Origin of the sequence: Rhodococcus sp. PAMC28707 (genome assembly GCF_004795915.1) — a bacterium.
Taxonomy (GTDB): Bacteria; Actinomycetota; Actinomycetes; order Mycobacteriales; family Mycobacteriaceae; genus Rhodococcoides.
In genome coordinates this window covers 230,686-461,371 of the sequence record NZ_CP039253.1, presented here as the reverse complement: position 1 = coordinate 461,371, position 230,686 = coordinate 230,686, and the positions used below count along the sequence as shown (strand labels likewise).

Below are 230,686 nucleotides of genomic sequence, written 5' to 3'. Positions count from 1 at the left end.
TGGTCGGGTCCTTCTCCCGCCCGTTCCCAGCAGGTTCAGCCCGTCAGCGGTCGAACCCCCAGTAGTCGAACCCCCAACGGTCATCCGCCCGGCGAGCCGGCATCCGGTGCGACACCGGGACCGGATCTGCCGTTCGGAGCGCAGTACCAGCCGACCAGCCAGGATCTTGCTCCCGACACCCTTCTCAAGCGTCCGCGGCGCACTTCCTCGTCGGGCTGGCGCAAGGGAGTACATCGACTTACCGGTGGGGTGATCAATCCTGGTGAATCGACTGCGGAGGAGCGCTACCGCAACCAGGTGGAGCGCATAAGGCAACCGGTCCTGGGTGACTACCGCATCGCGTTTCTCTCGCTCAAAGGTGGCGTCGGCAAGACCACGACGACCCTGGGCCTCGGTTCGACTTTCGCGTCGTTGCGCGGTGACTGCGTAATCGCGGTAGATGCGAATCCCGATTTCGGAACCCTGGGTGAACGGGTTCCGCGTCAGACCTCGTCGACAGTGCGCGATCTGCTGGCGGATGCTCCCAACGTTCGACGCTATTCCGACATTCGTGCGCATACCTCGCAGGCGCCGAGTCGATTGGAAGTTCTTGCTGGAGAACGTGATCCCGCGGCGTCGGAGATGTTCGGCGAAGAGGACTACCGTTCCGTCATCGATATGCTCCAGGTCTACTACAACTTGATCTTGACCGACTGCGGCACGGGCATCATGCACTCGGCGATGAACGGCGTGCTGCAACTGGCAAACGCACTCGTGCTCGTCTCCTCACCCGCCGTCGATGGCGCGCGTAGCGCAGCGGCCACGCTCGATTGGCTTCAGCTGCACGGCTATGGGCACCTGGTCGAGCGCACAGTCGTCGTGATCAGTTCGGTTCGGCCCGGTTCGTCCGCAGTCGATATGAACTTGCTGACTCAGCATTTCTTGGAACGGTGCCGCGCAGTGCTCGTCGTACCGTTCGACGAGCATTTGGCCGAGGGTGCCGTGGTCGATCTGGACCTTCTTCGCCCGCAGACACGCTCGGCGTTCGTAGAGCTTGCGGCGATGGTGGCCGATGACTTTCCGGCAGCCTCCGGACGGCATTCGGGGCCGAGTTGGCGCTGAGCCGGATGCGCCTGGCTCACGCATATTTATCCCTCGATTCGTGGGCCCATTCGAATTCAGTTGTGGTCGAACCTTGGTCGAGCTATTTCGCGTGAAGAGGCTTTAGCCGAATCGGTGTGAAGTTGACCAGCGTCAACGGGTCGAGGTACTCCCGGCCTCGTCGCACACCCCAGTGCAGACACACTTCCGTGCAGCTTGGATGGCCCGGTTCCAGCGTGCCGATAATCTCTGAGGCTCTGACCCGCATTCCGGCGTGGACCGAGGCGGTCACCGGTTCGTAAGTGGTGCGAAGTCCACCTGGGTGGTCGATCGAGACCACGGGTTTTCCTGCTACTCGGCCCGCGAACACGACTGTGCCAGGCCCTGCTGCGCGTACTGCCTGATTGGAGTTCCCTGCCAGGTCGGCGCCGCGATGGCCGGGGAGCCAGTCATGCTCGGGAGGGTCGAAAACGTTGACCACTGGCGGTCGTGGTGACAACGGCCAGTGAAATGCCTCCGACGCGCTCGGAGGCGAAGCCCCGGACGCAGAGACGTCGGCCAGGCCGGCGGCGGCCGCGATCAGCGTGATGACGAGGGCTGCTGCCAGGACTTTCATGGCGTTCAGAATGTCGGTTCAGGTAATTCTTCAGGGTGCGGTTGTACGGCCTGTGGACAGATGAAAAGTTTGTCCACATATCTCGTCGCCCCTTGACCTGCGCCCTGGTTATGAGCTGCGGCTTTCAGGCCGTATGCTGTCGGAGCGACCTGTGTCCGCACGGGTCGACTTCGCGCGTCCGCGTCTTGAGGCAGCCATTTCGATAATGGAAGTCACATATCCGGTTGTCGGCGGTCCCACTTTTTTCGAGTGGGTTCGGCAACCAGCGGTCGCCAGGGCAGGGGTCGAACGACACTCTGCGTCAACCGGCAAATGAAAGCGAGTTATTCAGCCATGGCTGTAGTAACTATGAGGCAGCTGCTCGACAGCGGCACGCACTTCGGACATCAGACCCGTCGTTGGAACCCGAAGATGAAGCGCTTCATCTTCACCGACCGCAACGGCATCTACATCATTGACTTGCAGCAGACTCTGACCTTCATCGATCAGGCCTACGAGTTCGTCAAGGAGACCGTCGCCCACGGTGGCACGGTTCTGTTCGTCGGCACCAAGAAGCAGGCTCAGGAGTCCATCGCCGCTGAGGCAACTCGCGTGGGAATGCCCTACGTGAATCAGCGCTGGCTCGGTGGCATGCTCACCAACTTCCAGACGGTCCACAAGCGTCTCATCCGCCTCAAGGAGCTCGAGGCAATGGAGCAGACCGGTGGGTTCGAGGGACGTACCAAGAAGGAAATCCTCATGCTTACGCGTGAGATGACCAAGCTGGACCGCACCCTCGGCGGAATCCGTGACATGGCCAAGGTTCCCTCGGCCATCTGGATCGTCGACACCAACAAAGAGCACATCGCCGTCGGCGAGGCTCGCAAGCTGAAGATCCCGGTCATCGCGATCCTGGACACCAACTGTGACCCTGACGTCGTCGACTACCCGATCCCGGGCAACGATGATGCAATCCGCTCCGCAGCACTGCTGACCAAGGTCGTTGCATCTGCAGTGGCCGAGGGCGTACAGGCTCGCGCGGGTCTCAACACTGCTACCGACGCGAAGCCCGAGGTCGGCGCAGGCGAGCCACTCGCCGAGTGGGAGCTCGAGCAGCTTGCACAGGCATCTCCCGCAGCGGCTGAGACGCAGGAAGCTGCAGCAGAGGCACCCGTTGCCGATGCTGAGGCACCTGCCGCTGAAGCACCCGCTGCTGATGCGCCTGCCGCTGAAGCACCAGCAACAGAGGCTTGATCGATTGGGTCCTGATAGGCGTGACCCACGCCTATCAGGACCCTTTCTGCAGTATTCGAGAACTTTTATGCTCTGCCCACCCACAGCATTCGAGGAGGCTCGCTCAACATGGCGAACTACACCGCCGCTGACGTCAAGCGGCTCCGTGAGCTCACCGGCTCCGGAATGATGGACTGCAAGAACGCTCTAGCCGAGGCCGATGGAGACTTCGACAAGGCTGTCGAGCAACTACGCATCAAGGGCGCCAAGGACGTCGGCAAGCGTGCCGAGCGGTCCACCGCCGAAGGTCTCGTGGTCGCCAAGGGCGGAGTGCTACTCGAGATCAACTCCGAGACCGACTTCGTCGCCAAGAACGAAGAGTTCCAGACGTTCGCGAACTCCGTCGCTGCTGTTGCCGCCGAAGGCAAGCCCGCCGACGTCGAGGCATTGAAGGCACTGAACCTCGACGGAAAGACCGTGGACGCGGCGCTGGGCGAGCTGTCGGCCAAGATCGGCGAGAAGCTCGAACTCCGACGAGTCGCGTCGTTCGAGGGCCCGGTTGCGATCTACCTGCACAAGCGCAGCGCTGATCTGCCGCCGGCTGTCGGCGTAATCGTGGAATACACAGGTGAGGGCGAGGCTGCTGCTGAGGCTGCTCGCAGTGCTGCGATGCAGGTTGCCGCGCTCAAGGCCAAGTACGTCACGCGTGACGAGGTTCCTGAGGACATCGTCGCTTCCGAGCGTCGTATCGCCGAGGAAACCGCTCGCGAAGAGGGTAAGCCAGAACAGGCACTCCCGAAGATCATCGAAGGCCGTGTCAACGGATTCTTCAAGGATGTCGTGCTCACCGAGCAGTCCTCGGTTCAGGACTCCAAGAAGTCCGTGAAGGCGATCCTCGACGACGCCGGTGTCAAGATCACGCGTTTCGCACGGTTCGAGGTCGGCGCAAGCTGATCGCGGGTACCGAGCAAATTTTTTGAGGTTGCCGTTCGCTCGACTCCGGTCGAGCGGACGGCAACTTTTTGTTTGCTGCCACGCCATGATGTGTCGCGTCAGCCGGGTGTTTAGTCCGTGGCGGCTTCGATAAGGCAGGATATGGGTACTGGGTGCCTTTGGAGTGCCCTTGACTTACCGTGCGTAATCGACCGGCGAGAACCGAGGAGAGTTATGACCGATCCCGCCACCGACAGGCCCGGATTCAAGCGAGTGATGCTCAAACTGGGTGGAGAGATGTTCGGAGGAGGCCAAGTAGGTCTCGATCCTGACGTCGTCACCAACGTTGCCGAGCAGATTGCCGAGGTCGTAGCCACCGGAGTTCAGGTTGCTGTCGTCATCGGCGGAGGTAACTTTTTTCGGGGTGCCGAACTGCAGCAGCGGGGGATGGACCGTTCCCGCTCCGACTACATGGGCATGCTCGGAACTGTGATGAACTGTCTTGCTTTGCAGGATTTTCTGGAAAAGCAGGGTGTGGCCACCCGTGTGCAGACCGCGATAACGATGGGGCAGGTCGCCGAGCCTTATCTGCCGCTTCGCGCGCGTCGCCATCTGGAGAAGGGGCGAGTCGTCATCTTCGGCGCGGGCATGGGTATGCCGTATTTTTCGACCGACACGACGGCTGCGCAGCGTGCTCTCGAGATCGGTGCCGAGGTATTGCTGATGGCGAAGGCCGTCGACGGCGTCTATTCGGCCGACCCGAGGCTCGACCCGGACGCAACGATGTTCGAATCGATCACGCATCGTGAGGTCATCGAGAAGGGCTTACAGGTCGCCGACGCCACCGCCTTCAGCCTCTGCATGGACAATCAAATGCCGATCATGGTGTTCAACCTGCTCATCCAGGGGAATATCGCCCGCGCTGTCGCGGGTGAGAAGATCGGGACACTGGTCACATCGTGATCGTTTCCGAGCACGTACTCGAACATGCTGGATCATCAGCAAAGACGATGGAGGTCAAGCCGTGATAGACGAAGCGCTTTTCGACGCCGAGGAGAGGATGGAGAAGGCGGTCACCGTTGCTCGCGACGACCTGTCGTCCATCCGAACCGGCAGGGCCAATCCGGGCATGTTCAACCGCATTGTGATCGAGTACTACGGTTCCCCGACGCCTATCACCCAGCTGGCAAGTGTCAGTGTCCCCGAGGCCCGGATGGTGGTGATCAAGCCGTACGAGCCTGCACAGCTCGGGCCGATCGAGACTGCGATTCGCAACTCCGATCTCGGTGTGAACCCGACGAACGATGGCAACCTCATTCGTATCAGCATTCCGCAGCTGACGGAGGAGCGCCGCCGCGAGTTCGTCAAGCAGGCCAAGGGCAAGGGCGAGGACGCCAAGGTGGCGATCCGCAACGTGCGTCGAAAGACGATGGAAGAGCTCAAGCGTATTCAGAAGGATGGCGAGGCGGGCGAAGACGAGGTCCTACGGGCCGAGAACGAGCTCGACAAGACCACCTCGAAGTACACCGTGTCGATCGACGAATTGGTCAAGCGTAAAGAAGCGGACTTGATGGAGGTCTGATTCTCCCGAAAGAATCGGACGTAGATGATGAAGCAAGGAGATGGCATCGTGGTGGGATCGGAACGGCCACTGGGCTCTGCCGTACCCGACCCTTCGACGCCGGGAGAGTCGGTCGACGCTATCCACGTCGAGCCGAAGTCGATAGGGGATTCGGTGCCGAAAGCGACGGGCAAAGCGGGTCGTAATCTGCCGGCGGCGATTGCGGTGGGCGGCGGCTTGGGTGTCTCGCTGATTTTGATCATGGTGTTCGCGCCGTTGGTCTGGATCGGCGTTGTTGCGGTCGCGCTCGCCATCGCTACCTACGAGGTGGCCAGGCGCCTTCGTGAAGCCGGAGTGCTGGTTCCGCGGATTCCGTTGATCGTGGGTGGTCAAGCGATAATTTGGCTTGGCTGGCCCTGGGGAACCACGGGCGTGCTGAGCGCTACCGCAGGCACTGTTCTGGTGTGCATGGTCTGGCTGTTGTTGCAGCAGGGACTCGGTTCGGCACCGAAGAACTACCTTCGCGAACTTGCGGTCACCATCCTGGTGGCATGTTGGCTGCCCCTGCTGGCATCCTTCGCGGTACTGATGGTTCTGCAGGAGGATGGGGCAGGCCGCGTTCTGGTGTTTCTCATTGCTGTCGTGTGCTCGGATGTCGGCGGTTACGTCGCCGGGGTGCTGTTCGGTAAGCACCCGATGGCGCCTGCGATCAGTCCCAAGAAGTCGTGGGAAGGACTCGCCGGGTCGCTCCTTTTCTGTGTCATCGGCAGCCTGCTCACTGTCACTCTCATTCTCGATGCAAACTCGATGATCGGTGTTCTGCTCGGCGTCGTCCTCGTTGTGACCGGCACGCTGGGCGATCTCATCGAATCTCAGGTCAAGCGCGATCTTCGGATCAAGGACATGGGGACCTTGCTGCCGGGCCACGGCGGCATCATGGATCGCCTCGACTCGCTCCTGCCGTCGGCGTTCGTCGCGTGGTTGATCTTCACAGTCCTTCTCTGACATACCGACCCTTCTCTGACATACCGATGATGTCGCCGCCGTTTCGTTCGATTCCGAGTCCCAACATCTGGCATTGGCCCGAGGTCTACGAGTCGGAGAACTGTGCACAGGATGTCGACGGGCGTATACCTGCGGAACTGCAGAGGATCGCGCCCTGGGACGGCCGGACCATCGTAGATGTGGGATGTGGCACCGGCTTCCATCTGCCGCTGTTCGCCTCGCGTGCTCACCGAGTCGTGGGTGTCGAGCCGCATGGCCCTCTCGTGGACGCGGCGCGGACCCGAGTTGTCGGGCTCGGGAACGTCGAGGTCGTGTCGGGTAGCGCCGAGGCATTACCGCTGGACGACGCCTCGGTGGATATCGTGCACGCGCGGACAGCCTATTTCTTCGGGCCAGGATGCGGCCGCGGTATATCGGAAGCGATGCGTGTGCTCAGGCCGGGTGGAACGCTCGTCGTGGTGGACCTCGACGTCGGGGCATCGCCCTACGGTGACTGGATGCGGGCGGACCTACCGAAATACGACTGTGCGGCCGTCGAATCGTTCTTTGCAGCCCAGGGTTTCGATCTGACCCGGGTAGATACTCGCTGGGAGTTCGCTGATCGGGTGACCCTGGATGCGGTACTGGGTATCGAATTCACGGCCCGCACAGCGGCCAGGGCTGCACGGAGCATCCCCGGACTGAGTATCGATGTGCGATATCGAGTTCACTCGCGACCCAAGCCTGTTGGACTCGAACTGATGTGAGCGGGGTTGTTCTCGGCCGTGATGCCGAAGATTCCTGCTGCTTCGCGAATTTTGAGAGCCTTGGCGAGGCGCGGCAGGTCACTGCCGTCCTTCACGTGCGCGCCATCGATGCCCAGCGTGTCGATGACCTCGTCGGCCCAGGTGACATCTCCTGGGGCTGGAGCGAGCACGCGGTTGACGATGGGGGCCTGTTCCGCGTGCATACACAGTTTGCCGGTCATGCCCATCGAGACGGTCAGGGCCGAATCGCGCGCCAGGATACTGTCGTTGGCGGTCAGCGTCGGGCCGTCGATGGGTCCGGGAAGTCGCGCAGCGCGACTCGATACCACCAGCCGTGAGCGTGGGTACGCCATGGCGAGTGGTTCGTCGCTCATCCCGGTGTCGCGACGGAAGTCGCCGCTGCCGAAGGCCAATCGGAAGGTGGAGTCCGCGCGAGCGATCTCCGGTGTCGCCTCGAGGCCGACGGCGGATTCGACCAGAGCGAGGATGCGTGTCCCAGCTGTCACTCGTGCCGCCGTGGCATCGACCTGGCCGCCGCTCTCGGTTTTCGCGAGCATGATGCCTGCCAGGCCGCGGAGGCCGGAGAGCGCTTCGAGGTCATCGGCCCAGAACGGTGTGGTCGCGTCGTTTATTCGAACCCAGGCAGAGTTGCCCGCTTCGAGCCACGCGACGACGGCGTCGCGTGCTGCAGGCTTTGCATGCGGTGCCACCGCGTCTTCGATGTCGAGAATCACCGCGTCCACCTCGGATGCGGCTGCGCTCGCGAATGCTTCGGGCTGGGTAGCGGGTACCAGCAACCACGAGCGTGCTCGTTCCGGTGCTACGCCAAATGTCACTGGGGTCTCCATGAAAGTGGTCACGTCGGGCTCCTTGCGGTGAGATCGGGCACGACCGACATTATCGATTCAGTACGGCAATGCCATCTTCCGTGCATTCTGTTCACCGCGGGTTAGCTTACTTGCGTTTGGCGGCACGCCTGACCTGGAGGATGCGAACCGATTCCACGAGAGCCGTGATCGAAGCCCCCGCGAGTGAAGATGGGAGCAGATCGACGCCGTTCGGTCACCCGTCGCTGTGGGGCTGAAAACTGCGCGCTGAATAGGAGAGAGGTGCCCAGTAGTGGGACACTGGATATATTATGAGTGATTCTGCTATGACCGCCGACGAATCCACAGCCGAGAGCGCCCGCCCGCGGACGAGGCCGACACTGCCGTTGGTGTTCGCGGATCGCCGTCGCGGCATGCCGTCACGACACCTCGCCGACCTGGATCGCGAAGGATTGAAAGCGGCAGTCAAGGATCTTGGGCTGCCTGCCTTTCGTGCCGACCAACTTGCACGCCACTACTACGGCAGGCTTGAAGCGGATACGACCAAAATGACGGACCTTCCGGCAGCGATCCGCGAAAAGGTCGGAGCAGACCTGTTTCCGCCGCTGCTGACGGCCGTCAAGCACTTGTCGTGTGACGAAGGCGACACTCGTAAGACGTTGTGGAAGGCCAATGACGGCACGCTGCTCGAGAGCGTCCTGATGCGGTACCCGGATCGGGCGACCCTCTGCATCTCGAGTCAGGCCGGCTGCGGGATGGCCTGCCCATTTTGCGCTACCGGGCAGGCTGGACTCGATCGCAACCTCTCCACTGCCGAGATCGTCGACCAGGTTCGATCGGCGGCAGCAGATCTACGTGACGGCGCCGTGCCCGGAGGCGAGGGTCGCCTGTCGAACGTCGTGTTCATGGGGATGGGTGAGCCTTTGGCCAACTACAAGCGCGTCGTCTCCGCTGTGCGCAAGATCGTCTCGCCTGCGCCCGATGGGCTCGGCCTGTCGCAGCGGTCGGTGACTGTATCGACCGTTGGTCTCGCACCTGCTATTCGCAAACTGGCCGACGAGGGCTTGTCCGTCACGCTTGCAGTATCGCTGCATACTCCGGACGACGAGTTGCGGGACACCCTGGTGCCGGTGAACAACCGGTGGTCGGTGGCCGAAGTGCTGTCGGCGGCGAGATACTACGCGGATCAGACCGGCCGTCGAGTGTCGATCGAGTACGCGATGATCAGAGATGTGAACGATCAGCCGTGGCGTGCGGACCTGCTGGGCAAGAAACTGCACAAGGCTCTCGGATCGAGAGTGCATGTCAATCTCATTCCGCTCAACCCGACCCCGGGCAGCGAGTGGGACGCCAGCCCGAAGCCCGTCGAACGTGAATTCGTGAGAAGAGTTATTGCGCAAGGTGTTTCGTGCACCGTCCGTGATACTCGCGGTCAGGAGATCGCTGCCGCTTGCGGTCAGCTTGCCGCCGAGAACTGACGACAAGCGCAAAAAAAAGAACCCGATATCTGCTCAGCGCAGCTATCGGGTTCTTTGCTCCTGCGTGCTATCGCGGCTTGCGGCGAACGATGATGTCGCGAACTACGATGCCGACGAGCGCAATTGCAAAACCGATGATGTAGAGGTCTTCGATCCCGCCTGTGTGGTTTCCGTGGATCATGAGCAGCAGGAAGACTGCGACGCCGATAGCGGCGATCCGCATCGCCTTGTTCGACTCGCCGCTCCAGCCCCAGTTGGCCGAGGGCACCTCGGATATGTCCTCATGGGTGTACTCGACCGGGTCGTACGAAGCGGGGTCCAGTTCGGTTTGTGCCACCGGTCGATCCTCTCGGGTCAGGGTGCAGCCGAAAGTCCGGCATGCGTGTGCGCACCCAGTTTGGCATACGACCGGCAGTAGTAGCGAGTAGGGGCGCGAGTAGCTGACGCGGGCAAGAAGTCACGCTGCGTACGTTCGCAACGCGGCCAGGTACCTGTCGGTGAAGAGTTTCTGGACCCGTCTTCCGACGGGTCCGCCGAGTGCAGTGAACCAGCGACCGGGTCGTGAGAACGCGCGGATGTGTGCGAAGACGGCGTCGTTCGTGGGATCGAATTCGACGGCGAAGCACTCCTCGCCCTGCTCCGGGTGCCCAGGCAGGGTGCCGTATGCGAAACCCCGTCGATCGGGAGAGTCGATGAGGTACACGACGCGGCAGGGAATTCGAATCCGACCTAGCGTCAGCACGACGACGGTGTCCGCCTCGGCTCTCGGGGTCGACGTGTCGACCCCGAGTCCCGACTTTCGATGCATCTGCCATTCAGACAGGGCGTCGGCTGCTGCTTCGAATGCACCGCGTCCGGTGCCGATGCGGACTCGACGATCGAGATGGTGGTAGCCGGCAGGCATCGGGCCCTTGGTGCCGCCGATCTCGGGATAGGTGAGCTCCATGAGAGCCCAGCGTGCCACGGATGGCGGCCGCACAGGTGACTCTCAGAGTCGATCAGCAACAATGAACGAGTGCCCGAGCATCGAACACCTCCAGTATCGCGTCCGGTCCGGGTGTTGCTCCTGGGCAGCACCGGTTCCATCGGAACCCAAGCCCTCGAGGTGATCGCTGCCAATCCCGAATTGTTCGAGGTGGTCGGGCTCGCTGCAGGCGGTCGCAATGTAGACCTGCTCGGACGTCAGATCCGCGATACCGGTGTCTCGTCCGTCGCGGTCGCAGACCCGAATGCGGGTGCCGAATTGGAACTGGCGAACGTCCTCACCGGCGATCGGGCCGTCACCGAACTCGTGGAGTCGGTCGAGGCGGACGTCGTGTTGAACGCTTTGGTGGGCTCGCGAGGGCTGGAGCCGACACTCGCGGCGTTGAAATCCGGAGCGACGCTGGCCCTGGCGAACAAGGAATCTTTGGTCGCGGGCGGAGAGCTCGTCCTCGAAGCTGCGGCTCCCGGGCAGATCGTGCCCGTGGACTCCGAACATTCTGCCCTTGCACAGTGTCTGCGAAGTGGCCGAGCCGAGGAGGTGGAGCGGCTGGTGTTGACTGCGTCGGGCGGCCCGTTCCGCGGTTGGTCGGAGGCGGAGCTGAAATCTGTCACTCCCGAGCAGGCAGCGGCGCATCCGACCTGGTCGATGGGGCAGATGAATACGCTGAACTCTGCGACGATGGTGAACAAGGGGCTCGAACTGATCGAGACCCATCTGCTGTTCGGCATCCCGTACGAGCGGATCGATGTCACGGTTCATCGGCAGTCGATCGTGCATTCGATGGTCACCTTTTTCGATGGATCGACGATCGCGCAGGCGAGCCCGCCCGATATGCGGCTGCCGATCGCGCTCGCATTGGGATGGCCGAACCGGGTGGCTAACGCTGCCCGCCCACTCGATTTCACAACCGCGTTTTCCTGGGATTTCGAACCGCTCGACGATCGAGTGTTTCCGGCTGTCCAACTGGCGCGTGAGGCAGGAATTCTCGGGGGGTGCATGACGGCGGTCTACAACGCCGCGAACGAGGTCGCCGCCGAGGCGTTCCTCGCCGGCCGTATCGAATTCCCACGGATCGTCGACACCGTCAAAGAGGTCCTCGGGGCAGGCAGCAGCGAGTGGACTGCCACTCCCACTACCGTGGACGAGGTACTCGAAGCCGATTCCTGGGCTCGTCGTCAGGCCCGCGCACTCTTGAATCAGAAGGTATAAACGTAGATGGTGTTCGCATTCGGCGTCATTCTGTTCGCCCTGGGAATCACGGTGTCCATTGCTCTGCACGAGGCCGGCCACATGTTGACCGCCCGCGCTACGGGCATGAAGGTTCGACGCTTTTTCATCGGCTTCGGTCCAAAGGTGTTCTCTTTTCGGCGCGGTGAGACGGAGTACGGACTCAAGGCGATACCGGCAGGCGGTTTCTGTGACATCGCCGGGATGACCGCCATCGACGAGCTCGCGCCCGACGAGGTCGAGCGCGCGATGTATCGGCAGAAAACGTGGAAGCGCCTCGTCGTCATGCTCGGCGGAATAGCGATGAACTTCGTTCTCGGTTTCCTGCTCATCTTCACGCTCGCTGTGGGCTGGGGACTGCCGAACCTGAACACGCCGTCCGGTGCGATGGTCGGGAATATGGAGTGTGTGGCGCCGACTCAGAACGACAATCTGACTTTGCCGAAATGTGACGGTCAAAGTCCGGCGTTCGCTGCAGGTATTCGCCAAGGCGACGTGATTGTGTCCGTGAACGGCTCACCGACGCCGGAGTTCGCCGACGTAGTTGCTGCGACCCAGCCTTTATCCGGCACAGTGGATTTCGTCATCGAACGTAACGGTGAAGAACTAACCTTCCCGGTGCAGGTGCAGCAAGTGCAGCGCTGGGTGAGAGACGGGACCGAGACTGGTAGACGATCTGCGACGGTTGGCGCAGTGGGCGTGCAGCTGGAGACCTTCAAGCCAACGCAGTACAACGCCCTCGCCGCAATTCCAGCATCGTTTGCGTTCACCGGCGATATGTTCGTGGAGACAGGGCAACGCCTCGTTCAAATGCCGAGCAAAGTAGCCGATTTGTGGACTTCGGTCACAGGCGGTGAGCGCGATCCCGAGACGCCAATCAGTGTTGTGGGTGCCAGTGTGATCGGTGGACAGTTGGTCGAGCGATCCCAGTGGCCGGTATTCGTACTGCTGCTCGCGAGCCTGAACTTCTTCCTCGGCATTTTCAACCTGCTGCCGTTGCTTCCCCTCGACGGCGGACATATGGCCGTCACCATCTACGAGCGGATCCGCAATTTCTTCCGCCGGCGTCGTGGTCTGCCGAACGGTGGACCCGTCGACTACATGAAGCTGATGCCCGTCACGTATGTGGTGATCGTGATCGGCGGCGCGTACATGTTGCTCACTCTCACCGCGGACATCGTGAACCCGATCCGATTGTTCTAGATACACTCGTGCTCATAGCTAGGGAAGAAGGCAACGAAGTGACTGTGTCAGTCGGATTGGGAATGCCGGCGCCGCCGGTTCCCGTACTCGCTCCTCGACGTAAGACTCGTCAACTGCAGGTCGGCACCGTCGGTGTCGGCAGCGAACACCCGATCTCGGTGCAGTCGATGACCACCACCAAGACCCACGACATCAACGCCACCCTGCAGCAGATTGCAGAGCTGACAGCGTCGGGATGCGACATCGTTCGAGTGGCGTGCCCCACACAAGAGGACGCCGACGCGCTGTCCATCATCGCCAGGAAGAGCCAGATACCGGTCATTGCCGATATCCACTTCCAGCCCAAGTACATCTTCGCGGCAATCGATGCCGGGTGCGCGGCCGTTCGAGTGAATCCTGGCAACATCAAGGAATTCGACGGGCGTGTCAAAGAGGTCGCGAAGGCGGCCCGCGAGGCCAACATCCCCATCCGGATCGGCGTCAATGCTGGATCGCTCGACAAACGGATGATGGACAAATACGGCAAGGCCACACCCGAAGCTCTCGTGGAATCGGCGCTGTGGGAAGCCGGACTGTTCGAGGAGCACGGCTTCGGAGACATCAAGATCTCGGTCAAGCACAACGATCCCGTCGTCATGGTCGCTGCCTACGAACAACTTGCTGCGCAGTGCGACTATCCGCTGCACCTGGGAGTCACCGAGGCCGGACCCGCATTCCAGGGCACCATCAAGTCAGCGGTGGCGTTCGGGGCGTTGCTCTCTCGTGGGATCGGCGACACGATTCGAGTGTCGCTCTCCGCCCCACCGGCCGAGGAAATCAAGGTCGGAAACAAGATTCTTCAATCGCTCAACCTTCGCCCACGCAAGCTGGAGATTGTCTCCTGCCCGTCGTGCGGCCGCGCTCAGGTAGACGTGTACAAGCTCGCCGACGAGGTCACCGCCGGGCTCGACGGCATGGAGATTCCACTTCGGGTTGCAGTCATGGGGTGCGTGGTGAACGGACCCGGTGAAGCTCGGGATGCAGATATCGGTGTGGCGTCCGGCAACGGCAAAGGGCAGATCTTCGTCAAGGGCAAGGTCATCAAAACGGTCCCCGAAGCACAGATCGTCGAGACCTTGATCGAGGAAGCAATGCGAATAGCCGAGGAATTCGGCGATGATACGGACGCGGAGGCCGGTGCTCCGGTCGTGACCGTCAGCTGATTGGCACACTTGCGCCCGTAAGTCTGGCAATCTGGTCTTCAACGTCAGAGGATGTGTTGGTGTCGAGGAGGTGGCGTAGGTGCTCAAGCTCTTGGGTGCGAAGCCGCTGAGCGGGAAGGACACGGCACATGTTCTCCGTGTCCTCGATGCCGACCCGGTTGCCTCGTGCATGATCGCGGCTCGAGTGCAGGATTCGGGGCTCGACCCGCGGTCGTTCCACGGCGAGATGTGGAGCCGAGGGGGCCCGGAAGAATCCTTGTGCTTCTACGGTGCCAACCTCGTTCCGCTCCTGGGTTCGGTCGATGATCTCCGCTCGTTCGCCGACCGCGCTTGTCGTGGTCCGCGGATGTGTTCTTCGCTTGTCGGCCGCGCCGAACTGACGTTGCCGTTGTGGGAGATGCTCGAACCCGATTGGGGTGCGCCGCGCGAGCTTCGTAGCGAGCAACCACTGTTGGCGACATCGACGTATTCGATATTTCCTGCCGACCCTCTGGTCAGACTCGTGCACGCCGACGAGCTCGACGTCTACCTCAGTGCCGCCGTAGCCATGTTCATCGAGGAAGTCGGTGTCGATCCACAGGCAAACGACGGTGGTAGGGGTTACCGCCGTCGGATCGCCAGTCTCATTGCCGCTGGCCGAGCTTGGGCGCGATTCGAGGACGGACAAGTCATCTACAAGGCCGAAGTCGGATCGCAGTCCGCATCGGTCGGCCAGATTCAAGGTGTGTGGGTTCACCCGCTCTACCGTGGGCAGGGTCTCGGATCGGCGGGTACAGCTACCGTCGTCGACTCGGTGGTGCGCAGCGGTCGCATCGCCAGCCTGTATGTCAACAGCTTCAATTGGCCCGCGCGCCGCGCGTACAGCCGTATCGGCCTCGAGCAGGTCGCCACGTTCACCACAGTCCTTCTGGACTAGACCGCGATTCGCTGCGCTCGCGCGCGCTCTCGCCGAACTACGATGAGCGCGATGAGGTTCTCGGATATGCGGTGCGTTCGACGGCCCGCGGTGGCAGCGCTGGTGTGTGTTTTCGTCGTCGGCACCGCCGTCGCGTGTACCCCCGCGCCGGATGGTCCCGAACCTGCAGCTCAGGAATTTCTCTCGGCCTTCGCCTCGAACGACATCGAGGCGGCCTCGGCGAAGACCGACATTCCCGAATCGGCGGCAGCAGCGCTGGCCGATACCTGGCAGAACCTGCAAGCGGAATCCATGGAAGCCCGAACAACGTCGGTGCGCGTCGATGGTGACACTGCGCTGGTCGGCTACACCTACCAATGGCACCTTCCCAAGGGCCGAGTCTGGTCCTACGACGGAGAACTGCAAATGGGCCGTGCCGACGGCAACTGGGGAGTGCGGTGGACGTCGACCGATATTCACCCTGGTCTCGGTGACACACAGACCATGGAATTGCGCTCGACGTCGCCGCCGCGGGCACGCGTCAACGAGCGGTCGGGGTCGGACGTCCTGGTGCCCGGTGTGGTGCACCGCGTCAAGGTGAACGCTGAAGAATCCGGCAACATCGTCTCGTCTGCGACCGGACTGGCATCCATTCTCGCGCCGTTCGATTCGAATATCTCGGCGCAAAGCATCGTCGAGTCGGCGACATCGACCAAGGGTGACTATCCAGTTGCCCTGCTCCGCGCCGAGGACTATGAGCCCGTCGCGGCGTCGCTTGCCGCACTGCCGGGCGTAACGGTGTCCGGCGAGTCCGATCTGCTCACGACCGATCCGACGTTCGCCCCCGATTTGATTTCTCAGGTGAAGAAAACCGTCATCGACGAGGTCGACGGTAAAGCCGGGTGGAGCGTGGTCACGGTGAACCGGAACGGGGTCGACGTCGACGTACTGACCGACACTGCATCGCAGCCTGCGCCCTCGGTGTCCATCAGCCTCGATCGCAACATTCAGGTGGCAGCGCAGAATGCGGTGAACGCGCGGATCGAACAAGCCATGATGGTGGTGATTCAGCCGTCCACGGGAGCGATTCTCGCAGTTGCCCAGAACAAGGAAGCCGATCGCGACGGTCCTGTTGCATCCGCCGGGCTGTACCCGCCCGGGTCTACCTTCAAGATCATCACGGCCGGCGCAGCCATATCGTCGGGACTCGCGACGCCGGATACGACGGTGCCATGCCCGGGGCGCATCGAGATCGGTGAACGCAGCATCCCGAACTACAACGAATTCTCGCTCGGGAACGTATCGATGGGAACCGCGTTCACTCGCTCCTGCAATACGTCTTTCGCCAAGCTCGCCAGCGAAATGGAACCTGACGCGCTCACCGTGGCAGCCTCACAGTTCGGAGTCGGTCCGGACTACGACGTCGTGGGATTGCCCACCGATTCCGGGTCGGTACCACCGGCCGAGGAATTGGTCCAGCGCACCGAGGATGGTTTCGGTCAAGGCAAGGTCGTGGTCTCGACGTTCGGAATGGCGCTTGCGGCTGCCACCGTGGCACACGGATCGACGCCGGAACCGAATCTGATCGTGGGACGGCAAACTCGGATCGAGGGCGACCATCCACCGATCTCGCCGCTGATGGTCGACGGGCTTCGAGGGATGATGCGCTCGGTCGTCACCAGTGGGACCGCCGAGCGGATCGCCGATCAGGGCGAGGTGTACGGCAAGACGGGGGAGGCCGAGGTCGAGGGCGGTTCGCACGCGTGGTTCGTCGGCTACCGCGGCGACCTGGCATTCGCGACGCTCGTCGTTCGTGGCGGAAGCTCCGACAACGCGGTGGCGGTCACCAGGGAAATGTTCGAGCAGTTGCCCCTTGATTACTAGGGGGACTACTAGGGGACTACTAGGCGGACTACTAGGGCAGTAGCCCGCGACGCCGCGCGGTGACCACTGCTTCGTGTCTCGTCTTGGCGCCGGTCTTGTTCATGGCGGTACGCAGGTACGATTTGACTGTTTCCTGACCGAGTGACAAGCGTTGCGCTGCTTCGGCATTGGTGCATCCGAGAGCGATCTGGGCCAGGACGTCGATCTCGCGAACCGAGAGTCGGACCTCGGTGTCGGGCTGCCGGTCCTCCGATCGAAGAGACGCTGACATTCGGTCCGACAGCGTTCTCAGCTCGGCCCGTGTGGAGGCATCGGACGTCGTACTCGCGAGCGTCCTCAGTTCCGCATAGATGTCGCGCAATTCCGCGGTGGCCGCCGAGTGTCCGGTGAAACCGGCTTGCGCGCCGGCGCTGGAATCGAGCAATCTGAGGCGCATGTCCACCTCGTCTCGAATGGCGATCTCGTGACTCAGCCGTCGAGATGCCTTGACCATCATCTCGGCAATTCGGTCGCCGATGGGGCCGCGCTCGCGGACAGCCGCGTACATCACCGCGCGTGAGGCGCCGGCGACGACGACGGGAACAGCGAGGATCGAGCGCAGACCCTCGCCGAGAACGGGTCGGTCGTAGTCGTGCGTGATGTATTGAGAGCTTCCGTAGTCGCTGACAGCCGCAGGTTGCTGCTGGTCGAGGACGCGGCCGCCGAGGCCGGATCTACTCGGGATCAGCAGTCCGTCCAGTCCCTTGGTGCGGGTGCCGTGGAATTCGCTCAGGTACAAGGTGTTGCCGGCGGACACTTCACCACCGAATACCACCGGCACTCCGGATGTAGCCACGATCTGTCGCAGTTCTGCGCGAAGCGCATCACCGTCTCGCGGGCGCAGGACGTCGGTGGTCGGCATGGTCACCTCTTTCGCAGACATCAGTTCCTTTTCCGAACTTCAGTGATCTGAATCATAGATGGCGCATCGACGTCGGTACATGCGCGGTCGGTCCGGGGACCGACTACGCATACGCCGATGCACAGCGCATACGCTGGAGCCATGTCTGTGACAGCCGAGAGCAAGCCCCGTCAGCCACTCGTGCCAGGCGTCGTGTCGCCCACACTGCCCGTGCCGAATTCGATCGAACGCCCCGAGTACGCCTGGAAGCCGACCGCGAACGAGGGAAACGAACCTTGGGTTCAGACACCCGAGGTCATCGAAAAGATGCGTGTTGCCAGCAAAATTGCTGCGCGAGCACTGCAGGAAGCGGGCAAGGCGGTAGCGCCCGGTGTCACGACCGACGAACTCGACCGGATCGCTCACGAGTACATGATCGACCACGGTGCCTACCCGTCGACGTTGGGTTACAAGGGTTTTCCCAAGTCGTGCTGCACCTCTCTCAACGAAGTCATCTGCCACGGCATCCCGGACTCGACGGTGATTCAGGATGGCGACATCGTGAACATCGACGTCACGGCATATATCGACGGAGTGCACGGCGATACCAACGCGACCTTCCTCGCCGGCAATGTGTCGGAGGAGGCACGCCTGCTGGTGGAGCGCACTCATGAGGCGACGATGCGGGCCATCAAAGCAGTCAAGCCGGGTCGGGCGCTCAATGTGATCGGCCGAGTCATCGAGTCGTACGCGCACCGCTTCGGATACGGCGTCGTGGAGGACTTCACCGGTCACGGCATCGGCACCACGTTCCACAGCGGCCTCGTCGTTCTGCACTACGACCAGCCGTCGGTCGAGACGATCATCGAGCCCGGGATGACCTTCACCATCGAACCGATGATCAATCTCGGTGGGATCAACGCCGAAATGTGGGACGACGGCTGGACGGTGGTCACCCACGACCGGAAGTGGACTGCGCAGTTCGAGCACACCCTGGTGGTCACCGAGACCGGTAGTGAGATCCTCACGCTGCCGTGAGTGGAGCCTGCGGAATGAACCGACTGGCCGTGAGTGGAGCCTGCGGAATGGACCGACTGCCGTGAGTGGAGCCTGCGGAATGAACCGACTGGCCGTGAGTGGAGCCTGCGGAATGAACCGACCGCTGTGAGTGGGGCGGGCCGCGGCGGCGCGTTGTTGGTGGCTGGGACGACGTCGGATGCGGGTAAGAGTGTTCTGGTGGCCGGTCTGTGTCGTTTGTTGGCACGCAGAGGTATGTCGGTTGCACCGTTCAAGGCCCAGAACATGTCGAACAATTCGGTGGTGACGCTGGACGGTGGAGAGATCGGGCGGGCGCAGGCGTTTCAGGCGCGTGCCTGTGGTCTGGAGCCGAGTGTGCGGTTCAATCCGGTGTTGCTGAAGCCGGGGAGCGATCGGACTTCGCAGTTGGTGGTTCGGGGTCGAGCTGTCGCGAATGTGTCGGCGTCGAGTTATGTCGAGCATCGTCAGTCGCTTCGTGCTGTCGTTGCTACCGAGTTGGATTCGCTTCGCAGGGATTTCGATTTCGTGATCTGTGAGGGCGCTGGATCACCGGCGGAAATCAATCTGCGTGAGACGGATCTCGCGAATATGGGGTTGGCGACGGCCGCGAGGCTTCCGGTCATCGTGGTGGGGGATATCGACCGTGGGGGAGTGTTGGCCCATCTTTACGGCACGGTGGCGATACTCGACGAGGCCGATCAGGCGTTGATCGCAGGCTTCGTGATCAACAAGTTTCGCGGAGATCCGTCGTTGCTGGCTCCTGGACTCGTCCAGCTCGAGACTTTGACGGGTCGGCCAACTTATGGGGTAGTTCCGTATGCCGACGATCTATGGATGGATGCCGAGGACTCGCTCGGTGTCGTCGCGGACGCTCCAGTCGGTCGGCCACGTCCGCCGAGGGGGTCGCAGTGGTTGCGTGTCGCTGCGGTGCGGTTGCCTCGAATCTCCAACACGACCGATGTCGAGGCCCTCGCGTGTGAGCCGGGGGTTTCGGTCAATTGGGTGACCGAGCCGTCCCGATTGACCGACGCCGATCTGGTCATCGTTCCCGGCAGCAAAGCGACACTGTCGGATTTGCAGTGGTTGCGGAAAACTGGTCTGGCCGAGGCCATTCGCGACCGGGTGGAGGCCGGACGCCCGGTTCTCGGAATTTGCGGCGGGTACCAGATGCTCGGTCGAACGATCACGGATGGAATCGAATCAGTGGATGTTCGGGCTTCGGGGCTTGGATTGCTCGATCTCGATATCGAGTTCGAGCGCGAGAAGGTTCTTGCGGGCGTGGACGGGGAATCACCGTTTTTCGGCGTCGGTGATGTCACGGGTTACGAAATTCATCACGGACGCGTCGTGCACAGCGGCGATGCGCCCTTGTTTCGATATCGTGACGGCCGAGCGGAGGGGAGTGTGCGGGAGGCAGTCATGGGTACGCATTGGCACGGTGTGCTCGAATCCGATTGTTTCCGTAGAGAATTCCTCCGATGGGCGGCCGCTCGTGCTGGACGCAATGATTTTGTCGTAGCAGCGGACACTTCGGTGGCTGGGTTGCGTGAGGAGCAACTCGACCTGTTGGCGGACCTGGTCGAGAACAACGTCGACGTCGACGCCGTGCTGGCAGTGATCGAACGCGGCGTCGACGCGAACTAGCAGCGCGAGATCTATGCGGTCGCTCGCCGGAGTCCGGCCCACCCTGCAAGCCCGAAGATTGCGGTCAGTACCAGTGGAATGACGACCAGGAGCAGAATTCGGGGCGTGTCGACGAAGAAGTCGCCGACCTCGGGCCACCACCGCTGCCAGGTGACCACAATTGCGCCTCCTCCGAGGAGAACGATCGAGGCCAGGCCGAGCCCGAAGATTCCGGTGACACGATATCGCTGGTAGACGACACCGACCACAAGCCCGATTGCAGCGACGAGCAACACAGTGGTGAAGATGCCGAGCCATTGCAGAGCCGGATCGTCCGTCGCATAGCGGAAGATTCCGAACATTCGGAGTTTGACTCCGAAGCCTCCTGTCGACGCTTCGATGATCGAGAGAACGTACACCAGCGTTGCCAGAACTGCTGATTGGACGAGGGCTACCAGTGCGCTGGCGTTGAAGAATTCTCGGCGAGTGACACTTATTCCTAGCGCAAAAGGAAACGTCTGGGTAACGGCTTGGATGTAGAACCCGATGGCGAACCCGTACATCGAGAAGACGGATCCGGTGAAGTTGTATTCGTTGTCGGTCGTGGGCACGAGGGCGAAAATCGTATAGCTGATGACGAACGAAATGGCGAGCACTACCAGTGGCCAGCCGATGATCAACGGCCATGCGATGGCGTGCATTCGAGCGACGTTCAGGGTTCGTTTCACGATGCCGACTCCTTGTCGGTCGGATCCGATGACTTCATCGAATCGCTGCCGGGTGCGGTGGTGTTGCGGATGATCAACTGCTGCAAAGACAACGGCTCGACTTCGATCCTGAGTGATGCTGCTCGTGAGCGATCCTCGAAGGACAGTTGGCGCTCGATGCTCACTCGTGCGAAGGTTCCGAGCGATTCTCGATGCAATACACGGCGGTCGCCGAGAAATCGGTCCACTGCATCGGCGGCTCCGGAGAGAGTGAAAGCGCTTTGGCGTAGGTCCTCCGCGTCAGCGTCGATCACGATTGCGCCCTTGTCGATCAAGAGCACGTGTTCGAGAAGATCGCTGACCTCGTCGATAAGGTGGGTGGACAGGATGACCGTTCTAGGGTTCTGAGAGTAGTCGGCGAGAAGTCGGTCGTAGAACATGTGGCGGGCAACGGCATCGAGTCCGAGATACGGCTCGTCGAAAAAGGTCAGCGGTGCTCGTGACGCCAATCCGATTACGACCCCGAGCGTGGAAAGCATGCCACGTGAGAGCTTCTTGACCTTACGGCCGGCAGGTAGATCGAAGTCGCTCATCAACTCGTCTGCAAACTGTCGATCCCAATGTGGGAGAAGCCTTGCCGCACAGTCGATAACATGACGAACCTTGAAGTCGTCCGGGTACTTCTGGCTTTCCTTGACGAAGCAGACTTTCGCAAGTGCGGATGCATTCTCGTACGGGCGACTGCCGAATATTTCGATGTCGCCGGATGATTGGCGGCTTTGCGCTGTGAGCATCTGCATCACGGTCGTCTTGCCTGCCCCGTTTCGTCCGAGAAGTCCGTAGATCTTGTTTTCCCGGATGTCGAAGCTGACGCCGTCGACCGCGGTGAAGTCGCCGAATCGTTTTGTCAGATTTCGCGCCGAGGCGATGACGGGGGTGTCGTCGACCACGCTGAGATCATGACGGTCCATCATGTTGCTTCCTCCCATTTGTCGAGCATGATTTTCAACTCGTCGAGGTCTATGCCGAGCTTGTTCGCTTCGGTGACGAGTGGTTCGACGAACTGTCGTGCGAAGTCGTCTCGTCGTCGAAATCGAAGCGCATCCCGTGCGCCGTTCGTGACGAACATGCCGATGCCTCTCTTCTTGTAGAGGATGCCGTCGGCAACGAGTTTTGCCAGGCCTTTGCCCGCTGTCGCTGGATTGATGCGATGGAATGCCGCCAACTCGTTCGTCGAGGGCGCCTGGGTTTCCTCGACGAGAGTCCCGTCGATTATCGAGTTCTCGACCATCTCGGCAATCTGGATGAAGAGGGGTCGGCCATCGTCCATCAATGGTGTCTCCACGAGCTTGGTTGCTTCTGTGGTTCATTACTCATGTAACTAACCGTAGAGCTTCGGCGACGCGAGCGCAATGCCTCGGCGGTTGCGAATGTCTCCGATCGGACGTGCAGTAGCGTCCTATCCCATGGAGTACAAGCAGGTATCGACGGGCGGCGGAACTCGCACGGTGCGTATCGCCGGACCGGAATCCAGGCATGTCGTGCTGTTGCTTCCTGGTCTGGGTGATCGCCCCGACGTATTCGACGGAGTATCCGAGCGGTTGCACAATTCCGACCTGAAAACCGTTGCAGTGGAGGATTTGCGAGGACTCGACGGCGATGCCATGGTGGGAATCCTCGACGAACTGTCGTTGCCCTGGGTGCACCTCGTCGGGAATCGAGAGGGCGCTGAGCTGGCATGGACACTGGCGGCTCGAACGTTCGGCCGATTCGCGAGCCTTGTCGCATGCGACCGCGGTCATCCGGCCGTCGCAGATCAGGATGGGGTCATCCTCGCTTCCGACTGCTCGCCCGTGGAACTGCCGACCACGATCGTGATCGGCAGTTCGCTGAAACGAGCGAGTGCGGACGGCAGCGGGCGGTTGGTCTATTCGGACTTCCGGGTCGTTCAGCTCGACGGCGTGGGCAACATTCCGAGCGATGCAACAGCCGAACTTGCTACCGAAATCGCGCTCCGCACCAACCCTTGGTGATGCGGAGCACTCTCACAGTCACACGTCGAGACCGAGCAGTGCGTTCTCGACCACTTCGGGCAGGCCGGGGTGAATCCAGTACTGCCCGCGAGCCATCTCGAGGGCGGAGGTTCCGAAACTCATGGCCTGGATGAGCGGTTGAATGACCGTCGGTGCCTGAGCGCCGATGACATGAGCGCCGAGTATGCGGCCGGTCTTCTTTTCCGCAATGATCTTGCAGAAGCCTTCTTGGTCCTCCATTGCCCAGCCATACGCGACGTCACCGTAGTTTTGGATCTTGACGGTGATGTCCAGGCCGGCACTGCGAGCCTGATCCTCGGTGAGGCCGACCTCGGCGATCTGTGGATGCGTGAATACGGCCGCGGGCACGAACCGGTGGTCGTGCTTCCATAGGTTCGTCGTGTCCTGCCAGGCCTTGTGCAGCAGGTTGTGTTGCACCACGCGCGCTTCGTGGTTGGCAACGTGCTTGAGTTGAAAAGCGGAGGAGACGTCACCGAGCGCGAAGACGCCCTCGGCACTCGTGCGACCATATTCGTCGACTCGAACGCGACCGTCTTCTTCGAGTTCGACACCGGCCTTTTCCACGTCGAGGCGATCTCCGTTGGGCACGCGTCCGACGGCGACGAGGAGTGCGTCACCGAGGATCCGGGTACCGTCGGAGAGTTCGAGACCGACTTCTTCGCCCTCGGAGATCGCCTGTGCCTCGCCGGAATCGAGGTGGACGTCCCAGTTCTTCTGGGCGTGTTCGGTGAATCGATCCGATATGTCTGTGTCGAGACCGCGTAGGAGTGCGCCCTTGCGGGCGACGATCGACACTTTGGATCCGAGCGCGCCGAACACATGCGCGAATTCTGCTGCTATATAACCTGATCCGAGGATGACGAGATGCTCCGGTAACTCGGGCAGTCGCATGACGTCGTCGTTGGTATGAAACGGCACGCCGCTGTCGAGTATCTGCTGAGGCACAACCGGCCTGGATCCGGCGGCGATGACGACCTGGTCGGCGGTGATCACTTCGCCGGCGCCGGTGTCGATCGTGCGGGCCCCGACGAACGACGCGTGGCTGGAGAACAGGGTGACGTTCGGGCTACCGCTCTCGCGGTAGTTCTTGCCGCCCTCGGACATGGGGTCGATACGACCGAACACCCGGCCGACTATGTCGGACCAGCGGACGCGATCGATCGAGGAGTCGATTCCGTAGCGTGCCGAATCTCGGATCGTCTGCGCGACCTCGGCCGCGTAGACGAACATCTTTGTCGGGATGCAACCGACGTTGAGGCAGGTGCCTCCGAACGGTGAATGCTCTTCGAAAATTGCCACCGTCTTGTCCGCGAACTGCTCGTCCGCGATGGAGTTACCCGAACCTGATCCGATGATCGCGATGTCGAAATGACGACCGGTTGCCTGACTGCTCACGAAATTGTCCCTAGTTCGTTGTGGTTTCGTCCGGAATCTCGTTCGATGTGCTCACTTCGATGCAACCACTCGAGCCACTCGTCTACCTCGTCGAATGCCCGGGCCCGCGGTACGTCCTGTGAAAGAAAGACGTCGTGGCGGGCGCCCTCGATGGGGACGATCGTCGTACGATCGCCCAGGCAGCCTGCCCAGCGCGCGATTTGACGAACATCGAGCACCGCATCGGCAGCGTCGATCTCGGAACTGTACTTGCGGGAGAAGTGCGTCACTTTCGACCGCAGAATCAGCGAAGGAATGCCGATGTCGAGACCTCGATGCAGCTTTGCATGCCCGTGACGAATCGCGCGGATCCAGCCGAAGGTGATGGGGAAGCCGGACAGTGGCTTCCAGTCGAGGTTGTAATCCCACTCGCCGTGCTCGGAGGCAGCAAGCGAGAGGCCATAGGTGTCCAGACCCATACCGGGCAACGCCGTCTTGGCTTTGACCTTGCCGATGAGGCCGATTGCGGTTGTGCCGACGCTACGAACCGCTGCGGGGCCCTGAAGGTCGAACCAAGGGCTGTTCAGGATGACACCGTCGATACCGAGGCCGGTGGTGCCGCCGTCCTGACGGTTCAGGCGATCGAGCCACAAAGGAAGAATCAGCCCGCCCGTGGAATGAGCGAGGAGCAACACCGACTTACCGCTCGGCTCCCTGCGAACCAGCGAGAGCGCTTCGTTCAACTCGTCGTCGTAGAACGCGAGATCGGTCACGAAGTGCGGTGTCTGGCCTGCACGCAGAGATCTTCCGCACTTCCTCAGGTCCAGCGCGTAGAACGCATAGCCTTTGGCTGCGAAATGTTCGGCCAGGTGCTGTTGAAAGAAGTAGTCGGTGAAGCCGTGAACGTAGATTACCGCTCGGTCGAAAGACGGTGTATCTGCCGGTTGGTACCGAACGAGAGTCGCCTCGACCTGGCCTTCACCGTCCGGATCTGCACCGAGGGGAATGGTCGTCTGCTCGTAGCCGTCGCCGAGGACATCGGGTACCCAGGTAGTCACAGATCACAACTGTAGTAGCAGGTGCAAAGCGTACTTCGAGAGCACAATCGAAGAAGAGCTTGTAAGCGCTTCGAGTCGGGTATCTACGGCCGGGTAATGTAGCCGCCACCTGAGCAGAGTTTCCTCACGCGAGTACTCACGAACAAGGAAGTCGAATCTCCAGTGTCAAATGAACAGCGCTCCAATCAAGAGCAGGTCAAGCGAGTGAAGACCGATGTGGTCCTCGTCGGCGCCGGAATCATGAGCGCAACTCTCGGGGCACTGCTTCGGCAGTTGGAGCCCGATTGGTCGATCGATGTGTACGAGCGACTCGACGCCGCTGCCGCCGAAAGCAGTGACGCGTGGAACAACGCCGGCACCGGCCACTCCGCGCTGTGTGAGCTCAATTACACGCCGCAGAACAAGGACGGTTCTGTCGACATCGCCAAGGCGCTCAACGTCAACGAGCAGTTTCAGGTTTCCCGTCAGTTCTGGGCGCACAGCCTGGAAAATGGCATACTGAGCGACGCGAAGAACTTCATCAACCCGATCCCGCACGTGAGCTTCGTTCATGGTGAGGACAACACCAAGTACCTGAAGGCTCGATACGACGCCCTGGCCTCGAATCCGCTGTTCGAAGGTATGGAATACATCGACAGTCCGGACGAGTTCACGCGTCGACTTCCGCTGATGGGTGCGGGCCGGGACTTCTCCGATCCCGTCGCTCTCAACTGGAGCGACAACGGAACGGACGTCGACTTCGGTGCGCTCACTCGCCAACTGTTGAACTACCTCTCCGGGGCCGGCGCCACCGTGCATTTCGGAAACGACGTGCGCAACATCTCTAAGCAGTCGGACGGAACTTGGGACGTCAAGGTGGCAAACCTTCGCACCGGGTTCAAGAAGACGGTCAACGCCAAGTTCGTGTTCGTCGGCGCGGGTGGCGGCGCGTTGCACCTGCTCCAGAAGTCGGGCATCAGCGAGATCAAAGGCTTCGGAGGGTTTCCGGTCAGTGGTGAGTGGCTGCGCTGCACCAACCCCGAGCTCATCGCGCAGCACTCGGCCAAGGTGTATGGCAAGGCATCGGTCGGTGCGCCTCCTATGTCGGTGCCACACCTCGATACTCGTGTCATCGGGGGCAAGCCCGGTTTGCTCTTCGGTCCGTACGCCGGATGGTCGCCGAAGTTCCTCAAGGAAGGAAAGCTGACCGATCTACCTTCGTCGGTCAAGCCGGGGAACTTGATGTCGATGCTCGGAGTGGGCGTCACCGAGCTCGGACTGGTGAAGTACCTTCTGAGCGAACTGTCTCAGTCGCAGGCCGATCGCGTGGATACGCTGCGCGAATTCGCACCCAAGGTCCTCGACAAGGACTGGGAGATCGTCACCGCAGGCCAGCGGGTTCAGGTCATTCGAAAGAAGGGCCGCGGCGGAGTTCTCGAATTCGGCACCGCTGTGATCAACGCTGCAGACGGAACGATCGCGGGCCTGCTCGGTGCGTCGCCGGGTGCTTCCACTGCGGTTCCGGCGATGCTCGATGTGTTGCAGCGTTGCTTCGGCGACCGCTACGAGGCGTGGCAGCCCAAGCTCAAGGAAATGGTGCCCTCGCTCGGGGTCAAATTGGCCGAGGATCGTTCGCTGTTCCGCGAAATATTCGACTGGACCTCGCGTGCGCTCGAGCTGGACGAGTCTTCCCAACTCGCACAGCACACCGGCGTGTGATAGCAACAGGCCTATGACTACGCAAGCTGCTGCCCTCAAGCGCTCCTGGGCTTTGGACCTGTCCAACAAGACCATGTACGACCTGTTGAAGCTGCGTGTCGAGGTTTTCGTCGTAGAGCAGGCGTGCGCCTACCCCGAACTCGACGGTCGAGATCTGCTCACCGAAACGAGGCATTTCTGGCTCGAACGCGACGGCGAAGTGGTGTGCACACTGCGTCTGCTCGAGGAGCACGACAACGGAGAGAAGGCCTTCCGCATCGGGCGGCTGTGCACGCAGCGGTCGGCGCGAGGGCAGGGGCACACCACGCGTATTCTGCGTGCTGCCCTTGCCGAGGTCGGATCCTCTCCGTGTCGTATGAATGCACAGAGCTACTTGGTGGACATGTACTCGAAGCACGGGTTTCTGCCCGATGGTGAGGAAGTTCTCGAAGACGGGATTCCGCACACGCCCATGCGTCGGGGCGGCGGAACTCCTTGGGGCGAGGCGTCGGGCGGCAATAACGTCGAACGACGGTAGGGTTCGATCAACGGAGCTGATGCGGGGAAGTCCTGTGTGATTCAGGCGCGGTCCCGCCACTGTGTACGAGTAGGCCGATTGTCGGCAGCCTCGTAAGTCAGATCACCGCACAGCATCCATTTACTTTGTCCACTTCTTCGGTGGGCATCGAAAGTCCTCGGCGCGGAAACCGAGGAATGAAGGGGATCGAAAGTGCAGCAGGCCGTTGGATCTTCAGAACCCGGTTATCCGTTCAGCGCGATAGTCGGCCAAGACCAGCTTCGATTGTCATTGATCCTGTGTGCGGTGCACCCGGGAATCGGTGGTGTCCTCGTCCGCGGTGAGAAGGGGACGGCGAAGTCCACTGTCGTGCGTGCCCTCGCGACACTCCTTCCGGACATCGAGGACGATGGCGTGACACGGCCGGCCCGACTGGTAGAGCTTCCGGTCGGCGCGACCGAGGACCGCGTGGTCGGTTCGCTCGATCTGGAGAAGGTGCTTCGAGACGGCGAACGTGCATTCCAGCCGGGACTGTTGGCCGCCGCTCATCGGGGTGTGCTGTACGTCGACGAGGTGAATCTTCTGCATGATCACCTCGTCGATGTTCTGCTCGACGCGGCTGCGATGGGGCGCGTCCATATCGAACGCGACGGGGTTTCACATTCCCATCCCGCGCAATTCGTCCTCGTGGGAACCATGAATCCAGAAGAGGGCGAACTCCGACCACAGTTGTTGGATCGCTTCGGGCTCGCCGTGGAGGTCACTGCCTCACGTGACGTCGACATCCGAATGGACGTCGTACGACGTCGGCTGAACTACGAGCGCGACCCCAGTGCGTTTGCTGCTCACTACGCCGATGAGGACGCGGACATCGCCGCACACATCGTCGCGGCTCGACTCGTACTCGATCAGGTGGAACTCGACGACACCGAACTTCGTCGAATTGCGGCGCTGTGTGCATCGTTCGACGTCGACGGGATGCGAGCGGACCTCGTAGTGGCAAGAACCGCATCGGCACACGCGGCATGGCGAGGTTCGCCGAAGGTCGAGGAGTCGGACGTGCGGGTCGCTGCGGAATTGGCATTGCCGCATCGCCGCAGGCGTGACCCGTTCGACGAACCGGGGATCGACGAGAGTGCACTCGACGACGCCATGCGCGACGCGGCAGAACAGGCAGACTCCGCGAAGCCAGAATCCGGCCAGGAACCCGACGAGCCGACCGATCCCGAACCGACCGATCCCGAACCCACGGATTCAGGACCGGACCCGGATGACGACGGTGGCGGTGCACCGACACCCGACCAGGCTGATCCACCGTCCGGCAACGGATCTCGTGACCGAGATGCAGCAACGCCCGGATCGCAGTTTCGCGCGCGGTTGATGGAAGTTCCTGGCGTCGGCGAGGGAGCGCCCGGGCGTCGATCCCGGTCGCGTGCTGCGCAGGGGCGCGTCGTGCGCCCGACCACCGAGCGTGGCAAGGGACTTCACCTCATCGGAACATTGTTCGCGGCAGCCGAGGATCAAGTCGCGCGCGGACGAACTTCCGGGAAATTCAGACTCGAGCCCGCGGACCTACGCGGGGCGATTCGTGAAGGTCGCGAAGGCAACCTCATCGTCTTCGTTGTCGACGCATCCGGATCGATGGCTGCACGCGATCGGTTGTCCGCCGTGACGGGAGCAGTGCTGTCGCTACTGCGCGATGCATACCAACGGCGAGACAAGGTCGCGGTCATCACTGTTCGAGGGCGCGAGGCCGAGTTGGTTCTTCCGCCGACGTCGAGCGTCGACGTCGCTGTCACCCGCTTGCGCAGAATGAAGACCGGTGGGAAGTCCCCACTGGCACAAGGCTTCCTGCGAGCCCGCGAGGTCGTCCTTCGAGAGAAGGTCAGAGATCCGCTGCGCCGTGCGCTCGTCGTCGCGATGACGGACGGGCGAGCGACGGGCGGTGTCGATCCAGTCGGGCGCGCACGTATCGCTGCGTCGCGTCTGGCAGCCGACGGCACTGCTTCGGTCGTCGTGGACTGCGAATCGGGCATGGTCCGTCTCGGACTGGCCGCCGATTTCGCCGGGCATCTACAGGGTGGCTACGTGCGGCTTGCCGACCTTTCCGCCGAGCACGTTGCCGCCGTCGTTCGCGCAGCGGCCTGAGAGGACGAGCAATGCCACAGGGAGTACCACTTGCGGGAACAGTTCCCGACGACGGCCTGACGACGCGTCAGCGCCGCAATCAAGCACTTCTCGCCGTGCACACCGGTCCGGGCAAGGGCAAGTCGACGGCAGCCTTCGGGATGGCACTGAGAGCGTGGAATCAAGGATTCGACGTCGGAGTTTTCCAGTTCGTGAAGAGTGCGAAATGGAAGGTCGGCGAGGAATCGACGTTCAAACTGCTCGGCGAACTACACGAGACCCAGGGCACCGGCGGGGCCGTCGAGTGGCACAAGATGGGCGAAGGGTGGTCCTGGACGCGCAAGAAAGGTTCGGACGTCGACCACGCCGCCGCAGCTGCTGAAGGCTGGGCCGAAATCTCTCGAAGATTGAGCGAGGAGACGCACCGCTTCTACGTGTTGGACGAATTCACCTACCCACTCAAGTGGGGATGGGTGGACATCGACGAGGTGGTCGAGGTGCTCGTGAACCGGCCGGGTAATCAACACGTCGTCGTCACCGGACGTGACGCACCGCAGGCGTTGATAGATGCCGCTGACCTCGTCACCGAAATGACCAAGGTCAAGCATCCGATGGATGCAGGCCGAAAAGGTCAGCGCGGTATCGAATGGTGAGCCGTCCTGCTCCCGCCGTCGTGATCGCTGCGCCCGCATCAGGTAGTGGAAAAACGACGGTAGCCACCGGGATGATGGCTGCTCTCCGCGCCATGGGGGACCGGGTAGCGCCGTTCAAGGTGGGTCCGGACTATATAGATCCTGGATACCACTCTCTCGCAACGGGTTTGCCGGGCCGCAACCTCGATGCAGTGATGGTCGGGCGAGAGCGTATCGGCCCGCTTTTCCTCCATGGCAGTGCCGGCTGCGACATAGCGATCGTCGAGGGAGTCATGGGGCTTTTCGACGGCAAGATCGACATGGCAGGTGCCGGACAGGCTTCCGCGGAGGGGTCCACGGCAGCAGTGGCCGCAATGCTCGGCGCACCTGTCGTTCTCGTTGTCGACGCTCGCGGCCACAGTCAGAGTCTTGCCGCTGTGCTGCACGGGTTCTCGACGTTCGACCCGTCGGTCCGGATCGGTGGAGTGATATTGAATCGGGTCGGCAGCCCGAGACACGAAGAGGTTCTGCGTCAGGCGTGTGAGCGTGTCGGTGTTCCCGTTCTCGGGTCGCTACCGCGAATGTCGGAACTGGCGGTCCCGTCGCGGCACCTGGGACTGATCACGGCACTCGAACACGGGAGACGAGCCGGCGCAGCAGTGGACGCAATGGCAGAACTGGTGACACGCCACGTCGACCTGGCTGCCGTCCGCGCGTTGGCAAGGTCGTCGGTCACCGGTATCGCCTGGAACCCGAACGACGAAGTGGGTGAGCCCAGCGGCGCGGGTGCAGTCGTCGCCGTGGCCGGGGGCCCCGCCTTCACGTTCGGTTACGCCGAGCATGTGGAACTGCTGCGCGCTGCAGGCTCGGAGGTAGTGGTGTTCGATCCCCTCACCGACGGATTGCCGGAGCGCACGGCGGGTGTCGTTCTGCCGGGCGGGTTTCCGGAGGAACATGCCGAGCAGTTGGCGTCGAATGAGCCTCTGCTGGCGGATATCCGCCGGGCCTCGGCTGCTGGATTGCCGATCCACGCAGAATGCGCCGGTTTGCTGTACCTGGCGCGATCCCTCGACGGCCACACGATGGCCGGAGTCATCGACGCGGAAGCGCAATTCGGATCGAAGCTCACACTCGGCTATCGCGATGCGGTCGCACTGTCTGATTCGGTGTTGTTCGAGGCGGGGACTCGGGTGACGGGCCACGAATTTCACCGCACCGCGCTCGTCGACTTCGCGGCCGAACTCGCACCGGCATGGGGTTGGCAGAACCCGAGCGCAGCTGCCGGCAAACGCGTCGTCCGGGAGGGGTTCGTCCACGGTCGCGTCCATGCTTCGTATTTGCACACGCACGCGGCAGGCAGCCCGCAAGCGGTCCGAAAATTTGTCGAGGCGTGTGACCGCTTCGCGCCTGTCGATGTCTGAACCGGAGTGCGCTGGATCGTACCGCGCTGAATCGATCGTCGTCGGAGTCGGCGCGACGGCGGCTGCGACGGGCTCTGATATCGCGGCCGGGTTCGCTTCGGTGGTCAGGCCGCACTGGACCGTGGTCGCAGTGGCGACCTTGGATCGAAAGCATTCCGCAGTGGAGTCTTTTGCTCGTTCGCTTTCAGTGCCGCTGACCAAGTGGACGGCCGCCCAATTGGCTTCCGTCGTCGTGCCGGCCCCGTCCCTACTGGTCGACGACGCCGTCGGGACTCCGAGCGTGGCAGAGGCCGCAGCAGTCTTGGCGAGCGGCGGAGGCGCGCTGATTCTGGGGAAGACGAAGGTGGGTCCGGTGACTGTTGCGGTGGCGACAGCAGCGGTGCCCGAGGAAGAAGACGCCTTGCGCGCCTGACTGGAACACGTTCTAATGTTGCATGCGCTTCGGTCTCGTCCTGTTCACCTCCGATCGTGGAATAACGCCTGCGGCCGCGGCCGCAGCGGGCGAGCGGTTGGGATTCGACTCGTTCTACGTACCGGAGCACACACACATCCCCGTCAAGCGTGAAGCGGCTCATCCGCAAACAGGCGATTCCTCGTTACCTGACGATCGCTACTCCCGGACTCTCGATCCGTGGGTGTCACTGGCCGCAGCGTCTGCGGTGACGAAACGAATAGCATTGGGCACTGCTGTCGCGATACCGGTGGAGCACGACCCGATTACGCTCGCCAAAACGATTGCCTCGCTCGACCACCTCAGTGATGGCCGTGTCGTCTTGGGAGTCGGGTTCGGTTGGAACCTCGACGAATTGGTCGATCATGGAGTGCCACCTGCCAGGAGACGGACCATGCTCCGCGAATATCTGGAGGCGATGCGTGCACTGTGGGCACAGGAACAGGCGGAGTTCTCGGGTGAGTTCGTCGAGTTCGGTCCGAGCTGGGCATGGCCGAAACCTGCTGGAGGACGCCATATTCCGACGCTCGTCGGTGCTGCGGGTACAGACAAGAATTTCGCCTGGATAGTTCGATCGGCGGACGGTTGGATCACGACCCCTCGCGAGCAGGATATCGAGTCGAGGGTCGGTCGACTCCAGCAGTTGTGGCGCGACGGAGGCAGGGACGGTTCGCCGCACATCGTCGTGCTCGACTTCAAGCCCGACGCAGAGAAGCTGGCGAGATGGGAGGAAATGGGCGTGAGTGAAGTGGTCTACGGAATGCCCGACAGATCCGAGCCTGAGGTACTGGCATACCTCGACCGTCTCGCTGCGAAGTTGACCGGCCGATTGGCTGTCGCCGGCAGTTGAGAGGCCCGTGGTGACCGGAATCGGTGGCGTGTGTGTCCGAGTACGGGCACTGTAGGCACTATGAAGTCTTCTTCGCTCGTACTCGGCCCACTCGTCCGTTACGTCGGCGTGGACTCGGCGACGTTCTGGTTCGAATTCGACGCGCCCGGAACGGTAGCTGTCCGTACTGCCGTCGGGGTGGTGGGGGAAGCACGTACCTGGGGCGTGTATGGCCACCAGTACGCATTGGTCGCACTGACGGGTCTGCCGGCGAACACCGCGATCACCTACGACGTGACGTTCGACGACGCGAGGATCTGGCCCGAACCGGGCGCGACCGCGGCAGTTCACACGGGAGATCCTGTCGGCCCCGTGACCTTTGCATTCGGATCATGCCGGCGGGGTGACAACTACGGTGAAGACTCGCTCCGACGAATCGGTGCCGACGCGCTCGCCGGTCTGGGCAATCGAATGTCCACTCAAGATCCCTCGGAATGGCCCCAAGCGCTGCTGTTACTGGGCGATCAGGTCTACGCAGACGAACCGTCGCCCGAAATCTTGGAAAGACTCCACGCGCGACGGGAAGGCGGGCAAGGCCCTGACAGTGCGCGGGGTACCGATGCCGAGAACGAGATCTGCGACTTCGAGGAATACTCCTGGCTCTACCACGAATCGTGGGGTGTCGAGCCGGTGCGCACGCTGTTGGCCAGCGTCCCGTCGTGCATGATTCTCGACGACCACGATCTACGCGACGACTGGAACTCGTCCGCGTCCTGGCGAAAGGACATCGAAACCCGGCCGTGGTGGAACGATCGTGTGGTCGGCGCATTCTCCTCGTACTGGGTCTACCAGCATCTGGGTAATCTCTCACCCGATGAACTCGCTCGCGACGAGCTGTACGAGGCGGTACGAACGGCCGCCGACGATGCCACGCGTGAACGACTTCTTGCGGACTTCTCGCTACTGGTCGACCGCGACCCTTCGGCTGGACGGTGGAGTTTCTACCGCGATTTCGGCGACACCCGACTGCTCATGATCGATTCTCGTTGCTCGCGCAATCTCGACCCGAACGATAGGGCGATGGTGGACGACGCCGAATGGGCCTGGGTCCGAGAGCGCGCGCTGGAGGGCTCGCCCAAACACCTACTGTTCGGCTCTTCCCTGCCGTTCTTGATGTTGCCCGCGTTGCATCACCTGGAACAATGGAACGAGGCTGTAGCGCAGGGGAGTTGGGGCAAGAAGGCGTCCCGTGTGGCAGAGAAGTTGCGTATCGCGCTCGATCTCGAACACTGGGCAGCGTTTGGAAAGTCGTTCTCGGACATGGCAACTCTGACACGCGAGCTGTCCAGGTCGACGAATCCACCGGCCAGCATCCTGTGGTTGTCGGGTGACGTGCACTGTTCCTATGTAGCGAGTGCAAATTTCGGTGTCGGGGGGAAACAAGTCCCGGCCACACACCAACTCACGATGTCGCCGTTCCGGAACCCCTTGAATCTGCCGATTCGGGCGGTCAACCGGTTGGCCATCAAACGGCCCGTTGCAGCCCTGATGGAGAAACTCGCCCGCGCTGCCCATGTGGGGCCGGACGACGTCCACTGGGAAGCAGCGGCCGGTCCATGGTTCGACAACGGCGTCATGTTGCTCACCACGGAAGGAGATTCAGCGCGGCTACGCGTCGAGCATGCGCATCTCGATTCGGACCGAAAGCAGATCCTGAAGACGACTGCAAAGATCGTATTGGCGCCGTGACATAGGATTTGTCTCCGTGGCTCACCTCGAACTCACCGACATCGACTACTTTCTTCCCGACGGCAGACAACTACTCAGCGGGGTCGGGTTTCGAGTCGGAGACGGCGCGAAGGCCGCTCTCATCGGTCCGAACGGCACTGGAAAAACCACGCTGACACGGATCGTGGCCGGCGACCTCGCACCCGATGACGGAAACGTCGCCAGCTCGGGATCGCTCGGAGTGATGCGCCAGTTCGTCGGTCAGTTGCGCGACGACTCGACGGTGCAGGATCTGCTGTTGTCCGTTTCGCAGCCGGGGGTACGCGCCGCTGCGAAAGCACTCGACGATGCCGAGAACGCGATGATCGACGTCGACAACGAGAAGACTCAACTGAAATACGCGAACGCGCTGTCGGATTGGGGTGACGTCGGCGGGTACGACCTGGAGCCGTTTTGGGACAAGGCGACGATGGCCGCGCTCGGGATGTCGTTCGACCGGGCGAAGTGGCGTGCGGCTTCGACTCTCAGTGGCGGCGAACAGAAGCGTCTCGTTCTCGAAGCCCTGTTCGGAGGACCGGATCAGTTGCTACTGCTCGACGAGCCGGACAACTATCTGGACGTACCGGGCAAACGGTGGTTGGAGAAGACGATTCGCGAGTCCGACAAGTCGGTCCTCTTCATCAGCCATGATCGCGAACTCATCGCCAACGCCGCGACCCGGATCGTCACGCTCGAGCCGGGAATCAACGGCGCGACCTCCTGGGTGCACGGCGCCGGGTTCGAGACGTACCACGACGCTCGCGAGGACCGAAATGCCCGACTCGACGAGCTTCGTCGTCGGTGGGACGAAGAGCGCGTCAAACTGCGTGCGCTCGTCCTGCGCCTTCGGGAAAAGGCGAAGTTCAACGACGGCATCGCTGCTCGTTATCACGCTGCACAGACGCGGCTTGCGCGGTTCGAAGACGCCGGACCACCGGAGGCGGTGCCGGTCAAGCAGAAGGTCACCGTCCGACTGCACGGCGGCCGAACCGCGAAACGCGCGCTGGTATGCACCGATCTGGAGCTGACCTCGCTCATGAAACCGTTCGACGCCGAAGTCTGGTTCGGTGACCGGGTCGCGGTTCTCGGGTCCAACGGATCGGGTAAGTCACACTTTCTCCGGTTACTGGCCGCGGGTGGCACCGATCCCGAACGGGAGCACGAGCCGGTCACCGAACTTGTCCTCGATCCCGTCCCGCACACCGGCACGGCAGTTCTGGGAGCTCGCGTGCGCCCCGGGTTGTTCGCTCAGACCCACACCCGGCCCGACCTGAACGGCAACACTTTGCTCGACATCCTGCACTTGGGCAACGAGCACCGTGACGGCATGGGCCGCGAGGCAGCGAGTCGGGCACTCGATCGCTACGGACTCGCCCGCGCTGCCGAACAGCTTTACGACAACTTGTCCGGTGGCCAACAAGCGCGCGTTCAGATCCTGCTACTCGAGCTGTCCGGTGCGACGCTCTTGCTTCTCGACGAGCCCACCGACAACCTCGACCTGATGTCGGCGGACTCCCTCCAAGACGCCATCGCGGCATTCGAGGGGACCGTCATCGCAGTCACCCACGACCGTTGGTTCGCCCGCAGCTTCGAGCGGTTCTTGGTCTTCGGATCCGACGGCAACGTCTACGAATCCGACGAGCCAGTATGGGACGAAACCCGAGTCGCGCGGGCGCGGTAGCGTTTGCTCTCGTGGATGCGACTGATTCTCCCTACCTCGTCGGCCTGAATCTGTCAGGCAAACGCGTCGTTGTGATCGGCGGCGGGACCGTCGCGCAGCGGCGACTGCCCCTGTTGATCTCATCCGGCGCCCAAGTGCACGTCATCACCCGGGTCGCGACCCCGGCCGTCGAAGCGATGGCAACTGCTGGTCAGGTGACGATGGAGCTGCGTGACTTCGCCGCCGGTGACATCGACGACGCCTGGTACGCCATTGCCTGCACCGACGAGGCCGAGACGAATGCCGCAATCGTGGCCGAGGCCGAGAAGTCGAGAATTTTCTGCGTTCGCGCCGACATCGCTCGTGACGGAACTGCGGTCACCCCGGCATCTGCGGACCACGACGGACTCACTCTCGGCGTTTTGGCGGGCGGTGAGCACCGGCGCTCGGCAGCGGTGCGCAATGCAGTTCTCGAAGCTCTCCAGTCGGGCCTGATCACCGATTCGGCGCACGCCCCGCTGACAGGCGTAGCCCTCGTCGGCGGCGGCCCGGGAGATCCGGATCTGATCACCGTCCGCGGCCGCCGACTCCTGGCGGCCGCCGACGTCGTCGTCGCCGATCGTCTGGCGCCACCGGAGCTACTTGCCGAACTAGGACCACACGTCGAGGTCATCGATGCGTCGAAGATTCCGTACGGCCGCGCAATGGCACAGGAGGCGATCAATCAAGCATTGATCGACGGAGCCAGGGCCGGCAAGTTCGTCGTCCGCCTCAAGGGCGGTGACCCGTACGTGTTCGGTCGTGGATACGAAGAACTCGAGGCTCTCGCCGAGGCCGGGATACCGGTGACGGTGGTCCCCGGCATCACGAGTGCGATTTCGGTGCCGTCGGCGGCAGGAGTTCCGGTGACGCACCGCGGCGTCACCCACGAATTCGTGGTCGTGAGCGGCCACCTCGCCCCGGAACATCCCGACTCACTTGTCGATTGGGGCGCGCTCGCACGATTGAAGGGCACGATCGTGCTCTTGATGGCGGTCGAACGCATCGACAAATTCGCCGCGGTGCTCATCGAAGGTGGACGGCCCGCCTCGACGCCGGTGTTGGTGGTGCAGGAGGGGACGATGCGTACTCAGCGTGAGGTCAGAGCCGATCTCGCGACGGTGGGCCGGCGCGTGAAAGAAGAGGGAATTCGCCCACCGGCAATTGTCGTAATCGGAACCGTTGCGGGTTTCTCCGTAGACCCTCGGTAACGTGAACTCCCGTGCCTGACCAATCGCAGCCCGCAGCGCCCACGACGGACATCGTGTACCCGGTGACGACCAGGGCTTTCGGGCTGGCGATCATCGTGCTCAGTGGCCTTCAGCTGATGGTGGTTCTGGACGGGACGGTGGCAAACCTGGCGTTGGCGCCGCTGCAGGCGGATCTGGGTTTGAGCGACGCCGGCCGCAACTGGGTTCTCACCTCGTACGCATTGGCCTTCGGCGGACTGATGCTTCTCGGCGGAAGACTCGGTGATGCGTTCGGTCGAAAGAAGATGTTCCTCGGCGGTGTCGTGCTGTTCACCGTGGCATCCCTGCTCTGTGGGTTGGCCATCAACGAGGCGACGTTGGTGGCTGCGCGTGCCCTTCAGGGCGTTGGAGCGGCGGTAGCGTCGCCGACGGCGTTCGCCTTGGTCGCGACGACCTTTGCGCCAGGCCCGGTTCGGAACCAGGCAATCGCGATCTATGCGGCAATGACCGGCGTCGGATCCATCGCCGGCCTCATCATCGGCGGCGCCTTGACCCAGGTTTCGTGGCGCTGGATCTTTCTCATCAACGTGCCCATCGGCATCGCCATCGCCATTCTGGCCATGGTGTCGCTGAAGGAAACGGCGGGCGTACGGCTTGCCCTCGACTTCCCCGGTGCGATCCTCGGCACACTCGGCTGCACAGGTGTCGTACTCGCTTTGAGCGAGGGAACCGAACTGGGGTGGTCGAGCCCGCTCGTCATCGGCTCGCTGCTCGGCGGCCTGATACTGCTCGGACTGTTCCTGGCTGTCGAGCGAAGGGCCGAGAACCCGCTGTTGCCGTTTTCCTTGTTCGCGAACAAGAACCGCGTGGCCACGTTTGTCGCGATCTTCTTCGCAGGCGGAGTGATGTTCTGCCTCGCCGCGTTCGTTGCGCTTTTCGTCCAGGACATCCTCGGCTACAGCCCACTCAATGCAGGTCTGGCGTTCGTTCCGTTCGCATTCGGTTTGGGTGCTGCAGCGTTCATCACCTCGAAGCTCGTAGTTCGAATACAGCCGCGATGGTTGGTCATGTCCGGCAGCGCCATCATGGTGGGGTGGTTGTTGTTCTCGGTCGCGACGATGAACGCGGACTCGTCGTACTTCCCTGGCATCTTCTTCCCGGTCATCGGGATCGGCTTCGGCGTCGGCATGGCGTCGATACCGCTGCCGCTGTGTGCCATCGCCGGCGTCCGCGCGACCGAGATCGGACCACTGACAGCAATCGCTCTGGTGGCTCAGACCTTGGGTGGTCCCGTCGCACTGGCAGTGGTGGGTGCATTGGTCACCTCGCGAACGATTTCGCTCGGCGGAACCACCGGCCCGGCAACTCTGATGAACGAGACCCAACTCACTGCCCTGAGCTCCGGCTACATGTTCGCCCTCTTCTGCTGCGCAGTCGCTGCAGTGGTAGCCGGACTCGCCGCGTTCTTCATCAAGTTCACCCCGCAGCAAGTCGCTCAGGCCCAGGCTGCGCAGGAAGACGTGCTCGCGACGTAACCGTCGATGGACGGTCCACGGTTAGACGCCGAGGACGCTCTCGGCGATGAGAAAGTAGATGACGAGCAACCCGAGCATTCCTCCCATCGTGGCGCCCACGCGCACCTCCCGAAACAGCACTGCGGCAATGTCACGTGGGCACATCGCCGACGGCCAGTGCATCCTCGAACACTTCGAGCACTTGTACGGTCAGGATTGCCGACAGTGCGAGCACCAACAGCCAGACAATGCGAGATCGCTCGATCGACATGACCGGCGTACCGAGATACGGCCTGCGGTTCTCGTGAAAGTAATGTCGCCTCGCTACGCCAGTTCCGCGTCGTCCGCGGCCGCGTGCCCCGACTCCCATCCTTCGGCATCCAACCTCGGACCGCGCATGGTCCGAACTCGTGGGAAAAGTCGGTCGAATTCTTGCTCCACAGCGACCGTCTGAGCCGCCAGTATCGGTAATAGGTTGCCGGATTGTTCCGACGCTTCCTCCACCGCATACGCATCGGCTTCGCCGAGCCGTTCGCCGATCCTGACCCCGTATGCATAGAGGAAGGCCTTGCCGAATGCTGCCGAGGCAGAACCTTTACGTCGTTTGGCTATGGGGGAGTGCGACAGTGAGCGTGTCGCCTGGATCAGCAACGAGGTGAACATGATCTCCGTCTGCTCGATGTCGACGGGTGATCCGACGAGCGTTGCAATCGCGTACTCCGGATCCCAGATGCTCTTGACTCGGTTGACCGTGCTCACCGCATGCAGCAGTTGGGCTTTGGGTGGAGCATGGGGGTTGTCGACATGCAGACGTCGGCTGATCACATCGACATTTCCTTCGGTCAGCAACAGTGAATCGATGGAATATCTGGTCATCAACTCCTGCGCCTTGGTGGTGAGTGTCTCCGCCTCTTCCTCGAAATCGGTGGCGTCGGCCTTGGCGAGCAGGCCACGAATCTTGCCGAGCATCTTGGTGTTCGGAGATCCGCTCACCGGCCCGGACTTCGCGGTTCGGCTGGCCCGCCGAACCGGCCACTGCGACGGAAAAGGTCCGATTCGGGGCCACCTCGGCAGCGTCTGCCATTGGCCCAGCAGCGCAAGTACCGCAATCCACTGATCGTTGGCGGCAATGTAATCCGTTTTGCCACTCGACTTCAGCAGTGCAGCAAGAAAACTCGGGGAGGCTGTCAGTGGTCCTGCGGCCTTCGGATATGCGGCACAGATATCGGATAGCTGCTCGACCCAGTTCTCGGGCGCCCGTTCGTGCGAGTTCGTCGAATCCGATTGGTGAAGCAGGACCGCAGCGGCGAGCGAGGACACCGCGAGCGTCTGCTGCCGCTTGACGATGTGGAGAAGGTCGAACGGTTGCCAGCCGGCCTCGTACATCGTCTCGATCATGTTCGTCAGCGCCAACGAAGCCAGTGCCGAGGCGTCCTGGTCCTCCAACGCGATCAGGCGATCGACGACTTCGTCCACGCGCCGCAGATCCCGACTCTTGCCATAGGACGCATCGGCGCCTTGCCGGAGTAAATCCGGGACCGGGTTCATCTGGTGAGGACGATCAGTTCGGTCGCCGAGGCGACTTCCACGCTCAAGCCGGCCCGCGATGCGACTCGGGCCACCGCACGCACGTTCTTCGGCTCGGCAATCGTCAGGGTCAGCGCACGCGCCAGCACGCCCTTGTGATGCTTGTTGAAGTGGCTCACGACAGATCTGCTGCCATCGGGTTTCTCGGTCAACACCGTTGCCGTGACGGCGCCGGGCACCGGGCCGAGTTGCTGATACGTCCCCGAGCGCAGGTCGACGACCAGTCCATCGGACTGCGCAACCACGGCGTCCGCCAACTCGGGTTTCCAATGCGAACGTAAGGTGCCGAAGCCAGGGATCGTCGATCCGCCGGACAGCCGGTAGTACGGAATCGGATCGTATGCACGTACAGCCCCGAACAATGCAGATCCGATCCACAACCTCGCTGCCGCCCGTGCTCGACCGGCCTTCGTGAACGAACCCGCGTCGAGAGCGTCGTAGAGAACACCGGTGTAGCGGCTCAGTGCGGGTGTCGTGGGGGAACTCCACAGGGCGGCGTTGCGTTCGACTTCTTCGGTCTGGGTCGGTCCGAGACCCAACGCGGTCGCCGATGCCTCGGGATCGCCGGCCAGCTCCACGAGCGCGTCGGCCAGCTTGTGTCGGAGCGGATTGAGCTCGGGGAGCGACAGATCTTCCAGATCCAGGGGAGAGCCGTCGCCGCCGTCCGACTTCGTCTCGGATGGGGGCAGCAGAATCAGCACGGGGAGCAACGTTACCCACCCGCAGAGCACCGACTACGCTCGTACCCCGTGATCACCCGTCTTTCGCAGCTCTTCCTCCGCACTCTTCGTGACGACCCCGCCGATGCCGAAGTCGACAGCCACAAGCTGTTGGTTCGTGCAGGTTACGTTCGTCGTATCGCCCCGGGTGTGTACTCCTGGCTGCCGCTCGGCCTGAGAGTGCTGCGCCAGATCGAACGAGTCGTTCGTGAAGAGATGAACGCGATCGGTGCGCAGGAGATCTCGCTCCCGGCGTTGCTGCCGCGCGAGCCGTACGAGACCACCAATCGATGGACCGATTACGGCGACGCACTGTTCAAGCTGAAGGACCGTAAGGGCAACGACATGTTGCTCGGTCCCACCCACGAGGAACTGTTCGCACTGACGGTGAAAGGTGAGTACAACTCGTACAAGGACCTGCCGGTCACGCTCTATCAGATCCAGACCAAGTATCGCGACGAGGAACGCCCGCGCGCGGGCATTCTGCGCGGACGCGAGTTCGTCATGAAAGACTCCTACTCGTTCGACATGGACGAGGACGGGCTGAAGCGGTCCTATGCGGCACACCGCGAGGCCTACCAGAAGATCTTTGCTCGGCTCGGGGTCAAGTACGTCATCGTGGCGGCGACTTCCGGCGCGATGGGTGGAAGTGCGTCCGAGGAATTCCTCGCCGAGAGCGACATCGGTGAGGACACTTACGTGCGGTGCATCGAATCGGGATACGCGGCGAATGTCGAAGCCGTCACGACTCCCTCGCCGCCATCGTTGCCGATCGAGGGGCAGCCTGCCGCCATCGATCACGAGACGGGTGACACACCCACCATTGCCACGTTGGTCGAGTGGGCCAATTCGGTCGATCTGGGGCGCACCGTCACCGCCGCGGACACGTTGAAGAACCTTCTGCTCAAGGTCCGCAACGCAGACGGGGAGTGGGAGTTGCTCGCTGTCGGTCTGCCCGGCGACCGTGAGGTCGACGAGAAGCGCCTCGAAGCGTCTCTCGAGCCGGCCGAATTCGCGCTGCTCACCGATGCCGACTTCGAGGCCAATCCGTTCCTGGTGAAGGGCTTTATCGGACCACGTGCGCTGCAGGCCAACGGAGTTCGTTACCTCGTCGACCCTCGTGTCGTCGAGGGGACGTCGTGGATCACCGGAGCAGACGTCACCGGCAAGCATGTGGTGAACCTGGTAGCCGGCCGCGATTTCACTCCGGACGGCACCATCGAAGCTGCCCAGGTGCGGGACGGCGATCTCTCCCCGGACGGTCGTGGCGCGCTCGTCAGCGCGCGCGGTATCGAGATCGGTCATATCTTCCAACTCGGTTACAAGTACACGGACGCGTTCAGTGTCGACGTGCTCGGTGAAAGCGGAAAACCCGTGCGCCTCGTGCAGGGTTCGTACGGCGTCGGTGTCTCTCGCCTGGTCGCCGTCGTCGCCGAGCAGATGCACGACGACAAGGGTCTGCGTTGGCCGAGCGAAGTATCGCCTGCAGATGTACACCTGGTGATCGCCAACAAAGACGAAGCTGCACGTGCCGGCGCCGAGTCCATTGCGGCAGCACTCGACGCGCAGGGTCTCGACGTGCTTTTCGACGATCGGAAGGCGTCGCCGGGCGTCAAGTTCAAGGACTCCGAACTCATCGGAGTGCCGGTCGTCGTCGTAGTCGGTAGGGGATGGGCCGAGGGCAAGGTCGAACTCCGTGACCGCTTCACCGGTGAGAGCCGTGACCTCGAGACCGAGACCGCTGTCGCCGACATCGTCGAAACGGTACGTGGGAAATTGTGATCGCGTGGTTCGGCGGTTCGGGTCGGTTACTCACTGGTAGCTTCGGGGCAGCCGACTAGGAAAGGTGACAACATGGCCCACCTCACGTTGTTCGATCCCGCGACGTACGATCCGACCCAGTTCGACGACGAAACGCGGCGCCAGTTGCGATCGCTGATCGACTGGTTCGAGGATCGAGGCAAGGCCACATTGCTCGCCGACGATCTCGATGCTGTCTGGACCAGCGACTTTCTCGACTTCGTTGCCAAGGAGAAGCTGTTCGCGACGTTTTCGACACCGGCTGCCTATGCCGATGGCGACTCCGACAAGCGCTGGGATGCATCCCGTAATGCTGCCCTGAGTGAAATCCTCGGCTTCTACGGACTGTCCTACTGGTATGCCTGGCAGGTCACCGTACTCGGACTCGGGCCGATCTGGATGAGCGAGAACGAGGAAGCCAAGCGCCGCGCAGCGCGGGCACTGAACGGCGGGTCCGTGATGGCGTTCGGACTGTCCGAGCGCGCCCACGGTGCCGACGTCTACTCGACGGATATGTTGCTCCGGCCGTCCGAAGAAGAGGGCGTCGAGTTTCTGGCGTCGGGGGAGAAGTACTACATCGGCAACGGCAACGTCGCGGGTATGGTCTCGGTGTTCGGGCGCCGCACCGACCGCGATGGGCCGGATGCCTACGTCTTCTTCGTCGCCGACAGCAGTCATCCCAAATATGTTCTACGTGACAACGTGATTCACGGCCAGATGTTCGTCAGTACCTTCACCCTCGAGGACTACCCGGTCCGAGCCGAGGACATTCTGCACACTGGCGCAGACGCGTTTTCCGCCGCACTCAATACCGTCAACGTCGGTAAGTTCAACCTCTGCACGGGTTCGATCGGAATTACCGAGCATGCGTTCTACGAGTCGATCACGCACGCGCACAACAGGATTCTCTATGGCAACCGGGTCACCGAATTCCCGCATGTGCGTGCGAGTTTCGTCGACGCCTATTCGCGACTGATCGCGATGAAGCTCTTCAGTGGGCGGGCAGTCGACTACTTCAGGTCCGCAAGCCTCGAGGATCGGCGCTACCTGCTGTTCAATCCGATGACCAAGGCCAAGGTGACCTCCGAAGGCGAGACCGTGGTTCGGTTGCTGCACGATGTGATCGCAGCGAAGGGGTACGAGAAGAACACGTACTTTCGTGAGGCCGCGCAGATGATCGGAACCCTGCCCAAGCTCGAAGGCACAGTGCACGTCAACGTCGCCCTCATGCTCAAGTTCATGCCGGCGTACATGTTCGCTCCGATGGACTATCCCGATGTCGTGACACGTGACGACGCTTCCGACGACGCGTTCTTCTTCGCTCAGGGTCCCGCACGCGGAGCAGGGAAAGTGCGATTCCACGACCGGGAGTCGACATACGAAAAGTTTTCGCATGTTCCCAACGTCGCGCGGTTCTACGAGCAGGCTTCGGCCTTCAAGACGTTTCTGACCGACACCGCACCGGACGAAGCACAGCAGAAGGATCTGGACTTCCTACTCAACGTGGGGCACCTGTTCTCGTTGGTCGTCTACGGTCATCTGATTCTGGAATCGGCCGAGAAGGTCTCCACCGAGTTGCTCGATCAGATCTTCGACTTTCAAATTCGTGATTTCTCCGGTTACGCAGTTGCTCTGCACGGGAAGCCGTCCTCTACCGAGGCGCAGCAGGCCTGGGCTCTTGCGGCGATCCGCAAGCCGGTGGTCGATCTGGCTCGCTTCGACTCAGTGTGGTCCGAGGTAGTTTCCTATGACGGCGCGTACGAGATGAGGGGCTGACTCAGTGAAGTCGGCGGCGGCTCACGGTTGACCGGGGAAGGGGACGGTCGGCGGAGATACACCCAGGATTTCACGCCAGTTCGCCAGTCGTAACGCCGCTTCTGTGAGCGCAGTGACTCCGGTCTCCCGAGTGGGGCCGGACTCGCTGCGCTCGATGACCGATCTCCACGCTATCGAGGTGTCGATCTCGGCTTGGGCGGCAAGTTGCGCCGATGTGACGGGATCGCCGACCGGAAACGGGATGGAATATGCCGGGCTGGCAAGCGGTGGGGTGACGCTCGCAGCGCGCAACGCATCGAGGGTTGCGTCTCGACGTGCGCGGTGCGCTGCAGCGTCGGCCGCGATGAGGCCCCCACGAGCCGGATTCGAGAATGCGCCGACGACGCCGTACGCAAAGACCGCGGCGTACTCGGCGTTCAATGCGTCGATGAGTGCGTGTTGTTCGATGCCGAGGTCGCTCATGGCAACACCACCGCCAGTTCGACGGCGCAGGCGGCGCTGATCGATCCCAACAGACCTGCGCGATAACCGGATTCACTTTTTGCCGAGTCCGCGGCACCCCGCTGAGATTCACTGAGATCGGCCTTGAGTTCCTCCAAGGTCGGCGGGGGCATCGCAACCGGTGTCGCGGTGGTCGAGGTAGTGGCGCTCTCCTCTTCGGTGTGACCTGCGACGCGGACCATCTCTGCGGCCAGAGCATCGGCATGTGCCGTCCGTTCGATCTGCACCACGCTCAGGGGACCGGCCAGCGTCGGGCTCAACGCGATCAGGGCGCCTGCGGCGGCTGCGTCGCGACGCGCAAGTCGGAGGTGGCCGGTGAGGGTGTCGAGCTTCGGCCCAGGGTCTGTGTCGGACGAACATCCGGCAGTTGTGGCGAGCCCGACTGCTGTGAGAACGGCGCCACCGGTCAAGCGCAGGGCGCCACGGCGGCTTAGGGCGCGGGGGAGAGCGAACGTCGACACGGGAACATCGTGCCAGGTGCATTCTGTATCTCGTGCACCCAGGCTGGTCCCGAACGCTTCCCGTTGGCGTTAGGCTGTGCGTTCGCCACTTACGGATTCGATCACACTTCTGGTGGGGTCCGACCACAACTGAACGAGGAGTTTTCGCAACGATGCCTGTTCCGTCCAAGGAGAGGGTCATCGCACTCCTGTCCGACCTGGTGACCAGCCGCGGGTTCGATTTGGAAGATGTCAACGTGGTCTCGGCAGGCAAGCACAGTGCCGTACGCATCATGGTCGATCGTGAAGAGGGCATCGACCTCGACACATTGCCGTCCCTCAGCCGTGAGATCTCCGACATATTCGACTCGGTGTCGGACTTCGGTGATGCTCCTTACACCCTCGAGGTAACCACTCCTGGAGTCGATCGTCCGCTCACCGAGGATCGCCACTGGCGGCGCGCACGCGGGCGGATGGTCCGATTCAAGTTGGAGAACGAGAAGTTCGACGCACGTGTCGGTCACCTCGATGGCCGATTGCTCACGGTGGTCACTCGTGACAAGGGCGTTGTCGCGACCCGAGTCGTGGAGCTCGATGACGTTGTGAAGGCTGTTGTGCAAGTAGAATTCTCGAAGCCGAAAGCAGACGAGATGGAGCTGACGGGCGGCGTTGTCGCGGGTAGGCCTGCTCCTGCCGACAACGACGAGATAGTGAACGTGGAAACACCGGAAGAAGGGTCCGACAAGTGAATATCGACATCGCGGCGTTGCGCGCCATCGAAGCGGACAAGGGGGTGTCGATCGAGACGGTCATCTCGACGATTCAGTCCGCCCTGTTGACCGCTTACCGTCACACCGAGGGCCATCAGCCCCATGCGTGGATCGACGTCAATCGCAAGACCGGCTCGGTGCGAGTGATGGCAAAAGAGATCGACGGTGACGGCAACACGATCTCGGAGTGGGACGACACCCCCCAAGGGTTCGGCCGCATCGCTGCGACAACTGCCCGGCAGGTGATCCTTCAGCGTCTGCGTGATGCCGAGCACGAGCGTTCGTACGGCGAGTATGCGACGCACGAGGGTGAGATCGTGGGCGGGGTCATTCAGCGGGACACCAGAGCAAATGCCAAGGGCACGATCATCGTGCGGATCGGCAGCGATGCCAACGGTGCAGACGGCGTGCTGCCGCCTGCCGAGCAGGTGCCGGGAGAGAGTTACGAGCACGGCGAGCGAATCAAGTGCTACGTGGTCGGAGTCGCCCGGGGCCAGCGCGGACCGCAGATCACCCTCTCGCGTACCCACCCCAACCTCGTGCGCAAGCTGTTCGCACTCGAGGTTCCGGAGATCGCCGACGGGTCGGTCGAGATCGTCGCCGTTGCGCGCGAGTCCGGTCACCGGTCGAAGATCGCGGTCAAGTCCACGGTATCGGGTCTGAACGCCAAGGGCGCATGCATCGGGCCGATCGGTCAGCGTGTGCGCAACGTGATGAGCGAACTGGCCGGCGAGAAGATCGACATCATCGACTTCGACGATGATCCCGCTACCTTCGTCGGGAATGCGCTGTCTCCGTCGAAGGTTGTGTCGGTCACGGTCGTGGATGCCGAGGCTCGTGCCGCACGTGTGGTCGTGCCGGAATATCAGCTGTCGCTCGCGATCGGCAAAGAGGGGCAGAACGCCCGGCTGGCAGCTAGGCTAACCGGCTGGCGCATCGATATCCGTAGCGACGCGGCCACGGCACCCGAGTCCACCAGCGCGTAAGGGTGGAATGCGGAGTTCGAGGCAATACAGCGGTAGAGTGGTCGATGGTTCGGAATGAACTCTCTTCCCTGAGTCATGAGAGCATCGGTTCGGCGGTAATTCGTCAGCCGGTGAGAACATGTGTCGGGTGCAAGGAGCGAGCTCCGGCCGCCGGTCTGCTGAGAGTTGTGGTTCGGGATCGAGATTCTTCGGAATCGGTCATCGTGCCCGATGTCGACCACCGGCTTCCCGGTAGAGGTGCATGGTTGCATCTCGACCCGAGATGTCTGGAGAATGCAGAGCGGCGCCGTGCATTCGGTAGAGCGCTACGCGTGTCGGGATCTGTCGACTCGTCAGCGGTCGTCTCCTTTCTCGAAGGAGTCGACGACAGAGATTCACCCCTCGAGAAGAACAGGCAACAGCACTGATGAGCACACCGTGAAGCACCAACGATGAACGTCCATCGGAGATAACCCGAGGTCGTGCGGGCACCATTCCTCGCTCGGCCTCTCAGTGAGGAGAGCAGTGCCAGGTAAGGCCCGCGTACACGAGTTGGCTAAAGAACTCGGTGTAACCAGTAAAGAACTACTCGCACGGCTCAAAGAGCAAGGCGAGTTCGTCAAATCCGCATCGTCCACGGTAGAAGCGCCAGTTGCGCGTCGTGTCCGTGAATCGTTCCCGGCCGGCAAGCCGGATTCCGCTCCGGTCACCGGTGCTTCCAATGGCGCACAGGCCAGTGGCGGCGAACAGGCCAGCGCACCGAAGCCGGCTTCGGCTGCCAAGCCCGGTGGACCTCGTCCGGGACCGAAGCCGACCCCGCGCCCGACTCCTGCTGCTCCCGTAGCACAGGAACCGGTAGCTCCAGTCGCAGCCGAGGCTCCCGTTGCGCCGGTATCGACTCCGGTGCCTGCACCGGCAGCTCCGGCACCATCCGTTCCGGCGCCCGCTGCTCCGGTAGAACAAGCTCCCGCAGCATCGGCCGACGTAACTCCAGAGGCCACAGCGGCGCCTGCCCCGGCAGGTCCCAAGCCAGGCGCACCCGGCCCCAAGCCGGGCCCCAAGGCTCCGCGTGTCGGTAACAACCCGTATTCGTCTGCCCCCGCCGAGCGTCCTGCCCCGCGCCCCGCGCCGGGTGCACCACGCCCGGCTGGTAGCAGTCGACCCGCTCCGGGTCAGGGTGGACCTCGTCCGGCAGCAGCGGGCGGTGCACGTCCGGCCGCTGGTCAGGGCGCACCTCGCCCGGCAGGACCCGGCGGACCTCGTCCGAGCCCGGGTTCGATGCCTCCTCGTCCCAACCCCGGCGCGATGCCTACCCGTTCGGCACGTCCGAGCCCAGCGGCAGGTCGCCCCGGCGGCGGCCGTCCCGGCGGTGCTCCAGGTGGTCGTCCCGGTGGCGCAGGCGCCGGCGGTTACCGCGGTGGCGGCGCACCGGGTGCTCCCGGTGGTGCTCCCGCAGGTGGTGCTCCCGCAGGTGGCTTCCGCGGTCGTCCCGGCGGCGGTGGCCGTCCAGGTCAGCGCGGTGCAGCTGCAGGTGCTTTCGGTCGACCCGGCGGAGCAGTTCGTCGTGGCCGCAAGTCGAAGCGGGCAAAACGCGCCGAGTACGAGAGCATGCAGGCACCCGCTGTCGGTGGCGTCAGGTTGCCACGCGGCAACGGTGAGACCATCCGTCTCGCCCGCGGCGCGTCGCTGTCCGATTTCGCGGACAAGATCGATGCGAATCCAGCAGCACTCGTACAGGCTTTGTTCAACCTCGGCGAGATGGTCACTGCCACTCAGTCCGTGAACGACGAGACCCTAGAACTGCTCGGCGGCGAGATGAACTACGTCGTTCAGGTCGTCAGCCCCGAGGACGAAGATCGCGAACTGCTCAACGCGTTCGACCTCACCTACGGCGAGGACGCCGGCGGTGAAGAGGACTTGGAGCAGCGGCCCCCCGTCGTCACGGTCATGGGTCACGTCGACCACGGCAAGACGCGACTGCTGGACTCGATCCGAAACACCACGGTCCGCGAAGGCGAGTCCGGTGGCATCACCCAGCACATCGGTGCTTACCAGGTGCTTACCGAACTCGAAGGCAACGAGCGTTTGGTCACCTTCATCGATACACCGGGTCACGAGGCCTTCACGGCCATGCGTGCTCGTGGTGCCAAGGCAACCGACCTCGCGATCCTGGTTGTTGCAGCCGACGACGGTGTCATGCCGCAGACGGTCGAAGCGATCAACCACGCGCAAGCTGCAGATGTCCCGATCGTGGTGGCGATCAACAAGATCGACAAGGAAGGCGCAAACCCGGACAAGATCCGGCAGCAGCTGACCGAGTACGGACTTGTGGCCGAGGAATACGGCGGCGACACGATGTTCGTGGAGATCTCGGCGAAGCAGGGCACCAACATCGACGCACTTCTCGAAGCTGTGTTGCTGACAGCAGATGCCTCACTGGATCTGCGTGCCAACCCGGATATGGACGCTCAGGGTGTCGCCATCGAGGCGCACCTCGACCGTGGTCGTGGACCGGTTGCCACCGTGCTCATCGCCCGCGGAACGTTGCGTGTCGGTGACTCGATCGTTGCCGGTGACGCCTACGGTCGTGTCCGTCGAATGGTCGACGAGCACGGCGAAGATGTCATCGAAGCACTGCCGTCCCGTCCGGTACAGGTCATCGGCTTCACGTCGGTGCCCGGTGCAGGCGACAACCTGTTGGTCGTCGACGAGGATCGCATTGCCCGTCAGATCGCCGATCGACGCAACGCTCGCAAGCGCAATGCGCTCGCCGCGAAGTCTCGTAAGCGCATCAGCCTGGACGATCTCGATGCAGCGTTGAGGGAGACTTCACAGCTGAACTTGATCCTCAAGGGTGACAACTCGGGAACCGTCGAGGCCCTCGAAGAGGCACTGGTCGGTATCCAGATCGACGACGAGGTCGAACTGCGCGTCATCGACCGCGGCGTCGGCGGCGTGACGGAGACCAATGTCAACCTGGCGTCGGCATCGAATGCGATCATCATCGGATTCAACGTTCGAGCGGAGGGCAAGGCCACCGAGCTGGCCAACCGTGAAGGCGTCGACATCCGGTACTACTCGGTGATCTACCAGGCCATCGACGAGATCGAAAGCGCGCTCAAGGGCATGCTCAAGCCGGTCTACGAAGAGGTTGCGCTCGGCCAGGCCGAGATTCGTGCAATGTTCCGTTCTTCGAAGGTCGGAAGTATTGCCGGTTGTCTCGTCACCTCGGGTACCATCCGTCGCAATGCGAAAGCACGACTGCTGCGTGACAACAAGGTGGTTGCCGAGACCGTCACCATTTCCTCGCTCCGGCGGGAAAAGGAGGACGTGGTCGAGGTGCGAGAGGGCTACGAATGCGGTCTTACGGTGACGTACTCGGACATCAAGGTAGGCGATGTCGTCGAGGCATACGAGCTCCGTGAAAAGGCTCGCGACTAGTCGATTCGCAGCAGTAGTGCTGTAGTGGAGCATCGGGGAGTAACACTGCACGAGATCGAGGGGCCGGCGGCGGTATGTCAGTACCGCCGCCGGCTCTTCGCTCGGACCTGAGTAAGGATGGCCGCGTGTATCTGGGGGCGCTCGAGTTGGACGTGTTGTTGGGCGACGTTCGTTCGCTCGCTGAGAAGCGTTCGAAGGTCGATCCTGTTCTCACGGAGTTACACAGCTTCGGGGTTTCGGCTGAGGAGACGGGCGAGCTCGGGCGTTTTCGGCGGTCGTTGTTCGGAATTGCAGCTGCCGGTTCGGATATCGACGGATTGCACGACAAGCTCGACGAATGCGAACGGCATATCGCGGAGCGGCAAGATCTGGAATTGTTGGCGGTCAGAAGAAGAATTTTCGGTCCCGAGGACTGACTCGGAACCATATGAGGAGCGTGATTGACATGGTGGATCCAGCGAGAGCCCGCAAGCTCGCCAAGCGAATTGCCGCCATCGTCGCCACGGCGATCGATCATGAGATCAAAGATCCCCGTCTGGCGTTCGTGACCGTCACCGACTGCAAGGTGACAGCGGATCTGCACGACGCAACCGTGTATTACACGGTGATGGGCGAAGACCTGGATACGGCCCCGGATCTGCAGGCTGCATCTGCGGGGTTGGAGAAGGCCAAAGGTGTACTTCGGTCGAAAGTCGGTGCAGGGACCGGTGTTCGCTTCACGCCGTCGTTGACGTTCGTGACCGATACCGTTCCGGACACTGCGCGGCATATGGAAGGACTTCTCGAGCGCGCACGCCTTGCCGACAGCGAGGTCGCCAGAGCGGCAGCATCGGCCAAGCCTGCGGGTGACGCAGATCCGTACAAGGCGCCGCGGGAGACGGTCGACGGTTCCGAGTCGACCGACGTGGACTGATAGAGGTGACGACGACCCCAAGGGCCCGGCCTGTGGCAGAGACGCAGGACGATTTCGCTCATGCGATAGAACTGTTGGAGGCTGCCCGATCCGTCACCGTGCTGTGTCACATCCATCCGGATGCCGACACCATCGGTAGCGGTCTCGCACTGGGGTTGGTTCTTTCGCGTCGTGGAGTGGACGTGCAGGTGTCGTTTGCGACGCCTGCCGAGCTGCCGGGGTCGATGGACGCACTACCGGGCCGCGAGCTCTTGGTACCGGCCGGTGACGTGCGAGTCGACGTCGATCTCGTGGTCACAGTCGATGCCGGGAGCAAGGGTCGGCTCGGAGCACTGTCCGACCGAGTCGATGCTGCACATTCCACGCTCGTCATCGATCATCATCGGTCCAATACTCGGTTCGGCACCTGGAACGTGGTCGATGAGAACGCAGTTTCGACCACCGCGGTGATCGCTCGGCTGTTCGACGCATGGAATGTCGACATCGATCGAGATCTGGCCGAATGCCTGTTTGCCGGTCTTGTCACCGACACCGGATCGTTTCGTTGGGTGCAGCCCGGCTCTCATACTCTTGCCGAACGTCTACTTGCGACCGGTATCGACGGGGCTGCGCTGACGCGGAAGTTGCTCGATACGCATCCGTTCGCGTGGTTGCCGATGTTGGGATCGGTTCTCGGAGCGGCAGAGCTGGTCCCGGACGCGGCGGGCGGACTCGGGCTCGTCTATACCGCGATTTTGCGCGAAGACTCCGCAGGCCTTCGCTCGGAAGAGATCGAGAGCGTCATCGACATCGTCCGCACCGCGACCGAAGCCGAAGTGGCGGCGGTACTCAAACAGCAGAGTGGTGACGACTGGACCGTGTCGTTGCGCGCGAGGACACAGGTCGACGTTTCCCTTGTGGCAACGTCTCTCGGTGGCGGCGGCCATCGTAAAGCTTCGGGGTACACAGCTACTGGTTCCAAGTCCGACGTCGTCGCGTCCCTCATCGCCGCACTCGGTTGATCGATCTTGGTCGAATCCACTGCTTCGGCGGAGGCGTCCCCGCGCAGAATTCTCGGTTTGGCCCTCCCTGCACTCGGTGTCCTCGCGGCTGAGCCGCTTTACTTGCTTTTCGACGCGGCAGTGGTGGGCAGGCTGGGTGCGCTTCCGCTTGCTGGACTGGCCGTCGGCGGTCTGGTTCTGACTCAGGTCAGCACACAGCTGACGTTTCTCTCGTACGGCACAACGGCGCGTGCCGCTCGAATGCACGGTGCCGGGCGCGAGAGGGACGCGGTCGGTGAGGGCGTCCAGGCGACGTGGCTCGCCGTTGCGCTGGGTGTGGCGATCGTGGCCGTGATGCAGGTGCTGGCGGCTCCGATTCTCTTTGTCATCGGCGGCGGCGGTGAGATCGCCGAGGAAGCTACCGCGTGGTTCCGGATCGCTGTATTCGGTGTACCTTTCATCCTGATTTCGATGGCGGGCAATGGGTGGATGAGGGGTGTTCAGAACACCAGGAGGCCGCTTCGTTTCGTAGTTTTCGGGCTGTTGGTCTCGGGCGTGCTGTGCCCGTTGTTGGTACACGGTCTGCTCGGGTTTCCGCGACTGGAACTTCTCGGGTCGGCGGTAGCGAACCTGGTGGGCCAGTCGATCGCAGGGTGTCTGTTCATCGGCGCGATTTCGCGTGCCGGGGTTCCGCTTCGGCCCAGGTGGTCGGTGATGCGAGTGCAGTTGATTCTCGGTCGCGATCTCGTCCTGCGTAGCCTGGCGTTCCAAGCGTGCTTCTTGTCGGCTGCTGCAGTGGCCGCCCGGTTCGGAGCCGCCGCTGTCGCTGCCAATCAGGTTGTCCTGCTGTTGTGGAATCTCGTGTCGTTGACTCTTGATTCTTTGGCCATCGCGGCTCAAACACTTGTCGGCGCTGCTTTGGGCAAAGGCGACGTCCGTGGCGCCACCAAGCTGGGTTGGCGATTGACCGCGTGGTCCACCATGTTCGCGATCGTCCTGGCAGCGATGTTCGCGGCCGGCGTGCCGGTGATTCCCGAGCTGTTCACCACAGATCCAGCCGTGGTGGATCAGATGCACTCGATCTGGTGGATATTCGTGGCTATCATTCCGATCGCCGGAATCGTGTTCGCCCTCGACGGAGTTCTGTTGGGTAGCGGAGACGCAGCCTTCCTCCGGACCGCCACACTGGTATGTGCCCTACTGGGTTTTCTGCCCTTCATCTGGTTGTCGCTGGGGCTGGACTGGGGATTGACCGGAATCTGGGTCGGTCTAGGCGTATTCGTGTCGCTGCGGGCGATCGCGGTGGTACTGCGGACACTCTCGGGTCGGTGGGCGCTCGCGGGCGCCGACATTCAACGCGACGCCGGATGAATAGCAACTTCCTGGCTCTTGACGACGAAATAGACCTCCATGCCCGGAGACAGATCCAATTCCGAGACCGCCGCCGCCGTCACGTCCGCGACGAGACTTTGGCCGCCGTATGTACCCCGAACACGAACCGTTGCGCCGTAGACGTCCATTGCGACGATCGTGACGGGTAGTACGTTGCGTGGGCTGGCATACGGTTGTGTGAGGTGTACTGCCACTGCCGCCGGGCTGAAGACAGCCACTGCCTCGGCACCCGACGGCGTCGTACTGTGTCCATGAACCGTCAGGCCGTGCGCGGTACTCAACGAACCTGAAGAATCTGCAGCGCCGAGAACCAAATTCACACCGGCGATCCGAGCGGCGAATTCACTGCGTGGCGCGGTGAGAATGTCTGTGGTCGGTCCGCGCTCGACGATTCGGCCGGACTGCACGACCACAATCGTGTCGGCCAATGCGAGCGCATCGAGGAGGTCGTGAGTGACGATGAGTGCGGTGCGTCGTTGCTCACGCAGGACGGTTCGAAGCAATCGGCGCAGCACCGGTGCGGTGGCTACGTCCAATGCGGCCATCGGCTCGTCGAGGAGGAGAACTCGCGGCTGTGCTGCGAGTGCGCGCGCGAGAGCGATGCGTTGTGCTTGCCCACCAGAGAGCTGCGACGGCCGTCGGTCCGCAAGATCGAGTGCATCGACTGCGTCGAGCCAGGTGCGTGCAATCTCTCTTCCTTTGCGACGACCGACCCCCCGACTGCGGGGGGCGAACGCAACGTTGGCTTCGGCGTCGAGATGAGGAAACAGGAGGGCGTTCTGTGACAGCGTGGCCACGCCGCGGGCATACGCTGGAACGAAGGTGCGTTCGGCGGTGTCGGTCACTACGTCGTCACCGATGGTGATCCGTCCGGAGTCGGGTCGGAGTAGACCTGCCACGAGCGAGAGCAACGAGGACTTTCCGGCCCCGTTCGGTCCGAGAATCGCGACGACCTCGCCGTTCTCGACATCGAGAGTGAAGTCCAGGTCTCGTTCGGCGACTTCGGCGACGAGGCTGATTCGGCTCACAGGGCCCCGGCCAACCGGCGCCCACGTGCGGCGACGACGATTACTGCCGCCACTACGATCAGCAGGAGCGACAGCGCCACGGCGGCGTCGGGATCGGTTTCACGCTGCAGGTAGATCTCCAATGGCAGGGTTCGCGTGACTCCCTCGAGTGAGCCCGCGAACGTCAATGTCGCACCGAATTCGCCGAGGGCGCGGGCGAATGCAAGAACGGCACCCGACACCAGGCCCGGCAGTACCAGCGGGAGCGTCACCCGGCGCAATACCGTCGTCGGACGAGCCCCCAAGGTGGCGGCGACGGTCTCGTATCCGCGTCCCGTGCTGCGCAACGCTCCTTCGAGGCTGACGACCAGAAAGGGGAGCGAGACGAAGGTCTGGGCCAACACCACCGCCGTCGTGGAGAATGCGATTCCGATGCCCCACGCCTCCAGTCGCTCGCCGAGGAGGCCGAGCCGACCGAAGGTGTACAGCAATGCAATTCCGCCGACGACGGGTGGAAGGACGAGTGGGAGCAGCACCAACGCTCTGAGAATGGACTGACCGGGAAACTCCGATCGGGCCAACACCAGTGCCATCGGTATACCTATAGCGATGCACACCGCGGTGCTCGTTGCTGCCGTCCGGAGGCTGAGGAGTAATGCCGTTCGTGATGACTCCGAGGAGACGAGGGCGATGAAGTTCGGCCAATCGATCTTCAACAGAATGGCCAGCAACGGGGTGACGACGAACAACGCACCCAACGCTGCGGGGACGAAGATCCAACTGGGTAGACCGACTCGGACCTCGTTGCCGCCGCGTACTCCTCTTCCGGAGCGTGTCGGTTTCACCTCGACAGTCGAGCTCATTGTTCTTCGAGTCCTGCTTCGACGATGACCGTTGTCGCCTTGACCACGGCCACCGCAACCCTGCCCGGCTCGAGACCCAGCGTGCGTACCGATTCGGTGCTCATGAGCGAGACGATGGTGAACGGTCCGCACTGCATCTCGACCTCGCTCATCACGGTATCGGACGTCACTGCGGTCACCAGACCGACCAATCGATTGCGTGCCGAACTTCCCGAGCCCGTCGGATCCGGGGGAGGAGTTGCCTGCTCGCGGGCGAATACAGCCAGGGCGGCACCGTCGACTACTTTTCGACCAGCGTTGTCCTTGTACGCGACGAGTGTTCCATTGTCGATCCATCTACGCACGGTGTCGTCACTGACGCCGAGAAGTGCGGCCGCGTCTTTGATTCGAATCCGTGAATGCGGCATGAACAGAACTCTAGAGCAGCAGGTGCGTAAAGGATCGAGGCGAGCTATCGACGTCGACGGGTATTGACGAAGCGAGCGAGGAACGTTGCCGCAAGTAATGCGATCGCGCACACGATTGCGGTGATCACAAAGCCGGAGACGAAGTTGTCCGAGGCGATCCCCGCTAGAACGGAGGCCATGACAGTGAGGACCAGCCCTGCTGTGAGACCGGATTTCTCGGATGCGGAAAAGTTGTTCATAGGTCGACAGTGTCTCATCCGGCACCCTGTCCGGTAACGCTCGGGAATCCGAAGGGAAGATGGGGTGTTGGTTGTCTACCGAATCGACAACCAGTTCAGAAGATCATTTCATCGGGAAGGAACACGGCCTGTGACGGCAAAGCTCTGGGCAGTGAGTGACATCCACATCGGTCACCGAGGAAATCGCCCGGTCACCGAGGATATTCACCCCGAATCACCGGAAGATTGGTTGATCGTCGCGGGAGACGTCTCGGAGAAAACCGACGACATCAAGTGGGCACTCGAGTTGCTCAGAAGTCGATTCGCCAAGGTCATCTGGGTACCCGGCAACCACGAACTGTGGACGACGGTCAAAGATCCAGTGCAGATTCACGGTGCTGCGCGGTACGAGTACCTGGTCAATCTGTGCCGTGAGATCGACGTCGTCACGCCCGAGGACCCCTATCTTCTGTGGGAGGGCGAAGGCGGACCGGCGAGATTGGTGCCGATGTTCTTGCTGTACGACTACTCGTTTCTCCCTCGTGGGGCCGTGGACAAGGAACACGGGCTTGCGATCGCGCGAGAGAAGAATGTCGTCGCCACCGACGAGTTCTTGCTTTCGTGTGTGCCGTACGCCAGCCGAGACGCATGGTGTCGAGCCCGCATCGAGAGCACCAGGACCAGACTCGATGCGCTCGATCCGTCGATCCCTACGGTGCTGATCAACCATTTTCCGCTGGTGCGACAGCCCACAGAGGTGCTTTTCTACCCGGAGTTCGCGTTGTGGTGCGGTTCTACTCTGACTGCCGACTGGCATACGCGCTATAACGCCCTGTGCGCGGTGTACGGGCACCTTCACATCCCTCGTACGACGTATTACGACGGGGTGCGATTCGAGGAAGTCTCGGTCGGATATCCACGCGAATGGCAGCGGCGCGGGCTGCCCGACAACGTGCTCAGACAGATACTTCCCGTGCCGGAGTACCCCGAGGGCACCTTGAACAAGTGGGGCGGGCACTTCAAGGTGACACCCGAGATGGAAGCCGAAGTCGAGAAGATGAGGTCTCAGCAGTGATCGAGTCGATCCTTCCAAATGGCGTCGTCGCCGCCGAATTGTTCGCTGACCCGCCAGGGCTGGAACCGCATCCGCTCGAAGCTCATCTGGTCGCCAAGGCAGTGGACAAGCGCAAGCGGGAGTTCAGCTCTGCGCGCCATTGCGCCCGGCTGGCGATGGGCAAGCTGGGTGTCGATCCAGCGCCGATCATGCGAGGAAGTTCGGGCGCCCCGCAATGGCCGAGGGGAGTGGTCGGGAGCCTGACACATTGTGACGGATATCGCGGTGCAGTCGTGGCGTATTCGATGCAGGTTCGCTCCGTCGGAATCGACGCCGAACCACACGATGCACTACCCGACGGAGTTCTCGGTGCCGTTAGCCTCGAGGCCGAACGAACATGGCTACGCACCGCGTCCGGTGATACGGACGTGCACTGGGATCGTTTGCTGTTCTGCGCCAAAGAAGCGACGTACAAGGCGTGGGAACCCTTGACCGGTCGATGGTTGGGTTTCGAGGATGCGCACATCACGTTCGAGCGCACCGGTTCCGGCGGCGACGTCTCCGGAACCTTCCACTCGCGTCTCCTCGTGTCCGGTGAAACCATCGACGGCCCGCCGCTGACATCGTTCGACGGAAGATGGCTCGTCTCCGACGGTCTGATCGTTACCGCGATCGCAGTGACGTAGCGATCCACCCGCCGCAGAAGCCGCCTGGCACAATGAACTCTCGTGTCTTCACGCGGAAAGCTGTCCTCCGGTCTCGTCGGTGCCGGGTTGTTGATCGTGGACAAGGGGCCAGGGGTCACCAGCCATGACGTCGTCGCCTCCTGTCGCAAACTTCTGCACACTCGGAAGGTGGGGCACGCGGGCACGCTCGACCCGATGGCCACTGGTGTGCTCGTCCTCGGGATCGAACGCGCCACGAAGATGCTGGGGCTTCTCGCGTTGACAACCAAGGCCTACACGGCAACGATCCGACTCGGGCGCAGTACCACCACCGACGATGCCGAGGGTGAGACCATCGCGGATGCGTCGGCGCACTCGGTGAGCGATTCGGCGCTTCGAGAGCAGATCGCTCTTCTGTCCGGGGACATCGAGCAGATTCCGGCGAGCGTCAGTGCGATCAAGGTAGACGGGCAACGCGCCCACAAGCTGATACGTGCAGGTGAGGAGTTCACCCTGCCGGCTCGAAAGGTCAGCGTGACGAAATTCGACTTACTTGCCCGACGAGATGTCTCCGATACCGGTTTCGTCGATCTCGACGTCGACGTCGAATGCTCTTCGGGAACCTACATTCGCGCGCTCGCTCGCGACCTCGGTGCCGCTCTCGGTGTCGGCGGCCACCTGACCGTGCTGCGGCGCACGCGAGTGGGACCGTTCACTCTGGAGCATGCCCGCACGCTCGAGGAGCTCGCGGAGGACCCTGGAGTCAGCCTCGACATCGATGAGGCCGCGCGCACAGCTTTTCCGCACCGGCAGCTCGACGCCGAAGAAGCGGAATCGGTCAGCCAGGGCAGATGGTTGGATCCGGTGGGGATCGATGGCGTGTATGCAGCGATCGACCCATCGGGGCACACCATCGCCCTGCTGCAAGAAAAAGGTAAGCGCGCAAGCTCGGTGCTGGTCGTTCGCCCGGCAACCTTGCGCGGTCACTAGCGGGTCGGGACCATCCAGATCGCTTCGGCTGCGCGTTGACCGAGATCGATGACGCCCTTGTCGGCACCGTGATGGTCCAATTCGATTTCCACCGTTCCTGCATAGTCGCGTCGTTCGCGGACGGCGATCGGCAGATCGAGCGTGATGCCCACCGAGTCGAAGTAGCGCAACATCGCCGGATCGGCATCTGAAATCCGGGCGACCAGCCCGCGTTGGCCGTCGGCGTAGTCGCTCAGTCGGGTGGCTTCGGGTGACGCTATTTCGCCGTCCACCGACGGAATCGGGTCGCCGTGTGGATCACGTTCGGGGAAGCCGAGTTTCGCGTCTATTCGCGACATCATCAGGTCCGAGACCGCATGTTCGAGTATTTCTGCCTCGTCGTGTACTTCGTCCCAGCCGTAGCCGAGTTCTTGCACGAGATAGGTTTCGATCAGTCGGTGACGTCGAACCATCGCAATCGCCGCGGTGCGTCCCCTAGGGGTGAGAGAGATAGCCCCGTAACGAGCGTGGTCGACCATGCCTTGATCGGCCAGCTTGCGGATCGCCTCGGACACCGTCGAGGCGGAGACGCCGATGCGTTCGGACAGCATCTTGGTACTGACGGCGTCTTCGGTCCACTCGCCGGCGGTCCAGATCACTTTGAGATAGTCCTGCGCGACAGCCGACAGCTGCAATTCCTCCGCGAGGTTGTCTGCTGCAGACTTGTTACCCGCAGTGTTCTTACTACCTGCAGTGTTTTTGTTACCTGCAGTGTTCTTGTTACCTGCAGTGTTTTTGCCGCCGGTGTTCGGGCTGACCGTTTGCTCCACCACGCGACAAAGCTTAGCTTCCCGCCGGTTGAGTCGCCGCCACGTCGTCGGAGCGTCGGAAATAGCGGGTGATCAACCCCTGCGACGGGCTGAACAGATAGGCGAGGATGAACACGAATCCCTGCGACAACACGACCGTGCCGCCCGAGGACACATCGAGATAGAAGCTCACATAGATGCCGACTATCGCGCAGCCGACGGCGATGCTCGGGGCGAGAACGAGCATCCGCCGGAAACGATTGGTCAACAGATAGGCCGTTGCCCCTGGCGTGATCAGCATCGCGACGACGAGAATGACGCCGACCGCTTGGAGTGCGACCACCGTCGTCAACGCGAGCAACGTCAGCATCGTCGCCGAGATGACCGTGGGCGAGATACCTACCGCACGCGCTTGCGTCCGATCGAAGGCGAACAGCGTGAAGTCGCGACGCTTGAGGACCATCACCAGCAGCGCGAGACCGCCGAGGATGAACACTTGCAGCATGTCCGATTGCGATACTCCGAGGAGATTGCCGAAGAGGATGTGGTTCAGGTCGATCTGGCTCGGGAACTTCGAGATCAGCACGACTCCGAGCGCGAACAATGTCGTGAAGACGACGCCGATGGCCGCGTCCTCCTTGACCAGAGTGGTGTTGCGGACGAGCCCGATAGCGCCGACGGCGACGAGCGCGAACAACAGTGCCCCGATCGCGAAGGGGGCGCCGAGCAGATACGAGAGCGCGACGCCGGGCAGTACCGCGTGCGAGACCGCGTCGCCCATCAACGACCAGCCGATGAGCACCAACCAGCAACTGAGTACGGCACAGACGATGGACGCGGTGACCGTCACGAGCATGGCGCGTTGCATGAATGTGTACTGCAAAGGTTCGACGAAGAAGTCGACGAGGTCCATGGTCAGCTCACTTCCGACGTGCGGGAGGTCGTGCGTGAAAGTGGATCGACACCGAAGGCCAATGCGAGGTTCTCCGGTTTCAATACCTCCTCCGGTTTTCCGTGCATCAACACTCGTTGCTGCAGCAGGACCGCCTCGTCGCACAGGTCCGGCAGCGCGTGGAGATCGTGCGTTGACACGAGTACCGAAGCGCCTGCCGCGGTGAGCTCACGCAGCAATCTGGTGATCGTGGCTTCGGTTCGCTTGTCGACCCCGGCGAAAGGCTCGTCGAGGAGCAGTAGCGAGGCTTCCTGAGCGATGGCTCTGGCAACGAATGCCCGCTTGCGCTGGCCACCCGACAGCTGTCCGATCTGGCGGTCGGCGAGCTCGGTCAGGTCGACTCGATCGATTGCGTTCTCCACCGCCGAGCGATCGCGTCTGCGTGGGCTTCGCATCCAGTTCTGTTTACCGTAGCGGCCCATCATGACGACGTCGCGGACGCTGATCGGGAAGGACCAGTCCACTGTCTCGCTCTGCGGCACGTAGCTGACCGTGCCCGCCTTGCGTGCATCGGCAGGGGCTCCGCCGAAGATGGAGATGGTGCCGGCGTCCGGTCGAACTACACCCATGATGGCTTTGAACAGTGTCGACTTTCCCGACCCGTTCATCCCCACGAGGCCGCAGACGCGACCGGCCTCGAGCGTCAACGAGGCGTCGACCAGTGCAGTGATGTCTCGATATCGGACGCCGACCCCGGTGACTGTCAGTGCGGCAGGCTTCGCGTTCATCGTCGTGTCCCCAATAACGCATCGGTGATGGTGCGGGCGTCGTAGGTCAGTAGGTCCAGATATGTGGGAACGGGTCCGCCCTCCTCGCTCAGCGAATCGACGAAGAGGGTGCCGCCGAAGCGCGCACCGGTGTCCTCGGCGACCTGTCGCTGAGCTTTGTCGGACACCGTCGATTCGCAGAACACCGCCGGTACGTCGTTGTCTCGAACGAAGTCGATGGTGGAGACGACCTGCTTCGGGGTGCCCTCCTGTTCGGCGTTGACCGGCCATAGATATGCCTCTTGGAGGTCGAAGTCGCGTGCGAGGTAGCTGAATGCACCCTCGCATGAGACCACTGCGCGTTCGTTGGGGGGCAGTGTGTCGAGGTCGGCGCGGAGTCGGTCGCCGACCTCTCGAAGCTGAGCCTTGTAGGACTCGGCGTTCGCGCGATAGTCCTCGGCGTGCAGTGGATCGAGATCTTCGAATGCGGACGCGATGTTGTCGACGTAGACCTCGGCGACCTTCGGTGACATCCACGCGTGTGGATTGGATTTCCCCGCATACGCATCGGCACGGATATAGACAGGTTCCACGCCGTCGCTCACCACTGCATGTGGGGCGGAAACGCGCTCGACGAACTTCTCGAACCATGATTCGAGTCCCAGCCCGTTATCGAGGATCAGTTCGGCTTGTTCGGCGGTACGAAGATCGCCGGGCGTCGGTTCGTAACCGTGAATTTCTGCGCCCACCTTGGTGATCGACTCGACGAGGAGATGCTCACCTGCCACGTTGCGTGCCATGTCGGCGAGAACGGTGAATGTCGTGAGGACCAACGGTCTGGGGTCCTCGGTGATGGCTGTGTTCTCGCCGGCGACAGTTCTAGCGCATCCTGCGAGCACGCCGACCGACAAGACAGCGGCTGTGACAAGGCTCAATGCGGACATCGTCGAAAATCTTTCCTGTCGAAGAATTAAGTTCGGCACACCGAAACATTGACAGAACGCGGAGATGTTTGTCTAGACCTGAGTCGAGCGACACACCGATCCGAAAGTGACCCCGAACTCGGGGGGCCGTAGGCTTCCCCTCGTGCAGAGATGGCGAGGTCTCGACGATGTACCTGCCGACTGGGGCCGTTGTGTTCTCACGATCGGTGTTTTCGACGGCGTGCACAGGGGGCACGCGCAACTGATCAGCCGCGCGGTGAAGTCTGCGAGGGAACGCGGGATCCCCAGTGTGCTCATGACATTCGATCCGCACCCCATGGAAGTGGTCCGGCCAGGAACACATCCGGCGCAACTGACGACGCTGACCCGGCGGGCCGAGCTTGCCGAGGAACTCGGCGTCGACGTGTTTTTCGTCATGCCGTTCACGCCCGAGCTGATGAAGCTCACCCCGGAGCGCTACGTCCACGAGATTCTGGTCGAGCGACTACACGTCGCCGAGGTGGTCGTGGGGGACAACTTCACGTTCGGTAAGAAGGCGTTGGGCAATGTGGATCTGCTTCGTGCAGTCGGCGAGCGATTCGGATTCGCGGTCGACGGCGTCAGCCTTCTCGCGGAGCATGCGGTCACGTTCTCGTCCACCTACATTCGCTCGTGCGTCGATGCCGGCGACGTCGCTGCGGCTGCGCTGGCACTCGGTCGTTCGCATCGGGTGGAAGGCGTCGTCGTGCACGGCGACGGCAGAGGTCGCCAGCTGGGCTACCCGACCGCGAACGTGGCGCCCCCCATGCATTCGGCGATTCCCGCCGACGGCGTGTACGCAGCCTGGTTCACCGTCCTCGGTCCTGGCGCGATGATCGGGACCGTGACGCCGGGCAAACGACAACCGGCAGCAGTGTCCGTCGGGACCAACCCCACGTTCTCGGGGCGAACGCGCACCGTGGAAGCATTCGTTCTCGACAGCAACGCGGACCTGTACGGCCAACATGTGGCAGTGGATTTCGTCGAAAGACTCCGAGGGATGGAGAAGTTCGATTCGGTCGACGACTTGATCGCGGAAATGGGACGAGACTCCGATCGAGCCCGCTCGATTCTGTCGCAACTACAGTCCTGGTAGTCTTCTATGTTGGTGCATGCTGCGGTCCGTGGTGGCTGCACCCGATTCGGTATCTCGCATGCGAGATCACTCGAATTCCCTTTCACGCGGACGTCAGTGATCAGGAGTAGTACCAGTGGCATTGACCACCGAACAGAAGAAGACCGTTCTCGGCGAGTACGGCTTGCACCCGACCGATACGGGTTCACCCGAGGCTCAGGTCGCGATGCTCACCAAGCGCATCGTCGATCTCACCGAGCACCTGAAGATGCACAAGCATGACCACCACTCCCGCCGCGGCCTGTTGCTGCTGGTCGGACGTCGTCGTCGCCTGCTCAAGTACATCGCCAAGGTGGACGTCACCCGTTACCGCTCGCTGATCGAGCGTTTGGGTCTGCGTCGCTAGTTCGACGTCGACGTGCCCGCTCGAGTGCGCGGTCACCGCAATAGTGCAGAAGCCAACGAGGCAGTGCTTAGACTGTCCTCGTTGGCTATCTGTGTATGACCCGAAGTTGTACGACCCGAAGTGCAGATAGACCAGCAACACTGCGAGTGCATGGGTATTCGCATACCGCCGTGTGTGACTGAGACGACGTGGCGTCGGTCTTCGGTAGTGGCTTGTCGGGCAAGTGTCCGGCCGGCTTCGATCGATGGCCGCCTCCGCTCGCACCGCTGTCGGAGTCGAAGGAACACGAGGTTCCCTAGGAACCGACAGAAGGTTCAGTAGGCACGGCAAAGACGAGAGGACGAGAAGAAAAGAATGACTGAAACCACAACGTTGGATGCCGAAGAAGGCATCTTCGAAGCTACCGCCATCATCGACAACGGAACGTTCGGCAAGCGAACGATTCGATTCGAGACCGGTCGGCTCGCGCAGCAGGCAGCAGGCGCTGTCGCGGCGTACCTCGACGAAGACACGATGTTGCTGTCGGCCACCACGGCAGGCAAGCACCCCCGCGAAGGATTCGACTTCTTCCCACTGACGGTCGATGTCGAAGAGCGCATGTACGCAGCAGGACGCATCCCCGGATCGTTCTTCCGCCGCGAAGGTCGCCCTTCGACGGACGCGATCCTGACCTGCCGCCTCATCGACCGTCCGCTGCGTCCGACGTTCGTCGACGGACTCCGCAACGAGATCCAGGTCGTCATCACGGTCCTGAGCCTCAATCCCGCGGACCTCTACGACGTTGTCGCGATCAACGCTGCGTCTGCGTCCACACAGATCGCCGGCCTGCCGTTCTCCGGCCCGATCGGTGGCGTCCGCGTCGCTCTGATCGGCAAGCAGTGGGTTGCATTCCCCACCAACGAGCAGCTCGAGAAGGCCGTGTTCAACATGGTCGTCGCCGGCCGTATCGTCTCGGGCTCGGGTGCTGACGCCGATGTCGCGATCATGATGGTCGAGGCAGAAGCCACCGAGAACGTGATCGAGCTCATCGAAGGTGGCGCCACCGCCCCCAACGAGGCAGTCGTTGCCGAGGGCATCGAAGCATCCAAGCCGTTCATCGCTGCTCTGTGCACCGCACAGCAGGAGCTGGCAGCCAATGCTTCCAAGCCGACCGGCGACTACCCGGTGTTCCCGCCGTACCAATCGGACGTCTTCGAGGCCGTCGAGTCCGCTGCGAAGATTCCGCTGAACGAGGCATTGACCATCGCCGGCAAGGCCGAGCGTGAGGCCAAGCTCGACGAAATCAAGGCTCAGATCCTCGCGCAGGTTTCCGACAAGTTCGAAGGCCGCGAGAAGGAAATCGGCGCAGCGTTCCGCGCTCTCACCAAAAAGTCTGTCCGCCAGCGGATCCTGACCGATCACTTCCGTATCGACGGCCGCGGTGTCACCGACATCCGTTCGTTGTCGGCAGAGGTTGCGATCGTTCCGCGTACACACGGCAGCGCACTGTTCGAGCGCGGCGAGACCCAGATCCTGGGCATCACAACGCTCGACATGGTCAAGATGGCGCAGCAGATCGACTCCCTCGGGCCCGAGACCAGCAAGCGTTACATGCATCATTACAACTTCCCGCCGTACTCGACCGGTGAGACGGGACGCGTCGGTTCGCCGAAGCGTCGCGAAATCGGACACGGAGCGCTCGCCGAGCGTGCAATCCTGCCGGTGCTCCCTAGCCAGGCGGAGTTCCCCTACGCAATCCGTCAGGTATCCGAGGCACTGAGCTCCAACGGATCGACGTCGATGGGCTCGGTATGTGCCGCGACTCTGTCGCTGCTCAACGCCGGTGTCCCATTGCGTGCACCGGTTGCCGGTATCGCCATGGGTCTCGTCTCCGACGAGGTCGACGGAGAGACCCGCTACGTTGCGCTCACCGACATCCTCGGTGCCGAAGATGCTTTCGGCGACATGGACTTCAAGGTCGCCGGAACCAAGGACTTCGTCACGGCGCTTCAGCTCGATACGAAGCTCGACGGGATTCCGTCGAAGGTCCTCGCCGGCGCACTGTCGCAGGCCAAGGATGCTCGTACGACGATCCTCGAGGTCATGGCGGAAGCCATCGACACCCCTGACGAGATGAGCCCCTTCGCGCCTCGTGTCACGGCGATCAAGGTTCCCGTCGACAAGATCGGCGAGGTCATCGGGCCCAAGGGCAAGATGATCAACTCGATCACCGAGCAGACCGGTGCCAACATCTCCATCGAAGATGACGGCACTGTCTACGTCGGTGCAGCGGACGGCCCGTCCGCGCAGGCTGCGATCGATATGATCAACGCCATCGCCAATCCGCAGCTGCCGAAGGTCGGCGAGCGTTTCCTCGGAACTGTTGTCAAGACAACAGCTTTCGGTGCATTCGTCTCGTTGCTCCCGGGTCGCGACGGCCTGGTGCACATCTCCAAGCTGGGTAGCGGCAAGCGGATCAACAAGGTCGAAGATGTCGTCAGCGTCGGCTCGAAGCTTCGCGTCGAGATCGCCGACATCGACAACCGCGGCAAGATCAGCCTCGTGCCGGTCGAGGACGACAACGCCGCTGTGGCAGTCGACGTCCCGACGGAGTCACCCGCTGAGTAAGAAGACTCAGGACCGAACGGTACGTCCCCTCGGGACGTACCGTTCGGCCGTTTCGGATCACACCGAGCAGTCGCAGGGCGTTCGGCGCACAACGCTGCCCGGTGGTCTTCGCGTCGTCACCGAATTCGTTCCCGGCGTGCGTTCGGCGTCCGTCGGTGTCTGGGTCGGTGTCGGTTCGCGCGACGAACAGCCCAGCGTTGCCGGTGCAGCCCACTTTCTCGAACACCTGTTGTTCAAGTCGACGCCCACACGATCAGCACTGGAGATCGCTCAAGTGATGGATGGCGTGGGTGGCGAACTCAACGCGTTCACTTCGAAGGAAAGTACGTGCTTCTATGCGCACGTGCTCGACGAGGACCTCGGCATGGCCATCGACTTGGTCAGCGACGTGGTCCTGCGGGGGCGTTGTCGCACAGCCGATGTCGATGTCGAGCGTCAAGTGGTGCTCGAGGAGATATCGATGCGCGACGACGATCCCGAAGACCTGCTGGGTGATCTGTTCCTCGAGGCAATGTTCGGCGATCATCCCGTCGGGCGACCGGTGATCGGAACCGTGGAGTCGATCGAGGCGATGACTCGATCTCAGCTGCGGTCGTTCCATACACGTCGTTACACACCTGAGCGCATGGTCGTTGCGGTGGCGGGAAATGTCGATCATCGCCGGACCGTGGCTATGGCCAAGCGCGCATTCGCCGGGCACCTCGAGTCGGGAGTCACCTCGGTGCCCCGGCGTGAAGGCGGAATGCGCTTGCGCACTCGGCCCGAACTGAGGTTCATCGCTCGCGACAGTGAGCAAGCGCACCTGTCTCTCGGAGTTCGTGCATTCGGTCGACACGAGGGTCATCGGTGGGCACTGTCGGTCCTGAATACCGCTGTGGGCGGCGGTTTGTCCTCGCGACTGTTTCAGGAGATTCGTGAGGAACGAGGGTTGGCGTATTCAGTGTACTCCTCGGTCGATACCTTTGCGGACTCGGGCGCGTTCTCGGTATACGCGGGATGCCAACCGGAGAATCTTGCGGAAGTGACGACGGTTGTGCGTGAAGTGCTCGCAAGCGTTGCCTCCGACGGAATCAGTGACGACGAGTGCGCCAGGGCGAAAGGCTCTCTGCGCGGCGGTTTGGTTCTCGGACTGGAAGATTCTGGATCGCGAATGAACCGTATCGGACGTAGCGAACTCAACTACGGTAACCATCACGACATCACCGACACACTCGCACGGATCGATCAGGTCACCAACGACGAGGTACGCGAGGTTGCCCGGGTGCTCCTGTCCCGGCCGTTCGGGGCGGCTGTCGTCGGACCGTACAAGAGCGTTCGTCAACTACCGGCCTCGGTCAAGTCACTCGTACGTTGAGGTGTAGTCGCCGCCGAGAGACGATGTCACAGCAAAAAACGGCGGTGACTGCATCAATTTCCCTGGCCAGGAACTGTGCGCGACGGAAGGTGAGTGGATTTCGTGTGGTATTGGATCTTCAAGTACGTTCTGATCGGGCCGGTATTGAGGGTCCTCGGGCGACCTCGGATCGAGGGCGGCCACAACCTACCTTCCACTGGTCCGGTGATTCTGGCCGGGAATCACCTCACCGTGGTGGATTCGTTCTTTCTGGTTCTCGTTGTGCCTCGTCGGATCAAATTCGTTGCCAAGAGTGAATACTTCTCGGGTCACGGGATCAAGGGTCGCCTCATTCGCTGGTTCTACACCAGCGCCGGACAGGTTCCCATCGATCGGTCGGGGAGTGGTGCGGGAGAGCCTGCACTCGAAGCCGCGCGGAAGATATTGTCCGACAACGGCATCTGGGCCATCTATCCCGAGGGGACCCGCTCGCCGGACGGCCGGCTGTACAAGGGCAAGACTGGAATGGCGCGGGTTGCCCTCGAGCTCGGTGCGCCCGTGATTCCTGTCGTGATGTTCGGAACCGAGAAGTTCAATCCGGTCGGAACAAGGCGCTGGCACCCATCCAAGATTGTCGTGAAGTTCGGCGAACCGTTGGATTTCTCGCGGTACAGCGAGCATGCAACACATCGAGCGGTAGTTCGATCCGCGACAGACGAGGTTATGTACTCGCTCATGAAAATGTCCGGCCAGGAGTACGTGGACATCTACGCTGCCGCCGCGAAGGCGACCTGATCGAACAGTATGTAAGACGCTGGTGAGAATCCTCGGTGACGACTCTGTGAATCATGCTGTCTATCAGTACATTCGACCATTGCTGCGCTAGTTTCGGTGAATGAAACTCACCATTGGGCCTTTCGTTCTTGTTGCAGCCGTGACCGCTCTCGTCTGCGGATGTAGTGATGGCGGTGACGACAAGAGCCCTTCGGCTCCATCCGTGGTCATTCCCACAGCGTCCGCGTATCCACCGGTTCCGTCCACCGCAGATCTCAACGAGGAACTGAAGCGGGGCTTCGATTCAGCGGTTCCATCGGAGGAAAAAGCTGTATTCATTCAGGGTGCGGAAGATGACCCCGCATTGATCGACCAAGTCGTCTCTGCGGCCGTCACGAACGACGCGAACGTAGAAATTACCGGCGTCGACGATCTGGGCGATGGAACGCTGAGTGCCGGGGCGACGTTGACGATCGGTGGTCAACCGAATCCGACGACGATGATCTTCGTGGCCGAGAACGGCGTGTGGAAGCTCAGCCGCGACAACGCGTGCGCAATAGTCGGACTTGCTGGGCTGACATCAGCGGCGTGCCCGGCCGGCTAGTAGCTTCCACGGAACCAGTGCCGATTCGAGTTGTACAGCCAGGCTCATCTTCGATTCGCCGTCGCTACGCTCTTCGAACTTGATCGGCACCTCGGCGATCTTCAGTCCGCGTCTAACGGTGCGATAGTTCATTTCCACCTGGAAGGCATAGCCGTTGCTTTCGACCGATGAGACGTCGATAGCCCGAAGAGTCTTTGCATGCCAGGCCTTGAAGCCGGCCGTTGCGTCCTTGACCTTCAAGCGCAGAATCGTGTTGACGTAGAAGTTCGCCCAAGCCGAAAGAGCCTTCCGGTGCCAGGGCCAGTCGCTCGCCACCTCACCGCCCGGCACGTATCGCGACCCAAGGACGACCGCAGCGTCGGTGGTGGTCAGTGTCTCGATCATCGTCGGTATCACTTCGGTCGGGTGGGAAAGATCGGCATCCATCTGTATGACGATGTCGGCCCCGTCATCCAACGCCATGGACATACCGGCCACGTAGGCGCGACCGAGCCCGTTCTTCTCGGTGCGATGAAGAACGGTGAGGGGGAGCGGGCCGTTCTCGGCGAGTTCGTCGGCAACCTTGCCGGTCCCGTCAGGTGAATTGTCGTCCACGACGAGAACGTGCAGATTCTCTACGCCCAGATCCGAGAGCAACCCCACCAGCTTGGGAAGGTTCTCGCGCTCGTTGTACGTGGGTACGACAACGGTTGTCTTCGGGGCGACGCTTGGATAAGTCACGCTCGTATGATCCGTGATCGGGGTAGCAAGAACCAAATCACAGTCGTCCAACGTCGGTGAACACGCCGGATCGGAGAGCAGGAGCGGCGTAGTCGGTGTCGATTTCTTTCACCCTCGCGTACTGCCATTCGCTAGCTATCGCGTCGCTGCCTCGTACTCCCCGATCGAATCGGACGTATGAAGGAAGTTGCCGGTGCGGTGTTCACCGGCTCAGGTCACAGCGGGGGAGCTGAGGTGATCTGTAGTACATACGACATCGATTCGGGGGTGTCGTACGGGGAAGGCCCTTCGGGTGGACCGAGTATCTGCCGCACGATCAAGGTGACGATTGCAGCGAGAACTGTCACCGCGACAACTACGGCGACGACGATCAGCAGCCGTTTGGGTCCTCCGAAGAGATCGTTCGAACTCATAGGTTCATCATGCACTCAACGGTGCCGTCGACAACAATCGCGACCGTCAGGGCTGACCGGTCGTTTTCAGTTCGGCGACGATTCCGTGATGGTCGGTGCCATCGACAGTGATCCGTTCGAGAGATGTCGCCTGCATGCCGCGGCTGAGGATGTGATCGATTCCGACAAGTGCTGGGTAGGCCTTGTCTGTGGGATACGTAGGGATCACACCGCCGCCGGTGCTTTCTGCTGCGTCGGTGTAGCCCACATCCACGATGTCTCGAAACCTGCTGTGCGACCAGGTCGAGTTGAAGTCGCCGCTCACTATCACTCGAGGTAGCTCCGCGGATGCCGTCACCTCTTGCTTCAGCAGTTCCATTTCCGAGGCCCATACCGGCGTGGGGGACGGGTAGGGCGGTACGGGGTGCACCGAGTACACCCGGATGGGCGGGCCGGTGCCGACGTCGATGTCGGTGGACAGGTTCCACAGTAGAAACGTAGGTAGCTCTCGTTCGTTAGCAAGCGGGAAGCGGCTGTAGATGCCGGCGCCGCCTCCACCTTCAGGGGTAGGACGGGTGAACTTGTAGGGCAGCAGATCCTCCAGACCCGCGGCGTCGAGACCACTCAGGGCGCTGCTCGTGAGTTCTTGGACGGTAAGGATGTCGATGTCACGATCGATGACCTCGCGGACGATCTGATCGGGATCAGCCAGCCCCAGCATGAGGTTCGACTGCATGATTCGCAGAGTCGGCCCGGTGGAATCCTTCGATGCTGCGGCGGTCGAGCCGGGGACGTACAAGGGAGCGAAAAGCCCGACCCCCGTCGCGAGAGCAGTCGCCGAAGCTGCGAAGAGGATCCATCGTCGTCCGAATGCGGCCACAACAGTGCCGATCACCGACGCAGAGAGAAGGAACGGTGTGAACGATGCGAGGGCCACGACATATCGGTTGTCGACCCGGGAAAAGTAGGCAAGCAACCCCAACACCGAGATCGACAGGCAGACACCCGCTACCAATCTCGTAACTGTTGTCCGCATTGTGTGGATCTTAACCGCACCATGCGCGAGCACACCGCACTATCTCAGGAAGACCGCTGCTCGGTCTGCCAGGTCGAGTAGCGGGCCGGGAAGAATACCGAAGACGACGGTGGCGCCCACACCGATTCCGATCGTCAAGGTTGTAGCAACACTCGGAGTCACTACCGTCGCTCGGCTGCTATCGATGGAATCCGGCTCGGAGAAGAACATGAGCACGATCACCCGGATATAGAACACCGCAGCAATGGCGCTGCTCACGACACCGACCACGACGAGTGGCGCTGCTCCACCCTGCGCAGCTGCCTGAAAGACAGCGAATTTTCCGAAAAATCCACTGGTCAAGGGAATTCCAGCGAATGCAAGTAACAACAGTGCAAAGGCCCCAGCGAGCAACGGTGACTGTTTGCCCAAGCCCGCCCAGCGTGAGATGTCGCCGACCTCACCGGACTCGTCCCGGACAACGGTGACCACTGCAAATGCCGCGACGGTACTGAATCCGTAGACGAACAGGTAGAACAATGTCGAGGACAATCCGGCGGCGTCGACGGCGATGAGTCCGGTCAGGATGAAGCCGGCGTGCGTGATCGACGAGTAAGCAAGCATGCGTTTGATGTCCGTTTGGGTCACGGCCAGGATGGCACCGATCAGCATCGTTGCAATTGCCACAGCCCATAGCGCGGGCCGCCATTCGGAACGGAGATCCGGTAGCGCGACGTAGAAGACCCTCGTCATAGCGCCGAACGCGGCGACCTTCGTAGCTGCCGCCATGAATGCCGTGATCGGCGTTGGGGCGCCCTGATAGACATCGGGGATCCACGAATGAAAAGGGATTGCACCGATCTTGAACAGGAGACCGACCCCCACCAGTGCAGTACCGAGTACCGCCAGGGCGTCGTTCCCGGTGCCTGCGGATACAGCATCACCGATATCACCGAGCGTGACGGAACCGGCGTATCCGTACAGCAACGCCGATCCGAACAGGAAGAAGGCCGAAGAGAATGCGCCGAGAAGAAAATACTTCAATGCCGCTTCCTGTGACAGTAAACGCCTTCGCCGCGCGAGACCGCAGAGAAGATATAGCGGAAGCGACAGGACCTCGAGGGCAACGAACATGGTCAAGAGATCGTTCGAAGCTGGAAACAGCAGCATGCCCCCCAACGCGAACATCGTCAGCGGGAACACCTCGGTCTGGGCGACGCCGGCGTGCGTTGCTTGCCGCTCGGCAAGGGATCCCGGAACAGTCGAGGCTTGTGGCGCAAACGAATCCGCACGAGGTGGCGCATTCTCAGCCGCGGTGTCCAGGCTCGGTTCGACCCTTCGCTCGGCGATCAGTAATACCGAAGGGATCGCGATCAACAGCAGGGTTCCCTGCAAGAACAATGCCGGTCGGTCGATGACTACCGAACCCATCATGGCAAGGCTGCCGGAGGAATCGCTTCCGTCCAAGGACAACGCAAGCGCGACAACCGCTGCCAGAGCCGCGCCGATGCCACCGATAGCGAGCGCGATATGTGCCGGATACCGGGCGGACCTGGGAATAAATGCTTCTACGAGAACTCCGAGAACCGCGACACCGAAGATGATGAGCATCGGCGCCAACTGGCTGTATTCGATACTCGGGGCCACCACAACTGCGTCGCCGGTCATCTGATTCCTGCCTGTCCGTCAGCGGTGAGGTCGTCGGACTCGACCGAGATCACCGTCGTCGCTACCGCGGGCGTGATTATGTCGAGGATCGGTTTCGGGTACAGCCCCAGCACGATCAGAAGCGTTATCAAAGGCACCATCACGGCCAGCTCACGTGGAACGAGGTCGTGCACATCGGCGTTCTTTCTTTCCAGTGGACCGGTCATGACCCGTTGATAGAGCCACAGGATGTAGACGGCCGACAGAACGAGCGCTGATGTCGCGACGACTGCGGCAACCTGGTAGCGGGTGAACGTTCCGATCAGCACCAGGAATTCACTGACGAAGGGCGCTAACCCGGGGAGCGAGAGAGTCGCCAGACCAGCAATGAGGAAGGTGCCGGCGAGGACGGGAGCGACCTTCTGGATTCCGCCGTAGCTGTCGATCGCGCGAGTGCCGCGGCGCGACACCAGAAACCCGGCGACGAGGAACAATGCGGCAGTGGAGATTCCGTGATTGACCATGTAGAGCGTCGAACCGGTCTGGCCCTGACTGGTCATAGCGAAGATCCCGAGGATGATGAAGCCGAAGTGCGAGATCGACGTGTAGGCGATCAACCGCATCACATCCGTCGAAGCGATGGCAAGAATTGCGCCGTACACGATTCCGATCACTGCCAGTGTCACGACGAGCGGTGCGAAATACTTCGACGCGTCGGGAAAGAGCTGTAGGCAGTATCGGAGCATGCCGAATGTTCCGACTTTGTCCACTACGGCCATCATCAACACCGCCGTTGCGGGGGTCGATTCGACCGCGGCTCCCGGAAGCCACGAATGGAACGGCCACAGAGGGGCCTTCACAGCAAAGGCGAACATGAAACCGAGGAACAGTGCATTGAGCACTCCAGGAGATACTCCGAGATCGCCGGTTGCCGCAGAAGTAGCTATTTCCCGAAAACCGAATGTGCCTGTGCCGACGTACAACCCGACGACGGCTGCGAGCATGACGAGCCCACCCAGGAGGTTGTACAACAGGAACTTCACTGCTGCAGATGCACGGTGCTTGCCGCCGAACCCACCGATGAGGAAGTACATCGGAATGAGCATCGCCTCGAAAAAGACGTAGAACAGCAATATGTCGAGGGCACTGAACGACATCAACACCATCGATTCGACAGTGAGAATCAGTGCGACGTAAAGGTGGGCCGACCGTCCGATCCGTGGGTCGCTCCATCCGGCGACAAGAAGCAGTGGTAGCAGAACCGCGGTCAGGAGGATCAGCACCACGGCAATGCCGTCGACCCCCAGCTCATAGCGGGCACCGAATGCTTCGATCCACGAATGGGATTCGATGAATTGGTACCGCTCACCTCCAGGCTCGAACCGAACCGCCACGACTATGGCCACGACGAGTGTGAGCAGCGACGTAACGAGCGCGACCACTTTGGCCCACCCTGGCCGTGCTTTCGGCATGGCAAGCGCGGCTGCCGCACCGATGATCGGCAACACCCACAATGTCGTCAACCAAGGAAAGGAATTCACCACACCATCACCGCCACCATCATTGCGAGAAACACAGCCGTGCCGAGCAACATCGTCAGTGCGTAGGTACGTACGAATCCGGTTTGCACGCGACGGATTCGGGTCGATATCGATGCGATGATCGAGCCGAGAGCGACCGTGGCGCCGTCGACTGCGGTGTCGTCGAATACCTTCACGGCCTGAGTGATCTTCTGGCCGGGACGCATCAGAGCGGCCTCGTTGAAGACGTCGCCGTACAGATCCCGTCGCGCCGCCGTCGTCGCCACCGAGACCGGTTCAGGTGCCGTGGTCGGTATCGGCGATCGTGCATAGCGGAGGTACGCCACGAGTACTCCGATCGCGACGACACCAAGCGCCATGAACGTCACCAGCCAGGCCGGAAGTGTGTGTGACTCTTCGACTTCGCCGAAGACGGGCTCCAACCATGACGCCAAAGATCCTCCAAGGGTCAACAGTGCCCCCGCGCCGACCGACCCGATCGCGAGTACGACCATCGGGCCGGTCATCACCGAAGGCGACTCGTGCGGGTGTGCATCGGGGGCCCACCGCGCAGTACCGAAGAAGGTCATCAGCATCACCCGCGTCATGTAGAACGCCGTCAGACCGGCTCCGAACAGGGTGACGATGCCGAGCACGACGCCGGCCGCGCCACCGGCACCGAAGGCGACCTCGATGATCTTGTCCTTGGCGAAGAAGCCGGAGAAAGGTGGAACACCGATGATGGCGAGGTAGCCGAGGCCGAATGTCACGAAGGTGATCGGCATCGACTTCCGCAGCGCCCCGTATCGGCGCATGTCGACCTCGTCGTTCATGCCGTGCATGACGGACCCGGCACCGAGGAAGAGGCCGGCTTTGAAGAAGCCGTGTGCGAGTAGGAGCATGATCGCGAAGGTGTATCCGGCCGGGCCGAGTCCGGCGGCGAGCACCATGTATCCGATTTGGCTCATCGTCGATGCGGCCAACGCCTTCTTGATGTCGTCCTTGGCGCACCCGATGATCGCACCGAAAACGAGCGTCACCGCGCCTACGATGACGACCGCGGCCTGAGCTGTCGGGGCCGCGGTGAAAATCGGCCCCGACCGAATGATCAGGTACACACCTGCTGTCACCATCGTGGCCGCGTGGATGAGTGCCGACACCGGGGTCGGACCTTCCATGGCGTCGCCCAGCCAGGATTGAAGCGGCACCTGGGCCGACTTACCGCACGCCGCAAGGAGTAGCACCAAACCGAGTGCGGTCAGCGTCGACTCACTCACCGCATCTGTCCCCGTCAGGACCTCGGAAAAAGACACGCCACCGAATGTGGAGAACATGATCATCAACGCGATCATCAATCCGATGTCACCGACGCGATTGACAACGAACGCCTTTTTCGCTGCTGCCGCCGCAGAGGGCTTGTACTGCCAGAATCCGATGAGCAGATACGACGCGAGGCCCACGCCCTCCCACCCGACGTACAGGCCGAGGAAGTTGTCGGCCAGGACGAGCAAGAGCATCGCGGCCAAGAAGAGATTGAGGTATGCGAAGAATCGCCGACGATCGGGGTCTTCGCGCATGTAACCGATCGCGTAGATATGGATGAGTGAACCCACCCCGGTGATGAGCAATACGAAACACATCGACAACTGATCGAGTTGCAGACCGAAATCGACCTGCAGGTCGGCAACGGGAATCCACCGGAACAAGGTCTGGCTCACGGCGCGGTCCCCGGCGGTTCGGCCGAGCATCTCCACGAAGAGGATGACCGCGACGACGAACGACGCCGAGGCCACGGCGGCGCCGAAGATATGTCCCCATCGGTCACCGCGGCGCCCGCACAGCAGCAGGATGGCCGCGCCCAGTAACGGGAGGGTCGGTAGTAGCCACATATCAGTACTTCAGCAGATTCGCGTCGTCGACAGAGGCAGATCGGCGAGTACGAAAAATTGTCATGATGATCGCGAGCCCCACGACGACTTCGGCAGCGGCAACGACCATGGTGAAGAACGCGAACACCTGACCGTCGAGATTGCCGTGCATGCGAGCGAAGGTCACGAACGCGAGATTGGCAGCGTTGAGCATCAACTCGACACACATGAATACCACGATTGCGTTGCGCCGAAGCAGGACTCCCGCAGCGCCGATCGTGAAGAGCAACACGGCGAGGTACAGGTAGTTCTCCGGATTCATGGCGTCTCACCTCGGTGTCCACGGTGCATCGGGTTGATCGAGAGCTCCGACGGCGATCCGTCCGGCAACCGAGCCGGCCAATCGACGGCATTGTGCCTGGCATACACGCCGGGGCTGGGCATGGGGGTGAGCTGTGTGCCGTCGCGGAATCGCTGCTCGGACAATGCCCGTTGACCTTTGCGCGGGTGGAAGTGTTCTCGATGGGCCAGCACCATCGCACCGACCGTCGCGATGATCAGTAGTGCGCCCGTCAATTCGAAAGCCCAGAGGTAGCGGATGAAGATGAGCTCGGCCAGACCCTCGACATTGCCACCCGAATTGGCTTCGTCGAGTCCGACAAAATCCGGTCGGCCCGACTCCACCGATGCGTTGCCGATAGCGCCGATCAGTACGAGGCCGAACCCGATTCCTGCAGCGATGGCGGCAGGGCGCTGCCCTGTCAGTGTTTCGACCAACGAGTCTGCGGAATCGACACCCACGAGCATCAGGACGAACAAGAACAGCATCATGACGGCACCGGTGTAGACGACTATCTGGACGACGCCGAGGAAGAGCGCACCTTGAGCGATATAGAAGATGGCGAGGATGATCATCGTCACGGCCAGAAAGAGAGCCGAATACACTGCCTTGGAGGCGCACACCATCGCGAGTGCCCCGAGGACGGCCAGCCCACCGAGCAGCCAGAATTGGACCGCTTCGGCGGTCGATGTGGTCACTGGATCGTGCCGCGGTAGTAGTCCGCGGCCGTGGCATTTTCGGCCATGGGGTGAGGGGCCGGCTCCATTCCAGGTTCCAACGGTGCCAACAGGCGATCCTTCTCGTAGATCAGATCCGCTCTGTTGTCGTCCGCGAGTTCGTATTCGTTGGTCATCGTCAATGCCCTTGTCGGACACGCTTCGATGCACAACCCGCATCCGATGCAGCGCAGATAGTTGATTTGATACACCTGGCCGTACCTCTCACCAGGAGAGAATCGTTCTTCCTCGGTGTTGTCGGCGCCTTCGACGTATATCGCATCGGCCGGGCACGCCCAGGCACACAGTTCGCAACCGATGCACTTCTCGAGCCCGTCGGCGTACCGATTGAGTTGATGCCGACCGTGGTAGCGGCGCGCGGTCGGAACCTTCTCCTCCGGGTAGAACTCGGTGACCGGCTTTTTGAACATCGTCGCAAACGTCACGCCGAATCCGGCTACGGGGCCTAGAAATTCAGGCATCGCTTCGCTCCTTCTCATCGGTCGGAAGATGCTGTCCGGGCATCGGTGGTACCGGGAAGCCGCCGGCCATCGGATCGAACGGTGAGGGAGCCGTGGCCTCGGGCGACGGTGGTGGCTTGCGTCGGCGGCGGAGCACCAGACCGGCGACGGCGAGAGCGGCAACTACTGCGCCTGCAACGAACAGTGCGACCGTCCACGTTCCGTACCCTTCGATCCGCAGAGCTCGGACCGTCGCGACGAGCATGATCCATACCAAGGACACCGGAATCAGGACCTTCCAGCCGAGATTCATGAATTGGTCGTATCGAAGTCGCGGAAGTGTTGCGCGGAGCCAGATGAAGAGGAACAGGAATCCCCACACTTTGAGGGTGAACCACAGCACGGGCCACCAACCGGAATTCGCGCCGTCCCACAGGTTCAGGGGGAAGGGCGCATGCCAACCGCCGAGGAACAGGGTCGTTGCGAGAGCCGACACAGTGACCATGTTGACGTATTCGGCGAGCATGAACATCGCGAAGTTGAGCGAGGAGTATTCGGTGTGGAAGCCGCCCACCAGTTCACCTTCGGCCTCGGGGAGGTCGAAAGGGGCGCGGTTGGTTTCGCCGACCATCGATGTCAAATAGATGAGAAACGATGGGAACAGTAGGAATATGTACCACGTATTCGATTGTGCTGCAACGATTCCCGACGTCGACATGGTGCCCGCATGGAGGAATACGGCGGTAAAGGACAACCCCATCGCAATCTCGTACGAAATGACCTGCGCGGTGGACCGGATTCCGCCGAGGAGAGGGTATGTGGAGCCGGATGACCATCCGGCCAGCACGATTCCGTACACACCCACCGATGTGACGGCCAGGATGTACAGCACCCCGACGGGTAGGTCGGTTAGCTGAAGCGGCGTTTGCCGGCCGAATATCGAGACTTCGGGGCCGAACGGAATGACCGCGAAAGCCATGAATGCCGGGACGGCGGCAATGACCGGAGCCAGCAGGTAGATCGGTTTGTCGACGCCCTTGGGGACGATCCCTTCCTTGAGTGCCAACTTCACCCCGTCGGCCAAGCTTTGCAGTATGCCGCCTGGTCCTACCCTGTTCGGTCCGACGCGCATCTGCATGCGCGCCATCACCTTCCGCTCGATGAGAATTGCCATCAACGGCGTCAGGATGAGGAAGACGAAGATGGCCAACGCTTTGGCGATCACGAGCCACCAGGGGTCGAGCCCGATTCCGGGAATCACCTACATCACCTCGTTCGCTGCTTCGATGCGCACAACGGTTCCGGTGCCGGATCCCAACTGGGTGTACACATGGGATCCGGTAGAACGCATCGGGACCCACACCACTCGATCAGGCATATCGGTGATCGTCAGCGGAAGTGTCATCGTGCCCCTCTCCGATCGCACAGTGACGAGATCACCGTCGCCGACTGAAATCTCCCGCGCAGTCCCGACCGAGAGCCGTACGACGGGTCGTCGTGCGGTACCCGCGAGGTGCGGTTCCCCATCTTGCATCCGTCCCGAATCGAGGAGCATTCGCCAGGTCGTCAGGACCGCTTCGCCGATGCCCGCGGTACGGGGCGCATCGAGTGCAGGGTGACGATCCGGCGGGGAGGCCGGCTCACCCTTCCACGTCGGCAGTGCTGCAATCTCGGTTCTGATGGTCGCGACATCGGGGGCGCCTAGGTCGACACCCATTTCGGCGGCCAGAGCATGGAGAACCCGACTGTCCGGCAGAGCCCGAACGTCGGTCAGTGCCGCCTCGAAGGGCCGTGCGCGTCCCTCCCAATCGAGGAACGTCCCTGCCTTCTCTGCCACCGTCGCAACGGGAAACACGACATCGGCACGCTCGGTGACGTCGCTGCTTCGAATTTCGAGACTGACGACGAACGAGGCATTGTCGACGGCCGCTACAGCTGCGGCCGGGTCGGGAAGATCTGACATTTCGACGCCCCCGATCACGAGCGCACTGAGGGACCGAGTGGATACCGCGTCGAGTAGCTCGCTCGAGCCGAGTCCGACGGCATCGGGTAGCCCGCTCACGCCCCACATGTCGGCCATCTCTGCCCGAGCCCGCTGATCGATCACCGGGCGCCCGCCCGGCAGCAGATTCGGCAGCGCGCCGGCCTCGACAGCGCCGCGATCACCCGCTCGACGGGGAATCCAGGCTAGTTTCGCGCCCGTCGACTCCGCGAAACGGAGAGCTGCCGACAGTCCACCGGGTGTACTCGCGAGTCGTTCGCCGACGATCACGACGGCGCCGGCCTGACGGAAGAGGTCGCTCTCTTTGCGGTTCGACAGTGCCTTGAGTACTCCGACCTCGTCGGCCGGAACGCACTGTAATAGCTGGGCACCAAGCTTTTTCACGCCCGCGGACGCATACGGCGCGATCGTGACTACTAGTTGGCCGCGGGTTCGCACGGCTTTACGCAAACGCAGGAATACGATCGGCGACTCCTCTTCCGGCTCGAAGGCGAGCAGGAGAACTGCGGGCGCATGCTCGAGATCGTCGTACGTCACCGCCAGCGACCGCCCGGCGACGCATGCTGCAAGGAATTCGCTTTCTTCCACCGAATGGGCTCGCGCTCGGAAGTCGATGTTGTTGCTTTCGAGCACGATTCGAGTGAACTTCGAGTACGCGTACGCGTCTTCGTGGGTCACCCGCCCACCGACGAGAACTCCGACGTCACGGCCGGCAGCAGTCAGCCCGCGGCCAGCCACTGCCAATGCCTCGGACCACGACGCCGGTTCCAACGCGCCGTTGTCATTTCGAACCAGGGGAGTGGTGATTCGGTCGCGTTCGGTTGCGTACGCGAACGCCCAGCGGCCCTTGTCGCAGTTCCATTCCTCGTTGACTGCGGGATCGTCACCGGCCAATCGCCGCAGTACTTTTCCGCGTCGATGGTCGGTGCGCTGGGCACACCCACTCGCGCAATGCTCGCAAGTGCTGGGCGTGGAGACCAGGTCGTAGGGACGTGCACGGAAGCGGTATGCAGCGCCGGTGAGCGCTCCGACGGGACACACCTGAACGGTGTTTCCCGAGAAATAGGATTCGAACGGTTCGTTCTCGTAGATTCCGACCTGTTCCAGTGCGCCGCGCTCGAGTAGCTCGATGAACGGGTCCCCGGCTATCTGCTGAGAGAAACGAGTACACCGTGCGCACAGCACACACCGTTCACGATCGAGCAGCACTTGCGAGGACAGCGGAATCGGCTTCCGGAAAGTGCGTTTGACCTCGATAAATCGGGACTCGGAACGACCGGCGGACATCGCTTGGTTCTGTAACGGACACTCGCCGCCCTTGTCGCAGACCGGGCAATCGAGCGGATGATTGATGAGTAGTAGCTCCATCACACCTCGCTGTGCCTTGGCGGCTACTGGCGAGCTTTGCTGGGTATGGATCACCATGCCCTCGGTCACCGTTGTGGTGCACGAGGCGAGCAACTTACGTTGACCTTCCACCTCGACGAGACACTGACGGCACGCGCCAACAGGTTCGAGCAGTGGGTGATCGCAGAATCGGGGGATCTGGATTCCGCTCAGTTCAGCTGCTCGAATGACCAATGTGCCGGCAGGCACACGGACCTCCATACCGTCGATGCTGACAGTCACAGTCTCCGTCGTGGTGGTCATGAGGTGAGTGCTCCCGCCATCAGGGTCGAACGATGTGGGTCGAACGGGCACGGCTTACCCAGGTGTTCGAGGTATTCGTCGCGAAAGTACGTCAGCGAGGACGTGATCGGACTGACAGCGCCGTCGCCGAGCGCGCAGAATGCCTTGCCGAGGATGCTGTCGGAAACGTCGAGCAGGGTGTCGAGGTCGACGAGTGTGCCCTGCCCGGTCTCGAGCCGCGCGTAGATCCCGGCCAGCCAGTAGGTGCCCTCCCGGCATGGCGTGCATTTGCCGCAGGACTCGTGCGCATAGAACTCGGTCCACCGTCTCACCGCGCGGACCACGCAGGTGGTTTCGTCGAAGATCTGCAGTGCTTTGGTGCCGAGCATAGAACCGGCGGCGGCGACACCTTCGTAGTCCAAGGCGACGTCGAGGTGTGCGTCGGTGAATATCGGTGTCGAGGATCCGCCCGGCGTCCAGAACTTCAGGGTGTGACCCGCGCGGACTCCGCCTGCGTAATCGAGCAACTCGCGCAACGTGATTCCGAGTGGAGCCTCGTACTGGCCGGGTTGGGTGACGTGGCCCGACAACGAGTAGAGGGTGAAGCCCGGCGACTTTTCGGTCCCCATCGACCGAAACCAGTCGACGCCGTTGCGTAGGACAGCGGGGACACTCGCGATCGACTCGACGTTGTTCACCACAGTTGGGCGCGCGTAGAGACCGGCGACGGCAGGAAACGGGGGTCGGAGGCGAGGTTGCCCGCGTTTGCCTTCGAGCGAGTCCAATTGAGCGGTCTCCTCGCCGCAGATATAGGCGCCGGCGCCGGCATGCACGATCACCTCGAGATCGAAACCGCTGCCCAGGATGTCGCGTCCTAGATATCCCGACGCGTAGGCCTCGGCAACCGCGGCATGAAGTCTGCGCAGCACCGGAACCACCTCGCCTCGAAGGTAGATGTACGCGCGATGCGCCCGAATTGCATAGCAAGCGATGACGATTCCCTCGAGCAACACCTGCGGTGTCGCCAGGAGCAGCGGCATGTCCTTACAAGTGCCGGGCTCCGACTCGTCCGCGTTGACCACCAGGTAGTGCGCCTTACCGTCCTCCTGCGGAATGAAACTCCACTTCATTCCCGTCGGGAAGCCTGCCCCGCCACGACCGCGAAGACCGGAATCCTTGACAGTGGCGATGACGTCGTCCTCGGGCATCGACAGCGCTTTACGCAGGCCCTCGTAGCCGCCGTGGCGCAGATAGGTTTCCAGGGTCCACGATTGCGGGTCGTCCCAGTAGTTGCTCAGAACCGGAGTCAGGGGCACGTCAATTTCCCTTCTCGGGAGGTACCGATTCGCCAGGTGCAGGCGCGGGCTTGTCCTTGGCCGTTTCCGCTGCGGCGGAATCCGCCGACCCGAGGGGCGCGGGGCCCGCGTCCGAGGGCTCGTGCGCCGTCGGGGCGGTCATCGAGAGTGCGCGTGCGACGCGCAGGCCGGCGAGGGTCGGGCCGCCCGCAGTACCACCGGCTTCTACTGCGCCGGGGCGTTCGTCGGGGAAACCCGCAAGGATTCGCTCGGTCTCGCGGAACGTACAGAGCGATGCACCTCTGCTCGGAACGACCTCGCGTCCCGAACGTAAGTCGTCGAGGAGAGTGCGCGCAGATTCGGGAGTCTGATTGTCGAAGAACTCCCAGTTGACCATCACTACCGGTGCGTAATCGCAGGCAGCGTTGCATTCGATGTGAGTCAACGTGATGGGGTCGTCGACGCTTCCGGGGTGGTCCTCGAGAGCTTCGAGGATGGCATCGCCGCCCATCACCGCGCACAACGTGTTGGTGCACACTCCCACCAGATAGTCACCTGTTGGTTCGCGCCGATACATCGAGTAGAAAGTTGCTACTGCGGTGACTTCGGCGCCGGTCAGTCCAAGCCGATCTGCGCAGAACTCGATACCTGTCGCAGTGATGTACCCGTCCTCGGCCTGGACCAGATGCAGGAGCGGAAGGAGTGCCGACCGAGCCATCTCCGGGTCGACGTCCCCGGGCGGGGTGTACCTGGCGACGATCCTGTCCGCATCCAGCGACAATCGAGTCGCCGTGTCCGGTGGGTACGGGGCCGCGCGGGTGGTCAGTTGCACGTAAACGGGTTCGCTCATCTGTCCACACCTCCCATCACCGGATCGATACTTGCCACAGCAGCGATGACATCAGCGACCATGCCGCCCTCGCAGGTGGCTGCAACCGCTTGCAGGTTGGTGAACGACGGATCTCGGTAGTGCACCCGAAACGGTCTGGTGCCGCCGTCGCTGACCATGTGGACGCCGAGCTCACCGCGCGGCGATTCGACTGCGACATACACCTGACCCGGTGGGACCCGAAAGCCCTCGGTGACGAGTTTGAAATGGTGGATCAACGATTCCATCGAGGTGTCCATGATCTCGCGGACGTGTTCGGCAGAATTACCCATACCGTCCGGTCCGACGGAAAGATCGGCAGGCCACGCTATCTTCTTGTCGTCCACCATGATCGGTCCTGGTCGAAGCCGGTCGAGGCACTGTTCGGCAATCTTGAGCGATTCCTTCATCTCGTCGATCCGCACGAGGTATCGACCGTAGGCGTCGCAACCGGTGTCCGTGCATACCTCGAATTCGTAGTTTTCGTAGCCGCAATAGGGTTCGGAGACGCGGAGGTCATGAGGTAGACCGGTGGATCGAAGCATCGGGCCGGTAATTCCAAGAGCCATACAGCCAGTCAGGTCGAGATAACCGATCCCTTTGGTCCTGGCCTTCCAGATCGAATTCTCGTTCAGCAAGTTCGACATGTCGCGGAGACGAACAGGCAGAGTTTTCAGCAACTCCCGTACTTTCGCCACGGCGTCTTCGGGTAGATCCTGGGCGAGTCCGCCGGGTCGAATGAACGCGTGGTTCATCCGCAATCCGGTGATCATCTCGAATACGTCGAGAATCAACTCACGCTCACGAAACCCGAACAGCATCGCCGTAACTGCACCCAATTCCATTCCCCCGGTGGCCAGAGCGACGAGGTGCGAAGAAATGCGATTGAGTTCCATCAACAGAACCCTGACGACGGTCGCACGTTCGGGTACTTCTTCGGTGATATCGAGAAGCTTTTCGACACCGAGACAGTACGCAGTTTCGTTGAAGAAGGGGGACAAGTAGTCCATCCTGGTCACGAAGGTGACGCCCTGCGTCCAATTTCGAAACTCTAGATTCTTTTCGATTCCAGTGTGCAGGTAGCCGATTCCGCACCGAGCTTCGGTCACGGTTTCGGCCTCGATCTCGAGAATCAGTCGAAGCACCCCGTGCGTCGACGGGTGTTGCGGCCCCATGTTGACGACGATGCGCTCTTCGGAGGAGCCCGCGGCCGATTCTGCTGCAGCAGCAATTATGTCGTCCCAGTCCTGCCCAGAGACGGTCAACGATCGTTCGCTCATCACTTGTACCCCCGTCGTTGGTCCGGCGGAGGAATACTCGCACCCTTGTACTCGACCGGGATTCCTCCGAGTGGATAGTCCTTGCGTTGTGGATGGCCCTCCCAGTCGTCGGGCATCTGAATTCGAGTCAACGAAGGGTGACCGTCGAACTGGATTCCGAAGAAGTCGTATGTTTCACGCTCGTGCCAGTCGTCGGTCGGATAGACCTCGACCAGCGACGGCAGGTGCGGATCGGCATCCGAAACCGATACTTCGAGACGAATTCGACGATTGTGGGTTATCGACATCAGCGGAAATACCGCGTGCAATTCTCGGTCGACCTGCTGGGGATAGTGGACGCCACTGACGCCCAGACACAGTTCGAATCGAAGTTCCGGTTCGTTCCGGAGGGTCGTCGCAACCGCGAGAAGGTGTTCGCGTCGAACATGCAGGGTGAGTTGGCCGCGGAAGACCACGACGGCTTCAATTGCTTCGTCGAACGTCGTGTCGAGCCGGGGGAGTGTGCGCTCCAACTCATCGACAATCACATCGAAATATCCGCCGTAGGGACGGGATGCACTCTCACGCAGCAGCGTAGGTGGCACCAACCTCCCATACCCGGATGTGTCACCGGTACCCTTCACACCGAACATTCCACGTCGATCGGACGTCACCGCAGCAACCCCTTGAGCTCGAAAGTGGGTGTCGACGCCAATGCGGCGGCTTCCGCTGCGCGGGCGACCGTTTCGCGGTTCACGCCGAGCGGCATCTCCTGTATTTTCTTGTGCAGCTCGAGGATTGCATCGAGCAGCATTTCCGGTCTGGGCGGGCACCCGGGCAAGTAGATGTCCACCGGAACCACATGGTCGACCCCTTGGACGATCGCGTAGTTGTTGAACATGCCACCCGAGGACGCGCATACCCCCATGGCCAGAACCCATTTCGGCTCAGCCATCTGATCGTAGATTTGACGCAGCACGGGCGCCATTTTCTGGCTGACGCGGCCGGCGACGATCATCAGGTCTGCCTGCCGCGGGGAGGCACGAAATGCCTCCATACCGAATCGGGCGATATCGAATCGGCCGGAACTGGTGGCCATCATTTCGATTGCGCAGCAGGCGAGACCGAATGTGGCGGGCCAGAGTGAGCCTTTCCTGACGTATCCGGCGAGGCCTTCGACCGTACTGAGCAGGAAGCCACTCGGTAGCTTCTCTTCGAGACCCATATCTGACCCTTCCGATCCAAAAGTTTCTGAAAGTGGCGAAACGTTTCTGAAAGTGGCGAACCTAATCCCAGCTGAGCCCGCCGCGACGCCATTCGTAGGCGTAGGCGACGGCAGCGCTGACGACGAACAGCCCCATCGCGAGAAGCCCGAATACGCCGAGCGCGTCGAAATGCACGGCCCAGGGATAAAGAAAAACGATTTCGATGTCGAAAATGATGAACAGCATCGCCGTCAGATAGAACTTCACGGGGTAGCGACCTGCACCCATCGGTTGAGCTGTCGGCTCGATACCGCATTCGTAGGCATCCATCTTCGCCCTGTTGTACCGCTTCGGGCCGACTACCGAGGCGATGACGACGGAGACGAGAGCGAAGGCGACGGCGACAGCACCGAGGACAAGGATGGGAATGTACTCGTTCATGCTGTTCGCGCCTCCGTGCATGCCTTGTGAGCAGCCTGTAGGAATGTGAGCTGAAACACAGCCTACCGGTGTGATGCCCCGACGTGTCTCTGTTTCGGACTGTGCGGAAAGGGTGTCGGGTCCACTACGCGGGAAAAGTTTGGGACGGTGGCGCTTTCGGCAGGTTTTCGAGTAGTTTCACGACTGTTTCCGTCAACACGAACGGGTCCAGCGGATGTGACACTGCCGCGTCGGCACCGGACCAATCTGCCAACCATCTGTCGTCCGGTCGGCCGGTCAGAACCACCAGCGGAGGACAGTGCGCGAGCTCGTCCCGCAGTTGCTTCGCCACGCCCATTCCCCCGGCAGGAGCCGACTCCCCGTCGAGGATCGCGAGGTCGATGCCCCCGGCGTCCAGATAGTGAATCACCATCGGGGCCGATGCGACTTCGAGATAGTCGAACGCGCCGAGTGTCGCTTCAGGGCGTGTGCCGATAGCCGTCGTCACATACGCGCGCGTGTCGGAGTTGCTGCTGTACACGAGGATGCGGAGAGCAGGGGTCACGGGATCTGATGCTACGACCGGGGACGCAGGAGACGTGGGCGTTTCATGTTTCCAAGAGCGTTCCACTTGGGGCGAATGTGTAACGTTCGTTGCTTGTCGGGGGATAGACCGTTGAACAGAGTCGCTACCGAGCGGCAGGTGACCGAAAGGAACTTCGATGCAGGGTCAGCACACTCCGATTCCCCACGTCTTCGGTCCGACCGAGGACGTGCTGACCGAGTTCGGTGTGAGTCGGCAGAGTTTCATGGCCCGATTGCGAGAGATTCTCCTGCAAGATCCACCCCCCAAGGGCCTCGATCGCACGGATGTCGCTGCACTGCTGCGAGTCTGTCGCGTCTGATCAGGTTCTCGCGTACTCCAGAATCGCGTTGCCCTTGGAGGTCGTGCGCACGCTGCGCAACACGAGCTTGGTGAGCGGGTCACCTGGTTCGAACATCTTTCGACCCGAACCGGCAATCACCGGGTGCGTCATCAGCGTCAGTGAGTCGAGGAGTCCGGCGAAGAACAGGTGGCGAACGATGGAAATGCCGCCGACCACGGCGATCTCTCCTCCTTCCGATGCCTTCAGATCGTGAACGAAGTCATCGAGATCCCCGTCGATGAGTGAGGCATTCGCCCAGGCGAGTGGACCGGCAAGCGTCCTGGAAGCGACGTGTTTGGGAACCGAGTTGATGAAGCCCCCGAAGCCGTCCTCGTCCCCTGCAGTCGTCCAATAGTCCGACCACTGCTCGTATCCGACTCGTCCGAGAATCACCGTGTCCACTCGCTCGATCATCGCCCCCAGCAGACCCCCCATTTCTTCGTCGAAACTATCGAACTGCCATTGATCGGGGGACTCGACCACGCCGTCGACGGAGTGAAACAGACCTGCTGTCAGTGTGCGCATCGATCTTCTCTTTTCGTGGTTGTAAGGGCTCTTCTCGTTCGACCTGAGGGCTCGGTGAAACTCATCGGTACGCGAGCCTGCCATCGAGGTAGCAGACTGGTGCCGTGACCGATGCCACCGAACCACTGCCCAATCCGAGGACCGCAGAGCATTCGCGGCTCGCCGAGTCGCCCGGTGTGTCCGGACCATGGCGTCAGTGGGGTCCCTATCTTGCCGGCCGTCAGTGGGGCACAGTCCGTGAGGACTACTCGTCCGATGGGGACGCCTGGCAGTCCTTTCCCTTCGATCAGGCGCATGCGCGGGCCTACAGGTGGGGAGAAGACGGGTTAGGCGGGATCTGCGATCGTTTCGGGTTTCTCAACTTCGCTTTCGCGCTGTGGAATCGCAAGGACCCCGTCCTCAAGGAACGACTCTTCGGTCTTACCAACGGTGAAGGCAACCACGGCGAGGACGTCAAGGAGTACTGGTGGGTCGTCGACGGCACCCCCAGTCACAGCTGGATGCAGTGGCTCTACCGCTATCCACACGCCGAGTATCCGTATCGGCAGCTTCGTGAGGAGAACGCGCAACGAGGACGAGACGAGCGGGAGTACGAACTCTCCGATACCGGAATTCTCGACGAGAACCGATTCTTCGACGTGCAGATCACCTACGCCAAGGCCGCCCCGGACGACATCGCCATCGTCATCTCGATCACCAATCATGGCCCAGAGGCCGCGTCGGTGGATTTGCTGCCGCATCTCTGGTTGCGCAACACCTGGGCGTGGGGTCGCGACGACCGTGGCGGCTCCCTTTCGCAGATGACTGCTCCCGAATTGCAGTCCGGCCAGGTGCGCGCAATCGCCGCCGAACATGGCTTTCTCGGAAAGTACTACCTGAGCGCCGAAGGAGAACCCGAGGTCCTCTTCTGCGACAACGAAACGAACTCGGCGCAGCTCTGGGGTCAGGAGAATGTCAGCGCGTATTGCAAGGACGGAATCGGCCGCCGCGTCGTAGAGGGGGACACCGGTGCGGTAAACCCTGAACAGACGGGCACGAAGTCGGCGTTCTGGTTTCGATTCGACGATATCGCACCCGGCGCTGCCGTCGAGGTCAAGCTTCGCCTGTCTCAAAACGAGCCGGACGCGCAGACCTTCGGACGTGGGTTCGACGCCATTGTTGCCGACCGACGTTCGGAAGCCGACGACTTCTACGGCGTCGTGATCGGATCCGATCTGGACGAGAACGATCGCCATATAGCTCGGCGTGCGTACGCGGGGCTGTTGTGGACGAAGCAGCTCTACCGTTACGACGTCGAGCAATGGCTCGAAGGCGACCCGGTTGGGGAGCCCGCACCGCCGTCACGGCTCGATGCCAAGGCGCGAAACACCCACTGGCGTCATCTTGCTCTCGCGGACGTGATCTCGATGCCCGACGAATGGGAGTATCCGTGGTTTGCCGCTTGGGACTTGGCATTTCATACCATTCCGCTCGCACATGTCGATCCGGATTTCGCGAAAGAGCAGCTGGTGTTGATGTGCCGGGAGTGGGCAATGCATCCCAATGGTCAGCTCCCCGCTTACGAGTGGGAGTTCGGTGACGTCAATCCACCTGTTCATGCGTGGGCGGCGTGGCACGTCTACCGCATCGACGGATACCGCGACCGAGAATTCCTGGTGCGTGTATTCACCAAGCTGCTGTTGAATTTCTCGTGGTGGGTGAATCGAAAGGACTCGGCGGGTTCGAACATCTTCGAGGGTGGCTTCCTCGGAATGGACAATATCGGCTTGTTCAACCGCTCTGCGCCCTTGCCTCCTGGATTTCGGCTCGAACAATCCGACGCCACGAGTTGGATGGCGTTCTACTGCCAACAGATGTTCAAGATTTCGCTCGAGCTCGCGCGTCACGACAATGCCTGGGACGACGTCGCGACGAAGTTCTTCTCGCACTTTCTGTCGATCGCGAAAGCTGTCAAATCATTTGGATCGCAACATATTTCACTATGGCACGAAGAGGACGGGTTCTTCTACGACGTTCTCGTTCCGCCAGAGGGCGACGCGGTCCCGATGCGGGTACGTTCGATGGTCGGCCTGCTCCCGATTCTCGGTGCTACCGAGATTCCGTCGTGGGTCGAGAAGGAATGCCCTGATCTGACCGCACGGCTGCGGTGGGTGCAGCATCGTCGACCTGACATGGTCAGTCCGCTGCTTGCGCGGAAGGACGGCGACGAAATTCGAGTGCTGCTGACCCTCGTCGAACCGGAACGACTCAAGCGTGTGCTGGCCAGGATGTTCGATTCGGAAGAGTTCCTGTCGCAGTACGGAATCAGGTCGCTGTCGGCGTCGTACCGGGACGGTGTCACGTTCGATGTCGACGGCCGCAGTCTGTCCATCGAGTACGAACCCGGCGAATCACGCACCGGCATGTTCGGTGGCAACTCGAACTGGCGTGGCCCGATCTGGTTCCCGGTCAACGTGTTGTTGGCCGATAAGTTGCGCGCATACGGACGTCACTACGGCGAATCGTTCACCATCGAGATTCCCACCGGGTCCGGCAATCACCGCACCTTGACGCAGGCAGCAGATTTGATCGACAGCGGGTTGGCGTCGCTGTTTCGGCCCGTGAACGGCAAGCGTCCCGCGGATGGCGCGCGAATCGAGGCGAGCGAGGACCCGTTGTGGAGCGTGCACCCCACCTTCAACGAGTATTTCGACGGTGACACCGGGGAAGGCCTGGGAGCATCCCACCAAACCGGATGGACGGGACTGGTGGCGCATCTGCTGAGGCCGCGTCTGCCGTTGTAGTGGCAGCGCGTCCTAGAGTGGGGAAATGAAGATTCGCGGCGCAGTGCTCGAGGAAATCGGACGGTCTCGGCCGTTCGCCCAATCTCGGCCGATCACGATCTCGGAACTCGATCTCGATCCGCCCGGCGAGGGCGAATTGCTCGTCCGAATCGAGGCGGCCGGCCTGTGTCATTCCGATCTGTCCGTGGTCGACGGCAATCGCGTACGACCAGTTCCGATGTTGCTCGGACACGAGGCAGCCGGTCGCGTCGAGGCGTTCGGGTCCGGGGTCGAGGACATCGCACTCGGCACCCGCGTGGTGATGACCTTTCTGCCTCGATGCGGAGAATGCGCCGGCTGCCGGACCGACGGACAGATGCCTTGCGTGCCAGGCAGTGCGGCGAACAATGCCGGTGAACTACTCGGTGGCGGTGGCAAATTGGCGCGCGCGGGCCAGGAAGTCAAACATCACCTCGGGGTCTCCGGATTTGCAACACACGCGGTAGTGAGCCGGAAATCGGTTGTAGCCGTCGACGACGATATTCCGGCCGACATCGCGGCGGTGCTCGGATGTGCGGTCTTGACCGGCGGTGGCGCAGTTCTCAACGCCGGTGCGCCCAAACCTGGCCAGTCCATCATGGTGGTCGGTCTCGGTGGCGTCGGAATGGCCGCTGTACTGACGGCTGTATCCGTGGGCGCCGGTGAGGTCATCGGCGTCGATGCAGTGGCTGAGAAGCTGGCAACCGCTCGCGAACTTGGTGCGACTCGGACGTATTCGCCTGCCGAGCTTCATGAGCTGGGTATCAAAGCAGACATCGTGATCGAGGCTGCAGGAAACGCGCGCGCCTTCGAAGCGGCCGTCGCCGCGACGGCACCCGGCGGCAGGACCGTCACCGTCGGCCTTCCCGCTCCCGACGCCAGGTCCTCGATATCGCCTCTCGGACTCGTCGCCGAAGCGCGCACGATCATCGGCAGCTATCTCGGTTCTGCAGTGCCAGAGCGTGACATTCCGAAGTATGCGCAGCTCTGGCGCGAGGGCCGGCTACCTGTCGAGAAGCTGATCTCCTCGCGAATCCGGCTCGAGGACATCAACTACGGCATGGACGAACTCGCCGACGGCAGAGCGATCCGTCAGGTCATCACGTTCGACGAGCAGTAGCGACCCAGCGGTCGTTGCGGCGTCCGATTTCGATGGGATGGTCGAAGCATGCGCTGATGTTCTCGGTCGTGAGTACGTCTTCGACGAGGCCGTCGACCATGATCATGCCGTCGCGGATGAGTACGGCATGCGTCGTGGATGTAGGAATTTCCTCCAGATGATGCGTCACGAGGATGCTCGACAATGATTCGTGCTCTGTGCGGAGATTGTCGAGTGCGGAGAGAAGTTGCTCGCGAGCAGCGAGGTCGAGTCCGGTGGCGGGTTCGTCCAGAAGTAGAAGCGCAGGGTCGGACAGGAGTGCCCGCGCGATCAGCGCGCGGCCACGTTCACCCTGCGAAAGGGTGCGCCAAGGCGAGTCGCTGCGATCCTCGATACCGAGGGAGGCGATGAGCGATCGGGCCCGGTCTTTCTGCTCGGAAGTGGCCGACCATCGCGGAATCAGATCAGGAGTGTTGGTGAGCCCGGTGAGCACGGTCTCGAACAGCGTCAAAGGAGCTTCGATACGTAGTCGAGGATCGACGTGACCGATGTGGGTGCGCAGCTCGCGCATGTCGACACGGCCCAGTTGGTGACCGAGGACATGCACGGTGCCATTGGTTGGGTGCACGAACGCGCCGAGCAGGCTCAGCAACGTGCTCTTACCTGCTCCGTTGGCACCCAGCAGCACCCAGTGCTGCCCCTGCTCGACCTTCACCGATGCGCCGCGCAGTAGATGTCGTCCGCCTCTGACCAGGTCGACGTTGTGGGCGCGCACGACACTTTCCGTATTCACCGGTCGACAGTATCTTGACACCGAGTCCGGTTTGCGGCCTGCCCGACGACTACCGATTTCCAACCGGCGTAGTACGGGTACCTCGCAAGTCAGTAGGCTTGCCGAAGCCGTCAGTGTCAGCGAAAGCAGTGTCAGCGAAAGAGAGTGGAAACAGTCGTGAGTGCACAAGCGCCTATTCGAGTCGGCGTCCTCGGGGCCCGCGGCAAGGTGGGACAAGCCATCTGTGACGCCGTCACGGCAGCAGACGGGCTCGAATTGGTTGCTACGGTCGATCAGGGCGACCCGATTTCGACCTTTGTCGACGCAGCCACCGAGGTCGTTGTCGACTTCACACACCCGGACGTGGTGATGGACAACCTGAAGTTCCTCGTGGAGAACGGTATTCATGCCGTTGTGGGAACTACCGGCTTCGACGAGGGACGCCTCGACACCGTTCGGTCATGGCTGACGAGTTCGCCCCGGACCGGTGTCCTGATCGCGCCGAACTTCGCTATCGGCGCCGTACTGACGATGCGGTTCGCCGAGCAAGCAGCACGATTCTTCGATTCGGTCGAGGTGATCGAACTACACCACCCGAACAAGGCCGACGCGCCGTCCGGGACGGCATACCGCACGGCCCAGTTGATCGCCGATGCGAGGAAGAAGGCCGGCGTAGGCCCGAGTCCTGATGCCACGACCACGGAGTTGGACGGTGCCCGAGGCGCTGAAGTCGACGGCGTTCGCGTGCACTCCATCCGTCTCGCCGGACTGATTGCCCATCAGGAAGTTCTGCTGGGAACACAGGGGGAGACGCTCACCATCCGGCACGACTCGATGGACCGCTCGTCGTTTGCTCCCGGGGTCCTTCTCGGTGTGCGTGAAATTTCCGGACGGCCCGGGTTGACAGTCGGGCTCGACCCCTTCTTGGATCTGTAGCGAGGTTGCGATGAACAAGGCCACCAAAGTTGTGCTCATCATCGGCGTCATGGTGCTGGTTCTGGGCTTCTATTTCTACCTTCTCGGAAGTCGCGGTCTGTCGCTGATTCAGACCGGCGGCCCGGTCAACATCGGTCTCGGAATAGGCGTCATCCTGTTGCCCATCCTCGGGGTGTGGATTGTCGGCGCCACCCTCAAAGCAGGGTTCGATCATCAGCATCTGGCCAGCCGGATGCGCGAGGAGAACCTCGAACTGGACGTCTCGGATCTACCGACGATGCCGTCGGGTCGGATTGCCCGCGACGCCGCCGACGAACTCTTCCAACAGATCAAAGGTGAGTGGGAGAAAGATCCGGACAACTGGCGCAACTCCTACCGATTGGCGCGAGCCTACGACTACGCAGGCGACCGAGGCAGAGCCCGCGAGACGATGAAGCGGGCAGTAGAACTCGAACGGCAGGAATCCGCCGACCGATGACCGCCACTCTGCTCGTCGTTCACCACACGCCGTCGCCGGTTACGCGTGAGCTTCTCGAAGCAGTGCTGGCGGGTGCGAGGGATCCTGACATAGAGGGCGTGACCGTTCGGAGCGTTCCAGCACTGGGCGCGACCATCTCCGATGTCCTGGGCGCCGACGGATATCTGTTCGGAACACCGGCGAATTTCGGCTATATGAGCGGTGCTCTCAAGCATTTGAGTTGCGATAACCCCGCTATTACATGTTCTTGGAGGTCGGCGGCATGAAGCGCTTGCTGATCATCCACCACACGCCGTCGCCGCACTGCCAGGCGATGTTCGAGGCGGTGGTGAGCGGTGCGACCGATCCGGAGATCGAGGGCGTCGAGGTGGTGCGCCGCGCGGCGCTTTCGGTGTCGACGAGCGACTTCCTCGATGCTGATGGCTACGTGCTCGGCAGTCCGGCGAACCTCGGTTCGATTTCAGGCGCACTCAAGCACGGGTTCGACTGTTCCTATTACCAGATCCTCGACTCGACGCGGGGCCGCCCGTTCGGGCTGTACCTGCATGGCAACGAGGGGACCGAGGGTGCGGAGAACGCCGTTGACCGGATTACCGCCGGGCTCGGCTGGGAGAAGGCGGCCGAGTACGTCATCGCGTCGAACAAGCCCGATAATGCGGTGCTGGAGGCGTGCTGGGAGCTGGGCGCGACCGTCGCCGCCGGACTCATGGGGTAGCAGCGCGTCTTTGCGGCTGCCATCCGTCATTGAGGTCCTTCCCGTGGGCGGAGGCCACATAGCCGACTGCATCGACCACCGCCGGGCACACCGCGTTCATCGCCTCGCCGAACTGTAGCCAGCGCTCTGCCCCGGTGGGGTCAACGTAGTGAAAGACCTGCTCGAACGCGAAGACCGGCATGAGGTCGACATCACCCCTATCGGCGGGTCGCGCGAACTCAACACGCGCAAGGACTTCACCCGCCTCAATGATCCCCTCATGCACGCTCGACTTCACGCCGCCGGGTGGGTATGGAGAGACGCGTACCTCGGACATCTGAACTGCATTGTTGGCGACCACGTTCAGCAGTCGATGCTTGTCGGTGTTCGAGAGGTGCTGGAGCACGTGCAATGGGTGCAGCTTATCGGGACCGGCGTGGTACGGCTGCTGGGAGTCCAACACCTCAACGACTGTAGGGCCATACCATTGCTTGCGTTTGGATAGCCACTTCTTGAAAGACTCGACCGAGCGCTGGAGCGGGAACGCCACGTCGAGAGGGTTGTTCGTCTGAATCCGTGTCGGCGTGATAGCCCAGAGCGCGTGGTCCATTGCGGCTCTGAGGTTGTGGATGACGTCGCCCATGAGCAGCGACGGCCTTGTGTAATCGGGGACCTCATCGAGCGTCCACTCAGCCCACACGGTGGGTGCCGACGCCTCGGACATGTTGCTGCGTCGGGAGTACTTCTTCTCGGCAGTGAGCAGTTCTTCGAGTAGGTCCCGCAGCTCATCTCGAATCTCGAATGCGCGCTCGATCTTGTCCAGGCCGGGCAGACGCGCGCTCTCATTCTCACCCATGCGCAGAGCGTATCTGCTGCCGCTGCCACCACCGCCTGTATCGTCGCTGATGGGCGTCGAGGCCATCGTCGTCACCTCCCACACCGCTCCCGCTGCCCTATCTCCAGCCGGGGGGGGGGGCGGTGCGCCCGTTAGGCGTGTCCGCCAGTCGGATCATTTTCGTCCATGCGAGCCAGTTGTCGTAGCGACGGTGTATCTGTATGCCATGTGTCTTACAGTGCCTGACGACATCCCGCGCTTCCGCTACATGCGATACGTTCGACCTCCAGCAACGACGACCGGGACTCAGCGTGACGCGCCGCCGCTGTTCCCGATCCAGCCAAGCACTCGCAAAATGCGCGTTGGCATTGACGTCCAGACTCTGCCAGAAGCGACTGCGGAACTTCTAAGGGTTGTCGGTCGGGACGAAGAGGTTGAGCCGATTTTGTTGGTCCAGAACGATGCGGGCGAACCGACAAGGTGGCTTCGCATCCTCGGCTCGCGTGAGTGGTACGCGTTCACATTCACCACCGTGGACGACGCCCCGAGGTTCGCCGACGCATCTACTGTTGGCATTTCCGGCTACCGAGACGGAGAACATTGGCTGGGGACTTCGGGGAACTTCTTCAGCATCTACGCGCAGCTCGACGAGGCTGCGCGGAAAGCGTATTCGAACGACGATGGCCTGACCCTTGCCGACCGGCATAGAGCGTCGGCGCTGGCAGCGGCAGCCGGTGCTGTTGGGATAGACGTCATCGTGACAACGGCTGCCACCGCGCTGCGCGACGACGTGGCCGACAACGACTCGATTATCAGTGTCACGCCCGATCAGCTGCTACCTCTGTTTGGTCATTACCTTCGCAGCACAGGAAACCACGTGCTGGAATCGGCTAAGGGCGGATTGCAGGGCGGAGGTACGTTTGTCCGGAAGTGCAACGCCACATCCGTCACCGACCTTTGCCTCGCCGGAATCGACGCTTCACTACCGCATCTCACCGCGATACGCCTGATGGCGACAATGGGCCGTGACCCTGATCTTGTCGAGTCGATGGCCGCAATCGCTCTGCGGCTCAGCCGTGCAGCACGAGCAGTCGACAATTTACTCGCTGTACTCAGTAACGGCAGCTCATCCGCGATGCAGCGGTCGGATACTGCCGAGACCACCGCCGAGGCATTCGATCGAATCTTGCTGTATCTCTGTGCGGCGATGGATAGATACGCTCGTGTGACTCAAACGCTGTTCGACACGAGTCTGAATCCCGACAAGCAGCGTGGTTCCCTCACCTCGATGGTCGAATTGCGTTCGGTGATTGAGAAGTTCGAACCGACCGATACAGCAGAACTCGAAGCACTCGGGGCTTACGCACGGGTCATCGGTCAGCTACGGAACCGTATTCATGCGCTTCCGCTCGATACGCAGCACCAGCTATCTCGGGGCTACGGCTCGTCGACAACGGTGGCGGTGACTCTCGACGGCCTCGCTGAGTTCGATCCGGATAGCACACCTCTCAACCAGGACCAACTAGACCGCTTAGGAGTCTGGAACGCACAATCCTCAAATCCCTTTGAACCACGTTCATACGCCGCCGATCTGGCAACACTGGCGACCACGCTGTTCAAAGAAACGCTCCGCTATGTCGACGAGTTCTCACGCTTTCTCATCTGCACTAAACCTCGATCCACCGATGAATCTGGGAGGTAGTGGGGTGTCGAACTGAAGAAAGTGCCCTCCGACCTGGAATGATTTGAGTTCTCACACAAAAAATCGGACCAGACCAACAGGACACTTCCAGTGCGATCATCCCACACCTTCCACCCTGATTCCGCGAAGTTCGACGACGATCACCTCGTGTCCTGCGCGGGACTGCTGCCGATCATGGCCCTTGCCGACCAGACCGGATTGACCAAACTGCTGGCGGACAAGGTGTCGATCACCGCCCCGAAGATCACATCGGGTACCGCAAATCTGGCACCGAAGTTGACGACGTTGATCGCGGCGATGTGCGCGGGTGCTGACAGTATCGACGACATCGACCTCCTCCGGTCCGGCGGTACGAAACACCTCTTCGACTCCGTCTACGCACCCTCTACCGTCGGAACATTGTTGCGCGAGTTCACGTTCGGCCACAATCGGCAACTCGAATCGGTCCTGCGCGAACACCTCGTTGCTCTCGCTCACCGCACCGAGATCCTGCCCGGCATCGCGGACCGCGCATTCGTCGACATCGACTCGCTCCTGCGCCCGGTCTACGGTCACGCCAAACAAGGTGCCTCCTACGGTCACTCCAAAATCGCGGGCAAGCAGATCCTCCGCAAAGGACTTTCACCGCTCGCGACGATCATCAGTACCGCCGACTCGGCTCCGGTGATCACCGGCATGCGGCTGCGAGCAGGCAAAGCAGGGTCCGGTACCGGAGCCGCTCGGATGGTCGCCCACGCCATCGCCACCGCCCGGATGGCCGGCGCGACGGGAAAGATCATGGTCCGCGGCGACTCCGCCTACGGCAACAGCCGTGTCGTACGTGCCTGCGTCAACGCCTCCGTCGAGTTCTCGTTCGTCCTGATCAAGAACCGCCTCGTCCAACGAGCCATCGATTCCATCACCGACGATGCGTGGACGGCCGTGCGATATCCGGGCGCGGTCCGCGACCCCGATACCGGTGGCTGGATCTCCGACGCAGAGGTCGCTGAAACAGCTTTCACCGCTTTCTCTTCCACCGCTCATCCTGTCACCGCACGGTTGATCGTCCGGCGGGTCAAAGACGCCCGCTACCGCGATGCACTGTTCCCGGTGTGGCGGTATCACCCGTTTTTCACCAACAGCACCCTGCCGACGACGACCGCCGATGTCGTTCACCGGGCACACGCGATCATCGAAACCGTGTTCTCGGATCTGATCGACGGACCGCTCGCGCACATGCCCTCGGGATCGTTCGGCGCGAACTCCGCGTGGGTGCAGTGCGCAGCGATCGCGCACAACCTACTGCGCGCTGCCGGAACCGTGGCAGGCGGGCGGCACGCGAAGGCCCGCGGAATGACGCTACGGCGGAAGATCGTCAACATTCCCGCGCGTTTCGTGCGGCCGCAGCGCGCACCCACGCTGCACCTGCCGCGAAAGTGGCCATGGCTCGACGCATGGCTTCAACTATGGCGCAACATCATTGGGTTCAGTCCACCTTCGACTGCCTGATCCTGACCGACACGCCGACTCGGCCCGAACAACGACAATCGTGGAAACGCTGGGTAGACCAGCGGACGACACACGCCCAGAAGACCCCGACCCCACAATTCAGTCACCGACCACAATGCATCACCTCAGTCGGTGGATCGAGGCTAAGACCCTGGCCACGATCACGACTGCGCAGCACCCCGTACTGGGCTGTTGGGCGGACGATCCACGTCTAATGCCAGATCCGACTGGGAATGAGGTCCTGTATCGGGAGATGCTGGGGTGGGCGGACTTTGGGTAGGATGCTACCCGGCACCACGAAGGTCAGATCCTAACGCCCGCCGGTGTGATTCCGAAGCTGCCGGGGGCCGCACCGCTCCTGATGTTGGCGATGGCGAGCGCACGGGCATCGAAGTTGTCGGCGGGCAGGAAGAGAGTACGGTCGACTTCGGCCCGCGAGACCTTTCCATCGGTGTAAAGCGACCAGGATTCGGCGCAGCTTCGCTGAGGCCAGCCGAGCGGATCTCGAGTCTCAATCCACCGCACCACCGAGTCGAAGCTGTGCCCATCGAGCATGCGCCGTACAGCCTTGGCGACCGGGGAGGCGACGGATCGGCGGCGCGACCCGTCGATTTTCCGGTGTCCAGGTCGCGAACAATCCTGCAGCCGTCTGGGACTCGCCCGTGGACCTTGCCCTCGGTCATGTTCTCGCGGTGGGCGCTTGATCCGCTTGCGGATACCCTCGGCCTCGTGCTCGGCCAGCAGCGCGTCGAGACCGGTGGTGAATCGGTTGTCGCCGCCTTCGAGGTCGAAGAGCTGTCCGCTGTAGGACAACATCATCTGACGGTCGGTGCATAGGCGGCGCAGGTCGACGTAGTGATCCAACGACGGGCCAGTCGTGTGAGGGCTTCCAGACCACCAGGGCGTCGCCCGAGCGCAGCACCTCCCTCAGCCTGGCGCACGGGGCGGTCCTTCGTCGCGAGGCAGGTGGCTGATCGGTCGTTGTTGGTCAACGCCTCAGCGACCGGCTACCCGTTGCGCACTCGCAGACAGCCCTGCACTCGATCTCCTGCTCGACGACCGAGCGCCCCCGGTCAGCAGTCTCCTCCCGCCCATACGGTCTGTGGGTTCACGGCAACAACGACACCGTCGGCGCAGTATCGGCGATAGCGAAGATCGCCACCGGGTGGGCGCTGGAAAATGTGTCCGCTGCACTGGAACTGACGACCGCGGACAAGGCCGCCAAGGATTCTTGCTACGAACTCGGCGGCACGTTGGCAGCAACTCTCATGAGCTGAACCGCTGTGTCTTCAGAACGGTGGGGGTTCGGCGCGTTCGCGTAGTCGAACGACTGCGCTGTGTTCGCGGAATCGGCGTCGCAGATTTTGGATTCGCGCCCGTGCAACATCGGTCGCGGCGTCTCGGAGGTCCTTGGTCGTAGGTGGTTGCGTGCCGGGCGATTGGTTCTTTTCCCACCAGGTCACCGTGACCGGATCGGGCTCGGGTTCCGAACCTCGTTTTCCGCGTCGGCGGGCTCTGGGTAAGCCCAGCCCTCCCGGATCCGGGAGCGAGATCCGCCGGTATCCGGAGCGGCTCGTCCACAGGATCGCGCAGCCCTGCAGGAGGGCGACGGTCCAGCTGCGCGATGTCTTGGCCTGGTGGTGGCGGGTGCAGACTGGGTGCAGGTTCGTCTCGATAGTCCACCCCCCGCGCTCGGGGTTGTTGTGGTCGAACGGGACGATGTGGTCGAGTTCGCACTTCGTGGAGGAGACATCGCAGTGTTCGAAGGTGCACGTCCGGTGGCTCATCCGTACACGTGCTGCGGTCTCGGTCGAGGGCTTGTACGTCAGCGCGCCCGGCGGTGGGCACGTAAGACCACCGTGTCCGTCGGGAAACATTCCCGCGGCCTGTGTCGGGTCGTTCTCGATGGTGGCGAGTAGTTCGGCGGAGAACTTTGCTCGGACCGATTCGCTGATTTCCGATCGTGCAGGGCCGAACGTTCGGGGAAATGTGCGGGGGACAATGCCACCTCGGCGCACCCGACCGCGTCCGATCAGATGCTCCGAGAGGGGTTGACCGACAGTCGAATTCGATAACAGAGCAGCAGGGTGTCGAATATCCCCACCACCTGGGGGAGTGACGCTGGCTGCTGCAGTGGTGCTGGGTGGTGCTGTGACGCTGGATGGAATAGTGACACCCGAGGACGTCATGACGGTTATGAGTTCGGTCAACAGCGCTTGCCACTGAGCATCCTTGGCGACCAGCCGGGCTAGGTCTGCGTCGAGGGGTGTCCCATCCGCCAGGACAGCCGGGCTCGAGGTCAGACCCAACAGGGTTTGCACATCGACAAGGATCTGGACGAGATGTCCACGTCGCGGAGGCGGTGCGTCGGTGATGCCGAACACCGGGCACTGTTCACCGCGGTCACAGTGGCATTCGAGAGCTTCTTCGCTGTGTAGAAGGGCCAACAGTCCGTCGACACGCAGTTGTCGTAGCGACCTCGGATCGGACTTGCACACGGTCCCGGCGATCTCCTCGATCAGCGCGTCGGCTTCGGCACCTTCGAGGTCGGTCAACTGCGCGTGCAAAATCGCTGTTCCATCTCCTTCCTGCCGGACCGACACCTCTCTGCCGGTGCGAGCGGACAGTGCCCGAGCTACCGCGGCCTCGTCGGGGTTGTGCGTCATCCACAGTCGCCACAGCTTTTTGCGGAGTGACGGTGCGTTGAGGCGTGCGGCTGCAGCAACGGCATCGGACTCGATGGCCTTGATCGTCTCATCACTGGCATAACCGAGAACCGAGGTCATTACCGTGACGTGGGACCAGTCGAGCATTCCGCAACTGAATCGAATGGCGGTCAAAGGCAATCGGTCCAATTCGAAGCCGGTGTCGGTGAACGCCCGGATCTGGCGCCACGACATGCGTAGTGCTCCTGCTGCCTCGCACACCGCATCGCGCAACGCGTCGGAGGGATCGCCGCCGCGGTCATCGGCATCGGCGAGGCGGATCTCTACGACGTTGCAGACCGATTCCACCACACGAACTCGGCACAAATTCTCTTGATGGCGATCTCGGCCGGCAACAGCGAGCAGCCCTGCCACACAGCTGTTGCCGTCGATGATGCCAGCTCCGAAATCCCCCGATTCGAACATACTTGCGAGTGTAAGCCCCCCTACCGACACGTTTTGACGGTCCACAGCCACACGCCCACTTGCCAAGGCGGAATCTTCTTCACGTCTCGGCTCGGCAGCGACGGTGATCTCTGTCTAGTCTCGCTCCCATGACGTCAGACGCATATGCGCGGTTCCTTCCTGCTGGGTACCAAATTTTCCTCCAACCGGTCTCGACGACCTGGCAGTGGCGTGACACCTCAGTTCATATTGCCCGGGCGCGCAACAGCGATGCGGCTGTCAAAGTTCTGGCGATTCATGGTGCAGGTGGGCATTCAGGCGCACTGTGGCCATTCGCGGCATTCGCTGCGACGCGTGGAGCCGATGTGTTGTTTCCCGATATGCCGCTGTACGGCAGGACAGTTGTGGCGATCGGAGGGGCGGTGAGATACGAGGACTGGGTCGAGATGCTGTGCGATCTTGTAGTAGCGGAGCGGAGCGGCGTGGCGATCCGCGTCCCTTAGTTCTGTTCGGTGCAAGCATGGGCGGAATGTTGGCGTATGAAGTTGCTGCTCGAACCGGTCAGGTTGCCGACGTCATTGCTACTTGTCTTCTGGATCCATCGGATGCCGATGCTCGCTCAGCCGCTGCACGTTTCGGTGTTCTCGGCCCAATAGCCCCGCGACTGCTGAAGGCAGCGGCGGCGGTGCTCGGCAGCGTCCGTGTGCCGGTGCGGTGGTTGATGGATATCGATAACATGAGTGCAAATCGAGAGCTGTCGCAGGCATGCGCGACCGATCCACTCGGCGGTGGAGTGTCCCTACCGCTCGGATTTCTCAGCAGTTTCATGTCATTCGAACACGTGGCCCCCGAGCAATATCAAGGCCCGAAGGTGACCTTGACGCATCCTGCAGAAGACACGTGGACCCCGGTGGAATTGAGCATTCGATTTCTTGACAGGATCGCCGCGCCTACATCGCTAATAATGCTGGACGGGTGCGGTCACTTTCCGATCGAGGAACCTGGATTGTCTCAGCTGGCGTCCACGATGGAGGACATCGCCCGCTCCCACGGTTGGGCTCCGTAGCGAAGAGTCGTCGGACCCTCGTGGCACAGTGACGTCATGCGTGAGATGAGTGCATCGATGGCACGCCGCACCGCCCTGGCCGCGCAGGGGCTGGCGTCTGCGCGTGCTGTAAAAGAGGGGCTGGCGTCCACACGAGCGGTGCACAAGGTGATTGCACAGACGCAGTTGCTCCAGCTCGACTCGGTGTCGGTGCTCGTGCGCGCGCACTATGCGCCGGTGTTCAGTCGAATCGGCAAATACGACCGAGCTGTGATCGATCAGGCTGCGTGGACCGATACTGCGCGACGCCCTCGGAAGCTCGTCGAGTATTGGGGGCACGAAGCCGCGCTGATACCGGTCGAGGACTGGCCGCTGATGGGTTGGCGCACAAAGTTGTACGAGCATGGTCGTTGGGGAGGAGCTGCCAAAGTTCTGGAACGGAACCCGGCGCTCGCCGACGATGTTCTTGCTGTCATCGGAGATTTCGGGCCGTCGAGTGCCGGTGACATCGAGCGTGCGCTCGAGGTCGAACGTCCTGGACGCAAGGGCCCGTGGTGGGACCGCAGTGACGTCAAGGTCGTGTGCGAGCAATTGTTCGCGGCGGGCATGGTTTCGGTTGCCACTCGCTCCGGTTTCGTTCGGCACTACGACCTGACGGAACGGGTGATTCCGCCCGATATCCTTTCTCGCACGGTGAACGAGGCCGATGCAGTGAGGGAATTGGTCGACAAGTCTGCGGTGGCGCTCGGTATCGCAAGCGAGCCCGATCTTCGTGACTACTACAGGCTTTCACAGAAACAATCGAAAGCCGCTGTCGCCGAACTGGTGGAGGACGGTGTCCTCGAACCCGTCGAAGTACGCGGTTGGGACGTGCCCGCGTACCTGCATGTCGAGGCTCGTATTCCCCGGTCCGTCCGGGGGAGCGCACTGCTGTGTCCGTTCGATCCGATGATCTTCTACCGTCCGCGCGTCGAGCGCATCTTCGGTTTTCGCTATCGCATCGAGATCTACACCCCACAACACAAGCGGGTCCACGGCTACTACGTTTTCCCGTTTCTGATGGGAGACGAGCTGGTCGCGCGGCTCGATCTCAAGGGTGACCGGGCGCGTTCGGAGCTGCAGGTGCTCGGCGCATTCGTCGAAGGTGAACGCGCAGTCGGTCCCATCGCCGTTGCGCTCGCGCAGTCTCTGCGTGAAATGGCGGACTGGCTGGGGCTCGACGCCATCATGATCGGTGAACGCGGCGACCTCGCGACCGCCCTGGCAGGCGCTGTGTAACCAATCGTCTGTTCGGGCAGCGGGATGTACTCGATGGTGCGAACATCGCAAGTGTGACTTCACGAGTGTCCGTATCCGACAGTGAACTGCCCCCACAGGTCGTGGTGCTCTTCGGAGCAACAGGCGACCTGGCTCGCCGCAAACTTCTTTCGGGGATGATGCACCTGGCATTGTCCGACCTCGCTCCACGTATACGTGTCGTCGGAACTTCGCTGGAAGAGATGACAAGTGACGAGTTTCGCCAGATGGCCCTGGAATCTGTCGTCGAATTCTCCACTCGCACGGTCTCCGACGAGCATTGGAGCGAGTTCGCACGCAAGCTGACCTATGTATCGCAGAAAGCCGGGCCTGCGGCGCTCGCCGATGCTGTTGCGCACGCGGAGATGGAGTTGGGTCCGGGAACCCGGCGCCTGCACTACCTCAGTGTTCCGCCGAAAGCTGCTCTCGCCGTCGTCGAAATGCTCGGTGCCGCCGATCTGGTCGAACGATCGCGCATCATCATGGAGAAGCCGTTCGGTACCGATCTCGACAGTGCGATAGCCCTCAACGCCACACTGCACGAGACCTTCGAGGAAGATCAAATCTTTCGGATAGATCACTTCCTCGGAAAAGAGCCTGCACAGAACATCCTGGCTTTCCGGTTCGCCAACGGTCTGTTCGAGCCGATCTGGAACCGGAACTTCATCGACCACATCCAGATCGACATCCCGGAGAAGTTGGGACTGGACGGTCGGGCGAACTTCTACGAATCCACCGGAGCTTTCAAAGACATGGTGGTGACGCACCTGTTTCAGGTTCTCGCGTTCATGGCAATGGAGCCGCCGACAGCCCTCGAACCCGGAGCGATCGGCGAGGAGAAGAACAAGGTCTTCCGCTCGATGATCCCTTTGGACCCGAAAAGGGTTGTGCGCGGGCAGTATTCCGGTTACCGATCGGAGTCTGGAGTGGCTGACGATTCCGACACCGACACCTTCGTCGCACTTCAGTGCGAAATCGACAACTGGCGGTGGGCAGGGGTTCCCTTCTACCTGCGGACCGGTAAGCGGTTGGCCGAAGGACAACGGATCATTTCGATTGCTTTCCGTGAGCCACCCAAATCGATGTTCCCGGCAGGATCGGGCGTCGGCGCGCAGGGGCCGGACCACCTGACGTTCGACCTAGCGGACGCGTCGAAGGTATCGCTGTCGTTCTACGGCAAGCGGCCGGGGCCAGGGATGCGACTCGACAAATTGTCCATGCAGTTTTCCATCCAGGACACCGAACGGGTCGGCGACGTTCTCGAAGCGTACGAGCGCTTGATTCTCGACGCCATGCATGGAGACCACACCCTGTTCACGACGGCAGAGGGTATCGAGCGACTGTGGGAGGTGTCGGCGCCGCTCCTTGCCGATCCACCACCGGTTCGGCTGTATTCACCTGGCTCGTGGGGACCCAATGCCATTCATCAACTCGTCGCCCCGCATGCGTGGCGGTTGCCGTTCGAACGTGCGTGGCGCGAGAAGAAGTGACGTCAGAAGCCGCTGCGGTCCTTGCGTATCTGATCGCGCAGAGCCCCTTGGACTGCTTGTGAGAGCCATGAATTGAGCGACACCCCATTGGTGGAGGCTGCTTCCTCGGCGCGATCCTTCATGTGTTCGACCATACGAAGGGTCACCCGGCGCATTTCGCCGGTGACCTCGTCCATGGTCGGATAGTCCTCGGAAGGGCTGCTGCTGTCCGAGGCTGTCGGATCTGCGGCTGTGGGGGACATTCGGACTTCGCCGAAGACATCGGCACCGTCCAGACGGACGTGCACCGAGCGGTCGCCGAGTTGTTCGTTCAGTTCGCCGGCGAATTCCGACAGCGCCCCCATCAGCATGAGCTTGGCCGACGCTTCGGCAGCTGCGCCGAGTGCTTCCGCAGTCTGTCTCGTGTGTTCGTCACCCAGTGCAGCGGCCGCGAGTAGATCGGCGCGCAGCGAGGCTGTGTGCTTGTTCAGTTCCATGACGTCAGTATGACGTCATCTTTGACGTCTTGCAAGGTGTCACTGCGTTCATGGATAGGCTGCACCAACGGACGGGCCAGCTCGAGTGGAGGAACTGCGGTGCCGAATACGGTGTCACTGAATGTGCAATTGGTTGCCAAGACCGAATTCTCGGGGCCGCCCGACATCCCCTGGGAGACCGATGCCGATGGCGGACAGGCCCTGGTCGAGTTCGCTGGTCGCGCCTGCTACCAGAGTTGGTCCAAGCCCAATCCGCGCACTGCGACCAATGCGTCGTATCTGCGGCACCTTCTCGATGTCGGGCACCTGTCGGTTCTCGAACACGCGAGCGTCAGCTTCTACATCACCGGCATTTCCCGGTCGTGCACGCACGAGTTGATCCGACACCGGCATTTCTCGTACTCGCAGCTCTCGCAGCGATTCGTCCCCGAGAACGACGCCAAAGTCATCGTTCCCCCCGCCGTCGAGGGTGACCCACACCTGGAAGCACTCTTCGAACGAGCTACCGACGCCAGTCGGGCCGCCTACGTCGAACTTTTGGATGCGCTCGATCACAAACTCGAAGGCGTCACCAATTCGGCGTTGCGGGGTAAGCAAGCTCGTCAGGCCGCCCGGTCGGTGTTGCCGAACGCGACCGAGACACGCCTGCTCGTCACCGGCAACTACCGGGCGTGGCGTCACTTCGTCTCGATGCGAGCCTCCGAACACGCGGACATCGAAATCCGGCGACTTGCCGTGGAATGTCTGCGTCAGTTGGCGGAAGTGGCACCGGATGTATTCGGCGATTTCGAAGTATCGACGTTGGCCGATGGTTCAGAGGTGGCGCACAGCCCATTCGTGACCGAGTTGTGAGGACCGCCGGTAGCACCGGGTAACCTTGCTGACCATGACATACGGTGACGCCGCTCCTCCCATCCAGCCACCGTTCGGCACGGTGCTCACCGCTATGGTGACGCCATTCACTGCCGACGGGAAGTTGGACATAGATTCGGGAGTGCGTCTCGCTCATCACCTGGTGGAACAGGGAAACGACGGCTTGGTTCTGGCTGGGACAACCGGCGAGTCACCGACCACCACCGAGAACGAGAAGCTCGAGTTGATGCGGGCGGTCATCGCAGCTGTCGGACACCGCGCGCGGATCATTGCCGGTGCGGGCAGCAACGACACAGCACACAGCGTCGAACTCGCTCGGGATGCCGCGCGGGCGGGCGCACACGGCCTTCTGGTCGTGACGCCGTATTACTCTCGTCCACCGCAGGCCGGCCTGTATGCGCATTTCACCGCTGTTGCCGACGCAACCGATCTGCCTGTCATGTTGTACGACATCCCGCCGCGCTCGGTCGTCCCGATCGAGACCGAGACACTGCGCCGGTTGGCGGAGCATCCCAGAATTCTTGCCGTCAAGGATGCGAAGGGCGATCTCAATGCCGGCGCCGAACTGATAGCGTCCACTGGTCTGCAGTTCTTTTCGGGAGACGATCCACTCAATCTCCCGTGGCTGTCCGTCGGAGCTACCGGTTTCGTCAGCGTCATCAGCCATCTCGTCCCGGCCCGCGTCCGCGAACTGCACACCGCATTCATGGTCGGTGACATTGCGCGCGCGCAGGCCATCAATGCCAGCCTCATCCCCGTCATTCGCTCGGTCTCCCGCCTCGGCGGAGTCAGTGCAGCGAAGGCGGGTCTACGCCTCATCGGAATCGATGTCGGCGAACCCAGACTTCCCCAGGTGCCACCGAGCATCGACCAAATCGAATTGCTCGCAGCTGACCTGCGAGCAGCAGGAGTGCTTGTATGAGTAGACCACCCAGATCACGCGGCCGCGCAACCCGAAATGCCGGACCTCCGGCTGAGCGACCCGCTCAGTCGTCACGTCCCGTGGCGCAGAACTCGGCGAAGACGCAACGCCCGGACAACCGTAAAGCGATCGACCCGACAGCACGCCTCGGATTACCTCCGAAGGCACCGTCCAAGGGGCTACGCATCGTTGCCCTGGGCGGCATCGGTGAGATCGGCCGGAACATGACCGTCTTCGAGCATCAGGGCAAGCTCCTGATCGTCGACTGCGGCGTGCTCTTCCCCGAAGATCAGCAGCCCGGCGTCGACCTGATCCTTCCCGACTTCCGGCACATCGAGAACCGGATGGCCGACGTCGAGGCCGTCGTTCTCACCCACGGCCACGAGGATCACATCGGTGCCGTGCCTTTCCTCCTGCGACTGCGCCCGGACGTTCCGGTCATCGGCTCGAAGTTCACTCTTGCCCTCGTCGCAGCAAAATGCCGAGAGCATCGCCTACGGCCTAACCTCGTCGAGGTCGTCGAAGGCCAGAAGACGAGCCACGGACCGTTCGAGTGCGAGTACTTCGCCGTCAACCACTCGATTCCCGACGCGTTGGCCATCGCGATACGTACCGATGCCGGCGTCGTTCTGCACACGGGTGACATCAAGCTCGACCAGTTGCCGCTCGATGGCCGGTTGACCGACCTCGCAGGATTCTCACGTCTCGGTGACGAAGGCGTCGACCTCTTCCTGGTGGATTCCACCAACGCGGAGGTTCCTGGATTCGTCACACCCGAGCGCGAGATCGGTGGTGTGCTCGACACGGTCATCGGCAAGGCCAAGCAGCGTGTCATCGTGGCATCGTTCGCAAGTCACGTCCATCGCATCCAGCAGGTCATCGACGTCGCTGAGCGGTACAACCGTCGGATCGCCTTCGTCGGCCGTTCGATGGTCCGCAATATGCAGATCGCTCAGGATCTCGGTTACCTCCGTGTGCCCGAAGGCCTCGAGGTCAACGTCGACACCGCCGCGACGCTTCCTGACGACCGACTCGTGTTGATTTCCACGGGCTCTCAGGGTGAGCCGCTCTCGGCATTGTCGCGGATGGCTCGCGGCGAACACCGGCAGATCAACGTCAAGGCCAACGACCTCGTCGTGCTGGCATCGTCGCTGATCCCCGGCAACGAGAACTCCGTCTTCGCTGTCGTCAACGGTCTGGCCAAGCGCGGAGCTACGGTTGTGACCCAGCAGAACGCGAAGGTCCATGTGTCGGGTCACGCGTCTGCGGGTGAACTGCTCTACCTGTACAACGCGGTCCGTCCCACGAACGTCATGCCCGTGCACGGCGAGTGGCGTCACCTCCGCGCGAATGCAGCACTCGCCAAGGCCACCGGTGTTGCCGAGGACCGTGTCGTGCTCGCCGAAGACGGCGTCGTCGTCGACATGGTCGACGGTTTGGCTCGCATCGTCGGTCAGGTCCCGGTCGGACACGTGTACGTCGACGGCTTGTCCGTGGGCGACGTGGGTGATTCGACACTGTCGGATCGACTCGTTCTCGGCGAAGGCGGCTTCATCGCCATCACCGTTGCCATCGATTCGACAACAGGGCGGGCGGTTACGACCCCCGAAGTGTCCGGTCGCGGATTCTCCGACGATCCGACTGCTCTCAAAGCCACCGTTCAACTCGTGGAGGCCGAGCTGCAGCGCCTTGCGACCGACGGTGTCACCGACACCCATCGCATTGCGCAGGCCGTGCGACGCGTAGTCGGCCGGTGGGTTGCAGACAAGTACCGCCGTAAGCCGATGATCGTTCCGACAGTCATGGCAGTGAACTGACAGTCTTTTCGTCTCGGACCGACTCCGCCCCGCAGAAGCACGAGAGCTGCGGGGCGGAGTTGTCTGCTTTCACCTCCGAGTGAAGGACTAGGCGAAGATCAGCCGCCACAGTCCGATGAGGCCCAGGACGACGATTGCGCTCCGCAATGCCCATGGTGATAGGCGTCTTCCGTATCGCGCACCCACCGACCCTCCTAGGACCGATCCGACTGCTATCAAACCTGCTGCAGCCCAGCTGATCTGGTCGAACGCGAAAATCGTGTAGGCGAGCGCCGCGACGACGTTGACGATGAGCGAGAGCAAGTTCTTGGCCGCGTTCATTCGCTGTATCGACTCGGGCAGCAGCACCCCCATGACGCCGATCAGGAGGATTCCCTGCGCTGCAGTGAAATAGCCGCCATAGATTCCGACCACGAATGTCCCGATGGTCAGCAGTATCAGCTTCGCCCGGCTGACATGGTCAGCGGCTTCACCGGCCGCCTCCGAGCGGCGCCTGGCCCATGCCTGGATGCGGGGCTGGAGGACCACGAGGACCAAGGCGGCGATGAGAAGTACTGGAACCACCGCAATGAAGACGGACGGGGGCAGGTGCAGCAGCAGCCACGCGCCGACTAGCGCACCGAAGAACGATGCGGGTATCTGCCAGCGCAACCGGTGCCACTGTCCTGCGAGCTCTCGTCGATATCCCCACGTTCCGGAGGCGCTACCGGCGACCAATCCGATCGCATTCGACATCGTCGCGATCTGCGGGGGATACCCGAAGGCGACGAGAGTCGGAAAGGTGATCAGAGTTCCGGAACCGACGACGGCATTGATGGCTCCAGCACCGAAGCCCGCTACGAGAATGACGAGAATTTCCGATACAGGCACCGAACCGAGGTTACGGACGCCGCGCCGAAGACTGTGCGCCGGGGACATACCCACGTACGGTGGTTCGATGTGAGCCTTGCACAGGATGAACGCGCAGCCCTAGTACGTACATTGGAAAAGTTGGGGGAGGACACACCGACGCTGTGTGGTGGGTGGACGGGCCGTGATCTGGCCGCGCACCTCGTCGTTAGGGAGCGTCGGTTGGATGCCGCACCTGGAATTTTGATTCCCTTTCTCGCCGGGTACACCGAGAAGGTCCAGAGCGAGGTAGCTGCCAGGCCTTTCGACAAACTGGTCGAGGACATTCGGACGGGACCGCCCATCTGGTCACCGTTCAAGATCCTCGATCCGTTGATCAACGTCGGCGAAATGTTCGTTCATCATGAAGACCTGCGTCGCGCGCAGCCCGAGTGGTCACCGCGAACTTTGCCGCAAGCGATGGAAGACAAATTGTTCTCGACTGTGGGGTTGATCGGGCGCAAGTCCTATCGCCGATCTCCGGTCGGTGTCGAGCTGCGTACGACCGATGGGCGGTCCGTGACCGTCAAGAAGAGCTCACGCGGTCAGGTGACCCTGATCGGACCACCCTCGGAACTGTTGCTGCATGCATTCGGTCGGAGCGCTGTGCAGCTCGAGAAGGAGGGTGATCCTCGCGATGTCGAGGCGCTCGACGCGCTCGATCGGAGCGTCTGAGCCCTGTTGCTCGTGTTGCGGATGGTTTCGAAGGTGCCGTTGCGACTAACCTAGGGGTATGGCAGGAAAGACCAGCACTCGAAGTTCGGGTACCGGCGGCACCGGTGCCTCATCGACGTCGCGGGCCTCGGGGGGATCACGCAAGTCTTCCGGGGGGCGCACAGTGAGCACACCACGTAAGCCCACAGCCCCACGCACGTCACCTTCGGCACGCAAGGCGCCATCGGCACGCAAGGCAGCGCCGGCGCGTGGAGGCACCGGTTCTCGTGGGGGTGCTCGTCGACCGGCCAAGAAGAACGCCGGTGGTGTGGTCTCTGCCGTCGGACGCGGAATTTCCTCTACGTGGTCGATGGCAGCCAAAGGGGTCGGCGCCACGACTCGAACCGTCAGCAAGGCCAAGGACATCGACCACGGCCACCGACGCGACGGCATCGCGCTGGGTCTGATTGCTCTGTGCGTCGTCGTTGCGGCTGCCGTGTGGTTCAGTGCAGGCGGGCCTGTGGGGGAGGGGATCGCGATCGCGGTCCGCGCCGTCATCGGGGAAGCCGGTTACATCGTGCCGGCACTCGGACTCGCGGTCGCGGTCATCCTGATGCGCTCGGAACCGAATCCGGAGATCCGTCCGCGACTGGTTCTCGGGTCGATCCTGGTTACACTCCCGATCCTCGGCCTGTGGCATCTGGCTGCAGGTTCACCGGCCGACTCGGCCGGCCGCTCCGAGGGTGGCGGTTTCGTCGGGTACGTCGCGGGCGGTCCGATCACCGACGGTCTGACTGTCTGGCTCGCTGTCCCGCTCCTCCTGCTGGCAGGTCTGTTCGGTGTGCTTCTACTGACCGGAACCACGGTCCGCGACATCCCGGATCGTCTGCGTTCGTTGTTCGGCACGGACAGTCGAGGCGATGAATATGGAGACTACGACCCAGCAGACTTCGGGGCCGACTTCAGCGACGAATACGGCGACCACAACAGCTCCGGATTCGACGCCGACGGATACCCCACCGACGGACCGGACGCCGATCCGTACGGCAACTACCCGACCGAAGAATATGTTCCGGTCAAGAAGCCTCGGGCACGAAAAGTAGCGACCTCGGTCGACGAGCCCACTGAGGTCATGGAACCTGCAACACAGGCGCCAACTGCACCTCCCTCACCTCCCGCCCGTCCCAAGCCCAAGCCGATCGTCAAGGCCGTCGAGCCCAAGCCCGAAGCCGAGGAAGACAAAATCGTCGTCGACCGCGTCGTCGACGGGGACTACACGCTGCCTCCGCTGTCACTGTTGATCGACGGCGATCCACCCAAGACTCGTAGCCAGGCCAACGACACGATGATCGAGGCCATCTCCGAGGTGCTCGACCAATTCAAAATCGATGCCGCCGTAACCGGGTTCACCCGTGGACCCACCGTCACCCGGTACGAGGTAGAACTCGGGCCCGGTGTCAAGGTCGAGAAGATCACCGCACTCGCGCGCAACATCGCTTACGCGGTCGCAACCGACAACGTGCGCCTGCTTGCTCCGATTCCAGGGAAATCTGCGGTCGGCATCGAGGTGCCGAACTCGGACCGCGAGATGGTCCGACTCGCCGATGTACTCACCGCGACATCGACCCGTAAGGATCATCATCCGCTGGTGATCGGACTCGGCAAGGACATCGAAGGAAACTTCCAGAGCGCCAACCTGGCGAAGATGCCACACCTTCTCGTTGCCGGTTCCACCGGATCCGGTAAGTCCAGCTTCGTGAACTCGATGCTCGTCTCGCTACTCGCACGCGCGACGCCGGACGAGGTTCGCATGATCCTGATCGACCCGAAAATGGTCGAGCTGACGCCGTACGAAGGCATTCCGCACTTGATCACCCCGATCATCACGCAGCCGAAGAAGGCAGCGGCAGCATTGGCATGGCTGGTCGAGGAGATGGAACAGCGGTACCAGGATATGCAGATCAACAAGGTCCGGCACATCGACGACTTCAACAAGAAGGTGCGATCCGGTGAGATCACTGCGCAGCTCGGAAGTGAACGTGTCTACCGGCCGTATCCGTACATTCTCGCGATCGTCGACGAGCTCGCGGACCTGATGATGACCGCTCCGCGTGACGTCGAAGATGCCATCGTCCGTATCACCCAGAAGGCCCGCGCGGCAGGAATCCACCTCGTCCTTGCCACGCAGAGACCATCTGTCGACGTCGTTACCGGTCTGATCAAGACCAACGTGCCCTCACGTCTTGCGTTCGCGACGTCCTCGCTCACAGACTCTCGCGTCATCCTCGATCAGCCCGGCGCCGAGAAGCTCATCGGTATGGGTGATGCGCTCTTCCTACCGATGGGTGCAGGTAAACCGACTCGTCTACAGGGTGCCTTCATCACCGATGAAGAGATCTCGGCAGTAGTCGACTTCGCCAAGAACCAGGCAGAGCCGGAGTACAACGAGACAGTCACCGCGGCCAAAGCGTCGCAGAAGAACGACGTCGATCCCGACATCGGCGATGATCTCGACGTCCTGCTCCAGGCCGTCGAACTGGTGGTCACCAGCCAATTCGGTTCGACTTCGATGTTGCAGCGCAAGCTGCGCGTCGGATTCGCCAAGGCCGGGCGATTGATCGACCTGATGGAGAACCGAGGAGTCGTCGGGCCAAGTGAGGGCTCGAAGGCTCGCGAGGTTTTGATCAAGCCCGACGAACTCGACGGGTTGCTGTGGTCTATCCGAGGTGGAGACCCGGACGAGGCGCCCTCCGACGATGACTAGGCAAACGCACCCATGACCGGTTTCCACTCGGTGACGACCGACGTCTCGATCAAGTTTTCGGTGGCGAACGGATCTTGCGCGAACAATGTCTTCACCGAGTCGACGTCGGTGCCGTCGACGACGATCAAAGCGCCGCTTCCATCGGTGTAAGGGCCGCTGGAGATGAGGGTCTTCTTCTCCAGCAGGTCTGCAAGCCAGGCACGATGGTTGGCGCGATGAGTGTCTCGCCCGGCGGTCGTACTGGGGGAGTAGGTGTAGACAACGGCGAACAGTGCCATGATGTTTCGTCTTTCGGTGTAGGCGAATCGAGCTGGCCCTGGATTGTTCCAGGGGGTCTGATCGATTCAGAGGGGGAGCAGCATTCGTGTGTTGCCCAGGGTGTTCGGCTTCACGTAACTCAGGTCGAGGAATTCTGCGACACCGGTGTCGTACGACCTGCACATTTCGGCGTAGACCTCGGCAGTGACGGGCGTTCCCTCGATCTCGAGGAAGCCGTGCCGCGTGAAGAAGTCCACCTCGAAGGTGAGCACGAACAGCTTCTGGAGAGCCAGGTCGCGGGCTACGTGAATCAAGGTATCGACGATCAGACCACCGGCACCGAGGCCCTTGGCTGCCGGATCCACCGCGACCGTGCGAACTTCACCGAGGTCGGCCCACAAGACGTGGAGCGCACCACAGCCGATGACGGTGTCCCCGCGTTCGGCGACCCAGAACTCCTGAACCGCTTCGTACAGCGTTACCAGGTTTTTCTCGAGGAGGATCTTCCCGGCGTAGATGTCGATCAGTCGCTTGATCTCCGGAATGTCGGAGGTTCGAGCACGGCGGACGACCACGTCGTCGCCGGGGCGAGAGGTCTCGCGGCGTTCGAGTGCCGTGTCGAGTGCGTTGTCGGACGTTCCGTCGACGTGGTGTCGACTCGCCCGGTTCGGCCCAGAAGTCATGTGGTGAACAGTAGTCAACGTCGCAACGGATATTCTTTTCGTGTGTCCGTAACCGAACTGGTCCGAAATGAATCAGGACACCTTTGTCGGCGTACCGGCATCAAGGGCTCGACGGTATGAGCGAACCCCTGGCTTCCGGCCCGAATCTGCCACACAGCAACTCGAGCACTGGGGACGTCGAACCTGTTCCGATCGTCAACATCGCGAACATACTGACGATGCTCCGGATTGCTCTCGTTCCCGTGTTTCTCGCTGTCCTCTTCGTCGGAGACGGTCACGACAGCGGATGGCGTATCGGTGCGACGGTGGTATTTGCTGTCGCGGCGATCACCGACCGGATCGACGGGCAGCTCGCCCGCAAGTACGGGTTGGTCACCGATTTCGGGAAGATCGCGGATCCGATCGCAGACAAGGCGTTGATCGGTGCTGCACTCGTCGGACTGTCGATCCTCGGAGACCTCCCCTGGTGGGTGACCGTGGTGATCGCGGCACGTGAAGTGGGCATCACACTCGTCAGATTCGCGGTGATCCGGCACGGTGTGATTCCGGCGGGACGCGGTGGCAAGCTGAAGACTTTGGTGCAGAGTTTTGCGATCGGGATGTATCTCCTGCCCTTGCCTGACGCGGTGCGAGGGGTATCCGTCGCACTGATGGGCTTGGCGGTGTTCTTGACGGTCTACACCGGACTCGACTACGTGGTCCAGGCCATTCGCCTGCGCCGGCGGGTGAAGTCGTGACCGTCCCGACCCGTCGACGGGTCGGGACGGTCACGAGGTGGGGACGGTCTGCGTCGCCGTCGCGAGCCCCGACGGGACTCAGGTGCACAAACTCCGACTGTCGGGCGACCGTCGGACCATCCGACGCGATACAGTCCGTAGTGCGATCTCGGAGCTGTTTCGACGGGTGAGCCGGCGCGGCGACGTATAGGGTCGGGAACCAATCGGGCCCCACCCAGCGTTGTAGCTGAAGATGGTCGATGTAGCTGAAAACGAACGAGACATTATTTCGAAAGATATGGATTCGAACGAGGAGGAGCGAGATGGCGCTGCTATTGCGTGAAGCACTCGGCGACAGTCTGCGGCGCACTCGCGTCGCACAGAGTCGCACACTGCGCGAGGTCTCGAACACCGCGCGCGTGAGCCTCGGATATCTGTCGGAAGTCGAACGGGGCAGGAAAGAGGCGTCGAGCGAGCTGCTCGCCGCCATCTGCACCGCGTTGGCGGTTCCGTTGTCCGACGTGATGAGCGACGTCAGTGACTCGTTGCTCGTGTCCACCGGATCCGCCTCGACGGCCGACGGCATCGCGCTGCCTAATGCCGACACCGGGTCGAAGAAGAGCGGTAACGGGTCGCCACGTATTGCGGGTGAAACTCGCGTCGTCATCCCTGCGCCTGCACGTGCACTCGCAGCAGCCTGACACCGGATAGCCGCAACCAGTATCCTTTTCCACACGTGCTTGTTCACCCACTACGCGTGTAACGCGGCGCCAAAGATGGAGGCAGGATCAACCCATGGCTAATCCTTTCGTCAAAGCCTGGAAGTACATGATGGCGCTCTTCAATTCCAAGATCGACGAGAAGGCCGACCCCAAGGTTCAGATTCAGCAGGCAATCGAGGATGCACAGCGGCAGCACCAAGCGCTGTCTCAGCAGGCGGCCTCGGTTATCGGCAACCAGCGTCAGCTGGAGATGAAGCTGAGCCGTCAGCTCGACGAGGTCGAGAAGCTGAATGCGAACGCTCGCCAGGCAGTCACACTTGCCGACCAGGCGTCCTCTGCAGGCGATGTCGACAAAGCGACGCAGTACACCAATGCTGCTGAGGCATTCGCAGCTCAGCTCGTTACTGCCGAGCAAGGTGTCGAGGACCTCAAGGTCCTGCACGACCAGTCTTTGCAGGCCGCATCGCAGGCAAAGAAGGCCGTGGAGCAGAACGCGATGGCGCTACAGGCCAAGGTGGCCGAGCGTACAAAACTGCTCAGCCAACTCGAGCAGGCGAAGATGCAGGAGAAGGTCAGCGAATCACTCCGCTCGATGGACAGCACGCTGTCCGCGCCAGGCAATACCCCGAGCCTCGATGCCGTTCGCGACAAGATCGAACGTCGCTACGCAGATGCACTCGGCTCGGCCGAACTGGCGCAGAACACCGTGTCGGGTCGGATGATGGAGGTGCAGCAGGCGTCGGTTCAGATGGCTGGGCACAGCCGTCTCGAGCAGATCCGCGCTTCGATGGCAGGTGACTCGCTCCCATCCGGTAACGCGACGGGAACATCCAAGCCGTCGATTGCCAAGTCTCCCAATGCAACTCCAGAACCACCTGCGCAGCACTGACGCGTATACGACTTGGATTGTGCAAGTATGACGAAACAACAACATGGCCGACCACCTACGTGGTCGGCCATGTCTGTTTCCAGCACGATCTCGGCCGCCAAGGATGCTGCAGACTCGGCACGCCGAATCGGCGAGTCCGTCATCGAGGCCGCAGGTAGATGGAACGATCCTCGTCAGAAGCAGATTCGGCGAGTTCGTCGAGCACGCCGTCGTGGATCGTGGTTCGGCGGAGCCACCGGCGCTTCCGCGCTGTCGACCGCCGGGCTTGCCGTGGCGTCTGCGCCGGAATGGACGATGATCGCAACCGGCGGCGGCGCCGCACTCCTCGCCGTACCCACTGTTTTCGCGATCACCCGATACAAGCAGTTGAAGTCCGAGCCGCTGCCGGCTCGGAAGCCGGGCAAGAGCATCCTTCCTGCGCGGCACTCGTCTGCATTTACGTCGATGAACCGCTTGGCAGGTGCGCAACGGAGCCTGTACGAGCTGACCGGAGTTCTGCTGAGGTCCGAATCGATCGCCTCCGAGGATATTCTGGAGACCACCGAGGTGGCCTACTCCGCGGCCGCCGCGCTGACCGACATGGCAACAGACATAGTCGCGATGGAGCGTGCAGCGGAGTCCAACACACGAGCCGGAGTCCATCTGACCAGCTCGATCAGTGGAGCTGCCGCCGAACTCGAAGCCGGTGTGGATCAATACGAGGAACTCGTAGAAGCGGCCGCGCGGCTTACCTCTCCGACAGGAATGCCATCGAGTGCGGTCGCTGCCCGGCGCGCAGAGCTTTCGTCCGCTACGGACAGCCTCCAGGGCTGGGCCTTCGCGCTGGAGGAACTAGCCGAGATCCGGCGCCGTCACCCCTGAGTGGGACCACGTCTGAACAGGACCACGTCTGAACAGGACCATGTCTGAACAGGACCACGTCGGGGACATCACCCATCTTTCCCTGATCTCGTTGCCGACCCGGTGATTTCGCATGTCCGGCATGTCAGGATCGGTGTCGGCACAAGGAAAGGGAGATGAAAAAATGTTCTGGAAAATCCTCGGCATCATCGCTTTGGTATGGCTCGCGTTCGCCGTCTTCGGAGCAGTAATCAAAGGACTGTTCGCGATTGCCGTCGCTGGCGCCATCGTCTTCGGGTTGTACTGGTTGGTCAAGGCAGTCGCTGGTAAGGAGAACCGAGACTTGACCAAGCTCTAGATCCGCGATCAGCCGGGGAGCTCGACGGTCGGGCAGTCGCACATGAACTACAATTTTGCACATCGATCGTGTGTGTAACCGGGTACGTGCAATGTTCAGTGAACCCGTTGGATCAGCAAACGAATCGCGGAGATGAACGGGGTGCAGGAGTGAGCCAGCAGGCCGAACTGGGCGAGACCTTCGCCGACGACATCGCCATTTCCTCGGTCGAAAATCAGGTGCTCGACGCTGCACGCTCGTGCATTCTCGAATACGGGGTCCGCCGGACCACTCTGGCCGAGATCGCCCGTCGGGCAAAGGTCAGCCGTCCGACCGTCTACCGGCGTTGGTCCGATACCCGAGCGGTGGTCTCCAGCCTGCTGACACGCGAGATCGGCGCGGTGATTCCGAGATTCGATCCCGATGCCTCGGCCCGTAGGCAGATCACGTCCTCGGTCTCGGCGGTAGCCGACGGCATACGCATCCATCCGTTGTTCGTCAAAATCCTCCGTTCCGATCCCGAAATCCTGGCCACCTACATCCTGCACCGCCTCGGTAGGAGTCAATCGCTGATTATCGACGGCTTGGTGCCCATCATCGAAGGTGGCCAACGAGATTCGTCTATCCGCGATGGCGTACCGAGTCATATGGCGACCGTGTTGCTGTTGATGGTCCAGTCCGCTGTGCAGTCGGCAGAGATGGTGTCGGGCCGGATCCCGGGTGACGATCTGGTCGTCGAGTTCGCCTACGCCGTGGAGTCGTACCTGCGTCCGCTCGATCCGTGATGCCCGACGCCGACTCGGCTTCGAGCAGGCAGGTACTCGGCGACCACGTGGGTATGGCACTCTGAGCGGCGTGCGAGTAGCTGTGGTAGCCGGCCCCGACCCGGGACATGCTTTTCCCGCTATTGCGCTGTGCCATTTGTTCGCCTCCGCAGGTGATCTGCCGATACTGTTCACCGGTTCGAGGTGGATCGATGCGGCCACGGCCGTCGGTATCGACACTCGGTTGCTCAAAGGGCTGACACCGCGGCCCGAGGACGACGATATGGATGCAGGCCAGCGGATTCATTCGCGGGCAGCTTTCATCTCCACCGAACTGTTGCCGGATCTGAAGAATGCCGACGTTGATCTGGTCGTGTCCGACATCCTCACCGCCGGAGGCGGTTTGGCCGCCGAACGGCTCGGCATACCGTGGGTGGAATTGTCACCGCACCCGTTGTACGCACCCTCGAAGGGATTGCCTCCGATCGGGAGCGGCCTTGCCCCGGGGACAGGTGTCCGGGGTCGACTACGGGACACGTTGATGCGTGCCGCAACCGGCAGATCCATAGCCCAGGGAAAGTCCCAGCGCGGAGCCGCACGTGTCGGTGTCGGCCTGTCCGCCGAAGATCCGGGGCCCGCTGCGCGCCTGATCGCCACCATCCCAGCCCTGGAGGTTCCGAGGCCGGACTGGCCGGTCGAGGCGCATGTCGTCGGGCCGCTGCTGTGGGAGCCGACAACGGAAGCCCTGCCGATTCCGCCTGGCGACGGTCCTGTGGTCATGGTGGCTCCGTCGACGGCGTTCACCGGCGCCCAGGGAATGCTCGAGGCAACCTTGGAAGGCCTTGCGGGGCGCGGGGTGCGGTTGGTCGCCTCGATGCTCGACGAGCCCCCGGCCGAACTACCGGGCTGGGCTACCGCGGGGCTCGGCCGACAGGACCATCTCCTCGACCACGCAGACGTCGTCATCTGTGGGTCCGGGCACGGGTTGTTGGCGAAAGCCCTGATCCATGGAGTCCCCGTCGTCGCGATCCCCGGTGGTGGAGATCAATGGGAACTGGCCAACCGCGCGGCGCGGCAGGGGAGCGCGGTCGTTGTTCGTCCGCCGACCCCTGGAGCAATCGCGGACGCCGTCCTCCGTGTCCTCGGGGGCGAAAGTTTCACCAATGCTGCACGCTCGGCGTCGGCGAGTGCCGCCGAGGTGGAGGATCCCGTAGAGGTGTGCCGCGACGTTCTGCGGTGACGCGTCCTCGGTTACGGTTGTCCAGTGCGATTGACCCAGTTCCAGGAATTGCTCGTCGAGGAGTTCGGCCGGATGCGTGGTGACTCGATGCTGGTCGATCACGTCATCACTGGTCTCAACGGCATGACGGGAGCGGAAGCGATCGAAGCAGGTGTCGATCCCCGCGATGTATGGCGTGCTCTGTGTAGTGAATTCGACGTGCCCAAATCCCGGTGGTGATTCTCTGCGGCGTGTCCGGGAGCCACCTGATGCAATCGAACAGGTGTTCCCCTATGCTGATGTCATTCGGTTACACAGCGGTCTCGGGCAGTTCTTGTCGGTACCCAGCTCTACCGTTACCGACAACACGCTCAACGAGACCACGCTGTCACAGACCACACTGAGGAGATCACGATGGCTGCATACGATCGCGACAAAGCACTCGATCTCGCACTTGCGCAGATCGACAAGAATTTCGGTAAGGGATCGGTGATGCGCCTCGGTGACGAGGTCCGCCAACCTATTGCTGTCATCCCCACCGGTTCCATTGCTCTGGACGTCGCGCTCGGTATCGGTGGGCTGCCGCGTGGCCGTGTCGTCGAGGTCTACGGTCCGGAGTCCTCGGGTAAGACGACCGTTGCTCTTCATGCTGTGGCCAGCGCGCAGCGTGCCGGCGGAATCGCTGCCTTCATCGACGCTGAGCACGCACTCGATCCTGACTACGCGCAGAAGCTCGGTGTCGATACCGACGCATTGCTCGTCTCGCAGCCGGATACGGGTGAGCAGGCGCTCGAAATTGCGGACATGCTGGTTCGTTCGGGCGCTCTCGACATCGTGGTCATCGACTCGGTGGCCGCTCTCGTACCCCGAGCCGAGATCGAAGGCGAAATGGGTGACAGTCACGTCGGTCTTCAGGCCCGACTGATGAGCCAAGCGCTACGCAAGATGACCGGTGCCATGAGCAACTCCGGCACCACGGTCATCTTCATCAACCAGCTGCGCGAAAAGATCGGCGTCATGTTCGGCTCACCCGAAACTACGACGGGTGGTAAGGCGCTCAAATTCTACGCCTCAATCCGCCTCGATATCCGGCGCATCGAGACGCTCAAGGACGGTACCGAAGCAATCGGTAACCGCACCCGCGTCAAGGTCGTCAAGAACAAGGTTGCGCCGCCGTTCAAGCAGGCGGAGTTCGACATCATTTACGGCAAGGGCATCAGCCGTGAAGGTTCGCTCATCGATATGGGGGTCGAGCACGGATTTATCCGTAAGTCGGGATCTTGGTTCACCTATGACGGTGATCAGCTGGGTCAGGGCAAGGAGAACGCCCGCAAGTTCATGCTCGAGAATCCCGATATCCGTGACGAGATCGAGAAGAAGATCATGGAGAAGCTGCAGATCGGTGCCGACGTCACGGCTGTCGATGACGAGAAGGCCGCTCCGGTCGAGTTCTGACACGGGTGACCCGCTGTGAAACAGCGATCCGAACAAGAACAAGGAAATGACGGCGGCGGCACCGAAGCGCAGGCGAAAGATGTCTGCCTTCGGCTCCTCACCGATCGTGCACGGAGCCGATACGAGCTCGAGACTCGTCTGAGCAAGAAGGGTTTCAGTCCGGAAGTGGCGGATGCAGTCCTGACGAGGCTGGAAGCCGCGAACCTTGTGGATGACCAGGCCTTTGCGGAGCAATGGGTGCATTCACGCCATACCTACTCGGGCAAAGGCAAGCGGGCCCTGAGCGTCGAACTGCGTACCAAAGGTGTCAGCAATGAGGATGCTCTCAACGCTCTCGATCAAATAGACGCCGAGGACGAGCGGACGCGGGCAACTGAACTTGTACACAAGCGCTGCCGCAACCTGACAGTGCCCGCAGGAACCGGGGCCGATGTCCGTGCCGAACGAGACAAGATTGCGCGAAAACTAGTTGGAATGCTCGCTCGGCGTGGCTACTCGGCAGGAATGGCATACGCAATCGTGAAAGCCGAACTGGCGCGGATCGGGACCGAGGACTCGGACCATCTCGATACCCAAGATTTCGACGGTGACGAGTTCGGGTGATCGTCCACCCGAATCGGTCGCCATCGATACCGAAGAAGCCCGCAACACCGAAACGTGTTGCGGGCTTCTTCTCTCGGTGCGAGACCGGCCTGTTCGGTGGCCAGCGCAATCCAACAATTCAGGCTGCGCCTGCGGGAATTCAGGCTGCGCCTGCGGGACCCCCGCCGAAGTCCGACGCTGCCAGTACAGTCCCACCTGTCTTCCGCTTCTTCTGACGCAATCGACGCTCGACAACCGTTGCCAGCTTGGTGAGCAGCGAGTTGATAGCGATCATGATGACCGCAACGATGACGAGCGAGGGCAGGTAGTTCCCATAGAACGCACCGACCTGCTGACCTGCGCGCACCACTTCGACGTAGCCGATGATGTAGCCCAATGCCGAATCCTTCAGTGCAACCACCATCTGCGAGATGATTGCCGGCAGCATCGCTGTGATCGCCTGAGGCAGCAAGATGATTCGCATGACCTGGTTCTTGCGCATGCCCAAAGCGTCGGCCGCTTCAGTTTGCCCCTTCGGTAGCGAGTTGACACCGGCCCGAACGATTTCGGCGATCACAGAGCCGTTGTAGAGAGTCAGACCGGTTACCACTGCAGCCAGAGCGAGGTAACTGACCTTGAAGACTTGATACTCGGCATAGACCGCGTACAAGAAGATCATCAGAATGAGCACCGGAACTGCGCGGAACAGTTCGACCAGCACACCGCTGACGATGCGGATGGCTCGATGGTCGGACAATCTGCCGATACCGAGAACAGCGCCGAGGATCAACGCGAAGACGATCGAAAGTGCCGCCGCGATCAGAGTTCCCTTGATGCCGGGAAGCAGATACGTAGTCCACGTGCTGGCAGTGACGAACGGATCCCACTTGTCAGCTGTCAGCTGACCTTTGGAATCGAGCGCCAAGTAGATGAGATACGCGATCCCCAGAGAGACGAGCAGCACGGCACCGGAGAGGATCCGGTACCTCAGTTTCGCCTTCGGCCCCGGGACATCGTAGAGAACAGCTACAGCATCACTCATCACTTCACCGCCAATCGCTTGCTGAGGTACCCGAACAGGAGTCCGGTCGGAAGCGTCAGGACGACGAAGCCGAGCGCAAAGATTCCACCGACGACGAAGATTGCAGCTTCGTTCTCGATCATCGTCTTCATCAGCAGGGATGCTTCCGCGACGCCGATCACGGAGGCGATGGTCGTGTTCTTGGTCAACGCGATCAAGACACTGCCAAGCGGTGCGATGACGGCGCGGAATGCCTGGGGGAGAACGACGATCGTGATGTTCTGGGTGAACGTCATGCCCAGAGAACGGCCAGCTTCCGCCTGGCCGACGGGCACGGTGTTGATGCCGGACCTCAACGACTCTGCGACGAACGACGCGGTGTAGACGCTCAGGCCGAGAACCGCGAGCCGGATGTTGTTGTCCACCAAAAATGTCGGCGAATTCTCCGGAGCAAGATTGACTCCCATCGTCTGATACAAGCCGAACGAGGTGAACAGGATGATCAGCGTCAATGGAGTGTTACGAAAAATCGTGACGTAAGCGACCGCGATGCCGCGTGCGACAGGGATAGGCGAAACGCGCATCGCCGCGATGATCGTGCCGAGGATCAATGCACCCACGGCGGACAGAACCGTCAGCTTGATCGTCATGATGAACGCGTCGACGAGTTGATCGCCGTACTTGCTCAATAAGTTCAATGGAGGGATGTCCTATCGGCGTGGGCGGTTCGACCGGCGTCGGGGCGGCGAGTTACTCGAACTGCAGTTGCCCGGGCCCCGACGTCGGCGAGCGTCAGTAGCGGTCGACGGTCGGCGGTACCGGAAGCGGGTAACCGGAAGGTCCTACGGTCTCCTCGAACGCAGTCTTCCATGCCCCGCTGGACACCATCTCCTCGATGGCGTCGTTGATTTTGTTACGTCCTTCGGTGTCGTCCTTGGACAAGCCGATTCCGTAGTTCTCGGTGGTGAAGGGCTCGCCGACAACCTTCAATTCGCCCGGGTACTGGGCGGCGTAACCGGCGAGAATGATGTCGTCCGTCGTCACTGCGTCGACTGCGCCATTACGCAGTGCTTCGACACAGGCCGAGTAGGTGTCGAACGGCTGGAGCTGAACGCCTGGGTACTCGTCGGCGATGTTCTGCGCAGGCGTGGATCCGGTGACCGAGCACAGCTTCTTGCCACCGCTGAGTGACTCGGGCCCGGTGATATCGGTATTGCTGTCGGCAACCAGCAGAGACTGGCCGGCGACGAAGTACGGTCCGGCGAACCCGACCTTCTCCTTGCGCGTATCGGTGATCGAATAGGTAGCGACGATGTAGTCGACCTCACCGTTCTGGATCAGCGTCTCACGCTGAGCCGACGGGGATTCCTTGAACTCGATGTTCTCCTCCGACACTCCGAGCTGGCCCGCAACGTACTTGGCCACCTCCACGTCGAAGCCGCTGAAGGAACCATCCGGGTTGCGGAGGCCCAGACCGGGCTGATCGAACTTGATGCCGACGATCAGGTTGCCGTTCTCAGCACTACTGCTGACGTTGCGGGCTTCTTCGCCCCCACCACAGGCGGTAGCGACGACGGCGAGTGCGGCGATGCCGACCCCTAGACGGATCGAGCGAGTGATTCTCACTGGTTTAATCCTCCATGTTGATTTCACGTGTTGTTACGTGCGACGAGAGTGTGGCGAGAAAGAGCAATTGTCGGTCAGTGACCGAGAATCTTGCCCAAGAAGTCCTTGGCGCGTTCGGATTTCGGTGCGGTGAAGAAGCTGTCGGGGTCGGTGTCCTCGACGACTGCGCCATCGGCCATGAAGATGACACGGTCTCCGGCCTTGCGCGCGAATCCCATCTCGTGGGTGACGACGAGCATCGTCATGCCCTCCTTGGCCAAAGACGTCATCACGTCGAGAACTTCGTTGACCATTTCGGGATCGAGAGCGGACGTCGGCTCGTCGAACAACATCACTTTGGGGTTCATGGCGAGTGAGCGAGCAATCGCCACCCGCTGCTGCTGCCCGCCGGAGAGCTGAGCCGGATACTTGTCGGCCTGATTTGCAATACCGACACGCTCGAGCAGTGCCTGGGCGGCTTTGCGAGCCTCGTCCTTCTTGAGCTTGCGCACCTTGAGAGGCGCGAGCATGACGTTCTCGAGGATGGTCTTGTGCGCGAAAAGGTTGAACGACTGGAAGACCATCCCGACGTCGGCGCGAAGCGCGGCGAGGGCTTTGCCTTCGGCAGGAAGGACCGAGCCGTCGACCTCGATGGAACCGGAGTCGATGGGTTCGAGTCGATTGATCGTTCGGCACAACGTCGATTTCCCGGACCCGGACGGTCCGACCACGATGACGACCTGGCCGGTAGGGACCTCGAGGTTGATGTCCTTGAGGACGTGCAGATCACCGAAATGCTTGTCTACCGATTTCAGGGAGATCATGGAGGGTCGGTCGGCAACTGAATCGGAAGCCGGCGCGTCGGTGGCATGCGTCATAGGGCAGAACCTTATTCGTAGTTTGGTCGTCGACAACCCCGTTAACGCGACATTCTTCGATTACGTAATGGAAACTTTACTGTCGGTGCACTCAACCCGAGGAGATGGATCGAGAATCTCGCGTATCCCCGGCGCCGGACGGTCGCGCCGGGCCGTACCCTGGGAGTGTGGAAACGAGTGACCAGATGACCCAGAGGAGCTACGAGGTTCGCACGCACGGGTGCCAGATGAACGTGCACGACTCGGAGAGACTGGCAGGTCTGCTCGAAGAGGCGGGCTATGTGCCGGCCGACGCAGGTTCCGATGCCGATCTCGTGGTCTTCAACACCTGCGCTGTTCGAGAGAACGCGGATAACAAACTGTACGGAAATCTTGGCATGCTTCGGCCCGCGAAGACGCGCAATCCGCGTATGCAGATTGCGGTCGGCGGCTGTTTGGCCCAGAAGGACCGCGACACGGTCGTCAAGAAGGCCCCGTGGGTGGACGTGGTGTTCGGTACCCACAACATCGGATCGCTTCCGGTCCTGCTCGAGCGGGCGCGACACAACAACGAAGCTCAGGTCGAGATTCTCGAATCTCTGGAAGCTTTTCCGTCGACTCTGCCGGCGAAGCGTGAGTCCCCGTACGCGGGATGGGTATCGATTTCGGTGGGCTGTAACAACACCTGCACCTTCTGCATCGTCCCCGCGTTGCGCGGCAAGGAGATCGACCGCTCACCCGCAGACATTCTTGCGGAAGTGCAAGCCCTCGTCGACCAAGGCGTTCTCGAAGTGACCCTGCTCGGTCAAAATGTCAATGCCTATGGGGCTTCGTTCGCGGACCCGGCACTCCCACGTGACCGCGGCGCGTTCGCCGCCCTGTTGAAGGCCTGCGGTGAGATCGAAGGCCTCGAACGGGTGCGCTTCACCTCGCCCCACCCGGCCGAGTTCACCGACGACGTCATCGACGCGATGGCCACCACACCGAACATCTGCCCGACGTTGCATATGCCGTTGCAGTCGGGATCGGACCGAGTCCTCAAAGCGATGCGACGGTCCTATCGTCAGAGCAAGTTTCTCGGGATCATCGACAAGGTACGGGAAGTGATGCCCCACGCAGCGATCACTACCGACATCATCGTCGGATTCCCCGGTGAGACGGAGGAGGACTTCGAGCAGACTCTCGAGGTCATGCGTCGAGCGAAGTTCGCGAACGCGTACACCTTCCAGTACTCCAAGCGCCCCGGTACGCCGGCTGCTGATATGGAGGATCAGATCCCCAAGGCGATTGTGCAGGAGCGCTATCTACGGCTCATTGCCTTGCAGGAAGAGATCGTCCTCGAATCGAACCGCGAGCTCATCGGCACCGAAGTAGAGCTGCTGGTCGCGACCGGCGAGGGCCGCAAGAATGCCGCCACGCATCGCAAAAGTGGTCGTGCCAGGGACGGACGACTCGTTCACTTCCGAGCCGAGGACCACCAGATTGCCGCGATCAGGCCCGGTGACGTCGTCACCACGACGATCACCGCAGCCGCTCCTTACCACCTCATCGCCGACACCGGCGTTGCCTCGCACCGTCGCACCACTGCCGGTGATGCGTACGAACGCGGAATACTCCCGAAGACGGCCCCCATCGGCGTCGGGTTGGGCTTGCCGGCTGTCGGCGTCCCAGCTCCCGCGCCCGTAGTGACAGGATGCAGCGCATGACCAAGTCGAGGCCCAGTAGCGAAGATGGCAGCGCACCCGATTACGACACCGCGGAGCGGAAGATCGATTCGGAGATCGACCCAGGAGCGCGGGCGGTGGTCGTAGCCGTACTGGTTCTTGTGCTGCTGGTCACTTTCGTGTTGCCACATGCCGGATCTGCTACCGGATTCGACGTCCTGTCCGGCAGTGACAAGGGGCTCGGCGAATCCATCGCGTTGCCATCCCGAATCTTCGTCGGGTTCGTCGCAGTATTCGGCGTGGTGCTCTCGGTTCTCGCCCTCGTCACCAGGGTGTGGGCACTCGCATGGATAGCGCTGAGCGGCTGCGCCGTAGCGTCGGTTTTCGGAATGCTGTCGATCTGGTCGAGGCAGACATTGCCGACGGACTCTACGGGCGGCGGACCCGGAATCGGTCTCATCATCGCGTGGATCGCGGTGGTCGTCCTGACGTTCCAGTGGCTGAAGGCTGTGTGGAACAAAACCAACGCGCAATTGGCCGCACAAGAACGTAGACGTGTCGCGGCGGCGGAGAACGAGCAGAACCCACGGTGGGGCGGACCCATTCTCGGGCGTCCGACCGACCGCAAGCTCTGACTTCGTCTTACTTCTCGCCGACGGCGCCTTCTGCCGCTTCGGCCCACTCGCGCCATTGCTGCGCTTGCTCGAGCGCACGCTTGGCGTCCTTGTCCTTGCCTGCTGCTCGAGCTTTGGCTGCCTGCTCGTCGAACTGAGCGACGCGCTCGCGGAACTGAGCAGCACGGGCCAACGCTTCCGGATCGGTGCGTCGCCACTGTGCGTCCACCGCGTCCCGAACCGACTTTTCCAGGGCGCGTAAGCGACCTTCGAGTTCCTGCATCTTGTCCCGCGGAACTTTGCCCAGAGCATCCCACTTCTCTTGAAGGTCACGCAGAGCTGCGCGCGCCCCATCGAGGTCGCTACTCGGATTTATGTTGCCGTACTTCGCGAGCAGTTCTTCTTTCGCGGTCGCATTCGATTCGAATTCCGCGTCGCGCTCGGACGCCGCAGAATTGCGCGCAGCGAAGAACACATCCTGGGCGGCTTTGAAGTTCTTCCACAGTGCATCGTCTGCATCGCGAGGTGCGCGGCCGGCAGCTTTCCATTCGACGAGCAGGTCGCGGAAGGCGGCGGCCGTGGGACCCCAGTCGGTCGACGACGAGAGGGCCTGAGCCTGCTCGACCAGTTCTTCCTTGCGAGTTTTCGCGGCACCCCGCTCGCGATCGAGATCGGCGAAGTGAGCGCCTCTACGGCGATTGAAGTTCTCACGGGCTTTCGAGTAACGCTTCCAGAGAGCATCGTCGACCTTGCGATCCACTCCGCGGATCGTCTTCCACTCGTCGAGAATTTCTCGCAGACGGTCGCCGGCATTTTTCCATTGCGTGGATTCGCTACCGATCTGCTCGGCCTCGGTTGCCAACTCTTCCTTGCGCGAAGTGTGTGCGGCGCGCTCGATCTCCTTCTCTTGCTTCGCGACGGCTGCAGCGGCCTCGGAGTGCTCGACCACGATCTCCAGGCGGTCGTGCAAGCCTGCGATGTCGCCGATCACTGCGGCTGTGGGAAGCGTTTCGAGCAAGGCCAAGGCTGCTGCCTTCGTCTTCTTCGCATCTCCGGAACCCGCAGTGAGCCTGGCTTCGAGCAAGGCCACCTCGGTGGAAAGGTCGTCGCAGCGCCGTCCGAAGTGTGCGAGACCTTCGGCGGCGTCTCCTGCCTGCCACGATCCGATCTGACGTTCGCCGTCCGCGGTCTTCACCCAGGCAGTGCCGTCGTCATCCACTCGGCCGAACTTGCTGGGATCGCTCGGCGGTGCGATCGTCGGGACGACGGACGGGACGTGGGAAGACACCGGATGAGGTTTGGCAACCCCGCCGTCGATCCTTGGTTTGGGTGCTCCAGGTTTCGGACCCCCAGGCTTGGGTGCTCCTGGCTTCGGGGCACTCGGTGTTGCGGCAGTCGGTGCTGGGTTGATCGGTGTTGGGACCGTCGGGGTGCTCGCTCCAGGTGTCTGGGCGGGCTGCTCGGTGGATCCGCTGGTGGTGTCGCCAAGATCGGACATTGTTCCTCATCTCTGCCGCGCGTCACGGCTGCCTCTATCGCGCTGAAAGTCACGGTGGACACACTCCGACTATCCGGTTCCACCGTCGACGCAGTGGACACCATGGACACTCGATGCCTACCGTGCTCACCATTCAAACAGGTCAGACGCTTCTACGCGTCGCCGTCCATCATTTCGCCGCCGTGTCGGTGGTGCTTGGATACGAGCGACTAGCGTTGGCGCCGTGTTGTCTGCAGTAGCCATCGTGCCGTCGCCCCCGATCCTGGTTCCCGAGTTGACCGGACGCTCTGTCTCGGAAGCGCTCGCGGTTCGAACCGCGACGCTGGAGGCCGGTGTCGTGCTGGGTGTGCTCGCCGACCGATGGATTGCGCTGGGTGTGCACGAGAAGGCCCGTACCGTTCGTTCGGACTCACGTGGAAGCTTCGCCGCTTACGGCGTCGATGTGAGAGTTGCGTTCTCACCCGCGGGCGTCACGACGGAGATCGATTCGACTATTCCCTTGGCTGCGCTGATAGCGGGGTGGGTTCGCGACCACAGTGCCCCGGGCGCGGTTGTCGATGTGCACCTGGTGGGGCGAGACACACCGCGCGAGAGCTGTGTGCGCATCGGCCGCGAACTTCGCACGTCGATGGATGAAAGCGCGGAACCGTGGGGATTGCTGGTGGTGGCAGACGGGTCGACGATGCTGACGGCGAAGGCACCCGGATCCTTCGATCCACGCGCGGAAGAGGTACAGAACCAGATCGATGATGCGCTGGCAAACGCCGATGTCGGTGCGCTCGTCGGACTCGATCGTCAATTGTGTGCAGGCGTCGGCGTGGAAGGCCGTGCTGCGTGGCAGACCCTGGCAGGGATCGTGGGTGACGGCGAGGTGCGGCCGAGAACTCTCTACCGAGACGCTCCTTTCGGCGTCGGCTATTTCGTCGGTACTTGGGAGTCGTTGTGAGGGTGCCGATTGCCGTGATCGGCCCAACCGCGACAGGTAAGTCCGATCTGGGCCTCGATCTGGCCGAGGCATTGGACGGTGAGATCGTCAACATCGACGCCATGCAGCAGTACCGCGGAATGGACATCGGCACTGCAAAACTGCCGTTGGCCGAGCGGCGCGGCATCGCACACCATCTGCTCGATGTCCTCGATGTGACCGAGACAGCCACAGTCGCGAGATATCAGGATGCCGCGGCCTTGGAGGTGGACGCTGTCTTGGCGCGTGGCCGAGTTCCCATCATCGTCGGTGGTTCGATGATGTACGTCCAATCTCTGCTCGACGAGTGGGCTTTCCCGGCCACCGATCCTCAGGTCCGGGCGAAATGGGAGCAGGTACTGGCGGACGGCGGAACCGATGCGGTGCATCTCGCGCTCGCAGCAAGAGATCCCGAAGCCGCCGCATCGATCCTGGCCACCGACGGCCGTCGGCTCGTCCGTGCGTTGGAGGTAGTCGAGATCACCGGTAAGCCCTTTGCCGCGTCCGCGCCGAAGATCGGAACACCGCGCTGGGGGACGAAACTTCTCGGGGTCGACCGCGACACGATCGAATTGGACGAGCGCATCGCGCGCAGGACGGACTCGATGTTTTCTGCCGGCCTGGTCGGGGAGGTCGAACACCTCGTCGGCATCGGCCTGCGAGAGGGCGTCACTGCCCCGCGCGCGATCGGGTACGCCCAGGTGCTCGAATACCTCGGGGGTGAGTGCGATTTGGATTTCGCGCGCGAGCGGACCTTCATCGGAACTCGCCGTTATGTCCGTCGTCAGCGATCGTGGTTCCGTCGGGATCCGCGCGTCCACTGGCTCGATGGAGCCGATCCCGCTCTGCGCGACTCTGCACTGTCCATCGTCGGAGGTTAGGTCGGAGGTTGGAAGGAGCACACCCTAGACTTTGCGCTATGCATTTCGCCAAGGGCCACGGAACGCAGAACGATTTTCTCGTGCTGCACGATCCAGATGTCGAGATCGAGCTACTTCGTGTCCGCGTAGCGGCCCTGTGTGATCGCAGACAGGGCCTCGGAGCAGACGGAGTACTGCGGGTTTCACGCGCAGGGCGTCTTCGCGATGCGGGCGTCCTCGACCGCCTGCCCCCGGGCGTCGGGCCCGCGGACTGGTTCATGGACTACCGAAACGCAGACGGCAGCATCGCCGAGATGTGCGGCAATGGCGTTCGGGTATTTGCGCACTACCTGCGTGCGAACGGCCTCGAATCGAGCGATTGTTTCGTGGTCGGTTCCCGGGCCGGCGCGAGACCGGTCACGGTGCACGCTTTCGATGACACCACCGCAGACGTCACCGTCGGCATGGGCGAAGTCCACTTGATGGGTGCCAGCAGCACGACCCTCGGTGGACGTCGGTACGACGGAATCGGAATCGACGTCGGAAATCCCCATCTTGCGTGCGTGGACCCGGCTGCCGACATCGCTTCCCTACGTGCGCTCGATCTGGCAACACCACCGGAACTGGACGGCGGTTTCTTCACCGCGGGCGCCAACGTCGAAATTCTCACCCGACTGCAATCCGGTCGCGTCGACATGCGCGTTTTCGAGCGCGGTGTCGGGGAGACGCGTTCGTGCGGGACCGGCACGGTGGCAGCAGCAGCAGCAGCGTTGTCGTACGAGGGCCTCGATTCCGGTCGAGTGGTGGTAGGTGTGCCAGGCGGCGAGGTGACGGTGTCGATCGACGATGAGGGTGCATCGCTTCGCGGGCCGTCTGTGCTGTTGGCGAACGGCACCATCGATGACCAGTGGTGGCGCGAGCGTGCGTGAATCTCATGTGCATGCGCTGGGGATTTAGTGGATCATTGACGGCGTATGACCAACACACATCGAATCGATAGCGATTCCGACTCGAGGAATGACGAAATAGCGGATTCAGAACAGCAGGATTCAGTGAAGCAGAACCTCACTGAACAAAACCTCACTGCGCAAAACCTCACTGCGCAGCACTCCTCTGGGCCGGACACGGCTGAGGGCGATACAGCCGAGTCTGTCGCTGCGGAGGACAGTGGGCCAGAGCAAGGCTCGTCGTGGACTCGGCAGGAGTCCGATGCCTGGTCGCGTCGACTCTCTCGATCACCGCTCCCCGCCGATGAGTCCTCTCCGTCCGCTGGAGACATGCAGCTCGAAGAACGTACTGCATTGCGTCGTGTGGCAGGTTTGTCTACCGAGCTCGAGGACGTCACCGAGGTCGAGTACCGGCAGTTGCGGCTCGAACGAGTCGTCTTGGTCGGCGTGTGGACCAGCGGCACCGCAGCGCAAGCGGAATCCAGTATGGCGGAGCTGGCTGCGTTGGCCGAAACTGCAGGATCAGAGGTACTGGAAGCGCTCGTGCAGCGACGCGACAAGCCCGATGCGGCGACCTACATCGGTTCCGGTAAGGCCAAAGAGGTCCGCGATGTCGTCGTGACGACAGGCGCCGATACCGTGGTTTGCGACGGTGAATTGACCCCGGCTCAGCTCAATGCGCTGGAGAAGGTCGTCAAGGTCAAGGTTATCGACCGGACGGCGTTGATCCTCGATATCTTCGCTCAACATGCAACCTCGCGCGAGGGCAAGGCGCAGGTGGCGTTCGCGCAGATGGAGTACATGCTCCCTCGGCTTCGCGGCTGGGGCGAGTCCATGTCACGTCAGGCGGGTGGCCGGGCGGGAAGCAACGGCGGGGTAGGACTTCGTGGCCCCGGTGAGACGAAGATCGAAACCGACCGGCGACGCATTCGTGAGCGTATGGCCAAGCTTCGCCGTGAGATCAAGGGCATGAAGCAGGCCCGCGACACCAAGCGTGAGCGCCGCCTCGAGAGCACTGTGCCGTCCATCGCGATCGTCGGGTACACCAACGCAGGCAAGTCGAGTGTGCTCAATGCGCTCACCGGTTCGGGCGTGCTGGTACAGAACGCACTGTTCGCCACCCTCGACCCGACCTCTCGCAGGTCGACGCTTGAAGACGGCCGCGCGATCGTGCTCACCGACACTGTCGGATTCGTGCGGCATCTGCCGACCCAGCTGGTGGAAGCCTTCCGTTCGACGTTGGAGGAAGTGACGGACGCCGATCTGTTGCTGCACGTCGTCGACGGTTCCGATCCGCTTCCTGTGGACCAGATCACCGCAGTTCGCGAGGTGATCATGGACGTCGTCAAGGAACGAGAGTCCAAGATGCCGCCGGAACTGATCGTGGTCAACAAGATCGATGCCGCAGATCCGGTGCAATTGACTCAGCTTCGTGGTTTGTTTCCGGGAGCGCGCTTCGTCTCTGCACGGACGGGTGAGGGAATCGAAGATTTGCGTGATCATCTCGGCGAAGTCCTTGCCTGGCCGGAAGCACAGGTCGACGTACTGGTGCCGTATACGCGCGGCGATCTCGTCGCTCGGATCCACACCGAAGGCCGGATCACGCACTCCTCGCACGAGGCAGACGGCACACGCGTCGAGGCTCGGGTGCCTACCGCGCTAGCCTCGGTGCTCGCCGAGTTCGCCGTCGGCGCTGCAGTGGCTCCTGCCTGAGTCGATGCGATCGATTGTGATTGCGGGGGCGCTCTCGTGTGTACTTCTCGGGGCCGCACCGGCGGGTGCGGCTCCCGAGGTTCGCAGCGCGCAGTTCGAAACATATTGCAGCCCTGTGGATCCGGGTCTCGAAGAGCTATCCGGTTTGACTTCGATCGACGGTGTGCTCTATGCGATCGGCGACAGCGGTACCGATCATCGGTTGGCCGTGCTCGATGAGCAATGCGCAGTCGTGCGTTGGCTCGACGTCCCTGTCGATCCCTACGATGTCGAAGATCTTGCCTCTCACGGTGGACGCCTGTGGCTTTCCGACACCGGAGACAACCGTGGGCGTCGCGACACCATCGCGATCACCGGCATGGATCCCTCGACCGGTGCGGGTGAGCTGCATCGTCTGACGTACCCGGACGGACCGCATGACGCGGAGACGCTGCTTATCGAGCCGTCGGGACGGCCGGTGGTGGTGACCAAGGAGCTTTCCGGAGTCAGCGGGATCTACGTCCCTGTCGGAGACACGACCGTCGATCAGTTGCCTTCACCCGGTCCGACGCCGCTGCAGAAGGTCGGCGAGTTGGCCTTCGAGCGCACCGCAACTCCCGGTGGTCCGGCCTTCGTCGCTGGTTCGATTTTGGCCACCGGCGGGGCGATCAGTGCTGACGGCACCGTTGTCGCGGTCCGAACGTACAACGATCTCTACCTGTTCGGCGTCCACGACGGCGATATCGTGGAGGCCCTCGACAGCGATCCTGTCGTCGTCGCGGCGCCCCAGCAACCCCAGGGTGAGGCAATTGCCTTCGATTCCGAAGGAAACCTTCTCATCGCCTCGGAGGCAGTCGCGTCGAGGGTAGTCGGGTCGGAGGCAGCGGCCGGGCCGCTGCCCCCTATCCAGATGCTCCGTGGTGCAACCGATCTCGTGGTCGTCGAACGTACCGATACACAACTCGCGACGGCCGGCGCCGAGTCCGATTCGAAGAGCCGATGGGTACTCGGTGCGATGGCCGTCGCGGGTGTTCTCGTTCTGTTGTCGGTCGGCTACGGTGTCAGGACTGCACGCCGCAGGTGACGCGACGGGACGTCAGGCGTCCAGATCGGCGGCGACCAGCGCCACGATCTTGTCGAGTGTTGCCTGATCCTCGCTCTCGACGACGACCTCGGTCCCCTTGGTGGCGCCGAGGGTCATGATCATCAGCGCGGATCCGGCATCGACCGGCTCCTGGTCTTCCACCGCGAGGGTGACTTCGACGCCTGCTTCGGCAACGGCGTCGGCGATGAGCGCTGCGGGGCGAGCGTGCAGGCCGATGGACGATCCGACGGCGACTGTGGTGCTGGGCATGATGTGCTCCTTGGTTGTGTGTAGCGAGGGTGGTCGATCAGGCGGTGACGAGATCGGGGTCGAGCTCTGCCTCGGTGGGCGAGTTCTTGCCCTTGACGAACTGCTTCGCTGCGATGACCAGCACTGCCGAGACGATCGTGCCTGCCGCCAGGGCGACCAGGAACCACAGGATTCCGCCGACGGCGAAGAATACGAAGATTCCACCGTGTGGCGCACTGAGCGTCACGTCCATTGCCATGACCAGTGCGCCTGTGACCGCTCCACCTGCCATCATCGACGGGATGACGCGCAGCGGGTCTGCTGCGGCAAACGGAATGGCGCCCTCGGAGATGAATGCAGCACCGAGGAACCATGCAGCCTTACCGTTCTCGCGTTCTGCCTCGGTGAAGATCTTGGGGCGGACAGCCGACGCCAGGGCAAGAGCAAGAGGGGGAACCATTCCTGCCGCCATCACTGCGGCCATGATTCGAAGCGACGCGGTGTCGGTGACCGACAGACCTGCGGTGGCGAACGCGTAAGCAGCTTTGTTGACCGGTCCTCCTAGGTCGAAGCACATCATGAGTCCGAGGATGATGCCGAGAATGATGATCGAGCTGCCGGTCAGACCGTTGAGCCAGTTGGTCAGTCCGCTGGTGATGGCGGCAAGCGGTTTGCCGAGTACGAGGAACATGATGGCGCCGACGATCAACGTGGCGAACAGCGGAATGATGACGACGGGCATGAGACCGCGGAGAACCGTCGGGATCTTCCACCTGCTGATCCAGAGGGCGACGAATCCTGCGATCAGACCGCCGACGAGACCACCGATGAAGCCCGCACCGACGAGTACGGCGACAGCGCCTGCCGTGAAGCCCGGCGCAAGACCGGGTCTGTCGGCGATGGCATACGAGATGTAGCCGGCGAGTGCAGGCACCAGGAAGCTGAACGACAACGCGCCGATCTGGAACAGCACTGCGCCGAGATACGCGGTCAGCCCGCCGGTGGGAAGCGAGGTGAGGGAGTTGTCGACGACGATGCCCTCGGCGACATCCTTGATCTCGTATCCACCCAGCAGGAAGCCGAGAGCGATCAGCAGACCACCCGCCGCGACGAACGGAATCATGTAGCTGACGCCGGTCAGCAGAATCTGCCGGATGCGTGTGCCCCAACCCAGTTCTCCTGCGCCGGTGCTGGCCGATCCTGCTGCTGCCGCGGTTCCGGAAACACGTGCGGCATCGGGATTTTCGGCGGCGCGCAATGCCTCGGTCACCATGACGTCGGGCTCGTTGATCGCGCGTTTGACACCCGAGGATACGACGGGCTTGCCCGCGAATCGCTCTTTGCCCTTGACGCCGACATCGGTGGCGAAGATGACGGCCTCGGCGCTGGCGATCAGAGCCGGATCGAGGGGAGTGCTACCGCTCGATCCCTGCGTCTCCACATGCACGGTGACTCCAGCGCGCTCACCGGCGGCGACTAGCGAGTCAGCAGCCATGTAGGTGTGGGCAATTCCGGTGGGACATGCCGTCACCGCCACGATGTGCTTGGCAGCAGAGGTGGCCGCCGGCGCCGAGGCTTCTGGAACGGAAGTTGCCGCAGCCTTCGCGGGGGTCTTTGCAGGGGCTTTTGCCGCCGGGTTGATGACGCCGTCTACCAACGCGACGATGTCGGCCGGCGAAGGGGCGTCCCGAAGCGAGGTGACGAACTCTGGCTTGACCAGGGCGCGAGCCAGGCTGGAGAGCAGCTTCATATGGGCTGAGCCGGCCCCCGCGGGGGCGGCGATCAGGAACACCAGGTCTGCAGGACCGTCGGGTGCTCCGAAGTCGACCTTGGGATCGAGCCGCGCGAAACCGAGGGATGCCGAGGTGACTGCCTCTGCGCGGCAGTGTGGGATGGCGATCCCGCCTGGTAGGCCGGTAGCGGACTGAGCCTCGCGAGCGAGGGCGGCTTCGCGGAGCGGGGCCGCATCCGTGGCACGACCGGCTGTGGCGAGTAGCTCCGAGAGTCGTCCGATGACAGCATCTTTGGACGCACCGAGATCGGCATCGAGGAGGATGAGCTCCTCCGCGATGATCGCGGGATCGCTGGTTGGTGTGGACATGACTTCGCTCCTAGGAGGGTGTCGAAGAACGGGTGGGGGATGTGGTCGGGGGGACAGTCGAGCTGTTCGGCGGTGAATCGAGCGCCCGCACCGTCACCGATTCGGGGCGAGCTTGTTCGGGCGTCGGCAACGTCGTGCCGGGTAGAGCGGTGGCCGCTGTGCCGTAGGCAACGGCTCGGCGGAGCTTGTCCGGACCCGAGCATCGTTCGATATCGGCCAGGATGTAGCCGGCGAGCGAGGAATCGCCCGCCCCCACGGTGCTGAGGGCCTCGATCCGAGGTGGGGTAGCGAACCATGCGCCCTCGGCGGAGACGAGTACTGCTCCCGCGCTGCCGAGCGTCGCGAGTACTGCGCCGACTCCCCGTTCGAGGAGTATCCGGCAGGCAATGACGGTGGCCGTCGGATCGCCGGCCGCTGCAGCGCGTTCCAATTCTTCGGCATTCGCTCCGGTGAGTTGAGCCAGCTCCTCGGAGTTCGGCTTCACCAGGTCCGGAGCCGAGCCGGGGAACGAAGCAGCGAGGGCGAGGAGCGGCGCGTCGGACGTATCGACGGCAACCTTCGACGGTGTATCGCGTAGTGCCTGCACGATGCTCGCGTACCAGTCGGTGGCGATGCCGGGCGGAAGTGATCCGGACAGTACGACCCATGCGGCGTCCCGTCCGAGATCGACAACGGTGTCGAACAAGTCCTTCTGCGTATCGACGGTCAGGCTTGCTCCCGGTTCGTTGATCTTCGTTGTTGTTCCACCAGGTTCGCTGATGGTGATGTTGGTTCGAGCCTGTCCGCTCGTCGGAACAGCGCAGTAACGGACGCCTTTCGCCGCCAACGCAGTCAGGAGCGGATCCGTCGGCGCTGCAGGTAGGACGGCCATCGCCTGCACTCCGGACGAGGTCAGGACCCGGGCCACGTTGACGCCTTTTCCTCCGGGATCGCTGACCGTTTCCCGCGCTCGGTACACCCCGCCGCGTACGAATTCGGAATCGAGCACGACTGTTCGGTCGATGCTGGGATTGGCTGTCAGTGTGACGATCATGCGATTACGACCTCGATTCCTTTGTCGGTCAAACTCTTTCGGTCGATCTCGTCGATCTCGTCGTCGGTTATCAGAACGTCGATGTTGTCCAGGCGGCCGAAGCTGACGAGGTGCTCTCTGCCGATCTTGGATGAATCCGCCAGCACTACGACATGGTTGGCGGTGCGGACCATTGCTCGTTTTACCGCGGCCTCGTCACTGTCGGGCGTGGACAACCCATGCCCGACACTGAGTGCGTTGGTCCCGATGAATGCCACATCGACACGCAGCCACTCCAACGCCGACAATGCTTCCTCGCCCACGGCGGCCTGCGTCGTACCGCGGACTCGGCCGCCGAGAATGCGAAGACTCACCCCCGACAGTGGTGCGACACGAGCAGCGATGGGAATCGAATTGGTGATGAGTGTCAGCTCGCGTTCGTTGGGGAGAAGGGCGGCGAGCCGGCCGGTGGTGGTTCCTGCGTCGAAAACGGCGCTACCGCCGTTGAGTGGGAGGTAGGCGAGAGCTGCGGCCGCTATTGCGTCCTTCTGCTCGGCCCGCGTGTACTCGCGCTCGCCGACGCCCGGTTCGGCGGCGGTCAAGGTCGACGCCGGAACTGCTCCACCGTGGACCCTGCGGATAACCCCGAGGCGGTCGAGGACGGCAAGGTCGCGTCGAACGGTTTCGGTTGTCACGCCGTATGTGGTCGACAGATCTGCAACGGACACTCGACCGCGGTTGCTGATCACCTCGGCGATTGCTTGCTGGCGCTCTTCTGCGTACACCTGCGCCTCCCTCCGAACTATTGTTGGTTTATGTTGTTTTACGCCCGTATGTGTTGACATGTCAAGGGCAAAGAGTAATCTCAGTCACATCAGTGGTAGATCTACGAGCTGGGCCACACCTGTTTCGAGAACTCCATTTTTTTCAAGAACCGAGGAGGACGCATGGCGGGATCGCTTCGAGCCGATACACGAGAAGGTGCCACGGCTGCAGGACAAGGCCTGACACTGTCGGGCTCGTCGGTTCTGCATGGAACGCCGGTAGTCCCGGGTGTCGGTTACGGCCCAGTCATTCGTCCGGGCAAGCGTCCGGACGTCCCGGTCGATACAACTGTCGTCGACGAGGCTGGGCGAGGAACCGAACTCGAACGCTTCCGTTCGAGCGCGGCGAATGTTTCGGCGAGGCTGCGTGCCCGTGCGGAACTGGCCACCGGCGCAGCGTCGGAAGTGCTCTCGGCAAATGCGGCGATGGCCCAGGATCGAGGCTGGATCGGCGCCGCCGAGAAACTTATCGGGAAAGGTGCCCCCGCAACTTCGGCAACCGTCGCCGCAACCGAGCAGTTCATCGCAATGTTCACCAAGCTCGGCGGACTGATGGCCGAGCGCGTGACCGACCTGCGTGACATCCGCGACCGCGTTGTCGCCGAAATACTGGGGATCCCCGAGCCGGGGGTTCCGACTCCCGATACGCCCTCCGTACTCTTCGCCGACGATTTGGCGCCTGCCGACACGGCGGGACTCGATGCACGTCTGGTTCTCGCACTGGCAACATCACTCGGTGGACCGACAAGTCACACCGCGATCATTGCGCGTCAGCTCGGCATCCCGTGCGTCGTGGCGGTCACGGGGCTCGACGACGTCACCGAAGGTGCTCCCGCTCTGGTGAACGGAATCACCGGCGATATCGTTCTCGAGCCCGACGCGACCCTCGCGAAAGCCTCGGTTGACTCGGCTCGAGCCGAATTGGATCGGGTGTCCCAATGGGCAGGGCCCGGAGTTACGGCAGACGGCCACCGAGTCGACATCCTTGCCAACGTTCAGGACGGCGCGGGAGCTCGCGCAGCGAGGAAGACTGCCGCCGACGGGATCGGACTCTTTCGAACCGAGCTGTGCTTCCTGGACCGCGACTCGGAACCGACCGTCGACGAGCAGGCCGAAATCTACGGTCAAGTTCTCGATGCGTTCGCCGGGCACAAGGTTGTCGTTCGTACCCTCGACGCCGGATCGGACAAGCCCTTGCGCTTCGCCAACCATCCGGACGAGGCCAACCCCGCACTTGGTATTCGCGGCATCCGAATCGCCGAGCAGGACCGAGGAATTCTCTATCGTCAGCTCGACGGGATCGCTGCTGCTGCCGCGGCCACCAACTCGAGTCCTTGGGTAATGGCACCCATGATTGCCACACCGGCAGAAGCAGCTGCATTCGCCGCCGACGTCCGCGAGAGGGGTTTGACTCCGGGCGTCATGATCGAGGTTCCGGCCGCGGCGCTGCTCGCCGAGCACATTCTCGAGCATGTGGAGTTTCTGTCGATCGGAACGAATGATCTGGCGCAGTACACCATGGCTGCCGATCGGATGTCCTCCCAACTCGCATCGCTCACCGATCCGTGGCAGCCGGCGGTCATCGCGCTGGTCGCCCACACCGCGAAGGCAGGTATGGCCGTGGGCAAGCCTGTTGGAGTATGCGGAGAGGCCGCCGCCGACCCACTGCTGGCGTGCGTCCTGGTGGGCTTGGGTGTCACGTCACTGTCCGCTGCGTCGGCTGCAGTCGCACACGTAGGGGCGAAATTGTCCACGGTTACGCTCGAGCAATGCCGGCGCGCGGCCGCGGCCGCGTCGAAGACCGACAGTGCCACGGCGGCACGTGAGGCGGCAGCGTCGATCCTGAACGAGTGACGAAGCGGCAGGCCCTAGGATTCGAACCCGTGAGAAGACAATTCGGATGGACCCTGCACGGCAACGGCAAGAACGTCGAGGCAGGGGCAGTTGTGGCACCGGACCAGCGCCTGTCGTGGCCGCGCACCGTGGGTATCGGTATGCAGCACGTCATCGCCATGTTCGGTGCCACGTTGCTCGTTCCCACGGTGACCGGATTTCCCGTCACCACGACCCTGTTGTTCTCGGGCATCGGTACCGCGCTGTTCCTCGTGATCACGCGGGGGCGCATCCCCAGCTATCTCGGATCCTCGTTCGCTTTCATTGCACCACTCAGTGCGGCGCAGGCAAGTGGCCCCGCCGCGCAACTCGGCGCCGTCATGTCCGTAGGCGTCGTGCTGACCCTCGTCGGATTGGTCGTCAAGTTCGCGGGCGGACGACTCATCGAAGCGGTGATGCCTCCGGTCGTCACAGGTGCGGTCGTGGTTCTCATCGGACTCAACCTCGCTCCCGCAGCGACGTCGTCGTTCGAGGCGCAGCCACTCGTGGCCGCGGTGACTCTCGCGGCGATCCTGCTGGTGACCGTCGCCGGTCCGGGACTGCTCGGACGCCTCGGCATCCTTGTCGGTGTCATCGTCGGATGGGTTTTCGCTGCGGTGTCAGGGCAGATCTCGGACGTCAAACTCGACGCGATGAGGGCTGCAGAATGGATCGGTATTCCCGAATTCCGCGGACCGACGTTCGAATTGTCCGTCGTACTCATCGCACTACCCGTCGTCATCGTTCTCGTGGCCGAGAACGTCGGGCACGTCAAAGCAGTATCGGCAATGACAGGTAAGCAACTCGACGACCTCGCCGGAGACGCACTCATCGCAGATGGATTGGCGACGACGCTGGCAGGTGCTGCGGGTGGCTCGGGCACGACGACCTACGCCGAGAACATCGGCGTGATGGCGGCGACCCGGGTGTATTCGACCGCGGCCTACTGGGTGGCCGCGGTGACGGCCGTAGTGCTCGCGTTCTCGCCGAAGTTCGGCGCGTTGGTGTTCACGGTCCCGGACGGAGTCATCGGTGGCGCGACATTGGTTCTTTACGGGTTGATCGGCCTGCTGGGTGTGCGCATCTGGTCGGACAGCAAGGTCGATTTCACCGATCCCGTCAACCTCGTTGTCGTCGCTGCTGCCATCGTTGCCGGCATCGGCGATCTGACACTGACGGTCGGGTCGGTGGAGCTCGGCGGTATCGCCTGGGGATCGGTCGGAATCTTGGTCGGCTATCCCGTTCTGCGCGCCCTTTCTCGCACACAGCGCCGATAACAGCACTTTCTTCGGTCACCGATTCCGCGCGGCTCGGTCATCGACCGGTTGACCTATTCGGCCGTAGGCTCGAATGACGTCAGTTCACCGGAGGTGACCAATGGTGCCGCCGGTTGGCAATTCGAAGGAGACCGAAGTGGAACGCACGATATTCGATTCCGAGCACGACATGTTTCGCGAGTCGTACCGCAAGTTCCTCGACCAACACGTTGCGCCGAACCACGCTAAGTGGGAAGAGCAGAACCTCGTCGATCGTTGGGTGTGGGTAGAAGCCGGAAAGCAAGGATTCCTCGGCACCGACGTGCCGGAGGAGTACGGCGGTGGCGGTGTCAAAGACTTCCGCTACAACGCCGTCGTCACCGAGGAAACCACCCGCGGCGGCTACAGCGGAATCGGATTCACGCTGCACAACGACGTCGTCGCGCCATACCTCATCAATCTGACGAACGAAGAACAAAAGCAGCGTTGGCTACCCGGATTCAGTTCCGGTGAGTTGATCACCGCGATCGCGATGACCGAGCCCGGTACCGGTAGCGATCTGCAGGGAATCAAGACCAAGGCCGTTCGCGATGGAGACGACTGGGTCCTCAACGGGTCCAAAACCTTCATCACCAACGGAATCAATGCCGACCTCGTCATCGTCGTAGCCTGCACCGACCCCGACAAGGGTGCGCAGGGATTCAGCTTGCTCGTCGTCGAGCGCGACATGCCTGGTTTCGAACGCGGACGCAATCTCGACAAGATCGGGATGAAGGCGCAGGACACGGCTGAACTCAGCTTCACCGACGTTCGCGTGCCCGCCGCGAACCTTCTCGGTGAGGAAGGGATGGGCTTCATCTACCTGATGCAGAACCTGCCTCAGGAACGACTGTCCATTGCGGTCGTCGCAGCAGCCGCCATGGAGTCGGCGCTCGACATGACAATTCAGTACTGCCGTGATCGCAAGGCATTCGGTAAGTCCATCGGCAAATTCCAGAACACACGATTCGTGCTGGCGGAGTTGGCAACCGAGACGACCGCCTCACGGATCATGGTCGACAAATTCATCGAACTGCTCAACGACGGCAAGCTGACGGTGCAGGAAGCCGCTATGGCCAAGTGGTGGACCACCGAGAACCAGGTGCGTCTCATCGACCGCTGCCTGCAACTGCATGGCGGATACGGATACATGAAGGAATACCCGATTGCCAAGGCATACATGGACTCTCGGGTGCAGACGATCTACGGCGGAACGACCGAGATCATGAAGGAAATCATCGGGCGGGGACTGAATCTCTAGTTCTCACCTTTCGATCGATACAGTTAAGGACCGCAACCTCGAAACACGAGGTTGCGGCCCTTCGTCTGTACGAACTCGCTGATCAGAGCTTGCGCATGACCGTGACGACCTTGCCGAGGATGGCTGCGTCATTGCCCGGGATCGGTTCGAACAATGGGTTGTGCGGCAGTAGCCATACCTCACCTTTGGTGCGCTTGAACGTCTTCACCGTGGCTTCGCCATCGATCATTGCTGCAACGATGTCACCGTTGTCGGCGACACTCTGCTGTCGAACCACGACCCAGTCGCCATCGCAGATCGCTGCTTCGATCATCGACTCGCCGACCACTCTCAGCATGAACAGTGAACCCTGGCCGACCAGTTCGCGGGGGAGAGGGAAAACGTCCTCGACCGCCTGCTCGGCAAGAATTGGTCCGCCGGCTGCGATTCTTCCCAGTACTGGAACGAACGTCGGAGTCGGCAGTTGATCCTCCGCAGGCGCCGAACCGTCGGCAACGGCTGCCGCGTGGTCTGCCTGTACCTCGTCGAGCCCGCGAACATCCACTGCGCGTGGGCGGTTCGGATCACGTCTGAGGAAACCTTTGCGTTCCAACGTCCGAAGCTGATGAGCGACCGACGACGTAGAGGTCAGCCCGACTGCATCCCCGATCTCCCGGATGCTCGGCGGGTAGCCACGCTCGGTCACCGAAGCTCTGATGACCTCGAGAACTTTGCGTTGACGTTCGGTCAGGCCCGCATTGACGTCGGTGCCCTCACCTTCGAATGCCTTCGCCGTCGGCACCGAGGGCGCCTTGGCGGTTGTGGCGGTCTTGGCAGCCGGCGCGGGGACCTTTCCACCGGTGGCACTTCCGAGCGTCTTTGCGCGCACTGCCGTAGCCTTCGTCTTCCCGCTCGCCTTGCCGCTCGTCTTGCCCGTGGACTTCGGTGACCCTGACGAGGTCTCTTCTTTCATTCGTGCATCCTCCTGCATCGCCTTCCCCTGCCGGGCATCTCGTGTGCTCGAGTGGCCCGAACGCGTGGTGTGGATGTGACGTGTGGTTTCTGACACGAATCTAGCCCGAAAACCCTGTTCGATCAAACATCTGTTCGATCCGTGTCGTAACTTCTGCTGACATTGTCCGACCCGCGTGATAGAACTTCGAACAAGCGTTCGTCGAACGCCTGATCGAATAAAGGTGAAAGTCGCGTCGGTCGCGAGCATCGCCACGGTCGATCTGTACACCGCAGTGGAGGTTCCGATGAGCATCACTACAGAGCGGACCAGTGCTCTCACCAGGCTCGCAGCAGCAGGTCGGGGTATAGACGGTCGGGGTATAGACGGTCGCGACACCCTCGATCGCACAACGCGCTCGGGCCAGCCCGTCCGTACTTCTCGCCCACGCACGTCTTGCGCGTCACTCGACCGTCGACGCTACCTTCACGCTGTCGCGCAACAGGACGGTTGCAACCGGGTCATCGATCACAGCTCCGCCGATCGAAGCTTCGACGACGAGGCGCCACGTCAGACAATGTCGTGGACCGCCACGATCGCGGGTGTGTTGATCACAGCCATTGTTCTTCTGGGCTTGGTAGGGCTTGCGAATCTACGCGCCGGATATCTCGACGGCGGCTCAGCCGGTGCTGTCACGGTCGTCGAGCAAGGTGGATTCGTCGGTACTGCGGGTCAGGATCTCATCGCGGCCACCGACTCGGGCCAGTGATACAACCATGCCTGAAGTACTGCTCGTTGATCGAGCCAGGTACGCGACACTGGGCTCGATAGCACTCCGAGTATCCTCGGTACCTGCACCTCTTGCGCTACCTACGAGATGGTGTGACGGCTACGACGGAGGCTCTTACATGCATTGCCCGTTCTGCAAGCACCCCGACTCCCGAGTGGTCGACTCCCGTGAGGCGGACGAAGGTCAGGCGATCCGTCGTCGTCGCTCGTGCCCGGAGTGTGGACGCCGCTTCACCACAGTGGAGACCGCTGTTCTGGCTGTCGTGAAGCGCAGCGGAGTCACCGAGCCCTTCAGTCGGGAGAAAGTAGTGCGAGGCGTCCGTCGTGCCTGCCAAGGCCGTGATGTCGACAACGACGCTCTGAATCTGTTGGCTCAGCAGGTCGAGGATGCAGTTCGGGCATCCGGATCAGCCGAGATCCCCAGCAACGAGGTCGGACTGGCTATTCTCGGTCCGCTTCGCGATCTCGACGAGGTTGCGTATCTACGGTTCGCGTCGGTGTACAAGTCCTTCAGTTCGGCCGAGGACTTCGAGAAAGAAATTCAGGGCCTTCGCGACCATCGACAGCCCGCTGTCGCTGTCGACTGAAGAGCGCGTGCGCTCGACGGGCGAGAATCGGTCGACTCGAGGCCTCACTGTTGGCTGATGGCCTGGATTGCTTTTGTGATCCTCTTTTCCGATATCGGGTACGCGGTCCGAATTCCTTGCGCGAAAAGTTGAATTCGTAACTCCTCGATCATCCAGAAGATCTCCTGCACTGGTTTGCTCTGCTGTCTGGCTTCAGGAAGCGACTTCAGCAGTCGGTCGTATGCCTCGTAGACTCGATCGAGTGCGTTCATTCCGGTTTCGTCCCTGTTCGCACTGCTGGGTAGTGAGCCGAGTCGCCGAGTAGCGGCCGTGAGGTATCGGGGAATTTCAGCGAGCCTGGCAGAGCCGAATTCGAAGACGAAGCCATCGAACACCAGAGCGGCTAGTTGTTCGCGGACGTCATCGGCGGCGTCGCCGTCTGCTCGTTCGAGTGCCGCTCGAAGCTCCACGGCCGCAGTCAGAATCGGTCGAATCAGTGCAAGGACCCGAGACGTGCGTTCGGTTACCTCGGCGTTCACCGCCTTGACCAACGCTTCGAATTCTTCCGGCGAGCGGACGGGACCGCCGTGCGCACTCATCGACTCGTCGATTGCTGTCGTGCGGCAGTCCTCGAGCAAAGCTTCGATGCTGCCGTACGGATTCTGTCCGAGTGCGATTCTTTCCTTTGTCGGAATTCCAGCGATGAGTGCCTTTGTGCCGCGCGGTGCACGCTCGCTCAACAGTGCCCTGGTTCCGTTGCGCATTGCGGCACGTTGCTGGGCCGGTGTACTCAGTACGCGGACCGCGACGCCACCGCTTTCCGGTACGAGTGCGGGATATCCGGTGACACGTTGGCCGCCTACAGAACGTGAGACGGTCTCCTCGAGAGTTCCCAGAGTCGAGGACGTCCATGCCAGCGTTGCCGCCCGCTCGGCTTGGCCGACGGCACTGGCAACTTCGCGGTTCACTCGCGGTGAGAGGGTCCGTCGGAGGGCAGTCAGGTCCTTGTTCGATCCGAGTACCTCTCCGTTGATATCCACTGCGACGAACGTCATCCGGAGATGGTCGGGGAGCTCCGAAGTCTGAAAGTCTGCCGGATCGATCCGGCATGAACCCAACCGCGAGAGTTCACGAGCCAGCGCGGTGAGAACGGGTTCCGATCTCGGCTTCATCGCCGTCAGTGCGGCGGCGGCAAAGTCGGGAGCGGGCACCACATTGCGTCGTAAAGTCTTGGGCAGCAGTTTGATCAGTGTGCTGACAAGTTCTGCTCGCATGCCCGGGACCAGCCAGTCGAATCCGACCGGTTGAACCTGCGCGAGCAGGGCGATCGGGATGCGGGCGCTGACTCCGTCGGCGGCGGAACCGGGCTCGAACTGATAGGTCAGCGGAAACTGGATCTCGCCCTGGCGCCACGCATCGGGATACTCCCCACCGAGTACGGATGCAGCATCCGGATTGACGACGGTCGATGCCGTGAAGTCGAGTAGATCCGGCGTCGTGCGTCGCGTCTTCTTCCACCACGTGTCGAAGTGGCGAGCGGAAACGGCTTCCGCCCCGATTCTCTCGTCGTAGAACTCGAAGAGTGCATCGTCGTCGACCACGATGTCGCGACGGCGGGCCCGATTCTCGAGCTCGCCGACGTCGTCGAGCAGTGCGCGGTTCTTGTGAAAGAACGGATGCTGCGTCGTCCACTCGCCCTGCACCAGTGCATGCCTGATGAACAGCTCGCGTGAGACTTCGCCGTCGATGCTGTGGTATCCGACCGGTCGGCCGGTCACGAGAGGAAGCCCGTACAGGGTGACGCGCTCGTACGCCATGGCAGAGTGGCGTTTCGTGGACCAATGTGGCTCGGAGTACGTTCGTTTCACCAGATGTGGGGCGAGTTTTTCGGCCCATTCGGGTTCGATTCGGGCCGTCATCCGGCCCCACAGACGTCCGGTCTCGACCAGTTCGGCCGCCATCACCCAGCGTGGAGGCTTCTTGAACAGCCCGGACCCGGGGAATATCGCAAAGTGGGTTCCGCGGGCACCGAGGAATTCGCGTTTGTCGCCTTCTTTGACTCCGATGTGCGAAAGAAGTCCGGCCAGGAGCGCCTGGTGCAACGAATCGTGCGAGCTCGGCGCGTCGGGCACAGTCCAGCCGAGACTTCTGGTGATCTGACGTAGTTGACCGTGCAGATCCTGCCATTCGCGCACCCGGAGATAGTGAAGGAATTCGTTTCGACACATTCTTCGAAACTGATTCGACGACAGGTCGTTTCGTTGGTCTCGAAGGTATTCCCACAGTGCGGTGTACGACAGGAAGTCCGAGTTCGGAGCCGTGAATCTCGCGTGCTGCTCATCGGCTGCTTGCTGGTGTTCGGCGGGACGTTCGCGAACGTCCTGGATGGACATCGCAGAAACAACGACGAGAGCGTCGGCGAGCGCGCCCGTCTTGTTCGCTTCCACGAGCATGCGGGCCATGCGTGGATCGACTGGCAGCTGAGCCAGCTCGCGTCCGATCGGCGTGAGCTCGGACTCGCCGGTGGTCGAGGACGGCTTCAATGCCCCCAACTCTTCGAGCAAACCGATTCCGTCGCGAATGCTGCGCGGATCGGGCGGCTCGACAAAGGGGAATGCATCGATCTTGCCCAGGCCGAGGGCGGTCATTTGCAGGATCACCGAAGCGAGGTTGGTGCGGAGGATCTCCGGTTCGGTGAACGGTGGCCGTGCATCGAAGTCGTCCTCGGAGTACAGACGGATGCAAATTCCGTCGGCCACACGGCCACATCTACCTGCCCGCTGACGGGCCGATGCCTGCGAAATCGGCTCGATGGGGAGTCGCTGGACTTTGGTGCGCAACGAGTAACGCGAGATTCGCGCGGTACCAGGATCGACGACGTATCTGATTCCGGGGACCGTCAGTGACGTCTCGGCGACGTTGGTCGAGAGAACGACGCGGCGGCCGGTGTGCGAGGAGAACACTCGATGCTGCTCATCAGCGGACAAGCGCGCATACAGGGGCACGACCTCGGTGTTGCGTAGTTGCCGATCGCGCAAAGCATCGGCCGTATCGCGGATTTCGCGTTCACCGGAGAGGAAGACGAGAATGTCGCCTTCACCTTCGGCCATGAGTTCGTCTACGGCATCGCATGCTGCGTCGACGGGATCTCGGTCGAGAGTGGTCTCGCCTGCATCGACCGTCAGGGGCCGGTAGCGCATCTCGACGGGGAACGTGCGTCCGGACACTTCGATGATGGGGGCCGGTACGCCGTCGCGGGCGAAGTGCTGGGCGAACCGTTCCGGATCGATCGTTGCGGAGGTGATGATCACCTTCAGATCCGGCCGGCGGGGAAGTAGCTGAGCGAGGTAGCCGAGGATGAAGTCGATATTCAGACTTCGTTCGTGAGCCTCGTCGATGATGAGCGTGTCGTACTGGCGGAGCATCCGGTCCCGTTGAATCTCGGCCAAGAGAATTCCATCGGTCATCAGCTTGACCAGCGTCGAGTCCGAGGATTGATCGGTGAATCTGACCTTGTAACCGATCGATTGTCCAAGGGTCTCGCCCACCTCCTCGGCGATGCGCTCGGCAACCGTTCTGGCAGCGAGTCGACGGGGTTGGGTGTGTCCGATGGATCCTCGAATCCCACGGCCGAGCTCGAGACAAATTTTGGGAATCTGTGTCGTCTTTCCCGATCCGGTTTCGCCGGCGACGATCACGACCTGATGTTGCTCGATGGCAGCGGCGATGTCGTCCTTGCGGCGGCTGACCGGAAGCGCCTCGGGATACTCGATTTTCGGAAGCGCCGCCCGCCGATTCGCGGTCAGAATCTCGGCGCGAGCGATCTCGGGTTCGATCGCCGCCAGGGCATCGTCGGTGCGGGCACGTTCGAGCTTGCGTCGGAGTCGGTGGGCGTCGCGCACGGAAACCGCCGAAAGTCGGGTGGTCAGGGTGCGTCTGAGACTCGAAGACGGGGATGTTGATGTGGACATGCTGCCCACCAGGGTATCTGCCCGGTGGCGCGAGAGCCGGACTGCCCGACGCAAACGTGGGGAAATCACTGCCGGTCCGTGCCAAGATCGACTATGACGACCTCGCGGCGTGCGCCCGCTGTACTCGGTACACACGTGCTCGTGAGGGCATTCCGGCTTCTGTTTGCTGCGCTCACGTTCGCGGCGCTCTCGTGGATCGTCGCCCGAGGCCTGGACAGTAGCTCGTTCTCACTCGCCAACTACTTCAGCTACTTCACCGTGCTCAGCAATGTTCTGACTGTCCTCGTGCTTGCCGTGGGCGGGGTGGCGGACCCGCAGGGGGAGCGCTGGCAGTTGTTCCGCGGGGGTGTGACGTTGTACATGGTCATCACCGGGATCATCTACGCCGTTCTTCTCGCCGGGATCGATGTCGGAGTCGCTGATCCGTGGACCAACAATGTGGTTCATCGAATCATGCCGGTGGTGCTTCTGATCGACTGGATCGTGGTGCCGCCGCGTCGCAAGATTTCCGACGCACAGTCGCTGATCTGGCTGGTCTTTCCCTTCGTCTACGGGATCTACAGTCTGATCCGCGGTCCGATCCTAGACTGGTACCCGTATCCGTTCCTCGATCCGCGGGGCCAGGGATACGTTGCGTTGGTGATCGGTCTGCTCGTACTCACCGTCGCCTTCGTGTTGATGGCACTTGCGGTGAACACAGTCGGCCGGCTCGGCAGCCGATGGCGGTACGGGGCACGATCGGACGCAGTTCGTTGACTAAGCTCGGAGCCATGTCTTCTGTGGCTGATACTTCCCCTGAGTTCACCCCATCCGCTCTTTGGCACGGTTTCGCCGATATGGGTACGGTGACCAGGACAGGCCCCTTCGTCGTCTCACGTGGCGAGGGAGCTCATATCTGGGACCGGGACGGCAACAAGTATCTCGATGCAACTGCCGGGCTGTGGTTCACGAACGTCGGTCACGGCCGGACCGAGATCGCCGACGCCGTCGCCGCCCAGCTCGGATCGCTGGCGCACTACTCCAATTTCGGTGATTTCGTCCCGGAGACGACGCTGGCTCTGGCGGAGCGGCTCGGGAAGATTGCGCCCGTCGCGGGTAGCAAGGTGTTCTTCACCTCGGGTGGTTCCGACTCGATCGACACAGCGGCGAAATTGGCCAGGCGTTACTGGCACGAGGTGGGCAAGCCTGGGAAGACACTTATTGTCGGACGTGAAAAGGCTTACCACGGAATGCATGTCGCCGGTACCGCACTGGCAGGTATAGCGGTGAATCGGGAGAACTACGGCGAGCTGATGCCGGATGCGCGCACTGTCGCTTGGGACGATGCGAAGAGCTTGCTGGCTCTCATCGAGGAAGTCGGTGCCGACAAGATCGCAGCGTTCTTCTGCGAGCCCATCATCGGTGCTGGTGGGGTCTACCTGCCGCCGAAGGGGTACTTGCAGGAGGTACGCCAGATCTGTCGTGACAACGACGTACTGTTCGTCGCGGACGAGGTAGTGACCGGTTTCGGCCGGATCGGCGGCTCGTGGTTCGCGTCGACTCGTTTCGACCTGCAGCCCGACCTGATGACCACTGCGAAAGGACTCACCTCGGGATACGTCCCGATGGGAGCGGTGTTCGTCGCCCCGCACATTGCCGAGCCGTTCTACTCCGGCGGTGTCTGGTGGCGCCACGGTTATACCTACGGTGGACACGCAGGGGCTGCGGCCGCGGCGATGGCAACACTGGACATCATGGAGCGCGAAAACCTGCTGCAAGAGTCCGCTCGACTCGAGGCATCGCTGCACACCCATCTGGCGCCACTCGCCGACCATCCTCGCGTGCAGGAGGTTCGCAGCGGACTCGGTGCAGTAGCTGCAGTGCAGTTGGTCGATCCGGCCGAAGCGCTCCCCTTCGTCGCGACGCTCCGCAAACACGGTGTCTCCGGGCGCGCTGCAGGGCAGGGTGCAATGCAGATCTCGCCGTCGTTCGTAATGACGGACAACGAGGTGGAAGAACTCGCTGCCCGAATCCTCAGCGCGCTCGGCTGAACCGGTCCTTCAGGCGCTGCACTCGGGTTCGCTCGGGTACAGCGTTGAGCAGTGGGGTTCCAGCTGCCTCGGCAAACCGCTTGTGCAATTGATCGCGGACCTCGTCGGGGGCATACGCCTGCCGCTTGCGTTCCGACTTCACGACGAGGGCGCCTGTCGCGGCAACACCGACGACGCCTGCCATCCCGAGGATCTTCCACAGCTTCATCGCTTCACCGTACTGTGATCGCGGACGGGTGAGCGATCGCTGAGTCCAACGACGAGGTCTTTGGCGAGCATGCGTAGCCACAGCCCATGGTGATGACGACGTCGGAGGGACATCAAGAGTCCTGTGTCGCTGTCGGCGAGGCCGGAATGAAGCGTTTACGTAGTGCGAGTGAGACGTAGACGAGCCCGACGAGGACTGGGACTTCGATGAGCGGTCCGACGACCCCGGCCAGTGCCTGCCCGGATGTTGCCCCGTAGGTGGCGACAGCGACGGCGATGGCGAGTTCGAAGTTGTTACCTGCCGCGGTGAAGGCGAGAGTGGTGGTGCGTCCGTAGCCGAGACCCATCGCGGCCCCGAGGGCGTAACCGCCGCCCCACATCACCGCGAAGTAAACCAACAGTGGCAGTGCGATACGAACGACGTCCAACGGTTGGGAAGTGATCCGATCACCCTGCAGCGCAAAGAGAATGACTATGGTGAACAGCAGGCCGTAGAGGGCCCACGGCCCGATCTTCGGGATGAACTTCGATTCGTACCATTCCCTGCCCTTGGTGCGTTCGCCCAAGTAGCGAGAGGCGAACCCCGCGATCAGCGGTATGCCGAGGAAGATCAGCACAGACTTCGCTATCTGCCAGGGGGAAGCCTCGATGGTGGTCTGCTCGAGGCCGAGCCGGCCCGGTAGGACGGAGAGATAGAACCATCCGAGGACGGCGAACATGAATACCTGGAAGACCGAGTTGATGGCGACCAGTACAGCGGCGGCTTCGCGGTCGCCGCACGCGAGGTCGTTCCAGATGATGACCATCGCGATGCAGCGGGCGAGACCGACGATGATCAGGCCGGTGCGGTACTCGGGTAGGTCTGGGAGGAAGAGCCAGGCGAGAGCAAACATCAGCGCTGGGCCGAGGACCCAGTTGAGTACCAACGATCCGGCCAGCAGGCGCTTGTCACCGGTGACAGTTTCCAGTCGGTCGTATCGAACTTTCGCCAGGACCGGATACATCATGATCAGCAGACCGACAGCGATAGGTAGTGAGACCCCGTCGATCGAGATGGTCGACAGAGCGTCGTTCAGCCCCGGAATCAACCGGCCCAACGCCAAGCCGATGACCATCGCGACGCCGATCCATACCGGCAGAAACCGGTCGAGAGTGGAGAGCTTGCCGACGACGGCCGGATGATCGGAGGTGTTCGCCTGGCTACTCATGCGGTCACCAGTGCGGCACCGTCGGTGGTCGGGTCTGCGGCTGCCAAGACTGACGACAACTGTTGCAGCGCAGCAGGTATAACCCAGTAGTAGACCCAGGTTCCACGGCGTTCGCAGTCGAGCAAACCAGCTTCACGCAACACTTTGAGATGATGGGAGATTGTCGGCTGAGACAGGTCGAACGAATCGGAAATGTCACACACGCACGCTTCACCACCGGCGTGACTGGCAATCAGGCTCAGAAGTCGAAGCCGGGCCGGATCGCCGAGCGCTTTGAACATTCGCGCGAGATCCCCTGCCCAGTCGGCGGACAAGGGCTCGGCAACCAGCGGCGCGCAGCACACGCCGCTGCTGAGGTCGTCGACGGGGAGCGGCTGATTCGACATATGCCTATATTGATGAAATTCGAATCAAACGTCAAACGACTCCAGAGAATGCCTGGTGGGGGAGTTCGAGGTTTCGGGACGATCTAAGCTGGGCGACATGACTGCGTCGCGGATCGATTTGAACACAGCGGTTGATGCGACTCGTACCGGAGACATCTGGATCTTCCGCGGCCATTCTGCTACTGATCGTGCGATACAGACGTTGACCAACAGTCCGGTCAACCACGTCGGCATGGCCGTCGTGGTCGACGACCTTCCTCCGCTCATGTGGCACGCCGAGTTGGGAAAATCGCTGCAGGACATGTGGACCGGTAATTTTCAGCGCGGCGTACAACTGCATGATCTCCATGCGGCAGTGATGCAGTGGTCGAACAAGTACGAGCAGCGTTGCTGGCTCAGGCAACTCGACAGTGCAGTCACACGAGAGCAGGAAGATGCATTGCTGCGCACCATAGCTCGAATGGACGGAACGGCGTTCCCGACTACTGCGAAACTTGCGGGGCGATGGTTCAAGGGGCGCTTGCCGAGCTTCCGTAAGAGTGAGCACCATGCCGCCGCTCTGGAAACAGCGTACTGCGCTGAAGTAGTCGCCATGACGTACGACTCGATGGGTTTGCTGACGGGCAACAAGAAGACGAATTGGTTCGATCCCGGAAAGTTCTGGAGCGGTGACCGGTTACCTCTTGCTGAAGGCGTTCACCTCGGCGACGAGATCGCCGTCGACGTACCTGAGAGTCGGCCGGTCATCGCTGAGTGAACTGACGGAAAAAGAGGCCCGCACACGCAAGTGTGCGGGCCTCTTTCGCCGTGTATTTCGTCTATCGGACAGTTGCTCCATCGAGCGTGCGGCTGGCCTCGATGGCCTGGCCCACGCCTGCGACGATCGAAGCTGCGCGGATCGATTCGAAGATGACCTCACGGTCGACGCCCTCATCGCGAAGGGTCTTCTCGTGTGCCTCGACGCAATGGTTGCATCCGTTGACTGCCGAGACTGCCAGCGAGAACAGTTCGAAATCGGCCTTGTCGACGCCGGGATTGCCGATGATGTTCATCCGCAGACCTGCGCGAAGGTCGTCGTACTTGCCGTCGAGGTAGCCCTTGGTGCGGTAGAAGACGTTGTTCATCCCCATGATGGATGCTGCACCCAGAGCGGCGTTGTAGGCATCGGCGGACAACGTGTCCGCAGCCTCTTCGGCGATCTCTTTCAGCGTTGTAGCGGACTTGGTGGCCGCAGCAGTAGCGAGAAGCGTGCCCCATAGCTGCTGCTCACTCAGAACCGTCGATCGCGCTATGGAACTCAGGTTGAGCTTGAGATCCTTGGCGTACTCCGGAAGAGCATTCTTCAGATTCTCTACGCTCATGTCAGACGCTCGCCGTCAGCAGCTCGCCCGCGTCGATGGTGGGGTCGCCCTTCTTCCAGTTGCATGCGCACAGCTCGTCGGACTGCAGTGCGTCGAGAACACGCAGAACCTCGTCGACGTTGCGGCCGACGGAACCTGCGGTGACCGAGACGAACTGGATCTCGTTGTTCGGATCGACGATGAATGTCGCGCGGTCGGCGACGCCATCGGAGTTGAGAACACCTGCAGCGGTTGCGAGCTCACGCTTGAGGTCGGAGAGGATCGGGAATGGAAGAGTCTTGAGGTCCTCGTGCTGTGCGCGCCACTGGAAGTGCACGAACTCGTTGTCGACGGACGCTCCGAGTACCTGTGCGTCGCGATCGGCGAACTCTTCGTTCAGCTTTCCGAATGCGGCAATCTCGGTCGGGCACACGAAAGTGAAGTCTTTCGGCCAGAAGAAGACGATGCGCCACTTGCCTGCGTAGTCATCGCTGGTGACGGTGGTGAAGTAGTCGTCGGGCTGCTGGGCGTTCACCTTGGACAGGTCTCCGCCGATAACGCCGGTGAGGTTGTACGCGGGGAACTGATCGCCGATTGTCAACAGGGCCATATGGTCCTCCTCTGTAGTGGTGCGCATGCGTCGCGCTCGTGGTGCGCGTCGAATTCGTACATGCACGGTGTCGCGAATGGGTGGAGTCGTGTGTGGAGCGCCGCCGGGTGTAGTCGGTGCTTCCTACGGTCGATCTCCGACATGTACGAGTGTGCCAAAAAATACGCGAAAGGTAAAGGTGATTAGTAGCACTAGACTGATAGGCATGACTGATAGAAGTTATCAACCGACGCTCTCACAGCTGCGTGCCTTCGTCGCCGTCGCCGAGCAACGTCATTTCGGAAGTGCTGCGGCGCGACTGCACATCAGTCAGCCGACGCTCTCGCAGGCCCTCGCCTCACTGGAACAGGGACTGGGCGTTCAGCTTGTCGAACGAAGTACAAGGCGAGTTCTGATGACCACTGCCGGTACACATTTGCTCGAGCATGCACGGGCAACCCTCGATGCAGCCGATGGATTCGTATCCGAAGCATCCGGCATGGGAGGTCGCCTGTCGGGCCCACTTCGTCTGGGACTCATACCCACAGTTGCGCCGTACGTGCTACCCGCCTTGCTCCCGGCGATGCGAGCCGAATTTCCGGACGTGAAGCCGCACATCGTGGAGGATCAGACGGACCGACTGCTGGCCTCGTTACGGTCGGGAGCGATCGACGCGGCCGTAGTCGCGCTGCCCACCGAAGAATCCGGCATCGTCGAAATACCGCTGTATGCAGAAGATTTCGTGCTCGTCGTCCCCGTCGGTCACGAATTCGACGGACGCCGTGATCTGACCCTCTCCGTGCTCGTCGACCTGCCGATCCTGTTGCTGGACGACGGTCACTGTCTGCGAGATCAGACACTGGACCTCTGCCGGTCGGTCGACGCGGTCCCTGCCCCCGGTGACACGAGAGCAACCTCGCTCGCGACGGTAGTTCAATGTGTCGCAGGCGGTCTCGGCGTCACACTCGTCCCGAGATCGGCTGTTGCCGTAGAGATGGGCAAGGGCGCGCTGGGTCGGGCCGAGTTCGCGGACCCGAAGCCCGGTCGGCGCATGGGCCTCGTACACCGTGCGTCGAGTGGGCGCGCCGAAGAGTACCGGGCACTGAGTGCACTGGTCTCGCGGATCGGATCGGCCGTCGCCCAGTAGGTACCCAGTAGCCGACCGTTGAGGTAGCGAACTCAGCCGGCAGTGATAGTGATCTCGTCGAACACGATCTCGCCGAGAGCATCGGACTCCTCGACATCGACGACCGCGTCGAACGACCACCCGTGATCGCCGTCGGGATCTTCCAATACCTGCCTGACCGTCGTCCGGTCGCTGCCAACCGTGAGTTCGAACAATGCAGGCCCACGCGCGGATGGGCCGGTGCCGATCTCGCCGTACTCCTCGAAAAAGGGCTCGAGTTCTGCTTCCCAGTCAGGGCCGTCGTCCAACGCGTCGAGCGCGTTCCACCAACCCGCCGCCGCGAAGTCCACTCGTTTGAATATGGCGTTGCGGACCAACACGCGGAACGCGCGTGCATTGGTGGAAATCGGCTTCGGCGTGTCACCGCCATAGGGTTCGGGCTTGGTCTCGGCATCCTCACCCGGGTCGGTGAGATTTTCCCATTCGTCCAGCAGACTCGAGTCGACCTGGCGAACGAGTTCTCCTAGCCACTCGGTGATGTCCTGCACTTCCTCGGTCCGTGCTTCGGGCGGCACCGTCTGGCGCAGGGCGCGATAGGCGTCGGCAAGGTACCGCAGAACGAGTCCTTCCGAACGGCTCAGACCGTAGTGACTGATCAGCTCCGTGAAGGTCATCGACCGCTCGATCATGTCGCGGACGACGGACTTGGGGGAGAGCGCGACTTCCGTCAGCCACGGATGACCACCGCGATAGATCTCGAAGGCCGGCACGAGAAGCTCGGCGAGGGGCTTCGGCCACGTTACCTCCTCGAGCAGTTCCATTCGCTCCTCGTACTCGATACCGTCCGACTTCATCTGTGCGACTGCTTCTCCGCGAGCCGCGTGCTGCTGAGCCATCAGGATCTGGCGGGGATCGTCGAGTGTCGACTCGATGATCGACACCACATCGACTGCATGCGTATCGGATTCGACATCGAGCAGATCGAACGAGGCGAGTGCGAACGGTGAGAGTGGTTGGTTCAGTGCGAAGTTGGGCTGCAGGTCGACCGTGAGCCGGGCGTGGCGCCCTTCGGCATCCGGCTCCGCGAGCTGTTCGACGATGCCCGCCGAGACGAGACCACGATAGAGCGAGAGCGCTCGGAGAATATGCTTGCGCTGGGCAGGTCGAGTCTCGTGATTGTCCTCGAGCAGATGGCGCATTGCAGTGAAGCAGTTCCCCGGTCGAGCAATGACATTGAGCAACATCGCATTACTGACCGAGAACCTCGAGACCAGCGCCTCGGGGCTCGCGGTGATGATCCGGTCGAACGTCGGCTCACCCCACGAGACGAAGCCATCGGGCGCCTTCTTGCGTTGGACCCTCTTGAGCTTCTTCGGATCGTCACCCGCCTTCGCGACGAGTCGCGCATTCTCGATGTCGTGTTCCGGTGCCTCGACGACGACGGTTCCGAGCGTGTCGTATCCGGCGCGTCCGGCGCGTCCGGCGATCTGGTGAAACTCTCGGGCGCGTAGCTTGCGAGTGCGAATGCCGTCGTATTTGGTCAGTCCGGTGAACAACACAGTTCGGATCGGAACATTGATGCCCACACCGAGGGTGTCGGTGCCGCAGATGACCTTGAGTAGACCGTCCTGAGCAAGTTTCTCCACGAGGCGTCGATATTTCGGGAGCATGCCCGCATGGTGGACGCCGATTCCGTGCCGCACCAGTCGCGAGAGTGTCTTGCCGAAACCCGTCGTGAAGCGGAATTGGCCGATCGCATCGGCGATCTGCTGCTTCTCGGACTTGGATGCCACGTTGACGCTCGTGAGCGCCTGCGCTCGTTCGAGGGCGGACGCCTGGGTGAAGTGCACGACATACACGGGCGCAAGATGCGTCGAGACCAACTCCTCGATGGTTTCGCCGATCGGTGTGCTCACGTAGGAGAACATCAAGGGCACAGGCCGTTCGGAGCCCGACACCACGGTGGTGGGTCGTCCGGTGCGGCGGGTGAGATCGTCTCGAAAGAAAGACACGTCGCCCAGAGTCGCCGACATCAGCAAAAATTGAGCGTTCGGCAACTCGATGATGGGAACCTGCCAGGCCCATCCTCGGTCGGGTTCGGAGTAGTAATGGAACTCGTCCATCACCACCTGGCCGATATCGGAATTCGCTCCCTCGCGGAGAGCTAGATTCGCGACGATTTCCGCGGTCGCGCAGATGATCGGGGCGCCCGCATTGACCGCAGCATCGCCCGTCATCATGCCGACATTTTTTGCGCCGAAGATTTCGCACAGTGCGAAGAACTTCTCGCTGACCAGAGCTTTGATGGGTGCGGTGTAGAAGGTCCGCTTGCCGGCCGCCATCGCAGCGAAGTGCGCACCGACAGCCACCATCGACTTTCCCGAGCCGGTCGGTGTCGCAAGGATGACGTTGGACCCCGACACCAGCTCGATCAAGGCGTCTTCCTGGGCCGGGTACAGATTCAGCCCTCGATCACTGGTCCACGTGGTGAAAATGTCGAACAACGTGTCCGGATCCTGCGCCTCGCTGGTTGTGGGGGCAGGTACGAGTTCGGAGAGGAGCACCGTAACAGGCTATGGTGCGCTGGCCGCGTCGCCTTCAGCGGCCCGCGCGCAGGGCGTGTCAGGTCGCGCTGCGCTCGTCCGCTCCCATGGCACCCAGTACCGCGCGCCTGGTGCCGGCGTTCCCGGTGATCATGTCTTCACCGACTCCGGCGATGAGGAAGTTCCGCCATCGAGTCTCGTCGAATTCCAGGCACGGCGTCGAGGCCAAGAATTCCTCGAGCACGTGCAGGAAATGCATCGGATCGTCACGAAACGGGAAGTGACCGGCGCCGCGAAAGACCGAGAGTCGGGATCCGGGCATCGCGGAATGAGCGAGGTGCGCATGGCTGACCGGTATCACCACGTCCCGATCTCCCCATACGAGCAATACCGGGAGGTTTTCGGTGAGATAACACCGATCGAGCATCGTCACTACCTGGCCACGCCAATCGACGACCGCGCGCAGGGTGCGGAGATATGCCTGGTGCGCAGTGGGATCCGGCAGGCCCGCCAGGACGCGCACGAGATCAGGAGTGTCGTGGAGATGGGCGCCCGGCCGCAGCGGGGTCGTATTCAGTTTTCCGATGAGGTTGCCAGCCAATCTCACGACCGACATGGCTCCGGGGAGGCGCAAGAGCTTGACTGCTTCGCTTGCCAACGGCACCGAAGCCAACCGAAGGAGTGGATGAACATCCTTGGTGACTCCGCCGGCGGAGACGAGAACGAGTCGGTCGACCATGTGCGGAAATTGGTAGGAGAACTGCATCGCGACACCGCCGCCGAGCGAGTGGCCGACCACTGTGACATTGTCGATTCCCAGGACGGACAGCAGGTCTCGCATGCCGTTGGCGTACGCAGCCACCGAGTAGTCGGCGCGGGGTTTGTCGGATTGCCCGTGTCCCAACAGATCGGGTGCGATGACCGTGTGGTTCTGCGCAAGATGCGGAATTATTGCGTTCCACGTTTCGGAGTTGTCACCGATTCCGTGAATCAACAACAGAGCTGGGCCTTCGCCCGCCATCCGGAAAGCTCGCCGATAGCCATGGACAGTGCGGAACATCAATTTCGGCTCGGCATCGGGAACCGGGCGGAGCTTGCGTGTGCGAGGACTGCTCATGTCGCGCCTCCTGATTCCTCACTTCTGTACTTCCTCGACAGCTCTCTTCTCGAAAACTCTCGCACGAGTAACGACGCTCGACGCGACATCGAGAGGAATTCCGGTTACAGGTATGTTTCGTTATCCCACAGGTGCGGAATCTGAACAAAATAGAATGGGTGATTGTGTGAACGTTCACACAATCACCCATCCAATGGTCGAACTATGTGCCGGTCAGTGCCCGGTATCGGTGCCGTCCGTGTCGGTACCTGTCGTATCCAGATCGTCCGGCTCGGCCTCGAACCCGCCCTGTTCGGCGAGGAACTTCTCGAACTCCGCTCCCAGCTCGTCACCGCTCGGAAGGCTCTCGTCGCTGGCGAGAAGCGTCGACTGCTGTTCCTGTGCTGCGACGTAGGTGTCGTACTGGCGTTCGAGCGCGTGTACGACCGACTGCACTTCCTCGTTGCCGGTGATGTGCTCGTCGACCTGCTCTTGCACTCGAGCTGCGGCAGTGCCCAGCGCGACCAACGACAACTCCAGACCACCCGCCTCACCGACATGTTCGAGCAAAGTCTGCGCGGCACTCGGATAGTCCGTTTGAGCCAGGTAGTGCGGAACGTGTACCGAGAATCCCATGGACACATGCCCGTGCTGGGCCATCCGTAGTTCGAGTAGTGAGGACGCACTACCAGGGACCTGGATGTCACCCGACCAGCTGTGCTCCTCGGAGATCAACGACTTGTCCGAGGAATGCGCGGTGACACCCAACGGGCGGGTGTGGGGGATCGCCATCGGGATCGACCCGAGACCGATGGTCCGACGCACTCCCAGTTGCTCGGCCAGCAGACGAACTGCAGTGGAGAACTTTTCCCACCGAAGGTCCGGTTCCATTCCGGCAAGAAGCAGGAACGGCGTGCCGGCGTTGTCTTTGACGGCATACAAATTGAGCTCTGGCGCGTCGTAATCCGAGAAGTGATCGGTCTTGAACGTCATCGTCGGCCGACGTGAGCGGTAGTCGATCAGCTCGTCGACATCGAACGAAGCCACCAGTTCCGTCTCGAGCGTGTCACGAAGATGCTTGGTGGCGAGCTTTACTGCGTGACCAGCATCGGAGAAGCCTTCGAGTCCATGTACCAACACCGGACCGACACCGTCACCGGACATCGTTTGCGGCGCCGGAAATTCCAGCTCGTACATATTCGATTGTTCGTCCATGGCCGAACCCCTTTCCGTTTCTTCGTGCCCACTCGGGGCCAGCACCACGGCCGTAACCGACCTCGCGTGGAGAATACCCGTCGGTTCGGCATGGCGATCGCGCTGCCGTGAGTACGGCTACTACCTAGGGAGAACGCCGAGAAACACCGAGTTCATTCCCGCAGGCTTCGCTGGTCGTGCACACGTTGTGGGAGTCTGGTCTACAGAGATCACAAGTTGAACGTCTAAGGAGTGCTTATGCCGCAGCAGGTGCGTGCCGTCGTCGCCAAGGCCAAGGGCGAAGCGGTGTCGATCGAGACGGTCACGATTCCGGATCCGGGCCCCAACGACGTCGTCGTGAAGATCGACGCGTGCGGCGTCTGCCACACGGATCTGGCTTACCGTGACGGCGGAATCAATGACGAGTACCCCTTCATGCTCGGGCACGAGGCAGCAGGAACTGTAGAAACTGTCGGTGACGCGGTGACGCACGTCGAGATCGGCGACTTCGTAGTGCTGAACTGGCGCGCAGTATGTGGAGAGTGTCGGGCATGCAAAAAGGGCACACCCTGGTACTGCTTCGATACGCACAATGCCTCGCAAAAGATGACGCTCGTAGATGGCACCGAACTCACTCCTGCGCTCGGTATCGGCGCGTTCGCAGACAAGACTCTCGTCCACGAGCGGCAGTGCACCAAGGTTGCGCCGGGTTCGGACCCGGCGGTCGTCGGGCTGATCGGCTGCGGCGTCATGGCAGGTATCGGCGCGGCGATGAACACCGGCAACGTCTCGCGCGGTGACTCGGTCGCAGTTATCGGCTGCGGTGGCGTCGGCGACGCGGCCATCGCCGGAGCAAAACTGGCAGGCGCGACGAAGATCATCGCTGTCGATCGGGACGAGGGAAAGCTCGAGTGGGCTAAGGACTTGGGCGCTACCCACACGGTGGACGCGTCCGCGGTCGATCCGGTCGAAACCATCCAGGAATTGACCGGTGGGTTCGGCGCCGACGTCGTGATCGATGCTGTCGGTCGACCGGAGACGTGGAAGCAGGCGTTCTACGCTCGCGATCTGGCCGGCACAGTTGTTCTGGTGGGTGTACCGACGCCGGAGATGACACTCGAGATGCCTTTGGTAGATTTTTTCTCTCGTGGTGGCTCGCTCAAGTCTTCTTGGTACGGCGATTGTCTTCCGGAGCGGGACTTCCCGATGCTTGTCGATCTCTACGAGCAGGGTCGATTGCCACTGGAGAAGTTCGTCACCGAACGAATTGGTATCGACGACGTGGAAGCGGCGTTCACTGCGATGCACGACGGCAAGGTGCTGCGTTCGGTGGTCATCCTGTGAGTGGAAAATTGCGCATCCAGAGGGTGGTGACGTCTGGGACGTTCAGTCTCGACGGGGGTACCTGGGACGTCGAGAACAACATCTGGTTGATCGGTGACGACACCGAGGTGGTGATCGTCGATGCAGCGCACCAGCAGCAACCGATCCTGGACGCGGTCGGTAGTCGAACCGTCAAGGCCATCGTCTGCACGCACGGCCACAACGACCACGTGACGGTCGCCCCGCAGCTCTCGCAGGCGCTCGATGCCCCGGTGCTGCTTCACCCAGCGGACGACATGCTGTGGGAGCAGACTCATCCGGGTGTTACGCATCGGACCGTCGAGGACGGTGACCGGATCTCGATAGCGGGAACCGACATCGTCGCTATCCACACGCCCGGTCATTCACCAGGCTCAACGTGCCTGTACGTACCCGAAGCTGGAGAGTTGTTCAGCGGAGACACTTTGTTCTCCGGCGGACCCGGAGCGACAGGACGTTCGTATTCGGACTTTCCGACGATCATCGGTTCCATCCGGGACAAGCTGTTCGCCCTTCCGGCCGAGACTCGCGTCAAGACCGGCCATGGTGACGGCACCAGCATCGGCGACGAGTCTCCGCATCTGGAGGAATGGCTCAAGCGCGGGTCGTGAGCTGCCTGGATCACCGGCAATCACGGTAGAGGTTCGGCCTGTCTCCCGCCTTGTTGACCACTCGAATGAGAAGGTAGAACCGGGCGGGAGCCGGTTATCCGCAGGCGCCGACGCGATGCCCAATACAGATTCGTCTGCGAATACTGGAGGACCTTCCGTGCTGTGCCGTTCCGTATCGAGATCTCGCCCGCTTCTGATCGCGCTCGGGGCGACAGCTTTCCTATCGCTCGCCGGATGTGGGTCCGCGGTGACCGGCACCGCCGAAGCCGGCGGCCAGGGGGCGACGTCGATTACCTCTCGAGACGGGTCGAACACACCTGAAGACGGGCAGGATCTCGGCGCGCTTCTGATCGATCCATCCCAGTTCCCAGCCCCGTACGAGGCCATAGTGCTCCCTCCGCAAGCGATTGCGCAGGCGTCCCCGGATCTCACCGGAATTCCTGCTGGCGCCGAGGTATCACCAGCGGGCTGCAAGCCCACGGAACCAAGTTCGGCGCCGGGTAGCGCTGCGTTGATCGTCGGAACCGATAACGCCAACCGGTCGACGATTTCGATAGAACTGACCGCGGTCGACGAGCCTCTGTCGGTACGCAAGGAGCAACTTCAGCAGTGCGGTGAGGTCGAGGCAACCAAATCCGGTGCCACCTCCGTCATTCGGTCGACTATTTCCCCGGCTCCGCCGATCAATGCCGACGAGACCCTTGCGGTGAAGCAGACCGTGAATTCTGGTACCGGCGCGGACTCGGTGACGCAATCGATGCTCACGTTGATGGCCCAGGTCGACGACGTTCGAATAGCAGCGACGTTCATGTCGTTCGACAACTCCGCGCCGGATGCTGCCGTGTTGGACGAGTTGTTCACCGCTGCGGTCCAGAAGGTGAACGCCGGATAGCACAACCGTCCGACGGGAAGCGTCGGATCTCGAACGTGTGGGCCGTGTTCTTCCACAGGGTGTTGCGCTGTCCACAGCCATATTCCGGCCCAGGTCGCAGATCTGTCGATCGAATACCGACAAGTCATTGTTCTCGCCATGACTACGTTCCCTGACAATTTACCCACTCCACCGATGTTGGCCACAGTGTCGGCTACCGGTGACCTGATCGCTGCCATCCCGGCAATGCTCGGCTTCACCCCTTCACGATCTCTCCTGCTCATCTGCCTGGACGGCCAGATCGGCGAAAGTCTCACTATTGGCACAGTGATGCGTCACGATCTGAGCTTTCCGGACCCCGACCTGACACAGCGCTCGGTAAGCAACGAGATGGCCGATGTGATCGACCGCTTCGCGGCCGTCTGCTTGCGAGATGAGGTTCGCACGGCCATCGCCGTCATCGTCGATGACGGAACGAAGACCTCTGCGGCAGTCGGCCGCGGTGATACCCGTTATCAGGCTCTCGGGAGTCGACTCGAGGACCGACTCCATGCGCGGGGCACCGACCTGCTCGATACGTTCCTGACCGAGAACATCGCGCATGGATGTGCATGGATCTCGCTGACCGAGCCGCGAGAGAGGGGGACCGTATCGGATCCGCGGTCTTCGGCCGTGACGCTCGCATACGTACTCAGGGGGAAGGCAATGCTGGACTCCAGAGAAGCATTCGCAGAGCTGTTGCAGCCCTTGGACACCGAAGTGAGCAGGCAGGTTCGCGCGTGCATGGGCGCGGCACGAGAAGCGGACATGCCCTCGCAACGAATCTCCATCGAACGAATCCTGCAAGAGATCGGTCGCTGGGCACAATCGCCACTCGACCAGCCGAGGTCGCTCGAACTTTCGGCGGAGCAGATCGCCGAGTTCGGGGTTGCTTTGGCGCGCTTGATGGTTCGAGACAGCATGCTCGCGCTTGTCCTTCACGACTGTGCTGCCACTGCTGAGCAACTGTGGTCGTATTTGTCGCGTATATTGCCGGGACCCGAGCGCGCGTGTCCAGCAACGTTGCTCGGGTTCAGCGCGTACGCACGCGGTGACGGAGTAATGGCAGGGGTTGCGATCGATCTAGCGTTGGCCGTCGACCCCGACTACTCACTCGCACGCCTCCTCGACTCCGCCTTGAACGCCGGCGCTCGTCCAGAGATGATCAGAGAGGTTGCGCTCAGCGGCTACGCAGTCGCCGAACTGTGTGGCGTCCGTTTGCCGCCACCTACGAGTGTGCGTTGACTCGTACCGCGTGGGATCGGTCTCCGAGATTCTGCAGGAACGTCCATGCGTCCGCGACGATGACGTCGAGGTCGGTGAAACGCGGAGTCCACCCCAACTCCGAGATGGCACGATCGCTCGAAGCGATCAGGACAGCAGGGTCACCTGCGCGACGGGGTGCATCCTCGACGGCGATAGGAAGGCCTGTCACACGTGTGCACGCGTCGATGACCTCACGGACGGAGAATCCGGTGCCGCTGCCGAGGTTGTAAATCCGATGTCTGCTCGGCGTCGATGTCTCCAGCGCAAGGACATGAGCCTCGGCCAGATCCGCGACATGAATGTAGTCGCGTACCGCAGTTCCGTCCGGTGTCGGATAGTCGGAACCGAAGACCGAAATCTTCTCGCGTTGGCCCAGAGCAGTTTGCAGCACGAGCGGAATCAGGTGCGTCTCGACAACCCGATTCTCGCCGAACTCCTTGTAAGCACCAGCGACGTTGAAATACCGCAGGCTGGTGGCAGCCAATCCGTATGCTGCTGAATACGACGTGATCGCGTGATCGATTGCCAATTTGGTTGCACCGTAAGGATTGGTCGGCGCCGCAGGTGCATCCTCGGTGATCGGTGTCTTCTGCGGCTCACCGTACGTGGCGGCAGTCGAAGAAAACACCAGCCGAGGGGTGTTCGACTCACGAATCGCATCGAGCAACGCGAGCGTGGTCACCACGTTGCCGGACCAGTACTCTGCCGGCGCGACAACTGATTCACCGACAAGCGACTGGGCGGCGAAATGCAATACCCCATCGAATTTCGTTTCGGACAACAGCGATGCCGCGACATCCTTGATGTCGGCTTCGACGAACGTCGCGTTCGTCGGGACGGCCTCGCTGTTTCCGGTGGACAAATTGTCGACGACGACGACGTCATGTCCTCGATCGACAAGTATCGCCGCGCAGACACTGCCCACGTAGCCGGCACCGCCGGTCACCAAAAGTCTCACTACTTCATCTCCTCGTAGGGCCGGAGGCCGCTCGATGTATGCCGGCCTCCGCGCCTCGACGCCATGAACTAGACCAACTTCACCTGAACGGCGTGAGCCATTTCTTCCGAAATATCTATTCCCTCATGACCTGGAACGGTAATGGTGACCGTGCCGGGCTTGGCCTCGACTGTAACCCGGGCGTCTGGGACGACACCCGCATCACGCAACTGTGCGATGACCTCCGGATCGGATTGGACGTGCTCTGCGAGTCGACGCACGACCACCGCCGTCGGCTGACCGTGCGAGACGTCCGTCAGGCGAATCAAATCTTCGTGGACCGCCGCCGGCTGGCCGAAACCCAGCTCATCCAAACCTGGAATCGGGTTGCCGTAGGGCGAGGTCGTCGGATTGTTCAGTACAGCGACGAGACGACGTTCCACCTCTTCGCTCATCACGTGTTCCCACCGGCATGCCTCGGCGTGCACGTCCTCCCAGCGAAGACCGATGATGTCGACCAGCAGTCGCTCGGCGAGTCGATGCTTGCGCATCACCGACACAGCGAGTCCGCGTCCCTTCTCGGTCAGCTCCAGATGGCGGTCGCCCGCAACGGAAAGCAGCCCGTCACGTTCCATCCTGGCCACAGTCTGACTGACGGTAGGACCACTCTGTTCGAGGCGTTCGGCGATACGTGCCCGTAAAGGCACCACACCCTCTTCCTCCAAATCGTAGATCGTGCGGAGGTACATCTCCGTGGTGTCGACCAGATCCTTCACACTCAACCCCTTCGTCTTGGCCGATTCTACCGTTGATCGGCGCGTATAGGTGTTCCAGGCCGTCCCGCTGGCGAGCCGGACGGTACCGAGACGCGTAACGGAGGCAACGTTCGGCCTTACTCGCCCAGTGCCGTTGCTCGCCCAGTGCCCTTGCGGCACGTAGCGTGTCCGTTATGGCAGACCAGGTGGCTCGATCACCGTTCCAGAATCCGGCAGTCGCAGAAGACATCGTCGTGTGGAGCGCGGAGTACCTCTCGTATCGGTGGAGCGATGACCACCCCATGAACCCGACCCGACTGGATCTGACCATGTCGCTGGCGCGGCAGATCGGTGTGCTCGACGGCATCGAACTCGTGGAGCCGACCGCCGCGCCGGATTCGGAGCTGCTGAGGATTCACACTCCGGCCTACATCGAAGCGGTCAAGCGTGCCCCTGAGAAACTTGCCGCTTCGGAGGAACTGGCATCGGCCGGCCATTCGGAGGAGCCGGAACACGGGCTCGGCGGAGACGACAATCCGATCTTCCAACGCATGCACGAAGCGAGCGCGATGCTGACCGGCGGTTCGCTGGCAGCAGCCCGGGAGATTGCGTCCGGACGGGCTCGACGAGCTGTCAGCATCGGCGGTGGAATGCACCACGCGATGGCGGACTGGGCGTCTGGTTTCTGCGTGTACAACGATGCTGCGATCGCAATTTCATGGTTATTGGACAATGGGTTCGATCGAATTGCCTACATCGATGTCGATGCGCACCACGGTGACGGGGTGCAGCATGCCTTCATCGACGATCCGAGGGTGCTGACCGTGTCTTTGCACCAACATCCGGCGACGTTGTGGCCCAACACGGGGTGGTCGAGCGAAGTCGGTTCCGGTGCTGCGGAGGGCACGGCAATCAACATTCCACTCCTGCCTGGCACCGGTGACCGACTGTGGTTACGCGCATTCCATGCGATCGTGCCTGGGGCCATTTCTGCGTTCCGCCCGCAGATCATCGTGAGCCAATGTGGAGTCGACAGTCACAGAGAGGATCCGCTCGCGGACCTCGCCCTCACCGTCGACGGCCAGAATGCCGCATTTCTCGCGATGCGTGACCTCGCGGACGAGCATTCGGAGGGGCGATGGCTGGCAGTCGGCGGAGGTGGTTACGGACTGGTTCGCGTGGTGCCCAGAGCGTGGACCCATCTGATCGCCGCAGCCCTCGGCCGTCCGATAGACCCTGCGATGCCTCTGCCCGATCTTTGGCGCGATCGGGTTCGGCACTTGGCGCCCAGCGTCGACCTGCCACAGGCGATGGGTGACGGTGGCGATGTGGACTATCCCGCGTGGGACGGCCCAGGGGGTGCTGTCCAGGGATCGATCGAAGCAGCCGATCGTGCACTCGAAAGGGTGGATTCGGCGATCATCGCCACTCGCAGAGCGAGCTTCCCGCTTCTCGGACTCGACCCGGAGGATCCTCGTGACTGAGCCGACCACCCAAGACGCCGACACGGCGAAAGAGCGCGACCGTGTGCGCTCGGAAACGACATTTCCCAAGCACTGGGTCGTCGACGTACTCGCCTCGGACGGGGGAGTGGTGCATCTGCGCCCGATCGTGCCGTCCGATGGGAAGGCGTTGATCGAGTTCCACAGCGGACTGTCCGAGCGCACTCGATATCTGCGGTATTTCGGTCCGTACCCGACCATGCCGCAGCGTGACGTCCTCAACTTCACGACTGTCGACCATCACTCGAGGGTCGCGTTCGTGGCAATACTCGGCGACGACATCATCGCGGTCGGTCGCTACGAACGTCTGCCGGAGGGCGATGGTAACTCTGCGGAGGTCGCATTCGTCGTAGCCGACTCGCATCAAGGCCGCGGGCTCGGGCCTATTCTGCTCGAACATCTCGCCGGAGCTGCAGCGGAGAACGGCGTCCGGATGTTCGTCGCCGAGGTGCTCGCCGAGAACCGAAACATGGTCAGTGTCTTCCGCGAAGCCGGGTATCAGGTCAGCCGAAGCTACGAAGGGGGCGTGCTGCGTCTGGAATTCGCCATCGACCCGAGTGAAGCTCTGCTGTCGGTGCGCAATTCGCGCGAGCGAGCGGCCGAGGCGCGCAGTGTCCGAAACGTGCTGAGTCCGACCTCCGTCGCAGTGATCGGCGCGTCGACCGACAGTTCCAAGGTTGGAAACGCGGTGTTGGCCAACCTCCTTGCCGGCGGCTTCACCGGACCGGTGTACCCGGTCAATGCCGATCACAAGTCAGTGCGTGGCGTTCGGGCCTACCCGTCGGTGCACGATATTCCGGACTCAGTGGATCTGGCCATCGCAGCGGTTCCTGCCGATGCCATCGACGACGTCCTCGACGATTGTCTCGACAAAGGTGTCAAAGCCCTCGTCGTCGTGTCAGGTGGGTTCGGTGAGACCGGTGAAGCGGGTCAGGAGAACGAGCGCCGGTTGGTACACGCGGCGCGGGCGCACGGTATGAGGCTCGTCGGACCCAATGCATTGGGCGTCGCCAACACCGACCCGGCCTTCGCCCTCAACGCAACCCTCGCTCCGCGACTTCCGATGCCTGGGCGCGTCGGCTTCTTCTGTCAATCCGGGGCCCTCGGCATCGCAATTCTCGACCAAGCAGCAAAACGGAGACTGGGTCTGTCGACCTTCGTCTCGGCGGGCAATCGCGCGGACGTGTCGGGAAACGATCTTCTGCAGTACTGGGATTCGGACCCCGAAACAGAGGTCGTTCTGCTGTACCTCGAAAGTTTCGGTAACCCACGCAAATTCACCCGGATCGCGCGACGCGTAGCACGTACCAAGCCCATCATCGCGGTCAAGAGTGGCCGAGGTGCGGTGCCGCCGGCACTGGCAACGGGACCTGCTATCGATGATTCCATCGTCAAGGCGTTGTTCGAGCAGGCAGGTGTGATCCAAGTCGACACCATCGCGCAGTTGTTCGATTGCGCAATTCTGTTCGGCTACCAACCATTACCTTCCGGGCCACGCGTCGCCGTCGTCGGCAACTCGACAGCCCTCGGCGTTCTCGCTGTGGACGCTGCGCGTGCCGATGGATTGCACGCGGGAGTGCCGATCGACGTAGGTCCACAGGCCGGCCCGGAAGAATTCGCGGCCGCGGTGGCGGGTGCCCTCGCAGCCGGCGACGTCGATTCGGTCATCGTCGTCTTCGTGCCACCGGTGGCGGTCACGGTCGAGCCGTTCGCCAAGGCTCTCGGCGATGCAGTCCTAGGTGCCGACAAACCCGTCCTGACGACATTCCTCGCGACAGAGGGGATACCGGACGTATTGGCCGTACGCGGGGAATTCGGACAGCCGATCCGCGGATCGGTGCCTTCGTATTCGAGCCCGGAGCGTGCGGTGACGGCACTTGCGAAGGCCTGGCGTTACGCGGCCTGGCGGAGCAGACCTGTGTCGACACCTCTGCGGCCCAGCGGTATCGATTCCGAACGTGCACAGTCATTGGTTCGTGACTGGTCGGCTCAGGAACACACTCGGTGGCTTTCGGATTTCGAGACTGCTGAGCTTCTCGGGTGCTACGGGATAGAGATAACCGAGTTTCGTTCAGTGATAGATGAGGACGAAGCCGTTGCTGCCGGTGAGGAATTGGGCTATCCCGTCGCGGTCAAAGCGACAGGAGCGCAGTGGAGACACCGACCGGATCTCGGTGGTGTTCGGCTCGATCTCACCGGACCCGAGGCCACACGTCTGGCCTATCGCGCGCTCGCGGCCGATTCTGGTGAGCCGCTGCTCCACGTCCAGAAGATGGCAGCAAAAGGTATCGGTTGTGTGGTGCGGGTTCAGGACGATCCGTCGTTCGGTTCGCTGATCTCGTTCGGACTGGCTGGAGTGATATCGGATCTTCTGGGAGACAGGGCATATCGCGTGCTCCCGTTGACGGAGGACGAAGCGGTGCAATTGATCGACGCACCGAAGGCTGCTCCATTGCTGTCCGGGTACCGCAATGCAGTCCCGGTCGACAAGAGCGCGCTCGTGGACATCGTTCAACGAGTGTCGGCGATGGCCGACGATATCCCCGAGATCAGAGAACTGGCGTGCGAACCGGTTCTGGCGTCTGCGCATGGTGCACAGATCACCGATGCACGCGTACGTCTCGGACCCGAGCCGAGCAAGAACGATCTCGGCCCGCGACGTTTGCGCTGACCGTCACGGGCGAGAGTGGTTTCTCGTTCTTTGGAAAGCGGGGGCCGAGTCGGCATTCCTAGAGGGGGGAAGGAAGTCGACTCGGCCACCCACATCTGCGGGTGTGGCCGCGGGAATTCTCACCGCTGCGCCACTCGTCATCGCGGTCGTACAGAGTTGCGGTAATACAGAGGGTGCGGTCGTACAGTCTTCAGCTTGCGTAGGACCGTAGCTTCTCCGCTCGGTCGCCCTGCCGAAGCTTGACCATGACCTCGCGCTCGATCTGACGAACGCGCTCGCGCGAGAGACCGAACAGTTTGCCGATCTGATCGAGTGTGCGGGGCTGCCCATCATCCAAGCCGTACCGCAGACGAATGACCTGTTGCTCGCGTTCGTCCAGCGTGGAGAGCACTGTGCGGACGTCGCTGTGAAGAAGTCCGGCGATAACTGCGTTCTCAGCGGAAGTAGCTTCGGAGTCCTCGATGAAGTCGCCGAGTGGGGCTTCCTCATCGCTTCCGACCGGCATATCGAGGCTGACCGGGTCGCGACTGTGATCGAGTAGGTCGGCAATCTTCGCGGCCGGAATTCCCGATTCGCTGGACAGTTCGTCGTCGGTGGCCTCGCGACCGAGTTGCTGATGAAGTTCTCGCTTGATCCTGGCCAGCTTGTTCACCTGCTCGACCAAATGTACTGGTAGCCGAATGGTTCGGCTCTGATCTGCCATCCCACGGGTGATGGCCTGCCGGATCCACCAGGTTGCGTAGGTGGAGAACTTGAACCCCTTTGCGTAGTCGAACTTCTCCATAGCGCGAATCAGACCGAGGTTCCCCTCTTGAATCAGATCGAGCAGCGGCATGCCACGTCCGGTGTATCGCTTCGCAAGGGACACCACGAGACGTAGGTTTGCCTCGAGAAGATGGCTCCGAGCAGCACTCCCGTCACGGACGATGATCGCCAGCTTGCGCTTTTTGACCGCCGTCAAGCGCTTGGTGTTCTCCAGCACATTCTTCGCGTACAAGCCAGCTTCGATGCGCTTGGCGAGATTCACTTCCTCTTCCGCAGTCAACAGCGCGGTGCGACCTATGCCGTTGAGATAGACGCGGACGAGATCCGCAGCCGGGCTCTGTGCGTCGAGATCGGCGTCGGTCGGACGTGGGCGGGTCGTAGTGCTGGGGCTGGTCATGACTTGCCTCCTGATCGGTGGTGTCTCATAGGGATCAACGTCCGGGCGTCCCCGAAAAGTTCCCACGCTCCACCCTCTGATACCCGCTTGACCAGGGTCTATCCAGTGTCCGTCCTGAGAAGTTGCTGAGAAGGTTCGGGCTTGGAACTCAGTCCTCTGCACCCTCCGGCGCGAGGAGTCCGTGACGGAACAGGCCGGTGATCAGCTCGACGGCACCCTCCAGTAGGTCGGTCTCGTCGAGATCGCTCGCCGAGGCCAACAGTGTGACCAGTTCGCGTAACGCCAGACCGTTCGGTCGCATCCCTGCGAGCAAGCGTGCGCCCAACTCGTCGATCTCGTGCTGCCAGTTCGGGCCGTTTCCCCGGTACACACGGACGACCTCCTCGCTCCATCCATCTTCGCCCGGCAGATAGACACGTTCGAGGGCAGTCGCGGGATCGAGCCGGAACACTGCGTCAGCGGGATCGTTTTCACGAAGCCAGGCGACCCTGTCGAAATAGGCGATCGCTTCGTTGCCGAGCGGATCTTCGAATGCATGGTGAAGGTCCTCGGCCAGAACATCGCTCGGCAGGTCGGTCTTACGCAGATAGACGAATCCGAACCCGATGCCTTCGACCTCGGCCCCGGCGAAGTGCGCCAGCCAGGACTCTGCCAGGACTCCTCCTGCGATGTCCCGTTGATCGACCCCTCCATCTCTCAACCACGTACCGACGTACAGTGCCGGATTGGCAACGTCGCGCTGCACAATCCACGCATCCACACCGTGATCGGGAATCCACGATGCAACCCGCGCGCGCCAATCCTCGCCGATGACGTGGATCCAGGACGCCAGAATGACGGCAGTACCACCGGGCTTCAAGTGTTCCGGTGCCTGTTCGATCATCAGTCTGCTCGCCCCATCGAGATCGATCCCCGAGTCGCGGTAGCTGTGCTCGATCGTCCCGCGCCCGACGACGAACGGCGGGTTGGCAACGATCCGATCGAAGGTCCTTCCCGCGACGGGCTCGAACCAGGATCCGCGCAGCAACTCGATGTCCATGCCGTTGAGAGCACACGTTGCCTCGGCCAGAAGCATCGCGCGTTCACTGATGTCGGTACCGGTCACGGTGTCGGCGTACTCGGCGGCGTGGATCGCCTGCACCCCACACCCGGTACCCACGTCGAGGACATCTCCGACCTGGGTGGTCGGAGTTCCGCGAAGTAGCGAGAGCGATGCCTGACCCACACCGAGTACATGATCGGTGGCGGTCGGTAGTGGACGCATGCTGCCGTCGAGATCGGAGAAGATCCAGCGGGAGCCGTATCCGGCGTCGAGTGGTCGAATGTCGAGCAAGGCACGCACACGATCAGGATCGACCCGCTCGACGATCCCAGCTGCGACAGCGTCGTCGACCGAGAGCGGGGACAGAGCTTCGGCGGCCTCGCGCACTTCGATGTCGTCGACGAGTAGGAACAGGCGAATCAGAACACCCAGGCGCCCACGATCTTGGCTCTCGCGCCGCACCGGAACAGGTTCGCTACGCATCAGGGCGGCGTGGGCTTCATCTCCGAGTGCTTCGAGAAGACTGTCGGCGTTGTAGGAACTCGTTTCGAAGGCTTGTCGGAGAGATGGGCATGCAGAAAGCAGTGTCGCAGTCACCGACACAGTCTTTCAGGCAGCGAGCACCGCTGTGTCCACCCGGCGTACCCGTCAGTCTTCGCTTGCATCGATGACGCGATGGGAGCGTGCCTCGATCTGTGTCGACTCGACGTGTCGGCCGTCGTAGCGGCTCACTTCGTTCTTGGTGCGCGGCGGGCGGTCGTTGGCGATGAGTACCGCAATCCAGGGGAGAGGGATGGAGACCCCGACGATCGCCATTGCTATCCACGGATTGGCCCACATGCTGTACGACACGGCGGCGAGAACCAGCGCGGGGATACGGAAAGACATGATGAACATGTATTTCCGCACTCGAGCTTTGTGCTGATCTTCGACCGACTGTTGCGCCTCGGTGATCAATGTGGGGTTACGGGCCGATCCACTCTCGGCCGAGCCGGAAAACCCCTGGGTTCTCGTCATCCCTCCACTGTGGCACTACCTCACCCGGAATGCACTTGCCGGCGTCGTTCGTCTCATAACGACGGATGCGGAATAATCGAATCATGAGCACTCAGACGAAAGACCGCCCCGAGATCGCGCCGGACGAAACCACGGAAGACGACCGCCCGAAATTCTTTCATTACGTGAAGAAGAACAAGATCACCGAAAGCGCAGTGATGGGCACACACGTCGTCGCGCTGTGCGGTGAAGTTTTTCCGGTGACCAAATCGGCGAAGCCGGGCTCGCCGGTGTGTCCCGATTGCAAAAAGGTCTACGAGGGATTGAAGAAGGGCGACTGACCGCGGCCCGGATTCGGCAGTTGATCGCCGGAGGGCGGCACCTTAGGGGTAGGGCCCGGCTGAGGTGGGCCGTCGGGTTCCGCCGAGGTGTCGGGGGAGGGCGAACTCCCCGATGCTTCCTTGAACCCGTTCGATCGGCCCCTGTCCTGACCGGCCCGGATGGGGCCTGTAGCCAACCTCCACGCAACCGCTGTAACAGGCCCCGACTCCTCGGAATCTGCCTGCGCAGCAAGCCATCCCTTCATCTGATCGATCCTGGTTGCGCGCGCGGGGAAGAACTCCTGAATTGTCGCGTTGAACTCTGCACCGAGAACGACTGCGAACCCCAGGAAGAAAGTGAACAGAAGAAACGCGATGGGGGTCGCCAGCGCGCCATAGGTGTACCCGGTTCCGGTGATCCAGGTCAGATAACGGCGAAGCACCGCGCTGGCGATCATGAAGAACACGCCTGCGAGCAATGCTCCCCCCAAGAGTCGGTGCCACGGGAGAGACGTATGCAGCGCCACCTTGTAGAGCGTGGTCAATCCGGCGATGAGAAGCAGTCCGACGGCGGGGTAGTAGAAGAAGTCGATCAGTTCGGTACCGATTTCGAACCATGAACCCGGGAGGATCTGCTTCACGTACGTAGGGCCCAGCGCAACCAGCGGTAGGACGAACACTGCTGCGATCAGAAACGCCATGTAGAGCAGCAGGGCGAACACTCGCTGCCAAATCGGGTTACGTGCATCCTGCTGGCCGTGCGCTTCGACTATCGAATCGACGAACGTGGAGATCGCCGACGATCCCGCCCACAGAGACAGTACGAAACCAGCGGACACGACCTCGCCTCGTCCTTGCTGGAGAATGTCCTGCACCGTCGGGGTGATGATGCCGTCGACGACGCTGTCGCTGAATACCGTGCTGCTGAAAGTGATGATCTTCGACTCGATGATGTCGATGGTGTTGGGACCGAACCAGCCGGCGACGAACCCGAGACTGCCGAGTACTCCGAGCAACAATGGCGGGAGTGAGAGCGTCTGCCAGAACGCCGCAGTCGCAGCTTTGCTGAAGATCGAGTCGTCCCAGGACTTGGTCAGTGTGCGAAGCGTCACAACCCATGTGGATCGAAGCGGCCGTCTCCTGGACAACTGCTCTCTCGGTGGTGTTTCGCCTGCAGAATCACTCATGATTCCTCCAGCATTCCTGAACGAGGCTCGGAGTGCCCGTTTACACCCGTCGTGTCGCTGGAGCAGTCGAACGATCGAGCCCCTCGGGTGCTCCTTCCGATGCGAGATCGGTCGGTGCGGAGCGATAGGCTCCACGGCGGGAACTGCAGGGCAACCGAGAGCGCGAGGAATTCGATCGAATGCCAGGAACCGGCGGGCCAGTGAGCACTGACATGACCGAAGCCGAATCAACAGACCAAAGAGCACCCACCGAAACTTCGGCAGGTGGCGCGCCGCTGCGCGCATGGCAGAGGCGCGCCCTGACCCGGTATCTGGTGGCCTCACCCAAGGACTTTCTCGCAGTCGCGACGCCGGGAGCAGGTAAGACCACCTTCGCCTTGCGCGTCGCATCGGAGTTGTTGGCGCACCGAACCGTCGATCAGATCACTGTCGTCGCCCCGACCGAACACTTGAAGCACCAGTGGGCGGAATCCGCTGCTCGCGTCGGAATTGCGCTCGACTCTCGCTTCTCCAACTCGACCGGTCAGACCTCGAGTGACTACCACGGCGTGGTCGTCACGTATGCCCAGATCGCTTCACACCCGTTTCGTCATCGGGTGCGCACCGAGGCTCGACGCACGCTCGTCATCCTCGACGAGATCCATCACGGTGGCGACGCCAAGAGTTGGGGCGAGGGCATCCGCGAGGCATTCGGTGATGCAACGCGCAGACTGGCGTTGACCGGTACACCTTTCCGCAGCGACGACAGCCCGATTCCGTTCATCAATTACGAACCGGACGAAGAGGGGTTGATGCGTTCACGCGCCGACCACTCGTACGGCTATTCGGAGGCTTTGGCCGACGGTGTCGTACGGCCGGTGGTGTTCCTCGCGTATTCGGGTGAGGCGCGGTGGCGAGACAACGCCGGGGAAGAGTTCACCGCACGTCTGGGTGAGCCACTGAGTGCCGAGCAGACCGCACGGGCGTGGCGGACGGCCCTCGATCCGCAGGGCGACTGGATGCCCGCTGTGCTGTTGGCCGCACACACCAGACTCGGGCAACTGAGGGCCGGAGGCATGCCGGACGCAGGTGGACTCGTGATCGCGACCGACCAAACCGTCGCGCGTGCCTACGCCAAGCTGCTCGAGGTGATCACCGGGGAAGCGCCGTCGATCGTTTTGTCCGACGACCCGACGTCCTCGGCGCGGATCGCCGAGTTCGGGAAAAGCACCCAACAGTGGATGGTTGCGGTCCGAATGGTGTCGGAGGGCGTCGACGTTCCGCGATTGGCGGTGGGTGTGTACGCGACTAGCGCGTCGACGCCGCTCTATTTCGCTCAGGCCATCGGTCGTTTCGTTCGATCACGGCGCAAGGGGGAGACCGCAAGCGTTTTTCTGCCGTCGGTGCCGGTCCTGTTGGACTTGGCGAGTCAACTCGAGGCGCAGCGTGACCACGTACTGGGTAAGCCCCATCGCGAAAAGGACGGGTTCGACGACGAGTTGCTCGCCGATGCCAACAAGCAGAAAGACGAACTAGGCGAGGAAGAGAAGGCGTACACCTCGCTCGGTGCCGACGCGGAGCTCGATCAGGTGATCTACGACGGATCCTCGTTCGGGACTGCGACGTTCTCGGGAAGCGACGAGGAAGCCGATTACCTCGGCCTACCTGGGCTGTTGGATGCCAAGCAGATGCGCGACCTGCTTCGTCAGCGGCAGCAGGAACAGATCGACAAGCCGACAGCGCCCGGGCTGTCCGTACCCGCTCCGGTAGCGGTGTCGGAACGTGCATCCTCGGCCGGCCAGCTGGCCGGGCTTCGTCGTGAACTCAACAGTTTGGTTGCGGTGTACCACCATCGCACCGGGAAGCCCCACGGGGTCATTCACGGGGACTTACGGCGCATCTGTGGCGGGCCACCGACTGCTATGGCCACCGCAGATCAGCTGAGCGAGCGGATCGTTCAACTGCGGAAGATGTAGGGCGGATACGTTCGATCCCGGAAGCAGAGCGGAACGGGTGGCCACGATTTCTCGTGGCCACCCGTTCCGGTTTCACATGACTGTCGATTCGTCGGCGCATGCGCCTTCCGATACGAGCGAGCCGGTTACACTGCAGAGTCCGATTCGGTCATCACTGTTGCGTTCACTTCACGCAGTCGGTCCTCGTGCTCCTTGGCATGATGGCCGCAGAACAGGAGTTCTCCACCGGTCGAGAGCACAACACGTGCACGAGCCCCAGCGCCGCACCGGTCGCACCGGTCGGTCGCTGTCAATTGTGGGCTGGTCAATGTTCCGGGCATGACTCCTCCGTACTGGCTTTCGGTATCAAGCGATCGCCTGGGGCCGGTCCGCCGCGTCGGTATGGCGCGGTCCGTACACTCTCTCAGACGTTTGGCAGTCACGCGTTGTTCCCATAGGTGTTTCTTTGTGTTGTCACTAACAGGAAACGATCGGAAAGCCCCTGGCAGTTGGGCTTTGCCGAAAACTGCGTTCGCTTACAGCTGATTCCTTTTCGTAAGCGATCGGCGTTTCGTTCGCGACATCGCGGAAGTGCGATGTGAACGATTGTCCACGAGTCGATTCGGCGTACCTGTCTCGTACGATGACGACGTGACCAAGACCTCGTCCATTCTGCTTCACATGTGCAGCATCGAAGAATGGTTGTCCGTGCGTGCTTCGAGCGAGATCCGGCCGCCCGGTTTCGACGACATCGGGTTCGTGCACCTCTCCACAGTGGAGCAGGTCCATCTACCCGCCAACAGGCTATTCGCGGGACGAACCGATGTGGTCCTGCTGCTTGTGGACCCTGACCGTCTCGGATCACCAGTGCGCTGGGAGCCCGGCGTGCCGGGGGATCCGGAAGCGATGCACTTTCCGCATCTCTACGGGCCGCTGCCGACGTCTGCGGTCATCGGCGTCGTCGACTATGCCCCGAACGAGGATGGGAAATTCGGGCCTCCGAAGCTTTGATCGTCCCCTTCGCGTGCTTGTCGAACCAATAGTCCTGCCGAAATGCTATTGCCTACCGAACCGATGCCGCCGAATGTTCGCGACCGGATACGAAGAAAGCCGCCGCCCACTGTGTGGACGGCGGCTTTCTGCGCTGATGGAAAGAATCAGTCCAGGTAGTCCCGAAGTACCTGCGAACGGGATGGGTGCCGAAGCTTGGACATCGTCTTCGACTCGATCTGTCGAATACGCTCACGCGTCACGCCGTAGACCTGACCGATCTCGTCCAGAGTGCGTGGCTGTCCGTCGGTCAGACCGAAGCGGAGACGAACGACACCCGCCTCTCGTTCGGACAGTGTCTCGAGTACCGACTGGAGTTGATCCTGAAGCAGCGTGAACGACACGGCGTCCACTGCCACGACAGCCTCGGAGTCCTCGATGAAATCGCCGAGCTGGCTGTCGCCCTCGTCGCCAATCGTCTGGTCGAGCGAAATCGGCTCACGAGCGTACTGCTGGATCTCGAGAACCTTTTCAGGCGTGATGTCCATTTCCTTGGCGAGCTCTTCGGGGGTGGGCTCACGACCCAAGTCCTGAAGAAGCTCACGCTGGATACGGCCGAGCTTGTTGATGACCTCGACCATGTGCACCGGGATGCGGATCGTACGTGCCTGATCGGCCATGGCCCTGGTGATGGCCTGCCGGATCCACCACGTGGCGTACGTGGAGAACTTGTAACCCTTGGTGTAGTCGAACTTCTCGACGGCACGAATCAGGCCCAGGTTTCCCTCCTGAATCAGGTCCAGGAAGGCCATCCCGCGACCGGTGTATCGCTTGGCCAGTGACACGACAAGTCGAAGGTTGGCCTCGAGAAGGTGATTTTTTGCGCGGTTACCGTCGCGGCAGATCCAGGTGTAGTCGCGTCGTGCGGCCACGGGGAGCTTCTCGCCTTTTTCGGCGAACTCGCGCATCTTTTCGGTCGCGAAGAGGCCTGCTTCGATTCGCTTGGCGAGCTCGACCTCTTCTTCGGCGTTGAGAAGTGCAACTTTGCCGATCTGCTTCAGGTACGCGCGGACCGAGTCGGCCGAAGCAGTGAGCTCGGCGTCCTTACGGGCTTGGCGAAGCGCCTCTGACTCCTCTTCGTCCCAGACGAAGTCTCCGGACGCCTTGTCTTCTGCAGTGGGCTCTGTGGTCGTCTCTTCTTCGGTGTCTGCGCCCACGGCAACAACCTCGACGACGTCGTCGGCTGCCGCGGCGATATCTCCTTCGGAGATGTCGATCTCATCGATGCCGGGGGCATCAGCGTCGGAGGTCGCATCTTCGGCGGACTTCTTCGCGGGTGCTTTCTTAGCAGGAGCTTTCTTGGCTGCTGCGCGTTTGGCGGGAGCTTTTTTGGCGGCGGCTTTCTTGGCCGGTGCTGACGCGACCTTTGCCGCTGGTGCAGCTCCGACCTCCAGGGTCGTGCCGGTCGGTGCTTCCGCAGCAGGTGCAGTGGACGCAGACTCCGATGCTGAATCTACGGTCTGACGAATATCGGTGGCTGCCACGTACGCCCTTTCGTGACGGTGTCGTGCGGCGTCACGCCAGAGTGGTTTCCGGCGGAGAGGTCTTGTCGAATGTGCCGGCGTGCAGACCGGCTTCCCCCATTGTAACGACCCACAGGAACTTTGTTACCGGTCGATGGCTGTATCGCGCGCTGTGTCGGCTGCTAGAGCCGCACCGACGATGCCTGCGGTATTCAACAAAGTGGCTGCCACCACTGGTGTTCTGTTGGTCAAATGCGGAATCCACTTCTCGCTTTTGCGACTTATTCCCCCGCCGGCAATGAAAAGATCGGGCCACAGCAGTGCCTCGAACGTCGCGAGGACCTTCGATACTTCCTTGGCCCACTCCTTGTAGGACAAATCCTTGGACTCCTTCACCGACGAGGCGGCGCGATGTTCCGCTTCCTTGCCGTGGACCTCGAGATGTCCGAGCTCGGTATTGGGAAGCAACACACCGTTGTGAAGAACAGCGGACCCGATCCCGGTGCCGAAGGTGAGGAGCACGACGACGCCGGTTTTGTCCTTGCCTCCACCGAAGCGGTCTTCTGCAATTCCTGCAGCGTCGGCATCGTTGAGGACCGTGATGTTGTCGTTGCCGATCGCCTTGGCGAACAAAGCCCTTGCGTCGGTGTCGATCCATGACTCGTCGATATTTGCTGCCGAGCGCGCAACACCGCCGGTGACAACGGCGGGAAGAGTCACGCCGATCGATCCGGTCCAGCCGAAGTGCTGCACGATCTGCGCGACGACGCTCGCAATGGCATCCGGGGTCGCGGGTTGGGGAGTCTCGATCTTGTATCGGTCACCGACCAACTCCCCGGTGACCAGGTCCACGATCCCACCCTTGATTCCACTACCGCCGACGTCGACACCGAAGCCGTGCCGATGTGCACTGTCGGTTGTGATCGATACCGAACCTGCCTCTGTCATATGCCGCGTTCTCCTGTTGTCGAGGATCAAGCAATGAATACGTGCATTGGAATCTGCGTGCTCGAAGACTGTTGTACTACCGAGAATAGATCCTCGATGTCCAATCCGGTGGGCGATGTGTCGACGACTCGACAATTGGACCGAAATCGCGAATCGCGTCGAGTGGTGTTGCCCTGCGCGGTGTGATGCGATGGTCGAGTGTCGAACCCACGTGTATCGCAGGACTTGTCGTCATCGAACCCGGGCTCAACTCTTGCAACGGAGTTGATGGAGGTTGCACGCGAGGTTGCCGTTGCTGCAGCTGCCCATGTGCGTACGAGGCGACCCGAGGTGTTCGGTCCAGGTGCTCCGGCTGTGGCCGTGGGGACGGGCGGCGAATCGGTGCAGACCAAGAGCACTCCGACCGATCCCGTCACGATCGTCGACACCGAAACCGAGGACTTGCTTCGGGTCTTGCTGGCAGAGCGTCGCCCCGGTGACCCGATCCTGGGCGAGGAGGGCGGGGGAGCCACAGACACGGTGGCCGGAGTCCGCTGGGTGCTCGACCCGATCGACGGAACAGTGAACTTTCTGTACGGCATACCCGCCTACGCGATTTCGGTAGCTGCGCAGGTCGACGGTGTCAGCCTCGTCGGAGTCGTGGTCGATGTTGCGCGGGAACAGGTGTATGCCGCGGTGCGCGGGTACGGCGCGACCGTCACCCAATACGACGGAACCACAACAGAATTGGTGTGCAATCCGGTTGTCGAGGTGTCTCTCGCCCTGGTCGCCACCGGCTTCGGATACGGATCGGCTCGGCGAACCGTCCAAGGCCGCATCATCGGCGAATTGCTTCCGCTGGTTCGCGATATCAGGCGGATCGGATCTGCAGCGCTGGACTTGTGCATGGTGGCGTCCGGCTCGGTGGATGCCCATTTCGAACATGGGCTGAGCCCGTGGGATTGGGCAGCGGGTTCACTCATAGCCGAGGAGGCCGGAGCGATGGTACTTCTGCCCGATCCCAACTCCACGAGTTCGGGCGGGGCGGTCACCGTCGCGGTCGCACCCGGTATCGCAGCTGATTTCACCGAAACGTTGCGGAGACTGGGTGCGCTGGATCCGATTGCGGCCGATTGAACGAGTCCTACTGCCGATAATCGGTCAGCAGGGAGCTTTGCGCGCGGCCGAGAGCAGGTCGATGTCGAGCGGGGCAGGTGCGGCGCCGGGCGTCACTCCAGCGAGCGACTGCAGGACCGACTCTGCGTCCGGGTTCGGCTGCAAATCCTTGAAATAGGTTCCCAGAGCCAAGTCGACGGTGTCGTCGGGGCGTCCGTCCTGGATCAGTTCGGCGCAAGGGGCAGCCAGCCACATCGTGCTCGCAGCAGCCGTCCCAGCCGCACCGAACCGGATCTGGCCTTGGCACTGCATATTCTGATCCAGGTAGACGGGATCGTTACCGACCTGGACGTCCGGTGCGCTCGCGAATCCGTAGTCGCTGAGCTCGGCAGCAACCGTTGCTGCCTGTCCGCGTTCTCCGTTCGCGTTGAACACCCGAACCTTCGTGTTCGCGACCGGCGCCGGTTCCACTTCCAACAGGGTCGACGGGTCGATGCGTTCGCCGAGCGGTGCAGGCACGGTGCCATCGCTCGCAGGCGCTGTCGAGGGTGCATTGCACGCAACGGTCGTGGTTGCAGCCTCGCCGGCCGTGAACACTCGGATCCAGGTCACTACACCGAGGAGCGCCAGCACGAGCAGCACGATCAGAATGGGAAACGCTCGCCGGCGCCGAAACGGACGGCCTTGGTCGTCGGCCGATCGGCCCTCGGTGATCAGAGAAACCACGGTGTGGAAAGCCTTTCCGTCGGCAGAATCGAAGCTGCGCCGAGTCGAACGAGTGTCGGCGCACGCCCACTGTAGTTGGCGAGGGAGACGATGGGCACTGCCGCTGTCCGAAGGTGCACACTCCGGCTATCTTCGGGCTGTTCGGTTGGCTGCCGGCGCCGGTTCGTACCGCCCGCGGAATGTACTGGCGCTCGAGGTTGTTCTTGCGGATTGGTCAGGTGAAATAGGCAGGACCGCGATTCGTCCTAGCTATTCTCTCGCCGCTCGGCTATTGTCTGGCGGCCCCGGTGGTTTCAGAACGGAGCCGATTCGGTGGACCGCAAGAGCGATTGGTGAGGTATCGATCAGGTTTCGATTACAGCTATTCGGGCATCAACCGATGTAGTTTCGGACGCCTCGACTCGGGCAGTCGCGCAGTGCAAGTGAAGTTGCAGTAACAAGGTTCGAACGGCAGCACGGTTCAGTAGTGCGGACCGAAAAGAAACAGGACGGTGGGAGCAACGTAAGCGCCCTCATCACAGCTGGCGATCATGCTAGGACGTCGCCCGCGGCAACCACCGGAAACATGCAAGAGAACGAGGGGTTAGAGGAACAATGGCAACCGACTACGACGCACCGAGAAGAACAGAATCCGACGATGTCTCCGAGGATTCGCTCGAGGAGCTGAAGGCACGCCGCAACGAGGCGCAGTCCGCTGTGGTCGACGTGGACGAATCAGACACAGCAGAATCATTCGAACTTCCGGGCGCTGACTTGTCCGGGGAAGAACTATCGGTTCGTGTGGTGCCGAAGCAGGCCGACGAGTTCACCTGTTCGAGCTGCTTCCTCGTCCATCACCGGAGCCGATTGGCAAGTGATGCGGGCGGAATTCTGGTCTGCAGAGACTGCGCTGCCTGACCGAGCACGCGAACGCGGTCGACGAGCAGAACAACTGACACGCGGGTAGCTCGGATCGATGTAGTTTGCCGGTCCACATGAGATCGAGCGAGAACCATCGAGTGGCTCAGCCAAGACCGTTACGAATGGTCTTCGGGGGTGGGCTGAGCCAAGGCGGCCAACAGGTCGTTCGGACGCCGAGTGCTGACCAGCCAATAGGGGGTGGGGTCATCGGGATCGTCGAGAACAATCAGCACCATTTGTTTGACCCAGGTGCGGTGCTGAACGAAGGCAAGGGGATCCAGCTGCCTTCCCAGCGCCGCGCTTTTTGCTGTCGCCGGTATCGCAGCGCACCTGTCGATTACGTCCAGGGGTAAGTGTGCGCGCCCTACACGGAACTCTCCGGCCCCGTCGTTGTCGCGAACTACCTCGACGGTCATTCTGCTCGACCAGTACAAAGCCCAGATCGGGAATGGAAGCAGAATCACATATGGAAGCCACGCCCGCACTCCCGGCGCGCCCATGTGTACCTCGGCTGCGAGCAATGCACCGACAGCCAATGCTGCCGGCCACCACCACAGTGGAACCCACAGTTTTTCGGTATAGACGACAGTGCCCGTCGCGGAATCCGGGACGGCTGCGGGTTCGAGATCATGATGTTGTTCCTGTGGCACTCGTCCAGGATACGTGCATCCCTGTCGAACACGTAGAGCCGTACGTCAAGGGAAGAAATGGACCGAGCGTCGTGGCAGCGTAGTCTCGGTGCACGTGAGCGACGATCCCAACAGTGCCTCAGCCGACATCGGCGAAGTCGATCCGCCGACTGTCGCGTTGAAACGACTCGACCCAGGCCTCCCGGTCCCGAAGCGAGCCCACGAAGGCGACGCCGGGGTCGATCTGCACATCACGGCCGATGCATCACTCGCTCCCGGTCAACGCCTGGTGGTGGGAACCGGAATTGCAGTGGCGCTCCCATTCGGAATGGTGGGCTTGGTTCATCCGCGCTCGGGTCTGGCGGCGAAATCCGGACTCTCGATCGTGAATGCACCGGGAACTATCGACGCCGGATACCGAGGAGAGATCAAAGTGTGCCTGATCAACCTCGACCCAAACGAGAGCATCGAACTGATCCGTGGGGACCGGATAGCCCAGCTCCTCGTGCAGAAGGTCGAATTGGTGTCCTTCGTCGAGGTCGAGACTCTGGACGACACGGTACGAGGAACTGGCGGCTACGGGTCGAGTGGTGGACACGCGGGCCTTCGCGTCGCCCCCAATCGCCCCCAATCAACAGACTTGAAACCCTGACTCGCAGAGAACGCACCGATTTCGCAGAGAAAGAGAACTGATGATGTTCGGACGGCGGAAGAAGACCGCAGCACAGGATGACGTGTCGACCGGTGGGTTCTTCGGAGACGAAGACACCTTCGACAACTCGAGTTCGGCAGGCGGAGACGACGCGCTCGGTACCGCGACCGCCGCGCGCGACAAAACCGTCGGTGAGCAGGCGGACCCCGATCTCGGTCCGTTCGACCTCACCGAATTGGATGAAGATCGCGACGCTCTTGCCCAGACGCGACTCGATTTAGGATCAGTACTGGTGCCCTTGCCTGCCGGAGGCCAGCTGCAGGTGGAGATGAATCCGGCCGGCGCGCCGCAGGCAGTGCATGTCGTCACTACGCACGGCCGTATCACCATTGCTGCCTACGCCGCGCCGAAGTCGCCCGGCCAATGGCGCGAGGTTGCAGCCGATTTGGCTACCTCGCTTCGCTCGGATCAGTCCGCAGTCAGTATGGAGACCGGTCCTTGGGGGCGGGAGCTGCACGGAGTGACATCGAACGCGGATCTGCGCTTCATCGGAGTCGATGGCTATCGGTGGATGGTCCGTTGTGTTCTGGCCGGCCCGTCGGGCGCGGTCGGCAACGACTCTCCACTCGTCCAGATCGCGCGTGAAGTCCTTGCACAGACTGTGGTCGATCGCGGTACCGAACCTCATCCCGTACGCACTCCGCTCCCGGTGGTCCTTCCGGCAGCTCTGACCGCGCAGCTCGCCGCGGCACAGCAGCAACAGGCGGAGCAGGCCGAGCAGGCGCGAACAGAGCCACAGAGTCCGCTACCTCAGCCACCGACCTCCGCCGCGCCTGCGAACCAGACAACACCTACCGAAGGTCCGCGTCGAGGCTCCTCGGGGTCTGCAATGCAGCAGCTGGGCGGCTGACGCCTCGTTGGGACTGTCCGTGTGGCAGGTAATCAATGCTGCCGACCGGCATCGGTATCAGTCGACGAGGCTCGTCAGATCCTGCATCGAGCGGCGCCCGAGCACCCCTGGATCGGAACCGATGTCGGCAAGGGTGAGGGTGGACAGGCACGAGTTCGGAATTTCTTCGTGCCACGTCCGCGCAACGTCGATCGGGTGAACCGGATCGTCGACGGCGCCGATCACGGCAGTGGGCACGAGGGTGCTTCGTAGTTCGTCGAGATTGGGCGCCACATAGGCGGCGGCTTCCGCGAGAGCGCGGGGGAGATCCGGCCATTGCGACGCCCACGAACGCCGGAGCGTAGATGCCAGCCATTGCGGAGACGTCGCTTCCATCGCTGCAGTCACCGCGTCGAGCCCGGAAGCGTCGAGTTGTTCCATGGTGTACCTCGCGCTGAGTGCTGCCGGTGCGTCGGTCGGATCGGCGATCCAGGGCGGCAGGACTGCCAGGACTCCGATCACCGACTGTGGGTGGCTGCGCGCCCAGGAGAGCGCCACCGCGGCGCCGATCGAGATGCCGCCGACGATGATTCGGCCATGTCGGTGTGCCGCTGCAGACATCGCCTCCTCGTAAGAGGCGACGATGCCGGTGGGATTCGGGCTCACCGCCTCGATCGTGGCTCCCGCTGCCGTTACCGCCGCCGCAAATGCGTCGAATGCGAACTCCGCATCCGATCCGGTGCCCGGTAGGACCACCACATGAGTTGCCGGTCTCGTCACGTTCATTCCGGTGATTGTGCCCGGTGACTTCCACGGACCGTCGACCGGACGATTCGGCCCCGCGGACGCGGTTGAACTGGCGGTTGGCCGTCGGCCTCACGCGGGGCTACAGTGGCGTTGGTACAGGTCTTCACAGCGATGTAACTCGTCGCAGATGCTTCCAGGAGCGCACCATGGCACCCGTTGCCGCAGGATATTTTCGCAGGCTTACGCGTAAGTTGACGGAGGACATCCATCAGCTCGATGCCGAAGAGATGGCGGAAACTGCGGAAGCCTCGGGCGCCCGCCGCGCCTGTGATTGCTCCAGGGGCGAAGAAGTCACGATGTTGGGGCGCTTGCGCAGCGTCGAGGCATGTTCCAAGGCGGCAAACGCAAACATCGAAGCCGAGTTCTTCGACGGCACCGATCCGGTGACGCTGGTGTGGATCGGCCGACGAAAGATCGCCGGGATCGAACCAGGCAAGACCGTCCTCATCCGAGGCCGGGTGGGGGAGCGGAACGGCCGAAAAATCGTCTACAACCCGTACTACGAACTCCGCGACGACTCCTGACCGCGTTCATGTGGCACGCTCGATGATGTGACCGAGAGAGACAGTCGCCCGATGGGCGGCCATGACATACACCCGGAGCTCGGCGTTCCCGCCGACGGAACCGAGCCGAAAATTAGCTCGCTTGTACGGCAGGGCTCAACGGCGGATCACCCGGCCCAGCCGTTCGAGCAGACTGAATCCGACGTCGTCGATGCTACGACGAGTCTGGACGAAGAGAGCAAGCAAACTGTCCTCGAGCAACTCGGCGGCTTGACCGGGTTGGTGTCCTCGACTCTTCCAGTGGTGGTGTTCGTACCAGCCAACAGCATTTTCGGTCTTGCCGTCGGGATTTGGTCGGCCCTCGCAGTCGCTCTGGGTGTGTTGGTGTGGAGATTGTTGCGGCACAATCCGATTCAGCCGGCAATTTCCGGATTCTTCGGAGTCGGGATATGTGCATTCATTGCGTACCGAACAGGCGATGCCAAAGGCTATTTCCTTTTCGGGATCTATACGAGCCTGCTGTACGGAGCCGTGTTCCTGGTCTCGATGCTCGCTAGATGGCCCCTCGTCGGGGTGGCCTGGGGATACCTGAACGGCAACGGCACCACGTGGCGGTCACACCGTCGATCGGTTCACTCCTATGACATCGCCACGTTCGCGTGGGCACTTGTCTTCGGCGCCCGTTATCTCGTGCAGTCCGAGTTGTACGACGCCGACCAGACCGGTTGGCTGGCCGTCGCACGTATCGGCATGGGTTGGCCGTTGACCGGCGTCGCGCTACTGGTCACGGTCTGGGCGGTTCGACGGGCCGATCGAGCGATCGAGGAAGTGAACGAACCAACAGAGGACCGATCAATCCGTCGCGATGTTGGTCAGGCCGACCGCGGCGCGTAGGTCGTTCTCGACTTCCACGGACGCTACGAACAGCAGTTCGTCTCCACCTTCGAGCGGATCGTCCTGCTGCGGGACGATGACACGGCCGCCACGAAGAATGGTCACCAGTGCTGCGTCACGTGGGAGCAGGAGCTTCCGAACGGGCTTGCCTGCCAGCGGGGTGTTCTCCGGAAGAGTGATCTCCACCAGGTTGGCCTGTCCCTTGCGGAAGGTCATGAGGTGAACGAGGTCGCCGACCGAGACAGCCTCCTCGACCAGCGAGGCGAGCATGCGCGGGGTGGACACCGCCACATCGACGCCCCACGATCCGTCGAAGAGCCACTCGTTTCGAGGATCGTTGACGCGCGCGACGACTCGGTTGACACCGAATTCTGTCTTGGCCAACAGGCTCAACACCAAATTCGCTTTGTCGTCTCCCGTAGCTGCGATCACCACGTCATATGTTTCGAGGTTCGACGCTTCGAGGAGCGAGAGCTCGCACGCGTCGGCCAGAACCCATTCCGCTTCCGGAATCGCCTCGGGTTCGACGTGGTCGAGTTTGCGTTCGAGCAGCATGACCTTGTGTTCACTACGAATCAGTTCTCGGGCAATGGATCTGCCGACAGCGCCGGCGCCGGCGATTGCGACTCTCATGGGTTCCCGTTCGTCTCGGTGCGGATGTGACTAGTCGTCGGAGGGCGGGGGATTGGCTGCCAGCGCGATTGCCTCGGCAACCGTCCCGGACACCGCTGCGATATAGATCTCGTCGTCTGCCTGAATGATCGTGCGCTTGTCGGGTAGAAGTCCGGTGCCGAATCTGATGAGAAATGCCGCACGTGAACGAGTCGATTCTTCGAGCAGTGTCAGTTTCTTGCCTATCCACTCCTCGTGAATGTCGAGTAGAACAACTGCGACACTGCCCGAAGGGTCACGCCATTTGGTGGTCGGATCATCGCGCAGAAGATTATGAAGGAATCGATCGGTAGCCCAGGGGACTGTTGCCACCGTAGGAATCCCCAGCCGCTCGTATACCGCCGCACGCTTCGCGTCGTAGATACGAGCGACGACCTTGTCGACGCCGAACGTCTCGCGGGCGACGCGCGCGGCGATGATGTTGGAGTTGTCACCGGAGGAGACGGCCGCGAACGCCTCGGCCTTCTCGATCCCGGAGCGCACGAGGACGTCTCTGTCGAATCCCATGCCGACGATGCGGTGGCCGTCGAAGCTTGGATCCAGACGGAGGAATGCGGTCTCGTCTCGATCGATGACCGCCACCTCGTGGCCGATTCGGTGAAGCGCACCGGCCAGCGATGCGCCGACGCGGCCACACCCCATCACTACTACGTACACAGGCTCCAGCTCCGTTCGGATAGCGTCGATTCGTCTCCCGGCAAGGGGCCGGTGACTCTCGGTGCTCGTACAACAAGGTAACCGGCAGCGCGTCGACGATCGAGCCCAGGCGGTGCAGCGATGCGAAAATTCGGGCATTTCAGGAATGCGGTGTGTGCCCGTCGAACTTGTTCGGTGAGTTTCGGACGCGCCGGTGGTGCGGCCGTATTCGGACGGCCTACGCTTTGCACCGTGCCCAAGGTTTCGACCGCCGCCAAGCGGCTAGTGCTCGGTAGGCCGTTCCGCAGCGACAAGCTCGGACATACCCTACTTCCCAAACGAATAGCGCTTCCCGTTTTCGCCTCGGACGCCATGTCCTCGGTGGCCTACGCGCCGGAGGAGATATTTCTCGTCCTGTCGGTGGCCGGAATTTCCGCTTATGCACTGACGCCGTGGATCGGCCTTGCCGTCTGCGTCGTGATGGCTGTCGTTGTCGCAAGTTATCGGCAGAACGTGCACGCCTATCCGTCCGGCGGCGGAGACTACGAGGTTGCGACGGTCAATCTCGGGCCCACAGCCGGGCTTACGGTGGGCAGTGCGCTGATGGTCGACTACGTGTTGACCGTTGCGGTCTCGATATCGGCCGCGGCATCCAACATCGGCTCGGCCGTGCCGTTGGTGGCTGAACACAAGGTGTTGTTCGCCGTCGTGGCGATCGTGCTCATCACCTCGATCAACCTGCGAGGAATCCGGGAATCCGGGGCGGCCTTTGCCGTTCCCACCTACGCATTCATGATCGGCATGGTGTTGATGCTGGCCTGGGGGCTGATCCGGGTGTACGTCTTCGGTGAGGATTTGAAGGCGGATTCGGCAGTCTTCGAGTTGAAAGCCGAGGACTCGAATCTGTACGGAATCGCCTTCGCATTCCTCATTGCACGAGCGTTCTCCTCCGGCTGTGCTGCGCTGACCGGTGTGGAGGCCATCAGTAACGGCGTGCCTGCATTCCGCAAACCGAAGTCGAAGAATGCCGCGACGACCTTGCTCATGCTCGGCGTCATCGGCATCACTCTGATGATGGGAATCATCATTCTGGCCGAGAAGATCGGCATCAAGTATGCGATGGACCCCGGTGAGCAGTTGATCGGTGCCCCCGACGGCTATCAGCAGAAAACGTTGATCGCCCAGTTGGCCGAAACCGTTTTCTCCGGCTTTCCGATCGGCTTTTTCTTCATCACCGTTGTCACTGCTCTGATTCTTGTGCTCGCCGCGAACACGGCATTCAACGGGTTCCCGGTGCTCGGATCGGTTCTGGCACAGGACCGCTACCTTCCTCGTCAGCTGCACACACGCGGTGATCGCCTTGCCTTCAGTAACGGCATTCTGTTTCTGTCGGGCGCCGCGATCGCGTTCGTCGTCGTGTTCGGTGCCGAAGTGACGAAGCTGATTCAGCTCTACATCGTCGGCGTATTCGTCTCCTTCACGCTGAGCCAAACGGGAATGATTCGCCACTGGACTCGCTTGCTGCGCAGCGAGAAGGACCCGGACCAACGTCGGCACATGTTCCGCTCGCGGATCGTGAACAGCATCGGCCTGGCCATGACGGCTACCGTGCTCGTGATCGTGCTGATCACGAAGTTCGCCGCGGGCGCGTGGATTGCCATCGTGGCCATGATCGCGATATTCGTTCTGATGCGGATGATCCGCAAGCACTACGACACGGTGGCACGCGAGCTCGAGAACGAAGAGTGGGACGGCGTCCTGCCGAGTCGGACACACTCGATCGTGTTGGTGTCGAAACTGCATATGCCCACGATGCGTGCGTTGGCATACGCGCGCGCAACCAGGCCGGACACACTCGAAGCCATCACGGTGAACGTCGATGAACAGGACACGCGCGCACTCGTTCGAGGGTGGGAAGCGAGCGATGTCACGGTACCGCTCAAGGTCGTCGAGTCGCCGTATCGTGAAATCACCAGGCCGGTCCTCGACTACGTCAAGAGGGTGCACCGGGATTCGCCGCGTGACGTCGTGACCGTGTTCATACCCGAGTACGTCGTCGGACACTGGTGGGAGCAAATTCTGCACAACCAGAGCGCCCTCAGATTGAAGAGCCGCTTGCTGTTTCAGCCGGGAGTGATGGTGACCAGCGTCCCGTGGCAGTTGCACTCGTCGGAAAAGGCGAGACGCGAGTCCATCCAGAACGCTCCGGGTGCGTCCCGCCGCGGGTACGAACCGCCGACGCCGAAATGAGCACCATGAGCGAGAACTGGGTAGGCCAGAACATCGAAGTGACACTCGGGGCGCCGGGGCACGGAGGGTTTTGCGTTGCGCGCCACGAGGGCCGCGTGATGTTCGTGCGTCATGGACTGCCGGGCGAGATCGTCCGTGCCGCAGTGACAGAGGATCGCGGCGGGTCGTTCTGCCGAGCGGATGCGGTGGAGATCGTCGTTGCGTCACCGGATCGGATCGCACCGCTCTGCCCGATATCCGGTCCAGGTGGATCCGGATGCTGTGACTACTCGCACGCGACCTTGGCTGCGGGCCGGGCCATGAAAGCGTCCGTGGTGAGCGAGCAATTGCGTCGTATCGCGGGCCTCGAGCGTGACATCGAGGTGGAGGAATTGCCGTTCACGGGAGACGGAACGGGGTGGAGAAGCCGGGTTCGACTGACCGTGGACCTTGCCGGACGCGCAGGTTTTCACCGCTACCGAAGTTCGACCATCGTGACCGAGCTCGAGTGCCCCCAGGTGGTGTCGGGTGCTCTCGACGGATTGAACGAGGAGAAGTGGCGTCCGGGCGCGGAGCTTGCAGTGGCGGTCGACGGTACAGGCGAGCGACACGTGGTCGAGATTGCGCCCGCAGCGGTGTCGAAAACGGGGCGACGTTCGCCGGGCAGGCGTGGTGCGTCTGCCCGACGTGCTGCGTCGGCGCAGGAGCGGACGCAGCGCACCGTCGTCGGTAGCGGCCGGGCACACGAATTCGTGGCCGGACGAGAATGGGAGCTGGACGCGAACGGCTTCTGGCAGGCACATCGCGGGGCCGCACAGATGTACAGCGACGTCGTGGCCGAATGGGCGCTACCGAACCCAGGATCGGTTGCGTGGGACTTGTACGGCGGTGTCGGAGTGTTCGCTGCCAGCCTCGCACCCAGTGTGGGTACCGACGGGCGGGTGGTCAGTGTCGAATTCTCTCGACGCGCGGCAGCGGACGGCGCCGCAGCACTACAGGACGTGAAACAAGTGGCGTTCAAGCCAGGCCGGGTGGAACGGGTGGTGGAGCTGTTGGACGCTCCCGACGTCGTCGTGCTCGATCCTCCTCGCGCAGGCGCTGGCAAAGAGGTCGTCTCGAGCGTCGCATCACGTTCACCGAGGCGCATCGTTCACATCGGTTGCGACCCAGCGTCGTTCGCCCGGGATGTCGGTCTGTATCGAGAGGCTGGGTACACGTTCGAAGGGATGCGCGCATTCGACGCCTTCCCGCTCACACACCATGTGGAGTGCATCGGCCTGTTCGTCCGCTGAGATCCGATCGATCCAGAGGTCTGATTCGATCGGCGTGAGTCGATATCGCTATCAGGATGCCCATTTCTCCACGATTCGGCCGATTTTCGCCTCGCCCACAATCTGTTTTTCACGCCCGCCCCATCCCTTTCGTTCCGTGCACCGAATACCTTGTGCGGCGGGAAAACGCGGAGGTTTCGGTGTGAGAGCCATATGAGCACTACTCTCTTGATCAATGAACGCGATCAGATTCGAATCAGTTGGGACCTTGGTCCGGTGAGCGCCACCCCGAGTTCGGACTCGCCGTTTCAAAGGACATCCGATTCATACGACGACCCGTCGGCATCGGTGGACTCCGAAGGAGCCGCGTGTGCAGTCCCCAGCGCACAGTTGCGCAATCTGCGGGCCGACGAGACCGAGCGGCTTCGTCGTCTCATGGCAGCAGTTGCCCAGGGTGACCAGCGTGCGTTCGCCGAGTTGTACGACGCGACGTCTGCTCGCGTCTACGGGATGGTGCTGCGCGTACTTCGTGACCCCGGGTACAGCGAGGAAACCACCCAGGAAGTTTTTCTCCAGATTTGGCGATCGGCTCCGAACTACGATCCGAAGCAGGGCAGTCCACTCGCGTGGATCATGACTCTGGCTCATCGGCGGGCCGTCGATAGGGTCAGGTCGGAGCAATCCGGTACCGACCGTGAGGCAGCATATGGCGCCATCAGCCACTCACCCGAGCACGACGAGGTGCTCGAGGCTGTCACGCAACGGCTCGAATCCGATGCAGTGATCGCGTGCCTCGATACGTTGACCGATACCCAGCGTGAATCTGTGCGAATGGCTTACTACAGCGGTTGGACCTACCGCGAGGTTGCCGAGCGCCTCGAGGTGGCGGTACCGACCATCAAATCGCGAATACGAGATGGGCTGATCAAGTTGAAGACATGTTTGGGGGTGACACCCTCATGAGCGAAGCGACACGACAGCGACTACTCGATTCCGCGGAGGTATTTGCCCTCCATGCGGTCAGTGCAGCAGAACAAGCAGAGATCGAGCGCGATCTCGAGTCGGTCGACGATACCGCCCGAGTCCAGTTCGGCATTCTCGTCGGGGAGATTCAGGAGACGTTGGCGCTGGCGTCGGTGCTCGATGCCGTCGAGCCCCCGGCAGGGGTTCGTGCACGGATTCTCGACGAAGTTCCGCGCACACCTCAGGTGACCCCACCTGCGTCGACCGCGTCGAACGTGACGAGCATGAAGGGTCACCGTGATCGACGAAGCACCAGGTTGCGTTCATCGTTGATGGCTGCGGCGGCGGCAGTGGTCGTTGTGGTCGGTGGAGGTGTCGTCGCGACGCAAGTGATCGGGAACGATCCAAGCCCGACGCAGGCCGAGCAGGTGATTGCGTACGGTGACACGCAAGAATCCACCGCGAGCTTCCCTGGTGGAGGTACTGCGAAGATCTCGTATTCACGTGAAGCAAACTCGGCCGTGGTGGAACTCGACGGTGTGGCGGCGCCGGAGGCGGGCAAGGACTACCAGATGTGGTTCGTCGAAGGAACTCCAAGGTCGGTTGGGCTCGTCACGTCGGCGCAATTGGCGGAAGGCAGCCAGACGGTCATCGAGGGTATGGGGGGAGCGACCAACTTCGCGTTCTCGCTCGAACCCGCAGGCGGCTCACCGCAGCCGACCGAGGTGCTGACAATGGCGACATTAGGCGCGTAGCAAGACAGCGCCTGGCAACAAGGTGACAGCTGGAGCTGTGTGGACGAGGGCACCGGTGGAGATTTTCCGCCGGCGCCCTCGTTTCGACGGGGCCCGCACTCGATGGTCAGCGCCGCGTTTCGAACTGGCCAAGCGACTTTATGGCGGTGTTCATCTGCAGGTATGCCCCCGTAGCGAGGTTGGTCAGTAGCTCCAGTTTCACGTCGGGTGCGTTTTTCGTCAGTGCATCGAAGTCCGCGACCGAAAGCACTCCTACGGTCAACGGCGTGTCCGCGCAGAAGTCGAGGATGAAGGATGTGCCGGCCAAGAGCGGCATCTCACCGAAGCTCATGCCCGGCGACAGCGTGGTTATTCGATGACGTGAACCGTCGTCGGCCACGAAGATCGAGCTGACTTCACCTGCGAGCACCAGGAACAGCCCCGACGCCGAGTCTCCGCCGCGCACGATCACTCGGCCGCGGGGATACTCCCGGATGTCGATCAGCGCTTCCACTTGCTTGTGCTGAGCGGGGGTCAGTCCGCTCAGGACCGGATGTTCCGATATCGAGATCGTCTCCGGTTGCCGCGGACCTGCGCAGTAGCGGTCGAGTAGCAGTTCTTCCGCCCATCGAATGGCCGAGCCTGCGTCGGAGAAAACCCGGCCCGCTCCAGCGTTCGGGTCGATACTTGAAACCTTGTGCCCCATGACTCCATGTGGGTCGACCAGCGAGGCCTGGCATCCACGTTCAGCCAGGTGACCGTGCAGGGCGTCGAACATGCTGCGTGCCACATCACTGACCTCGCCGACCCCGCGGGCATCGATGACCAACGCGTCGAGCTTGTCGTCGAGGTTGCCGATCTCACGTACAGCGGTCTCGGCGCCCGAGAACAGCAGGTCGCCGTGTAGTTCGTATACTCTTGCGCGAGTACCGAACTCGGCGAGGGCATCCTGTTCGATGTCGCTTCTACGCTTTCGCGACGGTACTTCGGTGAGCGTGTAACGAGCGCGAATTGCCGAACGGGCTGCACGGGTCACATGCAGGAAGTGCAGTTCGAGCCTGGTGGACAATTCGCGGCAGGTCGCCACTCCCCGCACGCTGCTCCCGTGTTGATCGAGACGGGGGGAATACACGGCAATCCCCATCTGCCCCGGCAACACTGCGAGCAGTCCACCTCCGACTCCGCTCTTGGCCGGCATGCCGACTCGCGCAACCCAATCACCTGCACCGTCGTACATACCGCAGGTAGTCATCACACTGAGTACTCGTTCGACGAGGGCGGGTGCCAAAGCGCGTTCTCTGGTTCGTGGGTTCACGCCATTATTGGCCATGGTGGCCGCCATCATGGCCAGATCGGCCGCGGTCACATCGATCGAGCATTGACGAAAGTAGAGGTCGACGGCCGCGTCTGGATCCTCCTCGATGATGTCGAAGGACCGCAGCATGTATCCGATCGCGCGGTTTCGATTTCCGGTTCTGGCTTCGGAGGCGTAGACGCTCTCGTTGAAGGTGAGTTCTCGGCCCGCGTAGCGTGAGTACGCCGCCCTGATCCGTTCGAACCGATGTTCCCTCGTGCGTCCTTTGATCAACGACGCCGAGGTGATTGCGCCGGCATTGATCATCGGATTTCTGGGACGTTCGGTGATCGGGTCCAAACTGATCTCGTTGAACGGCTCACCCGACGGTTCGATATCGATCTTGCGGGCAACTGCAGCCTCACCGCGATCTGTCAGCGCCAATGCATAGGTGAACGGCTTCGAGATCGACTGAATGGTGAAGGGGGTCGCGGTTTCGCCAATTTCGTAGACATAGCCATCGCTGGTCGCAAGGGCTATCCCGTAGCCGTCGGGTGCGACTGCCGCGAGCTCCGGGATGTAGTCGGCAACCGCACCCGACGTATTGTCTCGGCATGCCTCGAACACGTCCTTCAGGATTTGGTCCACGACAGTTGTCATGAGGTGACCCTATGCTCCGGCCACCTGTTTCGATGTGACGATGGACGCGCCGCGATTGTTGGGTGCAGGTGCCGGACCGCAGTATTGTCGACCAGTAGGAGCTATCTCGGCGTCGCTCCACGGGACGCTACGTAGACTGGGGAGACAAGACAGTTCGCATCGAACAAGGCAAGACTGCAAGGACCGAAGATTTCCGGCCGGAGGGAGCGATCTCGTTGGGTGTCCTAGCTCGAATCCAGACGCCCGAGGACTTGCGCCGACTGGCCCCGTCCGAAGTGGCAGACCTGGCAGTCGAGGTCCGTGAGTTCCTCGTCGACAAGGTGTCGGCGACGGGAGGTCACCTCGGACCGAATCTCGGTGTCGTCGAATTGACGCTGGCGATACACCGCACCTTTTCCTCTCCACACGACCCGATCATCTGGGACACCGGCCACCAGGCCTACGTACACAAGATGATTACCGGTCGGACCGGAGCCTTCGATTCGCTGCGCAAGCAGGGCGGTCTTTCCGGCTACCCCTCACGCGCAGAGAGTGAGCACGACTGGGTCGAGTCTTCACACGCTTCGGCCTCGCTGTCGTACGCAGACGGACTGGCAAAAGCTTTCGAGCTGAAAGGGCAAACCGACAGGCACGTCGTAGCCGTCGTCGGCGACGGTGCCCTGACAGGTGGCATGTGTTGGGAGGCCCTCAACAATATCGCCGCAGGCAAGGACCGCTCGGTTGTCATCGTCGTCAACGACAACGGACGCTCCTACGCACCGACGATAGGCGGCCTCGCCGAGCATCTCGCAGCGCTTCGGCTGCAGCCCGGTTACGAGCGGGTACTCGACAACGGTCGACGCATCGTGCGCAAGATTCCTTTCGTCGGCAAGACCGCATACGCGATGTTGCACGGCATGAAGGCCGGAGTGAAAGACGCGCTGAGCCCTCAGGTTCTGTTCACCGATCTCGGTATCAAGTACCTCGGACCCGTCGACGGCCACGATGAGCCTGCGCTCGAGTCGGCACTTCGACGTGCCAAGGACTACGGCGGCCCGGTAATCGTTCACGCGGTGACGCGCAAGGGGATGGGTTACGCGCACGCCGAAAACAATGTCGCCGATCAAATGCATGCCACAGGTGTCATCGATCCGCTGACCGGACAATCACGTTCGGTGGCTGCACCGGACTGGACGTCGGTCTTTTCTCGTGAACTCATCGATATCGCGGCTGACCGTGAAGACATCGTGGCGATCAGTGCGGCGATGGCCGGCCCGACAGGTTTGGCTGCATTCGGCGAGAAGTACCCCGGTCGGCTTTTCGATGTCGGTATAGCCGAACAGCATGCCATGACCTCGGCGGCGGGCCTCGCGCTCGGCGGGATGCATCCAGTCGTAGCCGTGTACTCGACGTTCCTCAATCGTGCATTCGATCAGTTGCTCATGGATGTGGCGTTGTTGAACTTGCCGGTGACCTTGGTTCTCGACCGTGCAGGTGTCACCGGCAACGACGGAGCCAGTCACAACGGCATGTGGGACATGTCGCTGCTGGGGATAGTGCCAGGAATCCGTGTCGCCGCCCCTCGTGATTGCGCAACCCTTCGGGAGGAGCTCGCCGAAGCTTTGGCGATACACGACGGTCCCACGGCACTACGATTCCCCAAAGGTGCTGTCACGGATGATGTTCCAGCGCTACGACGACTCGACGGTATTGTCGACGTCCTTGTCGAGCCGGAGTCCGGCGAGCGCGATGTTCTCATCGTCGCTGTGGGGGCCTTCGCTTCACTGGCGGTCGATGCAGCTGAAAAGCTTGCAGCTCAGGGGCTTTCGGTAACAGTGATCGATCCTCGCTGGGTGCTTCCGGTACCGGAGTCCCTCCTCGAGATGGCCAAAGATTTCCGTCTAGTCGTCACGATCGAAGATTCGGGTCTACATGGCGGAATCGGATCGAGCGTATCTGCCGCTGTCCGCGCCGCGGGTGTCGACACGATCTGCCACGACATCGGTGTGCCACAGAGATTCCTGGATCACGCTTCTCGTGAGCAGATTTTTCGTGAGCTCGGTTTGACTTCGGAAGACGTCGCACAGCAAATTGTGGGATGGTCCAAGTCGATCTGAGTCGAACCTCCGTCTTCGATACCTTGACCTTGAAGTAGAGAGCAGACGACGCGGTGAGAGCATTCGTCAAGAAGAGCGCAGAGGACGATACGGTCGAGTTGGCGGAGGTACCCGTCCCGCGCATCGACAACGTCGAACTGCTAGTCCGTGTGCACGCGATCGGAGTGGGCATCCACGACACTTCATTTGTGCCCGCCGATGCGGCATACCCGTATCCGATCGGTATAGAGGCAGCAGGTGTCATCGAGGAGATAGGCAAGGACGTGTCGGGCTTCCAGCCTGGCGAGCGCGTCGCTTTCATCAGCTCTATGCAGTCCAAGGGTGGAACGTGGGCGGAGTACGCAGCCGTCGAGTCGAGTTCCCTCATCGTCCCCATTCCCTCAGCGATGGGGTTCGGCGAGGCGGCTGCAGCACCCGTCGCCGGCAACACAGCGTTGCGAGCGATCGAGGCTCTTGGAGTCACCCCGCCGGGCGGTTCGTTGTTCGTCGCAGGCGGCTCGGGAGCGGTGGGTACCTTCGCCATCCAGATAGCGCGGCAACGTGGATGGCGGGTCGGCGCGTCGTCCTCTACCCGCAATCACGACTATTTGCGCATGCTCGGCGCGGAGGCCGTGGTGGACTACCACGACTCCGATTGGACCCAGCAGATCCAGCAGTGGGCGCCGACCGGGGTCGACGCTGCGATTGCGGTGCAGCCGAACACCTCCGCGCAGGTCATGGAAGCAGTGCAGGACGGTGGCCACCTGATCTCGATCTCTGGGGATCGAGTCGAGCCCGAACGCGGGGTGCGAGTGGAGGTGGTGCCGCATCTCAGCGATGTGCGCGATGATCTGGTGGAGATGATGGACCGGATCTCCCGTGGGGAAGCACACGTGGAGATCGAGCGTACGTATCCGTTCGAGGATGCACTGGATGCGCTTGCACGTGTACAGACCAGACATACCCGAGGCAAACTCGTCGTCGTCGTGGAGTGACCGGACCTCTCGTCTTCTTCATCGAAAAGGAACTCGCCCACCTCAACTCGATTGGTCCTCCGCGTTCGCCTGTTCCACTATGTGTACATCCTCGACGAGATGAGCGCGAACAAACGGATCGTAGGTGAACAAGCGGCTGGCCGTGTCCAAGTCCGTCGACTCGACTATGAACTTTGCGCCAGTGTGGTCCGCCAACGGCCCGGAAGATCGGACGATCCCGCGTCGGATCATCTCGGTGAGCCATGCACGGTGATCCGTCCGATGATCGTCTCTACCGGAGGATGATTCCGGTGTGTAGGAGTATTCGACGACAAACGTGGACATGACATCTCACTCTCTCCGAGAAGTGGCTCAGATAACCATGTCTTCGAGTTCCATGCCCTTGGTCTCGCGAATCTTGAACTTGACGAAGAAGAAGGAGAGCAAAGCGAAGAACGCGAAGAACGCGTAGATGAATCCAAGGCCGATTGTCTCGGTCAATGGAGGGAATGCCAGCGTGATTGCGAAGTTGGCTACCCAGTTGGCGGCGGTACTGATGCCCAGTGCGACCGCGCGCATACGGTTGGGGAACATTTCACCGAGCATGACCCACATGATCGGTCCCCAGGTGGCGGCGAAGAAAATGACGAACAGATTTGCGCCGACGAGGGCGACCGGACCCCATGGAGCGGGGAGTGTGATGTTGTCCCCGGACCCGATCGACTGAGTGAAGGACACTGCTGCAAGAACCAGACCGACGAACATTCCGATGGAACCGATCTGCAAAAGATTCTTTCGGCCGAATCGATCGACGAAAAGAATCGCCACGAAGGTCATGCTCACGTTGATGATCGAGGTGATCACCGAGGTGACGAACGACTGGTTCTCGCTGAACCCGACCGATTTCCACAGAGTCGTCGAGTAATAGAAGATCGCATTGATACCGACGAATTGTTGCAGAATCGCCATGGTGATACCGACCCAGACGATGGGTTGCAGTCCGAATTTGGGCCCTCGTATGTCCGCGAACGAAGATTTGGCTTCAGTTCTGAGTGTGAGTCGAATTTCCTTGACTCGTTCGTTCGGATGCAATTCGCCGGAGATCTCACCGAGAATGCGCGCGGCTTCTTCGTCGAGATGCTTGCCCACCAGGTATCGGGGCGATTCAGGAATGAGCGTGGCGAGGAAGCCGTACACGAGCGCGGGAACGACTCCGACGAGGAACATCCATCGCCAGGCCTCCATTCCGAACCACAGATCTTTCGATGGCCCGCCAGCCGCGTTCTGTAGTACTGCATCGGAGAGCAATGCGGCGAAAATGCCGACGGTGATCGCCAACTGCTGAAGTGATGCGAGTCCGCCTCGGTACTTCGCTGGAGCGATCTCCGAGATGTAGGCAGGAGCGATCACGGAGGCGATCCCGATCCCCAATCCGCCGATGACTCGCCACAGCATCAAGTCCGGAATACTGAATGCGAAACCTGAACCGACCGACGAGATGGTGAACAGCGCCGAGCCGAGCAGCATGACCCGTTTGCGTCCCCAGCTATCGGCGAGTCGACCGGCGAACCATGCGCCGACCGCGCAACCGAGTAGCGCAATGGCGACGGCGAAACCGGTGATGAACGAGCTCAGCCCGAAATTTTCCTGAATCGAATCGACCGCACCGTTGACGACAGAACTGTCGAAACCGAAAAGAAATCCCCCGACCGCGGCAGCGACGGTGACTCCGATGACTTTCGCGGTGTAGCGATCTGCAGGTTGCGTCATTGCGAACCCAGCTTTCGAGGTAGTGCCAGCAGCGATGGTGGTTAGGTCATCATGGCCCCGGTCCGCTCGGAAGTGGTGCAAATCGGCGGATTTTCACCCGAAGAGTTACCGCATATGTCGGGTAGTCACCGTGGGGGTGGCAAAACGACAAAGGGTGTCGAAACGAAAGACGGCCCGCACATCGAAAGTGCAGGCCGTCTCCCAGTATTCGACTCAGACGTGTCTGGGGTTCGACTCAGACGCTGGCAACGCCGGGAGCGAGGAAACGCTGCCCGGTGGCCGCCTCCGATGCGCCACTACGATCTAGGTACGGCGTGATGCCACCGTTCCAGAATCCGAACCCACCGCCGAGCAGCAGGCAGAGGTCGATGTCCTCGGGTGCTGCGACGACGCCTTCATCGAGCATGATTCGGATCTCGTCGGCTATTGCATTGCGAGTGCGATCGAGCACCTGCTCTGCAGTCGACGGTGAGTCACCCTGCGGCCATAAGGCAGCAACCTCGGGGTCGACGACCTGGCCGTCGGGTCCATACGTCCAGACACCGGGCTTCTTCGCCTCGACCAGGGCGCGGAATCCGGGTGAGTCCTTGAACCGATCCGGGTAGGCCTCTGCGAGCGTCTCGGCCGTATGCAATGCGACGGCAGGCCCGACCAGTGCGAGGAGAGTCAACGGGCTCATCGGCATACCGAGTTCGCCTACTGCACCGTCGGCGACGTCGAAGGGGGTGCCCTCGTCGATCGCCCCGATGATCTCGTTGGATGCGCGGGTCACCAAGCGGTTGAACACGAAGCCCGGAAGGTCTGCGGACAGAACCGCTGACTTCTTGAGTGTCTTCGCAGTCGCGAATGCCGTTGCCAGCGTGGCATCGTCGGTCTTCTCGCCCTTGACTACCTCGAGAAGTGGAAGCACGGCTACGGGGTTGAAGAAGTGGAACCCCACAACTCGTTCTGGGTGCTTCAGATCTGCTGCCATCTTGGTTATCGACAACGAGGACGTGTTCGTCGCGAGAATCGTTTCAGCGGAGACGAATTCTTCGACCTCGGCGAACACCTTCTTCTTCACATCGAGGTTTTCGAACACGGCCTCGATGACGAAATCGGTATTGGCGAAAGCGGCCTTGTCGATCGATCCGGATACCAACGCCTTCAGTCGATTCGCGGCGTCGGGGGAGAGACGCTTCTTGCCGAGCAGCTTGTCGACCTCACCATGGACGTAACCGACGCCCTTGTCGATGCGTTCCTGGTCGATGTCGGTCAGAATGACGGGCACCTTCAGTTGACGCACGAACAGCAAGGCAAGCTGACTGGCCATCAATCCGGCACCGACGATGCCGACACCCGAGATCTTGCGAGCCAGCGACTTGTCGGGTGCGCCGGCGGGACGCTTCGCGCGTTTCTGAGTGAGATCGAACGCGTACAACCCGGCGCGAAGTTCGTCCTTCACCAGCAACGTCGACAGTGCATCGTCTTCTGCGGCGAAGGCCTTGTCCAGTGAAGCTGGGTCGGTGATGTCGGTGTTCTTGGCAAGCTCGAGCAGTTCTACCGCAGCTACGGGACCCGGTGCGAAGTTGCCTGTTTTGCCGGCCACGATGCCCTTCGCACGCGTGATGGCATCGTCCCATGCCTGGCCGCGGTCGATCTCGGGCCGATTCGGAACGACGTCGCCGTTCAACACCCGAACGGCCCATGCAAGAGACTGCTCGATGAAGTCGGCGCCGCCGAACATGGCGTCGACGACGCCGAGGTCCACAGCTTGCTGCGGCTTCAGCGTGCGGTTCTGGTTGAGCGAGTTCTCGATGATGACGGTCACGGCGGTGGAAGCGCCGACGATGTTGGGCAGCAACTGGGTGCCGCCCCAACCCGGAACGAGTCCGAGAAATGCCTCGGGGAGCCCCAACGCTGCGGCGTTGTCAGCAACAGTTCGGTAGTGGGAGTGCAATCCGACTTCGAGTCCACCGCCGAGTGCGGCGCCGTTTATGAAAGCGAACGTCGGGATGGGTGACTCGCGCAGGCGACGGAACACCTTGTGGCCGAGCTGCCCGATCTGGAGCGCCTCGTCCTTGGTCTTGATGCTGGGTACGCCGTTGAGGTCGGCACCGACCGCGAAGATGAACGGCTTACCGGTCACCGCGATAGCGACGGGATCAGCTGCGAAGGCCTCGTCGAGCGCGGCATCGAACCGCGCGAGTCCGGCCGGGCCGAACGTCGACGGCTTGGTGTGGTCGTAACCGTTGTCCAGCGTGATGAGGGCAATGCTGCCTTCGAGGCCGGGTACGGAGATGATCTTGGTGAACGCGTTCGTGACTACCTCGTCCGGCATCACCGGTTTCTTCGTCGCTTCGCTCGTGGGGCTGGTGATGATGTCGCTCATGCCTTCGCTCCTGAGTAATCGGAGTGGATCGGGTTTTCCCAAATGACGGTTCCGCCCATGCCCAGACCGATGCACATGGTCGTCAGGCCGTAACGAACGTCGGGGCGCTGAGCGAACTGGCGGCTCAATTGGGTCATCAAACGAACTCCAGAGGACGCAAGGGGGTGTCCACAGGCGATTGCGCCGCCCCACTGGTTGACGCGGGGATCGTCGTCGGCGATGCCGTAGTGCTCGAGGAATGCGAGAACCTGCACTGCGAAAGCCTCGTTGATTTCGAACAACCCGATATCGGAGATGCTCAAACCTGTACGACCGAGCAACTTCTCGGTGGCGGGGACCGGTCCGATGCCCATCACGGCAGGGTCGACGCCTGCGAACGAGAAGCCGACCATGCGCATACCGATGTTCAGGCCGAGTTCGTGGGCGGTGTCCTCGCCGGCGAGGATCGCAGCGGTCGCACCATCGTTGAGACCGGCAGCATTTCCTGCCGTGACCCGGCCCGCTGGACGGAACGGGGTCTTGAGCTTGGCGAGATCGTCGATGGTTGTTCCGGGACGCGGTGGCTCGTCCTCGGTGGCCAGGCCCCATCCAGCAGCGGACTTGGTGGCTACCGGTACGAGTGTGTCGGCGATGAAACCGGCATTCTTGGCGGCCTCGTACTTGTTCTGGCTCGCGACAGCGTACGCGTCGGTGCGATCCTTGGTGATACTCGGAAACCGATCGTGCAGATTCTCGGCCGTATTGCCCATGACGAGTGCGCTCGGATCGACGAGCCTGTCGGTGAGAAAGCGGGGGTTGGGGTCTACGCCCTCGCCCATCGGGTGACGGCCCATATGCTCGACGCCACCGGCGATGACGACGTCGTATTGACCGAATCCGATTCCGGAACCTGTCGTCGTCACGGACGTCATCGCGCCCGCACACATGCGGTCGATGGCGAATCCGGGGACGCTGTGGGGGAGTCCGGCGAGGAGAGCGGACGTGCGCCCGATGGTCAGCCCCTGATCGCCGGTCTGCGTCGTGGCCGCGATGGCGACTTCGTCGATGCGTTCCGGGGGCAGAGCCGGGTTCTTCCGCAGTAGTTCGCGGATCGCTTTGACGACGAGGTCGTCGGCGCGAGTGTCGGCGTAGATGCCTTTGGGGCCTGCTTTGCCGAACGGTGTGCGGATGCCGTCTACGAACACGACATTGCGCTGTGAGCTTGTGGACGCGGGTACAGACACGCTTCGATCCTCCCGGGAAGATGCGGAATTGCGGCCCGGCTGACGCGGGGCCGCCATCCACTCTAGCCGGTATTACCCGCCGGTAACTTACTCAGGGGTCCCACTCTCTTGCCCGGCGATCCCAGGCTCTTGTCCAGAAGTCAAGGCGTCGGCGAGAACTGGTACGACCAGTTCCCGCTGCCACGGTCGGGCCCGCCCCTCGGTGAGCTTCTTGTCGATGATGCTCTCCGCGACATCACGTTCTACAGGTGTCCAATCCCACACCAGACGGCGAAGCAGATCCGGCATGAGCAGGTTCTCCACCGGTACCTCGACGTCTTCGCTCAGTGCTGTCATTGCTGTACGCACGGTGGTCAATCTCTCCGCGGCCTCGGGTTCACGACGTGCCCACCGATTCACCGGAGGAGGTCCGTCGAAGGGTGCCGACTTCGGCGGAAGTTCCTCGGTCGGCAAGCGTCGTGCGCGCTCGAGGGCGGACAGCCACACCTTGGTGGAGCGTCGCTGGCGCGGACCACCGAAGACCGGCAATGCTCGTAGTTCGCCCTCGGTCTTCGGATCTGCCGATGCTGCGGCGACAATCGCCGAATCGGGCAGAATGCGGCTCGGCGCAATGTCTCGGTGCGCCGCGATTTCGTCGCGTGAGCGCCACAATTCACGAACGGAGGCCAATACCCTCGCCGACTTGACGGCGTGGATTCCCGATGTCTTTCGCCAGCGGTCAGGCTTGGGCTTTGCTGGACCGAGCGCCAGGATGTGCGCGAACTCTTGTCGTGCCCACTCCGTTTTGTTCTTCGCGGCGAGTTCCTCGGCCATCGCATCGTGCAGCTCGAGCAGAACTTCGACGTCGAGCGCGGCGTAGTTCAGCCAGCTGTCGGGGAGTGGGCGTGTCGACCAATCTGCCGCTCCGTGTCCCTTTTGAAGCGACAAGCCGAGCGTGCGTTCGACGATGGGGCCGAGCCCGACTCGTTCGAAACCGGCGAGTCGTCCTGCCAGTTCGGTGTCGTACAACGCCGCAGGCACGAGCCCGAGCTCGGCGAGACCCGGCAAATCCTGGTCGGCCGAGTGCAGGATCCATTCGAGAGGATTGATCACCGAAGCCAGCGGTTCGAGAGCGCCGGTTACCGGGATCGGGTCGAGCAGGACGGTGCCTGCACCACGCCGTCGAAACTGCAATAGGTAGGCGCGTTGCGAATATCGGAAACCCGACGCACGCTCGGCATCGACAGCGAGCGGGCCGTGACCACCCGCGAGCAGTTCGGCTGCCGCCACCACGCCCTCGACGGTGTCGACAACTGCGGGAACGCCGTCGGCAGGCGCCAACAGGGGTGTCGGAGTGGGCGCATCGACACTGTCACCGTCGTTCGTTACGTCCGAGGCATCGTTGGAACTCATCGCTGACATGAGAGCAGACTCTAAGCCCTCGTACCGCGACGCCGTGCGAACTCAGGTCCGGTTATCACCGTGTGTGCGGAGTTCGGTGATTCCGGCGGGTGGCAGTCCAGCAGCATAGGCAAGCACTTCGCAGAAGGCCTCGACATGCGGAGCCAACTCGCCGGTGGTGGGGGTCCACGACGCGCGCAGTTCGAGCTGATGGGCTCGTGGTGGACCGGCAATGTCGCCGTAGCGCACCGAACTCGTCGACGTCACTGTCCCGCCGAGGGCGTTCAGTGACTCCGACCGGGTCTCCAACGCATCGACCAACCAACTCCATGCCACCTCGGGCAACATTGGGTCGGAGGCAAGAGATTCATCGACGTCGGCCTGGATATAAGCGACAAGACGCATTGTTCCGTTCCAGGCTTCGTCACCGTCTGGGTCGTAGAGCAGAATCAGCCGACCGAACGCATCCCCGTCGGATTGCTCCGCGATATCCCCGGAAGTCGAATGCTGAACTTCAGCGCCCATCGCGTAGCTGAACGGGGCTAGGCGTTGCGGTGGCCGGATCGGTCCGAGTTCGATGGCTGGGTGCACAACGGCCCGGTGCATCGCCTCGATCGCCGATCGAAACGGCGCAGGTTCGGCAGTGGATCCGGGATTGGTCACGACTCCGGACGTTAGACTCGTCACCTTCGGGTTCGTCGGAGGCGCGCCGCACGTGCGACCGACTGCAGGACAATCGACGTGGAATCGTCGGGGCCACGAGCCGCGCTCAGGCCTGCATAGCGGCAATATTCTGTTCTCGTGGCAGCATGGATGGCAATGAACACAATCGCGCCGTACCCTCGCCGTCAGCTGCCCGACGCGCCTTTGTTGGCCACCATCGCGGGACGGGCGACATCGCGTCGTCCGGTGTGGTTCATGCGGCAGGCCGGGCGATCGCTACCCGAATACCGCAAGCTCAGAGTTGGTACCGGCATGCTCGAGTCCTGCTTCACAGCCGATCTGGTGGTCGAGATCACGCTGCAGCCGGTTCGGCGCCATGACGTCGACGCAGCCATCCTTTTCTCGGACATCGTGGTTCCGCTGAAGGCCGCGGGTATCGATCTCGACATCGTTGCCGGCACCGGGCCGGTGGTGGCATCGCCGGTCCGTTCGGCAGCCGACGTCGCAGCGTTGCCGCAGTTGAGCGCCGACCAGGTCGAGCCGGTAACGAATGCGGTGACAACGCTTACCCGCGAACTGGGCGATACCCCGCTCATCGGGTTTGCAGGAGCTCCGTTCACGCTTGCCTCCTACCTGGTCGAAGGTGGACCGAGTAAGAACCACGAGAAGACCAAAGCGCTCATGCGCTCTGATCCGGCCACGTGGCACACCCTTCTCGACAATCTCGCCGATACGACGATCACGTTCTTGCAGGCGCAGCTAGCAGCGGGTGTCGACGCGGTTCAGCTCTTCGACTCCTGGGCAGGTGCGCTCTCACTGGCGGACTATCGCGAGTTCGTGCTGCCTCACTCGACGAAGGTGCTCGATGCGATGGCCCCGGCCGGCGTACCGAAGATTCATTTCGGTGTCGGGACGGGCGAACTCCTCGGTGCCATGGGAGAGGCCGGTGCCGACATGGTCGGTGTCGACTGGCGAATTCCCCTCGATGTCGCAGCCCGACGCGTCGGCCCGGGGAAGGCGTTGCAGGGAAACCTGGACCCAGCGGTGCTCTTCGCTGGTTGGGATGCCGTCGAGAGTGAGGTTCGTCGCATCGTCGCCGAGGGCGATCGCGCCGTCGAAGCAGGCGCTGTGGGGCATGTATTCAACCTCGGTCACGGAGTTCTGCCCGATACCGATCCGGATGTGCTGACCCGGGTGGTGGAGTTGGTGCACTCGCTGTGACCGTAGGACCGCCTCGCGTTGTGGTGATCGGTGGCGGGATTACCGGCCTGGTTGCCGCCTTCAGGCTGCGGCAGAAGTTCGGTCCCGAAGCCGATATCACCATCGTCGAAGAATCGATGCGCCTCGGCGGCACGTTGCGCACGGTGACGTTGGAAGGCGGGCCGTTCGATGTCGGCGCCGAGGCATTCATCGGCCGCAGACCCGAAGTGCCTGCCCTGATGGATGAGCTCGGATTGAGCGCGCAGTTCGTCCATCCGGCCGGATTACGTCCACTCATCTTCTCGGGCGAGAGGCTCCACTCACTCCCAACCGGGACCCTGATGGGTATCCCGGCGGACGCTGCCTCCGTGGAGGGCCTCGTAGATGCACGGACGCTGGCAACGATCGCCGGTGAGCGTGACACCGAGTTGTCCTGGGACCGAACCAGCGACCTCAGCGTCGCTCAGTTGGTCGGTTCGCGATTCGGTGAACAGGTTCTAGCGAGATCGGTCGACCCGTTGCTGGGCGGCGTCTACTCGGGGCTTTCGGATTCGATCGGAGTTCGCGCAGCACTACCTACCCTGGCAGCGGCCCTGGACGCCGGAGCTACCAGTCTGTCGGCGGCGGTGGCGTCCGCGCTTCCGGCTCCGAGTTCGGCGCCGGTTTTCGGTGCACTGCGTGATGGATATCGCACCTTGATCGACGCGCTGGTTGCGGCCGCAGCACCGCGCACCCTGTTCGGCACTGCCGCGAAGTCCGTTCGGCGCGAGAACAGCGGTTGGGTGGTGGATTCGATCGGGCAGTTCGACGCGGTGGTGCTGGCAGTTCCCGCGCCGGTCCTGGCGTCGATATTGGGCTCAGCCGTTCCGGATGCCGCGGCAGCAGCAGCCGAAATCGAGCTCGCATCCTCGGTCGTGGTGGCCATGGCGTTCGACACTGCCGTCGACCTTCCCGACAACTCCGGCGTACTCGTGGCCACCGACGCCGGACTCGCCGTCAAGGCTTTCACCTTGTCCAGTAGGAAGTGGGCGCATATAGCGGAGCGTGGTAGTTCACTCGTCCGTGCCTCGCTGGCACGATTCGGTGACGCAGGCCCGCTCACCTGGACCGACGAAGAGTTGATCGAGGCGGCCGTACGAGACCTGCACCGGGTGACCGGCGTGGATGCCGCGCCGTCGTCCTCGTTCGTGCAGCGATGGCACGGCGGCCTACCGCAGTACGCACCCGGCCACCTGGATCGAGTTGCCACAATCGAGGCAGCTGTGCGCGATGTCGACGGGTTGGCCGTGGCAGGTGCGTGGAGTCACGGTGTCGGAGTGCCTGCTTGTGTCGCTTCGGCCACCAGAGCAGCCACACGCATTGCGGAAGTGGCACGATAGAGCCATGCCACGTTTGGACTACACAACCCTCAATTCGACCCTCCGCTACCTGATGTTCTCGGTCTTCAAGGTCACACCCGGTGTCCTGGGCGAGGACCGAGCCGAAGCCGCCAAGCAGGCTCGAGTGTTCTTCGAGAGTCAGGAAGAAAAAGGCGTCGCAGTACGTGGTGTATACGACATCGCAGGCATGCGAGCCGACGCCGACTTCATGGTGTGGACACACGCGGAGCGCATCGAAGATCTGCAGGCTACGTACTCGGATTTTCGTCGTACCACCGCGCTCGGCAAGGCCAGTACCCCGGTGTGGAGCAACACCGCGCTGCATCGGCCGGCCGAGTTCAACAAGTCTCACGTCCCGGCGTTCATCGCTGGTGAAGAACCGGGTGCCTACATCTGTGTCTACCCGTTCGTGCGTTCCATCGATTGGTACTTGCTCCCCGACGAAGAGCGGCGCACGATGCTCTCCGACCATGGCAAGGCCGCGCGCGGATACAAAGATGTGCGCGCCAACACGGTTCCGGCGTTTGCGTTGGGGGACTACGAGTGGATCCTCGCCTTCGAAGCTCCCGAGCTCGATCGGATCGTCGACCTGATGCGGGACCTACGCGCAACGGAGGCACGTAGGCACGTTCGCGAAGAGACTCCGTTCTTCACCGGGCCACGCGTCGACGTCGAAGCGCTCGTCACGTCACTGCCGTGACCTCGGGGTCGGAGACGCACGCTTCGGGACGAGGCGTTGTGCGGGACCGAGCCGTCGCGTCTCCGATCGAGGCTGTGGTGTTCGACTTCTCCGGAACGCTGTTCCGTTTGGAGGAGGACGAGAGTTGGTTCGAGACCGTCACGCACTCGGATGGAACACCGGTCGACGGTCACCGTGCGGCGGAATTGATGCGACGGATGACTGCGCCGGTGGGGGAGGTCGTCGAGTTCGACGAAGTGAATAGGCACGCCTGGAACAACCGTGATCTCGATCCGTCGCTGCACCGTCAGGCATATTTGCATGTTCTTCGTGAATCCGGCGTCAGCGACCGCGCTCAGGCCGAGTCCGTGTACGGCCGAGTGATCGACCCATCGTGCTGGACTCCGTACCCGGATACGGCGCACGTGCTGGCGATGCTCGCCGGCAGAGCGATTCCAGTTGCGGTGCTGAGCAATATTGCCTTCGACATCCGCCCGGCATTCGACATGCTCGGAGTGTTTGACCACGTCAGCGAGTTCGTCTTGTCGTACGAGGTCGGCTACGTCAAACCTCAGCCGGAAATATTTCTTTCTGCGGTGCGTTCGCTCGGGGTGGATCCGGCGCGGACCTTGATGGTCGGTGACAGTGAAGAGGCCGACGGGGCGGCGCGGGCAATTGGGTGCTCTTTCGCCCTCGTCGATCCGATCGCTACCCGGGAGCGTCCCACCGGCTTGCTGGATGTACTGGCGAGCAACGGAATTCGATGAAGCAGCCGCACCCGGGACTGTCTCAGCACATGGGTCACTGGGGAATGTTTCGAGCCGAAAGTGCCGACGGCGAGGTGACAGCCGTGCATCCCCAGGAGACCGACCGTAATCCCTCGCCCGTGCTGGGTAATCTCGTCGGCTCGGTGACACACCGGTCTCGGGTGCAAGGCCCTGCCGTTCGACGCGGTTGGCTCGAGCGTGGTCCAGGTCCGACGGATCGGCGCGGCAGCGAAGAGTTCGTTCCGGTGTCCTGGGACGAACTCACCGAATTGCTGGCTGCCGAGCTTTCTCGCGTGATCGACCGGCATGGCAACCAGGCGATCTACGGCGGCTCCTACGGGTGGGCCAGTGCAGGAAGATTCCATCACGCGCAGAGCCAGGTTCACCGATTTCTCAATTGCATCGGCGGTTACACGCGCTCGGTGCACAGCTATTCGCTCGGAGCCACCGGCGTCGTCATGCCGCACGTTCTGGGAGCCCACTGGAAGATGTTCTCGCGCTCCACCTCCTGGGAGGTGATCGCCCGCAAGACGGAACTGATCGTCGCGTTCGGCGGAATTCCGCTGAAGAATACCGGCATCAACCACGGAGGAACCTCTGACCATCCCACTGCCTCGGCTCTGGATGCGCTCCGCGCCCGTGGCGGAAAAATCGTCACCATCAGTCCGCTTCGAAACGATCTCGACGGTGCGGCTCGTTGGCTGACGCCGATTCCAGGCACCGATGTCGCGATGATGCTCGGAATCGCCTACGTTCTGGTCTCCGAAAATCTGCACGACACAGCATTTCTCGATCGATATTGCACCGGATACGCGCGCTTCGAGGAGTATCTGCTCGGAGCCACGGACGGCACGCCCAAGACCGCAGAGTGGGCGTCGAACATCTGCGATGTCTCCACCTCGGAGATCACCGAACTGGCACGCGAGATGGCGAGGCGTCGCACGTTGATCACCGTCACGTGGTCTCTGCAGCGGACGAAATCGGGCGAGCAAGCACCGTGGATGGGCGTGACACTTGCGTCGATGCTCGGGCAGATCGGCATCCCCGGTGGGGGATTCGGGCACGGTTATGGGTCGATGAACGAGCCTGGTCTCGCACCGGTGCCGTATCCCCTTCCCACGTTGTCCCAGGGCTCGAATCCGATAAAGGCGTTCATCCCGGTGGCTGCCGTGTCGGACATGCTGCTCCACCCCGGCGAGGAATTCGATTTCGACGGACAGCGACTGACGTATCCCGATATTCGGCTGGTGCACTGGGCGGGCGGCAATCCCTTCCACCATCATCAGGATCTCGGACGACTTCGCCGGGCGCTGGCACGACCCGACACGGTCGTGGTGCACGACCCGTACTGGACGCCCATGGCCAAGCACGCCGACATCGTCGTCCCGTCGACGACGTCGCTCGAGCGTAGTGACATCAGCTGCACACGCAACGATCCATTGCTGGTCGCCATGCACCCTGCCGTGCCGCGGTTTGCCGACGCGCGAGACGATTACGACACGTTCTCCGCGGTAGCCGAAAGGCTGGGGGTCGGTGCGCAATTCACCGAGGGGCGCACCTCGGAGGAGTGGGTGGAGCATCTCTACGACCAGTGGCGCGGTTACCTGCGCGGGATGAATGTGGACACCCCAGATTTCGAAGAATTTTGGCAGCTCGGTTCATGGCCTATGGCGACCGAGGACGGGCTGACCCTGCTCGAGGACTACCGCGGCGATCCCGAGAAGTACCCGCTTCGCACCCCGAGCGGGCGCATAGAAATATTCTCCGAGGCGATCGAGAAGTTCGGTTACGAGGACTGCATTGGGCACCCAGCGTGGTACGAACCGGTGGAATGGCTCAAAGGAGAACGCGCGCAACAGTTCCCGCTACATCTGATCGCGAATCAACCAAAAACACGGCTGCACAGCCAACTCGATCACGGAGCGAGAAGTCAGGCTTCGAAGGTGCACGACCGTGAGCCGATCCGGATACACTCCAAGGCCGCGAGCGAGCGCGGGCTACGCGACGGCGACGTGGTGAGGGTCTTCAACGATCGTGGTGCGTGTCTCGCCGGTGTCGTGGTGGACGAGGACATGATGCCTGCCGTGGTGCAGTTGGCGACGGGTGCCTGGTACGACCCCGAGGACCCCGCGGATACCGGATCGATGTGCGTACATGGCAATCCGAATGTACTGACAGCCGACATCGGTACATCCTCGCTGTCACACGGGTGCACGGGCCAGCATGTGTTGGTGCAGATCGAACGCTTCGACGGCGTAGTGCCACCGATCACCGCGTTCGATCCGCCACAGTTCGTAGAGCGAGAGACGGTCAGAAGACGACCCGGCTGATCGTTTCCGCAATCAACGCGGGCTTGTCCTCGCCCTCGATGTGAAGTGTGTTGGTGGCCACGATCTGGAGTGCGCCACCGGACACTTCTTCGGCCGAAGTCAGTGTGGTCTGCAATCGGACGTGAGATCCGACCTTGACTGGGTTGATGAAGCGAACCTTGTTGGACCCGTAGTTGATTCCGAGCTTGGCATTTTCGATGGTGTAGATCTGCCAAGTGAGTACCGGGATCAAGGACAAGCTCAAGTAGCCGTGCGCAATCGGGCCGCCGAACGGGCTTTCCTTCTTGGCTCGTTCGACGTCGATGTGGATCCACTGGTGATCACCCGTGGCGTCGGCGAATGTGTCGACCCGGTCTTGAGTGATCTGCATCCAGTCGCTCATGCCGAGGTCCTCGCCGACGGCCGCAGTGATCTGCTGTGCTGAGGTGAAAGTGCGCATCGTCACATTATGCGCTGCGCACCAAGGTGTGGGGAGTCGCCTGTCGCGCACTCGTTCGGACGGGCTTCAGGATGGGTCGAGAACGAGAGAAATCGAGTTGATGCAGTACCGCTGATCTGTGGGCGTCGGGTAGCCCTCTCCCTCGAAGACATGGCCGAGGTGGCTGTGGCAGTTCTTGCAGATGACCTCGACGCGTCGCATCCCGAGCGTGGTGTCCTCGTTGAGGATGACTGCGTCACTGTCTGCGGGATCGAAGAAGGACGGCCAACCGCAGTGTGACTCGAACTTCTCGGTACTGCGAAACAGTTCGGCCCCGCATGCGCGGCAGTTGTACACACCATCGGTCTTGGTGTCGGTGTACTCCCCGACGAACGGACGCTCGGTGCCCGCCTGACGCAGGACCGCGTACTCCTCGGGGGTGAGCTTCTCGCGCCATTGTGCGTCGGTGAGCTGAACGGCGGGAACAGAATTTTTGTCGGTCGCTGAACTCATGCCACCACGCTAATACTTTTCGAGCTGTTTCGTTGTTTGCGCAGGTGAGCTCTCTGGAAGGAGGTACTCGGGTTCGATTCCGTCGTCGAGCCGTCCGTCACTGCGAGCAGCGAAGTACCGTCCGATCAGAACCGAGAAGATGACGATGATCAGCAAGCTCCAGCCGAATGTCGTGCGCATGTAGTCCATTACGCGGCCTCCCGTCGGGAATCGACCGGACAACCAGCGGTCGTAGCTCATGAATCCATAGATTGCGAGCCACGCCGGCCAATTTCGGAGAACCGAGTTCTTGAGCACGACCGTCATCAACAGCGGGAACAGCAGCATCGAGTAGTACATTTGGCCGAGTGACCCGAGTAGCCAATGTGCCGTCAGGACAAGGCCCGACGTTGTCGCAATGAAGAACAGGCGGTCCTTGCGGCAGTAGCGATAGAGCAACCACAGCGACACCAGAACCATCACGCCGAGAACACCACGGATTGCGTAGATCAAGAACTCCGGCAATCCGTAGTACCGGCCGTTGCCGACAATCGCGCTGTTGAAGTAGTCGCGCGACTCGAGGAGGTAGGGGAGGGTGCGGTCGATGAACTCCATCGGGTCCACCGACAGCGGCCAGGCGATCAGAAGCAACACGACAGGTATTGCGATCGCGGTGATGAAAACTTTCCACTGCTTGGTCATCAGCGGGACGATCAACAGCGGTGCGAGGATCGGTTTGATGGCTAGTGTCAGCCCCATTGCCACACCTGCGGACAAGTCTTTTCGCTGGAGTAGCCAGTAGATGAATGCAACCTCACCCAACAGAACGAAACCGTTGAAGTTGGTGAACACCAAAGTGTTGGTCACTGTTTCACTCGCGAAAGCAGCGAGGAGAAGTGCAGGCGCTGCGACAGAGTTCAGACCGAAGCCGAAGATCTTGAGCAAGATGTACAACGCAAGAACGATGGCAATCGTGCTCGCCAAGATGAACAACCAGCGAGAACGTTCGGGATCGATGACTGCAAGAGGCGACAACAGCATCGTCGCGCTCGGCTGATAGAGATAATGCGGATCGACCGAGTCGAAGTTCGCCGTGTACACCGGCTCGCGATTGAGAAACGCGAGTGCAGCCTGGTAGACGGGGTTGAAATCATTGGTGAAGTCCCCGTTGACCGCTCGTACGATCGCCCGGTTGAGAACAGTCATGATGGCGATCGGCCATAGCGCGAACCGGACTACATCCGCGGTCGTGCGGCCGTTGCGGGGCTCGAGGAAGCTAAGTGACACGTGGGAACGGTACCTTGACCGGGCTCGAGCAATGACCGTCGACACCCGTTGGGTGTGTTCGGTAGCACTCCATGGATCGGCAGCAGACGCGTCACGCGGGACAGACGCTGCCATCGGGAGGAAGCGACGCGTCGGTCGCATACGCGGTGGCCGCGGCCTGGGCACACACCGACCCTCCGAGAACCGGGTGGCCGGCGCCCTGCCAGGTCATGGCGGCCGAACGTGCGCCGGTGGCGGCAACAAGCCCGGTCACACTGGCGAACCCCCCATTTCCGACGACCGGGTCACCGGCACCGCTGAGTTCGAGAACCGGCACGGACAGCGACGTCGGCAGGGGAGGTGCGGGTGCGGTGGGCCACGAAGAGCACGTGAGTGCTGTCAGAGCTGCGTCGGTGCCGAAGATGGGGTATTGCTCGCTCCACCTCGCACCGGCATCCCGCACGGCCTGCGGAGACGGCCACTGTTGGCCGTCGATGCAGCGTGCGACGAACTGACCGTCCGTTCCGTAGGCAACTGCACCGCGTGAGGACAACCTGCTCAGTGCGGACGGATCGCCGGACCTGGCTGCGGAGAGTGCATCGGCAAGATCGAGTGTCCGTCGCGACGGGTCGCCGGAGGACGAGGCGAGTGCGTAGACGATCCCGTCGAGGACAGAGTGGGTCGACAGAGGCGCCAGGGCTCCCCTCGCCACCTGTGCCAGCAGTTCGGATACCGCGGTCTTCGGGTCGGATCCGAGCGAGCACTGGAGGGCCTGGCACCGCTGCAGGAACGCAGTGAACGCGGCCTCCCTTCCTTCGGTCTTCTGCTGGGCCACGGTCATCTGATCCAGGTTCACTCCGGTAGGCGAATCGAGAATCAACCTCGCCACTCGATCCGGGTACTGGGCCGCGTATGCCAACGCAGTCGATGCACCGTTCCCGGTGCCGACGATGCCGAGAGCATCGATTCCCCAGGCGATTCGAAGCTGTTCCAGATCGCCGGCCGCATAACTGGTCGCGAAAGCGACCTCCTGTGGCTGCAGCAGATCGGTGCATTCGATCGTTGCGTCGCGTCCGACGGCGACGGCGCGGTCCACGGCATCACCGTCGGTCACCGCGAATTGCCCGAGGTTTGCCAGCGTCTCGCGGGTCTTGCGGGTGTCTGCTTTCACGCAATCGATGGCTGTCGACCTACCGATCCCGCGGCGATCGACGGCGACGAGCGGGTGAGCCTCCAGCATCGTCGTGCTGGCTCCGGCCGTGAGGTCGGCAAGTGTCGCGATCGACGCACGGTCGGACCCGGACGTGAAGACCAGGGGTGCGGCATCGGGCGGTGTCCTGTCCAATTTCGCACGCAGTGCGCCTACGGAGAAGGACCCGAACATCTGACCGCTCGGGTCGACGGGCGCGTCGAAGTCTGCGCATTCGAGAACGACACCGGGAGTGCGGGAGGTGAGGCCGTAGAGATCGAGGGTGCTCTGTGTGCAGTCGGTCCACGCAAGATCGTTCACGGGAACCTGGAGCTCTGGGTTCTTCGGTTCCGCATCGGCAGTCGACTTGTCGGGTAGCCCCGGGGAGTTCTGCTCGACGGCGACGTCCGGGCGCCCGGACGGCCCAGCACTGCATGCCGCCCCCAACATCGAGACCGCGAGAAGAACTACGAGCAACGATCTTTTCTGCGTCACGCTGCGAGGCTATCTACTTTTCCGCACCGGGAACTTCACCGGTACCGGCCGGACGTACTCGGACCCATCTGGTCAGCAGAGTTCCGTCTTCGTCCGCGAGCACGTGAATACGTTTCATCCGGTGTAAAACCGCCGCGTTCGAGTGCGCAATACGCCCCGACTTTCCCGCAAGCAGGTTCGGCGAAGTTGTCAGGCACAGTTCGTCGACGCAATCGTCTGCAAGCAGCGTTCCGAACAGGCCTGGGCCGCCTTCGCACAGGACCCTTCTCAGACCCAATTCATCCAGGGCAGCCAGAACAGCAGGGGTCGGTACTGTAGTTCCCTCGACTTCGATCACGTGCGCACCTGCTTCGCGAAGTGTCGAACGCGACTCGGCCGACGCGGAGTTCGTCGTGACGATCGTCGGCGGCACTTCGGTGTCGGTGAGCAGCCGTGACCTCGGATCGATCGACGCCGAAGCAGTAACGACCACTACCGGGGGGATCGGTGCCAGGCCCGCGTCGATTCGTTGACTCTGTTGTGACTTCGTCAACCGGACGCCGCCGTAATTCTCACTTCGGACCGTCCCTGCCCCCACGAGAACCGCATCCGCCAGTGTTCGCAGGACATCGAACACTGCCTTGTCAGAGGGTGTACCAAGACCTGAGGACACGCCGTCGGCGCTGACGGCTCCGTCGATGCTGGAGACGAAGTTGGCTCGGATCCACGGCGCGGTCAGGTTGTCCGGATAGGCGTACAACCGGCGTAGTTCGGCCAGGTCGACGACGCCGTCGACCGGGTACGAGGAGTCGGAGCCGGATGTGAAGTAGGTCGCAATATCGAGTAGGCGCACATTGTAGATAAGACCACCTCGTTACGCTTACTAGATGCCTGGACGTCTTGTCGATCGTAATCCTGTCGTGCCCTCCGATCAGTTGATCGCGCAGATGGTCCCCCCGGCCATGTTCGACGAAGTCAGTTTCGCCTCGTACATCCCGGATCCGAACGAACCCAGCCAGGCCGAGGCAGTAGCCAAAGCCGAGTCGTTCGCGGAGAAGGTGACGAAGATTCGCGGGAAGGGAAAACGCGGACTGTTCGGCAAGAAGGCGCCCTCTACCGGCGCAGGCTTGTACCTCGACGGCGGTTTCGGCGTCGGTAAGACCCACCTCCTGGCCTCGATTTTTCACAGCGTCCCCGAACCGAAGGCATTCGGTACGTTCGTCGAATTGACTCACGTGGTGGGCGCGCTCGGCTTCAACAAGGCGCTGGAGGAGTTGTCGGCCCACAGCGTTCTGTGTATCGACGAGTTCGAACTCGACGATCCAGGCGACACGATGCTCGTGTCGCGATTGCTGTCGGAGCTTTCCCAGCGAGGCGTGTCCATCGTGGCGACGTCCAACACCCTGCCAGGTCAACTCGGCGAAGGAAGATTCGCAGCCGAGGACTTCATGCGGGAGATCAAGAAGCTCGGATCTATCTTCGAGTCCATCCGGGTGGATGGCCCCGACTACCGACATCGTGACCTGCCCCCGGCCCCCGACCCGACATCCGAGGCCGAGTTGATCGAACGGGCGGATTCCGTGGCGGATGCGACCCTCGACGATTTCGACGAGTTGTTGGCACATCTGAGCACACTGCATCCATCGCGATACGGAAAGCTGCTCGACGGTGTGCAGGCGGTGTTCTGGAAGAACGTGCACCCCGCGTCGGACCAGGCTGTTGCGCTTCGACTCGTGGTGCTCGCCGATCGCTTGTACGACGCAGGCATTCCGGTGACCGGGTCAGGTAGCAAGCTCGACGAGATCTTCACCGAAGAGATGCTGGCCGGCGGATACCGTAAGAAGTACCTCCGTGCAACGTCCCGTCTGCTTGCTTTGTCTCGCTTTGCTGCCGTCGGGTGACGCTAGGTTCGGCAGATTCACGAGCGTAGTCCTCGTTCCATTACGAAGTCATCGTGGATTTCGGAGCCGAGCGTGAAGGTTTTGGTTCCGACGATCTCGAATCCCTGTTTGGTATAGAAGCGTTGGGCGCGCAGGTTCTGTTGATTGACGCCCAGCCAGATACCTGTGCAGCCGCCCAGGGTGGCTCGGGCCAGTGATTCAGCCATCAGAGCCGCCGCCACTTGGCTCCCGTGATGGCCGGGCAGCACATACATCTTGGAGAGTTCCATCGTCGGTGCGTACGTCAGCACTCGGGCGACGTCCGGGTCCGATGGTGGGCCGGACACGAGCATGGCGTAACCGAGCATGGAATTATCGTCGGTGGAATTATCGTCGGTCGCCGCGAGAATCGTGCGCTGCGGATCCGCTAGGTACTCACCGAACCGCTCATGCGACAGCACACCGTCCACGAAAGCGGCTATTGCTGCTCTGGACGAACCAGGCGGGCATGCCAGCGGAAAGGTGACAGCAGCGACGTCGGCTAGCTGTTCGGCGTCCCACAGGCCTGCTGTCGATACAGTGACGGTCACAGGCGGTCGACCGCTTCCTTCGCCTCACGCAACGAAAGCTCCGAACGGGCGCGCAAAAGCTTGATGGCGGAAATTGTGTTGCCTTCGGCCTTGAGGGTGCGCAGTCTGGGAATGATGTCCGCCCAAGCGGCGGTATCCATGCCTGATGCACCCATCGAGGCGCCGAGCGTGGGAATTGGGTTTCCGCGCCCGACGGACTCGACTACATCCTTGGACTCTTGCAGACCTGCGCCGGTTCTCTCGCGGAACAACTTGATTGCGTGGATCTTCTTCTTTTCCCCTACGAGACGATATATGTCCTCGCGCGCCGAGTGATCCAAACCTGCGAGCATCAATTGCGTTGTGGCAGCGGCGTTTTTGCGTGGATTCTTGCGCGCGAGGAGCCACACCGCAAGTACTGCGGCATCGATGAGGACCAATGCGACGATGAACCATCCCCAGGTGGGCATGGCTCTAAGTAGAACACCTCACTCGTAAGTCGACAGTCGGCGGCATGACGATTGCATAACGACGAGCGCGAGGGTGCCAGGTGACCATTCGCCTAACTCCAGGACCCCGCGTCGAAGAATTCGAACGCTTTCTCGACAACGAGATCGGCCACTCCATATTTTTCTGCCGACAGATCGTGGCCTGCACCTGAAATCTCGATCGTGGCGGTATGAGCAGGCACCGACGCGATTGCATCGGACAGCTCAGCGGGTGAACCGAACGGGTCCTTCGTGCCGTGTACGAACATCGTTCGAGTGCGCAGCTGGGGAAGATGCGCAGTGCGGGCCTTCTCCGGTTTGCCGGGCGGGTGCAACGGATACGACATCAGAATCAGCCCATCGACCAGTTCCGGCTTTTCGGCGACAAGCATCGATGCCTGCCGACCCCCGTACGAGTGGCCACCGAGCAGAATGGGGCCGCCGCGCCGGCCGAGGTACGTCACCGCTGCTTCGACCGACGCGCGGTCGGCGTCGGCCTTCGACGGATGCGGGGGACCGGATGGCTTTCGACGTCGGAACGCCAGATCGAACCGTAGAACGGTGAATCCTCGTGCCGACCATGCATCGGCTGAAGCGACGAGGAGAGGAGAGTCGACGTTTCCACCTGCGCCATGAGTCAGCGCGAGGGATCCCGCCGAGGGACCCGACGACGCGTGCAGGAATCCGCGCACCTCCGCTACGTCGATGAACTCGGGTACGTAGACGTCGTCGGTTCCTTCGGTCATTCGTCCTGGTGGCCATTCGTCGACGTGCGGCCGGCGGTGTCTTCGGAATGGTCTTCTTTCAAGTTTCCTTCGTCATCGACCATGTCGGCGAAGGCCGTACCCGACACCATTCCGTTCGTGCCAGGAAGAACAACCGTCGGTCTCGAACCCGGCTCGTACTTGGCGTCGATGCCGGCCACCTCGTCCTGCGCACGCTTGTGCGCATCGGAACTGACCTGAGGTTCGCTGCCCTCGGTGCTCGGTTGATTGTCGTCGGCCATCGGAGACGTCCTTTCGATCGCGGGCTTGAAACCAGAGTGCACGTTTATGACGTGAATCACCACTCGCGATCGGCGGTAAACATCTGGACAGGCCTGAAGGCACAAAAAAGACCCCGGCCGCTTCGGCCGGGGTCTATTCGTGTGGTGCGCGATACTGGGATTGAACCAGTGACCTCTTCCGTGTCAGGGAAGCGCTCTCCCGCTGAGCTAATCGCGCAAGATCAGAAGTTGAAGGTCGGGAACCTTCGCTTCGTTACGAGGTGGAGACGGGAATCGAACCCGTGTGCACGGCTTTGCAGGCCGTTGCCTCACCACTCGGCCACTCCACCAACGGGCCCTAGTCCCTCGAGCGGATGACGGGATTCGAACCCGCGACCCTCACCTTGGCAAGGTGATGCGCTACCACTGCGCCACATCCGCATGCTCCTCAGAGGCAGTTGCTCTCTCTGCGGTGCGGTCAAAACATTAGACCAACGGAAGACGAACTCACAAATCGCGTGGTCAGAAGCGGTTTTTAGAGGCAAAGGTGGCACGAACCGGCAATCGAGGGTCGTAGATGGCGTCCGGAGAAGGGGATAAGGCCGAGTCGAGATACGGGTGAGAGCCGTGTTAACGTTTGCCTCGTCCGATCACGCATGTCGTGATCAGACGACGAATGGTCCCGTGGCTCAGTGGGAGAGCGTCCGCTTCACACGCGGAAGGTCGCTGGTTCGATCCCAGCCGGGACCACAACAAGAAACCGCCTGGAAGCAGGCGGTTTCTTTGCGTTTCAGGTGGTCCCGATTGTTGGGCCCGTGGGCCCAACAATCGGGGATCTCTGAGGACGCTGCTGGTTCTGCGACAATTTGCCCTGGCATCGCCGCAACTTGGCACCAGTAAATCTGGAGTTCCGACATGTCTTCTGCCGCTGCTCTCCCCGGTCTTCAGATCGGCGACCTCACCGGTCGGCGGGCCAGACTCACCACTGCAATGGTGAGCATCAGAAGGTAGACGATCGGATATGCAGTTTGCGCAGCGACACGAACGACTGCGATGCCGGGGGTCATGAAAATGCCGATCGCGACCGTCCCGTCTGGATAAATCTTGTACCAGGCGAGCAAGGGAAGAACGAGCACGACGGGCAGGACGGCTGACCGCCACGTCCTGATGCGCGCTGCGTAATGCAAGGTCAGAATTATCAAAGGGACGGTCCATACCCAGTGATGGCCCCACGAGAAAGGCGAAATCATGGGGGCTGTCAGGCCGCAGATGGTTAGAGCAAGCAAGTGTTCACCGCGACTGTGAGCTATGTGGGCGGCCCACAATCCACCTACGGCTACTACGCCGGCGCACGCGATCCACAACACCGTCGGCGGATTCTCGGTGTGCAACATACGGGCCAGAATGCCGCGAATCGACTGGTTGGCCGGTGAAGAGATCAGTCCGATTCGATCCGATCGGACGATGGTCCCCGTCCAGTAAGTCCAGGAGTCGCCCGGGATCACAACGAATCCCACGATGATCGTGGTGACAAACGTCACCGAGGCACAAATGAACGCTCGGGTATCTCGGACTACGGCGAGAAGCACGATGAACAAGGCCGGGGTCAGTTTCAGCCCTGCGGCGATACCTACGCCGACTCCACGCAGGCGGCTGCCTGCCGGCCGTCCGAGATCCCACAGCACCAACACGAGCAGCAGTAAGTTGATCTGTCCGAGCCAGATCGTCATCCGCACAGGTTCCAGCCATGTGAAAACGACTGCCAGAAACATGCTCAGTAGGCGTAGACGCGTCGTGTTCTCGTATCCCAATTGACGCCAGCTCAGGTGAACGGCCATATACAAGAGTCCGATATTGAGTACCGCCACAAGCGTTTGCGCACCAGCGACGGACAAATAAGCTAGCGGAGCGAAAATCAGCGCAGCGAATGGCGGATACGTGAACGGCAACGCATCCTCGAGCATGAAGGTATACAGCGGCTCACTTTCCAGGACTGTATGGCCTCCGTACCGGTACACCACCGCGTCGATGCCGTTACCGAAGAGACCGTAGAACTGCTCGAAGGACAACAATCTGTCATGCGCGACAAAGGCCACGGCTGCAGCGACCCCTAGTAGTGCGAGAAGCCACGTCGGGTGCCCCTCCGCATCCGCCCGATCCGGACGGTGCAGTTCGTTCACCATGTTATGGAATATGCCAGGTGTGATGCCGGCGTGACCGACAGACACTCCGGACAGCGGCGGGCGGATCCTGTGGGCGAGGTCGCCTTCGATGAAAGTGACCTCGTCCCGTTGTCCCAGATAGCGAAGGACTTCGGGATATCCGAGGGTTACCTGCCAAACCGGCGGGAAGGTGCTGGCGTACCGGCGCATGTCCTGCCTACTGGATGAATTCGTTACGTAATGGGCGTAACAGTCGCCCCGTCCAATGCGAGAGACCTGTTGAGCGACGGTGAATGGCGGTCGTCCGACAGTCGGGAGGACCGAGGGGATGATGAAGACACTTGTGCACGCAGCATTAGCTGCAGCTGTGGTGCTGGCTTTGGCGACCGGATGTTCCGACGACGGCAGTGTGGGGGCGGCTGCAACCAGCACAGTCGATGCGGTGAAGTCGCAGACATCTGCACCCACCCAGGTGAGCGGTTCGGTAGGTGCGTCGGCCCGGCGTGGCGAGTCGGGTGCCCCGGCGACTCCGGACGGGCCACCTCCGCCGACGCCGGTGGACAACCCGACGGATCCATCGGCGGCGGTGCCGGTGGACCAAGGGAATCCGTGCTTGGACACTAGTTCCGACCTGGTGCAGAACGTCATAGCCACGTTGGGCCCGCCGCCGGGAAGCGACTACTACGAAATCGGTGAACACACAACGGCGGCAATGCCGAACTGCCCGACGCTCACGTGGGCGGTCGCCGAGACCCCCAGCGGCACCGGTAGTTCGCCCGAAAACATCATGTTTTTTCACGCCAACAAGTTCGCCCGGCTAGCTACCCCGAGCCCGTCCGCGTTCACATCGATATCCGGTAGCACCGATGATTCGGTGAACGTGCACTATTCGTGGCTGGTGGGCGACGAGCCGAACTGCTGCCCGCAGGGCAATGCGGACGTGACGTTCAGCTGGGACGGCTCGAACGTCGTGTCGGACGTACCGGTGCCGACCGAGGTGTACAACTTCGGTTGACTTTCGACGGTAGTGGTAGCTCAGCTGCGCATAGCGACGATCACTCGATGGATTGGATTCGACGCGGGACCGGTGATCGATGATCAGCGTCTCGCGTCTTTCCGTTGCGCAAGCGGGCCATGTAGATTCAGGAACACCGTGGCGCGCGAAGTTCGGTCGATGCGACGGTTTTCGTGTCCGTGACCGCCAGCAATCCGGCGAGACCACCGAGAAGTGTCGCGGCGCGACCGAGTAGGTCGTTCGCCATGCCGAACACTGCCAGCAGTTCGTTGCCAGGGTGGCGTGAAAGCCGCTGAAGTTCAGCAAGCGCGGCGCGTAATCGTAGCGGTAGCAGAAGGTCGGCGCATGTTCGGCGTGACCTTTGCGCACAGGATCGTCGGCTCCCAGAAGACGACGTCGCCACCGAGGTCGGCCCCTGCGTGGATAGTCCGGGTACGCGGCGCGAGCGCGAGCTTTCACCCGTGGCTCGGTGTCCGCGAACATCAACTCGATGCGATCGTGGCCGGTCGGGATGATGTTGAGAAAGCACCGAATCCGCTCGCGGTTACGTAAAGGGTCCCGCCACCCGAGGCGAGAGGTTCGATGTTGAACTCCACGAGGGTCGAGGGAGTCCAGTCTCTGGCCACCCGGGCCCAGAGCGTCTGAAAAATTTCAGGAACCATTCGATGAGAATGGACAGGAACAGCGAGTGACATCCCTTATGATCAGGGGAGTTGCAATCACCGCTGGAACCCAAAGGTTTCTGTCACTGGCGCAGCCGGCTCAGTCCGCGCGTCGAAGCGGAGAGATGTTGTGGCGCCACGAATTCGAGGCAGAGCACCAGGCGTCAGATTTACACCTGCCGACGGTTTCAAGCCGCGCCAACGATGCTCGCCGAGCTTTACTGGCGATAGATCTCCACGTGGGCGTTGGTGACCACGCCGACGTTCAACGCGGGTGCACCCCAACTCGTGCTGCAGTTAGCCGATGCCTGATCCGTTGGTAAGAATGAGCGAGTAGACGCGGTGTAGGGCCCGACCGCATAGAACGGGAAGGCATTGGGGATGCCATGAAGACCCCAACAGTCGATGCTGAGGAAGTACTCTCTACCCGGCGGAGCATCGTTGTCATGGCAGGTTGCACTCGCGCCGAAGGCATCCCGCTGGATGGTGCAGTCTCGAGGGGCAGCCTGGGCAATGCCAGAGCCGACGATCGTCGCGAACGCCAGACCCGACACGACGACGGTGGTAACCCGTGCTACCGCGCTAATTGTGCTCCGCATGGAGACCCTTTCGCTGGTGAGCCACGATACGTCAATTGCTGTGCCGCACCCGATCCTGACACAGAGGGCTACGCCGTGCCTCGGAACTGCAATTTCCATCCACACCCCGGTTTCACTGCAACGGGTGGACTCGACGGTGGTGTCGACCGGAACAGGCTGACGCTTACGCCGCATCTGGATCAAACGATGTCTACTGGTAGACGCAGTAATTGAGCCATTGGCGTACAACAGGTTCCCGTGACCGTGACAGCAGTTGAGTGGGATGGCGGGGAGATCGTCGCCCGGGAAGTAGTGCTCCGGGACTGGTACCGGCAGTTGTTGCTCGCTATCACGGCCATTCGCTGGCCAAGGTGTCCGCATCATATTCCAGATGGTCGGTCACGTAAATCTGGCGGCCAGCCGCGGTGGCCGCCAAGAAACCCGGCCTCGTCGCTCACCGCCAGTCTCGACACGGACGGAGCGAACGGTTTTGTGACTCGATCGTTAGCGGAGGGAAACGATCCTCGTGCAATGCTCGTTTGGTGCGTATGTGGCCAATGAGACAGAAATCGAGTCGGAAGCCCGGTACGAAGTGCAAGTGGCCGAAAGCGGTTGCCGTGGTTGCCGCCGCGGTCACGACGATGGCTTCTGTCGTGGTCCCAGCGCATGCGCAACCGCCCGGTTCCGGCTCGGCAGAGATTGAACAGATGGTGGAACGGCGTCCGGTGTCTGCGTCTCGAGAGGTTCTCGAGGTGTTTTCACCGTCGATGAACAGGGTCATCGCCAACGAAGTTCTCCGTCCCGCATCCGGTGGGGTAACCCCGTCGCTGGTTCTGCTCAACGGGGCCTTGGGTAACGAGGACGGGGTGGGGTGGCTCAACAATTCCGGTGTCGAAGGGTTCTTCGCAGACAAGAACGTGACGGTGGTGCTACCGATCGGGGGCCGGTTCAGTTTCTACACCGATTGGCAGGCACCGGATCCGATACTAGGGACCAACCGCTGGCAGACCTACCTCACCCGGGAACTGCCGGCGGCGATCGACGCCGCGTACGGCTCGAACGGGCGCCGGGCTGTAGCGGGGGTGTCGATGTCCGGCGGCCCGGCATTGGACCTGGCGATTCAAGCTCCGGATGTCTTCGATGCCGCTGCCTCGTTCAGCGGCTGCCCGGCCCCCTCGGACCCCCTTGCCGTAGCAGGGATATCGGCAATGATCGCGGGAGGATTGAACAATCCGTTCAACATGTGGGGTCTACCGGGAAGCCCGGGCTGGCGTGAGCACGACCCGGCCGTCAATGTCGAGCGGCTACGCGGAACTGCGGTGTATGTCTCTGCCTCGCAGGGAAATCCAGGGCCGGTGGACCAGATTCCAGCCGGAGCCATGCCTCCGTTCGGGGGAATGGCAGTCGAAGCGTTGATGCACTATTGCACCGGCATCTTCGTCGACGCGCTGCGAGTGCAGGGGGTGCCGGCAATGGTGTCGATGCGCGCTGAAGGCGCGCATACCTGGGGACTGTTCGAAGACCAGCTCCGCGAAGCCTGGCGCACCACCCTTGCCCCTGCCTTGCACACTCGATAGTGGTGCCATCGGACTGACGTTCAGCGCAGTATCCGTGTGGATTACACGCATCTCTTTCGTCGCGGCGCCGGCTACCGTGGTTATTGGTGCCTTACTAGGCACGTAGCCGTTCTCTTGATTCGCTCGTACACCACCTCACACCAGTGACTCGCTCGATCGAATTTCACTGCGTTCGTCTTCTTTGCCGGCAACGAGACGACGAGAGTGTCCGCCGCAAACGATTTCCTGATCCTGATCCACGTGCAGCGGTACGGTGGCTCCGTATTGCTACGGCACACACAGCGCGGACCCGAGGAGTCATCGATGTTTTCACGTCGCACGAATCTCATTCGCTCTGCCGTGGTTGGGTGTGCATTGGCAGGTGCCGCAGTAGTGGGCACCGCTCCCGCGGCGGCCGCACCGGTGGACGAACCGGCGTTCACCTCGCACACCTTCCGAACCGACTTCGTCGCAGGCGACCCGTTCCCCTTCGGTTACGAGATACTCGACGCCGCCACGAATGGAACCGGCAACGTCCGCTTCAGTGCTGGTCCGATGTGCAACCCGCTGGGACCACGGTGCGCTGGGTTCACCCAAGATTTGTCGGTTCGGTGGATCAACTTCGCGAATGGGGCCAGCGGTGCCACGGTTGTCGGGTCGACACCTACGACCATCACTACAGGGAACGGGCCCGTCGGCATCTGGGCCACCGCTGTGACGTCCCCTATTCCCATTGGTTTGCCTGCTGTGGGGCTTCTCAACCCATAGCCCGCTCGGACCGAGCAGAAGTCCGCGTCCATATAGCCCTCGAAATCGCAGACCTGATACCGGAAGCGAGTCTGTTCATCACGATTCTCTGGGCAGGTGTGTCCGCAGTTCGAGCATTCCTGGGAGCGACGAGGTGTTCGTGGAGGACGGATTCGAGTTGCCTATTGCGACCGAAGGTGAACTTGCGCAGCAATGTTCCGATGGTCGAGGGTGCATAGACGGAGTCGAAGAGGTGTTTCGTGCCGCCGGATCGGAGGAGGTCGATATCGTCGATACTGTCGGCACCCGCGCACCCGCGCACCCGCGCACCCGCGCACCCGCGCACATCGCCGCGATCAACGTCGTCAACTTCGGTGCCAGGTTCGCTGCCGCCGATGCGATCAGGCGCGGGCGCTCATGCTGAAAGGCCATCGCGGACGATGTTCGGGCGGGAGTGAGAAGTGGCGAAGTACTCGCTGATGCTCAGAAAAAAAGAGGGAGCGGGCGGTCGCTGCCCGCCTCCTCACTCACTGCTGCTCGCTCAGATCCCCATGCCTCGAGCCAGTAGTGGCCATGAGTCATGGAGTGCGTCTTCCCAGTACGGCCAGTAGTGAGTGCCGACCGGTGGGAACTGGTATGTGGCAGGGATTTCGAGCTCGTTCAGTTTGTTCATCAGGTTGTGCGAGCAGTAGTTGGTCGCGCCCTCGATGACCATGCCGAGGCCGAGGTTGACGACGCCTTGCGGGCCGTTACCTTCGGTGTAGTACTGCACGTCCTCGGGCTGGGGAATGCCACTCCCACTGGAGA

The 230,686-nt window shown here is 61.9% G+C and carries 219 protein-coding genes, 4 tRNA genes, 5 pseudogenes and 1 riboswitch (2 of these 229 running past the window's edge); of the genes and pseudogenes, 122 read left to right on the top strand and 106 right to left on the bottom strand.

The annotated features are described in order from the left end of the window. On the top strand, window positions 1-1,101 hold the 3' portion of the coding sequence (locus E5720_RS02125; RefSeq protein WP_247596135.1) for a MinD/ParA family protein. 291 nt of this gene lie to the left of the window's left edge; only the last 1,101 of its 1,392 coding nucleotides appear in the window; the start codon falls outside the window, past its left edge; its stop codon occupies window positions 1,099-1,101. 82 nt (window positions 1,102-1,183) lie between these two features. On the opposite strand, the gene E5720_RS02120 is transcribed toward E5720_RS02125, so the two are convergent. Further along, the gene (locus E5720_RS02120) at window positions 1,184-1,696 is read right to left on the bottom strand and encodes a M23 family metallopeptidase (RefSeq protein WP_136169286.1); all 513 of its coding nucleotides are present in this window, start codon (window positions 1,694-1,696) and stop codon (window positions 1,184-1,186) included. A gap of 333 nt (window positions 1,697-2,029) precedes the next feature. Here E5720_RS02120 and rpsB point away from each other — a divergent pair, with 333 nt between their 5' ends. The 6 genes from rpsB (at window position 2,030) to E5720_RS02090 (ending at window position 7,153) form a co-directional block, all read left to right on the top strand. Then, entirely contained in the window at window positions 2,030-2,929 is a 900-nt protein-coding gene (rpsB, locus tag E5720_RS02115; RefSeq protein WP_136169285.1) for a 30S ribosomal protein S2, read from the top strand. 108 nt (window positions 2,930-3,037) lie between these two features. Further along, the gene (gene tsf, locus E5720_RS02110) at window positions 3,038-3,862 is read left to right on the top strand and encodes a translation elongation factor Ts (protein ID WP_136169284.1); all 825 of its coding nucleotides are present in this window, start codon (window positions 3,038-3,040) and stop codon (window positions 3,860-3,862) included. Between the two features lie 213 nt (window positions 3,863-4,075). Further along, complete coding sequence (gene pyrH / locus E5720_RS02105) at window positions 4,076-4,804, top strand: UMP kinase (protein ID WP_084348606.1); 729 nt, start codon at window positions 4,076-4,078, stop codon at window positions 4,802-4,804. 61 nt (window positions 4,805-4,865) lie between these two features. Further along, the gene (gene frr / locus E5720_RS02100; protein ID WP_136169283.1) at window positions 4,866-5,423 is read left to right on the top strand and encodes a ribosome recycling factor; all 558 of its coding nucleotides are present in this window, start codon (window positions 4,866-4,868) and stop codon (window positions 5,421-5,423) included. 24 nt (window positions 5,424-5,447) lie between these two features. Next, window positions 5,448-6,407, top strand: a complete 960-nt coding sequence (locus tag E5720_RS02095) for a phosphatidate cytidylyltransferase (RefSeq protein ID WP_136169282.1) — start codon at window positions 5,448-5,450, stop codon at window positions 6,405-6,407. Between the two features lie 29 nt (window positions 6,408-6,436). Further along, entirely contained in the window at window positions 6,437-7,153 is a 717-nt protein-coding gene (locus E5720_RS02090; RefSeq protein ID WP_136172374.1) for a methyltransferase domain-containing protein, read from the top strand. Here E5720_RS02090 and E5720_RS02085 read toward each other — a convergent pair. Further along, the gene (locus tag E5720_RS02085) at window positions 7,114-8,001 is read right to left on the bottom strand and encodes a CoA ester lyase (protein ID WP_136172373.1); all 888 of its coding nucleotides are present in this window, start codon (window positions 7,999-8,001) and stop codon (window positions 7,114-7,116) included. The two genes, E5720_RS02090 and E5720_RS02085, sit on opposite strands and share 40 nt — an antisense overlap. A 305-nt stretch (window positions 8,002-8,306) precedes the next feature. Here E5720_RS02085 and rlmN point away from each other — a divergent pair, with 305 nt between their 5' ends. Next, window positions 8,307-9,458: a 23S rRNA (adenine(2503)-C(2))-methyltransferase RlmN gene (rlmN, locus tag E5720_RS02080; RefSeq protein WP_136172372.1), complete on the top strand. Its 1,152-nt coding sequence runs from the start codon at window positions 8,307-8,309 to the stop codon at window positions 9,456-9,458. Between the two features lie 67 nt (window positions 9,459-9,525). Here rlmN and E5720_RS02075 read toward each other — a convergent pair whose 3' ends face one another. Both E5720_RS02075 and E5720_RS02070 read right to left on the bottom strand, forming a co-directional pair. Further along, complete coding sequence (locus tag E5720_RS02075; protein WP_136169281.1) at window positions 9,526-9,795, bottom strand: DUF2631 domain-containing protein; 270 nt, start codon at window positions 9,793-9,795, stop codon at window positions 9,526-9,528. A 120-nt stretch (window positions 9,796-9,915) separates the two neighbouring features. Further along, window positions 9,916-10,404: a DUF1990 domain-containing protein gene (locus E5720_RS02070; RefSeq protein WP_136169280.1), complete on the bottom strand. Its 489-nt coding sequence runs from the start codon at window positions 10,402-10,404 to the stop codon at window positions 9,916-9,918. A 69-nt stretch (window positions 10,405-10,473) separates the two neighbouring features. Between E5720_RS02070 and dxr the strand changes: the two genes are divergently transcribed. The 5 genes from dxr (at window position 10,474) to E5720_RS02045 (ending at window position 16,854) form a co-directional block, all read left to right on the top strand. Then, window positions 10,474-11,652, top strand: coding sequence for a 1-deoxy-D-xylulose-5-phosphate reductoisomerase (gene dxr / locus E5720_RS02065; protein ID WP_348769844.1), 1,179 nt, complete (start codon window positions 10,474-10,476; stop codon window positions 11,650-11,652). Window positions 11,653-11,658: 6 nt separating this feature from the next. After that, window positions 11,659-12,873 (top strand): site-2 protease family protein, encoded by a 1,215-nt coding sequence (locus E5720_RS02060; RefSeq protein WP_136169279.1) that lies wholly within the window; start codon window positions 11,659-11,661, stop codon window positions 12,871-12,873. Window positions 12,874-12,935: 62 nt separating this feature from the next. Then, window positions 12,936-14,075: a flavodoxin-dependent (E)-4-hydroxy-3-methylbut-2-enyl-diphosphate synthase gene (ispG, locus tag E5720_RS02055; RefSeq protein WP_136172370.1), complete on the top strand. Its 1,140-nt coding sequence runs from the start codon at window positions 12,936-12,938 to the stop codon at window positions 14,073-14,075. A 79-nt stretch (window positions 14,076-14,154) separates the two neighbouring features. Continuing rightward, a complete protein-coding gene (locus tag E5720_RS02050) occupies window positions 14,155-14,991 on the top strand; it encodes a GNAT family N-acetyltransferase (RefSeq protein ID WP_136169278.1) in 837 nt (278 codons plus the stop codon). Window positions 14,992-15,042: 51 nt separating this feature from the next. Next, window positions 15,043-16,854, top strand: a complete 1,812-nt coding sequence (locus tag E5720_RS02045; protein WP_136169277.1) for a penicillin-binding transpeptidase domain-containing protein — start codon at window positions 15,043-15,045, stop codon at window positions 16,852-16,854. A 31-nt stretch (window positions 16,855-16,885) separates the two neighbouring features. On the opposite strand, the gene E5720_RS02040 is transcribed toward E5720_RS02045, so the two are convergent. Further along, window positions 16,886-17,776, bottom strand: a complete 891-nt coding sequence (locus E5720_RS02040) for a LuxR C-terminal-related transcriptional regulator (protein ID WP_136169276.1) — start codon at window positions 17,774-17,776, stop codon at window positions 16,886-16,888. A gap of 120 nt (window positions 17,777-17,896) precedes the next feature. Between E5720_RS02040 and map the strand changes: the two genes are divergently transcribed. Both map and E5720_RS02030 read left to right on the top strand, forming a co-directional pair. Further along, window positions 17,897-18,772 (top strand): type I methionyl aminopeptidase, encoded by an 876-nt coding sequence (map, locus tag E5720_RS02035; protein ID WP_136169275.1) that lies wholly within the window; start codon window positions 17,897-17,899, stop codon window positions 18,770-18,772. 126 nt (window positions 18,773-18,898) lie between these two features. Further along, complete coding sequence (locus E5720_RS02030; RefSeq protein WP_136169274.1) at window positions 18,899-20,416, top strand: cobyric acid synthase; 1,518 nt, start codon at window positions 18,899-18,901, stop codon at window positions 20,414-20,416. A gap of 11 nt (window positions 20,417-20,427) precedes the next feature. Here E5720_RS02030 and E5720_RS02025 read toward each other — a convergent pair whose 3' ends face one another. Genes E5720_RS02025 through E5720_RS02015 form a run of 3 tightly spaced genes read right to left on the bottom strand, consistent with a single transcriptional unit; the run spans window position 20,428 to window position 22,435 of the window. Beyond that, window positions 20,428-21,123 (bottom strand): ABC transporter permease, encoded by a 696-nt coding sequence (locus E5720_RS02025; protein WP_136169273.1) that lies wholly within the window; start codon window positions 21,121-21,123, stop codon window positions 20,428-20,430. Next, window positions 21,120-22,091, bottom strand: coding sequence for an ABC transporter ATP-binding protein (locus E5720_RS02020; protein ID WP_247596134.1), 972 nt, complete (start codon window positions 22,089-22,091; stop codon window positions 21,120-21,122). The genes E5720_RS02025 and E5720_RS02020 overlap by 4 nt, the downstream gene beginning before the upstream one ends. Continuing rightward, on the bottom strand, window positions 22,073-22,435 hold the full coding sequence (locus E5720_RS02015) for a GntR family transcriptional regulator (protein WP_168708405.1): 363 nt from the start codon (window positions 22,433-22,435) through the stop codon (window positions 22,073-22,075). The genes E5720_RS02020 and E5720_RS02015 overlap by 19 nt, the downstream gene beginning before the upstream one ends. A gap of 133 nt (window positions 22,436-22,568) precedes the next feature. On the opposite strand from E5720_RS02015, the gene E5720_RS02010 reads away from it, so the two are divergent. After that, complete coding sequence (locus E5720_RS02010) at window positions 22,569-23,135, top strand: alpha/beta hydrolase (RefSeq protein ID WP_136169271.1); 567 nt, start codon at window positions 22,569-22,571, stop codon at window positions 23,133-23,135. 18 nt (window positions 23,136-23,153) lie between these two features. Here the strand turns inward: E5720_RS02010 and mtr are convergent, their stop codons facing one another. Both mtr and E5720_RS02000 read right to left on the bottom strand, forming a co-directional pair. Further along, complete coding sequence (gene mtr / locus E5720_RS02005) at window positions 23,154-24,551, bottom strand: mycothione reductase (protein WP_136169270.1); 1,398 nt, start codon at window positions 24,549-24,551, stop codon at window positions 23,154-23,156. Beyond that, window positions 24,548-25,588, bottom strand: coding sequence for an alpha/beta hydrolase (locus E5720_RS02000; RefSeq protein WP_136169269.1), 1,041 nt, complete (start codon window positions 25,586-25,588; stop codon window positions 24,548-24,550). The genes mtr and E5720_RS02000 overlap by 4 nt, the downstream gene beginning before the upstream one ends. A 162-nt stretch (window positions 25,589-25,750) precedes the next feature. Here E5720_RS02000 and mqo point away from each other — a divergent pair, with 162 nt between their 5' ends. From mqo to E5720_RS01945, 11 genes are all read left to right on the top strand, one after another. Continuing rightward, window positions 25,751-27,286: a malate dehydrogenase (quinone) gene (gene mqo / locus E5720_RS01995; protein ID WP_136169268.1), complete on the top strand. Its 1,536-nt coding sequence runs from the start codon at window positions 25,751-25,753 to the stop codon at window positions 27,284-27,286. A 13-nt stretch (window positions 27,287-27,299) separates the two neighbouring features. Continuing rightward, entirely contained in the window at window positions 27,300-27,803 is a 504-nt protein-coding gene (locus E5720_RS01990; protein ID WP_168708263.1) for a GNAT family N-acetyltransferase, read from the top strand. Then, window positions 27,784-27,932: riboswitch (cobalamin riboswitch) on the top strand. (Overlaps the previous gene by 20 nt.) A gap of 63 nt (window positions 27,933-27,995) precedes the next feature. After that, entirely contained in the window at window positions 27,996-29,930 is a 1,935-nt protein-coding gene (locus tag E5720_RS01985; RefSeq protein ID WP_136169267.1) for a magnesium chelatase subunit D family protein, read from the top strand. A gap of 11 nt (window positions 29,931-29,941) precedes the next feature. Further along, the gene (gene cobO / locus E5720_RS01980; protein WP_136169266.1) at window positions 29,942-30,562 is read left to right on the top strand and encodes a cob(I)yrinic acid a,c-diamide adenosyltransferase; all 621 of its coding nucleotides are present in this window, start codon (window positions 29,942-29,944) and stop codon (window positions 30,560-30,562) included. Next, window positions 30,556-31,962 carry a cobyrinate a,c-diamide synthase gene (locus E5720_RS01975; RefSeq protein ID WP_210729939.1) on the top strand — a complete coding sequence of 469 codons (1,407 nt, stop codon included), beginning with the start codon at window positions 30,556-30,558 and terminating at the stop codon, window positions 31,960-31,962. The genes cobO and E5720_RS01975 overlap by 7 nt, the downstream gene beginning before the upstream one ends. Further along, a complete protein-coding gene (locus tag E5720_RS01970) occupies window positions 31,955-32,374 on the top strand; it encodes a cobalamin biosynthesis protein (RefSeq protein WP_136169265.1) in 420 nt (139 codons plus the stop codon). The genes E5720_RS01975 and E5720_RS01970 overlap by 8 nt, the downstream gene beginning before the upstream one ends. A gap of 22 nt (window positions 32,375-32,396) precedes the next feature. Next, on the top strand, window positions 32,397-33,263 hold the full coding sequence (locus tag E5720_RS01965) for an LLM class F420-dependent oxidoreductase (RefSeq protein WP_136169264.1): 867 nt from the start codon (window positions 32,397-32,399) through the stop codon (window positions 33,261-33,263). Window positions 33,264-33,323: 60 nt separating this feature from the next. Then, on the top strand, window positions 33,324-34,991 hold the full coding sequence (locus tag E5720_RS01960) for an alkaline phosphatase D family protein (protein ID WP_136169263.1): 1,668 nt from the start codon (window positions 33,324-33,326) through the stop codon (window positions 34,989-34,991). Window positions 34,992-35,007: 16 nt separating this feature from the next. Continuing rightward, on the top strand, window positions 35,008-36,690 hold the full coding sequence (locus E5720_RS01955) for an ATP-binding cassette domain-containing protein (RefSeq protein ID WP_136169262.1): 1,683 nt from the start codon (window positions 35,008-35,010) through the stop codon (window positions 36,688-36,690). Further along, window positions 36,657-37,919 (top strand): uroporphyrinogen-III C-methyltransferase, encoded by a 1,263-nt coding sequence (gene cobA, locus E5720_RS01950; RefSeq protein WP_136169261.1) that lies wholly within the window; start codon window positions 36,657-36,659, stop codon window positions 37,917-37,919. The genes E5720_RS01955 and cobA overlap by 34 nt, the downstream gene beginning before the upstream one ends. A 53-nt stretch (window positions 37,920-37,972) precedes the next feature. Beyond that, the gene (locus E5720_RS01945) at window positions 37,973-39,433 is read left to right on the top strand and encodes an MFS transporter (RefSeq protein ID WP_247596276.1); all 1,461 of its coding nucleotides are present in this window, start codon (window positions 37,973-37,975) and stop codon (window positions 39,431-39,433) included. Window positions 39,434-39,454: 21 nt separating this feature from the next. On the opposite strand, the pseudogene E5720_RS01940 reads toward E5720_RS01945, so the two are convergent. The 3 genes and pseudogenes from E5720_RS01940 to yaaA form a co-directional block, all read right to left on the bottom strand. Next, a pseudogene (locus E5720_RS01940) lies at window positions 39,455-39,710 on the bottom strand (magnesium transporter); the annotation flags it as partial. A gap of 26 nt (window positions 39,711-39,736) precedes the next feature. Beyond that, the gene (locus tag E5720_RS01935; protein ID WP_136169259.1) at window positions 39,737-40,960 is read right to left on the bottom strand and encodes a DUF2786 domain-containing protein; all 1,224 of its coding nucleotides are present in this window, start codon (window positions 40,958-40,960) and stop codon (window positions 39,737-39,739) included. Then, the gene (gene yaaA, locus E5720_RS01930; RefSeq protein ID WP_136169258.1) at window positions 40,957-41,700 is read right to left on the bottom strand and encodes a peroxide stress protein YaaA; all 744 of its coding nucleotides are present in this window, start codon (window positions 41,698-41,700) and stop codon (window positions 40,957-40,959) included. The genes E5720_RS01935 and yaaA overlap by 4 nt, the downstream gene beginning before the upstream one ends. Before the next feature lie 48 nt (window positions 41,701-41,748). Here yaaA and E5720_RS01925 point away from each other — a divergent pair, with 48 nt between their 5' ends. Further along, window positions 41,749-43,500 carry a proline--tRNA ligase gene (locus E5720_RS01925; RefSeq protein ID WP_136169257.1) on the top strand — a complete coding sequence of 584 codons (1,752 nt, stop codon included), beginning with the start codon at window positions 41,749-41,751 and terminating at the stop codon, window positions 43,498-43,500. 72 nt (window positions 43,501-43,572) lie between these two features. After that, window positions 43,573-45,294, top strand: a complete 1,722-nt coding sequence (locus tag E5720_RS01920; protein ID WP_136169256.1) for an acyl-CoA dehydrogenase family protein — start codon at window positions 43,573-43,575, stop codon at window positions 45,292-45,294. A 21-nt stretch (window positions 45,295-45,315) separates the two neighbouring features. Here the strand turns inward: E5720_RS01920 and E5720_RS01915 are convergent, their stop codons facing one another. Next, the gene (locus E5720_RS01915) at window positions 45,316-45,756 is read right to left on the bottom strand and encodes a ferritin-like domain-containing protein (protein WP_136169255.1); all 441 of its coding nucleotides are present in this window, start codon (window positions 45,754-45,756) and stop codon (window positions 45,316-45,318) included. Next, a complete protein-coding gene (locus tag E5720_RS01910) occupies window positions 45,753-46,256 on the bottom strand; it encodes a hypothetical protein (RefSeq protein ID WP_136169254.1) in 504 nt (167 codons plus the stop codon). The genes E5720_RS01915 and E5720_RS01910 overlap by 4 nt, the downstream gene beginning before the upstream one ends. A 152-nt stretch (window positions 46,257-46,408) precedes the next feature. Between E5720_RS01910 and rimP the strand changes: the two genes are divergently transcribed. The 8 genes from rimP (at window position 46,409) to E5720_RS01870 (ending at window position 54,675) form a co-directional block, all read left to right on the top strand. Continuing rightward, window positions 46,409-46,984, top strand: coding sequence for a ribosome maturation factor RimP (gene rimP, locus E5720_RS01905; protein WP_136169253.1), 576 nt, complete (start codon window positions 46,409-46,411; stop codon window positions 46,982-46,984). After that, window positions 46,981-47,991, top strand: coding sequence for a transcription termination factor NusA (gene nusA, locus E5720_RS01900; protein ID WP_136169252.1), 1,011 nt, complete (start codon window positions 46,981-46,983; stop codon window positions 47,989-47,991). Before rimP ends, nusA begins: the two co-directional genes overlap by 4 nt. Window positions 47,992-48,101: 110 nt before the next feature. After that, window positions 48,102-48,398 (top strand): YlxR family protein, encoded by a 297-nt coding sequence (locus E5720_RS01895; protein WP_136172367.1) that lies wholly within the window; start codon window positions 48,102-48,104, stop codon window positions 48,396-48,398. 97 nt (window positions 48,399-48,495) lie between these two features. Further along, a complete protein-coding gene (gene infB, locus E5720_RS01890) occupies window positions 48,496-51,411 on the top strand; it encodes a translation initiation factor IF-2 (RefSeq protein ID WP_136169251.1) in 2,916 nt (971 codons plus the stop codon). Window positions 51,412-51,536: 125 nt separating this feature from the next. Beyond that, window positions 51,537-51,827 carry a DUF503 domain-containing protein gene (locus tag E5720_RS01885; protein ID WP_136172366.1) on the top strand — a complete coding sequence of 97 codons (291 nt, stop codon included), beginning with the start codon at window positions 51,537-51,539 and terminating at the stop codon, window positions 51,825-51,827. Window positions 51,828-51,856: 29 nt separating this feature from the next. After that, a complete protein-coding gene (gene rbfA, locus E5720_RS01880; protein ID WP_136169250.1) occupies window positions 51,857-52,324 on the top strand; it encodes a 30S ribosome-binding factor RbfA in 468 nt (155 codons plus the stop codon). Window positions 52,325-52,356: 32 nt separating this feature from the next. Beyond that, window positions 52,357-53,325, top strand: coding sequence for a bifunctional oligoribonuclease/PAP phosphatase NrnA (locus E5720_RS01875; protein ID WP_210729937.1), 969 nt, complete (start codon window positions 52,357-52,359; stop codon window positions 53,323-53,325). A gap of 6 nt (window positions 53,326-53,331) precedes the next feature. Continuing rightward, entirely contained in the window at window positions 53,332-54,675 is a 1,344-nt protein-coding gene (locus tag E5720_RS01870; RefSeq protein ID WP_247596133.1) for an MATE family efflux transporter, read from the top strand. Here E5720_RS01870 and E5720_RS01865 read toward each other — a convergent pair. Genes E5720_RS01865 through E5720_RS01850 form a run of 4 tightly spaced genes read right to left on the bottom strand, consistent with a single transcriptional unit; the run spans window position 54,657 to window position 57,212 of the window. Then, window positions 54,657-55,724: an ATP-binding cassette domain-containing protein gene (locus E5720_RS01865; protein ID WP_136169248.1), complete on the bottom strand. Its 1,068-nt coding sequence runs from the start codon at window positions 55,722-55,724 to the stop codon at window positions 54,657-54,659. The two genes, E5720_RS01870 and E5720_RS01865, sit on opposite strands and share 19 nt — an antisense overlap. Further along, complete coding sequence (locus E5720_RS01860) at window positions 55,721-56,548, bottom strand: ABC transporter permease (protein WP_247596132.1); 828 nt, start codon at window positions 56,546-56,548, stop codon at window positions 55,721-55,723. Before E5720_RS01860 ends, E5720_RS01865 begins: the two co-directional genes overlap by 4 nt. Before the next feature lie 14 nt (window positions 56,549-56,562). After that, window positions 56,563-56,973, bottom strand: a complete 411-nt coding sequence (locus tag E5720_RS01855) for a TOBE domain-containing protein (protein WP_136169246.1) — start codon at window positions 56,971-56,973, stop codon at window positions 56,563-56,565. A gap of 44 nt (window positions 56,974-57,017) precedes the next feature. Further along, on the bottom strand, window positions 57,018-57,212 hold the full coding sequence (locus E5720_RS01850; RefSeq protein ID WP_084348647.1) for a hypothetical protein: 195 nt from the start codon (window positions 57,210-57,212) through the stop codon (window positions 57,018-57,020). A gap of 130 nt (window positions 57,213-57,342) precedes the next feature. On the opposite strand from E5720_RS01850, the gene E5720_RS01845 reads away from it, so the two are divergent. From E5720_RS01845 to truB, 3 genes are read left to right on the top strand one after another with little or no spacing between them, the layout of a single operon-like run. After that, window positions 57,343-58,266: a metallophosphoesterase gene (locus tag E5720_RS01845; protein ID WP_136169245.1), complete on the top strand. Its 924-nt coding sequence runs from the start codon at window positions 57,343-57,345 to the stop codon at window positions 58,264-58,266. Beyond that, window positions 58,263-58,931: a 4'-phosphopantetheinyl transferase Npt gene (npt, locus tag E5720_RS01840; protein WP_136169244.1), complete on the top strand. Its 669-nt coding sequence runs from the start codon at window positions 58,263-58,265 to the stop codon at window positions 58,929-58,931. Before E5720_RS01845 ends, npt begins: the two co-directional genes overlap by 4 nt. A gap of 42 nt (window positions 58,932-58,973) precedes the next feature. After that, a complete protein-coding gene (gene truB, locus E5720_RS01835) occupies window positions 58,974-59,900 on the top strand; it encodes a tRNA pseudouridine(55) synthase TruB (RefSeq protein WP_136169243.1) in 927 nt (308 codons plus the stop codon). Here truB and E5720_RS01830 read toward each other — a convergent pair. The 4 genes from E5720_RS01830 to E5720_RS01815 form a co-directional block, all read right to left on the bottom strand. Then, window positions 59,897-60,574 carry a metal-dependent transcriptional regulator gene (locus E5720_RS01830; RefSeq protein ID WP_210730004.1) on the bottom strand — a complete coding sequence of 226 codons (678 nt, stop codon included), beginning with the start codon at window positions 60,572-60,574 and terminating at the stop codon, window positions 59,897-59,899. The two genes, truB and E5720_RS01830, sit on opposite strands and share 4 nt — an antisense overlap. 148 nt (window positions 60,575-60,722) lie before the next feature. Beyond that, entirely contained in the window at window positions 60,723-61,601 is an 879-nt protein-coding gene (locus E5720_RS01825; RefSeq protein WP_136169242.1) for a metal ABC transporter permease, read from the bottom strand. A gap of 2 nt (window positions 61,602-61,603) precedes the next feature. Further along, window positions 61,604-62,368, bottom strand: coding sequence for a metal ABC transporter ATP-binding protein (locus E5720_RS01820; RefSeq protein WP_136169241.1), 765 nt, complete (start codon window positions 62,366-62,368; stop codon window positions 61,604-61,606). Beyond that, complete coding sequence (locus E5720_RS01815; RefSeq protein WP_136169240.1) at window positions 62,365-63,291, bottom strand: metal ABC transporter substrate-binding protein; 927 nt, start codon at window positions 63,289-63,291, stop codon at window positions 62,365-62,367. Before E5720_RS01815 ends, E5720_RS01820 begins: the two co-directional genes overlap by 4 nt. Before the next feature lie 142 nt (window positions 63,292-63,433). Here E5720_RS01815 and E5720_RS01810 point away from each other — a divergent pair, with 142 nt between their 5' ends. From E5720_RS01810 to E5720_RS01785, 6 genes are all read left to right on the top strand, one after another. After that, entirely contained in the window at window positions 63,434-64,405 is a 972-nt protein-coding gene (locus E5720_RS01810) for a bifunctional riboflavin kinase/FAD synthetase (protein WP_136169239.1), read from the top strand. A gap of 115 nt (window positions 64,406-64,520) precedes the next feature. Continuing rightward, window positions 64,521-64,790 carry a 30S ribosomal protein S15 gene (gene rpsO / locus E5720_RS01805; protein ID WP_084348655.1) on the top strand — a complete coding sequence of 90 codons (270 nt, stop codon included), beginning with the start codon at window positions 64,521-64,523 and terminating at the stop codon, window positions 64,788-64,790. Between the two features lie 354 nt (window positions 64,791-65,144). Beyond that, window positions 65,145-67,397, top strand: coding sequence for a polyribonucleotide nucleotidyltransferase (locus E5720_RS01800; protein ID WP_136169238.1), 2,253 nt, complete (start codon window positions 65,145-65,147; stop codon window positions 67,395-67,397). Window positions 67,398-67,491: 94 nt separating this feature from the next. Further along, on the top strand, window positions 67,492-68,751 hold the full coding sequence (locus E5720_RS01795) for a pitrilysin family protein (protein ID WP_136172363.1): 1,260 nt from the start codon (window positions 67,492-67,494) through the stop codon (window positions 68,749-68,751). A 102-nt stretch (window positions 68,752-68,853) separates the two neighbouring features. Beyond that, window positions 68,854-69,525 carry a lysophospholipid acyltransferase family protein gene (locus tag E5720_RS01790; protein WP_136169237.1) on the top strand — a complete coding sequence of 224 codons (672 nt, stop codon included), beginning with the start codon at window positions 68,854-68,856 and terminating at the stop codon, window positions 69,523-69,525. Window positions 69,526-69,625: 100 nt separating this feature from the next. After that, window positions 69,626-70,108, top strand: coding sequence for a hypothetical protein (locus tag E5720_RS01785; RefSeq protein ID WP_136169236.1), 483 nt, complete (start codon window positions 69,626-69,628; stop codon window positions 70,106-70,108). Here the strand turns inward: E5720_RS01785 and E5720_RS01780 are convergent. The 18 genes and pseudogenes from E5720_RS01780 to E5720_RS01695 form a co-directional block, all read right to left on the bottom strand. Beyond that, window positions 70,085-70,828, bottom strand: coding sequence for a polyprenol monophosphomannose synthase (locus tag E5720_RS01780; RefSeq protein ID WP_136169235.1), 744 nt, complete (start codon window positions 70,826-70,828; stop codon window positions 70,085-70,087). The genes E5720_RS01785 and E5720_RS01780 overlap by 24 nt on opposite strands. Before the next feature lie 215 nt (window positions 70,829-71,043). Next, entirely contained in the window at window positions 71,044-71,241 is a 198-nt protein-coding gene (locus E5720_RS01775) for a hypothetical protein (protein WP_136169234.1), read from the bottom strand. Window positions 71,242-71,287: 46 nt separating this feature from the next. Continuing rightward, window positions 71,288-72,256, bottom strand: coding sequence for an endonuclease/exonuclease/phosphatase family protein (locus E5720_RS01770; protein ID WP_136169233.1), 969 nt, complete (start codon window positions 72,254-72,256; stop codon window positions 71,288-71,290). A 39-nt stretch (window positions 72,257-72,295) separates the two neighbouring features. After that, on the bottom strand, window positions 72,296-73,903 hold the full coding sequence (gene nuoN / locus E5720_RS01765) for an NADH-quinone oxidoreductase subunit NuoN (RefSeq protein ID WP_136169232.1): 1,608 nt from the start codon (window positions 73,901-73,903) through the stop codon (window positions 72,296-72,298). Further along, window positions 73,900-75,423 carry an NADH-quinone oxidoreductase subunit M gene (locus E5720_RS01760; protein WP_210729936.1) on the bottom strand — a complete coding sequence of 508 codons (1,524 nt, stop codon included), beginning with the start codon at window positions 75,421-75,423 and terminating at the stop codon, window positions 73,900-73,902. The genes nuoN and E5720_RS01760 overlap by 4 nt, the downstream gene beginning before the upstream one ends. Next, window positions 75,420-77,291: an NADH-quinone oxidoreductase subunit L gene (nuoL, locus tag E5720_RS01755; RefSeq protein WP_136169230.1), complete on the bottom strand. Its 1,872-nt coding sequence runs from the start codon at window positions 77,289-77,291 to the stop codon at window positions 75,420-75,422. The genes E5720_RS01760 and nuoL overlap by 4 nt, the downstream gene beginning before the upstream one ends. A 1-nt stretch (window position 77,292) precedes the next feature. Then, window positions 77,293-77,592, bottom strand: coding sequence for an NADH-quinone oxidoreductase subunit NuoK (gene nuoK / locus E5720_RS01750; RefSeq protein WP_088944288.1), 300 nt, complete (start codon window positions 77,590-77,592; stop codon window positions 77,293-77,295). After that, window positions 77,589-78,308, bottom strand: a complete 720-nt coding sequence (locus E5720_RS01745; protein WP_136169229.1) for an NADH-quinone oxidoreductase subunit J — start codon at window positions 78,306-78,308, stop codon at window positions 77,589-77,591. Before E5720_RS01745 ends, nuoK begins: the two co-directional genes overlap by 4 nt. Beyond that, window positions 78,305-78,808: an NADH-quinone oxidoreductase subunit NuoI gene (gene nuoI, locus E5720_RS01740; RefSeq protein WP_136169228.1), complete on the bottom strand. Its 504-nt coding sequence runs from the start codon at window positions 78,806-78,808 to the stop codon at window positions 78,305-78,307. The genes E5720_RS01745 and nuoI overlap by 4 nt, the downstream gene beginning before the upstream one ends. Then, window positions 78,801-80,048, bottom strand: coding sequence for an NADH-quinone oxidoreductase subunit NuoH (nuoH, locus tag E5720_RS01735; protein ID WP_136169227.1), 1,248 nt, complete (start codon window positions 80,046-80,048; stop codon window positions 78,801-78,803). The genes nuoI and nuoH overlap by 8 nt, the downstream gene beginning before the upstream one ends. Next, entirely contained in the window at window positions 80,049-82,439 is a 2,391-nt protein-coding gene (locus E5720_RS01730) for an NADH-quinone oxidoreductase subunit G (protein WP_136169226.1), read from the bottom strand. Beyond that, a complete protein-coding gene (gene nuoF / locus E5720_RS01725; protein WP_136169225.1) occupies window positions 82,436-83,734 on the bottom strand; it encodes an NADH-quinone oxidoreductase subunit NuoF in 1,299 nt (432 codons plus the stop codon). The genes E5720_RS01730 and nuoF overlap by 4 nt, the downstream gene beginning before the upstream one ends. A gap of 1 nt (window position 83,735) precedes the next feature. After that, a complete protein-coding gene (gene nuoE, locus E5720_RS01720) occupies window positions 83,736-84,563 on the bottom strand; it encodes an NADH-quinone oxidoreductase subunit NuoE (protein ID WP_136169224.1) in 828 nt (275 codons plus the stop codon). After that, window positions 84,560-85,861 carry an NADH dehydrogenase (quinone) subunit D gene (nuoD, locus tag E5720_RS01715; protein WP_136169223.1) on the bottom strand — a complete coding sequence of 434 codons (1,302 nt, stop codon included), beginning with the start codon at window positions 85,859-85,861 and terminating at the stop codon, window positions 84,560-84,562. Before nuoD ends, nuoE begins: the two co-directional genes overlap by 4 nt. After that, window positions 85,861-86,502 (bottom strand): annotated as a pseudogene (locus tag E5720_RS01710) (NADH-quinone oxidoreductase subunit C); the annotation flags it as partial. The pseudogene E5720_RS01710 and the gene nuoD, both read right to left, overlap by 1 nt. 8 nt (window positions 86,503-86,510) lie before the next feature. Next, on the bottom strand, window positions 86,511-87,065 hold the full coding sequence (locus E5720_RS01705) for an NADH-quinone oxidoreductase subunit B (protein WP_084348670.1): 555 nt from the start codon (window positions 87,063-87,065) through the stop codon (window positions 86,511-86,513). Window positions 87,066-87,126: 61 nt separating this feature from the next. After that, window positions 87,127-87,486, bottom strand: coding sequence for an NADH-quinone oxidoreductase subunit A (locus E5720_RS01700; protein ID WP_088944297.1), 360 nt, complete (start codon window positions 87,484-87,486; stop codon window positions 87,127-87,129). A 124-nt stretch (window positions 87,487-87,610) separates the two neighbouring features. After that, window positions 87,611-88,030: a response regulator transcription factor gene (locus tag E5720_RS01695; RefSeq protein ID WP_136169221.1), complete on the bottom strand. Its 420-nt coding sequence runs from the start codon at window positions 88,028-88,030 to the stop codon at window positions 87,611-87,613. Between the two features lie 157 nt (window positions 88,031-88,187). Here E5720_RS01695 and E5720_RS01690 point away from each other — a divergent pair, with 157 nt between their 5' ends. Beyond that, window positions 88,188-88,370 carry a hypothetical protein gene (locus E5720_RS01690; RefSeq protein ID WP_136169220.1) on the top strand — a complete coding sequence of 61 codons (183 nt, stop codon included), beginning with the start codon at window positions 88,188-88,190 and terminating at the stop codon, window positions 88,368-88,370. On the opposite strand, the gene E5720_RS01685 is transcribed toward E5720_RS01690, so the two are convergent. Then, window positions 88,371-88,916: a dihydrofolate reductase family protein gene (locus E5720_RS01685; protein WP_136169219.1), complete on the bottom strand. Its 546-nt coding sequence runs from the start codon at window positions 88,914-88,916 to the stop codon at window positions 88,371-88,373. 104 nt (window positions 88,917-89,020) lie between these two features. Between E5720_RS01685 and E5720_RS01680 the strand changes: the two genes are divergently transcribed. Beyond that, complete coding sequence (locus tag E5720_RS01680; protein ID WP_247596131.1) at window positions 89,021-91,699, top strand: glucosidase; 2,679 nt, start codon at window positions 89,021-89,023, stop codon at window positions 91,697-91,699. 25 nt (window positions 91,700-91,724) lie between these two features. Then, on the top strand, window positions 91,725-92,837 hold the full coding sequence (locus E5720_RS01675) for a zinc-binding dehydrogenase (protein ID WP_136169218.1): 1,113 nt from the start codon (window positions 91,725-91,727) through the stop codon (window positions 92,835-92,837). Here E5720_RS01675 and E5720_RS01670 read toward each other — a convergent pair. Then, the gene (locus E5720_RS01670) at window positions 92,818-93,609 is read right to left on the bottom strand and encodes an ATP-binding cassette domain-containing protein (protein ID WP_136169217.1); all 792 of its coding nucleotides are present in this window, start codon (window positions 93,607-93,609) and stop codon (window positions 92,818-92,820) included. The genes E5720_RS01675 and E5720_RS01670 overlap by 20 nt on opposite strands. Window positions 93,610-93,765: 156 nt before the next feature. On the opposite strand from E5720_RS01670, the gene dapB reads away from it, so the two are divergent. The 4 genes and pseudogenes from dapB to E5720_RS01650 all read left to right on the top strand — a co-directional run bounded on the left by dapB (window position 93,766) and on the right by E5720_RS01650 (window position 95,717). Then, window positions 93,766-94,524: a 4-hydroxy-tetrahydrodipicolinate reductase gene (dapB, locus tag E5720_RS01665; protein ID WP_136169216.1), complete on the top strand. Its 759-nt coding sequence runs from the start codon at window positions 93,766-93,768 to the stop codon at window positions 94,522-94,524. A 10-nt stretch (window positions 94,525-94,534) separates the two neighbouring features. Further along, on the top strand, window positions 94,535-95,002 hold the full coding sequence (locus E5720_RS01660; RefSeq protein ID WP_084348678.1) for a tetratricopeptide repeat protein: 468 nt from the start codon (window positions 94,535-94,537) through the stop codon (window positions 95,000-95,002). Then, window positions 94,999-95,217: pseudogene (locus E5720_RS01655) on the top strand (flavodoxin); the annotation flags it as partial. The gene E5720_RS01660 and the pseudogene E5720_RS01655, both read left to right, overlap by 4 nt. Window positions 95,218-95,264: 47 nt before the next feature. After that, window positions 95,265-95,717 carry a flavodoxin family protein gene (locus E5720_RS01650; RefSeq protein ID WP_136169215.1) on the top strand — a complete coding sequence of 151 codons (453 nt, stop codon included), beginning with the start codon at window positions 95,265-95,267 and terminating at the stop codon, window positions 95,715-95,717. On the opposite strand, the gene E5720_RS01645 is transcribed toward E5720_RS01650, so the two are convergent. Then, window positions 95,707-96,618, bottom strand: a complete 912-nt coding sequence (locus E5720_RS01645; protein WP_247596130.1) for a hypothetical protein — start codon at window positions 96,616-96,618, stop codon at window positions 95,707-95,709. The two genes, E5720_RS01650 and E5720_RS01645, sit on opposite strands and share 11 nt — an antisense overlap. Between E5720_RS01645 and E5720_RS01640 the strand changes: the two genes are divergently transcribed. After that, window positions 96,602-98,233 (top strand): hypothetical protein, encoded by a 1,632-nt coding sequence (locus E5720_RS01640; protein WP_247596129.1) that lies wholly within the window; start codon window positions 96,602-96,604, stop codon window positions 98,231-98,233. The two genes, E5720_RS01645 and E5720_RS01640, sit on opposite strands and share 17 nt — an antisense overlap. A 90-nt stretch (window positions 98,234-98,323) precedes the next feature. Continuing rightward, window positions 98,324-99,721, top strand: a complete 1,398-nt coding sequence (locus E5720_RS01635) for an IS1380 family transposase (protein ID WP_136169214.1) — start codon at window positions 98,324-98,326, stop codon at window positions 99,719-99,721. 303 nt (window positions 99,722-100,024) lie between these two features. On the opposite strand, the gene E5720_RS01630 is transcribed toward E5720_RS01635, so the two are convergent. Continuing rightward, entirely contained in the window at window positions 100,025-100,540 is a 516-nt protein-coding gene (locus E5720_RS01630) for a hypothetical protein (RefSeq protein WP_168708262.1), read from the bottom strand. A gap of 257 nt (window positions 100,541-100,797) precedes the next feature. Here E5720_RS01630 and E5720_RS21915 point away from each other — a divergent pair. Then, window positions 100,798-100,998: pseudogene (locus tag E5720_RS21915) on the top strand (flavodoxin); the annotation flags it as partial. A 12-nt stretch (window positions 100,999-101,010) separates the two neighbouring features. Here E5720_RS21915 and E5720_RS01625 read toward each other — a convergent pair. After that, entirely contained in the window at window positions 101,011-102,852 is a 1,842-nt protein-coding gene (locus E5720_RS01625; RefSeq protein WP_247596128.1) for an HNH endonuclease signature motif containing protein, read from the bottom strand. Between the two features lie 128 nt (window positions 102,853-102,980). Between E5720_RS01625 and E5720_RS22335 the strand changes: the two genes are divergently transcribed. The 4 genes from E5720_RS22335 to zwf are packed head-to-tail and all read left to right on the top strand — an operon-like array spanning window position 102,981 to window position 106,662. Beyond that, window positions 102,981-103,334: a hypothetical protein gene (locus E5720_RS22335; protein ID WP_348769843.1), complete on the top strand. Its 354-nt coding sequence runs from the start codon at window positions 102,981-102,983 to the stop codon at window positions 103,332-103,334. Next, on the top strand, window positions 103,283-103,897 hold the full coding sequence (locus E5720_RS01620; RefSeq protein WP_348769842.1) for an alpha/beta fold hydrolase: 615 nt from the start codon (window positions 103,283-103,285) through the stop codon (window positions 103,895-103,897). Before E5720_RS22335 ends, E5720_RS01620 begins: the two co-directional genes overlap by 52 nt. A 36-nt stretch (window positions 103,898-103,933) precedes the next feature. Then, window positions 103,934-105,154, top strand: a complete 1,221-nt coding sequence (locus E5720_RS01615; RefSeq protein ID WP_136169212.1) for a crosslink repair DNA glycosylase YcaQ family protein — start codon at window positions 103,934-103,936, stop codon at window positions 105,152-105,154. Window positions 105,155-105,207: 53 nt separating this feature from the next. After that, the gene (zwf, locus tag E5720_RS01610; RefSeq protein WP_136169211.1) at window positions 105,208-106,662 is read left to right on the top strand and encodes a glucose-6-phosphate dehydrogenase; all 1,455 of its coding nucleotides are present in this window, start codon (window positions 105,208-105,210) and stop codon (window positions 106,660-106,662) included. Window positions 106,663-106,664: 2 nt separating this feature from the next. Here zwf and E5720_RS01605 read toward each other — a convergent pair whose 3' ends face one another. Further along, window positions 106,665-107,138 (bottom strand): hypothetical protein, encoded by a 474-nt coding sequence (locus E5720_RS01605; protein ID WP_136169210.1) that lies wholly within the window; start codon window positions 107,136-107,138, stop codon window positions 106,665-106,667. A gap of 99 nt (window positions 107,139-107,237) precedes the next feature. On the opposite strand from E5720_RS01605, the gene thyX reads away from it, so the two are divergent. The 3 genes from thyX to E5720_RS01590 are packed head-to-tail and all read left to right on the top strand — an operon-like array spanning window position 107,238 to window position 110,750. Further along, window positions 107,238-107,990 (top strand): FAD-dependent thymidylate synthase, encoded by a 753-nt coding sequence (gene thyX / locus E5720_RS01600; protein WP_136169209.1) that lies wholly within the window; start codon window positions 107,238-107,240, stop codon window positions 107,988-107,990. Window positions 107,991-108,024: 34 nt separating this feature from the next. Continuing rightward, entirely contained in the window at window positions 108,025-108,933 is a 909-nt protein-coding gene (dapA, locus tag E5720_RS01595) for a 4-hydroxy-tetrahydrodipicolinate synthase (protein WP_084348960.1), read from the top strand. Beyond that, window positions 108,930-110,750 (top strand): ribonuclease J, encoded by a 1,821-nt coding sequence (locus tag E5720_RS01590; RefSeq protein ID WP_247596127.1) that lies wholly within the window; start codon window positions 108,930-108,932, stop codon window positions 110,748-110,750. The genes dapA and E5720_RS01590 overlap by 4 nt, the downstream gene beginning before the upstream one ends. Before the next feature lie 87 nt (window positions 110,751-110,837). Here E5720_RS01590 and E5720_RS01585 read toward each other — a convergent pair whose 3' ends face one another. Next, window positions 110,838-111,620 (bottom strand): sulfite exporter TauE/SafE family protein, encoded by a 783-nt coding sequence (locus E5720_RS01585; protein ID WP_136169208.1) that lies wholly within the window; start codon window positions 111,618-111,620, stop codon window positions 110,838-110,840. A 69-nt stretch (window positions 111,621-111,689) separates the two neighbouring features. On the opposite strand from E5720_RS01585, the gene E5720_RS01580 reads away from it, so the two are divergent. Together E5720_RS01580 and E5720_RS01570 are read left to right on the top strand one after the other, a co-directional pair. After that, window positions 111,690-112,313, top strand: coding sequence for a TIGR03085 family metal-binding protein (locus tag E5720_RS01580; RefSeq protein ID WP_136169207.1), 624 nt, complete (start codon window positions 111,690-111,692; stop codon window positions 112,311-112,313). Between the two features lie 58 nt (window positions 112,314-112,371). Continuing rightward, window positions 112,372-115,056, top strand: a complete 2,685-nt coding sequence (locus tag E5720_RS01570) for a DNA translocase FtsK (RefSeq protein WP_210729934.1) — start codon at window positions 112,372-112,374, stop codon at window positions 115,054-115,056. Here E5720_RS01570 and E5720_RS01565 read toward each other — a convergent pair. Next, the gene (locus tag E5720_RS01565; protein ID WP_136169205.1) at window positions 115,053-115,334 is read right to left on the bottom strand and encodes a YciI family protein; all 282 of its coding nucleotides are present in this window, start codon (window positions 115,332-115,334) and stop codon (window positions 115,053-115,055) included. The two genes, E5720_RS01570 and E5720_RS01565, sit on opposite strands and share 4 nt — an antisense overlap. Window positions 115,335-115,400: 66 nt before the next feature. Next, on the bottom strand, window positions 115,401-115,889 hold the full coding sequence (locus E5720_RS01560) for an amino-acid N-acetyltransferase (RefSeq protein WP_247596274.1): 489 nt from the start codon (window positions 115,887-115,889) through the stop codon (window positions 115,401-115,403). A gap of 326 nt (window positions 115,890-116,215) precedes the next feature. On the opposite strand from E5720_RS01560, the gene pgsA reads away from it, so the two are divergent. The 10 genes from pgsA (at window position 116,216) to E5720_RS01510 (ending at window position 123,542) form a co-directional block, all read left to right on the top strand. Next, window positions 116,216-116,734, top strand: coding sequence for a CDP-diacylglycerol--glycerol-3-phosphate 3-phosphatidyltransferase (pgsA, locus tag E5720_RS01555; protein WP_247596273.1), 519 nt, complete (start codon window positions 116,216-116,218; stop codon window positions 116,732-116,734). A gap of 302 nt (window positions 116,735-117,036) precedes the next feature. Further along, window positions 117,037-117,414, top strand: a complete 378-nt coding sequence (locus E5720_RS01545; protein ID WP_136169201.1) for a helix-turn-helix transcriptional regulator — start codon at window positions 117,037-117,039, stop codon at window positions 117,412-117,414. Window positions 117,415-117,508: 94 nt separating this feature from the next. Further along, entirely contained in the window at window positions 117,509-118,324 is an 816-nt protein-coding gene (locus E5720_RS01540; protein ID WP_136169200.1) for a PspA/IM30 family protein, read from the top strand. A 69-nt stretch (window positions 118,325-118,393) separates the two neighbouring features. Then, complete coding sequence (locus tag E5720_RS01535; protein ID WP_136169199.1) at window positions 118,394-119,185, top strand: hypothetical protein; 792 nt, start codon at window positions 118,394-118,396, stop codon at window positions 119,183-119,185. Window positions 119,186-119,348: 163 nt separating this feature from the next. After that, window positions 119,349-119,522: a hypothetical protein gene (locus E5720_RS21550; RefSeq protein WP_168708261.1), complete on the top strand. Its 174-nt coding sequence runs from the start codon at window positions 119,349-119,351 to the stop codon at window positions 119,520-119,522. A 149-nt stretch (window positions 119,523-119,671) separates the two neighbouring features. Further along, window positions 119,672-120,286, top strand: a complete 615-nt coding sequence (locus tag E5720_RS01530) for a TetR/AcrR family transcriptional regulator (protein ID WP_247596126.1) — start codon at window positions 119,672-119,674, stop codon at window positions 120,284-120,286. A gap of 70 nt (window positions 120,287-120,356) precedes the next feature. Further along, the gene (locus E5720_RS01525) at window positions 120,357-121,505 is read left to right on the top strand and encodes a nucleotide disphospho-sugar-binding domain-containing protein (protein ID WP_210729933.1); all 1,149 of its coding nucleotides are present in this window, start codon (window positions 120,357-120,359) and stop codon (window positions 121,503-121,505) included. 24 nt (window positions 121,506-121,529) lie between these two features. After that, on the top strand, window positions 121,530-121,724 hold the full coding sequence (locus E5720_RS01520; protein WP_136169198.1) for a DUF3046 domain-containing protein: 195 nt from the start codon (window positions 121,530-121,532) through the stop codon (window positions 121,722-121,724). 174 nt (window positions 121,725-121,898) lie between these two features. Next, on the top strand, window positions 121,899-122,939 hold the full coding sequence (gene recA, locus E5720_RS01515; protein ID WP_136169197.1) for a recombinase RecA: 1,041 nt from the start codon (window positions 121,899-121,901) through the stop codon (window positions 122,937-122,939). Between the two features lie 15 nt (window positions 122,940-122,954). Next, window positions 122,955-123,542: a regulatory protein RecX gene (locus E5720_RS01510; protein ID WP_136169196.1), complete on the top strand. Its 588-nt coding sequence runs from the start codon at window positions 122,955-122,957 to the stop codon at window positions 123,540-123,542. Window positions 123,543-123,681: 139 nt separating this feature from the next. Here the strand turns inward: E5720_RS01510 and E5720_RS01505 are convergent, their stop codons facing one another. The 4 genes from E5720_RS01505 to gluA all read right to left on the bottom strand — a co-directional run bounded on the left by E5720_RS01505 (window position 123,682) and on the right by gluA (window position 126,971). Next, on the bottom strand, window positions 123,682-124,563 hold the full coding sequence (locus E5720_RS01505) for an amino acid ABC transporter permease (RefSeq protein WP_136169195.1): 882 nt from the start codon (window positions 124,561-124,563) through the stop codon (window positions 123,682-123,684). After that, the gene (locus E5720_RS01500; RefSeq protein WP_136169194.1) at window positions 124,563-125,240 is read right to left on the bottom strand and encodes an amino acid ABC transporter permease; all 678 of its coding nucleotides are present in this window, start codon (window positions 125,238-125,240) and stop codon (window positions 124,563-124,565) included. Before E5720_RS01500 ends, E5720_RS01505 begins: the two co-directional genes overlap by 1 nt. A gap of 94 nt (window positions 125,241-125,334) precedes the next feature. Further along, window positions 125,335-126,168 (bottom strand): glutamate ABC transporter substrate-binding protein, encoded by an 834-nt coding sequence (locus E5720_RS01495; protein ID WP_136169193.1) that lies wholly within the window; start codon window positions 126,166-126,168, stop codon window positions 125,335-125,337. Between the two features lie 74 nt (window positions 126,169-126,242). Next, complete coding sequence (gene gluA, locus E5720_RS01490; RefSeq protein WP_210730003.1) at window positions 126,243-126,971, bottom strand: amino acid ABC transporter ATP-binding protein; 729 nt, start codon at window positions 126,969-126,971, stop codon at window positions 126,243-126,245. 221 nt (window positions 126,972-127,192) lie between these two features. Here gluA and miaB point away from each other — a divergent pair, with 221 nt between their 5' ends. Beyond that, a complete protein-coding gene (gene miaB, locus E5720_RS01485; protein WP_168708260.1) occupies window positions 127,193-128,710 on the top strand; it encodes a tRNA (N6-isopentenyl adenosine(37)-C2)-methylthiotransferase MiaB in 1,518 nt (505 codons plus the stop codon). Next, the gene (locus tag E5720_RS01480; protein WP_247596125.1) at window positions 128,707-129,303 is read left to right on the top strand and encodes a hypothetical protein; all 597 of its coding nucleotides are present in this window, start codon (window positions 128,707-128,709) and stop codon (window positions 129,301-129,303) included. The genes miaB and E5720_RS01480 overlap by 4 nt, the downstream gene beginning before the upstream one ends. A 7-nt stretch (window positions 129,304-129,310) precedes the next feature. Here the strand turns inward: E5720_RS01480 and E5720_RS01475 are convergent, their stop codons facing one another. Beyond that, the gene (locus tag E5720_RS01475) at window positions 129,311-130,780 is read right to left on the bottom strand and encodes a DUF349 domain-containing protein (RefSeq protein WP_136169189.1); all 1,470 of its coding nucleotides are present in this window, start codon (window positions 130,778-130,780) and stop codon (window positions 129,311-129,313) included. Window positions 130,781-131,003: 223 nt separating this feature from the next. Between E5720_RS01475 and E5720_RS01470 the strand changes: the two genes are divergently transcribed. The 5 genes from E5720_RS01470 (at window position 131,004) to E5720_RS01450 (ending at window position 136,327) form a co-directional block, all read left to right on the top strand. Beyond that, window positions 131,004-131,726, top strand: coding sequence for a class III extradiol dioxygenase subunit B-like domain-containing protein (locus tag E5720_RS01470; protein WP_247596124.1), 723 nt, complete (start codon window positions 131,004-131,006; stop codon window positions 131,724-131,726). Further along, window positions 131,723-132,625: a tRNA (adenosine(37)-N6)-dimethylallyltransferase MiaA gene (miaA, locus tag E5720_RS01465; protein ID WP_136169188.1), complete on the top strand. Its 903-nt coding sequence runs from the start codon at window positions 131,723-131,725 to the stop codon at window positions 132,623-132,625. Before E5720_RS01470 ends, miaA begins: the two co-directional genes overlap by 4 nt. Before the next feature lie 38 nt (window positions 132,626-132,663). After that, complete coding sequence (gene dapF / locus E5720_RS01460) at window positions 132,664-133,533, top strand: diaminopimelate epimerase (protein ID WP_136169187.1); 870 nt, start codon at window positions 132,664-132,666, stop codon at window positions 133,531-133,533. Window positions 133,534-133,656: 123 nt separating this feature from the next. Then, complete coding sequence (hflX, locus tag E5720_RS01455; protein WP_136169186.1) at window positions 133,657-135,264, top strand: GTPase HflX; 1,608 nt, start codon at window positions 133,657-133,659, stop codon at window positions 135,262-135,264. A gap of 4 nt (window positions 135,265-135,268) precedes the next feature. Next, on the top strand, window positions 135,269-136,327 hold the full coding sequence (locus tag E5720_RS01450; protein ID WP_136169185.1) for a hypothetical protein: 1,059 nt from the start codon (window positions 135,269-135,271) through the stop codon (window positions 136,325-136,327). Between the two features lie 12 nt (window positions 136,328-136,339). Here E5720_RS01450 and E5720_RS01445 read toward each other — a convergent pair whose 3' ends face one another. Genes E5720_RS01445 through E5720_RS01430 form a run of 4 tightly spaced genes read right to left on the bottom strand, consistent with a single transcriptional unit; the run spans window position 136,340 to window position 140,474 of the window. Beyond that, window positions 136,340-136,597 (bottom strand): HPr family phosphocarrier protein, encoded by a 258-nt coding sequence (locus E5720_RS01445; RefSeq protein ID WP_088942356.1) that lies wholly within the window; start codon window positions 136,595-136,597, stop codon window positions 136,340-136,342. 37 nt (window positions 136,598-136,634) lie between these two features. Further along, a complete protein-coding gene (locus E5720_RS01440) occupies window positions 136,635-138,677 on the bottom strand; it encodes a fructose-specific PTS transporter subunit EIIC (RefSeq protein ID WP_136169184.1) in 2,043 nt (680 codons plus the stop codon). Window positions 138,678-138,687: 10 nt separating this feature from the next. Next, window positions 138,688-139,710: a 1-phosphofructokinase family hexose kinase gene (locus tag E5720_RS01435; protein ID WP_136169183.1), complete on the bottom strand. Its 1,023-nt coding sequence runs from the start codon at window positions 139,708-139,710 to the stop codon at window positions 138,688-138,690. Next, window positions 139,707-140,474, bottom strand: coding sequence for a DeoR/GlpR family DNA-binding transcription regulator (locus tag E5720_RS01430; RefSeq protein WP_136169182.1), 768 nt, complete (start codon window positions 140,472-140,474; stop codon window positions 139,707-139,709). The genes E5720_RS01435 and E5720_RS01430 overlap by 4 nt, the downstream gene beginning before the upstream one ends. 162 nt (window positions 140,475-140,636) lie before the next feature. On the opposite strand from E5720_RS01430, the gene ptsP reads away from it, so the two are divergent. The 3 genes from ptsP (at window position 140,637) to E5720_RS01415 (ending at window position 144,941) form a co-directional block, all read left to right on the top strand. Next, on the top strand, window positions 140,637-142,367 hold the full coding sequence (gene ptsP / locus E5720_RS01425; RefSeq protein WP_136169181.1) for a phosphoenolpyruvate--protein phosphotransferase: 1,731 nt from the start codon (window positions 140,637-140,639) through the stop codon (window positions 142,365-142,367). Window positions 142,368-142,396: 29 nt separating this feature from the next. Beyond that, on the top strand, window positions 142,397-143,662 hold the full coding sequence (locus E5720_RS01420) for a solute carrier family 23 protein (RefSeq protein WP_136169180.1): 1,266 nt from the start codon (window positions 142,397-142,399) through the stop codon (window positions 143,660-143,662). Between the two features lie 136 nt (window positions 143,663-143,798). Further along, window positions 143,799-144,941 (top strand): acyl-CoA dehydrogenase family protein, encoded by a 1,143-nt coding sequence (locus E5720_RS01415; RefSeq protein ID WP_136169179.1) that lies wholly within the window; start codon window positions 143,799-143,801, stop codon window positions 144,939-144,941. An 82-nt stretch (window positions 144,942-145,023) separates the two neighbouring features. Here the strand turns inward: E5720_RS01415 and lexA are convergent, their stop codons facing one another. Next, the gene (gene lexA / locus E5720_RS01410) at window positions 145,024-145,722 is read right to left on the bottom strand and encodes a transcriptional repressor LexA (protein WP_136172356.1); all 699 of its coding nucleotides are present in this window, start codon (window positions 145,720-145,722) and stop codon (window positions 145,024-145,026) included. Between the two features lie 457 nt (window positions 145,723-146,179). Between lexA and E5720_RS01405 the strand changes: the two genes are divergently transcribed. Next, window positions 146,180-146,641, top strand: a complete 462-nt coding sequence (locus E5720_RS01405; RefSeq protein ID WP_136169178.1) for a hypothetical protein — start codon at window positions 146,180-146,182, stop codon at window positions 146,639-146,641. A gap of 139 nt (window positions 146,642-146,780) precedes the next feature. Next, the gene (nrdR, locus tag E5720_RS01400; RefSeq protein ID WP_136172355.1) at window positions 146,781-147,248 is read left to right on the top strand and encodes a transcriptional regulator NrdR; all 468 of its coding nucleotides are present in this window, start codon (window positions 146,781-146,783) and stop codon (window positions 147,246-147,248) included. Window positions 147,249-147,292: 44 nt separating this feature from the next. On the opposite strand, the gene hrpA is transcribed toward nrdR, so the two are convergent. Then, the gene (gene hrpA / locus E5720_RS01395; RefSeq protein WP_136169177.1) at window positions 147,293-151,198 is read right to left on the bottom strand and encodes an ATP-dependent RNA helicase HrpA; all 3,906 of its coding nucleotides are present in this window, start codon (window positions 151,196-151,198) and stop codon (window positions 147,293-147,295) included. A gap of 93 nt (window positions 151,199-151,291) precedes the next feature. Between hrpA and E5720_RS01390 the strand changes: the two genes are divergently transcribed. Continuing rightward, entirely contained in the window at window positions 151,292-151,954 is a 663-nt protein-coding gene (locus tag E5720_RS01390; RefSeq protein WP_136169176.1) for a Pr6Pr family membrane protein, read from the top strand. Between the two features lie 14 nt (window positions 151,955-151,968). Beyond that, window positions 151,969-153,228, top strand: coding sequence for an aminotransferase class III-fold pyridoxal phosphate-dependent enzyme (locus E5720_RS01385; protein WP_136169175.1), 1,260 nt, complete (start codon window positions 151,969-151,971; stop codon window positions 153,226-153,228). On the opposite strand, the gene E5720_RS01380 is transcribed toward E5720_RS01385, so the two are convergent. The 3 genes from E5720_RS01380 to E5720_RS01370 form a co-directional block, all read right to left on the bottom strand. Beyond that, window positions 153,212-153,436, bottom strand: coding sequence for a hypothetical protein (locus E5720_RS01380; protein WP_136169174.1), 225 nt, complete (start codon window positions 153,434-153,436; stop codon window positions 153,212-153,214). The two genes, E5720_RS01385 and E5720_RS01380, sit on opposite strands and share 17 nt — an antisense overlap. Window positions 153,437-153,548: 112 nt before the next feature. Continuing rightward, complete coding sequence (gene arsB / locus E5720_RS01375) at window positions 153,549-154,643, bottom strand: ACR3 family arsenite efflux transporter (protein WP_136169173.1); 1,095 nt, start codon at window positions 154,641-154,643, stop codon at window positions 153,549-153,551. After that, entirely contained in the window at window positions 154,640-155,029 is a 390-nt protein-coding gene (locus tag E5720_RS01370) for a metalloregulator ArsR/SmtB family transcription factor (protein WP_136169172.1), read from the bottom strand. Before E5720_RS01370 ends, arsB begins: the two co-directional genes overlap by 4 nt. A gap of 97 nt (window positions 155,030-155,126) precedes the next feature. Here E5720_RS01370 and E5720_RS01365 point away from each other — a divergent pair, with 97 nt between their 5' ends. Next, window positions 155,127-155,786, top strand: coding sequence for a hypothetical protein (locus tag E5720_RS01365; RefSeq protein WP_136169171.1), 660 nt, complete (start codon window positions 155,127-155,129; stop codon window positions 155,784-155,786). Window positions 155,787-155,847: 61 nt separating this feature from the next. Here the strand turns inward: E5720_RS01365 and E5720_RS01360 are convergent, their stop codons facing one another. Together E5720_RS01360 and E5720_RS01355 are read right to left on the bottom strand one after the other, a co-directional pair. Then, window positions 155,848-156,390: a carboxymuconolactone decarboxylase family protein gene (locus E5720_RS01360; protein ID WP_084348715.1), complete on the bottom strand. Its 543-nt coding sequence runs from the start codon at window positions 156,388-156,390 to the stop codon at window positions 155,848-155,850. 1 nt (window position 156,391) lies between these two features. After that, the gene (locus tag E5720_RS01355; RefSeq protein ID WP_084348974.1) at window positions 156,392-156,979 is read right to left on the bottom strand and encodes a peroxiredoxin; all 588 of its coding nucleotides are present in this window, start codon (window positions 156,977-156,979) and stop codon (window positions 156,392-156,394) included. A 205-nt stretch (window positions 156,980-157,184) separates the two neighbouring features. Here E5720_RS01355 and E5720_RS01350 point away from each other — a divergent pair, with 205 nt between their 5' ends. Beyond that, window positions 157,185-158,105 carry a hydrogen peroxide-inducible genes activator gene (locus tag E5720_RS01350; protein WP_136169170.1) on the top strand — a complete coding sequence of 307 codons (921 nt, stop codon included), beginning with the start codon at window positions 157,185-157,187 and terminating at the stop codon, window positions 158,103-158,105. A 32-nt stretch (window positions 158,106-158,137) separates the two neighbouring features. On the opposite strand, the gene E5720_RS01345 is transcribed toward E5720_RS01350, so the two are convergent. The 3 genes from E5720_RS01345 to E5720_RS01335 form a co-directional block, all read right to left on the bottom strand. Next, a complete protein-coding gene (locus tag E5720_RS01345) occupies window positions 158,138-160,648 on the bottom strand; it encodes a DEAD/DEAH box helicase (protein ID WP_136169169.1) in 2,511 nt (836 codons plus the stop codon). Window positions 160,649-160,706: 58 nt separating this feature from the next. Beyond that, a complete protein-coding gene (locus E5720_RS01340; protein WP_136169168.1) occupies window positions 160,707-161,744 on the bottom strand; it encodes an alpha/beta hydrolase in 1,038 nt (345 codons plus the stop codon). Window positions 161,745-161,957: 213 nt separating this feature from the next. After that, window positions 161,958-162,938, bottom strand: coding sequence for a PAC2 family protein (locus E5720_RS01335; RefSeq protein WP_136169167.1), 981 nt, complete (start codon window positions 162,936-162,938; stop codon window positions 161,958-161,960). 237 nt (window positions 162,939-163,175) lie between these two features. Here E5720_RS01335 and E5720_RS01330 point away from each other — a divergent pair, with 237 nt between their 5' ends. From E5720_RS01330 to E5720_RS01315, 4 genes are all read left to right on the top strand, one after another. Then, window positions 163,176-164,261, top strand: coding sequence for an S-(hydroxymethyl)mycothiol dehydrogenase (locus E5720_RS01330; RefSeq protein ID WP_136169166.1), 1,086 nt, complete (start codon window positions 163,176-163,178; stop codon window positions 164,259-164,261). Further along, on the top strand, window positions 164,258-164,890 hold the full coding sequence (locus E5720_RS01325; RefSeq protein WP_136169165.1) for an MBL fold metallo-hydrolase: 633 nt from the start codon (window positions 164,258-164,260) through the stop codon (window positions 164,888-164,890). Before E5720_RS01330 ends, E5720_RS01325 begins: the two co-directional genes overlap by 4 nt. A 247-nt stretch (window positions 164,891-165,137) precedes the next feature. Beyond that, window positions 165,138-165,782, top strand: a complete 645-nt coding sequence (locus tag E5720_RS01320; protein ID WP_247596123.1) for a sensor domain-containing protein — start codon at window positions 165,138-165,140, stop codon at window positions 165,780-165,782. Between the two features lie 138 nt (window positions 165,783-165,920). Further along, window positions 165,921-167,045 carry a DUF4192 domain-containing protein gene (locus E5720_RS01315; protein ID WP_136169164.1) on the top strand — a complete coding sequence of 375 codons (1,125 nt, stop codon included), beginning with the start codon at window positions 165,921-165,923 and terminating at the stop codon, window positions 167,043-167,045. On the opposite strand, the gene galE is transcribed toward E5720_RS01315, so the two are convergent. Together galE and E5720_RS01305 are read right to left on the bottom strand one after the other, a co-directional pair. Continuing rightward, entirely contained in the window at window positions 167,029-168,024 is a 996-nt protein-coding gene (gene galE / locus E5720_RS01310; protein ID WP_136169163.1) for a UDP-glucose 4-epimerase GalE, read from the bottom strand. The genes E5720_RS01315 and galE overlap by 17 nt on opposite strands. A gap of 68 nt (window positions 168,025-168,092) precedes the next feature. Further along, window positions 168,093-168,779: a metal-dependent transcriptional regulator gene (locus E5720_RS01305; protein WP_136169162.1), complete on the bottom strand. Its 687-nt coding sequence runs from the start codon at window positions 168,777-168,779 to the stop codon at window positions 168,093-168,095. A 173-nt stretch (window positions 168,780-168,952) separates the two neighbouring features. On the opposite strand from E5720_RS01305, the gene E5720_RS01300 reads away from it, so the two are divergent. Beyond that, window positions 168,953-170,242, top strand: coding sequence for an acetoin utilization protein AcuC (locus tag E5720_RS01300; RefSeq protein WP_136169161.1), 1,290 nt, complete (start codon window positions 168,953-168,955; stop codon window positions 170,240-170,242). A gap of 43 nt (window positions 170,243-170,285) precedes the next feature. Further along, complete coding sequence (locus E5720_RS01295; protein WP_247596272.1) at window positions 170,286-172,931, top strand: bifunctional GNAT family N-acetyltransferase/acetate--CoA ligase family protein; 2,646 nt, start codon at window positions 170,286-170,288, stop codon at window positions 172,929-172,931. A gap of 190 nt (window positions 172,932-173,121) precedes the next feature. On the opposite strand, the gene E5720_RS01290 is transcribed toward E5720_RS01295, so the two are convergent. The 3 genes from E5720_RS01290 to E5720_RS01280 form a co-directional block, all read right to left on the bottom strand. Then, a complete protein-coding gene (locus E5720_RS01290) occupies window positions 173,122-174,093 on the bottom strand; it encodes a sigma-70 family RNA polymerase sigma factor (protein ID WP_136169159.1) in 972 nt (323 codons plus the stop codon). A 148-nt stretch (window positions 174,094-174,241) separates the two neighbouring features. Further along, a complete protein-coding gene (locus tag E5720_RS01285) occupies window positions 174,242-175,732 on the bottom strand; it encodes a class I SAM-dependent methyltransferase (RefSeq protein WP_136169158.1) in 1,491 nt (496 codons plus the stop codon). A 51-nt stretch (window positions 175,733-175,783) separates the two neighbouring features. Then, complete coding sequence (locus tag E5720_RS01280) at window positions 175,784-176,152, bottom strand: DUF3099 domain-containing protein (protein ID WP_084348726.1); 369 nt, start codon at window positions 176,150-176,152, stop codon at window positions 175,784-175,786. A gap of 83 nt (window positions 176,153-176,235) precedes the next feature. On the opposite strand from E5720_RS01280, the gene E5720_RS01275 reads away from it, so the two are divergent. Continuing rightward, entirely contained in the window at window positions 176,236-176,472 is a 237-nt protein-coding gene (locus E5720_RS01275) for a DUF3039 domain-containing protein (protein ID WP_084348727.1), read from the top strand. On the opposite strand, the gene E5720_RS01270 is transcribed toward E5720_RS01275, so the two are convergent. Then, entirely contained in the window at window positions 176,445-177,638 is a 1,194-nt protein-coding gene (locus tag E5720_RS01270; protein WP_136169157.1) for a YihY/virulence factor BrkB family protein, read from the bottom strand. The two genes, E5720_RS01275 and E5720_RS01270, sit on opposite strands and share 28 nt — an antisense overlap. Window positions 177,639-177,850: 212 nt before the next feature. Between E5720_RS01270 and E5720_RS01265 the strand changes: the two genes are divergently transcribed. Further along, entirely contained in the window at window positions 177,851-179,593 is a 1,743-nt protein-coding gene (locus E5720_RS01265; protein WP_136169156.1) for a DEAD/DEAH box helicase, read from the top strand. Between the two features lie 125 nt (window positions 179,594-179,718). Here E5720_RS01265 and E5720_RS01260 read toward each other — a convergent pair whose 3' ends face one another. After that, a complete protein-coding gene (locus E5720_RS01260) occupies window positions 179,719-179,913 on the bottom strand; it encodes a hypothetical protein (RefSeq protein ID WP_084348730.1) in 195 nt (64 codons plus the stop codon). 340 nt (window positions 179,914-180,253) lie between these two features. Between E5720_RS01260 and E5720_RS01255 the strand changes: the two genes are divergently transcribed. Then, complete coding sequence (locus E5720_RS01255; RefSeq protein ID WP_136172353.1) at window positions 180,254-180,583, top strand: DUF952 domain-containing protein; 330 nt, start codon at window positions 180,254-180,256, stop codon at window positions 180,581-180,583. Window positions 180,584-180,729: 146 nt separating this feature from the next. Here E5720_RS01255 and E5720_RS01250 read toward each other — a convergent pair whose 3' ends face one another. After that, window positions 180,730-182,106, bottom strand: a complete 1,377-nt coding sequence (locus tag E5720_RS01250) for an RNA polymerase sigma factor (protein ID WP_136169155.1) — start codon at window positions 182,104-182,106, stop codon at window positions 180,730-180,732. A gap of 123 nt (window positions 182,107-182,229) precedes the next feature. Next, a complete protein-coding gene (gene ppgK, locus E5720_RS01245; RefSeq protein ID WP_136169154.1) occupies window positions 182,230-183,033 on the bottom strand; it encodes a polyphosphate--glucose phosphotransferase in 804 nt (267 codons plus the stop codon). Window positions 183,034-183,300: 267 nt separating this feature from the next. On the opposite strand from ppgK, the gene E5720_RS01240 reads away from it, so the two are divergent. Further along, window positions 183,301-184,149, top strand: coding sequence for an inositol monophosphatase family protein (locus E5720_RS01240; RefSeq protein ID WP_136169153.1), 849 nt, complete (start codon window positions 183,301-183,303; stop codon window positions 184,147-184,149). Window positions 184,150-184,173: 24 nt separating this feature from the next. Here E5720_RS01240 and cei read toward each other — a convergent pair whose 3' ends face one another. Further along, complete coding sequence (gene cei / locus E5720_RS01235) at window positions 184,174-184,854, bottom strand: envelope integrity protein Cei (RefSeq protein ID WP_136169152.1); 681 nt, start codon at window positions 184,852-184,854, stop codon at window positions 184,174-184,176. Window positions 184,855-185,448: 594 nt separating this feature from the next. On the opposite strand from cei, the gene E5720_RS01230 reads away from it, so the two are divergent. Continuing rightward, window positions 185,449-185,751, top strand: a complete 303-nt coding sequence (locus E5720_RS01230) for a DUF4193 domain-containing protein (RefSeq protein ID WP_136169151.1) — start codon at window positions 185,449-185,451, stop codon at window positions 185,749-185,751. A gap of 119 nt (window positions 185,752-185,870) precedes the next feature. Here the strand turns inward: E5720_RS01230 and E5720_RS01225 are convergent, their stop codons facing one another. Next, window positions 185,871-186,323, bottom strand: coding sequence for a DUF3093 domain-containing protein (locus E5720_RS01225; protein ID WP_247596271.1), 453 nt, complete (start codon window positions 186,321-186,323; stop codon window positions 185,871-185,873). A 208-nt stretch (window positions 186,324-186,531) separates the two neighbouring features. Here E5720_RS01225 and dut point away from each other — a divergent pair, with 208 nt between their 5' ends. Beyond that, the gene (dut, locus tag E5720_RS01220; protein ID WP_136172352.1) at window positions 186,532-187,035 is read left to right on the top strand and encodes a dUTP diphosphatase; all 504 of its coding nucleotides are present in this window, start codon (window positions 186,532-186,534) and stop codon (window positions 187,033-187,035) included. A gap of 43 nt (window positions 187,036-187,078) precedes the next feature. Continuing rightward, window positions 187,079-187,945: a DUF3710 domain-containing protein gene (locus E5720_RS01215; protein WP_136172351.1), complete on the top strand. Its 867-nt coding sequence runs from the start codon at window positions 187,079-187,081 to the stop codon at window positions 187,943-187,945. A 57-nt stretch (window positions 187,946-188,002) separates the two neighbouring features. Here E5720_RS01215 and E5720_RS01210 read toward each other — a convergent pair whose 3' ends face one another. Further along, the gene (locus tag E5720_RS01210; RefSeq protein WP_136169149.1) at window positions 188,003-188,710 is read right to left on the bottom strand and encodes an alpha/beta hydrolase; all 708 of its coding nucleotides are present in this window, start codon (window positions 188,708-188,710) and stop codon (window positions 188,003-188,005) included. A gap of 167 nt (window positions 188,711-188,877) precedes the next feature. Here E5720_RS01210 and E5720_RS01205 point away from each other — a divergent pair, with 167 nt between their 5' ends. Continuing rightward, window positions 188,878-189,255 carry an OB-fold nucleic acid binding domain-containing protein gene (locus tag E5720_RS01205; RefSeq protein WP_136169148.1) on the top strand — a complete coding sequence of 126 codons (378 nt, stop codon included), beginning with the start codon at window positions 188,878-188,880 and terminating at the stop codon, window positions 189,253-189,255. A gap of 204 nt (window positions 189,256-189,459) precedes the next feature. Then, the gene (locus tag E5720_RS01200; RefSeq protein ID WP_210730002.1) at window positions 189,460-190,128 is read left to right on the top strand and encodes a DUF3159 domain-containing protein; all 669 of its coding nucleotides are present in this window, start codon (window positions 189,460-189,462) and stop codon (window positions 190,126-190,128) included. Here the strand turns inward: E5720_RS01200 and E5720_RS01195 are convergent. Continuing rightward, the gene (locus E5720_RS01195; protein ID WP_136169147.1) at window positions 190,087-190,761 is read right to left on the bottom strand and encodes a TrkA family potassium uptake protein; all 675 of its coding nucleotides are present in this window, start codon (window positions 190,759-190,761) and stop codon (window positions 190,087-190,089) included. The genes E5720_RS01200 and E5720_RS01195 overlap by 42 nt on opposite strands. Window positions 190,762-190,791: 30 nt before the next feature. Then, on the bottom strand, window positions 190,792-191,457 hold the full coding sequence (locus E5720_RS01190; protein WP_210729932.1) for a TrkA family potassium uptake protein: 666 nt from the start codon (window positions 191,455-191,457) through the stop codon (window positions 190,792-190,794). Between the two features lie 231 nt (window positions 191,458-191,688). Here E5720_RS01190 and E5720_RS01185 point away from each other — a divergent pair, with 231 nt between their 5' ends. The 4 genes from E5720_RS01185 (at window position 191,689) to E5720_RS01170 (ending at window position 196,654) form a co-directional block, all read left to right on the top strand. Then, window positions 191,689-193,686: an APC family permease gene (locus tag E5720_RS01185; RefSeq protein WP_136169146.1), complete on the top strand. Its 1,998-nt coding sequence runs from the start codon at window positions 191,689-191,691 to the stop codon at window positions 193,684-193,686. Window positions 193,687-193,691: 5 nt separating this feature from the next. Next, window positions 193,692-194,957 carry a TRAM domain-containing protein gene (locus E5720_RS01180; protein ID WP_136169145.1) on the top strand — a complete coding sequence of 422 codons (1,266 nt, stop codon included), beginning with the start codon at window positions 193,692-193,694 and terminating at the stop codon, window positions 194,955-194,957. A 414-nt stretch (window positions 194,958-195,371) separates the two neighbouring features. Next, the gene (locus E5720_RS01175; protein WP_348769854.1) at window positions 195,372-195,899 is read left to right on the top strand and encodes a sigma-70 family RNA polymerase sigma factor; all 528 of its coding nucleotides are present in this window, start codon (window positions 195,372-195,374) and stop codon (window positions 195,897-195,899) included. Next, window positions 195,896-196,654: an anti-sigma factor gene (locus E5720_RS01170; protein ID WP_136169143.1), complete on the top strand. Its 759-nt coding sequence runs from the start codon at window positions 195,896-195,898 to the stop codon at window positions 196,652-196,654. The genes E5720_RS01175 and E5720_RS01170 overlap by 4 nt, the downstream gene beginning before the upstream one ends. Before the next feature lie 106 nt (window positions 196,655-196,760). Here E5720_RS01170 and glsA read toward each other — a convergent pair whose 3' ends face one another. After that, complete coding sequence (glsA, locus tag E5720_RS01165; protein ID WP_136169142.1) at window positions 196,761-198,587, bottom strand: glutaminase A; 1,827 nt, start codon at window positions 198,585-198,587, stop codon at window positions 196,761-196,763. 215 nt (window positions 198,588-198,802) lie between these two features. Between glsA and dxs the strand changes: the two genes are divergently transcribed. Continuing rightward, window positions 198,803-200,683: a 1-deoxy-D-xylulose-5-phosphate synthase gene (gene dxs, locus E5720_RS01160; RefSeq protein WP_136169141.1), complete on the top strand. Its 1,881-nt coding sequence runs from the start codon at window positions 198,803-198,805 to the stop codon at window positions 200,681-200,683. Window positions 200,684-200,736: 53 nt separating this feature from the next. Then, on the top strand, window positions 200,737-201,657 hold the full coding sequence (locus E5720_RS01155) for an NADP-dependent oxidoreductase (protein WP_136169140.1): 921 nt from the start codon (window positions 200,737-200,739) through the stop codon (window positions 201,655-201,657). A gap of 42 nt (window positions 201,658-201,699) precedes the next feature. Here E5720_RS01155 and E5720_RS01150 read toward each other — a convergent pair whose 3' ends face one another. From E5720_RS01150 to E5720_RS01125, 6 genes are all read right to left on the bottom strand, one after another. After that, entirely contained in the window at window positions 201,700-201,981 is a 282-nt protein-coding gene (locus tag E5720_RS01150; RefSeq protein ID WP_136169139.1) for a YciI family protein, read from the bottom strand. 27 nt (window positions 201,982-202,008) lie between these two features. Continuing rightward, a complete protein-coding gene (locus tag E5720_RS01145; RefSeq protein WP_247596122.1) occupies window positions 202,009-203,406 on the bottom strand; it encodes a sugar porter family MFS transporter in 1,398 nt (465 codons plus the stop codon). Window positions 203,407-203,641: 235 nt separating this feature from the next. Further along, window positions 203,642-205,777: a 3-hydroxyacyl-CoA dehydrogenase NAD-binding domain-containing protein gene (locus E5720_RS01140; RefSeq protein ID WP_247596121.1), complete on the bottom strand. Its 2,136-nt coding sequence runs from the start codon at window positions 205,775-205,777 to the stop codon at window positions 203,642-203,644. After that, window positions 205,774-207,000: an acetyl-CoA C-acyltransferase gene (locus E5720_RS01135; protein WP_136169138.1), complete on the bottom strand. Its 1,227-nt coding sequence runs from the start codon at window positions 206,998-207,000 to the stop codon at window positions 205,774-205,776. Before E5720_RS01135 ends, E5720_RS01140 begins: the two co-directional genes overlap by 4 nt. 87 nt (window positions 207,001-207,087) lie before the next feature. Then, on the bottom strand, window positions 207,088-208,401 hold the full coding sequence (locus E5720_RS01130; protein ID WP_136169137.1) for a ribonuclease D: 1,314 nt from the start codon (window positions 208,399-208,401) through the stop codon (window positions 207,088-207,090). Between the two features lie 42 nt (window positions 208,402-208,443). Then, a complete protein-coding gene (locus E5720_RS01125) occupies window positions 208,444-209,043 on the bottom strand; it encodes a DUF3000 domain-containing protein (protein WP_136169136.1) in 600 nt (199 codons plus the stop codon). 156 nt (window positions 209,044-209,199) lie between these two features. On the opposite strand from E5720_RS01125, the gene hemE reads away from it, so the two are divergent. The 5 genes from hemE to E5720_RS01100 are packed head-to-tail and all read left to right on the top strand — an operon-like array spanning window position 209,200 to window position 215,398. Beyond that, complete coding sequence (hemE, locus tag E5720_RS01120; RefSeq protein WP_136172346.1) at window positions 209,200-210,264, top strand: uroporphyrinogen decarboxylase; 1,065 nt, start codon at window positions 209,200-209,202, stop codon at window positions 210,262-210,264. Further along, complete coding sequence (locus tag E5720_RS01115) at window positions 210,261-211,622, top strand: protoporphyrinogen oxidase (protein ID WP_136169135.1); 1,362 nt, start codon at window positions 210,261-210,263, stop codon at window positions 211,620-211,622. Before hemE ends, E5720_RS01115 begins: the two co-directional genes overlap by 4 nt. Window positions 211,623-211,626: 4 nt before the next feature. After that, window positions 211,627-212,322 carry a hydrogen peroxide-dependent heme synthase gene (gene hemQ / locus E5720_RS01110; protein ID WP_136169134.1) on the top strand — a complete coding sequence of 232 codons (696 nt, stop codon included), beginning with the start codon at window positions 211,627-211,629 and terminating at the stop codon, window positions 212,320-212,322. Window positions 212,323-212,360: 38 nt separating this feature from the next. After that, complete coding sequence (locus E5720_RS01105) at window positions 212,361-213,068, top strand: HAD family hydrolase (protein WP_136172345.1); 708 nt, start codon at window positions 212,361-212,363, stop codon at window positions 213,066-213,068. Beyond that, complete coding sequence (locus E5720_RS01100) at window positions 213,065-215,398, top strand: molybdopterin-dependent oxidoreductase (RefSeq protein ID WP_168708259.1); 2,334 nt, start codon at window positions 213,065-213,067, stop codon at window positions 215,396-215,398. The genes E5720_RS01105 and E5720_RS01100 overlap by 4 nt, the downstream gene beginning before the upstream one ends. Here the strand turns inward: E5720_RS01100 and E5720_RS01095 are convergent. The 5 genes from E5720_RS01095 to E5720_RS01075 all read right to left on the bottom strand — a co-directional run bounded on the left by E5720_RS01095 (window position 215,379) and on the right by E5720_RS01075 (window position 220,090). Then, window positions 215,379-215,837, bottom strand: coding sequence for a MaoC family dehydratase (locus E5720_RS01095; RefSeq protein WP_210729931.1), 459 nt, complete (start codon window positions 215,835-215,837; stop codon window positions 215,379-215,381). The genes E5720_RS01100 and E5720_RS01095 overlap by 20 nt on opposite strands. A gap of 66 nt (window positions 215,838-215,903) precedes the next feature. Beyond that, window positions 215,904-216,329, bottom strand: coding sequence for a peptide-methionine (R)-S-oxide reductase MsrB (gene msrB, locus E5720_RS01090; RefSeq protein WP_136169133.1), 426 nt, complete (start codon window positions 216,327-216,329; stop codon window positions 215,904-215,906). A gap of 9 nt (window positions 216,330-216,338) precedes the next feature. Continuing rightward, a complete protein-coding gene (locus tag E5720_RS01085; protein WP_136169132.1) occupies window positions 216,339-217,595 on the bottom strand; it encodes a glycosyltransferase family 87 protein in 1,257 nt (418 codons plus the stop codon). Window positions 217,596-217,686: 91 nt separating this feature from the next. Further along, window positions 217,687-219,258 (bottom strand): alpha/beta hydrolase, encoded by a 1,572-nt coding sequence (locus E5720_RS01080; RefSeq protein WP_136169131.1) that lies wholly within the window; start codon window positions 219,256-219,258, stop codon window positions 217,687-217,689. Between the two features lie 13 nt (window positions 219,259-219,271). Beyond that, window positions 219,272-220,090, bottom strand: a complete 819-nt coding sequence (locus E5720_RS01075) for a pyrimidine reductase family protein (protein WP_136169130.1) — start codon at window positions 220,088-220,090, stop codon at window positions 219,272-219,274. Between the two features lie 34 nt (window positions 220,091-220,124). Between E5720_RS01075 and zapE the strand changes: the two genes are divergently transcribed. Next, complete coding sequence (gene zapE, locus E5720_RS01070; RefSeq protein WP_136169129.1) at window positions 220,125-221,138, top strand: cell division protein ZapE; 1,014 nt, start codon at window positions 220,125-220,127, stop codon at window positions 221,136-221,138. Between the two features lie 17 nt (window positions 221,139-221,155). Here the strand turns inward: zapE and E5720_RS01065 are convergent, their stop codons facing one another. From E5720_RS01065 to E5720_RS01035, 7 genes are all read right to left on the bottom strand, one after another. Then, window positions 221,156-221,707 carry a GNAT family N-acetyltransferase gene (locus E5720_RS01065; RefSeq protein WP_136169128.1) on the bottom strand — a complete coding sequence of 184 codons (552 nt, stop codon included), beginning with the start codon at window positions 221,705-221,707 and terminating at the stop codon, window positions 221,156-221,158. After that, window positions 221,704-222,156, bottom strand: coding sequence for a ribosomal protein L7/L12 (locus tag E5720_RS21910; RefSeq protein ID WP_247596120.1), 453 nt, complete (start codon window positions 222,154-222,156; stop codon window positions 221,704-221,706). The genes E5720_RS01065 and E5720_RS21910 overlap by 4 nt, the downstream gene beginning before the upstream one ends. A 92-nt stretch (window positions 222,157-222,248) precedes the next feature. Then, window positions 222,249-222,920: an alpha/beta fold hydrolase gene (locus E5720_RS01055; protein ID WP_136169127.1), complete on the bottom strand. Its 672-nt coding sequence runs from the start codon at window positions 222,918-222,920 to the stop codon at window positions 222,249-222,251. Beyond that, window positions 222,917-223,180 (bottom strand): hypothetical protein, encoded by a 264-nt coding sequence (locus tag E5720_RS01050; protein WP_247596119.1) that lies wholly within the window; start codon window positions 223,178-223,180, stop codon window positions 222,917-222,919. Before E5720_RS01050 ends, E5720_RS01055 begins: the two co-directional genes overlap by 4 nt. A 142-nt stretch (window positions 223,181-223,322) precedes the next feature. After that, a tRNA-Val gene (locus tag E5720_RS01045) sits at window positions 223,323-223,397 on the bottom strand. A 41-nt stretch (window positions 223,398-223,438) separates the two neighbouring features. Continuing rightward, window positions 223,439-223,509 (bottom strand) — tRNA-Cys (locus E5720_RS01040). Between the two features lie 19 nt (window positions 223,510-223,528). Beyond that, window positions 223,529-223,600, bottom strand: a tRNA-Gly gene (locus E5720_RS01035). Between the two features lie 237 nt (window positions 223,601-223,837). On the opposite strand from E5720_RS01035, the gene E5720_RS01030 reads away from it, so the two are divergent. Next, window positions 223,838-223,909: transfer RNA gene (locus E5720_RS01030), tRNA-Val, on the top strand. 194 nt (window positions 223,910-224,103) lie between these two features. Here E5720_RS01030 and E5720_RS01025 read toward each other — a convergent pair. Next, the gene (locus E5720_RS01025) at window positions 224,104-225,531 is read right to left on the bottom strand and encodes a glycosyltransferase 87 family protein (RefSeq protein WP_247596118.1); all 1,428 of its coding nucleotides are present in this window, start codon (window positions 225,529-225,531) and stop codon (window positions 224,104-224,106) included. A gap of 118 nt (window positions 225,532-225,649) precedes the next feature. Here E5720_RS01025 and E5720_RS01020 point away from each other — a divergent pair, with 118 nt between their 5' ends. Continuing rightward, complete coding sequence (locus E5720_RS01020) at window positions 225,650-226,336, top strand: LppP/LprE family lipoprotein (RefSeq protein WP_136169126.1); 687 nt, start codon at window positions 225,650-225,652, stop codon at window positions 226,334-226,336. A gap of 880 nt (window positions 226,337-227,216) precedes the next feature. On the opposite strand, the gene E5720_RS01015 is transcribed toward E5720_RS01020, so the two are convergent. Continuing rightward, window positions 227,217-227,597 carry a hypothetical protein gene (locus tag E5720_RS01015; protein WP_247596117.1) on the bottom strand — a complete coding sequence of 127 codons (381 nt, stop codon included), beginning with the start codon at window positions 227,595-227,597 and terminating at the stop codon, window positions 227,217-227,219. Between the two features lie 704 nt (window positions 227,598-228,301). Between E5720_RS01015 and E5720_RS01005 the strand changes: the two genes are divergently transcribed. Together E5720_RS01005 and E5720_RS01000 are read left to right on the top strand one after the other, a co-directional pair. Continuing rightward, entirely contained in the window at window positions 228,302-229,153 is an 852-nt protein-coding gene (locus E5720_RS01005) for an alpha/beta hydrolase family protein (protein ID WP_247596116.1), read from the top strand. Between the two features lie 303 nt (window positions 229,154-229,456). Beyond that, the gene (locus E5720_RS01000; protein ID WP_136169124.1) at window positions 229,457-229,900 is read left to right on the top strand and encodes a hypothetical protein; all 444 of its coding nucleotides are present in this window, start codon (window positions 229,457-229,459) and stop codon (window positions 229,898-229,900) included. A 130-nt stretch (window positions 229,901-230,030) separates the two neighbouring features. Here the strand turns inward: E5720_RS01000 and E5720_RS00995 are convergent. After that, a pseudogene (locus E5720_RS00995) lies at window positions 230,031-230,281 on the bottom strand (hypothetical protein); the annotation flags it as partial. Between the two features lie 139 nt (window positions 230,282-230,420). Further along, window positions 230,421-230,686: the 3' portion of an alpha/beta hydrolase family protein gene (locus tag E5720_RS00990; RefSeq protein WP_136169123.1), read on the bottom strand. It continues 745 nt past the right edge of the window; only the last 266 of its 1,011 coding nucleotides appear in the window; its start codon lies off the right edge, out of view; the stop codon is at window positions 230,421-230,423.

Bases quoted from the DNA above. Each gene is read 5' to 3' on its own strand.
- E5720_RS01055 (WP_136169127.1), bottom strand. From the start codon at position 222,920: ATGACCGAAGGAACCGACGACGTCTACGTACCCGAGTTCATCGACGTA.
- E5720_RS01445 (WP_088942356.1), bottom strand. From the start codon at position 136,597: ATGCCCAGCACCACAGTCGCCGTCGGATCGTCCATCGGCCTGCACGCT.
- E5720_RS01210 (WP_136169149.1), bottom strand. From the start codon at position 188,710: ATGAACGTGACGAGACCGGCAACTCATGTGGTGGTCCTACCGGGCACC.
- nuoN (WP_136169232.1), bottom strand. From the start codon at position 73,903: ATGACCGGCGACGCAGTTGTGGTGGCCCCGAGTATCGAATACAGCCAG.
- E5720_RS01180 (WP_136169145.1), top strand. From the start codon at position 193,692: ATGAGCGAGAACTGGGTAGGCCAGAACATCGAAGTGACACTCGGGGCG.
- E5720_RS01645 (WP_247596130.1), bottom strand. From the start codon at position 96,618: ATGGCCTCGACGCCCATCAGCGACGATACAGGCGGTGGTGGCAGCGGC.
- E5720_RS01480 (WP_247596125.1), top strand. From the start codon at position 128,707: ATGACCAAGTCGAGGCCCAGTAGCGAAGATGGCAGCGCACCCGATTAC.
- E5720_RS01915 (WP_136169255.1), bottom strand. From the start codon at position 45,756: ATGAGCGACCTCGGCATCGAACAACACGCACTCATCGACGCATTGAAC.
- cobO (WP_136169266.1), top strand. From the start codon at position 29,942: ATGCCACAGGGAGTACCACTTGCGGGAACAGTTCCCGACGACGGCCTG.
- dapF (WP_136169187.1), top strand. From the start codon at position 132,664: ATGCATTTCGCCAAGGGCCACGGAACGCAGAACGATTTTCTCGTGCTG.
- nuoD (WP_136169223.1), bottom strand. From the start codon at position 85,861: ATGAGCGAACGATCGTTGACCGTCTCTGGGCAGGACTGGGACGACATA.
- recA (WP_136169197.1), top strand. From the start codon at position 121,899: ATGGCTGCATACGATCGCGACAAAGCACTCGATCTCGCACTTGCGCAG.
- arsB (WP_136169173.1), bottom strand. From the start codon at position 154,643: ATGAGTAGCCAGGCGAACACCTCCGATCATCCGGCCGTCGTCGGCAAG.
- E5720_RS01770 (WP_136169233.1), bottom strand. From the start codon at position 72,256: ATGCGGACAACAGTTACGAGATTGGTAGCGGGTGTCTGCCTGTCGATC.
- E5720_RS01230 (WP_136169151.1), top strand. From the start codon at position 185,449: ATGGCAACCGACTACGACGCACCGAGAAGAACAGAATCCGACGATGTC.
- E5720_RS01660 (WP_084348678.1), top strand. From the start codon at position 94,535: ATGAACAAGGCCACCAAAGTTGTGCTCATCATCGGCGTCATGGTGCTG.
- E5720_RS01100 (WP_168708259.1), top strand. From the start codon at position 213,065: ATGAAGCAGCCGCACCCGGGACTGTCTCAGCACATGGGTCACTGGGGA.
- nuoE (WP_136169224.1), bottom strand. From the start codon at position 84,563: ATGAGCGAACCCGTTTACGTGCAACTGACCACCCGCGCGGCCCCGTAC.
- E5720_RS01450 (WP_136169185.1), top strand. From the start codon at position 135,269: ATGCGATCGATTGTGATTGCGGGGGCGCTCTCGTGTGTACTTCTCGGG.
- tsf (WP_136169284.1), top strand. From the start codon at position 3,038: ATGGCGAACTACACCGCCGCTGACGTCAAGCGGCTCCGTGAGCTCACC.
- E5720_RS01815 (WP_136169240.1), bottom strand. From the start codon at position 63,291: ATGTCCGCATTGAGCCTTGTCACAGCCGCTGTCTTGTCGGTCGGCGTG.
- rbfA (WP_136169250.1), top strand. From the start codon at position 51,857: ATGGTGGATCCAGCGAGAGCCCGCAAGCTCGCCAAGCGAATTGCCGCC.
- E5720_RS02120 (WP_136169286.1), bottom strand. From the start codon at position 1,696: ATGAAAGTCCTGGCAGCAGCCCTCGTCATCACGCTGATCGCGGCCGCC.
- E5720_RS01385 (WP_136169175.1), top strand. From the start codon at position 151,969: ATGTCTTCTGTGGCTGATACTTCCCCTGAGTTCACCCCATCCGCTCTT.
- E5720_RS01215 (WP_136172351.1), top strand. From the start codon at position 187,079: ATGTTCGGACGGCGGAAGAAGACCGCAGCACAGGATGACGTGTCGACC.
- E5720_RS01690 (WP_136169220.1), top strand. From the start codon at position 88,188: ATGCAGGGTCAGCACACTCCGATTCCCCACGTCTTCGGTCCGACCGAG.
- E5720_RS01850 (WP_084348647.1), bottom strand. From the start codon at position 57,212: ATGAACAACTTTTCCGCATCCGAGAAATCCGGTCTCACAGCAGGGCTG.
- E5720_RS01650 (WP_136169215.1), top strand. From the start codon at position 95,265: ATGAAGCGCTTGCTGATCATCCACCACACGCCGTCGCCGCACTGCCAG.
- ispG (WP_136172370.1), top strand. From the start codon at position 12,936: ATGCCGGCGCCGCCGGTTCCCGTACTCGCTCCTCGACGTAAGACTCGT.
- E5720_RS01405 (WP_136169178.1), top strand. From the start codon at position 146,180: ATGAGCATCACTACAGAGCGGACCAGTGCTCTCACCAGGCTCGCAGCA.
- gluA (WP_210730003.1), bottom strand. From the start codon at position 126,971: ATGATCTCCCTGAAATCGGTAGACAAGCATTTCGGTGATCTGCACGTC.
- E5720_RS02070 (WP_136169280.1), bottom strand. From the start codon at position 10,404: ATGGAGCTCACCTATCCCGAGATCGGCGGCACCAAGGGCCCGATGCCT.
- E5720_RS01590 (WP_247596127.1), top strand. From the start codon at position 108,930: ATGAGTAGACCACCCAGATCACGCGGCCGCGCAACCCGAAATGCCGGA.
- E5720_RS01535 (WP_136169199.1), top strand. From the start codon at position 118,394: ATGTCTGTTTCCAGCACGATCTCGGCCGCCAAGGATGCTGCAGACTCG.
- E5720_RS01775 (WP_136169234.1), bottom strand. From the start codon at position 71,241: ATGAGTTCGAACGATCTCTTCGGAGGACCCAAACGGCTGCTGATCGTC.
- E5720_RS01540 (WP_136169200.1), top strand. From the start codon at position 117,509: ATGGCTAATCCTTTCGTCAAAGCCTGGAAGTACATGATGGCGCTCTTC.
- E5720_RS01020 (WP_136169126.1), top strand. From the start codon at position 225,650: ATGATGAAGACACTTGTGCACGCAGCATTAGCTGCAGCTGTGGTGCTG.
- E5720_RS01290 (WP_136169159.1), bottom strand. From the start codon at position 174,093: ATGACCAGCCCCAGCACTACGACCCGCCCACGTCCGACCGACGCCGAT.
- E5720_RS01965 (WP_136169264.1), top strand. From the start codon at position 32,397: ATGCGCTTCGGTCTCGTCCTGTTCACCTCCGATCGTGGAATAACGCCT.
- hrpA (WP_136169177.1), bottom strand. From the start codon at position 151,198: ATGTCCACATCAACATCCCCGTCTTCGAGTCTCAGACGCACCCTGACC.
- E5720_RS01685 (WP_136169219.1), bottom strand. From the start codon at position 88,916: ATGCGCACACTGACAGCAGGTCTGTTTCACTCCGTCGACGGCGTGGTC.
- E5720_RS02090 (WP_136172374.1), top strand. From the start codon at position 6,437: ATGTCGCCGCCGTTTCGTTCGATTCCGAGTCCCAACATCTGGCATTGG.
- E5720_RS01140 (WP_247596121.1), bottom strand. From the start codon at position 205,777: ATGAGCGACATCATCACCAGCCCCACGAGCGAAGCGACGAAGAAACCG.
- E5720_RS01175 (WP_348769854.1), top strand. From the start codon at position 195,372: ATGGCAGCAGTTGCCCAGGGTGACCAGCGTGCGTTCGCCGAGTTGTAC.
- E5720_RS01240 (WP_136169153.1), top strand. From the start codon at position 183,301: ATGGAGGTTGCACGCGAGGTTGCCGTTGCTGCAGCTGCCCATGTGCGT.
- E5720_RS01280 (WP_084348726.1), bottom strand. From the start codon at position 176,152: ATGACGAGAACCCAGGGGTTTTCCGGCTCGGCCGAGAGTGGATCGGCC.
- zapE (WP_136169129.1), top strand. From the start codon at position 220,125: ATGCCTGGACGTCTTGTCGATCGTAATCCTGTCGTGCCCTCCGATCAG.
- E5720_RS01700 (WP_088944297.1), bottom strand. From the start codon at position 87,486: ATGAACGAGTACATTCCCATCCTTGTCCTCGGTGCTGTCGCCGTCGCC.
- msrB (WP_136169133.1), bottom strand. From the start codon at position 216,329: ATGAGTTCAGCGACCGACAAAAATTCTGTTCCCGCCGTTCAGCTCACC.
- ptsP (WP_136169181.1), top strand. From the start codon at position 140,637: ATGGCGGGATCGCTTCGAGCCGATACACGAGAAGGTGCCACGGCTGCA.
- E5720_RS01015 (WP_247596117.1), bottom strand. From the start codon at position 227,597: ATGCGGAGCACAATTAGCGCGGTAGCACGGGTTACCACCGTCGTCGTG.
- rpsB (WP_136169285.1), top strand. From the start codon at position 2,030: ATGGCTGTAGTAACTATGAGGCAGCTGCTCGACAGCGGCACGCACTTC.
- nuoI (WP_136169228.1), bottom strand. From the start codon at position 78,808: ATGCCTGAATTTCTAGGCCCCGTAGCCGGATTCGGCGTGACGTTTGCG.
- E5720_RS01205 (WP_136169148.1), top strand. From the start codon at position 188,878: ATGGCACCCGTTGCCGCAGGATATTTTCGCAGGCTTACGCGTAAGTTG.
- E5720_RS01565 (WP_136169205.1), bottom strand. From the start codon at position 115,334: ATGGCACTGTTCGCCGTTGTCTACACCTACTCCCCCAGTACGACCGCC.
- E5720_RS02010 (WP_136169271.1), top strand. From the start codon at position 22,569: ATGGAGTACAAGCAGGTATCGACGGGCGGCGGAACTCGCACGGTGCGT.
- E5720_RS01270 (WP_136169157.1), bottom strand. From the start codon at position 177,638: ATGAGTGATTCTGCAGGCGAAACACCACCGAGAGAGCAGTTGTCCAGG.
- E5720_RS01050 (WP_247596119.1), bottom strand. From the start codon at position 223,180: ATGGCCGACGACAATCAACCGAGCACCGAGGGCAGCGAACCTCAGGTC.
- E5720_RS01170 (WP_136169143.1), top strand. From the start codon at position 195,896: ATGAGCGAAGCGACACGACAGCGACTACTCGATTCCGCGGAGGTATTT.
- E5720_RS01025 (WP_247596118.1), bottom strand. From the start codon at position 225,531: ATGCGCCGGTACGCCAGCACCTTCCCGCCGGTTTGGCAGGTAACCCTC.
- E5720_RS01570 (WP_210729934.1), top strand. From the start codon at position 112,372: ATGGCAGGAAAGACCAGCACTCGAAGTTCGGGTACCGGCGGCACCGGT.
- E5720_RS02040 (WP_136169276.1), bottom strand. From the start codon at position 17,776: ATGTCTGCGAAAGAGGTGACCATGCCGACCACCGACGTCCTGCGCCCG.
- E5720_RS01505 (WP_136169195.1), bottom strand. From the start codon at position 124,563: ATGAGTGATGCTGTAGCTGTTCTCTACGATGTCCCGGGGCCGAAGGCG.
- E5720_RS01785 (WP_136169236.1), top strand. From the start codon at position 69,626: ATGAAACTCACCATTGGGCCTTTCGTTCTTGTTGCAGCCGTGACCGCT.
- E5720_RS01705 (WP_084348670.1), bottom strand. From the start codon at position 87,065: ATGGGTCTCGAAGAGAAGCTACCGAGTGGCTTCCTGCTCAGTACGGTC.
- dapA (WP_084348960.1), top strand. From the start codon at position 108,025: ATGACATACGGTGACGCCGCTCCTCCCATCCAGCCACCGTTCGGCACG.
- E5720_RS01335 (WP_136169167.1), bottom strand. From the start codon at position 162,938: ATGGACGAACAATCGAATATGTACGAGCTGGAATTTCCGGCGCCGCAA.
- E5720_RS01370 (WP_136169172.1), bottom strand. From the start codon at position 155,029: ATGTCGAATCAGCCGCTCCCCGTCGACGACCTCAGCAGCGGCGTGTGC.
- pyrH (WP_084348606.1), top strand. From the start codon at position 4,076: ATGACCGATCCCGCCACCGACAGGCCCGGATTCAAGCGAGTGATGCTC.
- E5720_RS01365 (WP_136169171.1), top strand. From the start codon at position 155,127: ATGACTGCGTCGCGGATCGATTTGAACACAGCGGTTGATGCGACTCGT.
- E5720_RS01625 (WP_247596128.1), bottom strand. From the start codon at position 102,852: ATGTTCGAATCGGGGGATTTCGGAGCTGGCATCATCGACGGCAACAGC.
- E5720_RS01330 (WP_136169166.1), top strand. From the start codon at position 163,176: ATGCCGCAGCAGGTGCGTGCCGTCGTCGCCAAGGCCAAGGGCGAAGCG.
- E5720_RS01275 (WP_084348727.1), top strand. From the start codon at position 176,236: ATGAGCACTCAGACGAAAGACCGCCCCGAGATCGCGCCGGACGAAACC.
- E5720_RS01545 (WP_136169201.1), top strand. From the start codon at position 117,037: ATGGCGCTGCTATTGCGTGAAGCACTCGGCGACAGTCTGCGGCGCACT.
- E5720_RS01855 (WP_136169246.1), bottom strand. From the start codon at position 56,973: ATGCCGCATTCACGGATTCGAATCAAAGACGCGGCCGCACTTCTCGGC.
- E5720_RS01380 (WP_136169174.1), bottom strand. From the start codon at position 153,436: ATGAAGCTGTGGAAGATCCTCGGGATGGCAGGCGTCGTCGGTGTTGCC.
- E5720_RS01150 (WP_136169139.1), bottom strand. From the start codon at position 201,981: ATGTCCACGTTTGTCGTCGAATACTCCTACACACCGGAATCATCCTCC.
- E5720_RS01920 (WP_136169256.1), top strand. From the start codon at position 43,573: ATGGCCCACCTCACGTTGTTCGATCCCGCGACGTACGATCCGACCCAG.
- E5720_RS01630 (WP_168708262.1), bottom strand. From the start codon at position 100,540: ATGATGTTGTCCTACAGCGGACAGCTCTTCGACCTCGAAGGCGGCGAC.
- E5720_RS01675 (WP_136169218.1), top strand. From the start codon at position 91,725: ATGAAGATTCGCGGCGCAGTGCTCGAGGAAATCGGACGGTCTCGGCCG.
- E5720_RS01935 (WP_136169259.1), bottom strand. From the start codon at position 40,960: ATGAACCCGGTCCCGGATTTACTCCGGCAAGGCGCCGATGCGTCCTAT.
- E5720_RS02095 (WP_136169282.1), top strand. From the start codon at position 5,448: ATGATGAAGCAAGGAGATGGCATCGTGGTGGGATCGGAACGGCCACTG.
- E5720_RS01360 (WP_084348715.1), bottom strand. From the start codon at position 156,390: ATGAGCGTAGAGAATCTGAAGAATGCTCTTCCGGAGTACGCCAAGGAT.
- map (WP_136169275.1), top strand. From the start codon at position 17,897: ATGTCTGTGACAGCCGAGAGCAAGCCCCGTCAGCCACTCGTGCCAGGC.
- E5720_RS02060 (WP_136169279.1), top strand. From the start codon at position 11,659: ATGGTGTTCGCATTCGGCGTCATTCTGTTCGCCCTGGGAATCACGGTG.
- E5720_RS02045 (WP_136169277.1), top strand. From the start codon at position 15,043: ATGAGGTTCTCGGATATGCGGTGCGTTCGACGGCCCGCGGTGGCAGCG.
- E5720_RS02085 (WP_136172373.1), bottom strand. From the start codon at position 8,001: ATGGAGACCCCAGTGACATTTGGCGTAGCACCGGAACGAGCACGCTCG.
- hemQ (WP_136169134.1), top strand. From the start codon at position 211,627: ATGCCACGTTTGGACTACACAACCCTCAATTCGACCCTCCGCTACCTG.
- E5720_RS21910 (WP_247596120.1), bottom strand. From the start codon at position 222,156: ATGCCCACCTGGGGATGGTTCATCGTCGCATTGGTCCTCATCGATGCC.
- E5720_RS01990 (WP_168708263.1), top strand. From the start codon at position 27,300: ATGACTACGCAAGCTGCTGCCCTCAAGCGCTCCTGGGCTTTGGACCTG.
- E5720_RS01260 (WP_084348730.1), bottom strand. From the start codon at position 179,913: ATGCCCGGAACATTGACCAGCCCACAATTGACAGCGACCGACCGGTGC.
- glsA (WP_136169142.1), bottom strand. From the start codon at position 198,587: ATGACAACTGTCGTGGACCAAATCCTGAAGGACGTGTTCGAGGCATGC.
- E5720_RS01145 (WP_247596122.1), bottom strand. From the start codon at position 203,406: ATGACGCAACCTGCAGATCGCTACACCGCGAAAGTCATCGGAGTCACC.
- E5720_RS01615 (WP_136169212.1), top strand. From the start codon at position 103,934: ATGCGTGAGATGAGTGCATCGATGGCACGCCGCACCGCCCTGGCCGCG.
- E5720_RS01350 (WP_136169170.1), top strand. From the start codon at position 157,185: ATGACTGATAGAAGTTATCAACCGACGCTCTCACAGCTGCGTGCCTTC.
- E5720_RS01255 (WP_136172353.1), top strand. From the start codon at position 180,254: ATGTGCAGCATCGAAGAATGGTTGTCCGTGCGTGCTTCGAGCGAGATC.
- cobA (WP_136169261.1), top strand. From the start codon at position 36,657: ATGGGACGAAACCCGAGTCGCGCGGGCGCGGTAGCGTTTGCTCTCGTG.
- E5720_RS21550 (WP_168708261.1), top strand. From the start codon at position 119,349: ATGTTCTGGAAAATCCTCGGCATCATCGCTTTGGTATGGCTCGCGTTC.
- ppgK (WP_136169154.1), bottom strand. From the start codon at position 183,033: ATGACAGAGGCAGGTTCGGTATCGATCACAACCGACAGTGCACATCGG.
- nrdR (WP_136172355.1), top strand. From the start codon at position 146,781: ATGCATTGCCCGTTCTGCAAGCACCCCGACTCCCGAGTGGTCGACTCC.
- rimP (WP_136169253.1), top strand. From the start codon at position 46,409: ATGCCTGTTCCGTCCAAGGAGAGGGTCATCGCACTCCTGTCCGACCTG.
- E5720_RS01640 (WP_247596129.1), top strand. From the start codon at position 96,602: ATGGGCGTCGAGGCCATCGTCGTCACCTCCCACACCGCTCCCGCTGCC.
- E5720_RS01475 (WP_136169189.1), bottom strand. From the start codon at position 130,780: ATGTCCGATCTTGGCGACACCACCAGCGGATCCACCGAGCAGCCCGCC.
- E5720_RS01095 (WP_210729931.1), bottom strand. From the start codon at position 215,837: ATGCGCACTTTCACCTCAGCACAGCAGATCACTGCGGCCGTCGGCGAG.
- E5720_RS01195 (WP_136169147.1), bottom strand. From the start codon at position 190,761: ATGAGAGTCGCAATCGCCGGCGCCGGCGCTGTCGGCAGATCCATTGCC.
- E5720_RS01315 (WP_136169164.1), top strand. From the start codon at position 165,921: ATGACTACGTTCCCTGACAATTTACCCACTCCACCGATGTTGGCCACA.
- E5720_RS01975 (WP_210729939.1), top strand. From the start codon at position 30,556: ATGGTGAGCCGTCCTGCTCCCGCCGTCGTGATCGCTGCGCCCGCATCA.
- E5720_RS01130 (WP_136169137.1), bottom strand. From the start codon at position 208,401: ATGTCAGCGATGAGTTCCAACGATGCCTCGGACGTAACGAACGACGGT.
- E5720_RS01340 (WP_136169168.1), bottom strand. From the start codon at position 161,744: ATGAGCAGTCCTCGCACACGCAAGCTCCGCCCGGTTCCCGATGCCGAG.
- E5720_RS01300 (WP_136169161.1), top strand. From the start codon at position 168,953: ATGGCAGACCAGGTGGCTCGATCACCGTTCCAGAATCCGGCAGTCGCA.
- E5720_RS01800 (WP_136169238.1), top strand. From the start codon at position 65,145: ATGACTGAAACCACAACGTTGGATGCCGAAGAAGGCATCTTCGAAGCT.
- E5720_RS01605 (WP_136169210.1), bottom strand. From the start codon at position 107,138: ATGGAACTGAACAAGCACACAGCCTCGCTGCGCGCCGATCTACTCGCG.
- E5720_RS01820 (WP_136169241.1), bottom strand. From the start codon at position 62,368: ATGAACGCGAAGCCTGCCGCACTGACAGTCACCGGGGTCGGCGTCCGA.
- E5720_RS01000 (WP_136169124.1), top strand. From the start codon at position 229,457: ATGTTTTCACGTCGCACGAATCTCATTCGCTCTGCCGTGGTTGGGTGT.
- nuoL (WP_136169230.1), bottom strand. From the start codon at position 77,291: ATGTGGCTACTACCGACCCTCCCGTTACTGGGCGCGGCCATCCTGCTG.
- pgsA (WP_247596273.1), top strand. From the start codon at position 116,216: ATGCTCCGGATTGCTCTCGTTCCCGTGTTTCTCGCTGTCCTCTTCGTC.
- E5720_RS01265 (WP_136169156.1), top strand. From the start codon at position 177,851: ATGACCGAAGCCGAATCAACAGACCAAAGAGCACCCACCGAAACTTCG.
- E5720_RS01970 (WP_136169265.1), top strand. From the start codon at position 31,955: ATGTCTGAACCGGAGTGCGCTGGATCGTACCGCGCTGAATCGATCGTC.
- E5720_RS01730 (WP_136169226.1), bottom strand. From the start codon at position 82,439: ATGACCACCACGACGGAGACTGTGACTGTCAGCATCGACGGTATGGAG.
- E5720_RS02020 (WP_247596134.1), bottom strand. From the start codon at position 22,091: ATGGGAGGAAGCAACATGATGGACCGTCATGATCTCAGCGTGGTCGAC.
- E5720_RS01825 (WP_136169242.1), bottom strand. From the start codon at position 61,601: ATGGACCTCGTCGACTTCTTCGTCGAACCTTTGCAGTACACATTCATG.
- E5720_RS22335 (WP_348769843.1), top strand. From the start codon at position 102,981: ATGACGTCAGACGCATATGCGCGGTTCCTTCCTGCTGGGTACCAAATT.
- E5720_RS01440 (WP_136169184.1), bottom strand. From the start codon at position 138,677: ATGTCCACACCAACCAGCGATCCCGCGATCATCGCGGAGGAGCTCATC.
- E5720_RS01435 (WP_136169183.1), bottom strand. From the start codon at position 139,710: ATGATCGTCACACTGACAGCCAATCCCAGCATCGACCGAACAGTCGTG.
- E5720_RS01355 (WP_084348974.1), bottom strand. From the start codon at position 156,979: ATGGCCCTGTTGACAATCGGCGATCAGTTCCCCGCGTACAACCTCACC.
- nuoK (WP_088944288.1), bottom strand. From the start codon at position 77,592: ATGAATCCGGAGAACTACCTGTACCTCGCCGTGTTGCTCTTCACGATC.
- E5720_RS01390 (WP_136169176.1), top strand. From the start codon at position 151,292: ATGACGACCTCGCGGCGTGCGCCCGCTGTACTCGGTACACACGTGCTC.
- rlmN (WP_136172372.1), top strand. From the start codon at position 8,307: ATGACCGCCGACGAATCCACAGCCGAGAGCGCCCGCCCGCGGACGAGG.
- hemE (WP_136172346.1), top strand. From the start codon at position 209,200: ATGAACACAATCGCGCCGTACCCTCGCCGTCAGCTGCCCGACGCGCCT.
- E5720_RS01960 (WP_136169263.1), top strand. From the start codon at position 33,324: ATGAAGTCTTCTTCGCTCGTACTCGGCCCACTCGTCCGTTACGTCGGC.